Annotated in this window: 189 protein-coding genes (2 of these 189 running past the window's edge); 99 read left to right on the forward strand and 90 right to left on the reverse strand. The window is 41.6% G+C overall.

Annotated elements, in window-relative coordinates:
- From R9C00_02935 to R9C00_02960, 6 genes are all read right to left on the reverse strand, one after another.
- Positions 1-398: the start of an alpha/beta hydrolase gene (locus R9C00_02935; GenBank protein ID WPO36396.1), read on the reverse strand. Its footprint begins 571 nt before the window's first position; the window shows 398 of its 969 coding nt (coding positions 1-398); the start codon lies at positions 396-398; the stop codon falls past the left edge of the window.
- Positions 399-423: 25 nt separating this feature from the next.
- Complete coding sequence (locus R9C00_02940) at positions 424-1,206, reverse strand: IS5 family transposase (protein ID WPO36397.1); 783 nt, start codon at positions 1,204-1,206, stop codon at positions 424-426.
- A gap of 171 nt (positions 1,207-1,377) precedes the next feature.
- Positions 1,378-1,506, reverse strand: a complete 129-nt coding sequence (locus R9C00_02945) for a hypothetical protein (protein ID WPO36398.1) — start codon at positions 1,504-1,506, stop codon at positions 1,378-1,380.
- A 420-nt stretch (positions 1,507-1,926) separates the two neighbouring features.
- Positions 1,927-3,444, reverse strand: a complete 1,518-nt coding sequence (locus tag R9C00_02950) for a magnesium chelatase (protein ID WPO36399.1) — start codon at positions 3,442-3,444, stop codon at positions 1,927-1,929.
- A 198-nt stretch (positions 3,445-3,642) separates the two neighbouring features.
- Positions 3,643-3,942, reverse strand: coding sequence for a hypothetical protein (locus R9C00_02955; GenBank protein ID WPO36400.1), 300 nt, complete (start codon positions 3,940-3,942; stop codon positions 3,643-3,645).
- A gap of 73 nt (positions 3,943-4,015) precedes the next feature.
- Positions 4,016-6,442 carry an ABC transporter permease gene (locus R9C00_02960; GenBank protein WPO36401.1) on the reverse strand — a complete coding sequence of 809 codons (2,427 nt, stop codon included), beginning with the start codon at positions 6,440-6,442 and terminating at the stop codon, positions 4,016-4,018.
- A gap of 596 nt (positions 6,443-7,038) precedes the next feature.
- On the opposite strand from R9C00_02960, the gene R9C00_02965 reads away from it, so the two are divergent.
- The 3 genes from R9C00_02965 to R9C00_02975 all read left to right on the forward strand — a co-directional run bounded on the left by R9C00_02965 (position 7,039) and on the right by R9C00_02975 (position 9,578).
- Positions 7,039-7,848, forward strand: coding sequence for a DUF2490 domain-containing protein (locus R9C00_02965; protein WPO36402.1), 810 nt, complete (start codon positions 7,039-7,041; stop codon positions 7,846-7,848).
- A gap of 68 nt (positions 7,849-7,916) precedes the next feature.
- Positions 7,917-8,807 (forward strand): hypothetical protein, encoded by an 891-nt coding sequence (locus tag R9C00_02970; protein ID WPO36403.1) that lies wholly within the window; start codon positions 7,917-7,919, stop codon positions 8,805-8,807.
- 192 nt (positions 8,808-8,999) lie between these two features.
- Complete coding sequence (locus R9C00_02975; GenBank protein WPO36404.1) at positions 9,000-9,578, forward strand: Uma2 family endonuclease; 579 nt, start codon at positions 9,000-9,002, stop codon at positions 9,576-9,578.
- Positions 9,579-9,584: 6 nt separating this feature from the next.
- Here the strand turns inward: R9C00_02975 and R9C00_02980 are convergent, their stop codons facing one another.
- Together R9C00_02980 and R9C00_02985 are read right to left on the reverse strand one after the other, a co-directional pair.
- Entirely contained in the window at positions 9,585-10,319 is a 735-nt protein-coding gene (locus R9C00_02980) for an NYN domain-containing protein (protein WPO36405.1), read from the reverse strand.
- 161 nt (positions 10,320-10,480) lie between these two features.
- The gene (locus R9C00_02985; protein ID WPO36406.1) at positions 10,481-11,974 is read right to left on the reverse strand and encodes a cytochrome C; all 1,494 of its coding nucleotides are present in this window, start codon (positions 11,972-11,974) and stop codon (positions 10,481-10,483) included.
- Positions 11,975-12,548: 574 nt separating this feature from the next.
- Here R9C00_02985 and R9C00_02990 point away from each other — a divergent pair.
- On the forward strand, positions 12,549-13,823 hold the full coding sequence (locus tag R9C00_02990) for a DUF5706 domain-containing protein (protein WPO36407.1): 1,275 nt from the start codon (positions 12,549-12,551) through the stop codon (positions 13,821-13,823).
- 3 nt (positions 13,824-13,826) lie between these two features.
- Here R9C00_02990 and R9C00_02995 read toward each other — a convergent pair whose 3' ends face one another.
- The 3 genes from R9C00_02995 to R9C00_03005 all read right to left on the reverse strand — a co-directional run bounded on the left by R9C00_02995 (position 13,827) and on the right by R9C00_03005 (position 16,784).
- The gene (locus R9C00_02995) at positions 13,827-15,011 is read right to left on the reverse strand and encodes a HAMP domain-containing sensor histidine kinase (GenBank protein ID WPO36408.1); all 1,185 of its coding nucleotides are present in this window, start codon (positions 15,009-15,011) and stop codon (positions 13,827-13,829) included.
- A 19-nt stretch (positions 15,012-15,030) separates the two neighbouring features.
- Complete coding sequence (locus tag R9C00_03000) at positions 15,031-15,555, reverse strand: hypothetical protein (GenBank protein ID WPO36409.1); 525 nt, start codon at positions 15,553-15,555, stop codon at positions 15,031-15,033.
- A 122-nt stretch (positions 15,556-15,677) separates the two neighbouring features.
- Positions 15,678-16,784, reverse strand: coding sequence for a DUF3667 domain-containing protein (locus R9C00_03005; GenBank protein ID WPO36410.1), 1,107 nt, complete (start codon positions 16,782-16,784; stop codon positions 15,678-15,680).
- A 290-nt stretch (positions 16,785-17,074) separates the two neighbouring features.
- Between R9C00_03005 and aroC the strand changes: the two genes are divergently transcribed.
- The 5 genes from aroC (at position 17,075) to rpsJ (ending at position 21,700) form a co-directional block, all read left to right on the forward strand.
- Complete coding sequence (gene aroC, locus R9C00_03010; GenBank protein ID WPO36411.1) at positions 17,075-18,151, forward strand: chorismate synthase; 1,077 nt, start codon at positions 17,075-17,077, stop codon at positions 18,149-18,151.
- A 134-nt stretch (positions 18,152-18,285) separates the two neighbouring features.
- The gene (gene rpsL / locus R9C00_03015; protein WPO36412.1) at positions 18,286-18,669 is read left to right on the forward strand and encodes a 30S ribosomal protein S12; all 384 of its coding nucleotides are present in this window, start codon (positions 18,286-18,288) and stop codon (positions 18,667-18,669) included.
- 28 nt (positions 18,670-18,697) lie between these two features.
- Complete coding sequence (rpsG, locus tag R9C00_03020; protein ID WPO36413.1) at positions 18,698-19,180, forward strand: 30S ribosomal protein S7; 483 nt, start codon at positions 18,698-18,700, stop codon at positions 19,178-19,180.
- A gap of 5 nt (positions 19,181-19,185) precedes the next feature.
- Positions 19,186-21,309 (forward strand): elongation factor G, encoded by a 2,124-nt coding sequence (gene fusA / locus R9C00_03025; protein ID WPO36414.1) that lies wholly within the window; start codon positions 19,186-19,188, stop codon positions 21,307-21,309.
- Between the two features lie 85 nt (positions 21,310-21,394).
- Positions 21,395-21,700 (forward strand): 30S ribosomal protein S10, encoded by a 306-nt coding sequence (gene rpsJ, locus R9C00_03030; GenBank protein WPO36415.1) that lies wholly within the window; start codon positions 21,395-21,397, stop codon positions 21,698-21,700.
- Between the two features lie 87 nt (positions 21,701-21,787).
- Here the strand turns inward: rpsJ and R9C00_03035 are convergent, their stop codons facing one another.
- From R9C00_03035 to R9C00_03050, 4 genes are all read right to left on the reverse strand, one after another.
- Positions 21,788-22,723 (reverse strand): PhoH family protein, encoded by a 936-nt coding sequence (locus R9C00_03035; GenBank protein WPO36416.1) that lies wholly within the window; start codon positions 22,721-22,723, stop codon positions 21,788-21,790.
- Between the two features lie 202 nt (positions 22,724-22,925).
- Positions 22,926-23,543 carry a DUF3137 domain-containing protein gene (locus R9C00_03040; GenBank protein WPO36417.1) on the reverse strand — a complete coding sequence of 206 codons (618 nt, stop codon included), beginning with the start codon at positions 23,541-23,543 and terminating at the stop codon, positions 22,926-22,928.
- A 133-nt stretch (positions 23,544-23,676) separates the two neighbouring features.
- Positions 23,677-24,999, reverse strand: coding sequence for an alpha-L-fucosidase (locus R9C00_03045; GenBank protein ID WPO36418.1), 1,323 nt, complete (start codon positions 24,997-24,999; stop codon positions 23,677-23,679).
- A gap of 226 nt (positions 25,000-25,225) precedes the next feature.
- Complete coding sequence (locus R9C00_03050; protein WPO36419.1) at positions 25,226-25,861, reverse strand: hypothetical protein; 636 nt, start codon at positions 25,859-25,861, stop codon at positions 25,226-25,228.
- Between the two features lie 392 nt (positions 25,862-26,253).
- On the opposite strand from R9C00_03050, the gene R9C00_03055 reads away from it, so the two are divergent.
- The 3 genes from R9C00_03055 to R9C00_03065 all read left to right on the forward strand — a co-directional run bounded on the left by R9C00_03055 (position 26,254) and on the right by R9C00_03065 (position 29,798).
- On the forward strand, positions 26,254-28,428 hold the full coding sequence (locus R9C00_03055) for a hypothetical protein (protein WPO36420.1): 2,175 nt from the start codon (positions 26,254-26,256) through the stop codon (positions 28,426-28,428).
- Positions 28,429-28,507: 79 nt separating this feature from the next.
- Positions 28,508-28,999 carry a histidine phosphatase family protein gene (locus tag R9C00_03060; GenBank protein WPO36421.1) on the forward strand — a complete coding sequence of 164 codons (492 nt, stop codon included), beginning with the start codon at positions 28,508-28,510 and terminating at the stop codon, positions 28,997-28,999.
- Between the two features lie 151 nt (positions 29,000-29,150).
- Positions 29,151-29,798, forward strand: a complete 648-nt coding sequence (locus R9C00_03065; protein WPO36422.1) for an alpha/beta hydrolase — start codon at positions 29,151-29,153, stop codon at positions 29,796-29,798.
- 178 nt (positions 29,799-29,976) lie between these two features.
- Here the strand turns inward: R9C00_03065 and R9C00_03070 are convergent, their stop codons facing one another.
- Complete coding sequence (locus R9C00_03070) at positions 29,977-30,303, reverse strand: hypothetical protein (protein ID WPO36423.1); 327 nt, start codon at positions 30,301-30,303, stop codon at positions 29,977-29,979.
- A gap of 122 nt (positions 30,304-30,425) precedes the next feature.
- On the opposite strand from R9C00_03070, the gene R9C00_03075 reads away from it, so the two are divergent.
- A complete protein-coding gene (locus R9C00_03075; protein ID WPO36424.1) occupies positions 30,426-31,505 on the forward strand; it encodes a transposase in 1,080 nt (359 codons plus the stop codon).
- Here R9C00_03075 and R9C00_03080 read toward each other — a convergent pair.
- The 5 genes from R9C00_03080 to R9C00_03100 form a co-directional block, all read right to left on the reverse strand.
- Positions 31,500-31,823, reverse strand: coding sequence for a hypothetical protein (locus R9C00_03080; GenBank protein ID WPO36425.1), 324 nt, complete (start codon positions 31,821-31,823; stop codon positions 31,500-31,502). The genes R9C00_03075 and R9C00_03080 overlap by 6 nt on opposite strands.
- Positions 31,824-31,849: 26 nt before the next feature.
- Positions 31,850-32,362, reverse strand: a complete 513-nt coding sequence (locus R9C00_03085; protein WPO36426.1) for a GNAT family N-acetyltransferase — start codon at positions 32,360-32,362, stop codon at positions 31,850-31,852.
- A 70-nt stretch (positions 32,363-32,432) separates the two neighbouring features.
- Positions 32,433-33,203 carry a lysophospholipid acyltransferase family protein gene (locus R9C00_03090; GenBank protein ID WPO36427.1) on the reverse strand — a complete coding sequence of 257 codons (771 nt, stop codon included), beginning with the start codon at positions 33,201-33,203 and terminating at the stop codon, positions 32,433-32,435.
- A gap of 17 nt (positions 33,204-33,220) precedes the next feature.
- Positions 33,221-33,991, reverse strand: a complete 771-nt coding sequence (locus R9C00_03095) for an FkbM family methyltransferase (protein ID WPO36428.1) — start codon at positions 33,989-33,991, stop codon at positions 33,221-33,223.
- 203 nt (positions 33,992-34,194) lie between these two features.
- Entirely contained in the window at positions 34,195-34,650 is a 456-nt protein-coding gene (locus R9C00_03100; protein WPO36429.1) for a hypothetical protein, read from the reverse strand.
- 188 nt (positions 34,651-34,838) lie between these two features.
- Here R9C00_03100 and R9C00_03105 point away from each other — a divergent pair, with 188 nt between their 5' ends.
- Positions 34,839-36,140, forward strand: a complete 1,302-nt coding sequence (locus tag R9C00_03105) for a Gfo/Idh/MocA family oxidoreductase (GenBank protein WPO36430.1) — start codon at positions 34,839-34,841, stop codon at positions 36,138-36,140.
- Between the two features lie 180 nt (positions 36,141-36,320).
- Here R9C00_03105 and R9C00_03110 read toward each other — a convergent pair whose 3' ends face one another.
- A complete protein-coding gene (locus R9C00_03110) occupies positions 36,321-36,776 on the reverse strand; it encodes a hypothetical protein (protein ID WPO36431.1) in 456 nt (151 codons plus the stop codon).
- 293 nt (positions 36,777-37,069) lie between these two features.
- Here R9C00_03110 and R9C00_03115 point away from each other — a divergent pair, with 293 nt between their 5' ends.
- On the forward strand, positions 37,070-40,297 hold the full coding sequence (locus R9C00_03115) for a S41 family peptidase (GenBank protein WPO36432.1): 3,228 nt from the start codon (positions 37,070-37,072) through the stop codon (positions 40,295-40,297).
- Between the two features lie 238 nt (positions 40,298-40,535).
- Here the strand turns inward: R9C00_03115 and R9C00_03120 are convergent, their stop codons facing one another.
- The 4 genes from R9C00_03120 to R9C00_03135 form a co-directional block, all read right to left on the reverse strand.
- A complete protein-coding gene (locus tag R9C00_03120) occupies positions 40,536-41,996 on the reverse strand; it encodes an alpha-L-fucosidase (protein WPO36433.1) in 1,461 nt (486 codons plus the stop codon).
- Positions 41,997-42,289: 293 nt separating this feature from the next.
- Entirely contained in the window at positions 42,290-42,850 is a 561-nt protein-coding gene (locus R9C00_03125; protein WPO36434.1) for a transposase, read from the reverse strand.
- 121 nt (positions 42,851-42,971) lie between these two features.
- Positions 42,972-43,349, reverse strand: coding sequence for a hypothetical protein (locus R9C00_03130; GenBank protein WPO36435.1), 378 nt, complete (start codon positions 43,347-43,349; stop codon positions 42,972-42,974).
- 16 nt (positions 43,350-43,365) lie between these two features.
- A complete protein-coding gene (locus R9C00_03135; GenBank protein WPO36436.1) occupies positions 43,366-45,462 on the reverse strand; it encodes a thioredoxin domain-containing protein in 2,097 nt (698 codons plus the stop codon).
- 156 nt (positions 45,463-45,618) lie between these two features.
- Here R9C00_03135 and R9C00_03140 point away from each other — a divergent pair, with 156 nt between their 5' ends.
- Both R9C00_03140 and R9C00_03145 read left to right on the forward strand, forming a co-directional pair.
- On the forward strand, positions 45,619-46,134 hold the full coding sequence (locus R9C00_03140) for a Crp/Fnr family transcriptional regulator (protein ID WPO36437.1): 516 nt from the start codon (positions 45,619-45,621) through the stop codon (positions 46,132-46,134).
- A gap of 191 nt (positions 46,135-46,325) precedes the next feature.
- Positions 46,326-46,811 (forward strand): hypothetical protein, encoded by a 486-nt coding sequence (locus R9C00_03145; protein ID WPO36438.1) that lies wholly within the window; start codon positions 46,326-46,328, stop codon positions 46,809-46,811.
- A gap of 256 nt (positions 46,812-47,067) precedes the next feature.
- Here R9C00_03145 and R9C00_03150 read toward each other — a convergent pair whose 3' ends face one another.
- From R9C00_03150 to R9C00_03170, 5 genes are all read right to left on the reverse strand, one after another.
- Positions 47,068-47,961, reverse strand: a complete 894-nt coding sequence (locus R9C00_03150) for an AraC family transcriptional regulator (GenBank protein WPO36439.1) — start codon at positions 47,959-47,961, stop codon at positions 47,068-47,070.
- 58 nt (positions 47,962-48,019) lie between these two features.
- Positions 48,020-48,631, reverse strand: coding sequence for a pyridoxamine 5'-phosphate oxidase family protein (locus tag R9C00_03155; GenBank protein ID WPO36440.1), 612 nt, complete (start codon positions 48,629-48,631; stop codon positions 48,020-48,022).
- Positions 48,632-48,700: 69 nt separating this feature from the next.
- Positions 48,701-49,687 carry a glyceraldehyde 3-phosphate dehydrogenase NAD-binding domain-containing protein gene (locus R9C00_03160; GenBank protein WPO36441.1) on the reverse strand — a complete coding sequence of 329 codons (987 nt, stop codon included), beginning with the start codon at positions 49,685-49,687 and terminating at the stop codon, positions 48,701-48,703.
- 5 nt (positions 49,688-49,692) lie between these two features.
- Entirely contained in the window at positions 49,693-50,103 is a 411-nt protein-coding gene (locus R9C00_03165; GenBank protein WPO36442.1) for a nuclear transport factor 2 family protein, read from the reverse strand.
- A 378-nt stretch (positions 50,104-50,481) separates the two neighbouring features.
- Positions 50,482-51,162 (reverse strand): carboxymuconolactone decarboxylase family protein, encoded by a 681-nt coding sequence (locus R9C00_03170; GenBank protein WPO36443.1) that lies wholly within the window; start codon positions 51,160-51,162, stop codon positions 50,482-50,484.
- Positions 51,163-51,408: 246 nt separating this feature from the next.
- Between R9C00_03170 and R9C00_03175 the strand changes: the two genes are divergently transcribed.
- The gene (locus R9C00_03175; protein WPO36444.1) at positions 51,409-52,221 is read left to right on the forward strand and encodes a hypothetical protein; all 813 of its coding nucleotides are present in this window, start codon (positions 51,409-51,411) and stop codon (positions 52,219-52,221) included.
- 170 nt (positions 52,222-52,391) lie between these two features.
- Here the strand turns inward: R9C00_03175 and R9C00_03180 are convergent, their stop codons facing one another.
- Complete coding sequence (locus R9C00_03180; GenBank protein WPO36445.1) at positions 52,392-53,873, reverse strand: cobyric acid synthase; 1,482 nt, start codon at positions 53,871-53,873, stop codon at positions 52,392-52,394.
- Between the two features lie 332 nt (positions 53,874-54,205).
- On the opposite strand from R9C00_03180, the gene R9C00_03185 reads away from it, so the two are divergent.
- Positions 54,206-55,480, forward strand: coding sequence for a hypothetical protein (locus R9C00_03185; protein WPO36446.1), 1,275 nt, complete (start codon positions 54,206-54,208; stop codon positions 55,478-55,480).
- Between the two features lie 209 nt (positions 55,481-55,689).
- Here R9C00_03185 and rlmB read toward each other — a convergent pair whose 3' ends face one another.
- Positions 55,690-56,478 (reverse strand): 23S rRNA (guanosine(2251)-2'-O)-methyltransferase RlmB, encoded by a 789-nt coding sequence (gene rlmB / locus R9C00_03190; GenBank protein ID WPO36447.1) that lies wholly within the window; start codon positions 56,476-56,478, stop codon positions 55,690-55,692.
- 355 nt (positions 56,479-56,833) lie between these two features.
- Between rlmB and R9C00_03195 the strand changes: the two genes are divergently transcribed.
- The gene (locus R9C00_03195) at positions 56,834-58,525 is read left to right on the forward strand and encodes a T9SS type A sorting domain-containing protein (GenBank protein WPO36448.1); all 1,692 of its coding nucleotides are present in this window, start codon (positions 56,834-56,836) and stop codon (positions 58,523-58,525) included.
- A gap of 183 nt (positions 58,526-58,708) precedes the next feature.
- Here R9C00_03195 and R9C00_03200 read toward each other — a convergent pair whose 3' ends face one another.
- A complete protein-coding gene (locus R9C00_03200; GenBank protein WPO36449.1) occupies positions 58,709-59,227 on the reverse strand; it encodes an SRPBCC family protein in 519 nt (172 codons plus the stop codon).
- Positions 59,228-59,505: 278 nt separating this feature from the next.
- Here R9C00_03200 and R9C00_03205 point away from each other — a divergent pair, with 278 nt between their 5' ends.
- The 3 genes from R9C00_03205 (at position 59,506) to R9C00_03215 (ending at position 62,711) form a co-directional block, all read left to right on the forward strand.
- Entirely contained in the window at positions 59,506-60,114 is a 609-nt protein-coding gene (locus tag R9C00_03205; GenBank protein WPO36450.1) for an HAD-IB family hydrolase, read from the forward strand.
- 58 nt (positions 60,115-60,172) lie between these two features.
- Positions 60,173-60,835: a hypothetical protein gene (locus tag R9C00_03210; protein ID WPO36451.1), complete on the forward strand. Its 663-nt coding sequence runs from the start codon at positions 60,173-60,175 to the stop codon at positions 60,833-60,835.
- A gap of 316 nt (positions 60,836-61,151) precedes the next feature.
- A complete protein-coding gene (locus tag R9C00_03215) occupies positions 61,152-62,711 on the forward strand; it encodes a trypsin-like peptidase domain-containing protein (protein ID WPO36452.1) in 1,560 nt (519 codons plus the stop codon).
- A gap of 85 nt (positions 62,712-62,796) precedes the next feature.
- On the opposite strand, the gene R9C00_03220 is transcribed toward R9C00_03215, so the two are convergent.
- The 7 genes from R9C00_03220 to R9C00_03250 form a co-directional block, all read right to left on the reverse strand.
- Complete coding sequence (locus R9C00_03220) at positions 62,797-65,253, reverse strand: ABC transporter permease (GenBank protein ID WPO36453.1); 2,457 nt, start codon at positions 65,251-65,253, stop codon at positions 62,797-62,799.
- Positions 65,254-65,493: 240 nt separating this feature from the next.
- Positions 65,494-66,822 carry a vanadium-dependent haloperoxidase gene (locus R9C00_03225; GenBank protein ID WPO36454.1) on the reverse strand — a complete coding sequence of 443 codons (1,329 nt, stop codon included), beginning with the start codon at positions 66,820-66,822 and terminating at the stop codon, positions 65,494-65,496.
- A gap of 36 nt (positions 66,823-66,858) precedes the next feature.
- Positions 66,859-70,269 carry a VCBS repeat-containing protein gene (locus tag R9C00_03230; GenBank protein ID WPO36455.1) on the reverse strand — a complete coding sequence of 1,137 codons (3,411 nt, stop codon included), beginning with the start codon at positions 70,267-70,269 and terminating at the stop codon, positions 66,859-66,861.
- Between the two features lie 226 nt (positions 70,270-70,495).
- Positions 70,496-72,346 (reverse strand): RagB/SusD family nutrient uptake outer membrane protein, encoded by a 1,851-nt coding sequence (locus tag R9C00_03235; GenBank protein ID WPO36456.1) that lies wholly within the window; start codon positions 72,344-72,346, stop codon positions 70,496-70,498.
- 12 nt (positions 72,347-72,358) lie between these two features.
- Complete coding sequence (locus R9C00_03240) at positions 72,359-75,838, reverse strand: SusC/RagA family TonB-linked outer membrane protein (protein ID WPO36457.1); 3,480 nt, start codon at positions 75,836-75,838, stop codon at positions 72,359-72,361.
- Positions 75,839-75,975: 137 nt separating this feature from the next.
- A complete protein-coding gene (locus R9C00_03245) occupies positions 75,976-76,998 on the reverse strand; it encodes a FecR family protein (GenBank protein ID WPO36458.1) in 1,023 nt (340 codons plus the stop codon).
- 407 nt (positions 76,999-77,405) lie between these two features.
- Complete coding sequence (locus R9C00_03250; protein WPO36459.1) at positions 77,406-78,089, reverse strand: sigma-70 family RNA polymerase sigma factor; 684 nt, start codon at positions 78,087-78,089, stop codon at positions 77,406-77,408.
- Positions 78,090-78,449: 360 nt separating this feature from the next.
- Between R9C00_03250 and R9C00_03255 the strand changes: the two genes are divergently transcribed.
- On the forward strand, positions 78,450-79,109 hold the full coding sequence (locus R9C00_03255; GenBank protein WPO36460.1) for a hypothetical protein: 660 nt from the start codon (positions 78,450-78,452) through the stop codon (positions 79,107-79,109).
- Here R9C00_03255 and bioD read toward each other — a convergent pair.
- The 9 genes from bioD to R9C00_03300 form a co-directional block, all read right to left on the reverse strand.
- Complete coding sequence (bioD, locus tag R9C00_03260) at positions 79,103-79,753, reverse strand: dethiobiotin synthase (protein ID WPO36461.1); 651 nt, start codon at positions 79,751-79,753, stop codon at positions 79,103-79,105. The genes R9C00_03255 and bioD overlap by 7 nt on opposite strands.
- 56 nt (positions 79,754-79,809) lie before the next feature.
- Positions 79,810-80,583: a malonyl-ACP O-methyltransferase BioC gene (gene bioC / locus R9C00_03265; GenBank protein ID WPO36462.1), complete on the reverse strand. Its 774-nt coding sequence runs from the start codon at positions 80,581-80,583 to the stop codon at positions 79,810-79,812.
- Positions 80,584-80,675: 92 nt separating this feature from the next.
- Positions 80,676-81,344 (reverse strand): DUF452 family protein, encoded by a 669-nt coding sequence (locus R9C00_03270; protein ID WPO36463.1) that lies wholly within the window; start codon positions 81,342-81,344, stop codon positions 80,676-80,678.
- A complete protein-coding gene (locus tag R9C00_03275; GenBank protein WPO36464.1) occupies positions 81,322-82,449 on the reverse strand; it encodes an 8-amino-7-oxononanoate synthase in 1,128 nt (375 codons plus the stop codon). The genes R9C00_03270 and R9C00_03275 overlap by 23 nt, the downstream gene beginning before the upstream one ends.
- 49 nt (positions 82,450-82,498) lie before the next feature.
- Positions 82,499-83,794: an adenosylmethionine--8-amino-7-oxononanoate transaminase gene (bioA, locus tag R9C00_03280; GenBank protein WPO36465.1), complete on the reverse strand. Its 1,296-nt coding sequence runs from the start codon at positions 83,792-83,794 to the stop codon at positions 82,499-82,501.
- A 64-nt stretch (positions 83,795-83,858) separates the two neighbouring features.
- A complete protein-coding gene (gene bioB / locus R9C00_03285) occupies positions 83,859-84,821 on the reverse strand; it encodes a biotin synthase BioB (protein WPO36466.1) in 963 nt (320 codons plus the stop codon).
- Complete coding sequence (locus R9C00_03290) at positions 84,802-85,290, reverse strand: hypothetical protein (GenBank protein WPO36467.1); 489 nt, start codon at positions 85,288-85,290, stop codon at positions 84,802-84,804. The genes bioB and R9C00_03290 overlap by 20 nt, the downstream gene beginning before the upstream one ends.
- Positions 85,291-85,714: 424 nt before the next feature.
- Positions 85,715-85,978: a hypothetical protein gene (locus R9C00_03295; GenBank protein WPO36468.1), complete on the reverse strand. Its 264-nt coding sequence runs from the start codon at positions 85,976-85,978 to the stop codon at positions 85,715-85,717.
- A gap of 83 nt (positions 85,979-86,061) precedes the next feature.
- Positions 86,062-86,532, reverse strand: coding sequence for an Lrp/AsnC ligand binding domain-containing protein (locus R9C00_03300; protein ID WPO36469.1), 471 nt, complete (start codon positions 86,530-86,532; stop codon positions 86,062-86,064).
- Between the two features lie 734 nt (positions 86,533-87,266).
- Here R9C00_03300 and R9C00_03305 point away from each other — a divergent pair.
- Both R9C00_03305 and R9C00_03310 read left to right on the forward strand, forming a co-directional pair.
- Positions 87,267-88,469: a GWxTD domain-containing protein gene (locus R9C00_03305; GenBank protein WPO36470.1), complete on the forward strand. Its 1,203-nt coding sequence runs from the start codon at positions 87,267-87,269 to the stop codon at positions 88,467-88,469.
- Between the two features lie 104 nt (positions 88,470-88,573).
- Positions 88,574-89,320: a metallophosphoesterase gene (locus R9C00_03310; GenBank protein ID WPO36471.1), complete on the forward strand. Its 747-nt coding sequence runs from the start codon at positions 88,574-88,576 to the stop codon at positions 89,318-89,320.
- Here the strand turns inward: R9C00_03310 and R9C00_03315 are convergent.
- Positions 89,317-90,444, reverse strand: coding sequence for a hypothetical protein (locus R9C00_03315; GenBank protein WPO36472.1), 1,128 nt, complete (start codon positions 90,442-90,444; stop codon positions 89,317-89,319). The genes R9C00_03310 and R9C00_03315 overlap by 4 nt on opposite strands.
- A gap of 532 nt (positions 90,445-90,976) precedes the next feature.
- On the opposite strand from R9C00_03315, the gene R9C00_03320 reads away from it, so the two are divergent.
- The 24 genes from R9C00_03320 to R9C00_03435 all read left to right on the forward strand — a co-directional run bounded on the left by R9C00_03320 (position 90,977) and on the right by R9C00_03435 (position 127,977).
- Positions 90,977-91,693: a LuxR C-terminal-related transcriptional regulator gene (locus R9C00_03320; protein WPO36473.1), complete on the forward strand. Its 717-nt coding sequence runs from the start codon at positions 90,977-90,979 to the stop codon at positions 91,691-91,693.
- A gap of 46 nt (positions 91,694-91,739) precedes the next feature.
- Complete coding sequence (locus tag R9C00_03325; protein ID WPO36474.1) at positions 91,740-92,267, forward strand: UpxY family transcription antiterminator; 528 nt, start codon at positions 91,740-91,742, stop codon at positions 92,265-92,267.
- A 410-nt stretch (positions 92,268-92,677) separates the two neighbouring features.
- The gene (locus R9C00_03330) at positions 92,678-93,241 is read left to right on the forward strand and encodes a DUF4255 domain-containing protein (GenBank protein ID WPO36475.1); all 564 of its coding nucleotides are present in this window, start codon (positions 92,678-92,680) and stop codon (positions 93,239-93,241) included.
- Between the two features lie 10 nt (positions 93,242-93,251).
- A complete protein-coding gene (locus tag R9C00_03335; GenBank protein WPO36476.1) occupies positions 93,252-94,475 on the forward strand; it encodes a hypothetical protein in 1,224 nt (407 codons plus the stop codon).
- A gap of 66 nt (positions 94,476-94,541) precedes the next feature.
- Positions 94,542-95,987 (forward strand): phage tail sheath C-terminal domain-containing protein, encoded by a 1,446-nt coding sequence (locus R9C00_03340; GenBank protein ID WPO36477.1) that lies wholly within the window; start codon positions 94,542-94,544, stop codon positions 95,985-95,987.
- 120 nt (positions 95,988-96,107) lie between these two features.
- Entirely contained in the window at positions 96,108-96,560 is a 453-nt protein-coding gene (locus tag R9C00_03345) for a phage tail protein (protein WPO36478.1), read from the forward strand.
- A gap of 26 nt (positions 96,561-96,586) precedes the next feature.
- Positions 96,587-97,033, forward strand: coding sequence for a phage tail protein (locus tag R9C00_03350; protein WPO36479.1), 447 nt, complete (start codon positions 96,587-96,589; stop codon positions 97,031-97,033).
- A 186-nt stretch (positions 97,034-97,219) separates the two neighbouring features.
- Positions 97,220-97,393, forward strand: coding sequence for a DUF5908 family protein (locus tag R9C00_03355; GenBank protein WPO36480.1), 174 nt, complete (start codon positions 97,220-97,222; stop codon positions 97,391-97,393).
- Positions 97,394-97,417: 24 nt separating this feature from the next.
- Positions 97,418-98,113 (forward strand): hypothetical protein, encoded by a 696-nt coding sequence (locus tag R9C00_03360; GenBank protein WPO36481.1) that lies wholly within the window; start codon positions 97,418-97,420, stop codon positions 98,111-98,113.
- Between the two features lie 4 nt (positions 98,114-98,117).
- Positions 98,118-99,890, forward strand: a complete 1,773-nt coding sequence (gene vgrG, locus R9C00_03365) for a type VI secretion system tip protein VgrG (GenBank protein ID WPO36482.1) — start codon at positions 98,118-98,120, stop codon at positions 99,888-99,890.
- A 49-nt stretch (positions 99,891-99,939) separates the two neighbouring features.
- Complete coding sequence (locus R9C00_03370) at positions 99,940-100,239, forward strand: PAAR domain-containing protein (protein ID WPO36483.1); 300 nt, start codon at positions 99,940-99,942, stop codon at positions 100,237-100,239.
- 28 nt (positions 100,240-100,267) lie between these two features.
- On the forward strand, positions 100,268-100,678 hold the full coding sequence (locus tag R9C00_03375; GenBank protein ID WPO36484.1) for a GPW/gp25 family protein: 411 nt from the start codon (positions 100,268-100,270) through the stop codon (positions 100,676-100,678).
- Entirely contained in the window at positions 100,675-104,280 is a 3,606-nt protein-coding gene (locus R9C00_03380) for a hypothetical protein (protein ID WPO36485.1), read from the forward strand. The genes R9C00_03375 and R9C00_03380 overlap by 4 nt, the downstream gene beginning before the upstream one ends.
- Positions 104,281-104,307: 27 nt before the next feature.
- Entirely contained in the window at positions 104,308-106,644 is a 2,337-nt protein-coding gene (locus R9C00_03385) for a tail fiber domain-containing protein (protein ID WPO36486.1), read from the forward strand.
- Between the two features lie 130 nt (positions 106,645-106,774).
- Positions 106,775-112,378, forward strand: coding sequence for a hypothetical protein (locus tag R9C00_03390; GenBank protein WPO36487.1), 5,604 nt, complete (start codon positions 106,775-106,777; stop codon positions 112,376-112,378).
- Positions 112,379-112,422: 44 nt separating this feature from the next.
- On the forward strand, positions 112,423-116,829 hold the full coding sequence (locus tag R9C00_03395) for a hypothetical protein (protein ID WPO36488.1): 4,407 nt from the start codon (positions 112,423-112,425) through the stop codon (positions 116,827-116,829).
- Positions 116,830-118,596, forward strand: coding sequence for a contractile injection system tape measure protein (locus tag R9C00_03400; protein ID WPO36489.1), 1,767 nt, complete (start codon positions 116,830-116,832; stop codon positions 118,594-118,596).
- A gap of 116 nt (positions 118,597-118,712) precedes the next feature.
- Positions 118,713-120,818 carry a hypothetical protein gene (locus tag R9C00_03405; GenBank protein ID WPO36490.1) on the forward strand — a complete coding sequence of 702 codons (2,106 nt, stop codon included), beginning with the start codon at positions 118,713-118,715 and terminating at the stop codon, positions 120,816-120,818.
- A gap of 72 nt (positions 120,819-120,890) precedes the next feature.
- Entirely contained in the window at positions 120,891-122,693 is a 1,803-nt protein-coding gene (locus R9C00_03410; GenBank protein ID WPO36491.1) for a DUF4157 domain-containing protein, read from the forward strand.
- Between the two features lie 179 nt (positions 122,694-122,872).
- The gene (locus tag R9C00_03415) at positions 122,873-123,475 is read left to right on the forward strand and encodes a hypothetical protein (GenBank protein WPO36492.1); all 603 of its coding nucleotides are present in this window, start codon (positions 122,873-122,875) and stop codon (positions 123,473-123,475) included.
- A gap of 4 nt (positions 123,476-123,479) precedes the next feature.
- The gene (locus R9C00_03420) at positions 123,480-125,108 is read left to right on the forward strand and encodes a DUF4157 domain-containing protein (GenBank protein ID WPO36493.1); all 1,629 of its coding nucleotides are present in this window, start codon (positions 123,480-123,482) and stop codon (positions 125,106-125,108) included.
- A 172-nt stretch (positions 125,109-125,280) separates the two neighbouring features.
- On the forward strand, positions 125,281-125,784 hold the full coding sequence (locus R9C00_03425; protein ID WPO36494.1) for a holin family protein: 504 nt from the start codon (positions 125,281-125,283) through the stop codon (positions 125,782-125,784).
- Positions 125,784-126,635, forward strand: coding sequence for an N-acetylmuramoyl-L-alanine amidase (locus R9C00_03430; GenBank protein ID WPO36495.1), 852 nt, complete (start codon positions 125,784-125,786; stop codon positions 126,633-126,635). Before R9C00_03425 ends, R9C00_03430 begins: the two co-directional genes overlap by 1 nt.
- Positions 126,636-126,639: 4 nt before the next feature.
- Positions 126,640-127,977, forward strand: coding sequence for an ATP-binding protein (locus tag R9C00_03435; GenBank protein WPO36496.1), 1,338 nt, complete (start codon positions 126,640-126,642; stop codon positions 127,975-127,977).
- A 193-nt stretch (positions 127,978-128,170) separates the two neighbouring features.
- Here the strand turns inward: R9C00_03435 and R9C00_03440 are convergent, their stop codons facing one another.
- Together R9C00_03440 and R9C00_03445 are read right to left on the reverse strand one after the other, a co-directional pair.
- On the reverse strand, positions 128,171-129,055 hold the full coding sequence (locus R9C00_03440; GenBank protein WPO36497.1) for a hypothetical protein: 885 nt from the start codon (positions 129,053-129,055) through the stop codon (positions 128,171-128,173).
- A 65-nt stretch (positions 129,056-129,120) separates the two neighbouring features.
- A complete protein-coding gene (locus R9C00_03445; GenBank protein WPO36498.1) occupies positions 129,121-130,029 on the reverse strand; it encodes a phosphatase in 909 nt (302 codons plus the stop codon).
- Between the two features lie 288 nt (positions 130,030-130,317).
- On the opposite strand from R9C00_03445, the gene R9C00_03450 reads away from it, so the two are divergent.
- The 3 genes from R9C00_03450 (at position 130,318) to R9C00_03460 (ending at position 133,410) form a co-directional block, all read left to right on the forward strand.
- A complete protein-coding gene (locus tag R9C00_03450; protein ID WPO36499.1) occupies positions 130,318-130,890 on the forward strand; it encodes a TetR/AcrR family transcriptional regulator in 573 nt (190 codons plus the stop codon).
- Positions 130,891-131,165: 275 nt separating this feature from the next.
- Complete coding sequence (locus R9C00_03455) at positions 131,166-131,924, forward strand: outer membrane lipoprotein-sorting protein (protein WPO36500.1); 759 nt, start codon at positions 131,166-131,168, stop codon at positions 131,922-131,924.
- 265 nt (positions 131,925-132,189) lie between these two features.
- Positions 132,190-133,410, forward strand: a complete 1,221-nt coding sequence (locus R9C00_03460; protein ID WPO36501.1) for an FtsX-like permease family protein — start codon at positions 132,190-132,192, stop codon at positions 133,408-133,410.
- On the opposite strand, the gene R9C00_03465 is transcribed toward R9C00_03460, so the two are convergent.
- Complete coding sequence (locus tag R9C00_03465; protein WPO36502.1) at positions 133,356-133,589, reverse strand: hypothetical protein; 234 nt, start codon at positions 133,587-133,589, stop codon at positions 133,356-133,358. The two genes, R9C00_03460 and R9C00_03465, sit on opposite strands and share 55 nt — an antisense overlap.
- Positions 133,590-133,604: 15 nt before the next feature.
- Between R9C00_03465 and R9C00_03470 the strand changes: the two genes are divergently transcribed.
- The 5 genes from R9C00_03470 to R9C00_03490 all read left to right on the forward strand — a co-directional run bounded on the left by R9C00_03470 (position 133,605) and on the right by R9C00_03490 (position 138,413).
- Positions 133,605-133,733: a hypothetical protein gene (locus tag R9C00_03470; protein ID WPO36503.1), complete on the forward strand. Its 129-nt coding sequence runs from the start codon at positions 133,605-133,607 to the stop codon at positions 133,731-133,733.
- Between the two features lie 57 nt (positions 133,734-133,790).
- On the forward strand, positions 133,791-135,014 hold the full coding sequence (locus R9C00_03475) for an FtsX-like permease family protein (GenBank protein WPO36504.1): 1,224 nt from the start codon (positions 133,791-133,793) through the stop codon (positions 135,012-135,014).
- A gap of 124 nt (positions 135,015-135,138) precedes the next feature.
- A complete protein-coding gene (locus R9C00_03480; GenBank protein ID WPO36505.1) occupies positions 135,139-135,825 on the forward strand; it encodes an ABC transporter ATP-binding protein in 687 nt (228 codons plus the stop codon).
- Positions 135,826-135,945: 120 nt separating this feature from the next.
- Positions 135,946-137,067 carry an adenylate/guanylate cyclase domain-containing protein gene (locus R9C00_03485; GenBank protein ID WPO36506.1) on the forward strand — a complete coding sequence of 374 codons (1,122 nt, stop codon included), beginning with the start codon at positions 135,946-135,948 and terminating at the stop codon, positions 137,065-137,067.
- Positions 137,068-137,240: 173 nt separating this feature from the next.
- Positions 137,241-138,413 carry a hypothetical protein gene (locus tag R9C00_03490; GenBank protein ID WPO36507.1) on the forward strand — a complete coding sequence of 391 codons (1,173 nt, stop codon included), beginning with the start codon at positions 137,241-137,243 and terminating at the stop codon, positions 138,411-138,413.
- Between the two features lie 486 nt (positions 138,414-138,899).
- On the opposite strand, the gene R9C00_03495 is transcribed toward R9C00_03490, so the two are convergent.
- Complete coding sequence (locus R9C00_03495; GenBank protein WPO36508.1) at positions 138,900-139,523, reverse strand: hypothetical protein; 624 nt, start codon at positions 139,521-139,523, stop codon at positions 138,900-138,902.
- A 123-nt stretch (positions 139,524-139,646) separates the two neighbouring features.
- On the opposite strand from R9C00_03495, the gene R9C00_03500 reads away from it, so the two are divergent.
- Positions 139,647-139,811, forward strand: coding sequence for a hypothetical protein (locus tag R9C00_03500; GenBank protein ID WPO36509.1), 165 nt, complete (start codon positions 139,647-139,649; stop codon positions 139,809-139,811).
- A gap of 153 nt (positions 139,812-139,964) precedes the next feature.
- The gene (locus R9C00_03505; protein WPO36510.1) at positions 139,965-141,077 is read left to right on the forward strand and encodes an NAD(P) transhydrogenase subunit alpha; all 1,113 of its coding nucleotides are present in this window, start codon (positions 139,965-139,967) and stop codon (positions 141,075-141,077) included.
- Positions 141,078-141,149: 72 nt separating this feature from the next.
- Here R9C00_03505 and R9C00_03510 read toward each other — a convergent pair whose 3' ends face one another.
- The gene (locus R9C00_03510; GenBank protein ID WPO36511.1) at positions 141,150-141,554 is read right to left on the reverse strand and encodes a globin domain-containing protein; all 405 of its coding nucleotides are present in this window, start codon (positions 141,552-141,554) and stop codon (positions 141,150-141,152) included.
- 474 nt (positions 141,555-142,028) lie between these two features.
- Between R9C00_03510 and ald the strand changes: the two genes are divergently transcribed.
- The 13 genes from ald to R9C00_03575 all read left to right on the forward strand — a co-directional run bounded on the left by ald (position 142,029) and on the right by R9C00_03575 (position 164,117).
- Entirely contained in the window at positions 142,029-143,144 is a 1,116-nt protein-coding gene (ald, locus tag R9C00_03515; GenBank protein WPO36512.1) for an alanine dehydrogenase, read from the forward strand.
- A 200-nt stretch (positions 143,145-143,344) separates the two neighbouring features.
- Positions 143,345-146,395, forward strand: a complete 3,051-nt coding sequence (locus tag R9C00_03520; GenBank protein WPO36513.1) for an ATP-binding cassette domain-containing protein — start codon at positions 143,345-143,347, stop codon at positions 146,393-146,395.
- A gap of 284 nt (positions 146,396-146,679) precedes the next feature.
- Entirely contained in the window at positions 146,680-147,147 is a 468-nt protein-coding gene (locus R9C00_03525) for a ribosome maturation factor RimP (protein ID WPO36514.1), read from the forward strand.
- A 47-nt stretch (positions 147,148-147,194) separates the two neighbouring features.
- Positions 147,195-148,451 (forward strand): transcription termination factor NusA, encoded by a 1,257-nt coding sequence (gene nusA / locus R9C00_03530; protein ID WPO36515.1) that lies wholly within the window; start codon positions 147,195-147,197, stop codon positions 148,449-148,451.
- A gap of 306 nt (positions 148,452-148,757) precedes the next feature.
- Positions 148,758-151,958, forward strand: a complete 3,201-nt coding sequence (infB, locus tag R9C00_03535) for a translation initiation factor IF-2 (protein WPO36516.1) — start codon at positions 148,758-148,760, stop codon at positions 151,956-151,958.
- A 160-nt stretch (positions 151,959-152,118) separates the two neighbouring features.
- Complete coding sequence (locus tag R9C00_03540; GenBank protein ID WPO36517.1) at positions 152,119-154,395, forward strand: peptidylprolyl isomerase; 2,277 nt, start codon at positions 152,119-152,121, stop codon at positions 154,393-154,395.
- Positions 154,396-154,618: 223 nt separating this feature from the next.
- A complete protein-coding gene (locus tag R9C00_03545) occupies positions 154,619-155,314 on the forward strand; it encodes a response regulator transcription factor (GenBank protein WPO36518.1) in 696 nt (231 codons plus the stop codon).
- A 231-nt stretch (positions 155,315-155,545) separates the two neighbouring features.
- The gene (locus R9C00_03550) at positions 155,546-156,631 is read left to right on the forward strand and encodes an ATP-binding protein (protein ID WPO36519.1); all 1,086 of its coding nucleotides are present in this window, start codon (positions 155,546-155,548) and stop codon (positions 156,629-156,631) included.
- A 93-nt stretch (positions 156,632-156,724) separates the two neighbouring features.
- Complete coding sequence (locus tag R9C00_03555) at positions 156,725-158,146, forward strand: MBL fold metallo-hydrolase (protein WPO36520.1); 1,422 nt, start codon at positions 156,725-156,727, stop codon at positions 158,144-158,146.
- 130 nt (positions 158,147-158,276) lie between these two features.
- Positions 158,277-159,347 carry a M42 family metallopeptidase gene (locus tag R9C00_03560; protein ID WPO36521.1) on the forward strand — a complete coding sequence of 357 codons (1,071 nt, stop codon included), beginning with the start codon at positions 158,277-158,279 and terminating at the stop codon, positions 159,345-159,347.
- 287 nt (positions 159,348-159,634) lie between these two features.
- Positions 159,635-160,993, forward strand: coding sequence for a Gfo/Idh/MocA family oxidoreductase (locus tag R9C00_03565; GenBank protein ID WPO36522.1), 1,359 nt, complete (start codon positions 159,635-159,637; stop codon positions 160,991-160,993).
- Between the two features lie 195 nt (positions 160,994-161,188).
- On the forward strand, positions 161,189-162,073 hold the full coding sequence (locus tag R9C00_03570; GenBank protein WPO36523.1) for a DUF2167 domain-containing protein: 885 nt from the start codon (positions 161,189-161,191) through the stop codon (positions 162,071-162,073).
- 175 nt (positions 162,074-162,248) lie between these two features.
- The gene (locus R9C00_03575; GenBank protein WPO36524.1) at positions 162,249-164,117 is read left to right on the forward strand and encodes a mucoidy inhibitor MuiA family protein; all 1,869 of its coding nucleotides are present in this window, start codon (positions 162,249-162,251) and stop codon (positions 164,115-164,117) included.
- Between the two features lie 23 nt (positions 164,118-164,140).
- On the opposite strand, the gene R9C00_03580 is transcribed toward R9C00_03575, so the two are convergent.
- The 4 genes from R9C00_03580 to R9C00_03595 form a co-directional block, all read right to left on the reverse strand.
- A complete protein-coding gene (locus R9C00_03580) occupies positions 164,141-165,019 on the reverse strand; it encodes a hypothetical protein (GenBank protein WPO36525.1) in 879 nt (292 codons plus the stop codon).
- A gap of 64 nt (positions 165,020-165,083) precedes the next feature.
- Entirely contained in the window at positions 165,084-165,782 is a 699-nt protein-coding gene (locus R9C00_03585) for a CpsB/CapC family capsule biosynthesis tyrosine phosphatase (protein ID WPO36526.1), read from the reverse strand.
- A gap of 59 nt (positions 165,783-165,841) precedes the next feature.
- Complete coding sequence (locus R9C00_03590; protein WPO36527.1) at positions 165,842-168,268, reverse strand: polysaccharide biosynthesis tyrosine autokinase; 2,427 nt, start codon at positions 168,266-168,268, stop codon at positions 165,842-165,844.
- 13 nt (positions 168,269-168,281) lie between these two features.
- Entirely contained in the window at positions 168,282-169,160 is an 879-nt protein-coding gene (locus tag R9C00_03595; GenBank protein ID WPO36528.1) for a polysaccharide biosynthesis/export family protein, read from the reverse strand.
- 366 nt (positions 169,161-169,526) lie between these two features.
- On the opposite strand from R9C00_03595, the gene R9C00_03600 reads away from it, so the two are divergent.
- The 8 genes from R9C00_03600 (at position 169,527) to R9C00_03635 (ending at position 177,625) form a co-directional block, all read left to right on the forward strand.
- Positions 169,527-170,531 (forward strand): beta-ketoacyl-ACP synthase III, encoded by a 1,005-nt coding sequence (locus R9C00_03600; protein ID WPO36529.1) that lies wholly within the window; start codon positions 169,527-169,529, stop codon positions 170,529-170,531.
- Between the two features lie 161 nt (positions 170,532-170,692).
- Complete coding sequence (locus R9C00_03605; protein WPO36530.1) at positions 170,693-171,070, forward strand: BlaI/MecI/CopY family transcriptional regulator; 378 nt, start codon at positions 170,693-170,695, stop codon at positions 171,068-171,070.
- Between the two features lie 85 nt (positions 171,071-171,155).
- Complete coding sequence (locus tag R9C00_03610) at positions 171,156-172,379, forward strand: M56 family metallopeptidase (GenBank protein ID WPO36531.1); 1,224 nt, start codon at positions 171,156-171,158, stop codon at positions 172,377-172,379.
- Between the two features lie 436 nt (positions 172,380-172,815).
- Complete coding sequence (gene tnpA, locus R9C00_03615; protein WPO36532.1) at positions 172,816-173,280, forward strand: IS200/IS605 family transposase; 465 nt, start codon at positions 172,816-172,818, stop codon at positions 173,278-173,280.
- A 291-nt stretch (positions 173,281-173,571) separates the two neighbouring features.
- Positions 173,572-175,923, forward strand: coding sequence for a prolyl oligopeptidase family serine peptidase (locus tag R9C00_03620; protein WPO36533.1), 2,352 nt, complete (start codon positions 173,572-173,574; stop codon positions 175,921-175,923).
- Positions 175,924-176,161: 238 nt separating this feature from the next.
- The gene (locus tag R9C00_03625) at positions 176,162-176,728 is read left to right on the forward strand and encodes a Crp/Fnr family transcriptional regulator (protein ID WPO36534.1); all 567 of its coding nucleotides are present in this window, start codon (positions 176,162-176,164) and stop codon (positions 176,726-176,728) included.
- Positions 176,729-176,798: 70 nt separating this feature from the next.
- Positions 176,799-177,182: a VOC family protein gene (locus tag R9C00_03630; GenBank protein WPO36535.1), complete on the forward strand. Its 384-nt coding sequence runs from the start codon at positions 176,799-176,801 to the stop codon at positions 177,180-177,182.
- 14 nt (positions 177,183-177,196) lie between these two features.
- The gene (locus tag R9C00_03635; protein WPO36536.1) at positions 177,197-177,625 is read left to right on the forward strand and encodes a DUF1330 domain-containing protein; all 429 of its coding nucleotides are present in this window, start codon (positions 177,197-177,199) and stop codon (positions 177,623-177,625) included.
- Positions 177,626-177,747: 122 nt separating this feature from the next.
- On the opposite strand, the gene R9C00_03640 is transcribed toward R9C00_03635, so the two are convergent.
- On the reverse strand, positions 177,748-178,935 hold the full coding sequence (locus R9C00_03640; GenBank protein WPO36537.1) for a peroxiredoxin family protein: 1,188 nt from the start codon (positions 178,933-178,935) through the stop codon (positions 177,748-177,750).
- A 126-nt stretch (positions 178,936-179,061) separates the two neighbouring features.
- On the opposite strand from R9C00_03640, the gene R9C00_03645 reads away from it, so the two are divergent.
- The 5 genes from R9C00_03645 (at position 179,062) to R9C00_03665 (ending at position 186,624) form a co-directional block, all read left to right on the forward strand.
- On the forward strand, positions 179,062-179,631 hold the full coding sequence (locus R9C00_03645) for a hypothetical protein (GenBank protein WPO36538.1): 570 nt from the start codon (positions 179,062-179,064) through the stop codon (positions 179,629-179,631).
- Between the two features lie 201 nt (positions 179,632-179,832).
- Positions 179,833-182,892, forward strand: coding sequence for a T9SS type A sorting domain-containing protein (locus R9C00_03650; protein WPO36539.1), 3,060 nt, complete (start codon positions 179,833-179,835; stop codon positions 182,890-182,892).
- A 222-nt stretch (positions 182,893-183,114) separates the two neighbouring features.
- On the forward strand, positions 183,115-183,618 hold the full coding sequence (locus R9C00_03655) for a hypothetical protein (GenBank protein WPO36540.1): 504 nt from the start codon (positions 183,115-183,117) through the stop codon (positions 183,616-183,618).
- Between the two features lie 272 nt (positions 183,619-183,890).
- Positions 183,891-186,044, forward strand: coding sequence for a glycoside hydrolase family 3 C-terminal domain-containing protein (locus R9C00_03660; GenBank protein WPO36541.1), 2,154 nt, complete (start codon positions 183,891-183,893; stop codon positions 186,042-186,044).
- A gap of 103 nt (positions 186,045-186,147) precedes the next feature.
- Positions 186,148-186,624, forward strand: coding sequence for a PaaI family thioesterase (locus R9C00_03665; GenBank protein WPO36542.1), 477 nt, complete (start codon positions 186,148-186,150; stop codon positions 186,622-186,624).
- A gap of 3 nt (positions 186,625-186,627) precedes the next feature.
- Here the strand turns inward: R9C00_03665 and R9C00_03670 are convergent, their stop codons facing one another.
- The 13 genes from R9C00_03670 to R9C00_03730 all read right to left on the reverse strand — a co-directional run bounded on the left by R9C00_03670 (position 186,628) and on the right by R9C00_03730 (position 199,457).
- Positions 186,628-187,281 (reverse strand): YdcF family protein, encoded by a 654-nt coding sequence (locus R9C00_03670; GenBank protein ID WPO36543.1) that lies wholly within the window; start codon positions 187,279-187,281, stop codon positions 186,628-186,630.
- A 124-nt stretch (positions 187,282-187,405) separates the two neighbouring features.
- A complete protein-coding gene (locus R9C00_03675; protein WPO36544.1) occupies positions 187,406-187,798 on the reverse strand; it encodes a VOC family protein in 393 nt (130 codons plus the stop codon).
- A 106-nt stretch (positions 187,799-187,904) separates the two neighbouring features.
- The gene (locus tag R9C00_03680) at positions 187,905-188,096 is read right to left on the reverse strand and encodes a cold shock domain-containing protein (protein ID WPO36545.1); all 192 of its coding nucleotides are present in this window, start codon (positions 188,094-188,096) and stop codon (positions 187,905-187,907) included.
- Positions 188,097-188,254: 158 nt separating this feature from the next.
- Positions 188,255-190,657 carry a glycoside hydrolase family 95 protein gene (locus tag R9C00_03685; protein WPO36546.1) on the reverse strand — a complete coding sequence of 801 codons (2,403 nt, stop codon included), beginning with the start codon at positions 190,655-190,657 and terminating at the stop codon, positions 188,255-188,257.
- Between the two features lie 221 nt (positions 190,658-190,878).
- Entirely contained in the window at positions 190,879-191,610 is a 732-nt protein-coding gene (locus R9C00_03690; GenBank protein WPO36547.1) for a LytTR family DNA-binding domain-containing protein, read from the reverse strand.
- The gene (locus tag R9C00_03695) at positions 191,607-192,638 is read right to left on the reverse strand and encodes a sensor histidine kinase (protein ID WPO36548.1); all 1,032 of its coding nucleotides are present in this window, start codon (positions 192,636-192,638) and stop codon (positions 191,607-191,609) included. The genes R9C00_03690 and R9C00_03695 overlap by 4 nt, the downstream gene beginning before the upstream one ends.
- Positions 192,639-193,044: 406 nt before the next feature.
- Complete coding sequence (locus R9C00_03700) at positions 193,045-194,265, reverse strand: ABC transporter permease (protein WPO36549.1); 1,221 nt, start codon at positions 194,263-194,265, stop codon at positions 193,045-193,047.
- A gap of 46 nt (positions 194,266-194,311) precedes the next feature.
- The gene (locus R9C00_03705) at positions 194,312-195,055 is read right to left on the reverse strand and encodes an ABC transporter ATP-binding protein (protein WPO36550.1); all 744 of its coding nucleotides are present in this window, start codon (positions 195,053-195,055) and stop codon (positions 194,312-194,314) included.
- A gap of 40 nt (positions 195,056-195,095) precedes the next feature.
- The gene (locus tag R9C00_03710) at positions 195,096-196,328 is read right to left on the reverse strand and encodes an efflux RND transporter periplasmic adaptor subunit (protein WPO36551.1); all 1,233 of its coding nucleotides are present in this window, start codon (positions 196,326-196,328) and stop codon (positions 195,096-195,098) included.
- 93 nt (positions 196,329-196,421) lie between these two features.
- Positions 196,422-197,768 (reverse strand): TolC family protein, encoded by a 1,347-nt coding sequence (locus R9C00_03715; GenBank protein ID WPO36552.1) that lies wholly within the window; start codon positions 197,766-197,768, stop codon positions 196,422-196,424.
- 161 nt (positions 197,769-197,929) lie between these two features.
- Positions 197,930-198,916 (reverse strand): HipA domain-containing protein, encoded by a 987-nt coding sequence (locus R9C00_03720; GenBank protein ID WPO36553.1) that lies wholly within the window; start codon positions 198,914-198,916, stop codon positions 197,930-197,932.
- Positions 198,916-199,242, reverse strand: coding sequence for a HipA N-terminal domain-containing protein (locus R9C00_03725; GenBank protein ID WPO36554.1), 327 nt, complete (start codon positions 199,240-199,242; stop codon positions 198,916-198,918). The genes R9C00_03720 and R9C00_03725 overlap by 1 nt, the downstream gene beginning before the upstream one ends.
- A complete protein-coding gene (locus R9C00_03730) occupies positions 199,239-199,457 on the reverse strand; it encodes a helix-turn-helix transcriptional regulator (GenBank protein WPO36555.1) in 219 nt (72 codons plus the stop codon). Before R9C00_03730 ends, R9C00_03725 begins: the two co-directional genes overlap by 4 nt.
- A 270-nt stretch (positions 199,458-199,727) precedes the next feature.
- Between R9C00_03730 and R9C00_03735 the strand changes: the two genes are divergently transcribed.
- Complete coding sequence (locus R9C00_03735; GenBank protein ID WPO36556.1) at positions 199,728-200,633, forward strand: EamA family transporter; 906 nt, start codon at positions 199,728-199,730, stop codon at positions 200,631-200,633.
- 87 nt (positions 200,634-200,720) lie between these two features.
- Here R9C00_03735 and R9C00_03740 read toward each other — a convergent pair whose 3' ends face one another.
- The 4 genes from R9C00_03740 to R9C00_03755 all read right to left on the reverse strand — a co-directional run bounded on the left by R9C00_03740 (position 200,721) and on the right by R9C00_03755 (position 204,055).
- Entirely contained in the window at positions 200,721-202,031 is a 1,311-nt protein-coding gene (locus tag R9C00_03740; GenBank protein ID WPO36557.1) for an oligogalacturonate lyase family protein, read from the reverse strand.
- A gap of 139 nt (positions 202,032-202,170) precedes the next feature.
- Positions 202,171-202,509 (reverse strand): hypothetical protein, encoded by a 339-nt coding sequence (locus R9C00_03745; GenBank protein WPO36558.1) that lies wholly within the window; start codon positions 202,507-202,509, stop codon positions 202,171-202,173.
- A 36-nt stretch (positions 202,510-202,545) separates the two neighbouring features.
- Positions 202,546-203,211: a tRNA/rRNA methyltransferase gene (locus R9C00_03750; protein WPO36559.1), complete on the reverse strand. Its 666-nt coding sequence runs from the start codon at positions 203,209-203,211 to the stop codon at positions 202,546-202,548.
- 232 nt (positions 203,212-203,443) lie between these two features.
- Positions 203,444-204,055 carry a hypothetical protein gene (locus R9C00_03755; GenBank protein WPO36560.1) on the reverse strand — a complete coding sequence of 204 codons (612 nt, stop codon included), beginning with the start codon at positions 204,053-204,055 and terminating at the stop codon, positions 203,444-203,446.
- A gap of 313 nt (positions 204,056-204,368) precedes the next feature.
- On the opposite strand from R9C00_03755, the gene R9C00_03760 reads away from it, so the two are divergent.
- The 9 genes from R9C00_03760 (at position 204,369) to R9C00_03800 (ending at position 215,929) form a co-directional block, all read left to right on the forward strand.
- A complete protein-coding gene (locus R9C00_03760; GenBank protein WPO36561.1) occupies positions 204,369-206,975 on the forward strand; it encodes a TonB-dependent receptor in 2,607 nt (868 codons plus the stop codon).
- 10 nt (positions 206,976-206,985) lie between these two features.
- On the forward strand, positions 206,986-208,332 hold the full coding sequence (locus R9C00_03765) for a DUF4876 domain-containing protein (GenBank protein WPO36562.1): 1,347 nt from the start codon (positions 206,986-206,988) through the stop codon (positions 208,330-208,332).
- Between the two features lie 37 nt (positions 208,333-208,369).
- Positions 208,370-209,896, forward strand: coding sequence for a hypothetical protein (locus R9C00_03770; protein WPO36563.1), 1,527 nt, complete (start codon positions 208,370-208,372; stop codon positions 209,894-209,896).
- Positions 209,897-209,900: 4 nt separating this feature from the next.
- The gene (locus R9C00_03775) at positions 209,901-211,049 is read left to right on the forward strand and encodes a cytochrome c peroxidase (protein ID WPO36564.1); all 1,149 of its coding nucleotides are present in this window, start codon (positions 209,901-209,903) and stop codon (positions 211,047-211,049) included.
- Positions 211,050-211,156: 107 nt separating this feature from the next.
- Positions 211,157-211,300 (forward strand): hypothetical protein, encoded by a 144-nt coding sequence (locus tag R9C00_03780; protein ID WPO36565.1) that lies wholly within the window; start codon positions 211,157-211,159, stop codon positions 211,298-211,300.
- A gap of 260 nt (positions 211,301-211,560) precedes the next feature.
- The gene (locus R9C00_03785; GenBank protein ID WPO36566.1) at positions 211,561-212,811 is read left to right on the forward strand and encodes a TlpA disulfide reductase family protein; all 1,251 of its coding nucleotides are present in this window, start codon (positions 211,561-211,563) and stop codon (positions 212,809-212,811) included.
- A 124-nt stretch (positions 212,812-212,935) separates the two neighbouring features.
- Positions 212,936-213,856: a glutaminase gene (locus R9C00_03790; protein WPO36567.1), complete on the forward strand. Its 921-nt coding sequence runs from the start codon at positions 212,936-212,938 to the stop codon at positions 213,854-213,856.
- A 90-nt stretch (positions 213,857-213,946) separates the two neighbouring features.
- Positions 213,947-214,429, forward strand: coding sequence for a GNAT family N-acetyltransferase (locus R9C00_03795; protein WPO36568.1), 483 nt, complete (start codon positions 213,947-213,949; stop codon positions 214,427-214,429).
- 216 nt (positions 214,430-214,645) lie between these two features.
- A complete protein-coding gene (locus tag R9C00_03800; protein WPO36569.1) occupies positions 214,646-215,929 on the forward strand; it encodes a class I SAM-dependent methyltransferase in 1,284 nt (427 codons plus the stop codon).
- A 191-nt stretch (positions 215,930-216,120) separates the two neighbouring features.
- Here the strand turns inward: R9C00_03800 and R9C00_03805 are convergent, their stop codons facing one another.
- The 5 genes from R9C00_03805 to udk all read right to left on the reverse strand — a co-directional run bounded on the left by R9C00_03805 (position 216,121) and on the right by udk (position 222,064).
- On the reverse strand, positions 216,121-217,191 hold the full coding sequence (locus R9C00_03805; GenBank protein WPO36570.1) for a M12 family metallopeptidase: 1,071 nt from the start codon (positions 217,189-217,191) through the stop codon (positions 216,121-216,123).
- Between the two features lie 486 nt (positions 217,192-217,677).
- Positions 217,678-219,093 (reverse strand): GAF domain-containing protein, encoded by a 1,416-nt coding sequence (locus tag R9C00_03810; GenBank protein ID WPO36571.1) that lies wholly within the window; start codon positions 219,091-219,093, stop codon positions 217,678-217,680.
- 131 nt (positions 219,094-219,224) lie between these two features.
- On the reverse strand, positions 219,225-220,634 hold the full coding sequence (locus R9C00_03815; GenBank protein WPO36572.1) for a GAF domain-containing protein: 1,410 nt from the start codon (positions 220,632-220,634) through the stop codon (positions 219,225-219,227).
- 119 nt (positions 220,635-220,753) lie between these two features.
- On the reverse strand, positions 220,754-221,446 hold the full coding sequence (locus tag R9C00_03820; GenBank protein WPO36573.1) for a TrkA family potassium uptake protein: 693 nt from the start codon (positions 221,444-221,446) through the stop codon (positions 220,754-220,756).
- Entirely contained in the window at positions 221,447-222,064 is a 618-nt protein-coding gene (gene udk / locus R9C00_03825; GenBank protein ID WPO36574.1) for a uridine kinase, read from the reverse strand. It lies immediately after the preceding gene.
- 215 nt (positions 222,065-222,279) lie between these two features.
- Between udk and R9C00_03830 the strand changes: the two genes are divergently transcribed.
- Positions 222,280-223,617: a YihY/virulence factor BrkB family protein gene (locus R9C00_03830; GenBank protein WPO36575.1), complete on the forward strand. Its 1,338-nt coding sequence runs from the start codon at positions 222,280-222,282 to the stop codon at positions 223,615-223,617.
- Between the two features lie 15 nt (positions 223,618-223,632).
- On the forward strand, positions 223,633-224,763 hold the full coding sequence (locus R9C00_03835) for a hypothetical protein (GenBank protein ID WPO36576.1): 1,131 nt from the start codon (positions 223,633-223,635) through the stop codon (positions 224,761-224,763).
- Between the two features lie 15 nt (positions 224,764-224,778).
- On the opposite strand, the gene R9C00_03840 is transcribed toward R9C00_03835, so the two are convergent.
- From R9C00_03840 to R9C00_03865, 6 genes are all read right to left on the reverse strand, one after another.
- On the reverse strand, positions 224,779-225,180 hold the full coding sequence (locus R9C00_03840) for a DUF2809 domain-containing protein (GenBank protein ID WPO36577.1): 402 nt from the start codon (positions 225,178-225,180) through the stop codon (positions 224,779-224,781).
- A gap of 322 nt (positions 225,181-225,502) precedes the next feature.
- The gene (locus tag R9C00_03845; protein ID WPO36578.1) at positions 225,503-226,270 is read right to left on the reverse strand and encodes an EI24 domain-containing protein; all 768 of its coding nucleotides are present in this window, start codon (positions 226,268-226,270) and stop codon (positions 225,503-225,505) included.
- On the reverse strand, positions 226,271-227,584 hold the full coding sequence (locus R9C00_03850; GenBank protein WPO36579.1) for a D-alanyl-D-alanine carboxypeptidase: 1,314 nt from the start codon (positions 227,582-227,584) through the stop codon (positions 226,271-226,273).
- Between the two features lie 163 nt (positions 227,585-227,747).
- Complete coding sequence (locus R9C00_03855) at positions 227,748-228,005, reverse strand: hypothetical protein (GenBank protein WPO36580.1); 258 nt, start codon at positions 228,003-228,005, stop codon at positions 227,748-227,750.
- Entirely contained in the window at positions 227,986-228,300 is a 315-nt protein-coding gene (locus tag R9C00_03860; GenBank protein WPO36581.1) for a thioredoxin family protein, read from the reverse strand. The genes R9C00_03855 and R9C00_03860 overlap by 20 nt, the downstream gene beginning before the upstream one ends.
- A 106-nt stretch (positions 228,301-228,406) precedes the next feature.
- The gene (locus R9C00_03865; GenBank protein WPO36582.1) at positions 228,407-229,045 is read right to left on the reverse strand and encodes a peroxiredoxin; all 639 of its coding nucleotides are present in this window, start codon (positions 229,043-229,045) and stop codon (positions 228,407-228,409) included.
- 108 nt (positions 229,046-229,153) lie between these two features.
- Between R9C00_03865 and R9C00_03870 the strand changes: the two genes are divergently transcribed.
- Entirely contained in the window at positions 229,154-230,089 is a 936-nt protein-coding gene (locus R9C00_03870; protein ID WPO36583.1) for a LysR substrate-binding domain-containing protein, read from the forward strand.
- A 193-nt stretch (positions 230,090-230,282) separates the two neighbouring features.
- On the opposite strand, the gene R9C00_03875 is transcribed toward R9C00_03870, so the two are convergent.
- Positions 230,283-230,686: the 3' portion of a hypothetical protein gene (locus tag R9C00_03875; GenBank protein WPO36584.1), read on the reverse strand. The gene runs 1,978 nt beyond the window's last position; 404 of the gene's 2,382 nt are visible here — the last part of the coding sequence; its start codon lies beyond the right edge, outside the window; it ends in the stop codon at positions 230,283-230,285.

Below are 230,686 nucleotides of genomic sequence, written 5' to 3' on the forward strand. Positions count from 1 at the left end.
ATCCATTGTATTGCCTCGAAGCCATCTTGAATACATTGCGGAAAGGGTGATTTGTTGTTTCTTGCCAATGTATAAGATGGGCTAATAATAGTGAAGCCATTCTTTCTAAGTTGGTTGATAGCACCGTTGATTCTATTAACGTTAATCGCTTCTTTTCTTCCAGCTATCCATGCTCCACCATGAATAAATAGTACTACAGGGGCCTTCTCATTTGTGTGTGAAGTGGGATAATAAATATCCAACGTATGCTTAGCTGAATAAGGGATATTATAGGCTACTTTCCCTTGAGTAATAGGTGCTTCATTAGCATAAAAGAAAATTCCAAAGCCTATTAAAGGGATGACAAGTAGGGCTGAAATAAATCTAAAAAATAATTTTAATCTTCTTTTTTTGGACATTTAAATTAGATCATGTTTAAAAATTTTAAATAGGCATTTTTTTGATCCTATTAAGTATTATTTGGCAGTTTTGCCATAAAACCCAAGCTTCTTGGCTTTTGGTAGTTTTTTCATAGTCTTTGGACAGCCTCCGGAAGAAATTGAACGTGCCGAATGTCCTCTCGGTGACCCATCTCCACTTGATGGGCACAAAGCCCCTGGGGGTTGGGGGACAAGAGGATATCTCGACCTCTACGCCCCTTATGTTGTCCTCTACCCATCCGGTGAACTTCTTTTTATAGGCCTGGTCTGCCAGGATCTTTTCCATCCTGTGCAGGTAGCCCAAGAGGGGCTCCACCACCCGTTGCCCTATCGTGCCGTCATGCTCGTTGGCGCCAGTGGCGACCACTCCCCATACCAGCCCGAGCGTATCGGTGATGACGTGCCTTTTTCTCCCGTTCACCTTCTTGTTGCCGTCCAGCCCCGTGTCCTGCCCGATAAAAGGCGCGCACTTTACCGACTGGCTATCAATGGAAAGCATGCTCGGGGTCGCCTTCTTGCCCTTCCTCTTGCGCTCTAGTTGGTTGAGTGCCGCGTTCAGCCGAAAAAGCGTGTTGTCCCCCTGCCACTTGCGGAAATAATAGTATACCACATTCCAAGGAGGGCGTCCCTCGCCCGAGAGGCTGCGCCACTGCTGTCCGCTGCGCATGCAGTACAAGATCGAGTCCACCACGTCCCTGAGGTCATATTTGCGTTTCCTTTCCACGGGAAGATATTCTTTTATATATTGCCATTGCCGGGAGGTCAAGCGGGTATATCCTGTTTCCATAAACTTTGTTGTTTCGTCACTACAAAGTTTTAGCCTGCCCGGCTCTTTTCAAAATTTAAACATGCTCTTACTACAGGTTTTAATTTCTACTTCACTTATGGCGTGTATAATTGCAATTTACTACTTTTAGATAAGGTAAAAAAAATGAGGATCCTTGTCCTGATTGGCTTTCTACTTGTTTTTTTCCAAATATTCTCTTACCAATTGAAGACCTAGTCCTACCTCTTTTTCGCAAGATATGCCAAATGTGGATTCCTTTTTATTTTCAGGGAATAACTTCTTAACCTTCTTTTCTTCCATTTCGAGCCAGTATCCCTTACGCAAAAAGCAACTAGTGAATCATTTTTATCCTCTTGGACTGCTTAAGAAACTTGTAGTAGCCTTTGTTTGTGAATTTTATAGTATCTCCAGCTAGACTTCACTTGCGATCGAGCTGGCTTCTGACGAGTTTATTGAAATCATGTACATCGGGGGGCAAAAATGAAGAAGGTGAAAACCTAAAATAAACAAAGAATTTGCCAGTGAAGAGCTCATTTCGTAGCTTTCAATAGAGCAAACGATGGAAGAAAACCCAAAGCTGTTTACGGTTAATTACTCTAGTGATGAGCAAGTTGCTGAAAATGGCTGTTAAGCTAATTTCATAGCACAACATTATTTTATAAATACAGTAAAAAACCAAGTTTCTTCAAGCTTGGTTTTTACTTATGAGGAGAGTGAATACTAATAATCGTCCCCTTCGTCGTCATCAAAGTCTGATGGGAGCGAGAACATACTGCTGAGCAAGTCAGAAAAATGTGTTTTACTTGTGAGGAATTTCTTGCTGAGCATAGAATATTCTGCCAAGCCATGAAGGGCAAACTCCATCAAGAATACTTGTTCGGCTTCTGGCTTATCAGGGAACTTCTCTTGTATCATTTCTTTCAAACCAGGTACGGAAAAAAGAGCCGTTTTATATTCCTGATTTTTAGCATCATTCACTATATCCAATTCTTCGCCATCACCAAACCACTCCAAAATAGTTTTATAGCTATTTTTCTTCTCCTTTTTCTCTTTTTCTGGATCGGGGAAATAATTTAAAAACTGAGTTCGGATCGCTTTGCCTACCAAGTTTTGGGCAACTATTCCCGCCCCCTCTTGCTCACCCTCATACACCAATTCTACCTTACCGGTAATGGCTGGAACTACTCCCCAAAAGTCGGAAACCCTCAAATGGGTCTGACTATCAGCATTTACCAAGCAACGCCTTTCCGCTGAGCTTATCAGGTTTTCAAAAGCCGAAATAGTTAATCTGGCAGAAACCCCACTTTTTTCATCAATATACTCACTTTCCCTCGCCTCTATCGCAATTTGCTCTATCAGGTCTTTGGCAGTTTCGTTTACCGTAACCATCTCCTTTTGCTCTGGCTTAATATCGGCTTCTTGGCTGGTGATCAACTTGCCTATTTCAATCGATTTTGGATAGTGGGTAATAATTTGACTATCAATCCTATCTTTCAGCGGGGTAACAATACTGCCCCTGTTTGTATAGTCTTCTGGGTTGGCGGTAAACACAAATTGGATATCGAGCGGGAGCCTGAGCTTAAACCCACGTATCTGGATATCTCCCTCTTGCAAAATATTGAAAAGAGCAACCTGGATCCTTGCTTGCAAATCGGGCAATTCGTTTATTACGAATAAGCAACGGTTGGAACGAGGAATAAGACCGTAGTGAATCACCCGTTCATCAGAGTAAGGTAATTTCAAACTTGCCGCTTTTATGGGATCCACATCGCCTATAAGGTCGGCTACCGAAACATCTGGTGTTGCCAATTTTTCATTGTAACGTTCTGAGCGGTGCATCCAAGTGATCGGAGTATGATCTCCATGCTCTTTAATCAGATCTCTTCCATATCTTGAAAGAGGCTGCAAAGGATCGTCGTTAAGTTCCGAGCCTTCTAGCACAGGAGTGTATTCGTCTAATAAGTTGACCATCATGCGGGCAAGTCTTGTTTTTGCCTGCCCCCTTAAGCCCAAAAGACTAATGTCATGCTTCGAAAGGATTGCTCTTTGCAGGTCAGGAACTACCGTTTCTTCATATCCGTGAATTCCCTCAAATACATTTTCCCCTTTCTTAAGCTTACTTATCAGGTTTTGCCTCAACTCCTCTTTTATAGTTTTGGGAGCATAGCCGGCCGCTTTTAGCTCTCCCAAGGTTTTTATTTTGTACAAACGTTCGTGTGGAATATCCTCGTAGTTCATCTACCTTTATTTATCGTCTTAGTTCAATTTTGAAATCTATCCTTCTGAAAAAGTGTAGGTCAAGAGTTTTTTGGAAGAATATCTTCAACGTATAACCGAGGAGTGGTTTAAAGGTTTTTGAGTGGGTGAAATATTTAGAACCGTTGCGAGGAGATAATGATGTTCTACAGTTATGCTATGGCAAAGTAGCTTGAATATCTAGAACACCACCCCAATAAGAAATGCCAAAGCGAGGGCTGTTCCCACAATTACAGAAATTGCTTCTTTTCCCTTTCCTCCATATTTACTCAAAATCAACACCGAAATGATAAGCTGGGCTGTGAAAATACAGAAAGCATAGATAAAAAAAGGAATCCAATTGAAGGCGGAAAGCATCCAATCGAAATTGTAATAGCCCTCATCTATAAAGAAAAGAAACAGGGTGATGAGAACTGAACTAATGAGAAGCAAAGCGATATTTTCGCCTTGTCTATTCGTTTTTGAAACACTTGTAGTCATAGTAACTGGGCTTTAGCTAAAGTATTTTTAAACTTTCAATTCTTAACAAGATAGGGGGTTTGTCTTGAATAAACTACTCATATCTCAGCGATTTTGTTGGGTTAGAAAAAGCTGCACGCAAGGCTTGGGAAATTACCGAGAGTAGGGCAATGAGCAGGATAAGGATGCCTGGGAAGGCAAAAAGCCACCAGCTCATGGGTGTTTTGTAGGCAAATTCTTGTAGCCATTGGTTCATTAGAAAATAAGAGATGGGTGCGCCGAGCACGAAGCCTATCCCCACAAGCTGGGTAAAATCTTTGGAGAGCAGAAGCAGGATATTGGGAATAGAAGCTCCCAATATTTTCCTTATCCCTATTTCTTTGGTACGCTGCAAGGTGGTGAAGGATGCTAGTCCAAATAGTCCCATACAGGCTATAAGTAAGGCGAGGGAAGAAAAGACCAAGAATACTTTTCCAAATAGAATATCACTTGCGTAATTTTTATTGAAATGCTCGTCGAGGAAAAAGTACTCAAAGGGTTTTTCGGGGAAATAAGATTTCCACAGGTTTTCTACACTGGAAATGGTGTTGCCGAGCTCCGAAGTGCTTACTTTCAGCGAGTAGTAACGGTGATAATCGCCTGTCATACGGAAAATCAGCGGCTCAAAATCGTGCTGTAACGAACTTTGGTGATAATTTTTGAGTACGCCAACTATTTGGAATGTATCGCCCCAAAAGTAGAGCTGTTCGCCCATCATTTCATTGTAATCCTCAAAACCCAAATATTTTGCCCCCGCTTCGTTGAAAAGGACTGCATCATTATCGTTCGGAAATTCTTCCGAGAAACTTCTGCCTTCGGCTAGCTCCAGCCCAAATACCTCTACAAAATCATAATCTACAGCCATTACCCTATATTGGCGACTTTCTTTTTCATCTTCCGAAACCAAACGGATACCTCCTGCATTCCAACCTGGCGAGCGCCCTGGCACTTCGCTCGAAAAGGTCACTCCCGATATTTTTGGGTTCGTCTGCAATTCTCGTTTATAAGCTTCAGCTCTTGAGAGGTAAGTGGAGTCGCCCCAAATCATGGGGACGTCTAGCACCAAGGTTTGCTCAATATCAACTCCCAAATTTTGCGACTGCATGTATTGAATTTGCTGGTAGACCACCGCTGTACCCACCATCAGTACTACGGAAGCAGCAAATTGGAAAACGACTAGCCCTTTGCGGAGCATAATCCCATGGCGTGAATTCCTCATTTTTCCCTTGAGCACCACCACAGGTTTAAAAGCTGACAGTACAAAAGAAGGGTACATCCCTGCAATGGCGGTTCCTAATATGAACATGGAAATAAGAGTGATCCAAAAGTTAGGCTCGTAAAAGAGTGAGTAGCCCAATTCCCTGCCAATAAGCTCGCTAAAAAAAGGTAAGGCGAGTATGACCATGATTCCAGCCAGCAAAATAGCTAGACCATTGGTCAGGGCCGTTTCCATCATAAATTGATAGACTAAATGCTTTTTATCAGAACCCATTACCTTTCGCACCCCAACTTCCCTAGCTCGGTCTATGGAGCGGGCGGTGGAGAGGTTGATGTAGTTTATCCAGGCAATGACGATTACAAAAAAGGAGATAATAAGAAGAAAATACACCGTATTCCCATTGCCTCCAGGCTCAAACTCGCCAATAAAATCTGAATATAGGTGGATGCTTTCGAGTGGTTGCAAATAGAAAGAAACCGAATGATTGTATTCACCCCAGTTTTCCTTGTTGTGTTCGTTGGCAGCTTTGGTTAGTTTTTCCTCTACCTCAGCAGCATTTTCACCAGGGTTGAGCTTTACATAGTTGTAGAAACCGTCCCAGTCCCAAGCATTTTCCGCACCTTCACCGTTCCAGTCTACCACGGTTGCATAAGAAAAGATCATTTCCCCCTTAAAATGACTATTTTCTGGAAAATCTGGGTAGATGCCCGACACGGTAAACTTATTGTTCCTATTTAGTGCCATGGTCTTGCCAATCGGGTCTTCCTCCCCAAAATACTTTTTGGCGGTTTTCTCTGAAATGATGATAAAATAAGGGTCTTTCAGTGCTGTGGCAGTATCTCCGTGTAAGAGGTTGATAGAAAAAACATCGAAAACAGAAGGTGTGGCAGCATATATCCGTTCTTCTTTTAAACGCTTTTCTTGACCACTGGCATTCACATAACTCATGATACCGTTGGAGCGGCGCAGCCTTACAAATTCTTCAACTTCTGGAAAATTGTCCTTGGCAAACTGCCCCACGGCGGCGCAGCCCGAAACCCATTGGGTAGAAAGCTCCCCCTTGTCGTAGCGGTCTTGCCTTACCCTATAAATGTTTTCCTTGTTGGGAAAAAAGTTGTCGTAGCTCAGCTCAAAGCTTACGTACTGAAGGATTAGCAGGCAGACAGCCATACCAGTGGCTAGCCCTAAAATATTGATAAGCGAATAACCAAAGCGTTTTTTGAGGTTACGATAAGCAGTGGTCAAGTAATTACGGAACATCATGTGTGCAGAGGGGTTGAAATAAACGATACTACAAGTTAGCAGTTACAGCTTCTAAACCATGTACTCTTGAACTAGCGGATGGTTACATCAGATGAGTGGTTATTTTTTTGGGTAGAGAATTTGAATTTTAAAGATATCTCTTCCTTTCTAGCATCTGGCAAGGGAAAGTAAGCGTTGCTATATTAGAGAATGGAAGGAAATAAGGTGGCTTAGAAACGGCAGGTATTTGAGGTTTGTATTGTAAAGCGTTTAGAGCAAACCTTCTTTATCAAGATTTTGTATTCAACTAAAAACCTTTTATCCTTGCAGTCAGAATGAACCTGCATTTACTACTAAAGTGAGAATATTTAATTGCCTCTACTTCAAGAACTACTCACAAACCAGCCTACCAAATCACTAGTATTTTAAAATGAAAAGTAATGCTTGATTAGCATCCAAATATGATGTTTTGGACAAAGGGCTATATACTGTTCAATCGCAAATACACTACTACCACACCTACTGTATGAACTACCAATGGTTTCTTTTCCTATCAGAAAAGAACAAGGAAGAGGTATGCCAATTGATTAAAAAATTATGAAGATAAACTGAAAACTATGCTCAAAAGAACACTGATCTTTTTTGTGCTGATTTTGCTGTTGATGGAAAAAAAAGCGGTTTCCCAAGACCAGTCCGAGTCCTATTTGCGTGAGACGGGATTGTGGTATGGAGCTTATATTAAGGTGAAGCTTAGCAAGAAACTTGGATACTATGGGGAGCACCACCTAAGATTTAAAAATAGTGAGGAAAATCTCCACGATTTTACGGGAATGGTGCGTCAAATCTACAACCGAGCGGGCTTAAATATTTTTTTCAACGAGTATTTTGAAGCAGTTATAGGCCCTACGTTGGTATTGAATTTTACGCCACATCCAGGAGATCCTGAGTACGAAAAAGTAACTTATGAACCACGTATTTGGCACCAATGGTTGCTCATGATGCCGCCTATGGGCAGGGTGAAAATCTATAACCAATTTAGGTTTGAACACCGTTGGAAGAAGAAAAACAAAGTGGGTTCGCCTTATAATTATACAAATAGGTACAGGTATAAGCTCTTTGCCTATATCCCAATCAACAATAAAAAGATCAAAGAAAAAACATTTTTCTTTTCTCCCAGTGTGGAGCTGTTCATGCATTCGGGAAAGTCGGTGGTGTACGATGCCTTTGAAGACTTCAGAACTTATAATGGCTTTGGGTATGTACTGAACAAGAATGTCACTTTTTTTGCTGGCCATATGTGGACATACGGCCAGGATAAATCTGGCTACGAATACGGTAAAAGTCATGTGATCAGGCTCAACGTACTGTTTGGGTTCGATGCAAGAAAGATTGAAAAGAAATTACCACCAATTAACATAGGGTACTAGTAAATACTAGCATGTAAAACTATAAGTGATTTAAGCAAGCAGTAATGCTAATTTAAACCAACAAAAAGATGAAGATAACTAAGAGAGCTATATTGTTGACCGTCTCCCTAGCAGCCAATGTGTTGCTTATAGGAAGTTTGATTTTTATGGGGAAATCACAAGATGCTCCCCAAGAGCAAATGGACGAAGCGCAAGCGTATAAAACGCAACTGGAGAGCCTTGTGAAGGCAAACGAAAACCTCTTGCGGCACAACCACGACGAAGCTATGGAGTGGTATGGCAAGGTTGGGGCAGTAGATGGAATGGACTGGGAGGGTTTGGTAGAAGAGTTTTTTGCCTCGGAGCAAATGTTGGAAATGGCTTCTGACAGCCTCAAAACCTCACTTGAAAGGTTGGCTTATGTGAATGGGGTGAAATCAGGGGAAATCGATTCCCTCAATACGAGCCTATTGGCACAAGCCCAGCAGGTAGATTCTTTGAAACAAGAAATGAACAAGCAAATTCTTGCCCTCAATAAGTCTGTGTTGAAAAGCCAAGAGCTGGAAGAGGAATTGGAAACTGTACAAAATGCTTACGGTCCGCTCCAGTTTGAAAAAGAAGGGGGTAAAAAGGTGAGATACTTTGGTGAGGTGAAAGATGGAAAAGCAAACGGCTATGGAATTGGGGTTTTCGAGTCGAAAGGTGTGTATGAAGGGGCTTGGAAGAATAACTATAGACACGGTAATGGCAAATACACATGGGCTAACGGGGATATTTACGAAGGGGAATTTGTGGATGGTGTGATTGAAGGCTATGGTACTTATACATTTGCCTCCCACGAAAAAGAAAAATATGTGGGCAACTGGAAAAATGGTGTGAGAGAAGGAAAAGGGGTGGTGTATTCTGAGGAAGGCAAGGTGCTGCTAGATGGCAACTGGAAAGGAGATAAATTCGAAAGAAAACACAAAGGCGGGAGGTAGGCGCATACATCCCTAAAATAGCAAAGCCCATTTCTCGGATCGTTCGGGAAATGGGCTTTTTGTGAACTATTTTTTGAGAAAAGTGTCTTATAAGATATAGCAAGAGGTTAGCCAAATTTCTATGAATAAGTGCAAGAAAAGGTAATCCATGAATTATATTAGGCATGTGAAAACTTATAAAATCAAATGAAAGTGAGCAATAAACATTCTCTTACCATTTCGGATTATGTCAGTTTAGAGCAGGAAACTGGGGTGAAATATGAATTTCACGATGGGGAGGTGTTTGCTTTGGCGGGAGGTTCTCTCAACCATGGGTTGCTTTGCGGAAATGTTTATTCTGAACTGAGGAATGGATTAAAAACTGCTTCTTCAAACTGTAAGCCACTTACAAGTGAGATAAAGCTGCATGTTGAAACTCAAAATAGTTTTTTGTATCCCGATTGTATGGTGGTGTGCGATAAGTTAGCACCCTCAAGGAAAGACAAGAATGCAGTGGTAAACCCCATTTTGGTAGTAGAAGTACTCTCAAAATCCACAGCAGATTATGATAGGGGCGATAAATTTTACCAGTATCGCCAAATCCCAAGCTTGCAAGAGTATGTGCTTATAGAGCAAGATAAAGCGGTAGTAGAGGTTTATTTCAAAAAACCGAAGTCAGACCTGTGGAAAATCAGCCGATACGAAGGGTTGTCTTCACGAGTCCAACTTCAGTCAATCGGTATCGAAATTTCTATTGAAGAATTATACTTTGATGTGGAAGGAGTATTATAACCCTGCCTACCTCTTGTTTCTCACAAATACCAATTTATACTTTCCATTACCTTGCTCTCGGTGTTCTATTTCAAACTGGGGGATGGAATTGAAGAAAGGGGTGAGTTTTTCAAAACCATAGTTACGGGCATCGAAGTTGGGCTGTTTCTTGAGGATGAGCGAGCCTACATCGCCCAAAAATGCCCAACCATCGTCCTCAGCGGCATCGTCTACAGAGTTTTTGAGCAAGCGCATCACTTTAGGAGTAATTTTGTCCACATTCGCCTTTTTCGAACTTTCTTTCCCTTCCGATTTTTCGTCCGTATCTTTTTTCAAAATTTCGAGATAAATAAACTTGTCGCAGGCTACTATAAAAGGGTCGGGCGTTTTCTTCTCGCCAATCCCAAATACCTGCATCCCTGCTTCGCGCAGGCGGGTGGCTAATTTGGTAAAGTCGCTGTCAGATGAAACGAGGCAAAACCCATCTACTTTCTCCGAATAGAGAATATCCATGGCATCGATGATCATGGCGGAGTCGGTGGCATTTTTCCCCGTGGTGTAGCTGTATTGTTGGATAGGGTTGATGGCATTTTCAAGCAGAATGGTTTTCCATTTGGTAAGGTGGGGCTTCGTCCAGTCACCATAAATCCGCTTAATGGTAGGGGTGCCGTACTTGGTAATTTCTTCCATCATTTCGGAAACATATTTGGAAGGAATATTGTCGCCGTCTATCAGCACTGCTAGTTTTGTGTCTTTTAACATGTTTGTTGGTTTGTGTTATAAAAAATATGGGTGTTTATGTTCTGGGAAAAAATAGTATCTCATTATAGAAAGTCCAAGTAGCGGTCAATTGTTTTTTGGGGCGTGAAATAAAAAAATGCCACAAGGAAACTTGTGGCAAAAATTAGGATATCAATTTCTCATTAGAGGCAAAGCATATAAGCTACCAGTGCCTCTTTTTCTTTTTTATCTAGATCGAGTTCCAATACGATATTGAAGAATTCAACGGCATCGCCAAGAGTAGGGCATCTGCCATCGTGCAAATAAGGAGGCGAATCTTTGATACCTCGGAGTGGGAAGGTTTTGATAGGACCTTCAGGTCTGCCCACATAAAACCTTTCAGTCTGCAAGTCGTGCATATAATCGTCTACAAAAGCAGGGCCGTAATGGCAAGCCGAGCATTTTCCTTTCCCATTAAAAATTGCTTCGCCAAGCAACTCTTGTTCGGTAGCCTTATCCTTCATTAATTTGCCCATTGGTCCAAGCTTCGGTGCGGGAGGAAAATCGAGAATAGAGTTGAGGTCACCCATTCGGTTGGTCACTTCCCTTTTTTGCGACCTTGCACCTATAGCCTGTTGCATTCCTGGGTCGCCATCAAAATATTCTTCTACTTCGGCAAAGTGATCCATGCTTCGGATAGAACGCTTGCTGGAGAGTTGCATAAGGTTATAGTTTCCTCTCATAGAAGGAGTTTCAACCCTAAGCCTTGCGAGGTTTGGTCGGCTATCTGGCCCTAATTCAAATGCCCCATTTGTATGGCCGTTCACGTGGCAAGAGAAGCAAGATACTCCAGCACTCGGCTCTATGGTTACCCTATGGGTAGTATGGTTGAACCATGTTGTAGGCGTGGGCTTTAATAATTCTTTCAATCCTTCCATTTGCTCAGGAGTGAGAATTCCATCGAATATTTCGTAGTAATTCGCAAGCGTTACTTCCCTTCCTTTGGTTACATCTCCCAGTTCTTTGTGTGTAGTAAGGAACATTGGCGGAGGAAATTCAGGCAAATACTCGTCGGGGAAATCGTGGTCTAAATCAATTCGCTCATGCTCTGGATGGGATTTGTTCCAATTGTCTGGAAAAACCATATGCGCCGTAGTCTGCAAGGGGTGCGCCAGCGGCTTGTATGGAAACAAGTTCTTACGCTTTATTTCCTCTGCCGACAGTTGGTTGAATTGTTCAAAAGACTTTACCCCTTTAGGTAAATTGGCTATTGGTCCGGCCATAATCGCCTTTCTTCCACCAGACATATACTGACCTTCCACTGTTTCTCCGCTAAAATCGAAGCGAGTAGCCATATATTCATCTACATCTTTCATTAGTTCGGGCTTTTGCTTTTTGTGGAAAGCGATCCATTCTTCCCAGCTCATGGGGAGTTCTGGACTTCCAAAAGAGCTTTTGCCCCTTCCGGCATATTCCCAAATGTTGAAAGGAGCTCGTTCCCCTGCTTTTAGTTCGGGGTAAGGCTTGAGGCTGTCCACATAGCTGCTGCCCAAGCCATAATCACTTTCTTGGTAACCCTTTACGGTAGCTCCTGGGCTTTGGAGCAAGTGCAAATTTCCATCGACTACCTGAAAGCCGACAGCTCCAGCAAAAATGAAAAAGCTGGCAAATAAGAGTAGTTTTCTTTTCTTGTTCATATTTAATCGTATGTTGTGTAAAACATTATAATTCAAATGCGAATTAATGCGTGAGTTATACCTACAGTTAGTTATGTCGGTAGGTATTATCAGGGAAGTATTGATTTGTGGGTGTCGTCAAATGCTTTCTGGATAAAAAAATTAAGTGTCTAATTAAAAACAATTAAAAAAGCAATTTCAAACGTTCCCTATAGACTTGGGTTCAAAAGCAACGATACCAAAAAAAATCAAAATGATCAACTTTTAGTTAAGTTCTAACCAAGTTTCATAGTTGATTACATTCACATTTATCATATTAGTTGGGAGGGAAGTAAAAGGTATATGCTATTTTTTTTACATTTGTTGGGCATGGGGTTTGCCAAAATTTTACTTTCAGACTGCAATTGCCCATTTTTAATTTAGCTATTGGTTGGGTTTCCACTATTGGCTAGTTTTATGAACGTTGATTTAGGAACTTAACTAGATATGTTTTACGGACATACAACTGAATTTCGGGCAGACTTTTACAAAATAGTTCGATTTCTCACGATATACACTCATTAAGTGAGAAGTTGATTTTGATACTAAAATCCTAATGGAGCATTCACAACAAACCACTCAATCAGAGAAATCTGTATTAGAAAGCGTGGCAGATTACGCAGGAAATTTACTCAAGGAAGAAATTCCTTCCCATTTGGAGTACCATGATTTCAACCATACTCAGGATGTGATAGATGCTGCCGATGAGATTGGTAAGGAAAACAATCTTTCTGAGGAGGAAATGGAAATTTTGTTGATTGCAGCATGGTTTCACGATACGGGGCATAAAGATAAGATAGATGAACACGAAGAGGCTAGTAAAAATATTGCCGAGAACTACCTTCGGGAAATAGACTATCCCCAAGAAAAAATTGATCAGGTAAAAAGTGCGATTGATGCGACCAAGATGCCTCAAAAGCCAAAAAATAAATTGGAGCAAGTGATTTGTGATGCCGACTTGGCACATCTTGGAGGAAAGGGTTTTTTGAAGAAAACCACCTCGCTCATGAGGGAGCGTTCTTCATTGGGTACGCTGAAGCATTCGGAGGAAGATTGGTATGCCAATACAGTTGAATTTGCTCGAAAACATAAATATTTCACGCAATATGGAAAAACTGTTTTAGAAGCTAAAAAGCAGAAAAACCTTAAAAAGCTCAACAAGAAAATAGATAAGATAAATAATCAAAAAGATGATATCCTGTCTGATGAGCTTGATATAGACTTGGGCGAACTGAAAAAGTTAAAAAAGAAGCTTCAAAAAGTAGAGGGCAGACCAGAAAGGGGGATTGAAACTATGTTTAGGGTGACCTCACGAAATCATGTAGACCTCAGTGCCATGGCTGATACGAAAGCCAACATCATGATCTCGGTCAACTCTATCCTCATCACTATCGTTATAGGTGTTTTGATGCGAAAGCTTGACTCAAACCCTCACCTCATTATTCCCACCGTTATTCTAATGATTGTCTGCCTTGCAGCTATCGTTTTTGCCATTTTCGCCACCCGCCCCTCCATCACCACAGGAAAGTTCACCAAAGAAGATATTAAAAAGAAACAGGCAAACCTGCTGTTTTTCGGCAATTTCCACAAAATGGAATTGAAAGATTTTGAGTGGGGGATGAATGAACTCATCAACGATTCGGAATACCTCTACGGCAGTATGATTCGCGATATTTACTTTTTGGGATCGGTGCTGGGCAAGAAGTACAAGTACCTCCGAACTTCCTACACCATTTTCATGTATGGGCTTATTATCGCCTCCATTGTTTTCCTCATCGCTACCATTCTCTACGGCAGCGGCGAACCTGATATTGAAGATACTTTTTGGTAGGGATTAATATCTAGGAATCAAAATCCTAAACGTAGTTCCTGCATCCTTTTCCGATTTGAGCACATAGATTTTCCCGTTGTGGTAGTTGTCGACTATCCTTTTCACAAGCGTGAGGCCTAGCCCCCAGCCTCGCTTTTTGGTGGAATAGCCAGGTTGGAAAACAGTTTTCATTTTCGATTTTGGAATTCCCTTGCCTGTATCGCTCACATCAATTTCTATATAGCGGTCATCTTTAGAAGTTTTTAGGTAAATCTCGATTTTCCCAATGCCTGACATTGCGTCTACTGCATTTTTGCAAAGGTTTTCTATCACCCATTCAAAAAGAGGAACATTGATTTTAGCCCTCAATTCTTCCCCGTATCTAGGTGTTATCGTGAATTTTACCTTGGTGGAAATTCGTTTTTGGAGGTAACCAACTATGTTTTCCACGGTATCCAAAATATCTTCTTCTTTGAGCGTAGGCTCCGATCCTATGCTGGAGAAGCGGGCGGTGATCATTTCCAAGCGCTGAATGTCTTTTGACAGCTCTGGAATAATGCTTTGGTCTACACCTTCGGCAGTTTTCAGATATTCTACCCAAGCCATTAGCGAGGAAATAGGTGTACCCAGCTGGTGAGCAGTTTCTTTGCTGAGCCCTACCCACACCCTATTTTGCTCAGCCCTTCGCGCCGAGCTAAATACGAAATAAGACAACACGGACAAGATGCCGATGACGAATAATTGGATGTAGGAAAAGTACTTGAGCTGGGTAATGAGGTACGAATTTGAATAATAGATATATCCCAATATTTTTCCATCTACGCGAATGACGATAGGTTCGTATTCCTGTTTTAGAAGCTCTATTTGTTCGTATAAAAAGGCAATTTCCTCTTCTTTCGTCTTTATTTTGTTGGGTATAGTAAGATTTCGTTTGTCCTGAGGAGCTCCGTCGGCATCGGTCCATATGAGCGGGATGGTATTGTCCGCATCCACAATTTCGGTAAGCACGAAGTGAATTTCTTGATCGCCGCCAGACCCAGAAATAAGGAATGCCAAGCCTTTTGCCAACAGATCAACTTGCCCAAGTTCTCGGTCAGCCAGACTTCTGACTAACTGGTTGGTATAAAAAATGGAAAACGTACCGATTAGCAGGGCAAATCCGACGATGAACCATTTTAGCTTTTCTTTATTCTGATAAATATTTACCATGTTAATGCTTGTTGCAGTTTTATTGGGTAATAGGCACAAGGGTAATTATATTATTTCCTTTCAAATATCGCTCAATATAAAGCTTCTCGGTCTTTATGCCCATTTCTGCTACAGTTTCTTTAATCTTATCATTGACCCTAGATGGACTCGGCGCTCCCAAAAAATGAGTTTCAAAACTACCGACAAGTACATTTTCGAGTACTATTTTTTCAGTTACCAGTGAATCAGTAACTTCGGGAAGTGTTGGGCTAGCCACGCCTACCATTACTTTCAAAGAATCGTCACTGTCGGGATCGCCCCAATAGCAAATGGTGAACTCGCCAGCCAGCTCGCCATTTTTTTTCAATTCCATCATGCTGTAAACTAATTCTTGGAACTCCCTTTTGTTGGTTTGCCCATGGTAATGTTTCCCCTTTATGTAAAAAGGCTCGGCTTTCTCTTTCTCCACGTGGATGCTTGAGAAGCCACCTAAAAGAGCATAAGAAATAAAGAAAAGAATCATCCCACCTATTCCAAATTGGATGAGTTTATTGTTGATCGACATGTTTATTGATTTTTAGTGATTGCCCAAAAATACAGATATCCCTGCTATCCTTGTCAGCTTTACCTCATTCTGCATTCAAAATAAGCGATAACAATTTCTAAATATGATTCCCAAACAGTTTCTTAGAAAATTAGAAATGAAATAATTACTTCGAAAACAGAGAAGAATGAAATTGTGAAAAAATACACAAAGGAGAGGATGCCCAGCTTGAAAAAAGTTTTAATCCAACCTTGCTTGAATACCCTCTTGAACATAGCAAAAGTATAGACGATAATAATAAGTGGCACTATGGCATAGAAAAGTCCTCCATCCCCAACCCAGTGAGCCCAAAGCATGGAACAAGTGAGCGCAAAATAAATAAAGGTATGAAGATGAAACCCAAAAATGAGGTGTTCGAGGTAAAGCCTTTTGGATCTGATGTACAAGATTTTGAGGAAAAATGCGAATATTGGGATGAGCAAGAAGACCATCGTAGGGATATTCTCTATCATTTCTACCAGTATGATATTGGGGTCGTTTTGTCCTAGTTTGATCAACCTGTTTGCCGCAAAGCGGTTCATCATATTTTTATTAGAGGCTTGTATGGAATCGAGTAGTGCATCGGCTGTCATGTCCTTTTGCCGAATCCAGATGTAATAGACTTTGTCTTCATTGTAAAGATAATTAGCTCCCAAAAGTGTGTCCGTTTCCAAATTGGTAGAATCTTGGTCTAGCTTGAGGGAAAGCAAACGCATTTTGTCTTCCTTGTTCATTCTGGCGGCAATGGCTTTCCCATCTTCCTCGGTCAGTACTCCATTATCTATGTGCTCGTCTATAATTTTTATCAAACTATAATCGAGGCTATCTTTCTTGTACTCTTCCTTAAGCTTCGCATCCAGGTCAGGTTCTCTGGGCAGCCACTTTGCTTCATTTATTTCAAATACATAAGACAAAGTAATGAAGAACAACAAACTGGTGATTAGGTAGAAGCGTACAGGATGGACATATTTCATCCTTTTTCCATGGATGAAGGCATTGGTGAGGTAGCCAGGTTTGAACATAAATGGAATGAGGCTCCTTCCAAACCTAGAATCAATATCTATGTAATTGGTCACAAACTCTTTGAGCAGTTCCCATACGGTTAGTTTGTAATCGGTATTTTTTTGCCCGCAGTTAGGGCAAAAGTTTTCCTCTTCCGAGAGTGGGGTGTTGCAATTTAAGCAGTTTCTGGTCTTGTGGGTTATGTCCATTGTTGGTTCAAGCTATGGTTTTTGTTGTGCTAGTGGGTAAAAGGATGGGCATATTCAATGATAAAGATTTATACTATAAGAAAAGGATTTGGGGTCTGCTTTTTATTTCAACTGCCATCCCGATAGGACATGCCGTCAAAAAGGATGATTTAAGGTTAGTCAAATTATTTAGGAGGGTATAAGCGGCTTAAACTTATAAATCGTAATTTTGAAACCCCAAATTAGAATTTGGTTTGCACAAAGGTGTAAAATCTGAAGAGGAAAACTTATAAGTAAGAGAAGATATTTACATGAATACATACGGACATATTTTTAGGATTACCACATTTGGCGAGTCGCATGGAAAAGCAGTAGGCGTGACGATAGACGGCTGCCCAGCTGGAATAGAGGTGGACGAGGAGTTTATCCAATTGCAAATGGACAGGCGTCGCCCTGGGCAATCTAAGATCACTACTCAGCGGAAAGAAGCCGATAAAGTAGAGATTCTGTCGGGCGTATTTGAGGGTAAAACTACAGGGACTCCCATTATGATGGTGGTTTTCAATGCCGATCAGCGCAGCAAAGATTATTCGCATATTAAGGACCATTTTCGCCCGTCGCATGCAGATTATACTTATCAGGTAAAATACGGTGTAAGGGATTACCGTGGCGGAGGAAGGAGTTCGGCAAGGGAAACCTTGGCGAGAGTGGCCGCTGGTGCTTTGGCAATGCAGTTCTTGAAGCAAAAAAGCATAGAAGTAATGAGCTATGTTTCTCAGGTAGGAGGGCTTCGTCTTGAAAAGCCTTACACGGAGTTGGACATGGGCAAGATTGAAAACAATATTGTTCGTTGCCCCGATGAGCAAATGGCTGAGGAGATGATTTCCTTGATAGACGATACCAGAAAAAACCGAGATACTATAGGTGGGGTGGTAACAGGTGTGATCAAAGGAGTGCCTGCTGGCTTAGGCGAGCCTGTGTTTGATAAACTTCATGCTGAGCTGGGCAAGGCTATGCTGGGTATCAATGCGGTGAAAGGATTTGAATATGGAAGTGGTTTCGATGGGGTAGCGCTTACAGGTTCTGCTCACAACGATGAGTTTTACCAAGATGAGGATGGGAACTTCCGTACCAAGACCAATCATTCGGGCGGAATCCAAGGAGGGATATCGAATGGAGAAGATATATATTTCCGGGTAGCATTTAAGCCAGTGGCCACTATCATGCAAGACCAAGATAGCCTTGATAAAGACGGGAATAAAGTGACGGTTTCGGGAAAAGGACGTCACGACCCTTGCGTAGTGCCCCGTGCGGTACCAATTGTAGATGCAATGTCGGCATTAGTAATTGCCGATTTTTTGCTCAGAAACGAGGTTATTAAGTCATAAAACAAGGGTTAAATCGGAAAAGACTGGTAACAAGGAGAATAGATCATAAATAATTTACATAGAGGTTTTGTAATCAATTTGAATATTTCTACCTTTGCAGTTCTAAAATTTGGGTTACTTAAAGATATTTATAAATGCCTACTATACAGCAATTAGTAAAGAAGGGACGTAAGAAGCTGGTTTCCAAGTCAAAATCACCAGCGTTAGATTCATGTCCGCAAAGAAGGGGAGTATGCACAAGGGTATATACCACTACTCCTAAAAAGCCAAACTCAGCGATGAGAAAAGTGGCTAGGGTAAGGTTGACCAATGGAAAAGAGGTGAATGCCTATATTCCAGGTGAAGGTCATAACCTCCAAGAGCACTCAATAGTGTTGATCAGAGGTGGAAGGGTAAAAGATTTACCTGGTGTAAGGTATCACATCGTGAGGGGTGCGCTTGACACTGCTGGTGTGAGCGGTCGTACGCAAAGGCGTTCTAAATACGGTGCTAAGAGGCCTAAAGACGCTAAGAAGTAATATTTAAGATATATAATTTAAGTCAAAAATGAGAAAGGGAAAACCGGCCAAGAGATATGTGTTGCCAGATCCAAAGTTCAGTGATGCTTTGGTGACCAAGTTTGTTAACAGCTTGATGTTAGATGGAAAGAAAAGTACCGCTTATGGTATCTTTTATGATGCGTTAGACATCGTAGAGCAAAAGCTTGGAAAAGATGGCGACGAGATTCAAGGTCTTGAGGTATTCAAAAAAGCTTTGAACAATATCACTCCTAATGTAGAGGTAAAAAGCCGTAGGGTAGGTGGTGCAACTTTCCAAGTTCCTACTGAAGTACGTCCTGAAAGGAAGACTTCATTGGGTATCAAATGGATGATTCTTTTTGCTCGCAAGAGAAATGAGAAGACTATGAAGGAAAAGTTAGCTGGCGAGATCATCGCAGCAGCGAAGGGTGAAGGCTCTGCCGTGAAGAAGAAAGATGATACTCACAGAATGGCTGACGCAAACAAAGCATTTTCACATTTTAGATTCTAACAATCGTGGCAAAGAAAGATTTAGCATTCCAACGGAATATCGGTATCATGGCTCACATCGATGCTGGTAAAACCACAACTACTGAGAGGGTTCTTTATTACACAGGTATCAGTCACAAGATTGGTGAGGTGCACGATGGTGCGGCTACAATGGACTGGATGGAGCAGGAGCAAGAAAGAGGTATTACTATTACTTCAGCTGCTACTACTACTGTGTGGAACTACCCTACAGAGCAAGGTAAGCCTACTAAAGATACCAAGCCTTTTAAGGTAAACATAATTGATACTCCGGGTCACGTTGATTTTACTGTAGAGGTAGAGCGTTCACTAAGGGTGCTAGATGGTGCTGTGGCACTTTTCTGTGCTGTGTCTGGTGTTGAGCCTCAGTCCGAAACTGTATGGCGTCAAGCTGATAAGTATCATGTTCCACGTATCTGTTTTGTAAACAAAATGGATAGAGCTGGTGCAGATTTCTTTAATGCTGTAAAAGATATTAAAGAAAAATTAGGTGCTAACCCAGTACCTCTTCAAATTCCAATTGGGGCTGAAGAAGGTTTCAAAGGTGTGGTTGACTTGATTTTGAATAAAGGTATCATCTGGAATGATGCTGACCAAGGTATGACTTATCAAATTATCGATATCCCTGCTGAGCTTAAAGATGAGGCTCAGAAGTGGAGAGATGAGTTGATTGAGAATGTTGCCCTTTATGACGATGAATTGTTCATGAAGTACGACGAAGATCCAGATTCTATCACTGTAGAGGAAACTATGGCTGCTGTAAGGGCTGCTGTAATCGACATGTCAATGTCACCTGTGCTTTGTGGATCTGCCTTCAAAAACAAAGGTGTTCAAGCTCTTCTTGATGCAGTTGCGGCCTACTTGCCATCTCCGCTTGACTTGCCTCCAGTAAAAGGTATTAACCCAGATACTGAAGAGGAAGAAACAAGAAGACCAGATAATGATGACCCATTTGCTGCACTAGCATTTAAAATTGCTACTGACCCTTATGTAGGTCGTTTGTGTTTCATGAGATCTTACTCAGGTGTCTTGGAGTCAGGTTCTTATATAACAAATATGAGAACTGGTAAGAAGGAACGTATTTCTAGGCTTCTTCAAATGCATGCTAACAAGCAAAATGCAATTGATAGAGTAGAGGCAGGTGATATTTGTGCTGGTGTTGGTTTTAAAGACATCAAAACAGGTGATACACTAGTAGCAGAGGGTAGCCCAATCATTTTGGAAGAAATGACTTTCCCTGAGCCAGTAATTGGTTATGCTATCGAGCCTAAGAAACAAGCTGACGTTGATAAATTAGGAGCTGCTTTAGGCAAACTAGTAGAAGAAGATCCTACACTTTCAGTAAAAACTGACCATGAAACTGGTCAGACTGTATTGAGAGGTATGGGTGAGCTTCACTTGGAGATTATCATCGATAGGTTGAAGAGAGAGTTTAAAGTAGAGATCAACCAAGGTGCTCCTCAAGTTGCTTACAAAGAAGCGTTGACTAGCAGCGTTGAGCACAGAGAAGTTTATAAGAAACAAACTGGTGGTCGTGGTAAATTTGCGGATATTCAGTTTGAAATAGGTCCTGCGGAAGGAGATAAAGAAGGCCTTGAGTTTGTTGACCAAATCAAGGGTGGTGTAATTCCTAAAGAATTTATCCCTGCGATCCAGAAAGGCTTCAAAGATGCAATGGCTAACGGTGTGTTGGCAGGTTTCCCTGTTGATAGCATGAGGGTAAGATTGTTCTTTGGTTCTTTCCACGACGTTGACTCAGATGCTCTTTCTTTCGAACTTGCAGCTAAAATAGGTTACAAAGAAGCTGGTAAAAAAGCGAAGCCTGTATTGCTTGAGCCTATCATGGACGTGGAAGTTGTTTCTCCTGATGAGTACACTGGTAATGTAATCGGTGACCTTAACAGAAGAAGGGGTATGCCTAAAGGACAAGAAGTAAAAGGTGGTGCTGTAGTAATCAAAGCTGATGTACCTCTTTCTGAATTGTTCGGTTATGTTACTTCTTTGAGAACAATCACTTCGGGTAGGGCTTCTGCTTCATTGACATTCTCTCATTATGCAGAGGTGCCAAGAAATATTGCAGAAAGTGTAATTGCAGAAGTAAAAGGCTCTTAATTATATTCAAAATTAATGCAGCCTTCAAACGTGGGGGCTGCTTTTCATACTTATTTATTGGCAGACGGCTAATATAAACAATCCTATGAATCAGAAAATTAGAATCAAATTGAAATCTTACGACCACAACTTGGTTGATAAGTCATCTGAAAAGATAGTAAGAGCTGTTAAAGCTACTGGTGCGGTTGTAAGTGGTCCTATTCCACTTCCTACTGAGAAAGACAAGTTTACCGTATTGCGTTCACCACACGTAAGTAAAAAATCAAGGGAGCAATTCCAACTTTGTACTTACAAAAGACTAGTAGATATTTATTCTTCTTCAGCTAAAACTGTTGATGCATTGATGAAACTAGAATTGCCAAGTGGAGTTGACGTAGAGATCAAAGTTTGATCAACATACATTAGATATATGCAAAAAGGCTGTCTCAAATTTTTGAGACAGCCTTTTTCTTTTTATTTCACTTGTAAAGATGAGCCCTTATTGTTTATTGTAGGCTTCAATAATGCTCTTTACAAGCCTATGTCTAATTACATCTTTTGTGCTCAGCTTAATTATCCCAATCCCTTTTACTTCTTCCAATACCTTTACAGCTTCCACCATACCCGATTTCATCCCTTTTGGCAAGTCGATTTGAGAGACATCGCCAGTAATAATCATCTTAGAATCAGGCCCCATCCTCGTGAGGAACATCTTCATCTGCATTGTGGTGGTGTTTTGTGCTTCATCGAGCAAGATAAAAGCTTGGTTGAGCGTACGTCCCCTCATGTAGGCCAATGGTGCAATTTCTATTACCTCATTTTCCAAGTAATATTTCAGCTTTTCGGCAGGGATCATGTCGTAGAGTGCATCGTAAATAGGGCGCAAATATGGGTCAACCTTGTCTTTGAGGTCGCCTGGCAAAAAACCTAGGTTTTCTCCAGCTTCTACCGCAGGTCGAGTAATGATTATTCGCTTTACTACCTTGTTTTTTAGCGCTCTCACCGCCATTGCCACCGATACATAGGTTTTTCCCGTACCTGCTGGCCCTACGGCAAAACAGAGATCATTCTCGTTCACCGCATCTACCAAGTTCTTCTGGTTTTCAGTACGAGGACGGATGGCAACCCCTCTGGCTCCATAGATCAGCGTCTCTTCTTTGAACTGAGATTGGACGCTGCCCTTGTCTTTTTCTATATAATTGGCAACATTATCTGTGGTGATTTTTCCAAATTTGTAATAGTGCTCCAACAGATCGTTGAAGGTGTTGTTGATTTTTAGTATCTCTGGGGTAGCCCCTTGGATGCGTATTTCATTCCCCCTAGAAATGATCTTACTTTTGGGAAATGCCGTAGCTAATTCTTTGATATTTTCGTTTTCAACGCCTAAAAAATCTACCAAAGAAACATTCTCTAGCTTAATTACTTTTTCTACCAAATATTGAGTTTTTTAAATGATTAACATGTATTTGCCTGCATATGAAGTAGTACAAAACACCCCAACTTAGTTGCAGGAAAATGACTAAAACCAAATGTACGATTTTTTTGATCTCAAACCAATAGGCTTTTTTAATGGGTAATATGAAGAAGTTAATCCTCGAAAAAGCTCCGTAGTTCTGCGCTTAGCCAGTCCCCCATCCTCACACCGCTATCCCCGGATCTATTTCATACGCAGAGTCCATGTGGCAAAGTTGGTTGAGTACTGCGGCAAAAAGCGCATAAAGCAACTTCAACTCCTCTAGTTTTTTGAGCGTTCCATATGTTTCAAAGTAAAGCAAATCTGCCCCTTCTTTTTCATATTTATTTTTCTTGAAGAAACCCTCATCGTCTTTTATTTCAAAATTCACCTTGGGCGCCTCCAACAATAGCTTTTTGATAGTCGGGTTTTTAAAGAGCTTTTTTACCTTGCCCTCGTCGTTCCCCTGAATAATGAACTTCTCATCGAACACCACATCGCCTATTTCAATGTCTTGCATACCAAAAAGCTTTCCCAAGCCACTAAATACGCTCCCCTTGTAAATCTTGAAGCGAAACCCATCTTTGTTGATAAAAGGTGCGCGCAGCCTTGTAAATGGAATAGTAGTCTGCCCCGAAGAGCGGTTGAAAGTATCTAGCGTGATCACCCATTCCTTAAATTTCGCCTCCACTCTGTCCGACCGACCTTTCCAAAAGCTTCCGTCTACAAACTCCGCATTGATTTCTTGGCTTAGTTGCTGCCATATTTCTTCCTTCGATGGACCGAAAACGTCTTTTAGCATAAAAAAATGTTCTTTTAAGGTAAAAAAAAACTTCCCTACCAATTCTATACGGAGAAAAGATAGGGAAGGTAATATGCAGCAAGCTAATTTAATCTTTTGGGTATAACCAATAGTTTAAATGACTTCGGTATAACTATTTAAACTCCACTTCCAAAATCGTATCTATCTCGTTGCGCTTAGCGTACGGCAAGCTCACAGAAAGTCCAAATTCAGTTTGCTTGAACTTCAGCCCTTCCTTCCCATCGTACAACTTCACCGATTTTACTTTTTTGCCTTCTAACCCAGGCACTAAAAAACTCTCGTCGGGTTGATCAAAAATGTGCAAATACACTTTTCCATCCTTTTGAGTACTCACGCCCCAGTCTCTTGGGGGCATAGGGCCGCCTCTTGTTCCAAAAATAGTTTCTCCGTACTTCTTGTTCCATTCGCCCATTTCTTTGAGCAAAGCTGCATGTTCGGGCTGGATTTTCCCATTGGGCATAGGCCCTACATTGAGCAAAAAGTTTGCATTGTAGCCAGAAGCTTTCACCAAGTACCTCACCAGTGTTTTTAAGCTCTTGTCGTTTCTATCTTTGATGTTAAAACCCCAAGAACCGTTGATCGTTTCGCAGGTTTCTAGTGGAAGACTGCCTACTTTGCTGTCGCCCGAGAAGCCTGTGGTATTGTGCCCAGGCAAGTCTTTTTCAAACATCTGGAAATCCTCCCCATTGAAAGGAGCTAAGTGGTGGTTGCTACCTACCAAAGCCGCAGGTTGTAGTTTGTGGATCAAACGATACGTTTCCTCGTGCCTCCAGTTAGCTTTTTTCTTGTCCCACATGCCATCGAACCAAATGCCGCCCACCTCGCCATAGTTGGTAAGTAGTTCCGTCAGTTGGGTATTCATGTAGTCTATATACTTGTTCCAGTCACCGCTGTCGGGCCTGCCCGTATAGCCTTGACCTGTTCTGCCCCTTGGGTAATAATCTGGATGGTGCCAGTCGAGCTGCGAGTAGTAGAAAAACAGCTTAATCCCCTGTTTGTCGCACTCGTCTTTCAGTAGCTTCAGCACATCTTTTCCGTAAGAAGTCTTATCAACAATGTTGTAGTCCGATACTTTGGAGTCGTACATGGCAAAGCCATCGTGGTGCTTGCTGGTGATGGTGATGTACTTCATCCCCGCATCTTTCACCATCTGCACCCATTCCTTCGCATCAAAATCAACCGGATTGAAAAACGAAGGAAGCTTCTCATACTCCTTTATAGGGATTTTCTTTTGGTTCATGATCCACTCGGCAATTCCCTTGTCGCCACCGCCGCCCATCACGCTGTACACGCCCCAGTGCACAAACAAGCCGAAGCGGGCATCTTGGAACCATTCCCTCGCTTCTAGATTTTCGGGCGTGGGTTCATATTTTTGGGCAAAAGCTGCACCCCAAACCAGCAGCAAAACAACTAGTACTGTGAAGTTCTTTTTCATTTCTATTTACTTTTTTGTTAACGTTATCATTATTAGTTTAAAAGTAAGAATAGCAGGTCAAAAAAAACAGGTTTGAGGATGATTTTATTTGGTGGGAAAGTTTAAAAGTCAAGTTTCATATACGCCACAAAGATTCATCTTTTAGCGAAATAAGTTGTAAAATGTCTATTTACTCTTTGAAGACAAAGACCAGTCAAGCGTAATCGTATAGCCCAAAAAGAAGGTTTTATCGTCGTACGAAAGCTTCTTTGAATATCCATCGAGCAAAATCCCGTCCATTGCCTTTCCTAAGTCGATGGCATCGTAATTCAATGTTGCCAACCATGGCTCTCTTCCCCTCGTCCACGTAGAACCTAAGCCCTAAGCCTAGGCCATAATAAAAAAAGCCACTTGCTTGCTTAGAGTGGTAAGAATCACTTACTTCCCAAAAGCCATTTCCATTTGCTGGAGGGTCGCCATAGACATGATGGCTTATTTCCATTAGCTGCCAAGCATATCCCACCCTTGGCGATGCTACAAAAAAAACATCAATTCCTGTTTCAATAAAAAACTCAGGCCCAAGAGATATAGTAGGAACCCTGTGCCCTACATATGTTTCCGATTCTAACCCAATAGCTTTAGTATCATCCCACTCAGTTGTTTCATAACTTGTCAAAAACAAATTTGTCTGCAAAGAAGCTCCAAGCCAACTTTTAGATTTGTAAGAATACGCCCCACCAATAACGGCTCCGTTGTCAAAGCCTACGCCAGGCACTAAAACCTGCCCTAATTCTATAGATAAGTAGCTGTTCTGACCACAACTTATACTAGGTATGAGCATAAGCAAGAAAAGAAATTGATAGGCATGAACTCTTGTGAACATAATGGGAATGGGTTTCATTAAAAACAGATTCCTACGCTCAGGCGCAAACTATTTACATGATAGGTATATTCGTATCCCTTAACGGTTAGCAGTTTTTTTTTCATCTTATCGTAAGAGAAATAAAGAATAGTTAAGCTAGTAGAGTAAGTAGCCCTGGGATAGCTAAAAAAAATAGATAGTTTTGCTGCGGTTATGTGTGTGTTAATTAGCTATAAACATAGCAAATGCTTTTTGTGAACACAAATTTCTCTTCAAATATTTATACAAATACAGCTTGTTAAAAAGCGTGGATGCTGGGTTGAATCTGTATAACCAATTTCCTCACGCTCTTATCTATCCCACAAATCCCCAAGTTTTTTGCTTTATATCTTCTCATTACTATAATTTTGGCGATGCTTCGGAAAAACTCAAAAATCATTTTATTTAGTATTGGTCTTATGCTGCTCACTCAAGCTGCAAAAGCCCAAAAATTGCCCTTTGGTTTGGGCAAAAAAGTGAAATATGAGCAGGTAGAGGAAGCCATAAATCAGCATCAGCCCGAAATAGCTAAAAAAATGCTCTGGGCAATGCTAGAAGACCAACAAAGCAATGCGCTAGCTAACTATAAGTTGAGCTATCTTTACTACGAAGACCTCAAAAAAATAGAGCTGGGACAGAGTGCGCTGCTCACACCTACTTACGACTCTGCCATGCACTATGCAGAGTACGCCATTTATTTTGCCAACAAAAAAGACTTTCGGAAGAACAAAAAATACTACCAACAAGAGTTGGCCACCTTCAAGCCCAGTTTGGAAATGGTACAGTATCATTTCCAAGAATACCTTTCTAGCCTCAATACCTATGTTATGGGTATAAAATCTATTACACATGCTTGGGAAACAGTGAAGGAGAATTATACTTTAGCTGAGAACAAGTATGGCGGGCTGGTGAATACTTACAAAAGCTTGCCCAATCTTTACTTTAAAGCCGACGGTGATTTGGTAGATACCTTAGAAACGATTTACCAGGCCTTCGATACGGTGGAACATTATATCAATATCCAAAATAGGCTTACCAAAACAACAGATTTTGAAAAGTATAAGCGGAATTATTTGCTCAACATTATAGAGGAGTTTAGCGAACACCGAGTACCCGAGCATATTTTTGACGAGAAAAATGTAGTACTTTCCAACTACGGGGAATGGTCGAGAAAAGTGCTCAAAACTATTCGGCAAGAGATTTTTCCTATGAAAAGCCGCATCCTTGATGTGGACGAGAACCTCAGCCGAGTGCTGAGCGAAGCCGCAAAAGGAATCTATTCCAATGAACTCCTCGATAGCGACCACGAACTGATCTACGATCTTTTTCGGCTCGATAACAATTCTCTTGCAGCCAAACTTTTGATTTATAAAAGGCTAAAAGCTGAATATTATTTCCTAAAAGCAAGGGCACTGGACAGCCTCAATACGCTTGATGTGTTGGTAGATACCGATAGGCTTTCCAAAAAAATATTGGAGTGCAAAGATGTGCTCGACCATATAAATGCGGTGGATAGCGAGATAAGCAAGTACCAGCAATATATCTCCATGGCCTATGGCGGAGCGGATAACCTGCACCGCTTTTTGGAGCAAGAAACGAGGTATGTAAATAATGAGCTGAAAAGCCTGAACGGCGATGCACTTGAAACCAATTCGGTAGATGAACAAATCGCCTTGCGAAAGCAACCAAGTGCTACTCCGCACATCTTGCCCTTGGGGCAAGGCGTGAATACCGATTCGCTCTTGGCGTTTGGCAGCTACATCACCACACACCAAATTCCCTTGCCCGAGCAAGAGCAGTTAGTCGCAGGTATTTGCCCCGCACCCGACAAAGTGCACCGCGATGCGTTCATTGCCAAGCTCGACAAAGATGGGCAGATTTTTTGGCTCAGAAGGTTCATCACCAAGCACGAGGGCCACTACAGCGACCACAAAGTGCAGCTTTTCAATCTGCCTACCGAGGTGATGCTCATGAGCGTAGAATCCTATGCAGGCCAGTTTTCCCAGCATCGAATAGTAATGGCCGAGCTAGATGGCGAACTCTTGCTCGACAAAAAACTGCCGCCCAACAAATTCCCCCGACAGCTCCTGTATGCTTCGGACGCAGAAAAGATTTATTATGTAACCAAAGGAAAGGGCAAGGAAGATCGCTTTGAACAATTGGAAACGTGTTACTTACACCAAATGAATCCATTTGGCAGGGAGCAAATTACCGATAGCCTGCGGTTTAGGGGGGTATTCACCGATTTGGTGAAGATCAATGAAGGCTTTGTGATGGTCGGGAATTTTTTGGAATATGTTGACCAGAAGGGAAAGAAGGTCAGTAGCCAAGCACTCGAAAGAGGTGGGTTCAATGTGATGCTTGCCTTCTTCGATAAACATGGAAAGCTTACTGAAATAAAGCCGCTATTTTCCGAAAAACCTGTGATGGCCAGAGAGGCTGTTTTTACCAAGGAAGGAAAAGTAGTGATAGCTGGTTTGCAAGGAAATTATATTTTTGGCAACAAAGACAACATATCGGGAGGAAAGTATTGGGAGTACGAGTTTTGAAAAAATAAATGCGAAATCCCCTTTTTTACCGTAAATTCTTTATTAATTAGCAACCCCAATCCACTAACCAAGATTCCAAATGGCAAAAAATATCATATTATTCAGGCATGCAGAAGCTCTTGAGCCCAATATTGCCATTAAAGATTTCGACCGACCGCTTACCCCCCAAGGAGCACAAGATGCTTCGAGAATGGGAAAAACCCTAAGGGAAACCCAAGTGAAAATAGATGCCTTTTATAGCAGCTCGGCACTAAGGGCAACCGAAACAGCTGAGCGAGTTGCCGAACAACTACCTTACGATGTAAATGATATTTTCTTTGAAGAAGATATTTACAATATTTCTCTGGGCAAGTTGCTAATGTTTATCCAAAACCTTGATTCAGACCTAGAAACGGTGCTGATATTGGGACACAACCCAACCATTACCTACTTCACAGAATACATTACCGGTGAGGGAAACCTCCATTTCTCCCCAGCAAATGCTGCCCTCATTTCCTTCGATATAGCTAATTGGAAAGAAGCCGACAAAGGAAAAGGCAAGCTAGAATGGGTGAAAAAACCGATTCATTAACCGAAGGAGTTAGCTGATAAACCAGGTGCCACCTCACCTAATTTGTCATTCCGTGGCCGATGTGGGGTCTCCCTCCGATGCACAGAAAAGGCTTGTATGAGATATTCCCACTTTTGTAGGACTGACCGATAATTCAGAGATTATTGATAAAATGAAAATCTACGTCATAAGTGGATTGGGAGCTGACAAACGGATCTTTCAGTTTTTAACTCTCAAGTATCAACTTGTTCCGTTGGACTGGATAGAACCGAAGAAAAACGAGCCGTTGGAGAGCTACGCTGCCCGCCTTTCCCAATCCATTGACACTTCCAAAGATTTCATTTTACTTGGGGTAAGTTTTGGCGGCTTGGTCGCTACGGAAATCGGCAAGTTCCTTTCACCCAAACAGACCATCCTTATTTCCTCTGCGGAAACTGCTGCTGAGCTTCGGTCTATTTACCGCCTCTTTGGCAAACTAAATTTAATCCGCTTCATTCCCAAGCCTTTTTTGAATATGCCCGCATGGCTAGCAAATTTGCTATTCGGAGCAAAAAACAAACAGCTTCTCGCTGAAATCATCCAAGATACCGACTTGGGCTTCCTAAAATGGGCATTGGCTGAGCTTATGCAATGGAAGAACCAAACGAGACTTCCAAACTGCCTAAAAATAGAAGGAGGAAATGACTTGCTTCTTCCTCCAACTAAAAGCACAAATGCTATTCTTATTCCCCAAGGAGGACATTTTATGATTGTGGATAAAGCAGAGGAAATTAGTGGGGTGATTAATGAGAGGATTGCCTCTTTGGGTTTGGGCAACTAGCATTTGTGCAACCCCTCACGGGGTTGAAAACAAATATCAAATCCCATTAACTACAATTCTGAAACCCCTTCGGGGTATTACTTGGAAGGTCAAAGAAATGCTGAACCTCGTAGAGGTTGCATAATTGTAGAAAGAGAACGGGAAAAAAGAACAACGCCGTTAGGTGTTGCATAAAAAGTCACTTCTTCTCAGACTGATTTTTGTATTTTTCTCTAAATGCCTCTATATAAGTAATGAGTTTGCTTTCAGAAAGGTCAGTTGAGTAAAGATGGTATTTATACTCTTCAGCCCTTCCCAGTATTTTTATAACCAAATAACATATTTCACTCTTCCCAGAACTTTTCCATTTAATACAGACCCGCATCACCATTTCCCACGGAATGAAAATATCTTCGTCACAAAACTCAATACCTTCGTCATCTATGTTGATATATACTTTCTTTTTCGACAGTAATTTTATGCCAAAAATTGAAGGAATTAGAGCTATAATTAACAAAACTAACATCGCTAAAATTGCACCTTCTTTGTGTTCAAAAAAATAAAGATGTAATACAAACGCAAGGAACATAGGGAAAATAAGGCTCTTTATGAATTTACTTGAACGCTTATCTTTGTATTCAAAAAACGATGAATTTTCTATCTCAATTTAGTGACTTACTTCCTGTTCTACCACCTTTTGAGTTAGTTCTAGCAGAACGTGACGAGCCTAGCAACACCGTACATCTATATTTAGAGGTTCCACCTGAAGCTACCCCAAAAAAATGCTCTATTCATAGCTATTACGACCGTACCTGGGAACACTTAAAGCTTTTTCAATATCGCTGTTTTATCCATTGTAAGCTTCCTATATACAAAGATAGGGATACCGGTAAACTATCTAAGGCAGAGGTTTCCTTTTCTAGAGATTATTCGCGGTTCACACTTATGTTTGGGCAAGAAGTCATGCGTTTGATGCATATCCACCATTGTTTTACGGCAGTAGCCAGGACACTTGGCATTCGAGTCCAACGGGTTGAGCATATTTATCATCATTATACCCAACATCTTGAAGATGACTACTATAGTCAGCATACAGCCTCTAGGATTGCTTATGATGAAACCTCTACCCGTAAGGGACATGAATACATCACCAGCTTTTTTGATCTAGATACTTGGCAACTACCCGGTAGTTACGAAGGTAGATCTTCTGAATGTGTTGCCCGATTTAAGCAAGATCATCCCTATCCAGAAGCAGTAGAAGAAATTTCCATTGATATGTCCCCTGCCTTCATCAAGGGGGCCAAACAGTGTTTTCCACAGGCTAAGGTTACTTTTGACAAATGGCATGTGATCAAACTTCTCTACAAACATCTAGATCGACTTGGGGAAAAGGCTTATTGCTTTCAAGCTCAAATTGAACTATCAATGGAAAGGATAGGTACTTTTTATCGGCAAGATCAATTTCAAGAGCTAAAAGCCCAACTGTGCTTCATTATGGACCTCGCCCAGGAAACCATGGAAACCAATCCGATCACTAAATCGATTAAAAGCCATTTTGATGGAATTGTTCAATACGCTCAATCTAAGATTAATAACGGTATCTTAGAGGGGCTCAATTCTAAAATTCAAATCATTAAACGGGTTGCTAGAGGGTTTCGGTCTAAAGACAACTTCATCAAGATGATTTACTTTGTATTTGCAAAATACCAGTTTCAAGTAAATTCATAAAGAACCGAAAATAAGTATGAGAAAAATTGATAGTCCTTTAGACCTTTTTACCTCAACTGTTTTGGGAAGGATATTTAAAGCGTCTAATATCTTCTTCCTACTAGTTGGATAAGAATAATTTTCAAGCTGTTCATTTCTAACCTTTGAAAGATAACGCACCTCCATTTCTTCCCTTTGAACAGGATCTTCATTGAAATCAGGACATGAAATATCAAACTCAGGCTTTTGATTCGTCAATTTGCAATAGGTACCTGTTTGTAATTCAAAACCTTTGTTAGAGCATATTTTGCAGTATTCTATTTTTTCTTCAAGTTTCATTTTAATCTAATTCAGACTTTGGCAAGCTACCCATTCCCCCCAGTAGAAAACACCAACACTTCGGCATTGATCGCTTCGAAGAAGGTTTTTCGCTGAAAATGCAGCCCTATTTTGGTAAGTAGTTTTTGTGAGCCTTCATTATCTACATTGGTGATGGCGAGGATTTCTTCTAGTTTTAATACCTTTTTTCCATATTCTAATACTCCCTTTGCCGCTTCGGAAATGTAGCCGAAGCCCTCGTGCTGGGGCAGGGTAGCATAGCCAATATCAGGATGGTCGAGGTAGTCTCTTTTGTGCAAGCCACATGTGCCTACTATCTCTCCAGTTGCTTTAAGAATGACTTTGTAGGTGCTAAACCCGTAGATATTGTAGTCCCTAAAGATGTTATTTTGGATATAGCTTTTGGCATTCTCGAGCGTATGAATCCCTCTGTCACCGATATAGGCTAGCCATTTGGGAGAGTTCATAAGTTCGTAAATATACGGGGCATCACCCAAGTCTATCTGGTGGATGGTAAGCCTTTCGGTTTCTAAGATCATTCGGTTAGCTATAAAGAGAGTTGATTTTAGCCCCAAGGCAAATCTAGGGCTACTTTGAGTACGGGGGTTACTATGAATCTTTCAACTCTCCTACCGTTTCTTCCTCAAATTTTTCGGGGAAGTGGGCTTTCATTTCTTCTCGGATAATGCCCCGCACTTGTTCCCTAAGTTTGGGAATATCATCAGTCGTAAGTCCTGTGGGGTAGATGGGCTCGTGGAAAATTACTTTTTGTTTGTGCCAAACAGGTAGCCCGATATCGTGCATAATGATCCAGTTGTAAGGCAAGGTAACGGGTACGATGGGCACTTGCTTTTCAATGGCAATACGGAAGGCGCCATCCTTAAAGTTTTTGAGGTTTGGATAGGTTTTCATGTTAATTCCTCCTTCGGGAAACATGACCAAGCTTTTGCCTTTCTCTATCGCTTCTCTTGAGCGGTGAACTGTCTCGTAGCGGCTTCGGCTGCTGCCTCGGTCTACAGGGATATGGATGTTTCGGAACATGTACCCAAAAAGCGGTACATTGGAAAGGTCGCTTTTTCCTACGAACACAGCAAAGCGATCTACCAGCCCGCCCATCAGCGGGATATCCAAGTAGGAATTGTGGTTGGCACAGAAGACCACCGGAGTTCCTTTGGGCACTTTTTCGCCCCTTCGCTCAATGAAAGGAGGCATAAAGGCAAAGCCAAAGATCACATACGACCAAATCTTATTAAGTTGGTATGCATATTTGTGCCATTTTTCCCGAGGGATAATCACCAAATAGGCTGGATAGAGAAATATCATGGCGATTACTGTTCCAATTGCCATCCATACTAAATGCAAAAATTTGATGATCTTCATATGTTTGAATGCTGGTTTTATAAAAGATGCTTAAACTCTTCGAGCTTCACGTCGGGTAGAAAGTATAACTCGATAACGTTCATAAATTTACTTTCAGCCAGCTTGAATGGCTTTAATTTTTCATTTTCCAAATAGTAAATGCTGTAGCCAATTCCTCCCAAAAGCTGAATCATCTCCCGCTTGTTTTCAAGACTATCGATTTCTATTTCCAACACAGGCTTAAACTTCTTGCACAAATACACGAAATGTGGAATGATATGCAACTCATACCCTTCTACATCGCATTTGATGTAATCGAGCTGCTTGAGGTCGGCAAAAAGCGTTTTTGGACTCATCATGGTAGCCTCGTGGGTGAGAGCCGCATCGCCTTGCCCGCTTTCCAATACCTCCGTACGGCCATGCCTCACTACGCCGTCTACCCGTGGCGTCCCCATCTGTACCTTCAGGTTATCGGTTTCCCCAAGGGCGTAGGGCAACACCTCTACATTTCCAAGGGCAAAACTGGCAATATTCGACTCCAAAGTCTCCCTGAAATCCTTTACAGGCTCTACGGCAAATACTTTTCCTTCTTTTCCTGTAATGCGAGAAAGTGGGATGGTAAAATAACCCAAATTGGCACCGATATCTATGCAAACCGAACCGGGCTTCACTAGTTTTTCCAAAAACCTGACTTGGAAGTGCTCGCCCAAATAGAATTTTGACACATAGCTTTTCAAAAAAATATAGCTGATGAACTTCAAGTAATTTTTGAAGCCTAGCAAGGTAAAAAGTAGCTTTCTTACGATCATGTATTCTTATTATTAATTGCCTTTAATGGGCGTGTTTTTTTTGTATTTTAAAGAGAGCCAACGCATGCATTGGCTCTACGTTTTTAACTGAACTGACATTTCAATTGAATACTTTATAACAAAATTTCGGCACGGACGATAGGTGCCGCATCAGCGTTTTTCTTTTTCAAATTAGCACATCAGCACATCGAAAAATCAACACATTATTTTATCCTTTTCTTTCCTTCTTCCGACATCGCCCTTAGCTTTTCCCGCTTCATGGTTTTGATAAACCTGGCATCTCTGAAGCGCAACGCCGACCAGTCCTCGTCTATGGCGACTTGCCTCACGCCTTCGAAGCCCATATCTCCCAAAGGTTGCCAACCATTTTCTCTCGAAATATCAGAGGTATATTTTTTTGATGACTTTTTTGAGTAGGCTATCCACAGCACGGCATCTTCTGCCAATTTTCCTTCAATACTATCTACTATGCTTGCTATTTCGGCGCAGGAAAGGGCAAAAGCAATTACAAAATCGTAAGAGCCACCTTCTTTTGCTTGGGTGGTCACACTTGCTAAGCCCGACAATTCTTTCGCTACCTCTTCAAAAGAAGGTGGAGCATGGAGCAAGCAAATTGATTGGTGCTCCTTAAAATTCATTTTTTTCAGTACCGGATTCATCGCATGCGTGTGGTTGAGATTGGGGCAAAAGTAGTTTTTTTGGTCGGAAGGGAAAAATGAAAAGTTTTCTAGAGGTCTAAAGACCAATGATCAAACGTTTTCATTCATTTAAAACTATCTATGCTTTATATTTAAGGCAGATAACTTCATTTTTTCAAAATACCCTATTTCAAACATTTTTAGTAAATATGAAAAGTTCAAAAAGCAAACAAATCAGTAGGCGGAAGTTTATTGGCGGAGCTGCCTTATCTTTCGCAGCATTCACTATCGTGCCTCGCTCAGTGCTAGGCGGAAAGGGTTACACTGCTCCCAGCGACAAACTAACTATGGGCTTCATAGGCTGTGGAAAGCAAAGTGGGGGACTTGCCTCTCGCTTTATGAAACTAGACGATATCCAAATGGTAGCCGCTTGCGACATCGACTCGGCCAAGTTGGAGAAGTTCGTAAAGATGGCCAATGGTATTTACAGTGAAAAGTCGGGCAAGGAGCATAAAGGCTTGGAGTCTTACAAAATGTACGAAGACTTGCTCGCCCGCCAAGACATAGATGCGGTAATTATTGCTACTCCTGACCATTGGCATGCGCTTCCTGCTATAGATGCACTCAAGGCTGGCAAAGATGTTTATTGCGAAAAGCCGCTTTCTCACACACTAGAAGAAGGCAGGGCAATGGTAGATGCTACCCGCAAATACAATAAGGTTTTCCAGACAGGAAGTATGCAACGCTCTAGCTACAACTTCCGCCAAGCATGCGAGCTGGTGCAAAACGGCTACATTGGCGAGGTAACAAAAGTATTGGCAAATGTGGGCGACCCTGCCGTTGACTGTGACCTTCCTGCCGAAAAAGCTCCAAAAGAGCTGGATTGGGATCGCTGGTTAGGCCCTGCACAAATGCGTGAGTATAACAGCATCATTGCTCCTCCTATTTCTTTTAGCGGATGGCCTATGTGGAGAAATTATAAAGAATTTGGTGGTGGAATCCTCTGCGATTGGGGCGCGCATATGTTTGATATCGTTCAGTGGGGCTTGGGCATGGATAATACTGGCCCGGTTGAGTACATCCCACCAACCGACCCAAAAGCTACCCGTGGCTTGGTAATGAAATATGCCAACGGCATAGAAATGGTGCACGAAGATTTTGGAAGAGGCTGGGGCGTTCGCTTCATAGGTACGGAAGGAACAATTGATGTGAGCCGTAAATACCTCGATAGTAAGTCGGAGAGCATTGCCAAAAAAGAAATTGGTGGAAACGATAAGCGCTTGTACTTTAGCGACAACCACTACCAAGATTTTGTAGATGCAGTGAAGAGCAGGAAAAAGCCAATCTGCGATGTGGAAATTGGCCACCGCGCAGCCAGTGTTTGTAATATAGCCAATATAGCTTACTGGCTCAACAAACCTCTGAAGTGGGATCCTGTAAAAGAGAAGTTTGACGACAAGGAAGCGAACAAGCTTAGGGGCAAAAAATACCGCAAGCCGTATTCTTTGTAGTTTTATAGAATATTTTTTTTGAGATGGAGGGATGTACTTGATTGTGCATCCCTTTTTTAGTTCATTCACCAGACCGTCCCGATCACTTGGAGCGATCGGGACGTTTTTTGGTTGATTTTTGGGTTATTTACTACCATTATTTAGGGCGGGTACTTGCCCCAGTAGGGATGCCCACCTAATTCACTTCATAACATGATAAAATTCGATGCCATATTTTTGACAATTAGACTTTACTTCTTTATACTGTTTACTATCAACATAAATAGAATTTTTCATTTCTTGCTGGGACTCATTTTCAATGTAATGGATGATGATTTGGCTATTACCTCTGTAACCTAAATACCCAATTTTTATAATAGTTATATCACTTTTTTTGATTTGTTTCTCAACTAGTCTTTTTATAAAAATACTATTGGTTGTAAGTTCAAATTCATTATACGAAGTAGCAACTAGAAAGCTTGATACAACAGCTGTGAAGATAATAGTAAAATAAATCTCGGCATTTTCAGAAAAATCCAACAGCATTAAAAGAAGTTTCGATAAAAAATAGCTAAACAGTAAGCCCAAAAAAGCAAAGTTTTTTAAGAGCGTAACTTTTGATGTCCTTCCGCTTAACAATACATTTTTATCTTTCATATTTATTCTCATTGCCTTTAAACTGAATATAATGGTAGTTCTTAGGTTGTAATGGGGTTGTTTTAAATCACTCTGACGGTCGGAGTGAATCTTTTTCTTGTTCGACTTAAACCTTTACCGCAAAGCTAGCATCCAATCCACAATTCCATGCCTTTTTATAAGGAAACACTCACCACCCATCCCTTTTTTCCTTCGCAAAACAAAAACAGGTTTGACTTTAAGGTAGTTGATTTATAGTTTGGGAAACATTGTAAAATAAGCCTTTTTTAAACCTATACAATTATACAATCACAATGAAAAAACTAAGACACGTACTATTGATATGGTCAGTGATGATTATATCCCCACAACTTTTTGCTCAGGAAAGCCCTTTGGTGGTTCAGCCTGGTATTAGCCCCGATGGCAGCCAGATCGCTTTCTCTTACCAAGGTGATATTTGGACTTCGAAGCTCGATGGTAGCGATGCCCGCAGGCTTACTATCCACGAAGCTTACGAGTCGTCGCCTGTTTGGAGTCCCGACGGCAAGCAAATTGCTTTTTCCAGCACCCGCTATGGGGCAAATGATATTTTTGTGATGCCTGCTACTGGAGGTGAGCCTAAGCGGCTTACGTTCTACTCGGGTAGCGATGTAATCAGCGGTTGGACGGATGATAACCAAGTGTTGTTCACCTCGGCACGGGCATTTCGCCAAATAGAATGGTCTTCTGAGATTTTGAGCGTTTCGGCTACGGGTGGAACTCCACAGCGCTTTTTGGATGCCACAGGCTATATGCCTGCCATGTCGCCCGATGGCAAATTGCTTGCTTTTGTTGAGGGACCGTGCCGCACGGCAAGGGAAGCCTACAAAGGCCCTGCTAACAAAGATGTATGGATTTACCACATCAAAAACAAGTCGTTTACGAAAGTGACTTCCTCTATGAGCAACGATTTTATGCCCAAGTGGGGAAAGGACAACAGCCTCTTTTTTATAGGTGGGGAAACGGGCAGGTACAATGCCTACAGCCTGAAAATAAACGACGATGGCTCGGCAGCCGGTTCGCCTACTCAAGTGACATCGTACACAGATTTTGGTATCCAATGGCTGGATGCTAGCACGAATGGAAATACCTTGGTATTTGAGCGATTGGGTGATATTTACCAAGTAAGCGCAACAGGAGGCTCAGCTCAAAAAATCAATATTTCTATTTCTGCGGACTATCGTTTCGATCCTATGGAGCGCAAAACGCTTTCTTCAGGAATAGATTGGTACAGCATTTCCCCTAACGGTAAAAAAGCAACGGTGGTAACCCGTGGGGAGGTATTTGTGAAGGTGAACGACAAGGAAAAAAGCCGCACGGTGAACTTGAGCAAGCATGCTTGGAGAGATGATAACGCCAACTGGCTCAACGATTCTACAGTGATTTTCACCTCCGACCGCGAAGGGCAATACGATTTGTACCTTGCCAAATCTGCCGACCCTGAAAAACCCGATTTGTTCAAAAGCTTGAAGCACGAAGTCGTCCGCCTGACAAAAACGGACGAGAGCGAGATGATGCCTTTGGTTTCGCCGAACGGCAAAAAAATAGCTTTTAGAAGAGCGGAAGGGTCGAGAGGAAAGGGGAAAATGATTGTAGCCGATATTGATCCAGAAGGGAAAATCAATAATGAAATAGTATTGCTGGATAGCTGGCAATCGGCGAACGATGTATCGTGGAGTCCAGATAGCAAATGGTTGGCATATTCTATTCCCGACCTCGATTTCAACAACGAGGTGTATATCCACGCAGCGGACAACAGCCGCAAGCCTGTGAACGTGAGCATGCACCCCCGCAACGACCGCAGCCCTGTTTGGAGTTCCGACGGATCGAAACTAGCCTTCATTTCTGACCGAAACAATGGCGATTACGATGTATGGTTCGCTTGGCTGAGCATAGAAGATTGGGAAAAAACAAAGCAAGACTGGGAAGAAGACGAGGGCGATGATGAGAAGGGCAAAAAGGATAAGAAAGACAAAAAAGACGGAGATGAGGAAGAAGAGGAAACGCCTATCACTATCGACTTTGAAGATATTCATTACCGCCTCAGCCAAGTTACGGCTCTGCCAGGCAGCGAATCGGGCATAGCAGTATCGAAAGATGGGGAGACTTTCTACTTCAGCACCAGCGGCCCTACCGCCAAAGGAAGCGACCTGTACAGCATCAACTGGGATGGAACGGAAGCCAAGCAACTCACCAAGGGCGGACAACGCCCGTATGGAGCGGAACTTAGTCCTGATGGCAAGCATTTGTACTACGTATCCAAAGGAAGGCTTTCAAGAATTACGCTGAGCAACGGCAAATCGGAGAGTTTGCCATTTAGCGCAGAAATGAAAATTGACCACCGCAAAGAGCGTGAGCAAGTATTTGAAGAAGCTTGGAAAGCCTTGGACGCAGGTTTTTACGACCCTGCTTTCCACGGGCAAGATTGGGATGCGCTCAAGAAACAATTCAAACCACTTGCGCTCAAAGCCTCTACCGATCAAGATTTCCGCTACATGTTCAACCTGATGCTGGGGCAAGTGAATGCCAGCCACATGGGCATTTATGGAGGTTCTCCTGAGGAAACGCAACGAGAAAGCACCGGAAGGCTTGGCGTAGAAGTAATTCCTGTGAAAAACGGGGTGGAAGTTACGCATGTAGTGCCGAAAACCGCAGCGGATAAAACAACAAGCAAATTGGAAGTTGGCGATGTAATAGTTGCCGTGAACGGCGAAGGGGTTTCTTCTGACGAGAGTTTTTACAGTTTGCTCACCAACAAAGCCAGCAAGAAAATATTACTGGAAGTAGAAGATGCAAACGGAAAAAGCCGGGAGGTGGAAATCAGACCCACAAGCAGTATCCGTAACCAGCTTTACGACGAGTGGGTGAACGAACGCAAAGCTCTTACGGAAAAATATTCGGGTGGAAAATTGGGTTACATCCACATCCAAGGGATGAACTGGCCCAGCTTCGAGCGCTTTGAGCGAGAGCTGACCGCAGCAGGCTTGGGCAAAGAGGGAATTGTGATAGACGTGCGCTACAACGGCGGCGGCTACACTACCGACTACCTTATGGCGGTGCTCAACGTACGTCAACATGCCTACACCATTCCGAGAGGAGCGGCGGGTAGCCTTAATGAAAACCCGAAATACAAAAATAATTACCCTTACGGGGAAAGGCTTCCACTGGCAGCTTGGACCAAACCTTCTATTGCCATCTGTAACGAAAGCAGTTATTCCAATGCGGAGATTTTCTCTCATGCGTTCAAAACGTTGGAAATTGGAAAACTAGTAGGCCAACCGACCTTCGGCGCGGTGATTTCCACGGGTGGACAAGGTTTGTTGGACGGTTCGTATGTACGGATGCCGTTTAGGGCTTGGTACGTGAAAGCGACGGGAGAAAACATGGAACTAGGTCCAGCCGTTCCACAATTCACCGTGGAAAATGCACCCGACAGCAAAGCCAAAGGGGAAGACGAACAGCTTAAAAAAGCGGTAGATGAATTGTTGAAGGAGGTGGATTAGTTACTGGTTGTTGGTTTCTTGTTACTGGTTGCTAGTTTCTTGTTACTGGTTAACCAAACCTGTTAACCGTCCCGATCGCTCGCAGCGATCGGGACGGTTTTATTTTGTATTCCATCGCCTAGCACTCAAAAAAGAAAAATCTCTATTAAGTACTTACCCAAAAACCCTATCTGGTTACGGGTACATTTTGGGAAGAAGGCGGCAAGCTGAAGTTTTATTTTGGTTCAAATGAATACGGTTATAAGGACGATCTTCCTATTTCCAACTCGGCAATTATTGCTTTTTCTCCATTGGCTTCCAGTATATCTAGTCTGAAATACCTTGCTTTCGTTTTTTCAAAATTGAGCGATTTGTATGTTGCGTCAGCACCCCACCTTTGGCTGGAAACCTCCTCAAAATTAAGACCATCGGTACTTGAAAAAAGTTTGATATTCATTATGTTCCCTTCTGCCAAAGCCATTTCTGGATAAGGCTTGCACCTATGGTTGGGGACAATCATCAGTGCATCAACTCCTTCTTCAATTTTTCCCAGATCCATAGTAATAGTTTGGGGAAACTCTGCACTCGACTCCCAATGGAAATGGTTCGTTTGGATTTGGCGGGCATCGTGTAGGTAAGTTGCATTACCACTACTTGCTACCACAGATGCAAAGGGGATTGACTCGACAATTTGGCGACCTTGAGGGGGCAAAGCAGGCCTTGAAGTGTCAGGCTTCCACTTTTGACCGATTTCCGTAAGCATTCCTATGTAAATATCATCTAAAAGTCCTTCTCGGTTGGGCATGCAATTGAGCATGAAGTTGCAATACCGTGCTTCGCAATCTACCAATTTATGAAGCACGGTATCTATTCCATCGTCTTGTTTCATACCGTTAGGGGTGTCTTCACTCCAAAACCAGCCGTTGCCTTTCACACTGCAGTGCCCAAGTGCCGATGCCATAGTGTTCCCTTCTGGGGGAAATGCCCCAAAAGGTCCTTCGAAATAAGGGATTTCCATGTGGTAAGGAGCTTGTAAATGCGTATGGTCGGTGATCAAACATTCTGGCTGAAGTTGCCTGATCAATTTCCTGATTTCGTGATAGGGAATCACTTTATGCCCTATTTTCCAATACCATCCGTCCATTACAAAGTAGTCGATCTTTCCGTAGTTGGTGAGGAGTTCGGTTATTTGCCCCTTTACAAAATCTAATTTGTTGCCATCAATGCTATCCTTTTCTACTCCGTGTGTACTGTCCCAGATCGAATAATATAAGCCTATTCCTAACCCTTTTACTCTAAATGCATCCACATATTGCCGGACAATGTCTTTTTGGTAAGGAGTGGATGCTACGTCATACTCTGTGAATTTACTATCCCAAAGGCAGAATCCTTCGTGGTGTTTTGTGGTGAGCAACCCATATTTCATCCCGGCCGAAACGGCTGCATCTGCCCACTGTGCGCAATCTAGTTTTTGAGGGTTAAAGGAATCGATGGGATAGTTTGCTTCTCCCCATTTTGCCCCATACGACATAACGTTGTAGCAAATGAACATGCCAAATCGTTGGTCAATAAACTCGCTTTTGAGCTGGTAAAGAGACTTGGTAGAACTGATTGCTTCATGCTCGATTGTTTCTTTTGGGTTGCTGCATTGCGTCAAACTCAGAAATCCAAGGATGCATACAAGCCCAATAATACTGTGAGAAATTCGTGTGTTTTTCATAATAATATTTGTGATAACAAGCGGTTCATTTTATTGAAATAAATAGAGATCCATTCCAAGTCGATGCTTGCAACCACTCTCCATTTATTTCAACCTTATTTCATTTTTTACACCAATGGCGCAAGCGTCTCGCTCAATGCTGTTAACTTAAGGACATTCTGAAAGTTCAGCGAGACGCTGAACATCATTTTAAAGCACAAGTGAGACACTTGCGCTATTGAGAGAACTAGCCAAACATTATGGCGCAAGCATCCCGCTTGTGCCTTACTACAATTTAAGCGTCTCGCTTAAAATCAACTCAAGAACTCAATATCAATCAAGCCCTTTCCCGTTCCGTAATAATCCCTTGCACTGCTATAAAGCCAATGTTCCCCACTTTCCACAAAACCCATAGCGACCGGATTATCGTGAATGTATTCCAATTTCTCATGTAATAACTCTTCTGAGGAAATTTCGATAGGATGGTTGTGTTGCTGCCAAAGCTGGAAGTCTTTATTGTTACTGTTTTTCAACCCCGCATTTTTCATCATCCAGAGCATCCATTCCCTTCTACTTTCTCCCACAAACCTTTTGTCTTCCAGCAAAAGCCGTATATGCCTAGAGGTAAATGATTTTAAGTCGCGAATGATCTCTTCCAATTTTTTATCACCAGACGTCCCTAAAATAAAATGGGCATGGCTGGTCATGATGACCCACGCATGTACTTTCAGTCCCTTGTTCTCTTGGCAATATTTGATGCTTTGCAACAGAATATCCTTAAATTCACTTCGGATAAAAACATCTATCCAATTCACCACGGTGAAGGTCACAAAATACGGTAACTCTTGGTCGTTGATTTTGTATTTTCGGCTCATGGACTTGTTTTTAAATTTAAGAAAATCGATTTTCTTAAATTTAAAATATTTTGGCATGTTCAGTGTCTCGCTGAACATCATTTTAAAGCACAAGAGAGACTCTTGCGCTATGACAGCCCTACTATTTCTCATCCACTATTCGAGCCATATTATTATTAAAAAAACAGACTACATGGTAAGAAATTGCAAATGAGAATACCATAGCTCTTTTCTTTTCATACTTCGCAAGCAGAAGCTCTTTTTTCTTAGTAAAAAGAAAAATCATATAGCTGACAAGAGAGAGAAGAGTTATAATAAGACCTTCAATATCAAATTCACTTACGATTTTATACTCCATATTATGATATATAATGTGAAAAATTATAAGTCCCCACATTATTGAAATAGAGCTCCATAGAATAGTTGCTACGTTACTAATTGAAGATTCTCCAAATCTCCTTTTTGAAAGAAAGTACCAAAACATTAAAATAACCTCAAAGAAATAAGTTAACCATTTCATATTTCTACCTTATCTCTTATTCAGCAACCACCATCTGTCCAAAAGCAGCTTCCACTTCCATCACAGGCAATTTGCAGGCTTTTTCTTTGCAGACATAAATCATTGTTTCCCCTTCCATCAGCTTATTTTTGAGGAGTTCGAGCGAGCCTTCGGTTTTGCCGCCCATCAGCACAGCGTTGGGCTGGTAGCTTTGGAGGAATTCTGCTTGGAGTTGCGCCGCATTGTCGCCCACTATTGCCACTTCGTAGAAAGGGTAGGTGAGGTACATCTGCAACTGGAACCAGTTGGTGAAATAAGCAGTATTGGCGGGTACAAACTCCAGCACACCTTGTAGCATATTGGTGCTTTTCTTTTTCAATTCCCCATCAAAAAAGTAATTGCCCAAGTAATATAAATTCTTCGCCATCACCGAGTTGGCAGAAGGGATTACGTTGTCGGTCAGCTCTACTTTTCGGGCAATGAGCGCTGGGTCTTGGTCCGAAGTATAGAAGAAATAGCCACTGCCCTCATCGTAAAAATGTTCCAAGGCATAGTTGGTCAAATCTTGGGCTTTGTAGAGCCATTGCTCGTTGAAGGTAACTTGGTAGAGCGTGATGAAGGCATCGACAGTTAGGGCATAATCATCCAAAAAAGCATTGATGCTCGACTTGCCATCCTTGTAGTTTCGATTGAGGCGGTTGCCTTCCTGCAAAGTAGTTTTTACGATAAATTCAGCCCCTGTTAAAGCTTTTTCAAGATATTTCTGTTTTCCAAAAGCGGAGTAGGCATCGATGTAGCCTTTCACCATCAGCGCATTCCACGAAGTCAGGATTTTATCGTCCAAGCCTGGGCGCACTCGTTTGCTTCGGGCTTCCATCAGCTTGCTTTTAGCAGAAGCAATGGAGTTTTCCAGCGCTGCTTTTTTCATTTCCACTTCTATGGCTACCGCTTCTATCGCCTTGGTATTGAATAAGATGTTTATGCTGTCTTCCCAATTCCCTTCTTTTTCTATGTTGTAATATGCCGAAACCGCTTTGTATTCTGCTTCGTCCAGCAGAGCTTCCAACTCTTCGTTGGTCCATGTATAAAACTTTCCTTCTTTCCCTTCGCTGTCGGCATCGAGGGAAGAATAAAAACCGCCATCTGGCGAAGTCAATTCCCTTTCTACAAAAGCCAAGGTTTCTTCCACCACCTTTTTGTAAAGTGGGTTTTTGGTGACTTTATAGGCTTGGCTGTATAACGAAACAAGCTGGGCATTATCGTAGAGCATCTTTTCAAAATGCGGCACTTTCCAAAATGCATCGGTGGAATAGCGGGCAAATCCGCCACCCACTTGGTCGTAAATACCGCCCATTGCCATGCGCTCCAGCGTGAGGTTCACGTAGTCCATTGCCGTATCGTTTTGGGTGAGGTGGTGGAATTGAAGCAGGGCTTCCAAGTGGTTGGGCATAGGGAATTTTTGGGTGCGTTGGAAGCCGCCCAGTTGCATGTCGAGGTCGGAGGTGAAGTTGGCAAAAGTGGAATGAACACTATCAGGGAGAAACTCAGAATCGTCGGCTATATGCGCATTGAAGGAATTTTCCCCTACGCCAGAAGTCACCTGTTTGGCAATAGATTCGAGCCTTTCGGGGTCATTTTTCTTGGCATCGATGATCTGCTGCAACAGATCCATCCACTGGTCTTTTTCAAAATACGTTCCTGCAAAAATAGGCCTGCCGTCGGGCAAGGTCACGCAGTTGAGTGGCCAGCCCCCGCTTCCTGTCATTATCTGCGAAGCTTCCATGTAAATCTGGTCGATGTCGGGGCGTTCTTCCCTGTCCACTTTTATAGAGACAAAGTTGTTGTTCATCAGTTTGGCAACTTCCTCATTTTCAAACGACTCGTGCTCCATTACGTGGCACCAGTGGCAAGCCGCATAGCCCACACTCACAATAATGAGCTTATTTTCCGCCTTCGCCTTGTTCAGTGCTTCTTCTCCCCAGGGGTACCAATTTACAGGGTTGTGCGCATGCTGGAGTAGGTAAGGGCTGCTCTCGCCAGCCAGTTTGTTGGTGTGTTTGTGAGATTCCCCGCAAGAAACCAACACAAATAAAAGCATACCAAAAAGAGTGAGTTTTGTATAATTCAAATTCATATTTTATTATTTAGGATTCTTCCCGTAGAGCCGCCCAATTTGAGCGTCTCTACAATTCTAACAGGAATATTATAGAAAATAGAATTTGCAACGAAGATGTTCTGGAAGAAGCCTCGCTATTTCACTTTAAAGGAGACGACAACAGAAAAATAAACTATGATAAATGATTCCATACATTCAGGTTTAATATTAAAGAAAGGCGATTTTTTCATACAGAATGGTCAGCAGAATTTTAGAATTGGTCAATTGTTGAAGGGAGTACTAAGAGGTTTTACTTTGAATAATGAAGGCGAGGAAATTACAACTCATTTTTTTGTTGAAAATGATTTAGTTTCTGGAAATTATGTTCCGAATATTCCTGCAACAATGACAATTCAGGCTTTAGAAAACTGTGCGTTAAGTGTTGCTAATTATACAGAGGTGTTTTCTCATATGAACTCAGACAATTACTTAACTAATGTAATTTTATCGAATTTTCAAAAATTGAATAAGCAGAACAATTCAAGAATCGAAGCATTAATTACAGGAGATTCATTGACCAAATACAAGTGGTTTTTAAAAGAATATCCAAATTTATTGAACAGGATTCCTCATTACTATATAGCAAACTTCTTAGGAATGACTCCAACTCAACTTAGTAGAACTCGCAAACAGTTTTCTCAACAAATGTAAATGAAATGTTTTTAGTGCCTAGTTATTTTTGCTGTGATAACAATAAAAAGTAAAAAATGAGATTTAAATTAAATTTATTAGCAATTACAATGGTGACTTTGACATTTTGTTCTTGTCATTTTAGTCACGGAGAGAAAAAACACGGTCATTCACACAGTAAAGCAAATCATCCTTTAAAAGGAGAAAGTACTATGAAAATTACAACGCCCAATAGAGTATCACACACTTACGAACAAACAATAAACGGGACAAAGAAAGAGATAATGCCTCTGTATTGCCCAGTAAGGGAATTGGACTGGTGTGAAAATTGGAATCCTAAGGCAGTTGTTTCAAATTCAGGAGTAGTTGAAAAAGATTGTATCTTCATTACTTCGCACGGAGAGGACGATGTTGTTTGGATTGTAACAGAATATGATACTGAAAAAGGTATTGTAGAAATGTATTACCACGTTCCAAATATTCAGATTACTAAACTAAACATTAAAATAAGTCCAATAACTGAAACTACCACAAAGGCAGTTCTTACATATACAAAAACATCTTTAAGTGATATTGGAGACAAGGTGCTGAAAGAGTTTACAAAATCTGAATATGATATCATGATGGATTCTTGGGAAAAAGCAATGAATCATTATCTTGCAACAGGCGAGAAACTTACAGGTTTGCCAAATTTTTAGAAATAAAAATAGAATAATGAGAAATGGAGTAGAAACAACAAACCGTTAACACTTTGTATAGTACAATAGCAGGTTTGATGCTGATTTTGAGCATCATCACTTGCCCGAGCATTAGTGATTATTTGAAAGAAAATCTCACGTAATCCGCTACAGCACCATACAATTTACCGTTAAACACTACACAAACCCCATTTCAAAAGTTACTTCTCAAAACTTGAACATCGTAGGCGATCGCAGCGACTATGAAAAAGCAATCTTACACCCTTGCCAAAGCGTTAAATCCTACATTATCGCGAAAGCCTTGGGGGCTAACTCCTGTATGTTTCTTGAAGTACTTGCTGAAGTGATACTCGTCGTTGAAGCCTAGCTCGTAGGCAATTACTTTGATAGGATTGTCGGTGAGGTACAAATCTCGCTTGGCTTCCACTACTATCCGCTCCGAAATGAGTTCTGTTGGGGTTTTGTCAAAATAACTTTTGGTGAGTTTCCCCAAGTTTTTTGGAGTGATGTGAAGCAATTCGGCATATTCGGTTGGGGCGTGCTTGTCCTTGTAATGTTCCTCAATCAAATCTTTCAATTTTTGCAACACCGCAGGCTCTTTTTGCTCTTTTACCCCCTTTACATCTATGTCATTTTGCTCAGCTTTTATCCTCACGGCATAGATCAGCAACATTTTGAGCTGTGTAGTGAGCATATGATGTTGGGAGATGTTACTATGCTGCATTTCGTCCTTTACCAAAGAGAATATATTTTCGAAAGTTTGCTGAGATTGTTCGTTCAGCTGAATCAGGTTTTGACCGTAAATGGTATTGAACAAAACTCCATTGCAGCCTATCTCTTTGTCGTATTGGTAAATACAATAAAAGTCTGAATGGAAATTGAAGTATTCCCCTTTCAAGCTTTCCTCTTCAATGAGCTGGAAAGGCTGGTAAGGGGTGAAAAACAAGGCTTGCCCCTTTTTTATTTCCTTTTCTGAAAACTCAGTTTTAAGTACTCCTTTACCTTCTTTTACCCACAAAATCGTATAATAGGGAAGTCGCTGTAGATCGGAAAATGTGTCGCAAGAAAACTGCCCTACTTTAAAGGCAAGTAAGTTGGTATCGGTGTTGATGAGTTGAAACTGTTCAGAGGCAAGTGTTTCGTTATTCATAGATTATCGAAAGGAATTAATAGAGAAAATAGTACGATTAATAAAACCCTAAATTGGCTTAATCGTTCAGTTCGTCCCTCAATCTTTTCACTTCTGCTTCTAAGGTTTTTATATATTCTTCCTTGGAAGTTAAGATGTCTCCGAGTTCATCTAAAGAGAACCGTTGTTTGATGTGTTGCGAGCAGTTCCAGTCATAAGCTTTGATATGAAACAAAATAATTCGTTCTGCTTTAAAAGCATAGTTCCGATGCCTGACGTCTTTTTCTAGTTCAGGAGCTTCATCTAAAGCCTTGATTTCTACCTCTGCGTATACTTTTAGCCTTGCTTGGTTTGGGTAATCGACCAAAATCAGCGAAGCTTTATTGTTTTGGTTCAGATTTCCCACGGAGATATATTGCTTGTTTCCGGTAAAGTCCAAAAAGGCAAGGGTTTTACCATCCAATACTTTCAAAAACCCGTTTGGTCCGCCCCGATGTTGCACATAGGGGAACTCGTTCTCCCCATAAGATGCCATGTAAAAGCTATCCCTTGCCTCTATAAATTGTATTTCTCGCTGGCTCAATGCTTCGGTGGAAGTGAACCGCTCCATCTTTTTGTAACTCTCCCTACTTCCGTATTGGCTTTGCAGCTTTTTAATACTTTCAGTGAAAGCTAGGTTTGCATAATTCATTGCTTCTAAAAGCTTTATATAAAATGATAATGATCCGTGTACCATAATAACTAGGTGTGTAAATCTTACTTACAGACCCAAAATCTGGCGGATCATTTGGTTGGTGAAGCCCCATTCGTTATCGTACCAGGTCAATACTTTTAGCAAGTCGCCATCTACCACTTTGGTCATGGGCAAGTCGGCAATAGAAGCGTACGGACTTTTGATGATATCGGAAGAAACCAAAGGATCTTTGCTTACGGCAAATACCTTTTTGTACCTCTCCGTGGCGGCTTCTTGGGCCAATATTTCATTTACTTCCTCGGCAGAAGTAGGTCTTTCTGTTACGATAGTGATATCGGAAATAGAACCTACGGCTACTGGGACGCGAACAGACAATCCATCGAACTTGCCAACAAATTGGGGCAATGCTTTTCCTGTAGCTATTGCAGCACCGGTAGTTGTTGGGATCAAATTGTTCAGTCCCGACCTTCCCATTCGGAAATCTTTGGCGGGGGAATCAACGGTTTTGTTGGAGGCCGTATCGGCGTGAATTGTTGTCATGATGGCTTTCTTGATACCAATCCTTCGACCTAAAATCTCCATTACGGGACTGATGTTGTTGGTGGTACAGCTGGCACAAGAAAATATGCTTGCCTTTCCATCTTCAGTGTTTACTCCATGGACAACAGTGGGTATGTTCGGGCTCTTGGTCGGGCCAGAAAGGACTACCGTTTTCGCTCCAGCTTTTACATGCTTTGCAGCATCGTCTTCGTTGGTGAAAATACCTGTGCTTTCAATAACCACATCTACGCCAAGTTCTTTCCAAGGCAGTTTTTCAGGATCTTTTTCATTCAAAAACAAGAGCGGTTTTCCATCAATGAAAAGTTCGCCTTCTTTTGCTTCAATATCTTTTTCCAAAGTACCATGAACGCTGTCGTATTTGAGAAGATAGGCTATATTTTCAATGGGTGCAATGTCATTTACGGCGACCAGCTCAAGCCCAGGAGTATCTAAAATAATTTTCAAGGAAGTACGGCCTATGCGCCCCATTCCATTTATCGCTATTCGTTTCATTTTTTTTATAAGTGTCTTTCTTGTTCAGTAATTGGTAAATCGTTTATGCTTGCGAATCTTTTCTCCATCAATCCGTTTTCGTCAAATTCCCAGTTTTCGTTTCCATACGCCCTAAACCATTGTCCTTCTTTGTTTCTGTATTCGTATTCAAACCTTACGGCAATTCGGTTTTCGGTATGCGCCCAGTATTCTTTTTTGAGCTTGTAGTTCAGCTCTTTTTTCCATTTTCCGCTAAGGAATTTCACAATTTCTTCTCTACCATTTATAAAAGTGGAGCGGTTGCGCCATTCACTGTTGGGCGTGTAGGCTAGTGATACTTTTTCAGGATTTTGGCTGTTCCAAGCATCTTCTGCCAGTTGGATTTTTTCTTTGGCGGTTTCCAATGTGAAAGGCGGCAAGGGATATTTTTTTTCCATGATTATTGGTTTTATCGATTACTATTTCTATTGGAAGAAATAATACAGAGAAGCCCCCTCGAGCTGCATTACATCAGCTCGTTTCACTAGGAATAATGGTTCCTGAAAGCTCTTCAAGTTCGCAATGAAGCCTCTGAACACATGAAGCAGCACAGGTCATAATCCCAAGAGTTGTGAGGGGTTGCGGCTTCTCTGTATTGTAACCATTCTTATCTTGGTTAAGATGAGAATGCTTTTTTGTGCCTTCTGCTCAGGCGATGGATATCACTGTTACCGCCAAGTACAAAAGGATGTATAGTAAGTGGATGATGACTTTGGTTTTCATGTTAGTCAGTCAATAATGTGAAATTTTTCTTTGTTGCTGACTTGGTTGTTTAGCTACACGTTCGCAGCTTCAAGCTCTGGAGCTACTGGGAAGTCTATTGGAATTTGGGTAAGGTTATGTACATAGTTCATCACCACTTTGTCGGCTATGGCTACTACCAAATCGATCAAGCTTCCTTTGGTATACCCTGCTGCATAAAATACATCGAGCACATTTTGGTCTACATTTCCTCTATTTGCGGTGATGGCTAGTGTAAGTTTCGCAAGCGCATCAAGCTTCGCATCGAATGAAACTTTCCCTTTTCTGATCTCTAATATTTGCTCGTCGGTGAACCCGTTCATTTTCCCGATAGCCGTGTGTGCACTTTGGCAATAGCTGCAATCATTTTCTTGGCTCACCACTAGGTTTATCACTTCTTTTTCTTTTTTGGAGAAAGATGTTTTTCCATTTTGGAATTGGAGATAGTTTCCAAGAGCCGTTTCCGAATGAGCCAAGGTGGCGTAAAGGTTAGGAACAAAACCTACTGCACTTTTCAAATTGTCGAAGATTGCTTTATTGTCAGCACTTACTTCATCTCTGGTTGGAACATTAAAATTTGCCATTTCTTTTTTATGATTTATGTTGAACATTTGTTTTTTTGCCGCTTGCCTTATCCGTTCGTTGCAATCGACAATACAAATGTGCAGGGTTTTGGTAGGCGAAGAAATGGACGGATTCCCCCACTTGATGTACATTTTTCCCTAAACAGGTTTTTTGCTTAAAAAAGGCTGGGAAAAGAAGGGGTGATAAGAAGAAAAAAGGCTGCCTTCATCCCTCCAAATAAAGGTTTTTATACATTTATGGTGTGTTTTTTATTCTCACAACAAAAAAGAAGAACTTAACCTATAAGAAAAATAACAGTGCCATCGCAGTTGATACCCATCCAAATATGGCGAGTATTAGGTGCTGTGGTGATATACGAATGTTGTGTTAATTAAACCATGAAAAGGATATACTTATCAGTTTTTGTTATAATTTTTAGCTGTAACAGCACCCAAAACCTTGATGAAGAATTAATCGACCTATGTAAAGCTGGAAGATATAATGATTTGTACGAAAAAATGGCCTCACTGAAAGAATCATCAACAAAGGCTAAATACTATGAATTTAGAGTTTTCTTAGACAGGGAAGTTATTGCAGGTTACACTGAAAAGGTTATCACAGTGGAGGAGCATATCCAGAGTAAGGAAAATAAATCAATGTACTCCCTCGATGAATATAAGCTATACCTTATTACTGACTCAACAGATAAGATACAGGCTTACCGTTTAGTAGAACCAAGATTAGAAAAAGGTGTGGATGGAAATTGGGAAAAGTTCGAGGATATACTTTCAAAGAGTGATCAGCTATATCCAAAAGAGATGCAGGAGGACTTCAATAGACTTTATGGGGTAAACTTTGATTATAATTACCTTTTCCAGTACGAAATTTATTTTGGTGAATCCTGCGGGCAGGATGGGAACCCACCTGAATATAGGTACTATTTAGAAAAAGCTATAGTTGAAAAAGATACGGCTACCATCAATAAGTGGTTGTTTTCACCTGTTGCCGAGAAACAACTTTACGCAATAGAAGGGATTCTGAGACTTGGGAATGAAGGACATTCATTTGATAGTGCGACCCACAGCATCATTAAAGAAGTCTCCAGAAAAGAAGGGTACGCACAGACTTGTGCAGGCTGTGAATACGGTGATCAACAAGAGATAAGAAAACTCGTAGAAATAATAAAAAAAAGAATACTGCAAGAGCTATAGCCTGCTGTTCTGAGAGTTGGCGCAGTATCCTCTCAAAGAATTTTGCATTGGGAAAATCTACCAATTTGCGAAACTCTGTGGATAAGGAGAGTCCCAAAACGTCGTGGGCGGTCAAAACGACCACGACGTATGCGAACATCATCTAATCATCAAACAATTGTATAATCAACTCACGCCTCGTTTCGCAACACCTTATATATATAGTCCATATCCATGCAGCCACGGAGCATGTCGGCGAGTTTGTCGTACTGTTCTTCTTTGAAGGTTTGGTAATCGACTTTGCGGGCTTTCAGCTCTCCTTTTACATAAGGAGCTATTAGTTGGTTGATGATTTCATCGTTGTCCAGCACGCCGTGGAGGTAGGTTCCCCAGCATTTTTCATCTACCCAGCAGCCGTCTTTTCTGCCATCGGCGAGGGTGGCCAGTGGTTCTGCGCTATTTTCCAACTCACTCGTGCCCATATGGATTTCGTAGCCCGAACATTTTTCCGAAATTCCTTTGAACTGGAAGGTCTGCTGTTCGGTCACTTTTTCCTCTTCCAGCGTCGTTTTCACGGGGAGCAAACCTAGCCCTGTCATAAAAGAATAATTGCTTTCGGTGTGGAGCGGGTCTTCTATGGAAATTCCCAGCATTTGGTAGCCACCGCAAATCCCAATCACAGTCTTCCCGTTTTTTCGGGCATCGTAAATCGCTTTTCCAGCCCCGTTGTTTTTAAGGTCGATTAGGTCTTCAATGGTGTTTTTGCTTCCGGGGATAATTACGATATCAGCTTTTTCTATTTCGCTAGGGTTGTTGGTATAAAAAAGGTTTACACGGTCGTCTTTTTCCAAAGCATTGAAATCGGTGAAGTTTGACATCCTTCGGAGGAGCACCACCGCCACATTCACTTTTCCACTTACAGCTTCCCTTATTTTTCTATCTACCACCACCGAATCTTCTTCCTCTATCTGTATATCTCGGAAATAGGGCACAACTCCCACCACGGGCACTCCCGTAATCTCTTCCATTATTTTCCTCCCATCTTCAAAAAGCTTGATGTCTCCCCTGAATTTATTGATGATAATACCTTTTATAAGTCGCTGTTCGTCTTCTTCCAGTAGTTTGATGGTGCCATACACGCTCCCAAACACGCCGCCTTTGTCAATATCGGCAATCAGAAAAGTAGCTGCATTGGCGTGCTGGGCTATGCGCATATTGGTGATGTCCCGCTTTTTGAGGTTCAGCTCAGAAATACTCCCGGCTCCTTCCATCACTATTGGGCTGTACTTTTGAGCTAGCTTATCGTAAGCGCCTTTTACTTCTTCAAATAGGTTTTGCTTGTTGTTGTCCATGAAATAATCCCATGCAGACTGATTCCCAAAGGGCTTGCCATGTAGTACTACTTGCGAAGATTTGTCGCTGGTGGGTTTGAGGAGCACAGGGTTCATTTCCGTGGCACAAGGAACACCAGCTGCCTCGGCTTGTACCGCCTGCGCCCTGCCTATTTCCAGCCCGTCAGGAGTTGCATAGCTGTTGAGGGACATATTTTGGGCTTTGTAAGGAGCTGGGTTCATGCCATCTTGCTTAAATATTCGGCAAAAGCCTGCATTGATAATACTTTTCCCTACATCGGAGCCCGTGCCCACAAACATCACTGATCTGTATTTGTTCATTTGTCTTGTCTTCTAAAATTCCACCTTTTTCTCAGGTTAAATACCCATGTGAGAAACAGGTCTAAATGTGAAAAAATACTTTCTCTACTTAGCTAAAGCGAAAGTTTCCAAAGGCGCAAATATAGGTATATTACCTATAAAGCAGGTTTTTTATGAGATAATGATGGGGAAAAGGCTGTCCGTTTCGGTAAGCTAATGCTCCAACTCAGTAGGCGAATATCCCGATTCGGGCAGTCAATATCCCGTTCGGTCAGAAACAGGTTCCAATCTTAAGGTTTAAACCTCATAATTGTATCAACGAACACTGATTAACAAATAAGTAAATGTCTGCTATGTCAAAGAATTCTACTCTACCTTTTAGGTTGATAAAATTACTAACAATTACATTATTACTTTTAGTTGCAGGTGCTATTTCAGCGCAAGATCAAGAATCTAAAAGTGATTTTTTGAATGTTTTTGTTGATTGCAATCACTGTGATATCAACTTTTTGAGGCAAGAGGTAGATTATTTGAATTATGTAAGAGATAGAGAGTTGGCAGATGTTCATGTATTAGTTAATAATCAGCCAAACGGAAGTGGTGGAAATTCATATGAATTGAATTTTATTGGCTTAAAAGAATTTGAAGGAACTTCACAAATACTATCATATAATACCACTGCTAATAATACTTATGACGAAGTAAGAAGTGGGTTGACAAAGATGATTGCCGTAGGAATGGTGCCCTACATTTCTCAAACAGACTTGGTTGATAACTTGGTAGTAAAGGTGAAGGATGTAGAGAAAAAGAAGAAGGGAAAGAGTAGCGTGCCAAGTGGATGGAATTGGAACAATTGGATATTTGAGGTGTACGGCAGTGGGAGTTTGAACCAAGAATCGTCAAGAAAGAAGGTTAATCTTGATTATGGTACAGGTGCAGATAGGATAACAGAAGATTGGAGGGTTACTGCAGATTTGCATTTTAGTTACCGTGAGCAAGTGATTCAGGGCGAAGATGAGGTAATCACAACGCTCAGAAAGAGAAATAGTTTTTTTGGCAGAATAGCAAGAAGTGTGACCGACCACTGGTCAGCTGGTATGTACAGCAATATTTATATGGACTCTTACCGAAATATTGATATGAGTTCGAGCTTTACCCCAGCTCTCGAATACAGTCTTTTTCCTTATACAGAAGTAATGAAAAGAGAAATTACCGTAAGATACCAAGTGGGTCTAACAAGGCAACAATACATAGAGTCGACTATTTATGAGAAAATGGCGGAGGACTTGATGGGACAGGCATTGGTGCTGTCAGTAAGGTATCGCCAGCCATGGGGCTCTGTAAATGGGGGGGTAACAGCCTCAAATTATTTTCATGACTTCACAAAAAACCGTTTCAGTTTTAACTACAACATGAATGTGAGGGTCGTAAAAGGACTTTCGGTTAGAATGAGCGGTTATTATAACTTAATTAGAGACCAACTTTACCTGCCGCAAGGCGAAATTTCAACAGAAGATTTGCTACTGTCTCAAACTCAAGTAGCAACTGACTATGAAATGGGAGTTTCGGCAGGATTAGCGTACAATTTCGGTGCAATGTTTAACAACACCGTTAACACAAGACTTTAGTTTATCTTTCATTTTCACAAATACCCTATATAGCATATTGCTAGCTAAACTTAACAAGCAAGTAGCAGGTGGATTTTCCGCCTGCTACTGTCGTACCCGGCAGTTTTGAAAGCTCTTAACTGACCGCACAAATACCCTAAAAACAACCAAAAAATGCATCCTGATAAATTTGGGGTGCATTTTTTTTATGAGTTTAATTTTTACCTAAACTACTGTTCCAAAACCCTTTGGCGGATGCTTTCCGAAAGTATCATCCCTGTAGCCACAGACACGTTGAGAGAGGATACTTTTCCCACCATCGGGATTTTCACCATTTCATCGGTAATGCGGATAAGGTCATCAGAAATACCGTCTTCTTCCGAGCCCATAATGATGGCGAGTGGTCCTTTCATCTCCACTTCAAAAAGCGTATTTGATGCTTTTTCGGTACAAGCTACAGCCCTTAAGCCACTATCTTGTAAAAATTCCACCGTCTTCTTGAGGTTGGGCACTCGGCAAACGGGGATGTAGTTTAGCGCACCAGCAGAAGTTTTGAGGGCATCAGGGCCGATCATGGCTCCACCTTTGGCAGGAGTGACAATTGCATGTACGCCCAAGCATTCTGCTGTACGGGAAATAGCACCGAAGTTACGCACATCAGTCACCCTATCGAGCAATAAAATCAAGGGCATTTCCCCTTTTTGGTAGCACTCAGAAATTACATTGTCGAGCGAAGCATATTCAATAGCAGAAAGATATGCTATTACTCCTTGGTGGAGCTTGCGGGTAACGTTGTTGAGCTTTTCAACGGGGACTTTGGAAATAGGGACATTAGCCGCTGCTGCTTTTTCCAATACTTCTTGTATTCCCTCACTCTTTAATCCAGTTTGTACCAAGAGCTTATCTATTTCTTTGCCTGCATCTAGTGCTTCTTGCACAGGTCTAAGCCCAAAACAGAAGTTATCATTGGAAGGAGTAGATGGGCGTCTGGAAAAGCCTTGGTTTTTATAGGGTCTCATATATTTGTTGTCTATTTATGTTTGCAAAGTTAAACCAAAATAATTGTAAGCAGTAGCCAAATCCGCTATTGGAAACCAAAGCTTTAGCGTGAAAGCATTGATGTGTTGGTTTTTGCCTGCCTACTTGTTTGTCTCTGTTAAGATTAAAACTGGTACATGGTCTTGCGAGGTGGTAGCAAGCCTCGTCTTTTTGTACGATAGGTCATTAACCTGGAGCAGTTGCATACTTTTTACTATTTTGGAGTGTCATTCTTTTAGAAAACGGGCAAAAGCTCATTTTTCCTTTGTATCGTCTTTTTAAGCAAAACTCTCCTCTTCTTTACTTAGAGAGAGTCTTTAAAAACTAAACAGCACAATGGATTTGAAAAAAATATGTCTCCTTGTTCTTTTGACAGTTTCAATGGTCTCAGCGGTATTTGGTCAGATAGAAGAAGGAGGAATTCCCTTGGGATTTAATTTGCCTTTAGAAGAAGTTGAAGTGTTTGAGGTTCCTCTTGTTAGTATTTTTTCAGCCCAGCGGGTTTCTGTCGAAGAGCAGCAGCTAGCTTCCATTGGCGAGGTGTATGAAGTAGGGGCGAGGCCTGAAAAAGATGGGAAATGGACTGACTTGCCCAATGGCAATCGACTTTGGCAATTCCAGTTGGAGCTTCCTGGCGCAGAAGCATTAGGTTTGTATTTCAGGGATTTTTACCTTCCAGAGGGAGCAAAGCTTTTTATTTATAATAAGGAAAAAACAATGGTGTTGGGAGCATTTACCTCTGCCAATAACCAGCCAACAGGGTTGTTTTCCACCCGACTTTTGGTAGGCGAAGCTGCCATAATAGAATATTACGAACCAGCAGCTGTTTCTGGTGAAGGTCATTTTGAAATAGCGGAAGCGGGCTATGTGCGGAAAGGAAATGGGATTGTACAGCCAGAATCGGCAGGAGAGCAGGTAACTGCGGCAGGTTCTTGCAATGTAAACGTGGAGTGCGAGGAAGGCGAATTTTATAGTCAAGTAAAATCTTCTGTTGTGAGGATTTTGGTGCGGTTGGGAAACCAGATTGGTTGGTGCTCCGGGGTGATTGTAAATAATACGAACAATGATCTCACTCCTTATGTCCTCACGGCTCAGCATTGTGGGCTCAATAGCTTTTCAGGTTTTCTTACCGAAAGCTCAGATTTTGCCCAATGGATATTTTATTTCAACTACGAATCTCCTATTTGCACGGGTGTTTTTTCTCCTAACGATATCGAAATAAAAACGATGGTGGGGGCAACTCCCGTTTCGGAAAGTGACGATGAAGGTGGGGATTCTGGCTCTGACTTTTTGCTTTTGCAGTTGAACGAGAGTATTCCGCAAGACTATAAGCCTGTATTTGCCGGTTGGGACCGAACAGAAAGAGTGGCGAGTAGTGGTGCAAGTATCCATCACCCCGATGGAGATGTGAAGAAAATCTCTACATTTAAAACTACGCTGACCTCTAGCCAATTTACCAATGATGTACTAGACACCCATTGGAGAGTAATTTGGACTGAAACAGCCAACGGACATGGAATCACCGAGGGCGGTTCTTCGGGTGCGCCTTTGTTCAACGAAGATGTGATGGTGATAGGAACGCTTTCGGGAGGAAACTCATCCTGCTCCGACTTAGATAGAGCCGACATTTATGGGAAATTTTCTTACCACTGGGACCAAAATGGAACTGCCTCAAATCGTTCCCTAGGCAACTGGCTTGACCCTACCAACACGGGGGTAGAAAAACTGAGGGCTATTAATTACGAAGGAAAAATAGTTACAGATTTGACGGATGAAAAGCCTGTAGTGAAACTTAAAGTGTATCCCAACCCTGCAAGTAGTGGTAATTTTAAGATAGAAACGGATCAGATAGGGGCTTTACAAGTTCAACTGTTTAATATCTCTGGAAAGGTGGTTTATTCATATTCCGAAACTGCTTTTGCAGGTGGTGAAGTTCCTGTTTCGCTTCCCGATCTTTCTGCGGGAATATATTTACTGAAGTTGGAAAGTAAAGATAAGGTAGGCACAGCTAAAATAGTGTTGGAATAAGACTTGGGAACCAGTGGCTTATAAAAAATCCTCTAGAAAAATTCTAGAGGATTTTGGCAACAATTAAACCAAATAATTAGAAGAATAAGCATCAACTCATGAAGTTTAGTTTATTAAAGTATGAAAGAAACCTTTTTCAACTTTAGGCTGAACTGAGCCTAAGTCGTATATCTTTTTTGGTGCTTATTCCACTGTTTTTTTCAAATTATTCAACCCTTTTTGGAATTCCGTACCTATCATTCCGTCTAAAAAAAGACCGAAAACCCTTCCCATTGGGTAACCGAGTTTTCCATCATTTGCCCAAGTAACCCTTGTCCCATTAGCACTTTCTTCAAAAGTCCATGTCCCGTCCGATTCAGTCATTTGAGGATCCACAAACTTCAAATGCGTTTTCATTTCTTTGTGTGGTGTAATTTCTTTTATAGTGAGACTTCCCACACCCACAACTTCACCTTCCCACGACATTTTTGAGCCTACTCCGTTACCGCTGTACTCATATTTTGCCTCCAGATCGGCGGCTCTGTACGGGCTCCAAGCGTCCCAGTTGTGCAAGTCGACCACATGTGGGAAAATCTCGGAAGCAGGCTTGTTGATCTCGATACTTCTCTCTACGTGGTATTCTGAGGGCAAAACAGCAGCTATTACCAATATGGCTATGGCAAGGGCAGCTACAATTCCGAAAATGATTTTTAAAGCTTTCATGGGTTTAAAATTTTAGATTAACATAAATTACGCTGAGAAGTCAGTTGGTTAGTGCTTTTTTTAATTGATGATGCTGTAAAGATGGCTTCTGAGGCCGTAAACTATTTACGGGCTAAAAAAAATGCCTATTTTTTTATTTTCTATAAAGAAAAACATCGTACTTAAAAGTAGCAGAGCTGTGTAAGACGCTTTATTTTTTTACATTTACAAGTAGCCTAGTTTTTTACGTGGCTATTGCTCTCCAAAAAACATTGACCAACTAACTCTTTACCTTAATTGTGAAACCTGCTATTGCATTTTTCGACTTTGATGGTACTATCACCACTAAAGATTCCTTTATCGAATTTATCAAATACTACAGAGGAAAACCGCGGTTTTATCTGGGTTTTCTGCTCCTCTCACCAGTTTTAGTTCTCTTCAAACTGAAGCTTATTGCCAATTGGAAAGCCAAGGAAATGGTCATGAGGTACTTTTTTGGCGGAAGTGATGAGACCGATTTCCAACAAGCTTGCGATGAATTTGGCGAGAAAATAATCCCGCAGCTTGTTCGCTCAAGGGCTTTGGAAAAAATAAAACAACATCAACAGGATGAGACCCGGGTAGTGTTGGTTTCCGCTTCTGCCGAAAATTGGCTGAGCTTCTGGTGCAAACAGCAAAAAATAGAATGCTTTGCCTCTAGGTTGGAAGTAGCAAATGGGAAAATTACCGGAAAGCTAGTAGGCAAAAATTGCTATGGACCCGAAAAAGTGGCTAGAATTAGACAAAAGATAAAAATTTCAGAATACAAAACGGTCTACGCCTATGGCGATAGCAGCGGGGATAAAGAGATGCTTGCTCTTGCCAAATACAAATTTTACCGTCCGTTTAGGCGTGAAGAATTGCAATAAAATTGACAAAAAGTTGGAGAGCTACGTTATGAAGTCACCAATTTAAATGTATACAGAAATGAAAAAGATAGCAATATTTTCCATTTTATTCACACTTTTGACCTTGTCAGTTTTTGCCCAAGGGTCATTTTACGATGACATGGATGGCAATTCTCATGGCTGGTACAGCACCACAGATCTGAACAAAACACATTTTTCCTCAAGCTCCATGTGGATTAATATTGGTGTGGACTCTGACAAGAATTATAATGGTATGCTTTGCGGTAGAAGTTTCGACCAATACAGCGATTTCACATTTGAAAGTACTCAAAGGCTACATTCGGGGTCAGTTGGCAATGGCATTATCTGGAACTACAGCGACAACCAGAATTATATGAAATTTTTGATTACCGACCGAGACCAAGGATATAGCGTGTGGGAAGTGGTAAATGGAAAAAGTACGGCGCTTATTCCATGGTCAACGAATACAAGTATCAACAAGGGCTTTAAAACCAATACTATTAAAGTAAAAAAGACTGGGAGTGTTACGCGCTTTTATGTAAATGGAACAGAAGTAGGTAGCAAAAATATAAGGTATAAGGGTTCGAAAGCTGGTATTTTTTTGGGTACAAATGTAAACGTAAAACTTCAGGTGGAGGACTTTAGGTACAGTTTAGGTAGAAGTGGACAGAGCATGCCAGTAAATGAAGAAGATAATGGAGGCAAGCCTAGCGGAAGGTAGGCTTCCGCCCATTTTAACATTGTAAAGCCAAGCCCACATGAGCAAAGGTTAGTTCATGTGGGTTTGGCTTTTATTTTTATTACTATCAAATAGAAACCCTATGTTTCTCCATAAAAAAACAATTATATCTTAACATATTTAAATTTTTCAAGTATGATTTAGGGGTTTGTATTTTGATAAATACATTTGTGTGAGTTGTTTTTAGATTACGTCGTTTATTACCACTACCTACGAACCTAATTTATAAAAGGTGGGCTTTTGCCCATTCCTAATTACGATTTTTTATCAAACATTAATAAATAAACTTCCTTCAGCTATGAAAAACAGATTATTGAACGTGATGTACATCGGGGTGCTATTATTTGCGTCTTCATGTGCATCAATATTAAATCCTAAAAATCAGAATGTTACAATTTATACATCTTCTGAAAGCACATTGTATGTAGATAATGGAAAGCTACCCCAGCTTAAGTCACAAAAAGTAAAACTAGCAAGAGATGCGAATGCTAGGCAAATCAAGGTTGAACGAGAAGGGTACAAGCCTGAATATGATGTAATGTTCCAAAAAAGGAAGTCATTTCTATATGGAATTTCATGGATACCATTTGGGGTGGTTTACTTGATCCCTCCATTGCTAGACCATGGTCCCAAGTCTAGGAACTACGATAAAGAAGTGGCTTTTAATTGCAAACAAAAACTTCCAGTAAAAATGGAAGACGATAAGTACTTGTTTTTATCTAAAACCTCTTTCGATATCCAGGAAAAAAACATAAAAATATCTAGTTACAGGCATCTTAAACGAAACGGGACATCAAAATTCAAAGAAGAAATTTCCAATGTTGAAGACCTAAAAATAGACAATACTATTTTTACCGAAACTTTTAACAAGGTTCTGGAAGATCAAGGTTTTTCTAACGAGGATAAGTCAATCTTAAAAAGCAAGACAAATACTATGTACTTGAGCGGTAAGGTCGATCAAGTGGATTTTAAGCTTCATGATGTAGCCAATTACGGAGCGATGGATCCTACTTTTTTAGTTACCGAGGTCAGCATTCAAGTCGAATTGGCTGATGTTTATGGTGTGGTGAAAAATTCAAAAAGAATCACTGCCTCATCAGGAAGGTTTTCTGCAGATATAATGGGGTTTGGTGAAGTTGCAGAAAGCCGTTATAAAAAATTACTAATAAAGTCGCTCGAGGATGCCATCGTGAGCGCATTTATCAACTTTATGAACCACGGTGACGTGAAGGAATTGATGAAGGTTGAAAAGATGAAAAACTCGGTTGAGCTTAATGCTCTTAACGTATCTTCTTTGTCCAAAAGGCACGCAAACAACCTTGGAGAAGCCCAAAAAGCAACTGTAATTATCCAGACGGAAGAAGGACATGGTAGCGGTTGCGTTATCAGTAACAATGGACATATAATCACTAATTACCACGTATTTGCTGGGCAGGACGAGTCAGAAATTACGGTTCTTGTAAATGACAGTTCTTATAAAGCGGAAATATTAAGAGTGAGTGAAGATCATGATGTTGCATTATTGAAAGTATCAAGTGAATTGCGTCATAGTTTTGATATCACAACTTTCGCGAAGTACACTGTTGGGCAAGATATTTTTGCCATAGGTACTCCTCAAACCATAGAGCTAGGGCAGACCCTATCGAAGGGGATTATTTCAGGGCTTAGAGAAAAGGAAGGTGCTTCGTTGATCCAAACTGATGTAAGCGTAAACGCAGGGAATAGCGGTGGTCCTTTGGTGAACAAAGAAGGGGAGATCATCGGGATAGTTACCTCAAAGCTGTCAGGGTTTGGTGTTGAAGGTATCTCTTTTTGTATTCCTATGGAAAAAGCGATGCAATACTTAAAGCTTGAGTAAACCATTTAGGGTTTTGATACTAACTTAAGGATTATGATTTCAGAGGCAAGCCCAGCAGAAAACTGGGGCTTGCCTCTGTTGTTTTTTACTCATCCCTCAGGCAATCTATAGGGTTGATGAGTGCCGATCGGATGGATTGATAGCTAATGGTGAACCATATAATAAGTAGAGCCACTGAACCTGAAATAAGGAAAACTCCTGCTCCAATGTCAATTCGGTAAATGAAATCTTCTAGCCAACTGTCCATCATGTAGAAAGCAAAAGGAACGGCTAGTACAAAAGCGATAAGGTAGAGCCAAGTAAACTCTTTCACCATCATCAAAATTATTTTGGTGACAGATGCGCCCAATACTTTCCTTACCCCAATTTCCTTTTCTCGTTGGCGGGCGGTAAAGAGCATAAGCCCATAAGAGCCAAGGCAAGACACCAAAATCGCCATGGCGGCAAAAATGCTGATGATCTTTCCTAAGCGCTGTTCCGATTGGTAGCTTTCTACCAAGTTTTCGTCCAAAAAGCTGTATTCATATGCCTTTTCGGGGAAGTGTTTTCTCCATGTTTTTTCCAAATAAGCCAAGGCTTCGGGGACTGAAGCACCTGCGGCTATTTTTACGGTAAAAGCAGTGAAAAAGCGAGGGTTTACATCTATCAGTAGCGCATCTATTGCCATTTGGAGCGGGAGGTAGTGGAAATCTTTTACCACGCCTATCACTGTTCCTTCTTTTCCTTCTAAGGTTACCTTTTTGCCCAAGGCCTCTTCTTCCGAGCCCCAGTCAAACACATTTATAGCTGTTTGATTAATTATGAATGCATTTTGATGGTCGGTACCTGCATTTTTATCAAAATCCCTTCCTGCGGCTAGTTCAATATCGAAGGTGCTGAGGAAATCATAATCTACCGAGTAAGAGGCTACAAAGGTAATTTCATCTTCTAGTTTTCCCTCAGGCTTGGTCATGCGGGAAACACTGCCAAAGCCAGGAGTATTGTTAGAAAGAGTAACCGCTTCGAGCTGCGGATTTTGCAAAAGTTCTTCTTCAAAAGCATTGGCACGCGAACGAAGTTGCCCGTTTACCCCACCAAACACATTGTTCATGTTTTGGCTGAAAAGCGGCACATTTACCATCAGTTCTTGTTGAAAGCCCATAGGTCTGTCCATCATAAAATTGAGCTGTTGGAAAATGATGATTGATCCAGAAATAAGGGCAATGGAAGTTGCAAATTGAAGCGTAACCAGTACTTGCCTAAAGCCAAATCGCCTGTTCACCTTTGCCGAAACCTTGCCCTTGAGCGTGGTCAAAACCTTGATTTGGGTAATGTAAAAAGCAGGGTAGCTTCCGCCTAAAAAAGCGGCTGTAATCAATAGCATTCCAAAGGTAAGTAAGGTGTCCCATTCGAGGATCATGCCCATGTTCAGTTGCCTATCGGTGAGCAAATTTAGTTCGGGAAGCCCAAAAGAAACTAGCACTAAAGCAAGTACAAAAGCGACGAGGCAGACCAACAGCGACTCTCCCAAAAACTGCAAGAAAAGCTGTTTTTTTCTTGCGCCAAGCACTTTTCTCATCCCAACTTCCTTCGCCCTTTTTACCGACTGTGCCGTTGAAATATTCACAAAGTTGATGATAGCGATTATGAGCGTTACGATGGCGATAGCGGCAAAAATATACACATATTGGATGTCGCCCTGCGGCTCGGGCTGTAAGTACGCCTCTGAGTGCAGGTGAACTTTTCCGAGGTGCTCTAGCGAGAATTTTTGCCCCAGTCTGAGTTGCTCGGGGGCATGTTTGTCAACCAAATCGTTCATGCCAGCATAAAGCCCCGTGGTATCGGCATTTTCCTTGAGCAGCACGTAAGCGTGCGAGTGGGAAATCACCCAGTTTTGTGAAAGGTTTTGCTTCATCCGAGCCGCCCCTTCTTCCCCTTCTAGGTGGAACATGTTTTCGTAGGGAAGCAAGAGGTTCATGTGGAAATGGCTATTGGTAGGAAAGTCTTTGAACACTCCAGCTATTTTAAAAGAAAAGTCTCCTCGGAGGTAAAGTGTTTGCCCTACAGGGTCGGCATCGCTGAAGTATTTTTGTGCTATTTCCTCGTTTATCATCAAGGTAAATGGCGTTTTTAGCATATTATCTAAGCTACCCGAAATCACCTCCAAGTCGAATATTTTACCAAACTTCTCATCGGCAAAAAAGACCCTTTCTTCCTCAAACTCCTGATCGTCTTGCCCTGCTACTTTAGAAGGGACTTTTACGCTCACGTTTCTGCGAAAAACTCTAGAAGTAGCCTCTATTTGTGGAAGAGTTTCTTCCATGAGTGGGGCAAGCGTGATGGGCAGCTGGGCGAAATCTGCACCATTTGTCGCATGGTAGATAATGCGATACATTCTATCAAACTTGCTCTGGTGCTTGTCGAAGCTCAGTTCGTGTTTCACAAAAAGGAAAATGAGCAGGCAGCAGGCTAGCCCTACTCCAAGCCCCACCACATTGATCAAGGTAAAAACCTTGTTGCGGAAAAGGTTGCGGTAAGCGATCAGTAGGTAGTTTTTGAACATTTTCTTGGTAAGTTGAATGACACTAGAATGAATACCATTCAACTTAAAAAGTTTGGAAGAAACAAACTACCTAATTTATATGAGCTGTAAAAGAGTTGGATGAACGGGGCGGCTTATGTAGGCAAAAGAAGAATGGGAGTAGCGCACAATAAGATAGGCTTCTCTACAAAAACGTGAAAATAAAAAAAGCACAGAAAATGTCTGCGCTTTTGATGAAGTTGGTATTTGTGAAACAAGTATTTACATGACTTCTTTTCCTTCGATGCTTTTGATTACCCACCTGCCAACATTTATTCCCTGTTTTATCCCGTTTTCATTGGCGTCTCGGTAGTGGATACCCCCGTAAAGGCGAGAAACAGCAGCTTCTTGGGCTGCGTCCATAAACGAAGGAAATGTTCTGTCAGCCAATCCATATGCCCTTTCAGTTGTATCTATGAATTTGAAATTATCACCAAAGTAAAAGGTGAGGATTTGCCCCGCCGAGCCCGAAACGGTCGAATGCCCACTGGTATATTCGGGGAAGGGCGGGGTTTGCAACAATGGCTCCCAAGTAGGGTCGATGTACTTCCGAATGGCTGTTTCGGGACGAATTCGGTTGCTGCGGTATTTTTCATCCCAGCAGGAAAGAAAAGCATCCATTAGCCCGATGGACAAGACCGCATGGATTTTCATTGTTTCGTGGAAATCTTTGTTGGCTGTTTCACAAGCTATTCCTGTAATGCCCATCCAGTGCGCGCCCGGAGATATTTTTTTGAGGGCAACCATGAGGTGACCTGTGGTTTGCATGGCAAAAGGGTTGCAATCCCAAAAAGAGGCGATGGTGCGGGTTTCTTCTGTTCTTCCCCTTCCTTCTTTGTACACCTCCTCTAGCATTTTAAAAAAAGGTGAATCGGGGTCTTCGCTGAATGGGGCAGGGGGCTCAGGTTTGAACTGGGGAACAGAGTCAAGGGTCAAAGGTCTAAGTGTATTGAAGTGCGGTTCTACTGCCCCAAAGTAAGCTGGAGGGGTTGGGTACCAGTAGCCTTTTCCCTCCTTGGGCGTGTATTTGGGTAGGCTGGTGGTTTTGTTGTACCTGTCGGTTGCGGCATAGCTCAACACTTGTTGGCTAATGGCTTTGGCATACTTTTCAGAATTTTCCACCACGCTTTGCGAATAGCCTGCCTGCAAGCAAGAATCTAAAAATGCTTTTTTGTATTCTTCTAGCATCACCCCCGAAGGCTGCAACTTCATGGCAGTTTCTACCATGGCCAAAACGGCACTGAGCGAGGAAGAATAGCCGCCTACTTCTGTTTTTTTTATGTTGGGAAAACCGTTCAAATGTGCCTCAAAACTAGCGTATTTGCTATCGTTTTGGGCAATTACCTCGTAGCCAGAAATACAGGTGTAGGCAAAGAAACGTGCCGCAAGTGGCGGATTGGTCACATCATGAACCATGATTTCCGTTACCTTGGTAATAGTCCTGCTAATGTCCTCATTGCTCAGCGATAAGTCACTTTCCTGCACTTTTTGGCAGCCAAAGAGTGAAAATAGGCAAGAGGTGAAAAGAATATAAGTTAGAAATTTCTTCATAGTATAAGAGATGGTGAATTGAAAAAACAAGTCCGTTTAGTTACTGGCAACGCTTGTTGGGTTATTAGTTCCTGTTTTCGAATAAGCTTTTATTTCAGATTGGTTGATGCCGAAAAGTAGTATTTCGTTTAGTTTGATCACACTTCTGACATCACCTGAAAGACGGAAACCAGATCGATGTTGGGGAACGTAAGAGAAGTTTCCATTAGCATCGCCTTTTAGCAGCGTACCGAAGTTTGCATCGGTTTTGCCAAACCGTAGGCGAGCTTGGTTAGTATTTCCGCAGAGCAAGAGGTCTTGTATTCCATCTGCATCGTAGTCCAGCACGGTGATGGAATGAATAGGGGAATATTGCACTTGGCTGGGCAAGGTTTTTTGCTCAAATTTCCCGCCTTTTTTTCCTTGGAAATAGACCGTGTTCAGCTCATTTATTTCGAGGTGTTTTGCTCCCTTTAGTTCCTCTTCAGAAAAGATGTCACCTATTTGGGCATCGGCGTAGCTATCGTAGTTTTGGAAGCGGCTTCTAAGCTTGGTGATTTGCTCTAAAAGCTCGTCGCGGGTAACAGAAGGGTAGCTTTTTCCCTGGATGTAGAAGCAGAAAATAGGGTCGATAGCCCCGTTGTTATCAAAATCCTTGTAATACAATTCTCCGGGTTGTTCGTCGCTCACTTGACATTGTGAGTTTAGCCCAAAGTTTCCAGCTACTATGTCGAGAATGCCATCGTTGTTGAGGTCTTCAACCAAAAGTTTATTCCACCAACCGCTGTAGTTTTTATTGAAAAAGTCGCTTGTTTTTTCCTCCAATTTACCATCGGAATTGGCAAATACCTGAATCGGCATCCAGTTTCCTGCTAGTATCAACTCTTCCTTGCCATCAGCATTCAAATCTGCCCAAGTAGCATCTGTTACCATGCCAGCTTGCGCTAGGGCAGGGGCTACTTCGTCGGTTTTTATTTCAAAAGTTCCTTTGCCAGTGTTCATCAAAATATAGGAAGCGGGAGTCTCAGGATACTCACCGGGGATTACTTTGCTTCCTACAAAAAGGTCTTGGAAACCATCTTTGTTGATATCGGAAGCGGCAACGCAGCTGGAACTGGTAAGCATTTGGGGCAAAGCAGCAGCTATTTCAAAAGAGCCGTTGCCTTTGTTGAGGTAAAACCGATCTTGCAACGCTTCGTCTGTTGGGTAGAAATTGTTGTATCCTCCGCTGCAAACGTACAAGTCTTGAAAACCATCGTTATTGGCATCGAAGAAAAGGGCATTTATATCTTCGCTTTTGCTGTTTTCTTCAAAAACACCTACGCTGCTTGCTTGGAATTTCCCATTGCTAAGCTGGACAAACAATTGGCTTGCCTGCCCTTCGCTTCCTCCAACAAACACATCTGCCAGCCCATCGTTATTCACATCTCCTTTCACCAAACACGGCCCGTCGAACGATTGTGGGTTCACTATAAGCGGTTGTCTTTTAAAATCGTTGACCGCATTTTTTTTATGTTGGAAAGAAATAGGGGAAGCTTCTTTCTGGAACATAGATTTTTCCACCGTCATTCGACTTGCTTTAGGTTGGGCTTCGGTTTCCTTCAGCGCAATGGTTTGGTCGGGCTGGAGGTTGGTCAACGTCTGCGATTTTTCACTTGGCCAATCTATTCTGACTGAGTCGATTTTAGCTGTTTTTCCCAAGCCAAAGTGCAGCACGGGCGATACGCTTGACTGGAAACCTCTGGTTGGCATTTGCTCAAGAAACTGCTTTTTCCCATTGCTGTACACCGTCACTTTTGCCCCAAGCCCAAAGGTGTTTTGCCCTTCTCCCTCAAGTTTTAGTTGTAGAAAATGGTTGTTTTTAGCTTCGTTGCTGTGGTTTTGGTACACAAAAGCCGCCTTGTTGATATTGCTGATCACCAAGTCGAGGTCGCCATCGTTGTCCAAGTCCGAATACACTGCACCCGTGCTGTTTGCAACCTCGCCCAAGCCCCACTCTCTTTGTTTGTTTTGGAACTTTAGTTCGTTGTTATTTTGGTAGATATAGTTGGAAACATTAGAGGCAGGAATTTTTTGAACCAATTCCAACACATCTTCCCTTTTGAGTTTTCCTTGTTTTGAATGGGTGAAATTTCCCATGTATTTTAGGAAGTCCATGTTGGTATAGTCGCGGACGTATCCGTTGGTGATGAAGAGGTCTTTCCAGCCGTCGTTGTCATAGTCGGCAAAGAGGGCAGACCAGCTCCAATCGGTGTTTGATATTCCTGCAAACTGACCTATTTCACTGAATTTCGGTTGTTCTCCCGTAAGGTTTCCATTATTTATTTGGAGCATATTTCTCATGTACTGGTAGTGAAAACCGACTTTCAGGTTCAGGTTGAAAAGTTCGTAATTGTCGGGTGCAAAGAGCAGCTTTTGTCTGCGGTTGCTTTCGGGCAACATATCGAGGGTGAGGAGGTCGATTAGTCCATCATTGTTCACATCGGCAATATCGTTGCCCATAGAAAAGTGGGAAGTATGCTCGAAAGAGCTGCTAAGTTGGTTGGTAAATGTGCCGTCGTGATTGTTGAGGTACAGATAGTCCGGAATAGAATAATCATTGCCCACGTAAATATCTTGCCAGCCATCGTTGTTGAAATCGGCTATGCCAATGCCCAGCCCGTAGGAAAGGGAGGCACTCACGATTCCCGCTTTTTGCGTGATATCTTCAAATGTTGGTTGAGCGCCTTGGGCAGCGGTGTTTTCGAAGAGCCTTGAACCGTAGATAGGGTCATCTTTTTTGAGGTGCTCCGCAGTGGTGACTTCATCGAGTACGGGTAGGGGAAATGGGCTATGGTTAAGCAAGAATAAATCGAGGTCGCCGTCTTTGTCAAAGTCGAAAAATGCTGCTTGCGTACTTGTAGCAGGGCTGTTTAGTCCATATTCTCTCGCTTTTTCTTCAAAATGAGGTATTCCTTCTGCGTCTGGTCCTTGGTTGATATATAGCTCGTTGGTTCTGCTCTTAGGTTGCACATTTCCCGAATAGCAGATATAAATATCCAACAGGCCATCTCCGTTTACATCGGCCATAGTTACCCCTGTTTTCCACCCTCCTTTTCGACCTTTAATTCCAGCAGTAGCTGAAATGTCTTTGAAACTAAGCCCACCTAGGTTGAGGTAGAGGGCATTGTCTACCATATTTCCTGAAAACATCAGGTCATCGAGCCCATCGTTGTTCAGGTCTCCTGCTGCAACCCCCGCTCCATTGTAGAAATATTCGTACATCACCACGTTGGTGTTGAGCCCTTCTTTCAGTTGGTTGGCAAAGGTGATGTTGGTTTTGGATTGGGGAAGAAGCTCAAAAAGTGTTGGTCCGCTGGGGGGAGCTTCCTTTTTTTCAGTAGTGCAACTTTGCAACAGCAATAAAAGGGTGAAAATACCCAAAAGTTGGGCGATAGGTCGGGGAATGAAGGTGTAAAGTTGTGCCATTGAAATTTTGTATAGGGTTATGTAGCTATGCTCCCGATAAGCTCGGGATAAAAAATGAATTTAGTCAGGGTAGTTGGATAATTGTTGTGGTAATTAATTGGATTTGAGTCGGTTGAGGTAAATAACCTGTGTGTAGTGGTAAGTGAGGGGATTTGTGAAGTTTTTGTAGTATAAAAACATCTATCCCCTAAATGGGGATAGATGTGATGTAGTATGAGTATGCTGTTTATTCGCTTCCAAAGCCTGGGTTTTGCACCAGTTGTGGGTTTCTGTTTAGCTCGTCTCGTTGGAGAGGGACAAAATACATTTTGTCTTCCCAGACCCGAACCTCGTTGGCAAGTTCGGTAGGAGTGTAGGTATAGTCGTAGTCTTCTTTGCTATACTTATAAATTTCTACCTGTTTTCCTGATTTCAGCTTTCCTTCTATCACCAAACCAACCGCAGGTCTGTGCAAAGTAGGCCCAATTATCCATCTTCTTCCATCGAAAAAGCGGTGGTCTTCGTAGGCAAGCTCTACTCTTCTTTCGTTTCTGTATCGTTCTTTAAGTGCATCTCCCGACTCGGTTATGTCAGGCATGGCAGCCCTTTTCCTAATCTGGTTCAATACCGTTTTTGCTTCGTTATCCTGACCTAGTTCTATACAAGCTTCTGCATAGTTTAGGAGAATTTCGGTGTATCGGAAGAATGGATAAGGAACTTCTTGCCTTTCTCCACTGCCGTTGAAACGCTTGTCGTAAAATTTCTTTACATAATAACCAGAGCGAGTCCCGTTCCAGTCCTCAATAGGCGATTGCCTTGTATCGAGTCCGTAGTGAGGGATCACTGCATTGGTATTTGGGTCCCATTTTTCATAAGTTCCTGTTTGAATTTGGTTGTAAGGATCTCTTGAAGCTACGTCGCTTGGTCTTTCTCTCCAGTCTGCACCATCATATAAAACAGTAGAGTAGAAACGAGGGTCTCTATCTTCGAAAGGAGCGGCAGCGTGATCAGGGTTGTCCCAGTCAAATTTGCTTCCATCCATCATTTCAAAGTCATCTACCAAGGTTTGGAGAGGTACGTTTCCTGCCCAGTTGTGGTAACCGTTTGGCCCGTTATTTAGATGGTACCTGTCGCCTCGTTCGTTTTTATCACCTATCCAATACCTGCTCCAAATAGTCTCACTATTGTCATCCATGAACATATTGTACAAGTTTTCAGCAGCTTCTTCTTGCGAGGTAGGGTCTGGAAACGCTAAGCTTAAACCAAGGTTCATTACTTCCATAGCCGCATTTTTAGCTGCCGTCCATCTTGCGGTTCTGTCCCCAGAAGTGTAGCCAAGCAATTCTTTGTTTGAAAAGCCGCCAATCAAGGTAGATTTACTCGATGCAGTAGGCATATCGTGTAGGTCACTTGCTGCATACAACAATACCTCCGATTTCATAGCCAAAGCCGCTGCGTAATTTGTCCTTCCCTTGTCCATTGTTTTGCCTTTGAGGTTGGTAGCGGCAGCATCCAAATCGCTTAAGATAAAGTTGATAGACTCTTCATAGGTATTTCTAGCAATAGAATAGTCGTCAGCTCCAAGCTTATACGTTTCGGAAATAAGCGGTACACCACCATAGTTTTTGACTAGCCCGTGGTAAAACCAAGCTCTCATGAAATGCACTTCTCCCATAAGCCTTTTTGTATCGGCTTCGTCTTTTAGTGGAGATTCTGCTACATTTTCAAAAAAGTTGTTACATGCCCTGATGTATTTGTACATCTCTGGCCAAGAAAACATCCATTTCTCTGTTTCGGTAAAGTGGGAAGACTGGTCGTTTACGTTGGCCTGCGGTACTTGACTAATAGCCCTGCCGTGGATAAACATGGCCTCGTCTGTCATGGAAGCAATCATTTCTTCATGAAAGCCGCCATCATATACACCTCTGTAAATATCGTTTACATATGCTTCCAACAAAGCTGGATCCGTCCAAACATCTGATTGGGAAACTTCATCTAAAGGCTTGGTATTCAAAAACTCATCATTACAAGAATGTAAGCCTAATGAAATGATGAATAGCAACCCTATTTTATATATGTTTTTTAATGTTTTTTTCATCTTTTATCAATTTTAGAATGAAAGATTTAATCCCATACTCAATACCCTAGCCTGAGGATAGTACCTGCCATTGCCGTTTATAGCTTCAGGGTCGTACACATCTAAACCATCCCAAGTAAGTAGGTTTAATCCATTGGCATATACTCTCAGGTTGGATATTTTTGCCTTGCTCAAAATATGGCTTGGTATGTTGTAGCCTATTTCCATATTTTTCAACCTTACATAGTCGGTTGACCTGAGGAAATAATCATTTTCACTAGACCAGTATTGATCATCTCTGTTGTCTAGGCGAGGGTGGGTTGAGCTTGGGTTGTCTGGCGACCATCTGTTGTTATACCTTTCAAGTGTGTAGTTGCCAATTTCTCCCGACTCTGTTTTTACCCAGATCTGTGCGCCGGCAGAACCTTGGAACAAGATTGAGAAGTCAAAGTTTTTCCACATTACAGAGGCATTCAATCCTCCTTGGAAAGTAGGAACATTGTTTTTGTCGATTCTTACACGGTCATCAGCATCTATAATTCCATTACCATCATAATCGACATATTTCATGTCACCTGGTCTTAGGTTGTTGGAAATAGCGTTGTAGTCCAAGTTTTCCGCATCGATTTCAGCTTGGGTAGCAAATACGCCATCGTTTAGATAGTACAACCCCGTGTTGATAGGGTGTCCGGTGGACTGCTGCCATTCTGGCGCACCTGGTGCCTCGTCCCAGAAGAGGATCTTATTTTTGGCATAGCTACCATTCGCACTGATCTTATAGGTAAACTCACCGCTTTGTTTATTGAAGCCTACCATGAAATCGAACCCTTTGTTTTGAAGTTCGCCTATGTTTTCAGCAGGAAGGCTTAACCCGGTAGTTTGAGGTATGGAAGCATTTCGTATCCAAGGAATCTGTGTTCTTTTGTTGTTGAAATAGTCAGCCTCGAAAGTGAATAACCCATCTAGTAACTCTCCTTCTATACCAATATTGGAGTTACGGGCAATCTCCCATGTAATTTGATCATTAGGTACTCTAGTCTCATACAATGATTTGGCTACTTCATCATTCAAAATATAGCTATCGAAACCATAAGTAGCATAATATTGGTATTCCAAATAATCATCATCATACCAAATTTGGTCGTTACCCATTTCTCCGTACGAACCTCTTATTTTTAAGTAGGATACAGCGCCTATGTTATCTTGCCAGAAATCCTCTTCAGAAATGGTCCAGCCTGCCAACACACCTGGGAAGAAACCGTAGCGAGTATTTTCTGGGAAGTTGTAAGAACCGTCATATCTCCACATAAACTCGAGAAGGTATTTTTCTTTGTAGTTGTAATTTACTCTTCCAAAATAGCTCATTCGGGCACGTTCCCATGCACTGCCTGAATTATCTTTTTCCAAATCTGCACCAGCAAATATTTGGTCAATGGCACTAGATAGGTAGTACCTACGGTAAGCACCAAAGTTTGCATTATTGATGGTCTCTTTTTGCGCACCGACCATTATACCGAATGTATGGTCATCATTAATTGTCTTATCATAAGAAACTATAGACATGAGGTTGATATCAAGTTGCTCTTCAAAACCTTCGTTGAGTTCTGGTTGGAAACCTGGCCCACCACCTCTGATTCCAGCTACTAGCAAAGGAGTAGAACCGTCATCCTCGTAGCTTGTTCCATCCCATGTATATAGGTAGAAAGGAGTACGCCAGCGCTTGGTTTTTCTTAGGTATTTATCAACTGCACCAGTTAATGTGACTTTTAAGCCTTCTACTCCCGGTATATTGATTTTCAACGACCCGTTTGACTGAATATAGTACCTGTCGTCTTGGTCAAAACCCGTATCGTTTGTTGTGATCACGACTGGGTTTTGCCCATTTTCGATATCTGGGCCTGGCAACCCATTTGGCCAATAAGCAGGATCACCTGGCTTACCTCTCATCAGCATCCTGAAAATAGCATCAGCACTTTCTGTAGGGAATTCTCTTCTCTCGTTCCTTCCTACTACGCCAAAGTCCATGCTCACATATTCATTGAATTTTGTATCGAGGTTGAGTCTGAAGTCGTATTGTTTGTAACCCGTTGCAGAATTTTTGTAATAGCCATCTTGGTTTTGGTATCCAATAGAAGCTAAATACTTTACGTTTTCAGTTCCACCATTTACCTGAATGCTATGCTTGGTAAGTGGTGCCCAGTTTTTCATGGTTGCGCCATACCAGTCTGTGTTAGGGTGTCCCCAAGGGTCAGAGCCATTTTGGTATAGTTCAATATCTTCCAAAGTAAATGGATTCCAGCTTACGTCCTGTCCATTTTTATAATTGTTCCATTCGGAATTCCAGTCGTTTTTATTTACGTTTTTGTACAGCCCTAATTCGTTTCTAGCTATTGCATATTGGGTAGCATCCAGTAACTCGGGAAGTTTGGTAGGTTGTTGCCAGCCTTGGTTAAAATTGTACGAGAATTTTGGTTTTCCTGTAGTACCTCTTTTGGTCGTGATAAGGATTACCCCATTTGCCGCCCTAGAGCCATAAATAGCCGCTGCTGCATCTTTCAAAACAGAAACGCTCTCGATATCCTGTGGGTTAAGGCGGTCAAGGCCACCAGCCCTGCCCGGTACACCATCTATTACTACAAGAGCATCTGTATTACCAAGCGTGTTCGTGCCTCTAATCCTGATGGCAGAACCATCATAACCAGGCTCACCGCTCGATTGGCTGGTGAAAACACCGGGCAGCCTACCAGCAAATGCATTTGATAAGTTGGTAGTTGGCACACGCTCTATTTCCTCACCGCTCACACTCGTTACCGATCCTGTAACAGTTTCCTTCTTCTGAGTACCATAACCTACTACCACTACTTCATCTAATTGCTCCAGATCAGAGGCTAGAGTTACGTTAATCTCTGTTTGGCTTCCCACATCTATATCTTGGGGAATAAAGCCTATATAGCTAAACCTTAACTTGGTTCCAGAAGGAATTTCTAGTGAGTATTTTCCATCTATATCTGTGGTAGTACCCGTAGTAGTGCCTACTATCAATATACTCACACCCGGTAGAGGCTGTCCATCATCGGACGAGATTACTACACCAGAAACCTTCTGCTGTACCACTTCTATCACCGTGTATGAATCTTGCTCATGCTTGTTTTTTTTGACCGACTTGATATAAATATTGTTGTTTATCCGCTTGAAACCTAAGTTCATTTCGTAGGATAATACCTCTAGCACTTCTGCCAAAGGTTTGTCGTTGCAGCTATAGGTTACTTTCTTCTTTGTGTCAATGACTAAGTGGTTATACGTGAAGTTGAACCCTGTTTTTTTGTGTAAAGTCGATATGACTTCCCCTAAGTGTTGCTTATCAAAGTCAACACTTAACTTCATCTCGTAAATGCTTTTCTGAGACATGCCTTCGTTGGCCAAAAGCATACTCGAGCAAAAAACTTGAATGCACAATGCATAGAGTAAGTATTTAGACATGGTGAATAGTTGTCGTATTATTTTCAATTTCATACCTTTAAATGTTTTGGTTAAAATACTGTTTTGCCAGAATAGCACTCCATTGTTTGCCCTGTGTACAATCCCCATTGTGAAGGCTTCATTGGAGTGTTTTTTCTTTTTTAGCTCGAATTAAAAAGATTTCTCATTTTCTAGTTTACGATTATGGTGTTACCTACTATTTTGAAATTCATATTTTCGGAGAAATGAAGACCGTTCATTACGTTGTTAAGAGTCTCGTTTTCAAATATCCCACTGTACAGGCCCTTGTACTGCTTTTTGCAAATAAACTTGACACCATACCAGTTCTCTAGTTCTGATATGGTTTCAGTGAAGTTCAATTTTTTAATGATTAGAATCCCATCTTTCCAAGCAGTTACCTCGAAGGGATCAAAGTGGGTTTTAGTCGCATTGCCATTGTTCAAATTGAGCCTTTCATTAGGGTGTAGCCTATAAGAGCTGTCATTTTCTTTTACCTCTACTTTGCCCGTCACTAAGGCTATATCAAAAGCTTTGGAAGTTTCATCATAAGTTACATTAAAGGATGTACCCAGTACTTTGGTGCAGTAATCACCAGTTTTGATGATAAAGGGTTTGTTAGGCATTTTGGCTATATCAAAGAAGGCTTCTCCTTTAATTACTTTCATGAACCTTATAGAGTCGCCAAATACTTTGGGAAAGGATATTTCGGTATTGGAGTTGAGTTTTACCTTGCTGCCGTCAGATAGGGTGAGTGTGAGTTTTTGTCCAGCTACCGTCTTTTTTGTAATTATCTCTAAGGGGATTTTTTTTTCAACTACAACAGGGTCATCGTTGAGTTTATTCAATACAGCAAGAGATAGCCCCGCAACTAACAATATCAGAAGCGAAGCTGCCATTTTCCTAAATGGGAAGTTGGTTTTTTGGGGTGTTGGAATTATCTTACTCTTCTTCTTTGAGCTTTCCAATATATTGGCAATCATCTTGTTCCTGTCGTCTTCCTCAAGCACATATTCCTCATCATACGCCAAGGAGCGTATAAAATGGATTGCAGCCGTTACGTCCTTTTTTTTCTGAGGGTTATTGGCTATCCAATGTTGCCAAAACCGATCGCTCTCCTCATCGGGGTCTTTTGCCCATTTGATGAAAAACTCATCGGTAATAAAGTCCTCCAAGGTGTAATATGTATATTTCATATATGTTTTGCCAAGATTTTACCAAAAGAAAATATCTTTCTTTTTGCTCCTTGTGCTGTTCTTCGGGTTGTTAAAAACTTGTTATTAGATTTAATGTTTTTTTTGACTTGTATGCTTTGATAAGTGTTTGGTATTAATCTCTCTATACAAGTAGATTTCTACGCCGGTAGGTTGTAGAAGTATGTAGTAAAGATTGTTGTTGCATGTAGTTTAGCCTAGCTCTGAAAGCCTGTAGTCGGAAGGCAAGTATTTGTTGCAGGATTCCAAAACTCTTTATTTAATAAGAGTGCCTCTAAAATTGGATGCCCCCTTTTTCAGAAAAAAAATATTGAAAATGATGTTTCGAAAATTTACCACATGGCAAGAAGCAGAACTTTTCGGAAGAGCGGAAGCTTATGAAAGAATGGTTAAAATAAGATGGAATAAAGAGCAGAAAGCGGTGAAACCATCTTGCTTTTTGTTTCTTTAACTGATGCTTTTAAGCTGGCAATTGCCTTATAAATCAATTTTCTGGCAGACTTTGTGAGTTTTAACTCCATAATGTAGGCTATCTCTTCATATGAGAACCCTTCTATGTAGTAAAGGGTAATTGCTTCTCGCTGTTTTTTAGAAAGCTGTTTTAACCCAGAATTGATCAGCGCTTTTTTTTCTTTGGTGAGCTGGTCTTCTATAATTTTCATTTCTTGCGGAAGGGATATTCCAAATTCAACTCCTTCAGCCAATGTTGTTGTAGATTTTTTTGACAAGGATTTCTTTTTCCTAAAAACCTCCCTTTGCAATGCTTTCAATAGATAAGCCCTGCCCGATACCACAGGCTTGATATTTTTCTGGTACTTTATAAGTTGGATAAATACATCTTGAATGCAATCTTTTACCAATTCGGGGTCTCGGCAAAGTTGGCATCCGTAGTTGAATAGCCAATCAATATTTCTTTGGTAAATAAAGTTGATTGCCTCAGCTTTGCCGTTGCAGAAATCTTCCCAAAATTCATTTCCATGCAAAGATGGATTGTTTTTTTTTGCCTCAGGATTAGGTGGAAGTGCATATAGAGAGACCTCCTTAGGCAAATCGCTATGGTTAATCATTTTCATATATTTCTAGTAATTGGTGATTAAGGTAGTAATAGCATTTATAAAATCCTAATAATGAAATATGGCTTTTTTGTGAAAATCTTAATATGTAAAAGGGCAACGTCTATTGGGTATTTATGAAACATGGCGTATAAAGCGTGCCAAAGATATTTAACGCTATGTATTATCTATTTTTGCTTCTGGATAATATTAACTGTTATGAGTTACTGAAGTGGACTTTCGTTGAGGGTTGCTTCAGGATTCCGACCCGGTTTACCGCTGCGCAAGGTCATTCGGGAAATATGATAAGATTTATTATTTGCTTATGAGTAGTAGATGTTTTAATATTTAAGAAAATTGCTTTTAAAGACATTTAAAAAAATGAGATATAGCTATTTTCTACTGTTGTGTTTGCTAACTCTGGCTTCCTGTTCTGGTAACAATAAAAAAGAAGTGCCTGTTGAGGTAAAGGAAGAAGAGGATAATCTCTTGAAACTGGGAGAATATGCAGATAGTTTTCAGTATAAAAATCTCTCTAAGTTTGACATAGACTCTTTGGAGTGGGAGGAAAGACCGAACTATTACACTCGCCTAGATGAAGATGCTTTTAACATGGTTTGGCATGCAGATTCTACTCAGGTATTTTCCGAAAGCCCTAGCCTGAGCAATTATTTTTACTCAACACAAAACAGAAATACCAATTTTAAGGAGATAACTGTTTTGACTCAGTCGGATGGTTGCTGTACCAACCTTTGGTACATGATCTATGACAAAGAAGGCAAGTTCATCGATAAGTTTTCTGTGGCATCGAAAGGTGCAGACGGAAGCTGGTATGCTTATTCTACGGGTAAGTTTATAGATTATAATAATTACATACTTACCTCCGTAAACCACGAGCTTGCCGAGGTGTACGAATGGGATGAGCGGAAAGAGGTTTTTGATTGTGATTCAACCATTACCCAATTTACGATTGGAAAAGATGGGGTGGTAACAGAGAAAAATGTGCTTAGGGAATCTTATAAAAAAGAGGTGGTTCAGTAACTCAACTCCTTTCCATGCATAACTTCCACTCCTTCAAAGTTTGTTTCTACATAGCTTTTGATGAAGGAAAACGACTCGTCGGAAATGGTCGGGTCGGCATCGGGGAGTTGGTTGTAGATGAGGAGCTGAAGGTTGAGCTTGTGGCTTTTGCAGGCGTTGAGGCTGAGGAGGGTGTGGTTGATGCTGCCGAGCTTTGAGGAGCTTACCAAAATGAGCGGATATTGATTTTCCACCAAAAAATCGATGAGGCAATACTGGTCGAAAAGTGGGACAAATAGCCCGCCCGCCCCTTCTACCAAGTTGATTTGGTAGCGGGATGAAAGTTCAGTAATCGCATTTTCCAACTTCTCCTTGCTAATCTTTTTCCCATCGAGCCGAGCGGCTAGGTGTGGTGAAGCTGGGTAGGTGAACACATACGGGTGGGTAAGCCCCGTGGCATCTTCGGGAAAGAGTGTACATTCCATGGTAGAGCGATGTGCCAAAATATCTTCGGCTATGCCTTCGCAACCAGTTTGCACTAGCTTTTGGGTGATAGTGTTTTTTCCATCATTCTTCAGCTTTTTAGCCAACAAACCTGTGATATAGGTCTTCCCACAATCGGTATCAATTCCGCTTATGAAATATGTTTTTTCGTTGAAATTCATGGTTTTAATTCTCTGTTTTGAACCACGGTATGCCTTGGTTTTACAAAATCTGATTTCTATCTTCTAGCTTTCATCACACAAATAATCGGCTGATAGGTGAGGGAAACTTTCCCTTCGCTATTGCTGAAATTAGCATAATAGCTTTCTTCAAACTTTTTTAATTTTTCCTTTCCCAAAAAATCTTTTCCGCATCCATTTACACCTGTGGTTTTGATATGGCGAAGGACTTGCCAAGGGGAATCGAGCCAGAGGGTTTGCCGCCATTGATCTTGGTGTAAGAGATCGAACTTTTCGGAGAAAATGCTAGACAGTTCTTCTGGTGAAGAATAGTCTAGCCCTACGCCAAGTGTGGTTTTTATTTCTCTAAAATTCTGTGTACCGAACGTGCTGAAAGCCAAAATACCATCGGTTTTGAGGGCTTGGGCAGCTTTTTTGGAGAATTTTTCCAAGCTTCCAAACCACTGGACGGTAGAGCTAGACACGATGGTGTCCAAGTGTTGGGGATACTGAATCAGCTCTGCATCGCCGGGCAAAAAGCTATAATTGTAAAAAGCCTGGTCGACTGCCATTTTCAAGATTTCCCCCGACATGGGATTCACCAAGTCATTGAGGTAATAGGTGCCGATATCGTAGCTGAACCACATGTTTTCGGTCAAAAAGCCTGTTCCACAGCCTATTTCCAAGGCTCGGGTCATGGGTTCGGTTTGGAAATGGTGCAGGGTATCGGCTAGCCGTTTGGCTACGTTTTTCTGCACCGAAGCTTCGTTTTGGTAGGTATGGAAATTTTTGCCAAAACGTGCTTTCACTATTTCTTTATCAATTGTTTTCATATAAAATGAGTTGCGGGTTGCTGTTACCGATGGTTTGCCGCATTACGATGTGAAAAAAATTATATTTTTTTCATCGGCACATCACCTAATTATCACATTATTAACTCTTCCCAATCTTTAATTTCTCCAAAAGGAAAATGGGGGATATTCCTTTCTTCTATTTCACATTTTCCTTCCCAAAAATAGTGTTGGTTTTGACTTGGGAAAATCAAATCTTTTGTCCCGATGATTGCTTTGTCCCATACAAAACCGTTGGGCTTAGCTTCTTTCGAATTTTCGTAAATAGCTTGTAATTCAGTTTTTTGCTCTTCGGGTGTTCGTTGTGGCAACTGTGCCGACCATGCTTGATAATTTGCCCTTCCGCCCATCATCCGCAGGTTGAATTTTGTGCGGTTGGCTTCGTCCCAGCCCTCCAGCGTTCCCCTAAAAATGGGCTCGGGAATGCCAAATTCTTTGCTCACGGGTTTCCCCGTTCCGTTGATGGCGACCTTTTTTTCAAAGGTTAATTTCGAGTTGCTCAGCACTTGCTCAGCAGCCCATACGCCCATGGACCAAGCGACTAAATAAAGTTGAGTAGGTGCCAAATCAATCGTTTCATCTAGCCAGTTTTCAAGTTCTTCTAGTTCAGTGTATTTGTTGAAATGGCAAAGGTTAACCTCTTCAAAACCAAGTGGTTTTATTGCGTTTTCGTCCATTCCCCATCCATTGAAAAAGAGGATACATTTTTTGTTTCCTTTTTTATTGAGCCAGCGTTTGTCCATGTTTTTTTAGGTGTTGGATGATGGGAAGAAGTGAGTCGAAGTTCATGTTCGCATTGAGCGAAAAGCGCAGCCTAGCCGTGCCTTTGGGAACGGTCGGGTAGCGGATGGGCAAGACCTTGAAGCCAAGTTGCTGAAGTTGTTGGGAAAGCCGAACGGCAGCATCGTTTTCCCCCACCAAAAAAGGAATGATATGGCTATCTGCCACTTGTCCAAGTTCGGTGGAAAATTGCTGCGTAAGTGATTGGAGGCGTTGCCTTTCCAAGTTTAGGCTGGGCAAAAGTTCGAACACAAATTTGCTCCAAGCCAAGTTGATAGGAGGGAGGGCGGTGCTAAAAATCAGCGTGCGAGAGCGATTGATAAGGTAGCTTTTAAATACCTCGTTGCAGACCAAAAATGCTCCTATGGACGCCAAGGATTTTCCCATGCATCCCACCAAAAAATCAACCTCTTTCAAGCAGTTTTTTTCTTCGGATATGCCAAGCCCTTGCTTGCCCAAAAGCCCCACCGAATGGGCCTCATCGAGGTACAAGAAGGTGTCAAATTTCTGTTTGAGTTCAATGAGTTTTTCCAAATCTGCCACGTCCCCGTCCATGCTAAAAATGCTTTCGCTCACGATGAATACTTGCTCGAATTTCCCCCGATTTTGTTCCAAAAGCGATTCCAAATGTGCATAGTTGAGATGGGCAAAGCGGAGGGTGGTGGCTTGGGAAAGTTTCATGCCATCGATCAGGCTGGCGTGTACCAGTTTGTCGGCGAGAATCAGGTCATTCTTCCCTGCCAAGGCAGGTAAGATTCCCGTGTTGGCATGGTAGCCGCTGTTGTAAATCAGTGCCTCGTTCCCGTATAGCTCACCAATGGTTTGCTCTAGCTCAATATGTGCCTGCGTGTTTCCGCTCAGCAACCGTGAAGAAGCAGCACTGGGTTTTCGGCTTTCCAAAGGAACTTCCTCCAAAAACCTGTTATAAAGTGCCGGATTCTGGTTCAAGCCCAAATAATCATTCGAACTCAAATCAACCAACGCACCCGCAGGCGGAGGAAGTTTCCGAAGGTTTCCCCTAGCTTCCAGCTCTTGCAATTCAGCCCTATACATATTTAGATTAGCCATGATATTTTCTGTTAAAAACTAGTGCGAGCATCCGCTCGTGCCGAAGGTATTACGTCAACCCGCAACTCGCAACACGAACCACCTCACTCATCCCATCGGTCAGTTTTTGCAGGTCTTTGTCGGGAATCATGAAAGGCGGCATGGTGTAGATTAATTTCCCGAAAGGTCGGATCCAAACCCCGTTTTCCACAAATGCTGCTTGGATTTCAGCCATTTGAACAGGTTCTTTCATTTCCACCACACCAATTGCCCCAAGCACTCGCACATCGGCAACCGAATCCAAGTTTTGCAGCTCGGAAAGGTTCGTTTTTAAATGCTTTTCTATGCGAGAAACACTTGCCTGCCAATCGCTTTCCAACAGCAAACCGATGCTTGCGTTTGCCACCGCACAGGCGAGCGGATTTCCCATAAAAGTAGGACCGTGCATGAACACCCCAGGGTTTCCGTTGGAAATGGTGGTAGCCACTTTTTTGCTGCAAAGCGTGGCGGCAAAGCTCATGTAGCCTCCTGTAATTGCTTTTCCCAAGCACATGATATCGGGGGAAATATTGGCGTGTTCGCAAGCGAAAAGCTTTCCGCTTCTGCCAAAGCCCGTAGCTATTTCATCGGCAATAAGCAGGATGTCAAATTCCTCGCAAAGCTGTTTTGCCCCTTTCAAAAACTCGGGATGGTAAAACCGCATTCCACCTGCTCCTTGGACAATAGGCTCGAGGATGAGGGCGGCAATTTCTTCGTGTTTTTCTTCCAAAAGCTGCCTGAGTTCAGAAAGGTCATTTTCATCAAATTCTTTACCGAAAACAGAAGAAGGTTTTTCCACAAAATACTGAATGCCAAGTTTTCCATTGAAAATGTGGTGCATCCCGTTCACAGGATCGCAGACCGACATGGCATGCCATGTATCACCATGATACCCGCCCTTGATGGTGGCAAATGCACTTTTGGAAGGCTTCCCCGCCGACTGCCAATATTGCAAAGCCATTTTGAGGGCAACCTCCACCGCCACCGAGCCCGAATCGCAGAAAAATACCTGTTCCAAGCCTTCTGGGGTGATTTCGACCAGTTTTTGGGCAAGCTCCACCGCAGGTTCGTGCGTGAGCCCTCCAAACATCACATGCGCCATTTTTCCCAACTGCTCCTGTACCGCAGCGTTCAGCACGGGATGGTTGTAGCCATGCACGGCACACCACCAGCTCGACATCCCATCTACCAAGGCACGCCCGTCTTTTAGGAACAGTTTTGCCCCATCGGCTCGCTCCACCGCATAGCAAGGCAGCGGTTCGGTAGCCGATGTATATGGATGCCAAATATGTTCCCTATCAAACCGAAGCAGTTCGTCCGTCGTCATTTTTTTTTGTTGAATTTTAATGGACATTTCGGTAGAGACGCAATGCATTGCGTCTCTACGTTGGTTATTTTCCAATATCAAATCCAGCTGCCTTAAAGTCGCGGATATCTTCAGCGGTGTTGGAACCTATAGTGGTGAGGTAATCGCCCGTAAGTGCCGAGTTGATTCCTGCTCTTAGTGCCTTGTCTTGGAAATCTTTGATTTTCAGCCTTCCGCCAGCAAAGCGCAGGTTGGCTTTCGGGTTGATGAAGCGGAAAACAGCGATGGTGGTCAAAATTTCCTCTTCGGTAAGGTCAGAGACTTTTTCCAAAGGAGTGCCATCTACTTGGGTGAGGATGTTGAGAGGGATAGACATGATGCGAAGGTCTCTTAGCGTACAAGCTAGCTCCACTCGGTGGTTCATGTTTTCGCCCATTCCAATGATGCCTCCTGAGCACACTTTTAACCCAAGTGATTGTGCAGATTTGATGGTCTCTATTTTCTCGTCCATGCTGTGCGTGGTGCAGACTTCGGGGAAGTAAGATGGTGCAGTTTCCAAGTTGCAGTGGTAATGGTCTATGCCCGTGTCGCGGAGCTTTTCGAGTTGCTTTTCTTCCAACAAGCCCATGGATGCGCACAAATGGATGTCCGACTGTTCTTTGATCTCGTCGTAAATCTCAATCATATTATCAATTGTCCTGTCAGATGCTTTTCTGCCGCTGGTGACTAGGGAATGACGGTTCACGCCGTTTGCAGCACTTTCCAATACCTGTGCAATCACTTTTTCCTTGGCAATGAGGTCATAAGTTTCCACCCCTGTTTCGTAATGGCCCGACTGGCTGCACCACTTGCAGTCTTGCGGGCACTTACCCGATTTGGCGTTGGTGATGGAGCATAGGTCCATTTTTGTTCCGCAGAAATGCAGGCGGATTTCGTCGGCGGCTTGGTAAAGTGCTTCCTTGTTTTCTACTTGTGTGAGGGCTACCCCTTCTTCGTAGCTAAGCTCGTAGCCAGCAATTACTTTTTCTTTAAGTTCTTGGATGTTCATAATATTTAAGTGTTTGATAAACAAATAAGTGCGACCTGTTTTTCAATAAAGCATCGATTGTCAACAGCAATGTTGGTTTATTAAAATAGCACTCGTGCTTAGACATAAAAAAAGCCTTTAGGCTGCGGAAACAGCGTAAAGGCTTACGGTGGATAAATGTATGGATGAGGGAATGCCCAAGCTTGGGCGCTCCTGTGTTTGTGTTTACTGTAACAAGTTGTAATAGCTCTAGTTCTTGGATGGAAAGCTCCTTCCATTCGGACGCTTCTTCCCCCGTTTCCCAACTTGCCTCACCAAGCCCCAGTAGGCTGATAAAGCTCTCCAAGGTTTTGGTAGCTTGGCGGCAGATTTCCACCGAAAGCTTTCCTATTTTGATGCTCTTCCCCAGCGAAGCAAACACCGCATAGCTCTTCCTCGACCAGCGGGAAAAGACCAATGTTTGGGGCGATATGTTGGGGAAAGTGTTCAATTTAGTGTTTTGCTTTTACAATGGCTCGGCATTTAGTTTTTCTGGCATTCCAGTGGTTACTGGATGCTAGTTACTGGTTTATACTGTAATGGATTGATAAATAATTTTTTACCATTTATCATCGTCAGGTTAAATTTTCTTTTCATAAAGAACAAGCAACGAGAAACAAGCAACTAGCAACCAAGAGCTTTTTAGTTGAGATGTAGTAAGTAGTTACAAAAAAACTTGCCAAATAGTCAATTTTAAGTCCAAATTAAAAGGATTTTTTCAGATTCAAAACAAAAATGGGGAGGGAAAACTGCTTTTGGACTAAAATCATATGGGAATGTTGATGCTTGGCAGGTTTGAAAGCTGTTACTTCAATTGGTAATATCCAACAACTTTATTTTTAGAAGGGAAATTGATGAAGACTTCAAGTTTTAAACTATCGCCAAATCTCTACTTTTGAAATTCTTTTATTGGAGTAATAGCTGTCTTCAAAAAGTTGTCCCTCAATGGTGTATGTATAAAAAAGTTTGTAAGAGGCACTTCGCCCAAAGGGAACAACTTGTTTGTTGGTAATGTACCCTTTGGTATAAGTTATTTCTCCCATAAATAAAGAGTCCCAATTAAAAATATCCGATAGATAAGACACTATTAATATGAGTATCACTAGAAGTCCGGCTCTTCCTATATGTCCAGAGTTCATAAGCGTACATTTTCAAAAAAAAAACAAACCTCTCTACCAAGAAAAGGCAGAGAGGCTGGCGTATCATTAAAAGAACTTATTTCTTATATCACGTCCAATTGAAGCGGACGGTTTATTTTTTCCTCTAGTGAAATCATCGTTTCCGTACGGTCAATTCCTTGCACACTCTGTACTTTATTGTGGAGGATGTCTCTAAGGTGATTGGTATCTGTACAAGCGATTTTTGCGAAAATACTGTAGTTACCCGTAGTGTAGTGAAGGGTAAGTATCTCAGGGATTTTCATCAGCTCGGCAGAAACCTCTTCGTACATGGAGCTTTTTTCGAGGTAAATACCCAAAAAAGCAGTGATATCATAGCCTAGTTTGCTGAAGTTTATATCAAGAGTAGAGCCTCTCACCACACCCATCTTTTCCAACTTCTTCATTCGTACGTGAACCGTACCACCCGATACAAAAATGCGTTCTGCAATCTCGGTATAGGGTGTTTTAGCATCCTTCATTAGCTCTGACAATATCTTGATATCTATATTGTCAATTCCTAAATTTTTATTCATTTTTTTATTGCGAGATTAAGTTATTCTTAAAATTTTAAACTAATAGTTGATAAAAATATAATTTTTTATTAAAATCTTTATGATATTTTCAATTTTGAAATAATAATTTTATATTTGTGTTAGATAAGTGCAATAAAAACTGCGAGTAATACAAAGGCATAGTACATTTATCATTTTTATGCTTTTGGGTTTAGCAGGAGGTTCGAGTCCCCTATCGTAGCAAGCATGTGTTTATTTTATGTGTTGTTTATTGGTTAAGGTTAAAAGGTATGCGAAATTTTTGCATACTTTTTTTTTGCCCTTTTTGAGCAATTAATTTATGTCACTCTTTGGTGTCTGTTTGCATTAAACAAAAACCTTATTTAATGATTTTCATCGGGAACGTAGGCAAAATTGTAAAATCTTAAACAGATTTACTAATAAATGGGAATTTATTTAAAAAAATCATAAATTTTTGCAAAAAGCTTTAGCGTGATTGCAAAAAAACTGATTAGCCAAACTCATCCTCTTCCATATTGTCAGGTCTGCTTCTTTTGCCCCATCTCTTTCTAAAAATTCTGTGTCATTATCTGTGAGGGATGAATTTTGTACTATTATTGTTGTTTTACCGTCTGTGTCGCTATAATAGAAATAGAACGATATAAATAAGTTGAAATCACACAAGATAATGCTTATGGATTGATAATTACGGTATTCAATTATTTTGTAAATACCTGTTTTTACCAAAGTATATTATGATTTATAAGAAAATAACCATTCTCGTATCCTTTACCTTGTTTTTCATGCTTCATGCGATGGCCCAAGAATCGCTAGTGCCTACGGGTACAAGTGGGGGGCAAGAGCTGAGTTGCGGCTTGAAAGTGACTCCTCAGGGTGCGGTGCAGCAGGTTGAGGTCTCTTTTGAGGCTCAGCGACTTGAAAACAAGAAGAAACCCGATAATATAAAAGTAGAGTATGTACTAGAGTCGAATGCTAAAGGAATATTGAGCGAAGGTCCGCTTGATTTGGAGCAGGCGAAAGTCCAAAAGGTGAACAATACATTTTACTGTTTTTTCCAACTAGGATCGGTGGTAGATGACGACGTAAGCCTGAAAATTATTGTCACGGATGAGAAGACTGACAAATCGGTTTCACAGGCCGTGCCTTTAGAAAAACCAGGCTCTCCAGTGGAGTTTTTCTTGAGCAACCTGACGGACAGGTTCAAAAACTATTCGGTGGAGGGGGATACAATTATCTTTATGGCGAATAGCTTAGGGCCGGTGCACGTGATAAAGTTTTCTCAAGAGTTTATGCCAGCAGCACCGCCTATGGGTAATAATATGCCTGCAGGACCTGCCACCATGCAAGTAGATACTGTGTATTCGCTCACCACCAATCAGCCAATTGTACTTAAAGGAGAGGCGCTTTATTTCGCCCAGTCCGATACTACAACCAACAAGGGAATTGGTTTTAGGGTAGTGCCCCAAGGCTATCCGAAGTTTAAAAAAGTGGAGGATATCGCACGTTCTATGATCTACATTTCAACAGACAACGAAATTCAGTCGATCATTAATGGGGAAAATAAAAAAGCGGTACTTGATAATTTTTGGATAAATGCTGGAGGTAGCGTAGATGTGGCCAAAAGGTTGATCAAAACGTATTATAACGGGGTGACCTATGCCAACCAAGAATTTACCTCTTATAAAGAAGGCTGGAAAACCGATAAAGGCATGATCCATATAGTATTTGGGAAGCCTGCCGAAATAAATCAGTTCCAGGGCAAAGAACATTGGGTATATTATATTGGTAAAAAAAGGAAGCGTGTTACCTTTGAGTTCATAAAACGAAACAATTTGTTTTCGGACAATCATTATGAGCTTGTTCGCTCTCCAGAGTACAAGAAAGTTTGGTACGAAATGGTAGAGTCGTGGAGAAATGGGCAAGTAAATGTTTTTTAAGCACTTGTGCCCTTGGTAATTTTTAGGGACAAAAAACATGTATAGGATACTAGTGCCTTATAGAGAAATAGGTTGTCTTTATTTTTTTTGATTACTTAACAACGATGCACGAATCCTTAATAGTCAATGCTGAATCAATAAAAGCCTCACAAATCACTTTTGTAGGAGACCTGCATGGTTGCTACCGGAGCTTCAAGGCTTTACTAGAAAAAATCCCCCAAGAAGATAACGTCGTAGTCCTGCTTGGGGATGTGATCAATAAGGGCAAGAGGTCTTATGAAACGTACCAGTTTGTGAGGGGGCAGGGCTTCATGCAGTTGCTGGGCAACCATGATTATTATTGTGTAAACAGGCATAATGAACACGGGCAAATTCCTTGGCTGAGGCAAGGGGGTGGATCTACGGTTCAGTCTATCCGCAACCACTTTGAAAACTTAGGAGACAGTCAACTACAGATTGTCCTTTCGGAAATGGCTTATTACTTCCGAAGTGCTCTTTCGTACCTTATAGTGGAAACTAGTTTTGGGAAGAAGCTATTGGCTACGCACGGAGGTATTAGTCCAAAGGTTTATCGGCAATATTATTTTAACTTGCCTCAGGTTCTCAATATGGACATCCGTCGCTCTACCTCCTACTTGTTCAATAAAATGGAATTGGTGGATTTACCAGGATTTATACAAGTGATAGGTCACCAGCCTACCGAAAAAGACAGGTTGTTCGATGGAAAAAACTATCATTTGGATACGGGCTGCGTGTATAACCGAAGGGGCATGGGTTGGCTAACAGCTGGTACTTTCAGTCTCGTAGAAGACCGCCCACCCATTATTACCCAACAAGTGAATATCGATTAGTTTGCTACAACTGGGTCGAAGTGCAGCAATTCGAATTTGATGGCTTCTTTTTCCTTACCACTTATTTTGAAGAGCGCCGTGAAAAACTCTATATCTTCGGGCACTCCGTCATAAAAGCTATTGAGCGAATCATTTTCTGTAAAATATTGGATAACAGAAATACTTCCTACATCTAGTGGGGACATGAAGTACGTATAGACCGCATCATTATTACCGGGCAGTCTCGACACCAGAGCGTAGTCGGTATTGAGGGTTGGGGTAACTTTTGATTGATAAAGGATTTTTTTTCCACTTTTAGGATGGGTGTAGGTTATCTTTCCTCCTCCAAGCTTGTATTGTGGATTGTATTGCGTAAATGTTTTTTCAAACTTCCCCATGGTATTGGGCTGCCCCACAAATATGCAGTTGCTGTTCAATAGTTCTTCTTCCTTCGTTTGGTTGGCAAGCCTCAGCTCAAATTCGCTATTATTCTTGATGAACCACTGAAGGAGGTAATAGGTGGCAAATGGGCCCAATTTGGTGAGGTAAGCAACATCATTATTTTCCGATTCTGGTTGTGGTAAAATAGCTTGGGAGCTATCCGAAGTAGCAATAGTTCCCAAGCCATGGTAATCGCCCATGTAGACCAGGTTAGGCTTTTCGGAGTGGAAGTAGCCTATCCAAAAACGTCCACCTAGGTTGTAGGAAAACAGGTCTTTGGAAGTGAGCAAGTAGATGTAACCGATGGAGATAAGAAATAGGAAAATGAAGGTTAGGTAGCCTATAGATTTGGTATTGCTATCGATAAGGGGAGGGTTAATTGTTTTGTTGTTGACAAACTCTACATTGTATGTTCCTTGTTCTATCTGAAACTTTAAGCTATCATACTTGCCCTCTTCTTTGTAATATTCATCCAGCTTCTTTCTGAGATTGTACACATACATTTTAACCTTCGTGTCGTTTTTGACAGGGTCATAAGTCTCTCCAAATATTTCCCTCCCTATAGCATATTCTTGTAAATAATTGCCCCTTACCGCTGCTTCAACCAAAAATTTAAGCAGTTCTCTGTTTTTGGTGGAATACCCAAAGCTTTCACTAGCAAAAATTTTTTCGAGATACTCATTTATTTTAATGTCGTTTGTCATTACTCCCATAACCTAATATGTCATCATAGCTTCACTAAATATGGTGAAGTTATATAAACCGTAGAATTTTGAGGATTTTTAGATGTAAAATCTTTTGTAGGTTGCTTAAGCCTAAAGAAGTGTTGCTGCAGAACAAGCTCCGAATAGCCTTTAGAAAGGCAGAGGCCAATTGTCGATAAATTGTCTGTTGAAGTTATTATTTATAGCGTGATTTTTGTGGATTGAGGTTATACAGAAAATTTTTATCTCTTACCAGCTCACAAAATAACTTTTTCTGTTTACTTACTCTTTCTACTTCAGTATAGAGCCATACTAACCAACCCGCAAAGAGTATTCTCAATTCACAACAAATATGTACACCTCTTTCCCTCTAAGGAAAGAGCTTTAGACTATCAGCTTGCTAACTACAAAAAACTAGCTACAAATTACTATTTCTGATTTTGCCTTACTATCACATACAATGTGGCTGTTTGCCGCTGCATTGCCACTAACCAATACTCGATATTAATGTGAATTCAACATAAACCAACTCATGGATATACTATTTGCTAGTGAATTATTTCAATTGATATTTAATCAGTTTGATAGAGAACCCGATGCATTTGTCAGGTTGTTCGACGACTCTCAGAATTTTATGGCTTATGATTACCTCTGTGAAAAAAAGGAGTTTTTAGATGTAAGCTCTTCCTTTACCGAAATCTTTGGCTACCCAAAACAAAGCATTGTTGGGAAAAAAGAGTTCTTTCAAAAGAATATTCACGCCGATGACGAGGACCTGTTTTTGGGCTTTTTCAATATGCTTCCCAAGGGAGAAAAGGCTAAAATCAACAAACATCAGCGTGCATGGCTGCTCGATAAAATGAAGTGTAGGGTGAAGCATCGTGACGGGCATTGGAAAGAGATTATTATTTATTCCTTTACTTATTTTATAGAGATAAGAGGTTGGCACAAAGTAGGAATGCTTACTGAAGCTCAAAGTAGGGCAGGAAATAATGAGTTTTCTGTAATTGGAAAACAGGCGAAAAGGGAGGCTGTGTCTTGGGAGAAAAAAGAGCGGGTAAAAGTATCGAAGCGAGAGAGCGAAGTATTAGCGCTGCTTGGTCAAGGGATGATAGCCAAAGAAATAGCCGATAAGCTTTGTATAAGTACCAGTACGGTCATTACACACAAGAAAAACCTCATAAATAAAATGGGGGTTAAAAACACAGCCCAACTGATAAGTAAAGCCAGTAACATGCTGCTACTTTAGTATGTTCAAAAAGTACTCACATTCAATCTAAACCTAAAACACTAACATGATTGCCTCTGTCCAACCTCAACACGAGGCGAGTGCCTGCCAATGGTATGCAGTGAACACTCGTTTCAAACACGAAAAAAAAGTGCATAAGCTTTTACAAGCCAAAGGCGTACATAGTTTTTTGCCCCTTTATTCGACTCTTCGCTATTGGAGCGACCGCAAGAAGAGGGTTGAAGAACCTCTTTTCAGCTGCTACCTTTTTGTAAAGATCAATTTGAAGGAGAAGCTTGATGTTTTGCAGACCAACGGCGTATTGAGTTTTGTAAGTTTCGAGCACAGCCCCGTGTCCATTCCTGAGTGCCAAATAGAAACTATCCAGCGGTTGCTGAGTGGAAATGCGGAATTTGAGGTGAAGCATCATTTCAAAAGAGGGGAAAGGGTAAAAGTGGTTTCAGGTCCATTTGCGGGTATGGAAGGTCATTTGCTTCGCACTAAAACAGCATCAAGGCTGATGATCGGCATAGATGCGCTCAAGCAATCCATTGCCGTGGAAATAGGAGCGCATGAGCTTGAGCCAATTAAGTAAAACCCTTTATGAGTAATTTATTACTTCTTTAGTTGAAATATCCCCATTAATGAGGATTGAACTAGGAGAAGATTTCCTTTACCTTGTGCCTATCGAATCTTCAAGTTTGAAATAGTATAAACTGTTTCTTCAAGCATGACTTTCGCAGGCCGATACAGAACCTAACATGTATTGGTTTTTCATGTCTCAAAGCATGGCAATTGCGCAAGTTCCATTACAAGTTTAATAAGCCGCTTATATGTGACTTAATTGGCGGAGCTTTATACAAAGGCAAAAAATACCCGCATTCATTTCTAAAAACAGAACCATTCAGAAATTGTATTTGACCTATTTAGGCTTTTAGCTCGATGGGTACTTTCATCGAATAGTTATTTGTGCCTACCGGATAACAAAATAAAAACTTACTCTAAATGATTAATGAAGCGATTGAATTGATAGTGGAGAAGCTCAACGATGCTGTTTCGGATGGAGTGGAAGACTTTGTGGTAGCAGGGAACATTGCTTTTGCCGAAGGCTCGGAAGAAGGGCTGGCGTTGGCAAATAAAATAGTGCTGAGCTTGGTGAACATAGACGAAGAATCTACCATGAAAAATGGGCATTATTTCCGCAAAAGAGCCGATGCGGTGGAGTATCGGAACCGTCCTGTTAATTTGAACTTGTACCTGTTGTTTAGTGCAAATTTTACCAATAACTACAACGATGCACTGGCAATGACTTCCCGAACCATCGAGTTTTTCCAAAGATCGAACACCTTTACGCTTCACAATACAAGCCCTGAAGGTCTCGATTTTCAGTTGGTGCTCGACTTGCACACCATCACTTTTGAGCAGGTGAACTACCTCTGGGGCTCGCTTGGGGGAAAGCAATATCCATTTGTGCTGTATAAATGTAGAGTGGTGAGCATAGAAGCGAAAGATCCAGTGGGTTCAGGCGCGCTGATCGAAGAAATTCATTCTAAGGAAAAAATGCAGTAAGTAAGACAAAATGGCTTTTAGCATTACATATAAAAGACTGTTTGAGGTAAAGGTTCTCCACGATTATTACCTCAACCAAGGTGAAACCCCGTTCGATGAGCTGGACCCTGCAATTCTTGATGCCAAAATGGCTGCGTATTCCTTGGACAAAGAGTTGTTGTTTTATCCCGAAAAAGCAACTAGCAGGTATGTGTTTAGGCAAACTCCGGTGGGTTTTTTTATAGCCTTAAAGGTAGAGCCAAGGGAAACCATCCCTGTTACCTATCAGCCTTTTTCTCCACTGGGCGGTCATCAAAAAATCACAGTGTTGGCAGCCTTAAAAAACCCTGTTTTCAACAACTTTACCAACTTGCCTATTCATCAAGAAGCAAATACAATCTATTATTTCAGCAACTTGGCGGGAGGAACTGGAAGTAGTTTCCCAACACTTACCAAGCCATTTGCAAAGCTAGAAAGTGGTAAAACATATTTCCCGGGAGATTTGGTAGCAAGTGCAGATGGAAGCAAGCTATACGAAGCAACCACGACTACCAAAAGAGGTTTGGGCACTGCCGATTGGGAAAAAAGACCGCTAAAACCATATGTTTCGGCTGCCGATAAAGTAACGCTTGTAAACTCAGCTATCAGCCATACGCTTACGACGGCTGGGGTACAAAAATTGACCCTGAGCGTGTTAGACTTGAACGTGGACGAAGCGGGTAAACAGTTGGTTTATGAAGAGAAGTGGGAGGAAAACCAAGATTTACAAACGGTACAAGCGAACTTGCAAAGCTTGCCTATTGGCTATTACCAATTCAAGTTTGAAGGAGAGAGCGGCTATTTGCATGAGTTTTCGGCCTACTTGTGGACCAAATCGGAAAAGCCACCTTTTGCCATAATCGAGCTTTTCCATAAAGCTGGATTAGGAGACTACGCTCTTTTGGACGATGCGGAAAATACGCTGACCATGCCCAGTTTTGAAATTAGGCTCAAGAACAGGGCTTCCTTCTGGAGGTATTTTTTCACCAAAGATATCACGCTCCCAGCTGATGCAGACCTAGAAGAAGAGGCAAGCTCGAACAGGCAGGCTATTACGAAAAAGGCTAAGCATTTAACAAGCTCGTACAACACTCTTACATTAGAACAAGACGGGGAGGAAGTATCCCTCCCCAATCCCTCGGCTGCCCAACTCCGCCCCGAAAGGGATGCGGGCAACCCCGATAAAATAAAAGTGGTATCAGAAGTGTATTTATAACTTTTGATGCTCCTGTCATTCTGAAAAAAGAATCTTTTCATCTCTAAGTTTTAACCGTTAAATAATATGGCTAATTACAAAACCCCCGGGGTGTACATTAAGGAAATCCCTAAGTTTCCCCCATCTGTAGCACAAGTAGAAACCGCAATTCCGGCTTTTATTGGGCACACCGAAAAGGCAATAAGCAAAGGAGAGGATTTAACCCTGAACCCTACCCGAATCACCTCTTTGCTGGAGTACGAAACCTACTTTGGTGGGCCGCAAGCTGAAAATTCAATAGTAGTTACTTTGGCTCAAGAAGTAGATGCGGGAGACGTGGTGATTGCAGAAGAGCTCACCGGTGCTTTGTCTGGAGCTACGCCTTCGGCACACTTGATGTACTATGCGTTACAAATGTATTTTGCAAATGGAGGAGGTCCTTGCTACATAGTTTCGGTAGGTGCTTATTTAGCCGTTGGAGATGCTATTCCTTTGGTGCCATTGCAAGATGGACTTGCTACACTTCTCCAAGAAGACGAGCCAACCCTTATCGTATTTCCGGAAGGGCAGGGAATGGCCGAGCCTGATTATTATACCTTGCAAAATGATTCATTAGCGCAGTGTAACAAATTGCAAGACAGGTTTGCCATTATGGATATGCACAACAATGGCGGAGCTTTGGCAAACAGCGGTGAAGTATTGGATGCTGCTACTGCCTTTAGAAATGGCGTTACCAGCAGCTTTTTGAAATATGGAGCGGTTTATTTTCCCAATGTTAAATCCGTGTTCAATTACTCGTACGATGAAACAACGGTAGCAATAGCGCATCAAGTAACTGCGGCGGATGGTGTAGTGGCAGCAGGTGCTTTAGATGGGCAAACAATGGATTCGTTGGTGGGCACAGACGATGCGTTGTATTCCAAAATGAAGCTGGCGATCGATTCTTTGCCCATTACCTTGCCTCCAAGCTCTACTATGGCAGGTATTTATGCCCAAGTGGATAGCAACCGTGGTGTATGGAAAGCTCCGGCAAATGTAGGCGTAAATGCTGTAGAAAGTCTCACGTTCAAAGTGACCAACGATATCCAAGATTTTCTCAATGTGGATACCACTGCGGGCAAATCGATCAATGTGATCCGTCCATTTACTGGGAAAGGAATTTTGGTTTGGGGATCGAGGACATTGGCTGGCAACGACAACGAATGGAGATATATACCTGTAAGAAGGTTCTTCAATATGGTGGAAGAATCGGTTAAAAAAGCAACGGAGCAGTTTGTATTCGAACCTAACGATGCCAACACGTGGACGAAAGTTCGGGGGATGATCAGTAACTTCTTGGTATTGCAATGGAGGGCAGGCGCATTGGCGGGTCCAACTCCCGAAGCCGCTTTTTATGTAAGCATAGGCTTGGGCGAGACCATGACTGCACTCGATATTTTGGAAGGCAGAATGATTGTGGAAATTGGAATGGCGGCCGTACGTCCTGCCGAGTTCATCATCCTCAAATTCTCTCACAAAATGCAGGAAGCATAAATTTTATGAATAGTTCAAGCATCCGCTTGGGCTCCTCGTTTTTCAGTTAGGCATTCAGCATTTCGCTGCACTTTCTGATGAATCATTTCGATCACTTTCTCAACTTAAAAAAATAAAATTATGGCTGATTATCCATTGCCGAAGTTTCATTTCCAAGTAGAATGGGGAGGAACAAAAATTGGTTTTACCGAAGTTTCAGGGCTAGACTTTGAAACCGAGCCAATAGAGTACCGCCACGGAGCAAGCAAAGAATACCACAAAACCAAGCAGCCCGGCATGCAAAAGTACAGTAACATCACGCTCAAAAGAGGGACATTCGCCGGAGACAACGAGTATTTTGACTGGTGGAAAACAACTGTTTTCTTTGAAGAAGGCGGGGCGACTGGCTCAGTGTACCGGAGAGACCTTACCATTTCGTTGCTCAACGAAAACCATGAACCTGTGATAGTTTGGAATGTGAAAAATGCCTGGCCCATAAAAATCCAATCTACAGACCTGAAAGCAGATGGAAACGAGGTGGCAATTGAGTCGCTAGAGCTGGTTCACGAAGGGCTTGTTGTAGCGAATGGTTAGTGTGTAAATTCTTAATCTAGTTTCAGATGGCTAATTATTACCCGCCTGTCGGGTTTCATTTTCAGGTCAATTTTACTGGGCTTAAAGCCGATGACAGGGATGCCCATTTCCAGTCTGTAAGTGGATTGGATGTATCCATGCAGACGGAAAGTATCAAAGAGGCTGGGGAAAATCGTTTCGAGCACGAATTGCCTGTCCGTACCAATTACTCTGAGCTTACCCTCAAAAGAGGGTTTTACAAAGGCTCGGGCTTGATCGATTGGATTAACAAGGCTTTTCAAAACATGGAATTCCAACCTGTCGATTTGCAAGTGGTATTGCTCAACGAAGGGCATGAGCCGCTAGTGACTTGGGATGTGGTACATGCTTGGCCTAAGAAGTGGACATTTTCCGATCTTAATGCAATGCAAGGGGAAGTGTTTATAGAAACACTGCAACTGCATTACAACTATTTTACCGTCACTACTCATTAGTATATTGTAATAAGAGTTTTGGGCTTTTTGCCGCCGATCGTCTGTCTCATTATTGGTGCTTTATTATGGTTACGAGTTTCAGGTTAAAAAATAAGAAACCAGTAACTAGAAACCAGCAGTTTGAGCTGATTAGGTATAAATAGCCTATGAAATACATAAAAAGACTTGATTCAAAGACTACAAACTATGCCTTTAGAAATAAAAGAATTGGTGATAAAAGCCGAAATTACCGAGGAGAGTGGTAATCAAAGTAATGCTTCTTCTACTGGAGGAAGGCAAAATGCTGTGGATGTGGAAAGCATTGTTGCGGCTTGTGTAGATCAGGTAATGGAGCTAATGAAAAGTAATTCGGATAGGTAAAAGAACGTTTCTGAACGTAGTAAAATGGGATTAGTCAAGCTAAAAATAAAATCGTTTACCGACTCGAAGTTTCAGCAAAAGGGATCGAAGGAATTTGATTTGCCTATCAACCCCGAGGAGTTCATCCAGAACTTATCGGTAAAGCTGAATACTACCCAAGCGCAAGGTACGCAAGGAAATAACCCTAGGTACAATAGCACCGAACCTGAGACGCTAGCACTCGATTTTGTGCTAGACGGCACAGGGGTGCTTGAACTTCCTGAAGCACTGAAAGGGAAAAGTGTTCCCGAACAAATTGAAGTGCTTAGAGATGTAGTCTACAAGTTGGAAGGCGACACCCACGAGCCTAAGTACCTGAAAATACTTTGGGGAGAAATGTTGGGAGAAGACAAGGCTTTCGAGTGTAGGCTTTCTGCTATGAACATTACCTACACGCTTTTTTCACCAGAAGCGAAGCCTCTTAGGGCGAAAATTCATCTGGAACTCCTCGAATTCAAACATCCCAAGAAAAGAACAAGAGAAGAGGGGAAAAACTCGCCTGACCTTACTCATTTAAGGGTAGTGAAAGAGGATGATACGTTGCCTTTACAAACCTTCGATATCTACAAAGACGATTCCTATTTCTTGGAAGTAGCGAGGGTGAATGGGCTGACTAGCTTTCGGAATATCCCCGTTGGGCAAAAGTTGTTTTTCCCACCAATAGTAGAAGAAACAAACTGATAAAATGGCTGAAAGAACAATTCCGGGTACATTAGGTGATACGCTCGTAACCTTTACAATCCTTTCAAACGGAACACAAATTCCTGCTGAACTGGAAGTGCTCAGCATTTATGTGACCAAGGAAATAAACCGGGTTGCTTCTCTGAAAATGATGATAGTGGATGGAGATTCGGCTACGCAAGATTTTGAAGTGAGCAATACTGACTTGTTCATCCCCGGAAGTGAAATAGAAGTGAAGGCTGGATACGGTTCTCAGGAAAAAACAATTTTTAAGGGAATAGTGGTCAAAAACAACATTTCAATAAAGAAAAGTGGTGCTTCTTATCTGACCATAGAATGCAAAGACAAGGCGGTGAAAATGACCGTTGGAAGGAAAGATAAGCTGTTTGAAGAAAAGAAAGACAGTGCATTAATCGAAGAAATTATTGGGGGTTATAGCTTGAGTTCAGATGTGGATGCTACTACTGTTACACACGCCGAAGTAGTGCAATTCCACGTAACAGACTGGGATTTTGTAGTCTCCCGAGCAGAGGTAAATGGATTGCTGGTATCAACCGACGACGGCAAAATGGTTGTCAAAAAGCCTGATTTGTCAGGAAGTGCTGTGCTTTCGGTGGTGTATGGCGATACCATTCTCGAATTTGAAGGGGAGGTAGATGCATCCAGCCAATATGCCGCAGTAAAGTCGACAAGTTGGGATTATAAAAGTCAAGCTCTTCTGGAAAAAACAGGAAAAGCACCCAGTTACGATGGTGCAGGAAATTTAACAGGCAAGAAATTGGCAGATGTGGTCGGCTTATCAGAATTGGAGCTTCGCCACTCTGGACAAGTGGAAGATAGCGAACTAAAAGCCTGGGCAGATGCCCAAATGCTTAAAAGCCGTTTGGCAAAGGTGAGAGGTCGGGTCAAATTTCAAGGTTGTGCCGATGTTAAGCCCGGCGACATGATCGAATTGGATGGACTTGGAGATCGCTTTAATGGAAATGTATTTGTATCGGGGGTGAGGCATGAAGTACGAGAAGGGAATTGGCTCACCGATGTGCAATTTGGGCTTTCCCCCAAATGGTTCATTGCTGCCAACCCAGATGTAAATGACAGTCCGGCAACGGGGCTTATTCCCGCAGTAAAAGGCTTGCAAATTGGCGTGGTTTCTCAGTTGCAAGAAGACCCCAATGGGGAAAATAGGATTCTGGTGAAGCTTCCAATAGTAGATGCGAGTTCGGAAGGAATTTGGGCGAGGCTCAGCACACTCTATGCGGGAGCAGAAAGAGGAAGTTATTTCTTGCCCGAAATAGGCGACGAAGTTATTATAGGTTTTTTGAACGACGACCCTCGCGATGCAATCATCATTGGGGCAGTGCACAGTAGCGCGAACCCTGCACCGCTAGAAGCTACCGACGATAATTTTATAAAAGGGTTTGTGACAAAGAGTGAGATAAAGTTTTTGTTTGACGATGAGAAAAGTATTGTCACCCTAGAGACTCCAGGGGGAAACAAGATGGTAGTAGATGACGACGAGCAAGCAATCACCTTGGAAGACCAACATGGAAATAAAATACAAATGAACGCTGATGGAATCACCATCGATAGCGCAAAAGACATTGTATTGAAAGCAGCTGGAAAACTCACCCAAGAAGCTTCCCAAGATGCCAGCATCGAGGGTATGAATGTAAGCCTGAAAGCCAGTGCCCAGTTTAAAGCAGAAGGCTCGGCAGGCGCAGAAGTTTCCTCCAGCGGACAAGCCGTACTGAAAGGAGCAATGGTGATGATAAATTAGATAAATGTAGAGACGCAATTCATTGCGTCTCCTGAAACGAAGCCCAATTATGCCCTTAGCAGCCAGAATTACCGATATGCATACTTGCCCCATGCAAACGCCTGCACCTGTACCCATTCCCCACGTAGGAGGACCAATTACAGGGCCAGGCGTACCTACCGTACTGATCGGGGGAATGCCTGCGGCAGTGTTAGGTGATATGGCAGTTTGCGTTGGCCCTCCCGATACTATTGTGATGGGCTCGGGGACGGTGATGATCGGCGGCAAGCCCGCCGCCCGGATGGGCGACTCAACAGCTCATGGAGGCTCAATCGTACTGGGCTGCCCCACGGTGATGATTGGAGGATGAGTACGAATTAATTTCTACAAAAAACAACATGGACGAAAATTCATTTTTAGGAAGAGGCTGGGCATTTCCCCCAAGCTTTGACCCAGATAGTGGGGCGGAAATGGTAGCCAATGAAGAAGATATTCAGCAAAGTTTGACGATTCTTCTTTCTACCAGTTTGAGAGAACGGGTGATGCAACCCGAATACGGCTGCGATCTCAACGAGTTTGTGTTCGAACCTGTCAATTCCTCGCTTCGCACCTATATAGCCGACCTTGTTCGCAATGCAATTTTATTCCACGAACCGCGGATTGAAGTGGAGAAAGTCCGGTTGTATCCTGGCCAAGAATTAGAAGGTGTAATCATGATTTCGGTCGATTATCAGGTAAGGGCGACCAACTCACGGTTCAATTTTGTGTATCCATTTTATCAAAAAGAAGGCGGCGAAAATCTGTTATGAGCAACTGTTGTGACGATATAGCGAATCCACTGGTGAGGGACGGAAAAAGCCAAAATTCACGTGAACCCCAAGCTTTGGCACCTGAAAAGGCGATGGCTGATTCCCGTGAACTTATTGACTTTATGCATTTCGCCTATCGGTTTGCCAATCTTGTAAAATATTACCCGCTCTCAGGCGAGTTGCCCAAAGATTTTACCCCCAATTGGCAAGCCTTTTTTGAAAAGGAAACTTCTTTTCTGATTGCCATTATTTCGAAAACAGAGACGGATCTGTTCCGAAGGGAACTGGATGAATCGTTAGCGAAAATTTTTCAAAACCCTTCTAAGGAGGCTATTAATGGGCTTGTTGGGAAATTGCTGGATGCGGCTTTGCTGGTCGATAGTTGGCATATGGCCATTGCTGCCCGCTCTGGGCTCAAGCTTTTGTTGCGGCAGTCCATACAGGCCAAATTAGCACCTGCACTGCAAATAATAAAGGCTATTGATAGGGCTGTCCTTCCAGAGCAAACCGAAAAATATGCAAAATTTCGCACGCCAGAGCTAAAGGTTATTGCCGAGCAACCTGCGGGCAACTCGTTTCAGAATGCCGATATTTCTACCCTCATTGTCGAGCTGCAAAGGAATGCAGAAGTGATTTACAAAGAGCTAGTATATGTGACTGGTTCTGCGCCCAATTACCTAGAAGAAAGCCTTGCTTACCAAGACCTTCCCCCTCACATTGCCTTGTTTATTTCCTTTGTAAAAATCCTAATTAAAAATGTCCAAACGGATTTTAACAAGGTTACGCAGCAGCATTTAGATTTCTTTTACCGAAAGGTGCTGCGCCTCAAAGAGAAGGATGCTATTCCGGATAGTGCCCATCTTATTTTTGAATTGGCAAAGCATATAGAAGAACACAAAGTATCGAAAGGAACACTTTTTACCGCAGGAAAAGATGATGCGGGGGACGAAATATTGTTCGGGTTGGACGAGGAGATAATCGTCAATAAGACGCAAGTAGCATCTTTGCAAACGCTCTATATTGACCGTGTAGAAGGTAATGATGGAACAAAATACATCAAAGATATTTATGCTGCTTCGGTCGCCAATTCTGGCGATGGGCTTGGCGGCGATTTTGAAAACGAAGAAGTGCCAACTTGGAAAACCTTGGGGGGAAACGGAGTTGGTGAAAAGCCCGCTCTCGGTTTTTTGATTTCGTCAGAAATGCTGCTGTTGAGCGAAGGAACAAGGACGATTACCTTCACTTTTACCTACGAAGCAGGCACTTTTGATTCGCAGCTTGAACCCTTTTTGAATGCTGATCTATTCCAGATTTCCCTAACGGGAGAAAAAGGCTGGATTGAAGGGTTTTCTGAAAAGGAAGAGCTTCAATTTACCACTGAAGCGAACAAATGCGAGGGGAATACAATTGAACTCAAGGTTATTTTAGAAAATGCTGCTCCCGCTATTTTCCCTTTTGATCCCAAAGTCATTGAAGAGGAATCTTACGATACCAGCTTGCCCGTAGCCAAGGTTTTATTGAACAAAGACCTTGAGATTCCTTTAGATACCGATGGCTCTATCCATGTCAGTCCTTATCATTTTCTGAAAAAGCTAGTAATTACCGATCTAAACCTTTTGGTAAGCGTGGAAGGGATGTCAACTATTTTGGCAAAGAGTGATTTGGGACTGTTGGACACCACAAAGCCATTTATGCCTTTTGGGGCACAACCTAAAAATGGATCAAGCTTTTTTGTAGGTAGCAAGGAGTTTGAAAACAAAGAAATTGAAACGGTAAGTCTTGGTTTTGAATGGGAAGCCCTTCCCAATGATGAGGATTATACTTTGTATGAAAAATCTGACCCTGTTCCAGCATCAAACGCTAGTTTTACCATCAACCCGGGTGGTTCAACTTCGGAAGTAATTTTTATAAATGGGGAAATAAATGGGTTGGCTGAGCTTCTTTTCCAAGAGGATACGATAAATGGGGGGGCATTTTTCGAAATGCGCTTGGAAGGTGATTTCGGACACGATCAGTTTGCCGCTATTTATGCAAGGCAGGCAATGGCTTTGGCTTTGCAAGATTCCACAGGTTCAAGAAAACTTTTAACAGGTGCGTATTATCAAAACCCTGATGATGGAGGAGTGCTCAAATTTGATGGAAATGAAGATACTACAGCTATTGACGATACTTGGCCAGTTCCACTTCCCGCCACGCCCTACACCCCAGTACTAAAGAAACTAACCTTAGGTTATACCGCATCAAGCGAATTGAAAGAATTTACCCAACTCCATGCTTTTGGAGGCTATAAAAAAGTGCAAACGGGTGATGAGAAAAAGAATTATTTGTTGCCTCAGTACGACGAAGAGGGAAGTCTGTACATCGGGCTTCGAGATTTGCCTCCGCAAAGCGTGTTGCCCTTACTGTTCCAAGTGGAAGAAGCCACGGCAAATGCCGAGTTGGCAAGGGCAAAAGTGAGTTGGTCTTACCTTGAAAACGATGTAGTGCTGTCAAGTGATAGTGCTGAAATAAAAAAAGATGATTGGGTGAAATTTCCCAATATTAACGTCCTTTCAGACGAAAGCAATGGCTTGATTGCGTCGGGAGTAGTGACACTGGAGATTCCTAAAGAAATAGGCAGGGAAAATACCGTTTTTGGTGAAGGGCTTTCTTGGTTAAAGGTATCGGCAGCAGAACGAACAGGTGCTGTTCCCCAAACGCTGCAAGTGCATACGCAAGTTGCCAAGGCGAGTTTTGTGCTTAGCGAGGTTGATAATTCTCGTTTGCAGCAACCTTTGGAAGCGGGCAGCATTGCCAAGTTTGTGGAAAACGATATTTCCATCAAAAGCGTGGCGCAGCCTTACGATTCTTTTGGTGGAAGACCTCCCGAAGAACCCATCCATTTCTATACCCGAGTAAGTGAGCGATTGAGGCACAAAGGTCGGGCTATCACCATTTTCGATTACGAGAGGCTGGTGCTGGAAAACTTCCCCAATATCTATAAAGCCCGCTGTATAACCCATACGAACATCGAAAAAGAGCTTGCGCCGGGTTTTGTGACCTTGGCGGTTATCCCCGATCAGCGAGGTAAAAAAGTACTCAACCCGCTCGAACCACAAGCCAACATTAATGAGCTGGCAGACATCGAAGCTTTTCTTAAAAAAAGAACAACGCCACATGCCCGCATTAAGGTGAAAAACCCAAAATACGAAACCATCAAGGTGAAGTTCGATGTGAAGTTTATCGTAGGAAAGTCATTTGATTTTTATAAAAAAGAGTTGAGCATCGCCATTTCCAAATACCTGTCCCCTTGGGCTTTTGAGGAAGGGAAAGAAATTCTCTTTGGAGGGAAAGTATACCGTTCTTCTATCCTGAATTTTGTGGAGGAACAAGCGTATGTGGATTACGTGCTCAATTTTGAGATGTACCACAATGAAAAAGGGATTAATATTAGCGAGGCAGTGCCCACCACTTCCCGCACCATTTTAACCTCAGTCGACGGGCACGATATTTCAGAAGTTACTTCCGAAAAGCTTGGTGACCAAGGGTTGGAAGGTAAAGATGGCATGATTGGTTATGCAGAAATAGGAGAAGAAATCTCCGATGAAACCGAAACGAACTAACCTATTCTCAATGCAAATATCTGCAAGATGATAAAGGAAAATATTAAATCAAGGTCTGAGCTAAAAGAAGAATTTAGCAACAATAAGAAGCTTACCCAGCAGCGCTTCTCCGAGCTTATCGATTCCATGCTTTCGCTAAAAGACGACCATTTTCGTGGAGTTTGGAAACATGGGACTGCGTATTACAAAGATGATGTAGTCATCTATAACAATACATTGTGGGTGTTGGATTTTCCCGAAAACGGGTCAGTTTCTACTTGTTCGAGGGAAGAGCCGGGCAAAGACCCCAACTGGGAAATGCTCACGGTAAAAGGCGAAGACGATGATTGGAAACTGCTAGAAGAGTCGGGCGATATGTATGCGCTCAACGAGAGGAATGTGGGGATAGGCACAAAAGAGCCGGAGGCAAAACTAGAGGTGACCGATGGGAAGAAAGGGCGTTTTTCCTTCAATCCAGATACCAAAAAAGATCCTGTTTTCACCATAGTAAATCTCGATCCTAGGTGCAATAAAAATTATCTTTCCACAGGAGTTGGGGTGACTTATGCGGTAAACGTAACCGATGCTCCCGAGGGCTTTTTGTTTGTAAAAGGACCAGAGCACGGGATGTATTGCAAAGAGGAAGCAGCGTACCACGGCAAAGAGTTGGTGCTGATAAAAGAAGGAGAAAATGGCAAGGCGCAAGTGGGGATAGGAACGCTCTCGCCCGAGGCCATGCTTCATGCTACAGATGAAGAAAATGGCGCACTTTTATTTCATCCCAAACAAGGGAAAAAAGTAGCCTTGCTTCTAAAGAAACTAGCCGACGAAGAAGGGGAGGACGAGAAAGTATTAGAAACAGAAATCAACAAGAACTTTGCTAGCTGGACTACGGACACCAAAGGTTTTTTGTTCAAAAGAATAATAGAAAACGAGGGCGAGGAAGAAAGCGATGAAGCCTGCGAAACCGAGGAAAAAGAATACTTGTTGGTAGCTATCCGACAACACTCGGACGGGCAGCCAGAGGTAGGAATAGGTACGAAAAAGCCTGAAGGGATGCTCGATATCACCGATAAGAAAAAAGGGCAATTCCTCTTTTCCCCCCAAACTAAAAAAGACCCCGTTTTCAGCATTATCAACCTCACGCCCGAGTGCAACCAAAACTACTTGGCTACGGGCGTTGGGAAGTTCTACTCCACTTTTGTGAGCGATGCCTCCAAGGGTTTTGCCTTCAAAAAAGGGGGGGAATACGGCGCGTTCAATGCGGAGCTGGATATTAACCAAGGCGAGTTGCTGATGGTGGTGCAAGAAGGAGAAAATGCGCTTCCACAAGTGGGAATTGGCATAAAAGATCCTCGGGCCACCTTGGATGTGAATTTACCCAATCAGGGTTGGGTGAAGGTACTGCCACAGAGCAACGATCAGACATTGATCAGCCTTGCCAATATCTCTTCGGAACGGCAATTGAACAACCTTTTGGTTGGTATAAACAGCGAATATGCTTCGTTTATAGGCAATGCCGACAAAGGTTTTGTATTTAAAAAAGGGGAAAAAGACGAAGAAACGGACTTGAGCAAAGGTGATGCTTTGGTTACGTTCCGAAAAGAAGGGCAGGTCGGGATAGGCACCACGGAGCCTGTGACCATGCTCGATATTACGAACAATAAAAGCGGGATTTTCCATTTTAATTTGAACAAAAAGCCCAATCCGTCTATGTGCATTGGGAATTTGCGACCCGGCAAAAAGCAATCTTATCTGACCACGGGCGTGGGCAATACCCGAGCTATTTGGGTGACCGATGCCCCTGACGGATTCGTGTTCAAAAGAGCTCCCGAAAATAGCGCAGAAAATGAGCACGTAGAGCTGGATATAAACCAAGGCGATGCGTTGGTGCACATCGTGCCCAAAGGAAATGGGAAAATGGGTATCGGTGCTTTTCCCGACGACAACTGGGAGCTGGATGTGTCGGGGAAAATCAGGGCATTTAACCTTCATCTTAGCACCAACGAAAACACCGCTCAGGTAAAAGAAAAACTAGGTGGGGTAATGGAAAAGCTGATGAAGCTGACCCCAGTGAAATTTGAGTGGAAAGGCTCGACTCCCTGCGCTGGTGAAGGTCAGCAAATCGGGCTGATGGCGCACGATGTGGATGAGCAATTTTCCGAACTGATCAAGCATGACAGAGAAGGAAACTTATCGGTTGCCTACCAAAATATGGTGGCGGTACTGGTAAAAGGCATGCAAGAGCAGCAAGAAATGATTGCAGAAAGAGATGAAAAAATAGCCAACCTCGAAGCCCAAGTCCAAAAGCAAAACGACACCTTGGAAGCCTTTGCCAAAAAGGTGGAAGAGCTAGAAAAACGCATCGATAAATGTGAAGGGTAGTAAAATGATTTTTTAATGTGCTGATATGCTAATGAAATATCAGATCAGCCATTCGTAGAGACGTCCATTTATGGCGTCTCGGATTAAGTAACCCACCAACTACAAACCAACCAAACCATTTTGGATAAAAATGCCCAAAAGCGTAACCATATCTAAAGCGAATTCACCTTTGCCAGATTACCTCGATTTCAAGAGGTTGAAGCAAGAAGGGATTACCTATATAGAGGAACTGGCTGGTAAAAACTGGACGGATTATAACCTTCACGATCCAGGTATCACCATCATGGAAGTGCTGTGCTATGCGCTGATGGATGTGGGCTATCGGCTAAACCTCCCTATAGAAGATCTACTTGTACCAAAGCCAGAAGACAGGAAAAATAGGGAAAATAGGGAAAATAACTTTTTTACTCCTTCCGAAATCCTAACAAATAACCCTCTGACCATCACAGACTACAGAAGGCTGTTGATGGACATAAAAGGAGTCAAAAACGTTTGGTTAAAAGTAGTGGAAAAAAGAAAGAGCGATGACAGTTCTGAGGCGGAAAAAGAATATCCAATTCGCAGTAGGCAGCCCATCTATCTCCATTGCCAAGAAGATAAACCTGTACTTAGTTATTTGGATGAGGAAAATGCAGCAGAACTTCATGAAGTGAAGCTCCGAGGGCTGTATCGGGTGTATTTGGAATTAGAAGAAAATTTTGCTTGGAATGATTGCGGGCAGCCGCTCATAGATAGGGGAAAAGTACTTTCCGATGTACGTCAGAGACTGCATGAACACCGGAATCTTTGCGAAGATTTTGAAGACTTTGTGTTGCTTGGGGAAGAAGGAATTGGCACGTGTGCCGAAATTGAGCTGAGTTCTAGTGCGAAGCCTGTGGAAGTGATGGTGAAGATTTTGGAAGCGCTTCATGATTTGCTTTCTCCTCAAATTCAGCATTATACCTTGCCACAATTGCTAGATAAGGGCAAAGCAATAGAAGATGTTTTTGAAGGGCGGCCACATTCCATGGATAGCCACGGGTTTATAGATGTGGACGAGCTGGAGCGTATAGAAAAAAGGGAAGTTCTCCATACTTCTGATTTCTACAATGTGCTGATAGATATTGAGGGAATCGTTGCCATCAAACGCTTGGAAATTGCCAGCTTTATTGACAATGTTCGGCAGACTACTTGGCAAAAATGGTGCTTGAGGCTTTCGGATAGTTACAGCCCCGTATTGGATATTGAAAATTCGAGAATTTCTTTTTTCAAAGGAGTGTTTCCCGTTTCCCTAAGGAGCGATGAGCGGATACTGGCAACAAGGAAATTTGAAGAAATAAAAGCCGCTACCCGCAAAGGAAAGTTGGATGCGTATAATCTCGACCTTGCCGTACCTTATGGGCAATTTAGGCTGCTTCACGATTATTATTCCATCCAAAATGAATTCCCGCTTACCTACGGAATTGGCGAAGATGGCTTGCCTTCTACGGCTTCCAACGAGGTAAAAATAAAAGCTAAGCAACTGAAAGGATACCTAACTTTGTTCGATCAAGTATTGGCGAATTACCTCGGCAGTGTGGCAAACCTGAGAGATGTTTTTGCCCTTTTCGATCCTGTAAAACCGCACACCTATTTCTCTCAACAACTTGAAGAGAAAAATACGCCCAAAGTAACCGAGCTACTTTTCAATTATGCAGATGAAAACGACCCGTCTTATTCTTCCGAGCTAGAAAATATTACGGAAAATAGCGAAGAGTTTGTCGAGCGAAGGGAGCGGTTTTTAGATCATTTGCTGGCGAGGTTCTCCGAAGATTTTACCGACTACGAGACTTTGGTGACAAGCTTGGACGGGATAAAAGCAGAGCCCAGCCAGATGAATGCCGACAAGGAAAACTTCTTAAAAAACTATCCGACCACGAGTAGAAACCGAGGCATAGGCTACAATTATCTTTTGCCTGATTTGGGTACAAATGCTGGCTTTTTGGAAAGAACGGCTGACTTACTTGCACTCAAAGGCTGCGGCGATCATACTTCTCAACTCAATCATTTTAAAGTGGTGAAGGAGTGCGAAAAGCATTATTTTGAAATAAGAAACTGCGAGGAAGTATGGCTGAAAAGCTGCGAAGGTTTTGAGAGCGAAGAGGAGGCAAAGCTAGCTTTTGACCGCCTGTGCCATCACTTATTTGAGGAAGATCATTACGCCCTTAGCGAGTGCTTTCCATTTACTTTTTGGTTTGAAAATAAGAAGGGGAAGAAAATCGCTTCGCACCCACACTCGTACAACACCGCCGACGAGCGAGATTTTGCCCTCGAAAAACTGTTGGTTTTTTTGAAAACAGGAATACCTTTCCAACTCGATAAAATAGAAGGGCTTTTCCATTTTGAATTGCAAAACTCAGAAGGAGAAACGGTACTTAAAAGTATAAAAGGCTACGAAACCGAAGAAGAAGCCAAGCAGGTTTTGTGCCTTGCCCTCGCCTTAGGTCGGGATATTGCCAACTACTCGGGCAAGCCTTGCGAGGAAACTCCCTTTGGTTTTGGACTTGTTCATGGTGAAGATGCTGTTGCGGTGCATCCTTCTTGCTACGAAACCGAAGAAGCAAAAGATCAGGCTATTCAAAAACTGCATCATTTCATTCGCCTAAGGGGACTGGATGGCGAAGTGCGGGTAATGGAAGGATATTTTTTGGCGGTGATAAAAAGAGGAGATCAAACGCTGTTGACAAATATCCACCAGTTTGCTACGCAGGAAGAGGCGCAAGCGGTCTGCGAACAATTGCTCGAACTTGCAAAAGTGGGCGAGAACTACTTTCTCTTACACGATGAGAAAAGCTGCGAATATGGTTTTTACTTGACAGACGGAGAAGGGGAAAAAATAGCTGAGCACAAAGGAGTGTACGAATCGGAAGAAGAAAGAACTACCGCTATTGAGGCGATAGTGGCGTATCTGACCGAAACAGAAAATGCTCCTTGCGAGGCGGTGGAAATAACCGATACCTACCATTTTTTGCTGAAGGATGAGTATGGAAATGTCCTTTTGGAAAGCAAGGGAGAGTACGCTTCGGAAGAGGAAGCCAACTTGGCTTTGGAAAAAGTAGCGAAGCTCGTTGTGTGTCGAGGGAATTTCAAGCTTGCCTTCGATGATACATCTTGCAAGTTCGGTTTCATCTTGACCGATAAGCAAGGGAAAACCTTGGCGAAACATCCTGTGTTTTTTGCCGATGAAGAATATGCCGAGACAAAGCTTCAGCAAGTTTTTGAGTATTTGAAGAGGGATTATTTGCTTGTCAATATCTCTGATCCTTCGCTCAATTATTATTTTTTCCTCAAAGATAAAGAAGGAAACAACTTGCTTTCTAGCAATAAAAGTTATGCTTCGGAGCAAGAAGCGTTGGCTGCTTTTTGCCTACTAGAGGAAATCGGTAAAAAACTTGCCTCGTACCGAAAAACCGCTTTTTCTGACTCATTTTCTTATGAATTGGTAGATGAAGAAGGGCAAGTGTTGGCAACTCCAAGGCTTGCTTTTCCCACCGAAGAAAAACGAGATAAGGCAATTGAATACATCCTTGTTTTTCTGCTGACCAAGGGCGTTTCCCATGAGCTTTCATCGAAAAAAGGAAAATGGGGTTTCAGCGTATTAGGTAAAAAAGAACAGCCTCTTTTGGAAAGCGAGAAGGGTTACGAGGAGAAAATGGAAGCGTTAGAAATGCTTTCTATGTTGATAAAACAAGGGGAAGAGCCAGCGAATTACCGCCTTACGGGTGATGAAAAAAGCTGTGAATATAGCTTTGCAGTGTTGGGTGAGGAAGGAGAAGTGTTGGCAAATGCAACGAAAATATTTAGCGAGCCAGCCGAGCGGGATAGGTGGAAGGACAAGGTGATCGAGTACCTCAACTCCTTTGAAATTGAGTCCGAAATAGTGGTCTCGGATGGGCTTTATCAGTACCAGATTTTGGATGACGATTGCAATACAGCACTTACTAGCGAGGAAATATTTAAGAGCAAAAGGCAAGCGTTGTGGGCATTTGAAGAAGCGATGTCGCTCGCTGCCAACAGGGATAACTACCTCTACAAGGGCAAAAAAGGCAACTATGGTTTTGCCCTTTGCGACTATGCCGGGCAAGTGATTGCCTCGCACCCTGAAACTTACAAAACCATAAAAGCTCAAAAAGAGGTAGTTTCCGAGTGCCAATATCAATTTGACGGGGCGGAAGTTGAACCTAAGTTTGCTCCTGAAAAACCGGGCTACCGTTTTGGTTTGTTTGACGACGAAAAAAACTTGCTGATCAAAAGCAGGCAGCAATTTGAGGTAGCCGAATCGGATGCGTCTGATTGTGGTTGCAGTGCTGGGGGCTGCGAAGGATCGGACGAAGCTTGGGAAGCCGTGGATGATTTTGTTCCTTTTGCCCAAGACTCAGCTAATTTCTACCCAACTGACAGTGAATGCAGCGGGGAATACAGCTTCGTAATAGCCAAGCCAGACTACCAAGTTGCCTTTTCTTCCCAAGAGTTTGAAGAGGAAACGGGTGGACAAACCGGAGGGATTCCCTCGACTTTGCTGGCAAAAATCTCCCAAATAGTTTCGTCTCTTGACTTGCTCACCATTTTGTACACATCGCTGGTGGAAGACGAAGAAACCAGTCTTTGGGGCTTTGAAGTAAGCTTGGGCAAGCTGTTGGTTTTCAGAAATAAAAAAGCCTTTTCTACGAAAGAAGCTGCCGAGCAGGCTCTGGCTGTAGTGCTGGAAAAAGCGAAGGAGATTGATAATTATGTTCCTAGGGAAATTATTCGGACAGAAGCTTGTTCGGATTCGGAGGAGGAAACAATAACTCATTTTAGCTACGATCTTGCCGAAGAATGTGGGGAAGTAATAGCCGTAGGGACAATCGAATTTGATACGGAAGAAGAGCGGGAGACAGCTGTTTTTGATTACTCCTTAGATTTTTGCCATTATTTATTGTTGAAACTGGAAGGCTTAGGCGAATACTTTTGGTTTAGCTTGTATGATGTTGGAGATGAAACCTTGCTCCGCTCATTTGCCGATTTTTCCTCCGAAGATGAAGCACTGATCGATTTTTGGGCATCGCTAGCTCTTCTTGGCAACAGCGAATCGTACCAAATTTATAAGAATGAAAATGGGGCTTGGGCCTTCCAAGTTGTAGATAAAAGCAAGGTATTAGCCAGTTCTGCTACTTTTTCTTCCAAAGAGGAACGAGATGCGAAAATGGAGGGCATCCTAAAAATGGTCAATTGCGAAGGAGTACATTTGGTAGAGCATATTTTGCTGCGCCCTAGCTCCACTGCTGATACGCTTTTGCCCATCCACATAGATAAAACCTGTTACGAAGAAGCGCTCCAAGAAGAAGAAAGCACCATGGGCGACCCTTATTCTTTTTGGGTTTCTGTGGTCATCCCTTACTGGACCGAGCGATTTAGGCAGATGGAATTTCGAAAGTTTTTTGAAGATACGCTCCGCAAGGAAGCTCCCGCCCATGTGGCACTAAAAATCTGCTGGGTAGACCCAAGGCAGATGTGCAATTTTGAAAGTGCATACCAAGAATGGAAACTCGAAAAAGCGTTTAACGAGCAGTCTTGTGCCCTCAGCTCTGTGCAAAACAGGCTCATAGATATTCTTACAAGTCTCAAAAATCATTTCCCAAGCAGGTCACTCATAGGCGGCTGTGGAGAGGAAAATGGAGACATTGACGATGCCGATCAGTACCTCGTGCTGGGGCAAAGTATTTTGAAAGATTGATCAACTCCTTCGATCACAAAACCTTGATAAAAAAATAATTAGTGATGACAACGAACCTTAATTCTGCGGAAAAGAGAGTATATCCTGAGTTTGTTGCAAACCAGGTGTTGACTCAAAAAGATCTCAACAATATTGTTGGTTATCTGGACGAGCAAAACCGCCTTACCCGCACCCAGTTGGTAGGGTCGGGGGTTGTGTGTGGGCTAGAGGTATCGAGAGGAGAAAACAATGCTATTGTTATTTCAAATGGGCTGGGAATAACCTCAGAAGGTTTTTTGGTAAGGGAAGAATTGAAGAAAAAGGAGAGCTTTGGAGGGGAAATACCTGAGGTAGAAGCAGCTGAAGGAGAAGAACAACATATAGCAACAGAAAAGAAATATACCCATTACAAGGAGTATAATATTCCCCAAAAATACTTCCATCTTAAGAAGGAGTTCGATAAAAATGAGCCCAAAACAACTACAACGGCAGCGAGCACTGAAGAGAAAATAGTCACTGCTTTTGAGTTGTTGGAAAGCAGCATGGAGGGCGCTACAAGTTTAGAAGGTAGAACTGAGGCGTTTTTGAAGAGCCATTCGGTTGTTCTTTTTCTTGAGCAAGAGGTTGCTTATAAGGACAGTTGTAACGGAGATTGTAATTCTACGGGAATAAAGCGCAGTTTCGATATCAAGAAACTTCTGATTGCAAATACTATTCTAGATGACCTACTTAAGGTAGGCTATGAAATAGGCGATGCAACAGTTGATACTTTTTTTAAAGGAAAATATTTGCTGGAATCACCTAGGTTAAGGCAGTTTGGTTACACCGAAAGTTTGGGGAAAATCTCTCTTACCAATATCAATTCGGTAGAGATTTTCTACAATAGGTACTATCACGTTTGTGAGCTGGGCATCGGGGATATTTCAGCCAAGCTTAATAATCTTTACCATACATTTTCCACCGTTTTTACCTTTAGTATTTTCAAAGGCTATACACACAGTAGTTTGAAAAATGCTTTTAGTGGTGTGCAGACGACTTTGCAATCATATTTGCAAAAAGATTACGATATCCAGTATTTTTATGCCTTTTTGGGTGATTTGGTGTTGGCTTACGAAGAATTTAGGGCAGCCGCATTTGACCTGATGGACGATTGTGGGATTGGAAACGAGCGTTTTCCCTATTTTCTTTCCCTTGGCGAGGCTGTGGTAGATGAACCGTGTAAAGGCTCGCCTTATCGGATGGATTTCACTCAACCTCCTATCTATAATGGCAACCAGAAACGTGTGAAGGAAGTGAAAGTGCTTTACGAACGTTTGTTGTTTTTGCTTGAAGGTAACAAGGAAAACACGTTGGTGAATTTTGAAATACCGAAAGTAGATGAAATAAAGGATGAAAGCGGTACGCTCGCAATTACGAAGACAATTCCTAGCCAGAAAAGAGGAAGTGCCCTGAGCCAACGGGCAATTCCCTATTATTATAAAGAAGAAAGCGTTGCAGCTCTCAAGCCCAAATGGAGCTTTGAAAAATGGAGGAAATGCCAATCGGATGCAATTTATAATTTTTACACTACCCCAGCAGAAGCGTTTACGTGGCACATGGAATCGCCCGATTTTTATAGGATAGAAGGGCAGGTGGGGAAAGGTTATGCAGAAGTGATGGGTAGTATTTCCGATCAGCGGCTAGCCTATAATCTACCTTTCGACTTAGTGGGGGTGAAGCTTGGTTCACGCTTTGCCGACGATGATTTTGATATAAAATGCTATTTCGAATTGCTCAGCTTGCTCAATGCTGAGCTGCTCTGTGTACTCTGCGAAAAGCTTACGCCATTTCTTATGAATAATGCAGGATCTTTGCCGGGGACTTCACCTCGACTGGAGGCTTGGAGGGCAATTGTAGGGCAAATAGAAGCGGGGGAAAATATAAGCACCACAAGCCCAACCTTTGGGGAAGAAGACCAAGCATTTATCAAGCTCTTTTCTGCATGTAAAAAAAGTAGTTCGACCGGAAGGAAGACTGATCCTTTGTTTTTCATGTATCTTTTTAGAAATGAGCTAAGTCAAGGTCAATTTGGAGTTAGTGTATTACCTGTTTTTTTTGAGATGATGAATACCTTAGTCGCACTGATAAACGGTCCGCTGAGCGAAACAGGTTGCGATATCGAAAAATTGAGTTACGATTATTTGGAAAGGTTCATTTCTACAACTAAAAACCTGATTGCAGAACTTGAGAAACAGGGAGGAAGTGATGATGATGGTAATGATAATGAATTGATATCTAGCCTGAAAGCATTGATCAATTGCTGTGAGATTACGAAGTTCAAGAATCTGAAAACACATATTGATTGCTATAAGAGCCAGTTTTTGTTCCACAATTTTGCCTTAAAGCACCCTGGTCTGGAACATGGTGGAGGTGTACCCAGAGGCGGAACATTTGTGGTGGTCTATGCGGAAACGGAGAATCTTGCCTCTTTTTTGAATACTAACAATTCTGACAAGAACCTTCATCTATTGAGGCATCTTTTGGGGCAAGAAAATGAGGACGATGTACAGGTTTCCATTTCCAATTTTGATAAGCGGATAGTAGTTGGTGATTTTTATCTGCCTTACAGTTGCGCTTCCGATTGCCCGCCAGTGGCTACGTTGGTAGAGCGACCAAAGCCGGTGATCTATTTAAACCCATCTGTTTTTTGTGGTGGAGTGGAAGGGGAGTATGGAATCTTCCTTTTCCCGCAAGGCGGAGAAATTGTAGAACCTCGCTCAGCAGCCATAAGAAAAGATGCTGCTTCCGGGAAATATTACTTCGTACCGTCTAAAGTAGAAGCTTCAGATTACATAGCCAACTCTAAAAAAATTAAGCTGGTTTACTTGGTGAACGGATCGAAAGGGGAGACGGAGGTAACGGTGTTCCCAGCCGTAAATGCCGAATTTAGTGGGCTTAAAAACTTCTATTGTATAGATGAAAACACAGAAGAACCTACACAAGTAACCTTGTTGCCAGACGATACCTCTGTGGAGAGCACGTTTAGTGCGAAGATTGTTGGGGGAGGTGACTTGCCATTGACTAAGGGTAGATTGTTGTCATTATCAGGAAGGTCAATTCCTGAAGAAGGTCAGGTAATGATTGAAGTTATGCATAAGGTGGTTAGTAATGAATCTACCTGCCCAAATAGCCTTACCAAGCAAAGTTTGTTGGTCTTGAAACCAAATGTCGAATTTGCCATTGAGTACCAAGGTGAGCCTTATTCGGCAGATGAAAATGGGGTTGTTCAGATTTGTATTGAAAAAGAAGGGGAGAAAATCCAATTGGTTCCAGTGGAAGGCGGTGGAGAGTTTGCGGCAGATGTTTCTTCGGTAGCAGAGGACGGAACGTACACGGTCAGCTTCCCAGCTGGCTCTAATGATAAGCGGGTGACTGTCCAATTCATCTATACAATAAAACGAGCATACAACTTGCCCGATGGCACGGAGGAAGTTTGTGAAGAATCTAATACCGTTACTGCTTTAATTGCCGAAAGGGTAAATACTGAGTTTACTGGCTTGGATGAATCGTATTGTATAGACCGAAATCCAAAACTTGGAACTAAAGTGACGCTTGTGCCAGCAGATCCGACGGTAAAAGGAGTATTTATTGTGGATGGCAATGCGCTTGAAGGAAATATAGTTAATCTGAACGCAAGTTTATTACCTGCCGAGCAAGAGGAAACAACCCTCGAAGTTCGGTATGAAACCATTGGCGGTGGAGCACTTTGCCCAAGCAGCACTTCTAAACTGGTCGAGCTTAAGTTGAGGCCAGCAGTAGAATTTACGTTATTGGAAGAAAATACGATGCTTCTACTTTCAGAAACCACAACGCTAGGCGGCGAGTTTAGCAGCAAGGCATTTGTAATAGAAGATGAGCTAGAAGGAAGAGTGGAATTTGAAAAAGATGAAGAGAATCCAAGGTTGTTCCGACTAAACTTTGAAAAAGTTTTTGAGGAGAGCGAAGATGCGAAGGAAGCATTTATTTCCATCACCTACTCCATTAATCCTGAAGATGGATGCGCCAATAGTTTTACCGCCAATGAGTTTCAAATCTTTAGGCAAAGTGAAGAAGAAGAGCCTGAGGTTGTAGAAAGCCCTACCGACTCACTTGATGCTATCGATACTGCCCTCAGCGAAAATTTTGTAAAAATTGTAAGAGTTTCTGAGGAAGAAAGAACTGCTCCTTTGGGCGAATTCAGAAAAGGGTTGAAGCAATTCCTAGAGCATTTGGAAACAAAACCCAATGACATAAAAACTGGTAGCAATGAAGCTGCAATATTTGATAAGCTCGAAGTCTTTGTAAAGAAATTCAAAACTGAAAATATCAATTTCAATGCGGGTGGGGCGACTTCTAAGCCGATTAACCAAACCCTAAAACAAGTGCAGAAAGGTGAGAAGAAAAAGCCTTTGTTGGAAGAAAACTTAGAGGTGATCTTGAAAAGTGTGAAGTAATTGTCAGCTGAGCAAAAACATATCATCCGGAGGCAAGTGTTTGATTTGAAGCTGCCGAAGCAAGAAGGTGCTTTTCAGCTTCAGGAAGAGGTGAAAGAACTGTTTTATGAGCAAATTTCGCCTATGCTAGAAAAGCTGTTTTCCGAAATTGCTCCTGCTGACAAAGTCCTTTCCATTGATAATTTAACCTTGGATTTGGGCAAAATTCCACTCGCCCAGTTGCAAGAAAGCTTGCTGAAAAGGATAGAAACAGAATTTAGAGAAAGAGTAAAAACTGAGGTGGGAGGTAGGCTATCTGTAGCAAAAAGGAGCAGGGAAAAAGATCGGGACGATGCTTTTTTAGAGAGGGAAAAGAGCCGTTCAAACTGGGAAGTGTTTCTGTATTTTTTGGCGATGGGAAATATGCCTTGGAACTCGACCTTGGGAAGCATTTCTGCCTTGGAAAAGGAAATACAGGTGTTTTTGGAAGATAAAAACGTGTTTCCTGAGCAGCTAAAAACAGAATTGGCTCGCCATCTGGCTGAGAAAAAAATACTGATTCGTTTGGTCAGCCAGTTTTCCAATCACTTTTTAGCAACGGTGATGGATAGGCTGTTAGGGAAAGAAATAAATGAGCTAAGGTCTCTGTATCTGCTGGTGGAAAAGCAAGCGGAAGACTTTGGGTTGGGAAGGCGAGAGCAGCAAGAGCTGAGGCAAGTTTATTGGTTCGTTTCTCTTGAAAAAGCGGTTCGTCAGCCTTCGGTTAAAAGTATCGAACTTATAAAATCAGCCTTGGAAGCTGTAGTTCTTTATTTTTCAAACATCACTCAAAAAAATAAACAAGCTGTATGTGAAGAACTTGACAAGCAGTTGCTCATTTTGCAGAAGAGCAAAAGCATTTCCAACTTGCCAGTTGCGAGTAGTAGAAAAGTGCTAGAGGAATTGAAGAAAGAGTGGGCTAAAAGAGAGGGAAAAGGTTCGGAGGTGAAGGGAAACCCAATACAACATCTAACCGAAAAGAAACCTTTCCAAAAGGATAAAGAAGATCAGGTTAAATCGTCTGGCAAAGGGATCTCTCAAAAAAAATCAGGCAATCCAACTCAAAATGAAGATAGTTTTAAAAGCACAAACCCTTCCTTTTCTCTCGATAAAACTGCTGGAAAAAGTGAGAAGAAAGCTTTGGGAGGGTTAGCAGATAAAACAAGAGAAAATGACCTTTCGGCGAAAGCCAAAGAAGAAAAGGCAGAGAAAAGTAAAGACCAATTTCAACATCGAGTTTTGCAAAACGAACAAGAAGGAGTTTACATCAAAAATGCTGGTTTGGTATTGCTTGCCCCTTTCATTCCCACGCTCTTTGGCAAATTAGGTTTCGTTTCAGAAAAGGCGATCAGTCATAAAGATAAAGCGGTGCATCTGTTGCAATATTTGGTGAGCGGCGCATCTCAGACCGATGAGTCAGAGCTGACACTTAACAAGCTGCTTTGCGGAATTTCTCTCAGTGAGCCTATTGCACAAGAAGCCTTTTTCCACCCCGAGGAACTTGCCGAGGCAGACGGAATGCTGGAAGCGGTAATTGAGCATTGGAAAGCCTTGAAAGGAACTTCCATACAAGGGTTGCAAGAAACTTTTTTGCAAAGGGATGGCAAACTTTCCCGCACAGCAGATAAAAAATGGCTGCTTCAAGTAGAGCAAAAAGCTTACGATATTCTACTTGCCCAACTTCCTTGGGGCTATTCGATGGTCAAGCTTTCGTGGATGGAAGATGTGCTCACTGTAGAGTGGGCTTGAAGAAATTAAAGATAAAATTTAAGTACACTATTAATTAGAAATATGGTTTAGAAATAAATTTTCTGGCATCTCTCCGTTATCAGATAACATCTTATCTGAAACTTAAAAACACAACAATGCCAGATATCAAGAATAAAGAAAACATTCTCGCAGCTTTAGAAAATTTGCCCCCTTTTCTTAAGGAGCTAAAAGTAATTGACGAGGAATTAAAACTTGATATGTTTAGTGTCTTTGAAGAACATTCGTTTGGTAAATTCCCAGTCAATGTGGTTGGTAATTTGGATATCGGTTCTTCGCTCTGTGTATTCAACGATGTGGGGGATAATTCAAGAGAAGAGCTAGTGGGCGAAGACGATATTATCAGCGATGTGGATCAGCCCGATGAAGTGTTGATTGTACCAGATTATGCTTCTCAAGCCTATGTTCAATACGGTTTGGGTGTTTCGTTGGAAGCTGCGGGAAGCTTGGATAAAATTGGTTTTGCCTTTTCAGGAGATGCAAGCGTGAGGGCAAATACGTATAAGCTCCATGCCCCTTCTGACTTATTGTTAAAAGCAGTTGCTGAGGACTTAGCTCCATTTCATTGGGTTTTCAGTATAGATGATTTAAAAGAACTAAAAGAAAACGAGGCATGCACATTAGCATTTGCTGGTTCGTTAAATTCCTCAATAGAAGTAAGTTGGGGTGATCTTTACACCGGAGGACTTGCTGGGGCTTCCCAACTATTAAAGACCGCTTCACCGATTACCATAGAAGTAGATGCAGGTGCTTCGGTTCAGTTTGATATTGACATAGCCGACGACTTCCTCTTGGTGATCAAAAAAATAGCCGATGACAAGTTTGAAGTTGGGGTCAAAAAAGCAAAGCGTCGCTCAGTTGGTGCAGGGCTTTCCATCGGGGTGTCGGCTTCTTTGTCGCCCGATAGCCAAGTAGCTGTCCAAAAACTGATGGAGGGCTTGGTTGAAAAGCTCCTCAACAGAGGAAAGAAAGAAATAGATGAGGCGCTGAGTAAAACCAATGTGGATGAGTTGGCTGATGAGCAGAAGGAAACCATTGAAAAGGTTGCGGCAGTGTTGGGGCTTCCCTCGCCTGAGGCAACACTGGATGAGCTGAGGCTAAAATGGGCAGAGTTGGTTGCCAACCTCTACCAAACCATTGAGAAAATTGCCAAGGCAAAGGTGGAAGCTGGGGTTCGGTTTGAATACAGCCAGTTGAAAACAGAAAATTCTTTTTTGGTAGGTGTGCTTACGGAAGATGCGCTGGAAAAATACCATTCTGACTTGTTGAGATTCAAGGTCAAGCCTCTGCTGATGGACAGAAGCAAGGGGGTGAAAATCAAAAGGTTTTTACAAGAAAAAAGCTTCAAACGGACAACAGGATTTGGTTTTGACCTAAAAATAGGGGAAAAGGGCTTAAGTTTTGACCATGAAATAAATGTGGAGTTATTGGAAAGAACCAATGAAAAGCTTCAAAAGTATGTGGTTTCCAAGTCCGATAAATCCTTTGAAGGAAAGCTTTTAGGCGAGTCTTTTAGTTGGACAGCTAATCTCCATGCAGAAACAAATGGTTTTGTAAGCGACCTGAAAATAGGCGATTTCGACTATAGCTTGCAATTAGGCTTTGAGTGGAAAGAAGACAAAAAGCTCGAAAAAGGGGAAATCAAAAAGGTATCGAAAAGAGCGGCACTTTGGGGGTTAGTACCTGAGTCTATGATTGATGAGCTGAAGGATAAACTTGCCGACGAACTAAAGACTAAGGATGCTGTTGACATCACGGTGTCTTTAAAAATGGGTGTACCTAAAGGTTTGTTCAAAGATATCATCGAACAACTGTACAGGCTCAAGCAGGAAAACCCTCGTGTATACGACGCTATTCTAGGGCAATCGATGCTCGCTTGTTCCAAAGCTGCTGACAAAGGCAAAGTGAAAGATTTGTTGGAAGGCAAGCATATCGAGAAGCTGGAGGAGGCTATGGAAATAATGATAGGTAGGGCAGGGGAAACATATTCGGCTTCTGTATTGAAAAAAATGATCAAGGGTTTTGGTAAGTTCCACAACAACGTTTACCGAATGAAGGCTCTCGGCTATTTGATGTATTATTTCGCCCTTATCTTAAAGCGAGATAGTGAAATTGAGCCTTTCCTTATGATAACCTACGAAAAGCATGGAAAGCGCAAAGAAATGCCTATCCTCAGGCAAAAGGTAACCCATTTGCCGAGTTGAGAATATTGTTAAAATGCTTTTGTCTCTATACGTCTATCCGAAAAAGAAGAAATTAATTTAACCCCAAAAGTCATGTTTGCAAGAGCGAATCAACAGGAGGGCTTGGTTAAGCCTTCGTCAAACTTTTTTAGGGCAAATAATATCTTTCCCAAACTCACCATAGGTCAGCCCAACGATAAGTATGAGCAGGAGGCAGATGCAATGGCAAATAAGGTGACGGCGATGCCTGAACCTAGTGTTGCCCAGAGGAAATGTGCCGAGTGCGAGGCAGAGGAAAGCATGCAAACAAAACCTTTGCTTCAGAAAAAGGAGAAGGAAGAGGACGAGCCACTTCAGACAATGAGCATTCAGCGGTCGGAAGAGGAAGAGGAACCGCTCCAAACCAAGGTAGAAAGTAGTAGAAGTGAGACAGAAGCCTCCTCCACTTTACAAGATCAATTACGAGCGAGCAAAGGAGGAGGATCGCTGTTGCCGGATGCCACCAACCAATTTATGAGCAATGCCTTTGGAAGTGATTTTAGCAATGTACGTGTACATAACGGTCACTCTGCCCAAGAGATGAACCAAGGTATCCAAGCGAAAGCGTTTACCCACGGTTCGGATATTTATTTTAATAAAGGACAGTATTCGCCCGAAACATCGAGTGGGAAAAACCTTTTGGCACATGAGCTTACGCATGTGGTGCAGCAGGGTGCTGCCTCGTCTGGTATTCATAAGAAAGAAGTAATTCAACGTACGGAAGATCTAGCTGCGACAAGGTTTTCAGGCAATAGTATTTTAGAAAGGGTATTTGATGGACAGATTACTATCAGTAAGAATTCTCGCCGAAGTGGCACACATGTCCGACTCATTCAGGAATCACTGTTGGCTTTAGGTTATACATTACCTATTCATGGGGCAGATGGGGTCTTTGGTTCAGAAACAGAAGCTGCGATCAGGCTGTTCCAAATCGATATGGGAGCTACTGACCTTGATGGGATCATTGGTGCTAGAACCATGCGCTTTTTAGATATGCAGGATTCTGGGAACACCGGAATACCTGGTCCCGTCGCCCCTCCAGCGCCTGTTGGTCCTTTCCCTCCTGCTACGAGTGCTATTTTCTCTGAAGCACCTAACGAGGCATTTTCAGGTTACGACAATTCAGTCGCTCCCAATTGGCTGGTTGTACCAGTAAATGCTAGGAGGCGGGCAAATGTGGCGATTACTCCTGTTGGAGCAAATCCAACTTATGTAAGCGATAATCCTGCAGTGGCTACCGTGAACCAAGTAGATGAAGGAGTGGTAGTCACAGGAGTATCACATGGTACAACGGTTATAAAAGTCATGGAAGGGGTAACAGAGCTTGCGAGGTTGAGAATCTCTGTGAAAAATAAACTGGAACGTACGGTTGATTTTCACTTTATGCGCGATAATGCAGTTCCTCCTCATCAAACAGCTAGGTCTGCCGCAACGGCAGATCGTCTGACTGCCACCTTAAATCAACTTTGGCACCGGCAGGCAAATATCCGTTTCAGAAAAGGTGTGGTTGACTCTCCTACAGTTCCGAGTAACCTTGGTGGGCAAGTTCTGTGGACTGCCACATTACCAAACGAATGGAATACGGTAACAGCTTTTGCTACAGGCGCAAATCTGAATGTATTTCTAGTTTGGGAGTATGAGCAAGATGCGACCCCTTTGGTAGATAATACAAATGCAGGTACGTTGGCAGGTAATACCATCCTCGAAGATAACGAATGTGGGGATGTGCTTACTATTGCACACGAAGCAGGTCATTTCCTGGGACTGGGCCATACGGGTAATGGCATTATGACAGGATGTCCAGGGACAAACCGACGTAAAGTGTTCAAGGTAGACGTTGATATTGTAAATCCTTAAAAGAGAGTTGCTTCTTCGAATTGACCGTGAATTGGGAAAAAGTATAGTTTCTTCAAATAAAAGTATTGAACAGAAAAATAAAGATTTTATTAGTGTCGCTGCTCCTTTTGGTAGCTTGTGTTTGTTGTAAAAAGCGTTCGGCTGAAGAGGAGACGATTCAAAAGCAACAACAAGCAAGATTGAGAATACAAAAAGGAGCAAGTAGGGAAGATAACTTGATAAAGGCGAATGGCTTTGATTTCAGCTTTCGAATTCCCTACTATTGGATAAAATGGCATGAGGAAAATGAAGAACGACCAAATATCCATCTGACAAAGGAGGCGTTGACTCAAGTGAAGGAGGCAAATGGGGAATGGGATAAAGATTTTGCTATGATTCTCAACTCGATTTTGCCTTTTGAACAGTGTATTGCCCATGTAGGCAGAGAAGGTTGGGGAGACGGCGGAATTAGTTTCAGTGATCTCCAACTTCGCACCTACATTTTAACAGATTCAATAGATGTCATCGAAAAAGAACTTGTTAGCGAAGGTGCTAAAGCTATTGGAAGCATAACGAATGAACCTTTTTTACCTAGCACAGAAGAACTGAATGGGTGGAAAAGAGTTGTGCTAAAGTTTACTCGCATTTATAAGGATTACGGAGCAGAGGTAACGGTTGATTTATGGTTTATAGACAAAGAAGGAATCACTTTTCTATTTGCTTTTATGTATACGAATCAGCAGAAGTTAGCCAATGAAATAGATGAGATCATAAATTCAGTGAGCTTTTCCACAAAAAGCTAATCGAATGTTGCAAGCTACACCCGCCAAATCTCTCACACAAATTCCTAAAAAAGGAAGCAGCACTCCTTTTTTTAAAGGGAATGTTGTGTATCCAAAGCTAGCTATTGGTCAATCCAATGATAAGTACGAGCAAGAGGCGGACGCTATAGCGGATGAGGTGATGGCAATGCAGGAGGATACGCCAAAACTAGCGGGTGTGGGGAATGAAGGTAATTCCGGTTCATTACAACCTAAGCCTATCACAAGAAGTGTAGTCCAAAAGAAATGCGGCTCATGCGAGAAAGAAGCAAGAGGGGTACTGCAACCCAAATTAGATGGTGGAGAAACACAAGTTTCGGTACCTTTACAAAATCAGTTGCAAACCAGTAAGCGAAGTGGTTCTCCATTACCCCAAAAGACAAATCAATTTATGGGCAATGCTTTTGGGGCAGACTTTAGTAATGTGCGGGTTCATACAGGTGGTGAAGCCCAGCAAATGAACCAAAGTATACAAGCGAAAGCATTTACCCATGGCTCAGATATCTACTTTAATAAAGGGCAGTACTCTCCTTCTTCGCTAGGTGGGAAAAAATTGTTGGCGCATGAGTTGACACATGTTGTACAGCAGTCTGCTTCTCAGAGTAATGCAATTCAACGGCAAATAGATCTTTCTGGGATTACCCAAGAGCAATACGAGCAAGCCTTTGGCGGATTTGCAAGAATATTTCCTCTTTCATTTATTAGAGGGGTTTTGGACGAATATTCTTTGCAAGATTTAATTCAGATTATCCAAGATACAGAAAATTTAATTTCACAAGTCAATCCTATAAACCTTATTGACTCGTCCTTTTTTTGCCAGCCGTTTAGCGCAGCCGACAGACCTAAAGCTTTATTGTTGAAAAGGTTTATGCAAAGGCATTTTTTGAGGATTATCCGCTTGAGGTTTGGCGAAGAAGTGGGGGATTTATGGACGCAGTATTTAAGAAGTGCTCCGGGGTCTTATCAATCAGTGGTGTTTGATAGCCCTTCTAGCGTGTTGGTACAAGACTTCGCCAATTCTGAGACGACTGTTGCGAGGCAACAAGAATTAATGGAGATGTTCAAACAACGAATAAATCGTTTGTGTAGGAGTGGGACCAGAGTTAGCGGGGCATTAGCAGATGGGAGTAGAAGCAGCACTCTTTTTAGGCGACATATGAGGTCTTTGAGAAGCAATGAATGGGTGGAAATTCCTGTGATGCAACGAGGTTTTTTTCTGATTCCAAGGGCTGAATTGAATAATTCGGAAGCAATGAATTTTAGCAATCCAGCTGAAAGGGCAGGGAACATAGCGGGAGGCATAAGTCCGGGAGGACATGGTCCAGAGAACAGAGAAGTTCGAGGAGGTCTAGGGTTTAGAGGCATAAAAGATGGAAGTGGGCGAATCATTTCCATAGAGTTGGAAACAGCATTTGAATTTACCGTCAACGATGCAGTGGATTTTTGCCCAGGAGGAGTAGGTGCGGGTGTCGAACAAGTTCTCACAATACCATTGAGCCGATTAGAGGCAACAGGTTTAGCATTTGATGTGCCATTTAGGGTCATTTACCAAGGGCAGGCGATAAGGGAAACAATACCTGCCTCTCAATTCAATAGATGTAACCTTCATTTGTGATAAAACCGGCTATTCTGATAACTCTTTTCCTATTGTAAATACCGCAGTTTATCTTGTAACAATTAGAAGGTTGGAGGCGTTTATGTCGGAAGTGCCTTTAGGTGTCCACTTCATACAGTTTAAGACTTTTCTATTTTCCAATAATCATACGTTGTAATAAATCTAACATACCATGCCATCATTTTTTTCAAAAGTATTTAGCGGAGGCGTCGCCGATGTGGTCGATAGCCTTGGCAATGTTGCCGATAAATTTATCACTACCAAAGAGGAGAAGGAGCAGTTTAAGGCAGAGGCGCAAATCCGCCTGATGCAGATCGAAAGCCAGCTAGAAGAGACCTACCGTACGGAGCTGCAAGAGCGTAGGGCGATTATAGAAGCAGAAATGGCTCAGGGCGATAATTACACAAAGCGGGCCAGGCCTACTATCGTTTATGCGGGCTTGGCTTTTGTTTGCATAATACATGTGATCTTGCCTGTAATCGCCTTCATTGCCGATGCTGATAAGATGCCAGATATAAAACTACCTGATGAGTTTTGGTGGGCATGGGGAACAGTGGTGAGTGTATACGGTGTAGGTAGGTCGGCGGAGAAAATGGGTGTTACCAATAAGATTACAGAGCTGGCTACGGGCTCGGGGGCAGATAGAGTAAGACGTGCTAAAACCATTGAAGGATAATGAAGGTCACGAACCATAAACTAGCACCGGAGGCAAAGGATTTCGATATTTCCTTCGAAAAATCGCCTAATGTTTCAGGGGAGTTCAAGAGTGGCTTGCCCGATAGTATTATTCTTCATTACACGGCAGGGGCTTCTTTGGAATCGTCGGTGGCGTGGCTGAAAAATCCTCAAGCAAAGGCTTCGGCACATTTGGTTGTTTGCAAAACGGGAAAAATCGTGCAGCTTGCTCCATTTAACATTCGAACGTGGCATGCAGGCAGAAGTATTTGGAATGGAAGGAAGCACTTGAATCTTTCAAGCATAGGCATAGAAATAGATAATGCGGGTTTGCTGCACAAAAGAGGCGATGGATATTATGCGAGCTTTGGAAAAAAGATAGAGGACAAAGATGTGATTTTGGCTGCGCATAAGCATCAAACCGAGCTGAAGGCTTGGGAGGCATATACACCTGAGCAAGTTGAAGCGGTGGAAATGATCTGCCTCACGCTTATGAAGCAATATGAAAGTATCAAAGATATTTTGGGACACGAAGATATCTCCCCTGGAAGAAAGGTTGATCCTGGTCCTGCTTTTCCTCTGCAAAGCTTTCGTGAAAAAATTCTTTTTGGAAGAGGCGATGAAGAAAGCGATGATGAGCTAGTGCCAGTGGGAAAAACGGGAGTTGTAACAGCTGATTTGCTCAACATCCGGAGCAAGCCCATACTGGGTGCCCCACTTGCGGGAGAACCGCTGGGCAGGGGTACAAAATTAAAGGTGGAGAAAACAGAAGGTGGTTGGTCGTATGTGAAAGTAGAGTTGGAGGGCTGGGTGAGTAGTAAGTGGGTAAAAACATTTAGTGAAGAAAAATAAACAGATGCGTCACGCAAATTTGATAAGGGCTTTTCAGTACCTCGAAAGTTTGATCCATCAGCGGATCAGCGATGACTTAAATGGGGAAAGCAAAGCCGTATCTTTTAAAGAATCGGATCTGCCCCGTTTTTCTGCGGAAGACGATGACGCATTTTCAACATTTGTGACCAGCCACAGGCTAACCATCGAAGAAACTATTGTACTGATGCTTGCCTTGACCCCGCACGTTTTCCCCCAGTTTTTTGATGCAATCATAGCCGAGCACTTGCCTCATGGTGGAGACTTCCCAGCTTTTGGTGGTGTAAAGGGCACGAACCATAGAGGGACAATTCCTACGGGCGAAACGGCTTTGTATATTCTGGCTGGTAACAATTTGGAACGAAGGTTTCAGGTTCAAAGGTTGTTTTCTTTTGAACATGCTTTTGCCAAGGAAAATATTTTAGGCTTAGAAGCTGTGAAATACGGCGAGCCTCCCATGAGCGGCAAGATTATTTTGGACGATGATTACATTGATTTGTTCACCATAGGAAGCCAAACGCTGCCAAAAATGAGTACCAACTTTCCTGCCCAGCATATCCAAACGGCTATGAGTTGGGAAGATGTAGTGCTCAACAAACAGACAGCAGAGCAAATTAATGAGCTGGAAGCATGGATACGGCACAACGATACCTTGCTGAATAGCTGGGGAATGAAGAAAAAGATAAAGCCAGGATATCGAGCTTTGTTTTATGGTCCTCCCGGAACGGGTAAAACCTTGACCGCGACGTTGCTTGGAAAAAGTACAGGTCGAGATGTATTTAAGGTCGATCTTTCCATGGTGGTTTCCAAGTACATTGGCGAAACGGAAAAGAATCTTTCTACATTATTTGACAAGGCAAAGAACAAAAATTGGATCTTGTTTTTCGACGAGGCAGATGCGCTTTTTGGGAAGCGGACTGGTGTGCGAGATGCGCACGATAAATATGCCAATCAGGAAGTTTCCTACTTGCTCCAGCGGGTGGAATCGTATAACGGGCTTACCATTTTGGCTTCTAACTTTAAAGATAATATTGACGATGCCTTTACCCGAAGATTCAATTCCATTGTCTATTTCCCCAAGCCAAGTACTGGGGAGAGAAAAGCCCTCTGGCTGAAAGCATTTCCTAAGCAGTTAAAACTTTCCCCTGAAATAGACTTGAATAAAATTGCGAAGGATTATGACCTTACGGGCTCACATATCATGAATATTGTCCATTATATCAGCCTTCAGGTGTTGGAAAGTAATTCTGCCGAGGTTAGTCTAGAGCTGTTGCTAAAAGGCATTAAGAAAGAACTGGTGAAAGAAGGGAAACTTGTAATTTGACAGCTGTAGTCACAAAAAAATCCCAAACTCATTTCAGGGTTTGGGATTTTTTTGTTGAATCAGAATGAGAGTGAAAAACCGCAATTAGCATTTCAATTAAAAAACTATGTACAACCCCAGTATCACCAGAGGAAAACCAATCATTTGTTCAAAATAGTACCACTTGATGGTAATAAGATTGAGAAGTAGTTAGCTATTTTGAAACCAACCTAAGGTTTTTCGTTAGAGTGCACTTCCCTGCAATCATTTCTAGTGAATCTAATGATGCATTAGCTTCTATTGTATCACCAATAATCGAGTAAAATTCATAAGACTTCAAATGTCGAAATCCTTCTTGGTCCCAATTTTGACCTATCCATTCATATAATGATTCAATATACAGAGAGTCACCTAGTTGTGAAGCTGTATTTACTTTGATTATTTGAAAGCTATTGTGATATATAAAGTATTCTGGCACTCTATTAATAGCCGTCCAAGCTCTTTCAGGCTCTCCTCTTTCCAAAAAGATGTTAGCATTCTTTATCTCGCTCAATGCATTCATATACTCTCCTCCTAGCCAACCATATTCTAGTTTATTAAGCGCATTCCAAATAAACGATTCTGAAAATTGAAAACCTGTATTGTAAGATTGATAGTCTGTTATATAAGTACGGTCTCCAATTGTTACTAATTCAAAGTCTGCAAATTCTACTGCTTCAGGAGAGTTTATTGCTATAACTATATGAGGGATACCATCTTTTTTATAGTACTTTGAAAGTTCTATCTGGCAGTTTGGTTTTTGAGCTAAACTAATTAGACTTTTTAAGTAAACATTAAACTGTTGATGGAGCTCTACTCTGTATGATTTCCATTTTGTATTCGATACCTTGCTGTTAAGTTCAAAGTAGGTTATTTGTTTTTCTAAATTAGCGTAAACACGTTCTAAATTTTTATGGTTTTTTAGCTTTTTCAGATTCCCTTTTTCCAGAGATAAGATAATTCCATTGCCAAAAGAGGTGTATTCCTCTTCGGTTAGTATTTGTTCTTGGTTTTTTGAACACGAAAAAAGCAAAAGCAAGAGCAAAAAGTAATGTTTCATTTTGATGATTTATAAATACATTTCTTAAAAGATGGAATTCCACAAACTAAGCCATGTGCCTGAGCTTAAACCTTATCGGGGTTACGTATTTGTGAAGGAAAACCTACATACTCATTATAAGCTTCTTGTATGATACCATCGATTAGGCCAGTGCCGGGAACAATGATGCTTTTAGCCTTCGCTTTTTTCATCACATTAATGTAAATATCCGCCCCTTGTACAATTACGTCGGCACGGTCTCTTCCCATTTTCAGCTTTCTTATCCGCTCCTCAATATCCAAGGCATTTATTTTATTTCGGGTAGAAATAAGCTTTTTCAAACCAATTTTATTGCGAGAGGCTTTGGACTGTTCGTACATCGCCTTTATGTTTCCGCCAGTACCAATAGCTATGGGAGTTGCATCGGTTTCTCCTAGCACACCTTCTACCCATTCTCCCAAGTCATTGAAACGGGTTTTCCCCCTATCATTGCTGAGCATACCACGTACCGAGCCTAGCTTGAAAGACCGGCTGCCCAAGTGAACTTTGTCTTTGTAAAGGTTGATTTCTGTACTACCTCCACCCACATCTATATGCGCATAATTACCTTCGCCTAGTACGGGGTTTATCGCATTGGCCAGTAAGTCGGCTTCTCTTTCACCATCTATAATGCTAAGGTTCAGATGGCAATAGTCAGCGACCCTGTTGGCTATTCGTAGCCCATTTTCTGCTTCGCGCATAGCTGAAGTTGCATGGGCTATGTGGTGCTCCACGCTGTACAGATCCATCAAAACTCGGTAGGCCTGCATCAGTTTAATGAACCTATCTTCGTTTGCTAGGCTTATTTTTCCTTCGGAAAACACCTCCGCTCCTAGCCTAAGGGGAAACCGGACGTTTTCAATTTTTTTGAATACAGGTCCTTCGGGGTCTTCAAAAACTTCTACTACCCTGAATCGGATGGCGTTGGAGCCTATGTCAATAGCTGCTATTCTCATTGGTGATAAGGTGTAAGTGAACTGTTAAAAAATTTAATCCTTATTTGCCCCCAAATATAGGTGAATGCATTAGTTCTTTGTAAACTAAGTTTTCTTTAAAAGGCATTTTGATTGATAATCATAGTTGATTGTTTTTATCACTAGCGGTGGGCTTTAGCCTAAACTATACTCGCCATTGGTTTTGGGAGATAACTTTATTGCAAAAAAAATCATCTTTTCCTTGACTCGTATTTGATTGTCTTTCATATTTGACCAGTCGTTCAATGAACAGTTGGTCAAAATAAAGAAATGCCAAGAACAGAGGAGAAAAATAGAGAGATTAAGGAGCAAACTAGGGCAAAGATTATAGAAGCTTCGCTCAAAACCTTTTCACAGAAAGGGTATCAGGCAGCATCTATAAGTCAGATAGCAGCCGAAGCTGGAATGGCGAAGGGAGCGCTCTATCATTACTTTAAAAATAAAGAGGAATTGTTGAAAGTAGTGATCCTTAAAGGCATGGAAGACATTATGGGGATGATGGTGGTTGATGAAAATATGGCCCCCAAAGAGCGATTTGTCGCCATGCTCGACCTGACATTTAGTTCCATAGAAACCAACAAGGAATACTGGCAGCTTTACACAGGGCTTATTTCCCAGACTCAGTCCATCCCCGTGGTGAAGCAGATTTTCACTCCCTACTTCCAAGAAATGATAGAAGGTTTCATACAGTTGCTCACCGAAATGGGTGTGGAAAACCCCGGGGAAGAGGCGTATATAATCGGTGGAATGATTGATGGGATTATACTGCAATGCTTGTTCGTGTTCGAGGACTATCCAATAGAAAAAGTGAAGCAAAATATTATTAGAAAGTATGCTGGGTGATGATGATAAATGATGTGCTAATGAAGGGATGAGGAGATGTCGTCGTGGTCGTTTCGACCGCCCACGACGATGAGGCTACCAAAAAGGATATGATCAGGAAAATAAAACCTCGTAGAGGTGCCCTGTTTGTAGCTAGGGGAAGTTGTTTGGAATTAGCTCCATAGGAGCGAACTGAATTTTCATTGGATTAGATAAACAATCAGCATTTTGATTGAAAACATATACTTTTTAACCTGCATAGTTGGCAGGTTTTACCTTCATCAAACCTGAATAAGATGAAATCTTTTAGAATTGCACTATTGACATTCATGGCTTTTGTTTTGGCTGCATGGGTTGCTCCAACTGAAGAAACAGCCAAGCAGGTAATCCAAAAGGCAGATGATAAGCTTAGGGGAAGCTCCAACAAAGCTGAGGTCAGTATGGAAATTATCCGACCCGAATGGAGCAGAGCCATGACCATGCGGACTTGGTCGCTAGGCCGGCAGTACAGCATGGTGTTAATCCTTTCCCCCGTCAAAGACAAAGGAACGGTTTCGCTCAAGCGGAAAAATGAGCTATGGAACTGGATGCCTTCCATAGAGCGGAATATCAAAATTTCCCCATCGATGATGATGCAGTCGTGGATGGGGTCAGATTTCACCAACGATGACCTGCTCAAAGAATCGTCCATAGTGGAGGACTATGAGCATAGTTTTGATGGCAGCGAGACCATCGATGGCTTCGATTGCCACATTATCCAGCTTATGCCCAAGCCCGAAGCGGCTGTAGTGTGGGGGAAAATAAAAGCGTGGGTTTCTAAAAAGGAATACCACCAGCTGAAGGTCGAATATTACGATGAAGATGGCTACTTGGTGAATACGATGATTTGCAGTGATGTGAAGCAAATGGACGACCGAGAGCTGCCTACTAAGTGGGAAATGATTCCTGCGGAAAAGGAGGGTCACAAAACGGTTATGATCTATAACAAAATGGATTTTGAAATTGATGTCAAAGAAAGCTTCTTCTCCATCCAGAATATGAAAAGGGTAAGGTAGTTTGATGTGCTGATGGTTCGATGTGCTGATGTGCTAATTAATGAGGGAAATTGCTGATTTGATGATGCGATAATAAGAAAATGATTTTTTTGATTTTCGATAAATGTAGAGACGTTGCACGTCGCTAGCGCAAACCTCTGGTTCGTGCTCAAGAAGTTAGCTGCTTAAAAGTTTTTGAGAAAAAACCAGTAACAAGAAACCGCAGCGGCGGACCGTCAGCAACAAGTAACCATTTCAACCCCTTTCTGATATAAAAAAACAACCAATGAAACTCCTTGTCAAACTTGCTTGGCGGAATATTTGGCGGAACAAACGCCGAACGATCATTACATTATCCTCTATCTTTTTTGCCGTATTGCTGGCGCTTTTTATGCGCTCCATGCAGCGAGGTTCTTACCAGAGGATGATCGAAAACAGTGTAGAAATGCACTCAGGCTACATCCAGGTGCATAGGGATGGATATTGGGACAACAAGTCTATTAATAAGCTGCTGGAAGAAAATGAAGCGATAGGGCAGAAGCTTGTCGCTGAGCCTAAGATCGATTTTTATATTCCCCGGTTAGAAAACTTTGCCCTTGCTGCTTCGGAAAAGCTGTCGAAAGGGGCGATGGTGGTAGGCACTGCCCCAGAGGAGGAAAATAGGATGACGAAGTTAGCCGATAAGGTAAAAGAAGGGCGGTATTTCACTACCGATGATAATCACCTGCTCATAGCCAAAGGCTTGGCGGGTTACCTCAAACTTGGGGTGGGGGATACGTTGGTGCTCATAGGGCAAGGCTACCATGGCAACAATGCAGTCGGGAAATTCCCTATTTGCGGAATAGTGGACCTGCCAAATCCTACGCTCAATAACAGTATGGTGTACATGCCCATTGCCCTGAATAGGGACTTCAATTCTGCTCCCGGCATGGCAACTGCTTTAGTGATAGCCTTACAGAGTTACCAAGATGTGGAAATGGTGGAAAAAAGCCTGAGGGCGAGCCTTGACGAAGAGTATGAGGTAATGGGCTGGGATGTGCTTCAGCCCGAATTGGTGCAGCTTATCCAGTCGGACAATGCGGGTGGGATCATCATGATTATCATTTTGTACATCGTGATTGCCTTCGGCATTTTCGGGACTATCATGATGATGACCGTGGAGCGGATCAAAGAATTTGGGGTACTGATTGCCATTGGTTTGCAAAAAACGAAGCTCATTTCGCTGGTGTTTATCGAAACGCTACTGATCGGGATTGTAGGCTTGCTTGCCTCCTTGCTGGTGGGTATTCCCCTGTTGTATTACATGTACCTAAACCCCATTTACCTCACAGGAGATGCTGCCGAGGGAATGCAAAAAATGGGATTAGAGCCAATTATGCCATTTTCATTGCAACCAGCAATTTTTACCAGCCAAATGATTGCCATCGGTATCATTGTTTTCATCTGCCTGCTTTATCCGCTTTCTACCATTCGGAAAATCCATTTGATAGATGCGCTGAGGGCATGAGTTGTTGAGCAAGAGTGTGGGTGTGAGTATTGAGAAGGATTTGATGTGCCGATTCCGTCGTGGTCGTTCCGGCCGCCCACGACGATGGCGCTACCAAAGAGGATGTGGGTTTTGGAAAAATGCAACCTCGTAGAGGTGTGCTGTTTGTAGTAGGGGAAATTGCTTGGGAGTAGCTCCATAGGAGCGAACTTTTTGTGATAACAGTAATGCTAGATGTGAAATGCGCACTGGGGAAAGAGGGCAAAGCCAAGACCGAAATGGACTGTGCGTGGGGCGGCTTGGCTGCACGGGGCGAGCTGGCGAGAGTGCGCTCAAATGATTAGAAAATAATAGCTAAAGCCTGATTTTGATAAAGAAAATAACCTATAAATCAATATAAAATGATACTCAAGCTTTCATGGCGGAATGTTTGGCGAAGTAGAACCCGAAGCCTTGTGATTATTTTGGCAATAGCCATTGGACTGACTGGAGGCGTGTTTTCCGTTGCTTTGTTCAACGGGATGACGGATCAAAAAATGAGAAGCGCCATCGACACCCAAACGGCGCATATCCAGCTCCACAAGGAAGGGTTCAGCCAAAATAAAGATATCAACTTAGACTTGCCCCTGCCGCAAGACTTGGAAGAAAAAATAGAACGGATTCCTTTTGTAAAAGCGGTGAGCCAGCGAGTGGTTAGCACAGCGATGCTGGCTAGCTCCAATGCCAGTACAGGTGTGGAGCTTCTGGGAATTGACCCTGAAAAGGAGAAGCAGATAAGTTCGGTTTACGAAAAGCTGGAAGAAGGGACGTACTTTGAAGATGTGAAGCGAAACCCGATCTTGATCAGTAGAAAAACGGCGGATAAGTTGGAAATTAAGCTTCGTTCGAAAGTGGTAGTTACCTTCCAAAATGCAGATGGGACTATTGTAGGAGCTGCATTTCGGGTGGTGGGAATTTTCCGCACCAGTTCCTCTGCCTTCGATGAGGCTACGGCTTATGTGCGGGGAAGTGATCTGGCGGGCTTGTTGAATATGCCCGGGAGCAAGCATGAAATAGTGGTGAAGGGAATGAAAATGGAAGATGTGCCTTCCATTTATGAAGCGATTAAAAAAGAAGTGCCCAGCGAGGTGAAGGTGGAAAGTTGGAAGGAAATCCAGCCAGAGCTAGGCTACTTGGGCGATCTGATGATGCAGATGAATTTCTTGTTTTTGGCGATCATCTTGTTTGCCCTCGCCTTCGGGATATTGAACACGATGCTGATGGCGGTGTTTGAGCGAGTGCGGGAAATAGGCGTGCTCATGGCTGTGGGGATGAACAAGGGGAAGATCTTTCGGATGATTGTGGTGGAAACGGTGCTCCTTTCCTTCATAGGGGCGATGATAGGGCTGGCGTTGAGCATGCTGTTGGTGACTGTTTCAAGCTCTTCGGGCATCGATCTTTCCATGTTTGCCGAAGGCTTTGCCAGTTGGGGAATAGATCAAGTGGTATATCCATACCTAAGCCCAGATTTTTATTTCACCCTTGTGCTCATGGTGATTTTTACCGCCTTGGTTTCCTCGGTTTATCCAGCCCTCAAAGCCTTGAAGCTACGACCCGTGGATGCCATTAAAGGGAATGTGGATTAGGGCTAGAGGCTAGAAGTTGGAGGCTAGAGATTGGAAATGTATAGACGCATTGCAATGCGTCAACCAGTAACTAGCAACGAGAAACAAGTAACAAGCAACCAGAAAACAAGTAACCAATTGAAATATGTCAATCATTCAAATTAAAAACCTGAAGAAGATTTATAACCCCGACACGGTGCCTGTGCATGCACTGAACGGAGTGAGTTTGGAGATAGAAAAAGGGGAGTTTACCGCCATAGTAGGGCCTTCGGGCTCGGGGAAAAGCACGCTCCTTAACATGATAGGAGGATTGGATGTGCCCACGGAAGGAAATGTGGTGGTGAACGGAACGGAAATTGGCAGCCTAAAACCAAAGGAGCTGATTGATTTTAGGCTGAACAACATCGGTTTTGTGTTCCAAGATTATAGCCTCTTGCCCGTGTTCACAGCAAGGGAAAATGTGGAATTTATTATGCAATTGCAGAGCTGGGAAAAGAAGAAATACCAGCAAAGGGCAGAAGAATTACTCACGGAAGTGGGACTAGGCGAGCGAATGGACAACCGACCGGCGAAGCTATCGGGAGGGCAACAACAGCGGGTGGCAGTTGCCCGTGCCTTGGCATCAAGGCCAGAGTTTGTGCTGGCAGATGAGCCAACCGCCAACCTCGATTCCAAATCGACAGCGGATTTACTGGACATCATGGGCAAGCTGAACAAGGAAGAAAATATTACCTTTATCTTTTCCACCCACGACCAACGGGTGATAGAAAAAGCCCGAAGAGTAATCACCATTGCCGATGGAGAAGTAGAAAGCGATGTGGTTAGGGGATAAATAAATGTAGAGACGCCCTAATAGGTGTCTATGAAGGGTATCTTTGGGTCTACAGAAACAAGTAACCAGACAAAAATGGGTTTGCCAAAGTATTTTAAGAAGATTCAGCAAGGGTACAAAATGAAAATCATGCTTAGGGAAATGGTTTTTATTGTGCTTGCCTGGATTGGTTTTATGAACCTCTATGCCGCTATAGTGATGGGGTTTTTCCCTTTTTTCGATTTTACATCGCTGCCAATGGAAGGCATACACGAAAAAGTCACCTCTTATGCCACATCGATACCGGGGAGGTTGGAGCCAACATTTTTTGGGTTCTTTTTTGGCGTGTGGTTTTCTATCACCAACTTCCTTACCGAAGAAACAAGGATTCGGAAGAAGTCTTTTGGGTTTATTGTACTTATAAAAACGCTTTTGTATTGTTTGTCAATTGTTCTTTCAGGTTTGTTGATTAGGATGATTTACCTACTTTTCAATGCCTATCCTTTTGAGTTGAAAGCTTTGGATATCAATCATTTTAATTACGAAGTAATTGGCACGGTTATGTTTGTGTATATTTTCCTTTGTATCCTATTCACCAACTTCGTTTTGCAGGTGGACAAAAACCTTGGGCACGGCAACTTGCTCAAGATGATTATGGGAAAGTACCACTCTCCTAGGGACGAGCAGCGGATTTTTATGTTTTTGGACTTGAAAGGATCGACCACTATAGCCGAACAGATGGGGCACAATATGTATAGCCAGCTTATCCAACATTGTTTCCAAGACCTTACCGATGTGGTGATAGCCCACAAAGCTCAAATCTACCAGTATGTGGGTGACGAAGTAGTGCTTACCTGGACGCTGAAAGATGGGCTGGAAAACATGAATTGCATCCGCTTGTATTTTGCTTATGAAAAGAAATTGGCTTCGAGGAGCAAGTATTACCAAAAGAAGTTCAATATGTTGCCACAGTTTAAAGCAGGGATAGAAATGGGGGCGGTTACCGTAGCAGAAGTAGGGGAAATAAAGCGGGAAATAGCCTACCATGGCGATGTGCTCAACACGGCAGCAAGGATTCAAGAACGCTGCAACGAGTTTGGGCGAAAAGTCTTGTTTTCTGAAAATATAGAGAAAAAACTGGTGGAAGACTACAAGATTAACAGTACGTTTATTGGAGATTTGCAGCTAAAGGGAAAACAACAGAAAGTAAAGATTTATGCCACAGAAGACCCTGATGTTTTTTCCCTAGTAGCCAAAGATTAGAAGTTGGAGAATAGAGGTTAGAAATTAGATGAAAAGGTAGAGACGCATTGAATGCGTCTAAAACGAGGGGAAACATGTGTGTTTGATGGAAGAAGAAAAAGACAATTAAGCAACCTCATACAAGATTACCCCACAACCAGAAATAACCAAAACCAACAACCGAGCACCAAAAAATGAAACGCATTGAATTTCTATACGGATTTATCCTGATTCTTGCCCTCCAAGAAAGCCTCCATGCCCAAAGCTTTGAGGATGAAAAACCTTCCAAAATCAGTTTCAATGGCTATTTGAAGGACTTGCATTCGGTGTCTTTCGAGAATCTTGATGGTGAATGGTTGCAAGATAACTTTATCCATAACAGGCTAAACTTTAAATGGTATGCCAGCGATGCGCTTACTTTTACAGTAGAAAACCGCAACCGCTTGTTCTATGGGGAAACGGTAAAGACCATCCCCAACTACGATGAGCTGATAGACGCGGACGAAGGCTTTTTCGATCTTTCCACCATTGTGTTTAGCGATAGCTCCTACTTTTTGCACAGCACGCTCGACCGCGCCTATGTGGACTGGAGCAAGGGGAACTGGCAGGTGAGGCTAGGTAGGCAACGCATCAACTGGGGGCAAGCGTTCGTCTGGAATCCCAACGATATTTTCAATACCTATTCCTTCTTCGACTTCGACTACGAGGAACGCCCGGGCAGCGATGCCCTCTTGGTGCGCTACTACACGGGGGCGGTTTCTTCTGTCGAATTTGTCTTTTCCCCCGCAAGGGAGTTTGGAGAATCGAGCTATGCGAGTATGTACAAGACCAATGCAGGGGGCTACGATTTCCAGCTATTGGCAGGGAAGATGAAAGACGATGTGGTGCTAGGCGGAGGTTGGGCTGGGCAGATCAAATCGGCAGGGTTCAAAGGCGAACTTAGTTATTTTATTCCCGAAGATCAGCCTTTTGAAGGCATGGGAACGCTGGTAGCCAGCACCTCCATAGACTATACTTTTGCCAACTCCCTTTTCCTGCACGGGGAAATGCTCTACAACAGCAACGGGGCAAGCGGCAAGCCCGGCATGATCGATTTCAACCAGAACCTCACGCCCAAAACCCTTTCCGCCACCAAGTTCAGCTTCTTCGGCGAAGCCCAATACGAAATAACCCCGCTCATAAAAGCAGGCCTCAGCGGAATAGCCAGCCCCAACGACGGCTCCTATTTCCTAGGCCCCACCGTCGATTTTTCCCTCACCGAAAACCTCTACTTCCTCTTGGTAGCCCAAGTCTTTGGCGGCTCAGAAGATTCTTCCTATGGGTCGGGCGGCACGTTTGTGTTTACGAGGTTGAAGTGGAATTTTTAGGTTTATCTATTAAAGCTTATCACGAATGGTACTGCATAATGGATACAAGCTGAGAGTTAGGCTAAAGCCGAATAGAAAGGTTGTTGTCCAACGGACTGAAGCCCGTTGCTAGTGATAAAAAACTCATTAGGCGGGGTTTTTAAGCCCCGCTCAGGAGTAAAAACGAGCAGGCTTTAGCCTAAACTAAAAGGTATGTTTCCATAGAGATTCAAAACCTGAAGTTTTTGGGTTCTTATGCTTTTACAGCCGCTCGGTTGTGAGCTTGCCAAGCTTTGGAATGGAGTGTCAACTAGTATGGTAGCCAGAGGCTCCCCTTGAGCGGGACGCTCAATACATATTCCTCACTCGGCTAGAGCCGAGCGAGAGGAGGCTTGGGTGCAAAAATCCAGCGGGGGAATGGGAGAAACACCTCCTTTTGCCCAATAATCTGCTCCTTTGGTATATAGGTCTGTTTGGTTTGTAGGCTTTTCTACTCCTTTTGTTTGGTTACTGCCTTTGGGTAAGGTCTTTTGTCCTCCTCTTTAGTTGATTATAATGGTTGATTACCATTAGGTTGTGTGTTAGTGAGCGGGTTTTGAGTTGGTAGGTTTCCATAAAGCCGTTTATCTCGTTTTTGAAGTCCTTACGGAGGAGGGGCAACACGTTTTTCTGAAAGAAACGGATAGGGATCAGCTCGCCTTGGTAGAGCATGTAATAATCAAAGGTTTGTTCATGTTGACTTCTTTCTTCATCGGAAAGGTGTTCGTTACTCACATGGCTTGCATCGAGGTAGGCATATTTTTGGGCTTTGCGAAGGACTGGGCAATACCCGTCCACTATCACTTCAAAGAAACCTTTTTGGTTTTGCCCTATTGCTATAAACCTTCGGATGGTATTCAGTTGAGGATCAACAAAGAGGAAAGCGCTGATCTTCTGGTTGCTGTAGGCTTTTATGGCATCTTGATTTTTTAGCAGTACAATTCCTTTTTGGCTGTTGTAATGAATTTCTCCAGAAGAGGTTGTTCCATTTTCAAAATAGATTTCCCCGCTGTACCAAGTTGTGTTGGTAATGGGGCTTGCTAGTAGCTGTAAATTAGCCAAGGTAAGGGCTAAAAAGAGAAGACTTTTCATTTTTATATGTTCAGTTGTAATGTTAAAGACTTTATTTATTCACATTATATTAATAAATATAAGAATAAAGCTGAATGTTTGCTGTGTTTTTCTCTTCTTTTATGGGTTTTTTGTATTAAAATAATGAAATGTAATATTGGGTTAATACTTGGCGTTGGCCTGGGGGCAGTCGGGGTATCTGGAAAAGGAAGGGCAATAGGGAAGGTTTTAAGAAAATTCAAAAAAATGCAAACGATGTTTGTTAGGGTTGCTAATAGAGGCGCTCGTTTTTTAGAAATTTTAAAATAATGAGGTAGAGAATTGATGGATTTTATACTTTTGCAGTGCGAAAATGAGGGGGGATTGTTTACGTGTAGTGCAAAGCTTTGAATTCGCAAAAGATTTAGCACCTTGCTAGGTCAACTTATCACTTATTACTGGAACGGAACAAATTTTTTTGATATGTTAATAGGAATACTCAAAGAACAGGACGATGCAAGGGTTAGCATTGTTCCAGAAATTGCGGCAAAGTTTATAGGCGAAGGAAACGAGGCGTTGGTAGAGAAAGGAGCGGGAGAGCTTTCGTATTTCTCCGATGCGGCTTACGAAGAGGCAGGAGTGAAGGCGGTAGCTCGGGAAGAGGTATTGTCAAAGGCAAACTTCATCGTTTCCATCCATCCGCTTACCGAAGCTGAAATTGCCAGCACCCCCGAAGATGCAGTGATCGTATCTTCCTTCCAGCCTTATGCCCAGCCTGAAGTAGCGACCAGCCTTGCGCAAAAATCGAGGACGGTTTTTAGTTTGGATATGATCCCACGGACTACCCTGGCGCAGAGTATGGATGTGCTGTCTTCTATGGCGTCGATCTCGGGCTACCAAGCGGTAGTGAAAGCGGCAACCATCCTTCCCCGTTATTTCCCTATGCTCTCAACGGCTGCGGGTACTATCCCTCCGGCAAAGGTATTAGTGATAGGTGCGGGTGTGGCAGGTTTGCAGGCCATAGCAACAGCAAAGCGCTTGGGCACGGTGATAGAGGCGTTTGATACAAGGGCTGCGGCCAAAGAAGAGGTGCAAAGCCTTGGGGCGAAGTTTGTGGAAGTGGAAGGTGCAAAGGACGATACTTCGGCAGGCGGATACGCTGTTGAACAAACGGAAGAGTACAAGCAAAAGCAAGCTGCTTTGATTGCCGAGAAAGCAGAAAAAGCAGATGTGATCATCACTACGGCTCTGCTGAGGGGCAAAAAAGCTCCAGTGATCATCGGTAAAGATATCTTAGATAAGATGAAGCCTGGGTCGGTTATTATGGACTTGGCATCTGCTGGTGGTGGAAACACGGCGGTGACGGAAGATAAGAAAACAGTGGTTTATAACCATGTAACGGTAGTGGGTGATTCAAACCTTGCTGCGGAAGTTCCTTCGCATGCAAGCCAGTTGTATAGCAAGAACCTCCAAAACTTCTTTAAGATTTTCTTGATAGAAGGAAAGGTAGATCCAGATTTTGAAAATGAAATAATAGCTTCTTCTTGCATTGTATATAATGGAGAAGATAAATACAACAAAGTAGTTGTGGCGTAAGTAAAGCTGCTTTAAGCAAAAAGCCCTGTTGCACTAGTGCAACAGGGCTTTTTTGTATGAAATGCTTTGGAACTACCTCAACGTTTGCATCATCATTTTTGCAATGTGATCGTAGGCAGCGATCCAAGCTTTTTCAAGTTCATCTGTCCAAAAATCGCCAAGGCGCTCGCCCAAGGTTTCGATAAGTACTTCTCCAAAAACGGCGAAATATTCAGGTTTCACTCTATAGGCTGTGTGTCTTTTTCCTACAGCCTCAATAGTTTCGTCAGGAACAGAGTCTTGATAAAGCTTCGTTACTGCTAATGCCATAGCGGACATTAGTTTTTTTGCTTGTGCTTCTTTATTGGTTGAGAAAAGGTTTTTTAGGTCAGGTCTTGTATCGAAAAGTTTTTCATAAAAAGCCTCTCCTATGTCCTGAGAATGATTTCTGATTTGGGTCCAGGATTTTTGTACTAATATAATTTCTTGTTCTGTCATCTTGAATTTGCTGAAATTGGGATCGGGTTTATGTATTGCTAAATACTTAATTATTAAAAAATAATGAAGCTTTTAGTCATGCTACAAAAAATACATTGGGTTAAAGATAGTTTGCAATTCATGCGCAAACAAAAATGCAGAGCAGATTTTTGTTAGGATTTGAGCTGATTATTCTCAATAAAAATACTCTTTGTCTTCTATGTGGCTACATACAATTTGGGCTTTCTTTAGGGAAAAGGAGAGGCGTGTAACTTATTTTTTAATAAGTAATTAGCTTTAAACAAAGCTGCTGGCAACGTACTATTTCTTAGTAATGCGCTACTGGTTGAGGGCTGGAGCGAACTAGGTCGTTTTTTGAGTGAAAAAGCGTATATATTTTTTATATGAAATCACTGGTTCATGTTGCTTTCCTAATTACCTTTGCCCATCATTTTTACAACAACAACTATTTTGTACTAGCTAAATTTAAATGCGATGAAAATTGGTGTTCCAAAGGAAATTAAAAACAATGAAAACCGTGTAGGTCTCACGCCTTCTGGTGTATTGCAATTTGTGAAGCATGGGCATACGGTATATGTTCAGGCGACGGCTGGTTTGGGCAGTGGTTTTTCCGATGAAGATTACGTGCAAGCAGGTGCTGAAATCTTACCAGAAATTTCCGATGTATATGGTGTGGCAGATATGATCGTAAAGGTCAAAGAGCCTATTGAGCCAGAGTATGCATTGATCAAAGAAGATCAATTGCTTTTTACCTATTTCCACTTTGCTTCTTCAAAACCTCTTACCGATGCTATGCTCAAGCAAAAAGCGGTGTGTATAGCTTATGAAACGGTTGAGAAAGCGGATAGGTCTTTGCCACTTTTGGTGCCTATGTCTGAAGTTGCAGGAAGAATGTCGATCCAACAAGGAGCGAAATACTTAGAGAAAGCTATGGGCGGACTTGGTATTTTGTTAGGTGGTGTTCCAGGTGTAATGCCTGCAAAAGTATTGGTGCTTGGTGGTGGTATCGTTGGTACACAAGCTGCTAAAATGGCGGCAGGTTTGGGCGCTGATGTGACCATTATGGATATCAATTTGCAGCGTTTACGCTACTTGGATGATGTGATGGCTGCTAATGTGCGCACGTTTATGTCTAGCGAGTACAATATCAGGAAATTGTTGCCTTCTCACGACCTTATTATCGGTGCAGTTTTGATCCCAGGCGCAAAAGCTCCTTCTTTGGTAACCAAAGATATGCTAAGCCTTATGAGGCCAGGTACGGTAATGGTAGATGTGGCAGTAGACCAGGGCGGTTGCTTTGAGACTACCAAGCCAACTACGCACCAAGATCCTGTATATGAAATAGATGGAATTGTTCATTATTCTGTGGCGAATATGCCGGGTGCAGTTCCTTATACTTCTACGCTAGCACTTACCAATGCTACGTTGCCTTACGGTTTGCAATTGGCAGACAAAGGTTGGAAAAAGGCTTGTAAAGAGAATAAAGAATTGCTGTTGGGATTGAACGTGATCAAAGGAAAGGTTGTGTACGAAGCGGTGGCGGAAGCATTTGGCTTGGACTACACTCCAGTAGAGGAATTTCTTGACTAAAGATAGTTTGCTTTGTATTAAAAGCATTCATGCCCTGTCAGTTTTGGCAGGGCATTTTATTTTCAGTATTTCTAATGGGAGAGGGGCTTCTTTGCAGTATTATTTGGATACAATCTCTATAAGAAGTTTCTTTGTCAACTTTTATTTTTTTTATATTCAGTCCTCAATTCACATTATAGGCAAAAAGCAAATGCTAAGGCATGAATGAAAAAGTACTAGAAGGTATTATCAAGTTGCTTGCAATCATCGCTAATATCGAAGGATCTGCGGGGAATAAACGTGCCATTATAGAAAAGTTCTTACGCTCCCATATCAATCAATTTGAGGCTAATAAAGCACTTTTTTTGTTTGATGAATACGTGGGGATCAATGATAAATCTGGACTTAAGGAGGCAAAGGCGGTTGCCTTGAAGCTCAAGAATGAGCTATCCAAAAAGCAGCGGATCATTATATTGGTCCACTTGGTTGAGTTGGTACTGGCCGACCAAGAGGTTTCCGATATAGAAGACGGATTTATGATTACGGTCTGCGAGGCTTTGAACATCAAAGAGAAATTTTACAATATAATAAAAGAATACATTGCCCAAAACGATGCTACCGAGCTCACGTCAGATAATATTTTACTAATAAATGAACGAAAGGACAGTTCGGTTTATAAAGTAAAGCATCGTTATCACGCCGAGTTGGATACAACTTTGGCCGTGTTGCGGTTTCCTGAAACCGAAATGTATTTTGTAAGGTTGATGCTGCCCACCAAAGACCTTACTATGAGTGGGGATCAGCTCAATTGGGAACATATTTATGCTTTCGCACCGGGAAATACCATCCAAGGAAGTGAAATGGATCCGCTGTATTATAGCGAAGTAGTAAGCCATTTCCTCAATAAGGACGACGAGGCAAAAGTTTCTTTTGAGGCAAATAACATTTCTTATTACTTTCCCAACGGAGGGAAGGGCCTGCACAACGTTAATATAGCAGAAGAGTCGGGCAAGCTGGTAGCACTGATGGGTGCTAGCGGATCGGGGAAATCTACTTTGCTAAATGTGCTCAATGGCAACCTTGCTCCCCAAATTGGCTCTGTAAAAATAAATGGGATCGACATTTATAGGTTCAAAGAAGATGTGCAAGGGGTGATAGGGTATGTACCTCAAGATGACTTGCTTATTGAAGACCTTTCGGTTTACCAAAATCTTTTTTATGCTGCAAGGTTGTGCTTTGGCAAAGCATCTGACGAGGAAATTGACAAAAAAGTAGAGTGGACACTGCGGAACCTTGGGTTGTTTGAAATACGAGAACTTCGGGTGGGAAATGCCTTGGACAAAACGATAAGTGGAGGGCAGCGGAAACGTCTCAATATTGGGTTAGAGTTGCTTCGCCAACCTTCAATTCTATTTGTAGATGAGCCTACTTCGGGTCTTTCTTCCCGCGACTCGGAGAATATCATAGACCTGCTCAGGCAGCTATCACTCATGGGCAAGCTCATTTTTGTGGTAATTCACCAGCCTTCTTCCGATATTTTCAAGATTTTCGACAAGCTTGTGGTGCTAGATGTGGGCGGATATCAGATTTATTATGGCAACCCAGTTGCTGCGCTTATGTACTTCCGAACTATGGTCAACGATATAGACAGAGAGGAAGATAGCGTCTGTACCAATTGTGGGAATGTGAAGGTGGAAGAGATTTTCAATATTATTGAAAATCGAGTGGTGGATGAGTTTGGGAACGATACGCCTGTGAGAAAAGTGCCGCCTAATGTTTGGTACAATATGTTTACCGAAAGCACGAAGTTGCCAAGTGTGCAAAAGGTACTGACCAAGCCGCCCAGCTCGCTGGACATCCCCAAGCGCTGGAAGCAGGTGCGTACTTTTGCCACCAGGGATTTGTTGGCTAAACTGAATAATCACCAGTACCTTGCCATCAATCTTTTGCAAGCGCCTTTGCTTGCATTTATCTTGGCGTTCATTGTTCGCTACTATCAGGTAGATGAGCTAACGGGAACGGGAGGCTATGATTTTAGCGAAAATAAAAACCTGCCTGCTTTCATTTTTATGAGCATCATTGTTGCCATTTTTATGGGGCTGACGGTCAGTGCGGAGGAAATTATCAAAGATGCCAAGATCTTAAAAAGGGAATCGTATTTGGAGTTGAGCAGGTTTAGCTATCTATTCTCCAAAATCCTCATTTTATTTGGTTTGTCTGCTATTCAGACCTTGCTTTATGTGCTGGTAGGTCATTACATCTTGGAAATAAAAGACATGACCTTGACCTACTGGGTGGTGCTTTTTTCTAGCTCTTGCTTTGCCAATATGCTTGGGCTGAATATTTCCGCCACTTTCAATTCGGTAATAACTATTTACATTCTCATCCCACTTTTGCTTATTCCGCAACTGTTGCTCGGAGGGGTAGTAGTCAAGTTTGATGATATCAATCCCTTTTTGGCGAGCAAGCATGGGTTTGTCCCTTTCATAGCCGATATTATTACTTCACGGTGGGCGTTTGAAGCTATTTCTGTCAGCCAGTTCAAAGACAATGAATACGAAAAAGATTTCTATGAATATGATAGGATGAAAGCGGAAGCGGATTATAAGCGGGTGTATTATATTCCAGCGCTTCGTTCCAAGCTCGAAAAGGCGATGTTGTTGAAAAGCAACGAAGAAGAGCAGGAGGAGTACAAAGAAGAATTGCAATTGCTTCAGTCCGAAATCAATAAAGAGCATGTTGAAACTCCAAAAATCACCTGTAACGTAGTCGAGCAGATAAATGTTGAGGATTTTGAAATGGAGTTGGTCGATAGTGTGGGAAACTATCTCTCTGAGCTGCATAGTTATTACAATCGATTGTATAAAGCCTCGACGAGAGCTAAAGATAAGGAGGTGGCAAAGCAGATTGACCGGATTGGGAGAGAGGCGTTTACCAAACGGCTCAGGATGTACCATAACGAGAGCGTGATGAAAATGGTGACCAACACTACTTCCGAAGAGCGGATAATAGAGTACGATGGACAGCTTATCCAAAAAATATATCCAATTTATCAGACGCCGCCTAAAGGATATTATGAATTTGCGTTCATGGCGCATTTTTTTGCCCCAAGAAAATATATTTTTGGTAGGTATGTGTCTACGTTAGCATTCAATATCGGCTTTATCTGGACGCTTACACTTTTGCTTTATGGCACGCTGTATTTCAATTTCTTTAGAGGAGTCGGCAACTTTTATAGCAACATTTTCCAACGGAGAAAAGTTAAGCATTAGGTTAATATTACCCTGACCAAAGTGAGATGGAATTCTATCGGTTCGTTACTTATATTCTCTAGCCATATTTTTTTGAATTTAACAATGCAAGGTCAATTCATGAGTACTTGGGGGTCGTTTAAATGGGTTTGATAAGGCCTATAAAGGGAAGAAGTTTATTTGTACAAATGTCTATTGCTATAGTATTTGCATTAGTTGATAAAATAAAGGATATTTGTGTGAAATTAGCATGGTAAGAATAACGATAGGGGGCGCTTAGCTCCCTATTTTTTTTACAATTTCATATGAATTTAGAGAAAGTAATTAGTGAATTGGCGGAAGGTTACATTGACAAAGACGATCTGTTTTTGGTGAGCGTGACCGTAAGTGGCTCAGGCAAGATGAAGGTGTTGGTGTTGATAGACGGCGACAACGGAGTCGGCATAGACGAATGTGCTAAGCTGAGCAGGAAAATTGGAAATGAGATAGAGGAAAGAAACCTCATAAAAACAGCCTATGCTCTTGAAGTGAGTTCTCCGGGCGTGGGCGAGCCTTTGCAATTGCCAAGGCAGTTTGAGGCAAATGTGGGCAGAAAACTGGAGCTACTGCTCAAAGATGGCGGAAAGTGGGTAGGAGAGTTGCTTTCAATAGAAGGCGAAACGTTGCTCATAAATGCGGAGATCAAAGAAAAAGGAAAGAAAAAAATAACACTAGAAGAAAAACAAGTAACCTTGGATACTATCCAAAAAGCTAAGGTAAAAATAGTATTTTAGTGAGAACTAGAACTTAATTCAGATAAATACCAATAAATTATAACAGTATGGATACCAATGTATTGATTGATAGCTTTGCCGATTTTGCAAAGAAGAAGGATATTGATCAGCCAACTATGATCAGAATCTTGGAAGATGTTTTTGGTACGATGGTTAGGAAAAAGTTTGGGACAGACGAAAACTTTGACATCATTATCAACATCGACAAGGGTGACTTGGAGATTTGGCGATATAGGCAAATTATAGCGGACGATGCCGTAGTAGAAGAAGAGCAAGAGGCGCTATGTATCCGTCTGACCGAAGCGAAAAAAATTGAAGAAGATTTTGAAGTAGGTGAAGAAGTTGCAGAGGAAGTTCAGATTGAAGACTTTGGAAGAAGGTTGGTACAAACTGCCCGCCAGACCCTTATCCAAAAGGTAAAAGATTTAGAGAAAGATGTTCTTTTCCAAAAATACAAAGATATGGTAGGAGAGATGATCTCTTGCGAAGCTTACCAAGTGTTGAGTAGGGAGTGTATCCTCATTGATAATGAGAGGAAAGAACTTTCACTTCCTAAATCGGAACAAATTTACAAAGATCGTTTTCGCAAAGGAGATTCAGTAAGGGCCATTGTAAGAAGAGTTGAAATGGTCAACAACAATCCTAAGATCATTTTGTCGAGAACAGCACCAGATTTCTTGGAGCGTTTGTTCGAAAGTGAAGTGCCTGAGGTGTATGATGGTGTAATTACCATCAAAAAAGTTGTGAGAGAGCCAGGTGAAAGAGCTAAGGTAGCAGTGGAATCTTACGATGACCGAATTGATCCGGTAGGAGCATGCGTGGGTATGAAAGGTTCGAGGATCCACAGTATTGTGAGAGAATTGCAAAATGAGAACATTGATGTAATTAATTATACTGATAATGTGGAATTGTACATCGCTCGTGCGCTTAGCCCAGCTAAAATCAATAGTATAAAAATTGATGAAGCAAAGCAGCGTGTATCGGTGTTTTTGAACAGAGATCAAGTTTCCTTGGCCATTGGCAAAGGCGGTCAGAATATCAAGTTGGCCAGCAAGTTGGTGGGTATGGAGATTGATGTGTTTAGAGAGTTAGGTGATTTTGAAGATGATGAGGAAGATGTAGAGTTGTCAGAATTTACCGATGTGATCGATGATTGGATGATCCAAGAACTGAGAAGGATCGGTTTGGATACTGCAAAAAGTGTACTTGCGGTAAGCCAGCAAGACCTCTATCGAAGAACGGAGCTTGAAGAAGAGTCAATCCAGTTTATTTTCGATACTCTTCAAAAAGAGTTCGATCAGTAGCAAAATATAGGTAAGGTATCGGCCATCATTTAATAATTGATGGCTGATATGTTTTAATAGAGGTGAATTTCGATGATTATCCATTGTATTTACCTATTTTTCAAGCATTATAAAGTATTAATTTAGTTATTAGCAGTAGATATAATATCTTTGCAAGGTTGTTTGAGCAAAATGTTTTGCAAAGAACTATTTTAAGCCTGAAATTGATTGAATATAAGAAGGCTTTTACACATTTATGCTGAGGGAATTAACGTCAAAGAGAGTGTTACTCGGCATACAGAAATTATTATTCTCTGAAGGTTATATATGGCAGATTCGAAAACGACAAGATTAAGTAAAGCGGCTAAAAATTTTAATGTGGGCATAGGCACCATTGTTGAGAAACTTGAATCCCTAGGGTTTGAGATCGACAGGAAGCCGAATGCGCCCATTCCTGCGGAGCAATATGCGCTGTTGGAAAAAGAATTTAAAGAGTTTATTGAGGAAAGACAAGAGGCGGAAAAACTGACTATAGGAACGAGCCACCACGATGTGGTAATCGATACTGAAAAGAAACCGGTTGCTACCGATGATCTTGAAGACGAACTGTTCATAGAAGACCGTACGGCTAAAAAAGAGGAAAAAGCTCCCCAAGCAGAACCCGAAGCCAAGAAAGAGGAAATAAGCACACCTGAAGAGGACGACGCTGTTATTAAAGCCAAACTACAAGGTCTTAAGATAGTAGGCAAAGTAGATCTTGATAATAAAAACAGACCAGTTGCCAAAGCGGAAGAGCCAGAAGCCAAACCTGAAAAACCTGAACCAGAAGTTGAGCCAACACCTGCACCAGTTGCTGAAGAAGCACCTGAGGCAAAAGAAGAGGTTGTTGAGGAAGAAGCTGCACCAGAGACTCCTAAAAAAGAGCCAGAAGAGGTTAAAGCTGAGGTAAAGGCACCAGTGGGAGCTGCAGAGCCTGAAGTAAAAGACCCTAAAAAAGAGGGCGCTCCTAAAGAAATAAAAGAAGAAGTACAGGAACAGAAAGAGGAGAAGCCAGACGTTCCTAAAGAAAAGCCTGTAGTTGCTGAAGAAAAAATAGAAAAAGCCAAGGAGGAAGAAGCAACTCCTAAAGTAGAGGCTAAACCAGAAATTCCTGCACCTGAAATGGTCAATAAAGTTGAAGAAAAAGACCCTGTAGTGGATAAAGCTGCTGAGGTTAAACAAGAAGAGCCTTCTACTGAGGAAGCTCCTACCGAAGAAGCTACCAAAAAATCTGGTGGGTCTGGTCTTATCAAAGCAAAATCTGATAAACTACCGGGGCTTACTGTATTAGGAACCATTGATCTTTCTAGTACTAAAAAGCCGAAGAAAAAAGGTAAGCCTGAGCCTAGAGGCAAAGGTGGTGATCAGAAAGATGCTAAAAAAGACATCAAGAAGGAAGAAAGCACAAGTAGCGCTAACCAACGTAAGCGTAAGCGTGTAAAATATAAGTCGGAAGACAAGACCCTTAAAGCAGACTTTGATAAAGAAAACAAAGGAAGGGGTAAAGCTACGCCAGCAGGTGGAGGCGGTAAAAGAAAAGATAGGCCTAAGAAGGAAGAACCTTCTAAGGAAGAAGTACAGGCACAATACAAAAAGACACTTGCTAAACTTAGTGGACCAAACACTCCAAAAAGTAACAAGAGTAAGTATAGGAGAGAGAAAAGGGATGCCCATAGGCATGCTGAGGAACTAGAGCAAAGGCAAGCTTCTGAAGAGGTAAATGTGCTGAAAGTGGCTGAGTTTATCTCTACCAATGAACTATCTTCCCTTATGGAAGTGAGTGTAAATGATATCATTGGAAAATGTATGGGCTTGGGCATGTTTGTTTCCATCAACCAGCGTTTGGATGCGGAAACAATTAAACTTATTGCCGAAGACTTTGGGTTTGATGTAGAGTTCACTTCTGCTGAAGAGGAGACCGATTTGGTTCTGGAAGAAGAGGACAAAGTAGAGGATTTGAGCGATAGAGCTCCTATCGTAACGATCATGGGTCACGTTGACCATGGTAAAACCTCTTTGCTTGACTACATCCGAGAAGCGAAAGTAGCAGCTGGTGAAGCTGGTGGTATTACCCAGCACATTGGTGCTTATGATGTAGTTACGGAAAGTAATCGAAGAATAGTATTCCTAGATACACCGGGTCACGAAGCATTTACAGCGATGCGTGCTCGTGGTGCAAAAGTAACGGATGTTGTAATTGTAGTAGTAGCGGCTGATGACAGTGTGATGCCACAAACAATTGAAGCAATAAACCATGCTCAGGTTGCTGGTGTACCTATTGTAATAGCCATCAACAAAGTTGATAAGCCTACGGCAAACCCTGATAAAATTAAGCAAGAACTTTCCAATATCAATATCCTAGTAGAAGAGTGGGGCGGTAGCATCCAAAGTCAAGAAATTTCTGCTAAAACGGGACAGGGCATAGATGACCTGCTCGAGTTAGTATTGTTAGAATCCGATATATTAGAATTAAAAGCTAACTCTAAGAAAAATGGAGTTGGTACCGTTGTAGAGGCATTCCTTGACAAAGGTCGTGGATATGTGAGTACGGTACTAGTGCAAGGCGGTACGCTGAAAGTTGGCGATATCATATTGGCTGGTCAGCATCAAGGTCGTGTAAAAGCGCTGACTGACTCACGAGGCAAGCGAGTGAAAAAGGTTGGGCCAGCAACACCAGTACAGGTACTTGGTCTGAACGGTGCTCCGCAAGCAGGTGATAAGTTCAATGTAATGACTTCTGAGAGGGAGGCAAAAGACATTGCGGTGAAACGCCAGCAGATTATGCGTGAGCAAAGTATCAGGGCTACTAAGCGTACTACTTTGAGTGATATTGGTAGAAGGATTGCCTTGGGTAACTTCCAACAGCTCAATGTCATACTTAAAGGTGACGTGGATGGTTCAGTGGAGGCATTGTCAGATTCACTGCAAAAACTATCTACCGATGAAGTGGAGGTAAATATTATCCACAAAGCGGTTGGTCCTGTATCTGAAAACGATATATTGTTAGCATCTGCTTCTGATGCTATTGTGATTGGTTTCCAAGTGAGGCCAACACTTGCAGCCAGAAGACTTGCTGAAAAAGAGGATGTTGAGGTTAGACTATACTCTATCATCTACAACGCTATTGAAGAAGTGAAAGACGCAATGGAAGGCTTGCTTTCTGCGGAAATCAAAGAAGAGATAGTTGGTAACGTAGAGGTTAGGGAAACTTATAAAATAAGTAAGGTTGGTATGGTAGCAGGTTGCTACGTACTAGATGGTTACCTCAAGCGTAACTCTAAAATCAGGCTTATTCGAGATGGTATTGTAGTGTACGGAGGAGGTGAAAATGGTGGGGAGATCGCTGCACTTAAACGTTTCAAAGACGATGTGAGCGAAGTGAAACAAGGCTTCGAATGTGGTTTGAGCATCAAGAATTTCAATGACATAAAAGTAGGGGATATAGTAGAAGCTTTCGAAACCCGAGAGGTGAAGAGGACGCTGAACTAATTTTTCTTCAAATTTATCTCAAACTATACCCGTTTTCATTCTCTTGAAAACGGGTATTTTTTTTCAGTAGCAATCAGTAGATTTGAGCTTGACAAACTTTACGGTTACCAAGTCCATTTTAGTTGGTAATCTTTTTTAGAACAAATACTTTAGGTTGATCATGAGTTTGAAAAAACATCTTTTATTGAGTTGCCTTATTTTTTTGGGAAGTGCTTCGCAGCTTTTTTCGCAAGAGCAGGAGGAAAAAGACGATGTAATAATGACTATTGACACGGTAGATGTCTTGCTTTCTGATTTTGAGTACCTCTATAATAAAAACTACCAAGACAACCCAAAGGCTTACACACAGGAAAGCTTAGAAGAATACCTCGACTTGTTTGTTAAGTTTAAGCTGAAGGTAATGGAGGCTCGCAGTCAGGGTATAGATGACGATCCTACGTACACCCAAGAATATGAAACCTACCGCAAACAACTGGTGGAACCTTACCTTGCCGATAGTAAAGCAATTGAAGCGATGGTGGTGGAGGCGTACGAGCGGATGAAGCAAGAAGTACAGGCAAGCCATATTTTGGTAAATGTATCGCAATATGCAAGTCCGGAAGATACGCTAAAAGCCTACAAGCGTGCCATGGAGATTTATAAAAAGGCTAAAAGTGGCGAACCTTTTAAAGAATTGGCTATCAACTACTCAGAAGACCCTTCAGCTAAAAAAAATGGAGGATACCTTGGGTATTTTACTGCATTGCAGATGGTGTATGAGTTTGAATCTACTGCTTTTCAAACTCCAGTTGGGGAAGTGTCTAAGCCTGTTCGTACACAGTTTGGTTATCATATTATCTATGTATCTGACAAGCGACCTAGCAATGGAAGTGTGAAAACAGCGCATATCATGATCCGCTCTACGGAAGGTATGGATCCTGCGGATACGCTAGCCGCATACAGGAAAATTGTGGAAGTAGAGAAAAAGCTGAAAAGTGGAGAGGATTGGACAACGCTTTGTCAACAGTTTTCCGAAGATATGATCACCAAGTCCAAAGGTGGAGAACTCAAATGGTTTTCTGCGGGGAGCATGTTAGAGACTTATGCGGAAGCAGCATTTAAACTAAAAGAGCCAGGCGACTTTAGCGAGCCGATCCGCACGCCATATGGTTGGCATATCATTAAGCTCATAGATAGAGAGCCGCTCGATTCTTTTAAAAATATGCAATCGCAGCTCAAGAGAAAGGTATCAAGAGATTCGAGGTCTGCAACAACAAAGAAGCGATTTATAGAGGGATTGAAAAAAGAGTATGGGCTGAAAGAAAATGCCAAGGTAAAAAAGAAAATGCTCGCTCAGTTTGATGATAGACTTTTGAAAGGGGTGTGGGAAGTACCGGATGACAAAAAACTTTTGTCGAGTACTTTACTTACATTGGCTGACAAGAGGCAAGATGTAAATACATTTTACCAGTATGTAAAGAAAAACCAGTTGCCTAACAGGGATTCTTTGTGGCAAGATTATGCATTAAGGTTATACACTACTTTTGTTGAAGAAACGCTTCTGATGTACGAAGAGTCGCAGTTAGCTACTAAATATCCTGAGTTCCGCCACTTGGAGCGGGAGTATCAGGAAGGCTTGTTGCTGTTCCAAGTGATGGAAAATGAAGTTTGGTCTCCAGCTACTAAAGATACAACTGGCTTGAGAATTTACTTCGAAGAAAATCAAGGTAGCTACCAGTGGAACGAGCGTGCCGAAGCATCTATTTTTAGTGCAGAAAGCCAAACGCTTATAGATTCTCTTAAAATTTATAAAGCAAATGGTCTTTTTACCCTGCCAGGCCTATCGGATAAGGTTGTTTCTTTTGAAAAAGCAAGTGATAGCTTAGGGGTACAAGCTAAGAAAATAGTAGATTCTTTATTTCAAGATTTTTCACAATATACCAATAGCCAACTGTATACTTCTGCAACTTATGTGAAAGGAGAACCAAAGAGTATTTCCCAAGATAGGTTTGATGCCATAAAAGAACGGTTGATAGGAATGGGAATGGTAGAAGAGTTAATAAGGGAGCCCTCACAAAACAAGAAAGCGAAGACGGAGAAAGGTGGGATTACACTAACCGTAATGACAGATTCACTAGAGTTGCTTGCCCAAAAGTTTAGCAATGACAACGCACTGGCGATGACAGTCAACTCCAGCACATTTGAAAAAGGGGAAAATGAGTTGCTAGATTTGGTGACTTGGAAAGTAGGAAGTTCCACTTTTGAGAAGGAAGGAAGGTTTTACTATGTTTTGATAAAAGAACTAATCCCTGCGGGCGATAAAAAACTTTCAGAGATAAGAGGACAGGTAATTTCAGACTACCAATCTTTCTTGGAAGAAAAGTGGTTGGAAAAACTAAATAAGAAATACGAAGTCCATATAAATCATGCTGCTCTGCAAAGGTTAGTTAAAGGATAGGGCTTATTTGTTACGTTAGTGTTACTGTAAGTTTTAATCTTTGTCAACAAATTTCAGCGTTTATGTTTGCTCGGGTAGATGATTTAATTTTATCTTTATATAGTTCAAATGGGACTAGGTAAATCCTGAGTGTAAGATGTTAAATCTTCAGGTAAAAATTCTTTCATCAGTTGGCCTAAAGAATAGCCAGCGAATAGAGCATACCTCTAGTAAGAAATTAACCATGAGCAAGAAGAATAATCAAAGAATTCTGGTTGTAGACGACGAGCCGGATATCGTAGAGATGTTGAAGTACAATCTTGAAAAAGAGGGGTTTGAGGTAAATACAGCTTCAGATGGACGCAAATGTGTGGAAAGCGCCAAAGTTAACAAACCGGATTTGGTATTAATGGATATCATGATGCCAGTGATGGATGGTGTGGAAGCATGCCGAATGCTGAGGGAAATGCCCGAGCTTAGCGATACGTTTATCATTTTCCTTACTGCGCGTGCAGAGGAGTACTCGGAAGTGGCTGCATTTGACGTAGGAGCAGACGATTATCTTACCAAGCCTATCAAACCAAGGGCACTTGTGAGCCGAATAAATGCTATTTTCCGCAGAGAGCTTAAGCGCTCTAAGGAAGAGTCTGACGTGATAAATATCGGTAAATTTACCATAGACAAGAGCAGCTACACCCTACACATGGAAGGCAATAAGATTTCCCTTCCTAAAAAGGAATTTGAATTGCTTTATTTCTTGGCCGAGAGCCCAAATAAAGTATTTAGCAGAGACGAATTGTTGACAAATATTTGGGGGTCGGATGTGTATGTATTGGCAAGAACAGTTGATGTACACATACGAAGGGTGAGAGAAAAAATTGGCAACGAGTTTATAAAAACAGTGAAAGGAGTAGGATATAAATTTGAGCTCCAAGACTAGTTTTTTAATTTAAGAATAAATAAAAATGGGGAGGCTCTTACACAAGTCGCCCCATTTCTTTATAAAAAAACACCTTGTTTTACCTCCATACTGAATTGAGAGCATGTTTAAATTTTACCTATTTCGAAGTGAAAACCCCAAACTGAGCAGTTTCGCTTGAAAACTTAAATTTTAAACATACTCTGAGTACAAATTTTAGATTTACATAAACCTCACCTAAATATTTCTAGCATGCTCATCAACCCAAGGGCTGTATCGCTACTGTTGGCAGGATCAATAGCATTAGTAACCATTGCATTTTTATCCTTGTTGGGAAGTGCGGGTGTTTCCTTGCTGGTAGTGGCTGGAGGAATTTCATTTTCCACGGCTTTTATTCTTATTTATATCACCCTAGAGTTCTTGATTTTCAAAGAGATAAACGAAATTTATTCGCATTTGGAAAAAATTACCTCTCAGGATATGGATTACGAGCGAAAGCCCAACAAAGAAGGTAGTAATAATCCTGTTAGGCGGATCAATGAGGAAATAAAAGCCTACATGGCTCGAAAGGAGGAGGAAATTGAGAAGTTGAAAAGGCTAGAAGTTTACAGGAAAGAGTTCATTGCAGACGTATCCCATGAGCTAAAAACACCAATTTTTGCCGCCCAAGGTTATGTACTCACCTTGCTCGACGGTGCAGTGGACGATGAGAACGTAAAGTATAAATTCCTGAAAAAAGCAGCAAAAAGCCTTAGCGGGCTAGATGCACTAGTTCAGGATCTTTTGGTTCTTTCTCAAATAGAATCAGGCGTGATCCGTATGCAATTTAGTACGTTCGATATTCAAGATGTTACCCTCGACGTATTCGATCAGCTAGAGAAGAAAGCCAATAAAAAGGGTATCACGATGATGATCGATAATATAAGGGAAGATGGGTTCAAGGTAAAAGCCGATGTGAACCGGATATTCCAAGTGATGTCCAACCTGATAAGCAATGCGATCAAATATGGTTTGGAGAGTGGTTTGTTGAAGGTGCACTTTGAAGAGACAGCAGACAAGATAATAGTTTCGGTAATAGATAATGGTCCCGGTATTGCCCCGGAGCATGTAGGAAGGTTATTTGAACGCTTTTACAGGGTGGATAAAAGCAGGTCGAAAAAGCAAGGCGGTACTGGTTTGGGTTTGGCTATTGTGAAACACATAGTGGAAGGGCATGACTCTCGGATCACCATCGATAGTAAATTAGGTGAAGGTACGACTTTCAAATTCCAATTGGAAAAAGCGAAAGAAAGCGAGAAGCGCTTAGAAAAAACGGCTGATTACGATGAAGAAAGTTAAGTGAAATAGTTGCTTGACTGAGCTAGTTTGCCTTCGGGCAGGTGCTTTCCCCAATTTTCTCCTTACCTTTGGGGGAAAAATTGATATCATAGAATGAAACTGACTTTTTGGGGTGCGGCGAGACAGGTAACGGGCAGCATGTTCCTACTCGAATTTGACGATGACTTTAGGCTGTTGATAGACTGCGGGATGGACATGAGAAGCCAAGAGGAAGATATGCCAGCTTTTCCTGGTTCATTGTTTCCATTTGAGGCGAGTATGGTCAATGCAGTGCTGCTTACACATGCCCACCTAGATCATTCTGGTAAAATCCCTAACTTGTATAGGGAAGGTTTTGAAGGGAAAATTTTTACCACCTTTCCCACCCGTGACCTTACCAAACTCTTACTCTACGATTCGGCAAACCTTAATAGAAGGAAAATCAACGATTATCATAAGAAAAGGAGCAAAATCCCTAATTATGAGCCAAAGTTCAACCCTGAAACACTGTTTTTAGAAAAGCATGTGGACGAAGCCATAAAAGGGTTTTCCCCGCTTCATTTTTCTAAAAGATACCAACTTACCAAGAACATTGTAGTTTCTTTGCAGCCTACGGGGCATTTGCTAGGAGCGGCAAGTGTTTATTTGGAAGTAACGGAAGGTGGAAAGAAAAAATCTTTCTTGTTTTCCGGTGATATTGGCAGGAAGGACTATCCTTTGCTCCAAGATCCTGCGCCCATGCCTCAGGCAGATTACCTCATTTGCGAGACTACCTACGGTATTAGGTCGCACGAATCGAGGCAAGAAACCGAAACAGCCATCGCCCAAGCGGTGAAAGAAGCCTGTGTGGATAAGCCCGGTCGCCTGCTCATTCCCGCTTTTAGTGTGGGGAGAACCCAGGCAATTATTTATACCCTCCACAAGCTTTTTGCGAAGAAGAAATTGCCTCCGATCAGAATTTTTTCCGATAGCCCGTTGGGTCAGGAATGCAACAAGGCTTATGATCTTTATACCAATTATCTCAACGAAGACTCCCAAGAGTTCTCCGAGAAGCACAAAGGGCTTTTCAACTTCGAACAAATGGAGTACGTAGAATCTGCTTTGGAAAGCAAACGTTTGGCGTCCAAAAAAGAACCGGCTATTATCATTTCCTCGTCGGGAATGCTGGAGGGTGGACGCATCCAATTTCACATTAGGGCCAATATTCAAAACCCTAACTGTACCATATTGATGGTGGGCTACAGTGCCGAGGGGACGTTTGGCAACCAACTGCTCAACATGAAAAATGGAATGGTGGAGCTGGGGCAAAAAAATGTGCCCGTATTGGCAAAAGTGATTTACACAGATGCATTCAGCGGTCATGGCGACCAAAATGATTTGTTAGAATTTGTGGGTTATCAAGATGCTTCCAAGCTCAAAAATATATTCTTGGTGCATGGGGAAGAAGAATCTATGGAAGGCTTTTCCGAAGTGTTGAAGGAAAAAGGCTATCAGAATGTTACCATGCCAGAAAAAGGACAGTCTTTTGAGCTATAGGAGAGGGGAAACTCTTTGTTAGAATGTAGAATTGTTTAAATTTGGTACGAAGCAGTTTTTAGTAAGTATTATCTGGTAAAAACTAGAATATTCTTTTGCTTACATCACAAATTCAAAAATCTGATAGACAATGGATAACCATACAAAAAAATTCCTTTACGAATACCTCAACAACCCTTCTCCCACTGGTTTTGAAACTCCGGGGCAGAAGATTTGGCTCGACTATATCAAACCTTACACCGACGATTATTTCACCGATACTTATGGAACGGCGGTAGCTGTAATAAACCCAAATGCGAAATACAAAGTGGTAATAGAGGCTCACGCCGATGAGATTTCTTGGTTTGTAAATTATATTTCCTCTGAAGGTTATATTTATGTGACCCGAAATGGAGGTTCCGATCATCAGATAGCACCTTCCAAAAGGGTGAATATTCATACCGAAAAAGGAACAGTGAAGGCTGTGTTTGGCTGGCCTGCTATCCATGTGCGCAATAGGATAAAAGAAGAAATTCCTACTACAGATAATATCTTTTTGGATTGCGGCTGCTCTTCTAAAGAGGAAGTGGAGGAATTGGGCGTGCACGTTGGCTGCGTTGCCACCTTCGACGATGAATTGATGGAACTCAATGATCGCTTCTGGGTAGGAAGAGCTTTGGACAACAGAGTTGGTGGTTTTATGATCGCCCAAGTAGCTCGCAAGTTACATGAAAATGGTATTAAGCTCCCATTTGGACTGTATATAGTAAATGCGGTGCAAGAGGAAATAGGCTTGAGAGGCGCAGAAATGATAGCGGCAAGGATCAAACCTGATGTGGCTATTATTACAGATGTGTGCCACGATACCACTGCTCCTATGTACGATAAGAAAAAGCAAGGTGAGTTCAAGTGCGGTGATGGTCCTGTGCTCACTTATGGACCAGCAGTCCAAAATAACTTGCTCAAAATGATATTAGATACTGCTGCGAAGAAAGAAATTCCTGTTCAGAAAGCAGCTGCTTCTCGCTCTACGGGAACCGATACCGATGCCTTTGCCTACTCCAACGAAGGCGTAGCTTCGGCGTTGATTTCATTGCCCCTCAAGTATATGCACACCACGGTTGAGTCGGCGCATAAGCTAGATGTGAAGAATGTAGTGAAGTTAATGTATCATTTCCTTTGCCAGCTAGAATCAGGTTACGATTTTAGGTATATCAAGTAAGGAAGGGGTTAAGGTTTAATTTATAAAACTATAGAAGAGCGATGTCATCCAAGTGGCATCGCTCTTTTTTGTTGGAGAGCTTGATATTCTGATTGAAAGTATGCTGTTGTGTTGTTAAGATGCTTTTCGTAGTCTGATTTTAGTTTCGAAAGTAAAGTTTTGGTTTGGGCAAGGGTGATGTTTATAAAAATGTTTTTTGTACATATAATAATAGGCATGTTGGGTGCATAAAAAGGGTATTTTAATTAAATTACTCTATAAAGTATTTATCATCAATAACCCAAAATATGAGAACTGAAAAGAATGAAATGAAACGCAGGGAGTTTATTGGAAAAACTGCTGCGGTAGGAACACTTCTGGCTACTAACCCAATTTCTTCCCTCTTTGCCAATGGAAAGGCTGCAAAGATGAAAATAGCCCTAGTGGGTACAGGAGTACGAGGGGTGAGCATGTGGGGAAAGGCATTGGTGGAAGAGTATGCTGGCCAAGTGGAATTTGTCGGACTTTGTGACATCAATCCTGGTAGGTTGAAATATGGAAAGGATTTTATAGGGGCAGATTGCAATACTTACACCGACTTTGAAGCAATGATGAAGAAGGAGAAGCCTGATACGGTGATAGTGACCACGGTAGATGCTACCCACCATGAGTTCATCATCAAAGCCATGGAAATGGGGGCAAATGTTATCACCGAAAAACCCATGACCACCGATGAGACAAAATGCCAAGCTATTCTGGATGCTGAGAAGAAAACAGGCAAGAAAACTACGGTTACATTTAATTATCGCTATTCGCCCCATCGTCAGAAAATATATGAATTACTTCGTGCCGGAGAGATTGGAGATATTACTTCTGTTGATTTTCACTGGTATTTGGATACGAACCATGGTGCTTCCTACTTCCGCCGCTGGCATGGCTTGCGTGAGAGGGGAGGAACACTTTTGGTACACAAATCTACCCATCATTTCGATTTGCTCAACTGGTGGTTGGACTCTGAACCAGCTGAGGTTTTTGCTTTTGGGGAACTAGAGCATTATGGCAAAAATGGTGCGATGAGAGGGGAAAGCTGCCGTACTTGTACCCATAAAGATAGTTGCGATTTCCATTGGGATATTACCAAAAGCAAACATCTAATGGGCTTATATGCCGAAAATGAAGAACATGACGGATACATTCGAGATAGCTGTGTGTTCCGCGAAAAAATTGATATTTATGATAAAATGGCAGCGACCATCAAGTATGCAAACGATGTTACCGTAAGTTATTCGCTCACCACCTATTCGCCCTACGAAGGCTACCGCATTGCTTTTAATGGAACAAAAGGGCGTTTGGAGGCTTGGATACAAGAAAGGCAGCCTTGGGATAAGGAAAATTATGATGAGCTAAGGCTGACCAAGAATTTTGGAAAGACGGAGCTTATACGCATTCCCCATAGTGGAGGCGGACATGGCGGTGGAGATACTCGCCTTAAAGATAAGATTTTCAAAACCCCAGATATGGCTGATCCATACCGTCAGTCGGCTGGAACCAGAGATGGTGCAATGTCTATTTTGGTGGGGATAGCTGCCCGCAATAGCATAGAATCTGGTAAGCCGGTGAAAATAGCAGATCTTACCAGCTTAAAGCCTATGGCGAAGCGACCGTAGATAGTTGAAAATATCAGATGAGCCAAGGCAATGCCTTGGCTTTTTTGTGCCCATATATTTTACCCTATTCTTCTAACAAAAGTTAAGCTTTTAAACATAGTTTGTTTCCAAACAATCCACATGGTAATTTACATACACCTTTTTAGGTATTTGTAAAAACACTAACCAGCTATTAACAATTAAAAGCGAACAGCTATGAAAAACATCTCAATTTTGATTCTTTGCCTTTTTATGAGCAAGGCAACTTTTGCACTTTACGATTCTACCGAAGTCGTAGATATGGAAGCCTACCAGCACATCGTCGATAGTATTAATGATTCGTTCAACTATGAATATGGAACGGTAGAACTAGATGGGGGAATCGCAACACTCACCGTGCCCGAAGGGTATAAGTTTCTGGGGGCTGAGCAGAGCAACTTCGTTCTTACCGACCTATGGGGAAATCCACCATCTGAGGTACTGGGGCTTTTATTCCCAAAAGAAACGTTGCCTATTGGAGGGGACTTGACTTACGCAGTGGAAATCACTTATTCGGAAGAAGGGTACATTGAAGACGAAGATGCAGAAGATATAGACTATGAGGCGCTTTTGGAAGAAATGCAAAGCGATATGGAAGAAGTGAATCCGGTGAGGGTGGAGCAGGGTTATGCTCCCATCACGTTAGTTGGTTGGGCTTCTGCACCATTTTATGATAAGGAAAATAAAAAACTTCACTGGGCCAAAGAATTGAAGTTTGGTGATGCTGAAACGAATACGTTGAACTATAATATTAGGGTGTTGGGCAGAGAGGGTTTCTTGACAATGAACGCTATTGGCGAAATGGATGCCTTGCCACTTTTCAACCAAGATGTTGATAAAATATTAGGTTCTGTTGAGTTCAACGAAGGGTATAAATATGGAGAATTCAATCCTAAGATGGATAGGGTAGCTGCTTACGGAATTGGCGGATTGGTAGCGGGGAAAGTGTTGGCAAAAGCTGGCTTTTTTGCGGTAATAGCAAAAGCTTGGAAGTTTATTGCCATTGGAGCAGTAGGGTTGTTTGGTTTACTCCGCAAGAAGTTTTTTGGCGCAAAGGAATAATGGTTGTATTTGTGTTGAATAAAAAAATCTCTACGAAAGTAGAGATTTTTTTATTCCTAATTTATGGAATCTACTTTAGAGTTGCATCTTGTAGATAACTTGCGTGCCTTAATGGGTTTTCAAGTCTGTGATTTTAATAGAAAATTCAATTATTAAAACCTTATAAAACCGTCAAATGAAAGTAGTAACATTATTTTTTTTAAGTTTGGTTTTTTCAAACCTTTTGGCACAAAGTCCTAAAGAACAAGAGGTAAAAACAGAAGTGAAGGAAGTAACCGTGTTTATAGAAGGGGCACAAGTCACACGGAAAAAATCGGTAAATATTCCAGCAGGGGAGACTGTTCTGAAATTTATAAACCTTTCTCCTTTTATAGATGCTAAAAGTGTGCAAGTGAAAGCTGAGGGCGATGTGACAGTGCTTTCGGTAAATCATCAACAAAATTACCTAGATAAGCTAGATAAATCGAAAGAGCTAGACGAGCTGGAAAAGCAATTGGCTGTGCTTGATAAAGAAATGAAATTGCAAAGTACGTATATGGCTATTTTGCAGGAAGAACTTTCTTTCCTCATGACAAATAAAAATATCAGTGGCAAAGATCAGGGGTTGAGCGTTACAAACTTTAAAGAAACTTCGGAATATTATGGCAAAAGATTGACTGCGCTTAAGCTCAAGGAAATTGAACTAAGTGCTAAAATGATGGAATTAAGTGAGAAAAAAAGTGATATCAATAGTCAGATAAATACGATTTCGGGGAAAAGAGAATTTCCTAATGGCGAAATTTTAGTAAAAGTAGATGCGAAGAAAAATGCGAGTGTAGATTTTGAACTTTCGTATGTGGTAGGGAATGCGGGTTGGTTTCCTAGTTATGATATAAGGGCAAAAAACATAAACGAGCCTGTTGAGATTATCTACAAAGCCAATGTGAAACAGGATACCAAAATTGAATGGAAAAACGTAAAGCTGAAGTTCTCGTCAGCAGATCCAAATGTATCGGGAATTGCTCCTGAACTTATTACTTATTACCTCGGCTACTATACCGCACCTCCTGTTTATGACCGATCATTGAGCTCGGTAAGTGGGATAGTAAGACATGAAGATGGTGGGCCCTTGCCAGGTGTTACTGTTGTAGTAAATGGCTCAACAGTAGGGACTACTACTAATATTGACGGAAAATACACTCTTTCTTTGCCCAATAATGCTTCAGAACTGGTATTTTCATACATCGGGTACCAGACTGAAACATTGCCAATTGGAAGTAGTAATATCAATTTGACCATGTCCCCAGATATGGTTGCGCTAGATGAAGTAGTGGTAACAGGCTATGGCACAAGAAGTAGAAAAGCTAAGGGCAGGAATACTGCTGCAGGAGCTGCAGCCCCCACTATGAAGAGTGTTAGAGGGCAAAGTTCCGTACCTCTTGCTCAAGTAGAAAATCAGACTACGGTAGATTTTGAGATAAAAATGCCTTACTCAGTGAAGTCTGATAATAAGAGTTATTCGGTAGATATGGAAGTGTATTCGCTTTCGGCAACCTTCCAGTACTATTGCGTTCCTAAAATTGACAAAGATGCTTTCTTGATTGCCAACATAGTTGATTGGGAGAAATATAACTTGCTAGAAGGAGAGGCGAATTTATTTTTTGAAGGAACGTATGTGGGCAAGTCTATCTTAGATGTCCGTAATGCGACCGATACCTTGCAGATTTCTTTGGGAAGAGATAAAAATGTAGTGGTTTCGAGAGAGAAGGTAAAAGATTTCACCACAAAGCAATTTATTGGTAACAAAAAGCAAGATACGAGAACTTGGCGTACGGTTGTGAAAAACAACAAGAGCCAGGCAATAGATATGGTAGTTCTCGATCAAGTGCCTATTTCTACTTTAGAAGAAATTGAAGTAAAAATTGAAAACCTTTCAAATGCTAAGCACAACTTAGAAACTGGCGAGATAAAATGGGATTTTACCATCCAACCTTCGGAAAAGAAAGAGTTTGAGCTGAGATATTTGGTTAAGTATCCTAAAAATAGAAGTTTGATAGTAGATTAATTTTGAGCAAAACTTAAAACCTGCTAGGTAGTAGTAGGGCTTATCCAAGAGCAAGTATCTTCCATGGAACGGAACTGAAAATTCTGCATGAGAGGATGCTTGCTTTTGTAGTTTATATCTATAAGGTTTTCAATACCAAACGTAGCCAGAAGCTTTTGCTTGCCAGATTGGAATAAACCAAATCTCGATCCATTGCTTGAGGTATTTAGTTCAGTAAATTTGGATAAAGGCATTTTTCCTGTATCCACAATAACTTTCTTGTTTACCTCATTCGCATCCAAAAGTTGTAACGTAGCAGCTGCCAAGTCCCGCACATCAGTATAACTTACTTTTAGTTGACCATTTTTTTTGATGGCGCTCAAACTACCCTGAAAATCTAATTTTGGAGAAAGACAGAGTGTTGAATTGATTATCAGAGCTTCCAACCCTTCTTCTATTCCCCTCCAAACCTCCGTTTCGGCCAGGTTGGCAATTCTGTGCCGGTCGGTCTGCAGCGGTTGGTTTTCCCATTTAAAGTTTTCATCTATATCATCGACTTGCTTTTTTACTACCCCCAGTGCCAGTACACTGCCTATGTAGCACAGTTTCACTGTCTTTAAGAGGCACAAGTTGACTAGATTAGTAGTTTTTTCCACATATGAATGCCTCATTTTTTCAAACCGCTCTTCCTTTATATCCATATTGCTATGTATGACCATATCTATGGAACTAAGTGCTTCATCAAGGGAAAAAACATCTTCCAAACTTCCTTCAACAATTTGTAGCTCAGGGGATATACCTTGATAGTACTTTTTGTCTTCTGCAGTATTAGCAAGGACTTTTACTAAAGTATTTTGTTTGAGTAGTAGCTGTGCGATATAAGATTCTGGGATTTCTTTGCTTCCAGATAACAAATAGACCATACGATGTCGATTACAAACCTATAGTTTGTTACAGTTTAGGAAAACTCATTGTTGAACTAGTCTTCTAGCTTAACAATGAGTTATTTAACATTTTTTGCTGAAGGGCTTTATTGTAATGAGGTGTTTGCCTAGCTTTTTCCATGTGGGGGAAATGTCTTTTACTGTGGCAGTCCGACCCCAAAAATGAGATCAACCCATCATCTATCAGTTTTTCAGCTACTTCTCTCGCTGTTTTCGAGTAATAGCCAGCTAGTGAGTTTATATTGACCTGAAGCATTACCCCCCGTTCTTTCAGTTTGGCAAATTCCTCATAGCTATCATACAAATAAATGTAACGCTCTGGGTGGGCAAAAACAGGTTGGTAGCCCAAAGACTGCATCAGGAAGATAGCATGGTCAAATTGACTGCTTCTGTTGATAAATGCTGTTTCAAATAATAAGTAGTTTCCACCAAAGGTGAGGAGTTTATCATTGTTTTCCAGCATTTTTATAAATGCCTCATCAAGGTAGTATTCAGCTGCAGCTTCCAGCTCTATATTAAGCTTTTGTTGTTCTACTTTTTCTTTTACCCTATCTAGCTTTTCGAGGATTATTTCAGGCGTGTTTTTATATGAGTCACTGATAATATGTGGCGTCATTATTAGTTTTTCATACCCCATGTCAATCATTTGTCTGATCATTTCAAGGGTTTGAGGTATATTTTTAGAACCATCATCAATTCCAGGGAGCAAATGAGAATGCATATCCACTTTTAGTGGCTCCACGGGTTTGAATTCAGGTTTCTTTTTTGAACTTTTTATATTTTTAAAGATTGATAGCATAGTTATCTGTTAATTATCTTTTTCCACCAAGGTATTGTTTTTTCGGTTTCGTCATAATATCCTTGACTACCGCCTTCACTGTACTGGCTATAATTATAGCCATATCCGTAAGCAGGGCTATAATAGCTATAACCATAACTGTTTTTAACATCAGCTGCGTTCAGTATTACAGATATATTGTTCAACTTATTTATTTCAAATAAGTTATTTACGCTAGCTGTAAATGCAACTTTCGAATATCCCGCTCTAAATACATAAATAGGAATATCCGCCTTTTTCATAACAATCACCCCATCTGTAACGAGTCCTACAGGAGGGGAATCCAAAATTATAGTATCATACTCTAATTTCAGCTTTTCTAGTAATTTATCAAAGGCTTCGGACATAATTAACTCCGAAGGGTTAGGAGGGATAGGTCCTGCTGACAGATAATGTAACGTCGGAATGTCTGATTTTACAATGCATTCACTTGCTTCATGCCTACCTATTAAAATCGTAGATACTCCTCTGCCATTGCTTCCATTGAATGCTAAATGGACCTTTGGTTTCCTAAGGTCGAGGTCAATGACCAATACTTTTGTATCGGCCATAGCGATAATCCCTCCTAAGTTTACTGCTACAAAAGTTTTTCCTTCACCACTAATGGTTGAAGTAACAGAAATAGTTTTTTGCTTGTGCTCAGAAGCGATAAATTCTAGGTTAGTTCGAATAGCTCTTATAGACTCACTAATATTCGATTTTGGTCTCTTGTCTACCAATAGTTGTGAATAAGCAAATTCTTCTTGTACTTTAGGTACCATGCCTAATATAGGAGCCTTTATATGCTTTTGAAGCTCCTTCAAGTTGTTGATCTTGTTGTTGGTAAGATACCTTACAAATACAAAGGTGACTGAAAAGAAAAGAGCTGCAATTGCCCCTACGGCATATATAAGAAGAGCGACAGGGTAAATAGGCTCAGATTTAGCATTTGGAGGAGAGAGAACCCTAAAGTCGGGTACTGTACCTGCCTTCGCTATTTCTATTTGAAGTCTTTTGCCTATTATATCGTTGGCTACTTTATCATAGAAACTATAGTATCGATTTATTTTTTTAAATTCAGAAGTCTCATCTGTATCTTCAAGCATTGAAGCTTCATACTCGTTAAGTTGAAGGTTTATTTTTTGAATTTGCTTTCGCAAAAGTTCCTTCTTAAAATCAATTAACTTATTGATTTCCCAAATTTGTGCTGCAAGTTCCCTATCTATTTTTTTTCTAGCAGTTGTAGTTTCTTTGTAGTAGTTAATAATTCGCTCAGCATCTGCTTGGAGAGTCTGCATAGTTGTCAATATTCCAGATAACTGGCTGTCATTTAAGAGTCCTGCTACCATACTAATGTAAGAAATACTGGAGTCTGCTTGGATCAGTTTTTCAATTTCGGTGTAGCTTTCTAACTCAAATTCTATACGTGTTTTTTCAGTTTGTGCAACTTCAATTTTTGAAAAAAGATTATATACATCGTCTTTTATAGGAAGCTTTTGAACATCCTTAAATTTCTCTATTTCCTTTTCATAAAAATCTAGCGTGTCTTTTACTAGTACAAATTGCCTTTCCAAAAAGCTGAGCGATTGCTCGTATACCCTGTTTTTGTTTTCAATAGTTTTTACCAAATAGCTTTGGTTTACTGCTTTGAGTACTTCAGTAGCTTTGTTTTTATTAAAATCGCTAAAAGAAATGGCAATAGTGTTTGCCACTTTGTTCTCTACATCTACTATGAGGAATTTCGATAAGTAACTGTAGAGTACTTCATCGCTATTATAAACAAAGAAGTATTGCCCATACTTTACCTCAGGAAAGCGGGAGCGCCTTGAAGTAACAGTTAGTGCAAAAAAATCATTTTCAATATACTCTCCAAAACGGCAGTTCCTTGAATATTCAATTTTATCTTTTTCATATATCAACTCAAATGTATAGGGGTCATTTACCCTTACGAACATCTTTTTATTTACAAAGCTCTGGTCCTTAAGTTTGAAATCAACTACGAAAGGGCTAGACTGGTATTTCTCTTCAGACAGGAAGTCTCCATCTAAAAAATAAGAAATGCGTAAGTCAGCGGAATCAATTACATCATGAAAAATTAGTTTTGAGCGAATGAGCGCTATTTCCCCTGCAAGGTTGATTGCATCGATCCCTTCGTTGAAAAAACCAATGTCTAAATTAAGCAACTGGCTAGAGCTTTGGAATTCGAGTTTTAGGGTAGTGTTGGCCTCATACACCGGTTTAGTGTATCGTAAAAATAAGAACACACCTACGCCACAGAGCAAGGCTATTAAGATAATAGCAAAGATGCTTTTTCTGAGTACGAATAGGAATTTTTCTAAATCGAAACTATCTAGAATACTCGACTCCTCAGGTTCTTCTACAGATATATTTTGAAAAGGATTGTCTGACATTCTTTTCTTTTTATTATTCTTTTTTAAGAGTTTCGATCAACAACAATACGGTGATAGTCATACTTGTAATAGCTGTAATAGGAGTTAGAAGCACCGTTAAGTCTGTAAATGTCTCGCGGTCCAACCTACGCTTAGCTTCTACATAAATAATATCATTAGGCTCTACTATTATGTTTGATTTTGTATAGCCTTCCATTGTTGTTAGGTCAATTATTTTTACACTAGGGTTTTCTACATCTCCCCTGATCAACCGTATTTTATCTGGCTTTGACCTATTTTGTACACTTCCTGCCAAAGCCAGGACCTCCACTAAAGTCATGTTCTCATTTCTAAGTGGCATAACCATATCGCCCAAAGCCCCCATTATAATGACACGCTTATTTAAATATTGAGTTTTTACAAAGGGCTTTTCGTAGTAAGTAGCATACTTCTCGCTTAACAGACTATCGGCTTGTTCTAATGTGAAGCCGCCTAACTTTACTTTTCCAATAAGCGGTAGTTCAGAAACCCCTGATTCATCTAGCAAATAGGAACGAGGTGCCATATTGTTGCTGGTGATGGGAAAGTTTAAGAGGCTATTAGTTTGTCCTCCTTGTTGATTTTGTTGCTGCTGCCTATTTACTCCTCCATCAGAAATTGAAGGTTGATCTCCAATTTCAAACTCTGCATTGGGATCAATTAGGCGTTCACCGTTGTTCGTATAAATGGTAAACGCTAAAACATCATATGGTTCAAATCTATATGCCTTTACTGCCCTGTTAAAGCTTTGGTCAAAAACTTCTGGGTTTATTTCATTTTCGGTAGAAAATAGAATGTTTTGTTTGAAAGAAGCGCAAGATTGCAAACAGATAGTTGCTAAAAGCAGAAGAGTGCTGGTATTTAAATAGTTCATTATCTGTCTTTATATTATGTGTTAGGGTTAGTTAGAATACTGTGATCAATAGGTTTTCCATGAACATGAGCTTTTTATTCTCATTGCCTATTGGCAAATATACACATTAACTTTTGGTACAAAACGAAGATTCGATAAGTGGTTCAATTCATTTCCAATTATTTAACCTAAATCATTGAACTTTTGGCATATGTTTTATCACTAAACACCTTTTTATAGCCAACTCTTAGGTTTAATTCCAAGGATTGCTAATTTAGCTTTCAATAGATGAATTATTTTTTAATCTAAGGTATAACTGGATACAAAAATGCTTTTTGTTCTACCTATAAAAAAAGCATTTTATGACCAATAAAAACATTTATAAAGATGAAAAGAGCCAAAATTGCCGGATTAGGATTTTATGTACCGGACAATGTAGTGACCAATGACGACTTATCAAAAAGAGTAAATACGACCGATGAGTGGATAAAGGAGCGAACAGGAATAGAGCAGCGTCGTTATATTGTAGATCTTGAAGAAGATGCTAACTACAAAATGGGGGCAAAAGCTTCTCGAATTGCTATGGAAAGGGCTGGAGTAACTGCCAAAGACATTGACCTTATTGTGTATGCCACTCTCAGTGCTGATTATATGTTCCCAGGTTCGGGTGTGCTATTGCAGCGCGAGTTGGGTTGTGGAAATGTTGGGGCGATCGACGTGCGGGCGCAATGCTCAGGCTTTGTGTACGGACTTTCCATTGCCGACCAATACATCAAAACTGGGATGTACAAAAATATTTTGCTCGTTGGGGCAGAGATACATTCTATGGGAATGGATTATTCTGATAGCGGTAGGCATATTGCCGTAATTTTTGGTGATGGGGCAGGGGCTGCGGTTATACAACCAACCGAAAAAGAAGGGCAAGGAATCCTCTCCACGCACCTTCACAGTCAAGGAGAGCATGCGGAAGAGTTAGCGACGATCGATCCTGGTTTTAGCAAAAAAGATAGGTTTACTCCAGACATGATTGAGCCGGGAGGAAGCTACTACCCTGTGATGAACGGGCAGTTTGTGTTCAAAAATGCCGTGGTTCGCTTTCCAGAAGTAATAGGCGAAGCTCTTGAAGCTAACGGTTTAGAGTTGGGTGATATAGATATGCTTATTCCCCATCAAGCAAACTTGAGAATTTCTCAGTTTGTGCAGAAGAGATTGGGCTTGCCCGATGAGAAAATACACCACAGTATCATGCGCTATGGGAATACCACGGCAGCATCTATTCCCATCGGGCTGACAGAAGCCTTCGAAATGGGCAAAATAAAAGAGGGTGACTTAGTGTGCCTTGCAGCTTTTGGCAGTGGGTTTACTTGGGCCAGTGCACTTATAAAATGGTAAAGATTTTCGGGTAGAAATCGTTTGAACTGCCCTATACTTCGGTATAGGGTAGTTTTTTATATTAAATAACTAATGATTTAGTTAATTAATTTTTAATTTAGTTGTATAACTAAAAAATTAGTTTTATACTTGTTTTAAGAAATAAATAACCTGAAAGAGAAATGAAAAAGTTAACAACAGCAGAGGAGCAAGTGATGCAGATTTTGTGGGAACTGGAAAAAGGATTTGTAAAAGACATTATTGCAAAAATGTCTGAACCAAAACCTGCCTACAACACTGTTTCTACACTTGTTCGGATTTTGGAGGGCAAAGGGTTTATTGACCACAAAGCCTATGGAAAAACCCACGAATATTTCCCCACTGTAAGCAAGGAAAAGTACAGCGAACAATACCTCAAAAGCTTTATTTCGGGATATTTCAGCGGTTCGTTCGAGAAAATGGTTTCTTTCTTCGCCTCCCGCAACGATGTGGATATCAAAGAAATGGAAGAGCTGCTCAAGCACCTCGATGAAGATAAAGGAGAAGAAGATAAGGGTTAGCTAGAAGGGGCTTTGTCGTCGTCATTCGAGCCTTCCACGGCGTTGAAAAACCTCAAAGAATTTTAAGAATCAAAATATTAAAACCATGATAAACTACCTCATCGAATCGTCGGTTTGCCTCCTTGTGTTTTACGGGTTTTACCTCCTGTTTTTGCAGCGAGATACCTTTTTTGAGCGCAACCGTTATTATTTGCTAGCGACAGCCTTGTTTTCCATTACCGTGCCTTTGCTGGAATTAGAACTTTGGAATTCTTCTGAAAACGGCGTCATTTCCACTGTTTTTCTCTCCCTCAATATGGAAGTGAACCCTTCGGCAGATACATCAATGACCTGGATGGAGTGGCTAATGGTTGGGTATATTTCCGTTGCTACATTCATGATACTAAGAGTAGGGGCGAGGATCTCTAAGCTTTTTATTCAAGCAAAAAAGCTCAAAAGTATTTCCAAAGACGGTTATCGGCTGATTTTGACCGAGGGGAAAATGCCCACTTTTGCCTTCCTCCACTTTCTTTTTTGGAACAATAAAGCTGGGCTAGAAAAAACAGAAGAAGAAAAAATAGTACAGCACGAACTTGCTCATATCCGAGGCCGCCACTCGCTCGATATCTTGTTCATGGAGCTGGTAAAAGCCCTGCTATGGTTCAACCCCGTGGTGTACTTTTTCAAAACCGCCCTTTCGGAGCAGCACGAGTTCATTGCCGACGCCAACGTACTTCGCAAAACAGATGTGAATTCTTACCGCAAGTTGTTGGTCAGTAGTTTTTTAGAAAGTTTTAATCTTCAAATAGTTCATAGTTTTAACCAACCCCCAATTAAAAAGAGAATTGCCATGTTAGAAAAATCAAAAACGTCATTCAAAGCAAGTTTTAAGTTGGTAATGGTGTTGCCCATTGCCGCTCTATTGTTCATTTCATATGCTTGTACTGATTCGTCAGTGGAAGAGTCAATTGAAAAGAAAGCTAAAGTCTCTGAATCTGAAGCCGAGCCTGACCTTGTGTTTGAGATTGTAGAAAAGCCAGCCCAGCCTCAAGGTGGGGTTCAAGCATTTATTTCTAATTATCTCGTACAAGAATTGAAATATCCAGAACAAGCAAAAAGTGAAGGTGTAGAAGGAAAAGTATATGTTGAGTTTATTGTTTTGAAAGATGGTTCCATAAGTAATGTGAAGGTTAAAAAGGGAATAGGGGCAGGCTGTGATAATGAAGCGAGGAGAGTGATAGAGGGCATGCCAAATTGGACTCCAGGGGAACAGAGAGGGCAGAAAGTAAATCAGAGATTAATCCTGCCTATAAACTTCAAGCTTGAATAGATCCAAGGTTTTACGTTGAATTGAAATCCTCTGTGCTGTGGCTTAGGGGATTTTTGGGGTTGGTAATAATTAGAATTTTTTTGATTAATAAACTATAAAGCTAAAGTGCCGGGCATTTTTTAGACTGCGTTTCTGCAACGCCTACAGCGTTGTTTTTCATCTATTCGCATGAAACTACAATAGTGGAACTCCTACGGAGTTCGCTTTGTCGAAAGGCAAAAACAAAAGAAAAACAAGCTCATAGAACCTGTCCTGCCTTTAGCGGGAAGTTACGATATTGTAGGAACAAAAAACAAGAAAGCCAACCTCGTAGAGGTTGCAGAATACAACAACTCACCTCCAACCACTATCTTTCCCCAAAAAGGCAGAACAAAACATCACAATTCATTTGAATATTCCTTCTCTTTTCCCGAAATTGAACAGAAAACATCATGTTATGAAACCTGGAGTTTTCACCCAACTGATTATCCAACTCGTATTTGCGGTAAAGTCAAGAAAAGGAATGTTGCGGAAAGAACAGCGTGAAAAAGTATATTCCCACATGGCTGTCCACCTAAACAACAAAGGGCATAAAAGTATCATAATCAATGGGATGTCTGACCATGTGCATGTGCTGTTGGGATTGAACCCCACCATTTCAATTTCAGATACAGTGAGGGATTTGAAACGCAGTTCATCCCTTTTTATCAATGAACAAAATTGGTTGGCTGGCAAATTTGGCTGGCAAGATGGGTACGGAGCATTTTCCTATAGCAAATCCGACTTGGACAAGGTTTTTCGGTACATCCAAAACCAAGAGCAGCACCATCAAAAATTCAATTTCAGAAAGGAATATACCGAGCTTTTGAGAAAGTTTGAAATCGAACACGATGAACGGTTTCTGTTCGAGTTTTTTGAGTAGGAAGGAGCTGTTTTGGATTCTGCAACGCCTACAGCGTTGTTTTTCATCTATTCGCATGAAACTACAATACTGGAACTCCTACGGAGTTCGCTTTGGCGAAATGGTATAACCTCGTAGAGGTTACAGTATTGTAGTTTCAGAAAGCAAGAAATATACAACCTCGTAGAGGTTGCAGAATGTCTATTCTTCTCCAATTCCCATCCTTCCTGCATCCATTTGCGGAAAAAACATCAACAATCACTATACTTGCCCTACAACCACATTTTTGAATCACAACTACAAAGAATCAAGATGAAAAAATTACTGATTATTCTATTTCTGTTCTCAAGTATATCTTCCTTCGCCCAGTATACCTCCGAGCTTTCCATAAAGGAAATTATGCAAGGAGAAAAATTTGTGGGCTACCTGCCCAGCAGGGTGGAATGGGGCGCAGATAGCAAAACCATTTACTTTAGTTGGAATCCCGATGGCGACACACTCCGCAGTACCTATAAGGTCAGCGTGGGCTCAAAAAACATTGAAAAAGTAGGAGTTGAAGAGCTCAAATCTCAAGTAGAATTGGGTGAGTTCAGTGCAGATAGAAAACTGATGGTCTATGAAAAATCAGGCGATTTGTTTCTCTATGAAACTGCTTCGGGTAAGAAAACCCAACTTACCAATACACTGGCTTCCGAACGCAACCCAAGCTTTTCGGGCGATGGAAAAAGCATTGTTTATTCTGCCGGCAACAACCTGTTTGTGTGGAATATAGAAACGGGAGCAACTTCTCAGCTTACCAATTTTAAGAAGGGAAATGAGAAAAAAGAAAAGGCTTTGCCAGCCCATGAGCAATGGCTTGAAAATGACCAATTGGAATACATCGATATTTTAGCCAAGCGCAAGCGGGAGAAAGAGCTTTCGGAAGAAAGGAGGGAGGCGTTGAAGCCAAATCGCCCGTTGGAAATTTATCTTGGCAAGCATTCGGCGTTCAACATTCAGGCGAGCCCCGACTTGAAATTTGTTACGTACAATATTTCAAAGGATGCAAAAAGTGAACGCACGGAAGTGCCTTATTACGTGACCCAATCGGGGAAAACGGAACATATCAATGCCCGAAGCAAAGTGGGCAGCCCCCAAGATACCTACGAGTTTTGGGTGTACGATGTGGAAAAAGACACGGCGTTTGCCATCGACACCGAGCAAATTGAAGGAATTTTCGACAAGCCCGAGTTTTTGAAAGACTATACCGAAGGCGAATTTGACCCAAAATATGAAACCCCAAGGGAGGTGGTGTTCCAAGGTCCTGTTTATTCGGAAGAGGGGAAAGCGGTGGTGAACATCCGCTCGCTCGACAACAAAGACCGCTGGATTATGCTGCTCGATTTGCCCACGAGAAAGCTGGAACTCATCGACCGCCAGCGAGACGAGGCGTGGGTAGGAGGTCCTGGTATTTCCTCTTGGAACTTTAGCAGGGGAAACCTCGGCTGGCTGCCCGATAACCAAACGGTTTGGTTCCAATCGGAAGAAACGGGCTATTCCCACCTTTATACTTATAACATCTCAAAGAAAAAGAAAAAAGCGCTGACCAAAGGCGAGTTTGAAATCCGAAGCGCAAGGCTCTCGAACGACAAAGCCCATTTTTACATCCAAAGCAACAAGGTTTCCCCACACGTAAACCACTTTTACAAAATGTCGGTAAATGGTGGAAAAATGGAGCAAATCACTTCCAAAGAAGGGGCAAACGTGGTGAGCATGTCCCCCGACGAAAAGTATTTGGCGGTGAGGTATTCGTACAGCAACCAGCCTTGGGAGCTTTTTGTGATGGAAAATAAGGCGGGTGCGGAAATGACGCAGCTCACCGAATCGACCACGGAGGAATTCAAAAAATACGACTGGCGTAAGCCCGAAATTGTTCGCTTTAAGGCAAGCGATGGGGCGGAAGTTCCCGCTAGGGTTTACAAGCCTGAAAAGCCAAATGGAGCGGCCGTGATTTTTGTCCACGGGGCGGGCTATCTGCAAAATGTACATAACTGGTGGAGCAGCTACTACCGCGAATACATGTTCCACAATTTCCTCACCGACATGGGCTACACGGTGCTAGATATCGATTACCGAGGCAGCGACGGCTACGGTAGAGACTGGCGTACGGGAATCTACCGCTGGATGGGTGGAAAAGACCTTTCCGATCAAGTAGATGGGGCAAAATATTTGGTAGAAGAGCACGGGATTGATGCAAAGCGATTAGGGATTTATGGCGGCTCTTACGGCGGGTTCATCACGCTGATGGCACTGTTCACCTCGCCCGAAACCTTCCAGAGCGGGGCAGCCCTCCGCTCCGTTACTGACTGGGCGCACTACAACCACGGCTACACTTCCAACATCCTCAACACGCCCGTGGAAGACAGCATTGCCTACTACAAAAGCTCGCCCATTTACCACGCAGAAGGCTTAGAAGGCAAACTAGTGATGTTGCACGGGATGGTTGATGACAATGTACACTTCCAAGATGTAGTAAGGCTTTCTCAGCGCTTGATAGAGCTAAGTAAAACCGACTGGGACTTGGCTGTATTTCCCCTCGAAAGGCACGGATTCGTAGAAGCCAGCAGCTGGGCTGACGAGTACCGCCGAATTTATGAGCTGTTTGAGGAGACTATTGGAGAATAATTTGGTAATGAGTAGATGTGCTGATATGCTAATGAGGGAATGAAAAATGTGATGAACGTCCGGGTCGCTCGAAGTGTCCCGGACGTTTTTTCTTCTTGTTCTCCAAACAAAGTTTTTCATACATTTATGCCGTGTTTTTCCTTCTTCAAAACAAAAGTGAGGGAAATTCAATCCTTAAGGAAAATAACAAAGCCAGTGGTTGATATACGGGGATGTTGAAGTGTAATTATTCAAAATTATGGAGTCATTTTTAATAGATACATTTAAAATATCAAAACACGAAGCAGAACTGTTTTCATCTTGTTTTGAAAGGAAAGTTTTAAATCCAGGTGAAAAGTTTGTGAGTTTTGGGAGGGTAAGCCATAAAATTGGGTTTGTAGAAGAAGGGCTTTTAAAATGTATTCTTATAAAGGATGAAAAATCAGTTATTGACGACTTTGCGTTTCCTAATAACTTTGTAGCCAATTATTATAGTTTCTTGAAAAATGAACCTTCCAATAAGGATATTATTTGTTTGAAGAAATCTGTTTTAAGAATAACAACTCGAGAGAAATTAGCTGAATTTGATAAAAAGAACCCTTTTACTTTCGATTTAGCGAGGAAAGTAGCGGAAAAGCTCTTTCTAAGTACCCATGAAAAATGGGAAGACTTGAGGCTTTTGAGTGCCGAAGAAAGGTACTTAAAGCTTATAAGGACAAATAAGAAAATTACTGCTGAGATTCCGCAATATGAAATTGCATCCTATCTAAATGTAAGCCCCGAAACAGTTAGTAGGATAAGAAGAAAAATTGTTAAACGTTCTTGATCTATATCAATGTATAGTTGATTTTTTAAGGTGACTTTTGTGATTCAGATAGTCATTAAAAGCAGTTGATATGAAACTAAATGCTGGAATTTTAACAGAAAAACTTTCAGAAACAAAATCCTTTTATACCCAAAATTTAGGCTTTAGAATACAGTTTGAAAACGATTTCTACCTACTTCTCACTACGCCTAATGAACAAGATAAAGTAGGCTTTCTGAAACCAAATCACCAGACTCAACATCCTTTCTTCCATAAGCCTTTTCTTGGAGAAGGCCTGTTTTTAACTATTGAAGTTGAAGATGTGGATAAGTTATATTTTGAGCTAAAAAAGCTCGGTGTTGAAATAAAGGTCACCATAAGAGATGAACCATGGGGCGAGAGGCACTTTGCAATAGAAGATCCAAACGGAATAGGAATAGATATAATTAAATACATTCAACCATTTAAGGCTTAGAAAGCTAAAACAATATGCAGAAATATATAAATGCGAACCCTGAATCTGGAAAGAAATTCTATCAAGAATTTCACAATAAAGGAAAAATTGTAATGCTGAACTTACTGAGGTTCCGGCAAAACGCTGATTATACAAACTTGGGACAGATAAAACCTGATGAAGAAGTCAGCGGTGAAGAGGCCTACCAATTATATATGAAATCGACTTTGCCCGAATTAAAAAAAGCGGGAAGCCGAATCATCTATTATGGGAAAAGTAAAGACTTTCTCATTGGACCTGAACCCGAAAAATGGGATGCCGTTTTGATAGTTGAGCATGAGTCTGTATTGAAGTTTATGGAATTTGCCCAAAACAAAGATTATTTAAAAAATGCTGGACATAGAACCGCTGGATTAGAAGATTCTAGGTTGTTGCCTTCGATCGAAATAAAAGACTACGCATAAAACGATGTGTAAGTTGTAAACCTGCAGCCTTTTAGGGTGTCAATCGGGATGTTTTGATTACTCCGTACAGGGGAAAACTCTACGGAGCACATGTTTTCCGGACGCAGACTCCCTTTTAGTCATTACTCCTGAAGCTCTTTCTCAATAGCTTTTTTCAACTCTCCTTCTCTATATCCTAAGGAAGAATATTTAATAGTTCCTTTTTGGTCGATCAAGAAAAAAGTAGGGGCTACGTTTACTCCGTATTGTTGGGCTACTTCTTTGCCAGCAAATAGGGTAGGAATCTGAACGTTATGCTTCTCAACATACTGTTGGAGAACATCCAGTTTGTCGGCTGATTTTGTGAATTCAATTCCATAAACCTCCAGCCCTTTTTCGGCATATGATTTTTGTATCTCATTGATTTCTGGAATAGCTCTAATGCAAGGGGAGCAGCCAGGAAACCAAAATTCCAATAGCGTGAGCTTGTTCTCAAGTTTGGAAAGGCTTACCGAATCTCCACTTACTTTGGGTAGCGTCCAATCTGGTGCTAGTTTACCTACCTGAGCATTTGCTTTTGCCCTAAAGCTCATAAAATAATCTTTGAAGGACATTCGGAGATACCTCTCATCAAACCGGTCATATCCCCAAGTTGAGCTATCTCTTGTGGCGGCAAGGTTATAGTCGGTGAAATTTGCTTCATACTTGTTGTTGTTTTCAGGATCACTAAGTGTAAACTGGGTGGGCATATAACTTTCTTTAGAGATATACAGGTTATAAAACAGAGGTTTTATATGTTTAGAATTACTTTTTAGTTCTCCATCAAGCCCAAAGTTTTTGCCATTTTTAAAAGTGAGTTTAAAGTTATAGCTGTCTATTTCATTTACTAATGTGTCCTGCTCCTTATTAATTACGATAGCTGTATCTTTAACGATTTCTGGAAGTAATTTTCTAACAGTATAAATCGAGTGCATTAAATAGCTAACTACTTTTCTTTTTGAAGGGTTTGTCCCGTGGGTAATAAGTTCCTGCTCAAGTCGGAGCATAAATAATGAGTTTCCAGTAAATACTGCTTCTGCCATGTTGTATTCAAATTGGAACTTTGCTCCTATCAATGTGTCATTACTTCTGAAATCAAAAAAGCAAACTACAGTGTCATGTTTGTCGTAACCCATTTTTTCAAAGAAATAATACGTGGTAGTTGTATACTCAATGGTTTCCAATGAATTCAATTTTGAAATAGTTTTTTGTAGAATATCTTCGTCCGATTGGGCATTGGCATTCATGAACCCACAGACAATTAAAGCTAGAGAGAGGGTTTTGTAAAGCATGTTTATGTTTTTTAGGTGAAAAGGAGGTTGGGGTAAAGCACATTACTTTCTTTGCCGAGATGACTTGTTTATTCTGTTATTGGTTGGAAGGTAGTATTTGAAATTCAGAAAGACATATTTTTAACTATGATTAACGCAGTGTTAAAAGTTGATAAGATTTACCCCATGACAAAAAAACTACTCATACTGTCCGATTTGTGGGGGAGGGAAAAAGCAGATTGGCTGAAATATTATTCCGAACCGTTGGGGGAGGCTTTTGAGATTCAATATTACGATTGCTGCAAGTTGGGGGGCGTGGATAAAAGTGTGTACACGGAAGAAGCGCTCCATGCCCAGTTTGTAGGTGGAGGGATTGAACGAGCCGTAGAAAAATTGTTGGATGTTGAGAAAGAGGAAGTGAGTGTGTTGGCTTTTAGCATCGGCGGGACTATTGCGTGGAAGGCTGGCTTGAATGGATTGAAAATAAATACCCTCTTTGCAATATCTTCCACAAGGCTCAGGCGTGAGGCTCAAAAACCTCCCTGCCAGGTCAACCTCTATTTTGGGGAGGAAGATCAATTTAAACCAAGTGCCGATTGGTTTGAAGAACTTAAGCTTTCCAGAACTCTTGTGAAGGGAAAGGGACACCTTATATATACCGAAAGTGAATTTGCCCACCTTGTGTCTAAAAGGCTTTCAAAAGATGTGATTTTTTAAGCCAAAGATTAATAAATGTTTATAACAAAGATAGTTTTTCTCCTTTTGTAGCTTGATTCATACATCTAGCTTACATGCCTTCCGTTACATACCTGAATTATATGGAGTTCTTAATTGGACTTCGATAAACTATTACTGACACAGCTTATTTGTTGATGGGTGATTATCTATCAACCTAATTTTAGCCAAACTTCATCAGGTATGACCAAGCATTTTCTATTTATATTCATTATCATTAGTTATTCGGTACAATGTTTTTCCCAAACCGGTCCGGGTGGGGTAGGAACGACTGATGGATCTAGCGAGTTAGAGCTATGGTTCGATAGCCGAGATGTAAATGGAGATGGAACAAATCCTGCTGCCAGCGATAATGTGGTAACTTGGGTTGATAAATCTGGGAATGTAAGAAATGTGACCCAAAATAAAGGAAATGTAGCCTTTTACGCCAACCCTGGTGTGACCTTCAATAATATTGGCTATTTGCTTGGCGATGATGCTGGGCTTCCTACGGGCGACGCTTCTCGAACGCTTTTCATAGTTGCTTCTACTCCAAGTATAGGAACTGACGATATCATGTTTGCTTACGGAAGAGAAGCCGTTAACAATACATTTGCTGTATCGTCCAATGACAATGGCGTAGGCCGTGATGGGAACGTCGGGATGATTTTTTATGGTAATGACGTGGATGATGCCGGTGTAGGTGGTTGGTTTCCTGCTGGCACAACTAAGGTGGTGGGAACAAAATACATTACCGGTGGCACTAGAGAAATTTATGTTGATGGTACGCAAATTCAAGACTTTACTTCGACTAATACCAATACGATCCTTAGCGATAGCCTTCAGATAGGCGGATGGAACACGTTTGACCTCAATTCGAGTGCGACTATCTACGAAATCCTTTTTTACTCTAAGGAATTGAATGGTGCTGAGCAGATCATTGTGGAGAATTACCTAGCGGCTAAAAATGGAGAAGACTTGGCAGATAATGATGTGTATGACGAAGACGATAATGGTGATTTTGACTACGATGTTGCCGGAATAGGCAGAGTAGATGCATCGAATTTGCATGAAGAGGCACAGGGTACGGGAATAGTGAGGGTGTTGAACCCTACGGGGCTAGGCGATAACGAGTTTTTTATGTGGGGGCACGACAATGGAGCTTTGGCGGTAAACGAAAGTGCTGATGTTCCTACCGGAGTGGAGGCAAGATTTGAACGAGTGTGGCGAGTGAGCGAAGTAGATATTTCAGGTTCGGCGGTAGATGTAGGCAGTATTGATATTAGGTGGGATTTGACAGGCATAAGTTCGATAACGGAGAATGATTTAAGGCTTTTGATCGATACCGATAATGATGGCTCGTTTGCCGATGAAACTCCAATTAGCGGAGCAACTTATTTAGGAGATAATATCTATGAGTTTGCAGGAGTTTCTGCAATTGCTAATAACCATCGGTTTACCTTGGGCAGTGTCCTTGCGAAATCTGGCCCAGGTGGGGTGGGTATGGCTAGCGGAAACGACATGCTAGAACTGTGGTTCCATAGCCGTGATATAAACGGTGATGGGACTAACCCTGCTGTAAATGCGAATGTGGAAACTTGGGCGGATAAATCTGGAAATGGTAGAAATGTGACTCAAAATAAATCAAACGTAGCGTATTACGATGGTTCAGGAGTGAAATTTAATAATATCGGTTATCTGTTAGGAGATGATGCCGGACTTCCTACGGGCGATGATTCTCGAACACTTTTTATAGTTGCTTCTACTCCAAGCGTAGGAACTGACGACATCATGTTTGCTTACGGAAGGGAAGCCGTTAACAATACTTTTGCTGTATCGTCCAATGACAATGGCGTAGACCGTGATGGGAACGTCGGGATGATTTTTTATGGTAATGACGTGGATGATGGAGGTGTTGGTGGTTGGTTTCCCGAAGAAACGACTAAAATTGTTGGGACAAAATACATTACAGGCGGTACAAGAGAAATTTATGTAGATGGCGATCAGATTTTTACAACCAATGCAGCCACCACAAATACAATCCTTAGCGATAGCCTTCAGATAGGCGGATGGAATACATTTGACCTCAATTCAAGTGCTACTTTTTACGAAATACTTTTTTATTCGAAAGCGTTGAACAGTGCCGAGCAAATCATTGTGGAGAATTACTTGGCTTCTACTCATGGAACACATTTGACCGAAAATAATGTATATGATGAGTATAAAGATGTAAATGGGAATTTTGATTCCGACGTTGCCGGAATAGGAAGAGTAGATGCGGCAAATATTCATGACGATGCGCAGGGAACTGGAATTATTAGGGTATCTGCCCCTACTGACTTGGATGACGATGAGTTTTTGATTTGGGGGCACGATGATGGAGAATTGGTAGCCACCGAAAAATCAGATGTTCCACTAGGTATGGAGGCAAGGTTGGGGCGTGTGTGGCGAGTAAGCGAAGCTAGCTCAACAGGTTCGTCAGTGGATGTTGGGGGCGTTGATATCCGATTTGATTTGACCGGGCTAGGAGAGGTGCAGCTTTCTGGCATGTCTGCTCCAGATTTGAGGCTATTAGTTGATTCGAATGGCGATGGAGTTTTCGCCGACGAGACACCAATTGCAGGAGCAACGTTAGTAGGAGGAAATATTTATCAATTTTCAGGCGTAACCGCTATTGAAGATAACTTCAGGTTTACCTTAGGCACAGCCGATCTCGTATTGACTCCCTTGCCAGTAACATTAATCAATTTTGAAGCAGCCTTGTTGGAAAACAATACAGTCCAATTGGATTGGGAGACCGGTACTGAAATAGGTAACGACTATTTCTCCATAGAGCGTTCTGCCGAGGGGCGCCATTGGGCAGAGCTCGATCAGGTAGAAGGAGCAGGCAATTCTACCGACCTAGTTTCTTACAGCTTTTACGATGACCAGCCACTTTCAGGTACTTCGTATTACAGATTGAAGCAAGTGGATTTTAGTGGAGAGTTTTTCTACTCAAAAGTAGTTTCGGTAAGAAGGGAAGTAGGGGTAAAAAGTGAAGTGATTGTGTACCCTAACCCCACCATGGGCGAAGTAATGATAGAAGGAAGCCCTTCGGAATTGGAATACCTTACTGTTTACAATGCCTTTGGAGCAGACATCACTCACCTGATCAGTATAGAAATGACAAGTGAGGCAAAAGCTGTTGTCGACCTTTCCCAACTGCAAGCCGGCTTCTACTTTTTGAAGAATAAAACAGTTTCTACTAAGGTCTGGAAGAGGTAGAGAATGTTTTGTGGCGAGGCTATTGGCGTTAATAATTTAACGTTCAAGGCCTATCCCATTCTTCCAAACAAAGTTTTCCTTACATTTATACTGTTATTTTTTCTTCCTCTTCAAAACAAATGAGGAGCTTCAACCCATGAGGAAAATGAGTCAGAGAAGAGATCTAAATAATTGTATTTATCATAATTTTCCGTGAAGACGATTAACAAGATATATTTTACATTGACATTTTTAGTATTAGCTGACCTGATTCTATACTTAAGTTATGGGATAACCTTAGCAACAAAAATTGCCGATCAATTACTTTTCTGGTCATGGTTCGTATTGACTTTTATTGTTGTATTTGGGCAATTCAGAAAAAAATGGGCTAGAACCTATGGAATTACATTGATGTTATTAACAGTACTAAGTCTATTCCCAATGGGAATACCATTTTTATCCATAGTAGCTTTCATGATTCCACAAGGTGAAACTAACTACTATTACAAGGATCGAGAGATAAGAATTGAACGGACAACTAAAAGTGTAATAGGCAAAATGTACGTAGGTGTGATTAAAAACTACTTGATTTTTGAAAAAGAGATCGCCGAACTTGATTACGAATTCGAAAATGATGGAAAATACTATTCATTTGGTAAATTAAAATCCATAAGTAGAACGAAAGGAAATGATAACACAATAATCCTCAATCTAGACACTGGAAAAGAAATTATAAAAAAAAAATAAAAACAGCTCACAACAATGGCGAGAATGAAGAGTCGCTATAGGCCATCACACATAGCCAAGCTCCACTGATTTTTGCCCTCACGCTCTTCAGAGAGTTAGCGCAACGTCCTTTCAGAAGTTTATTTTTTCATTTCTCAATACTCACACTCTTTCCCACCCCCTCACTTCTGCAAAACCTCAGAGCTTTATTTGGATAAGTGGTGTAGCTGCCTACTTTTGTTAAAAGGACGAAACTGGTTCGTCAGGCACTCACCTTACAAGCAACTATAAATATGAAAAGACTATCTACCCTACTTTTGTGTATCTGTACCTTTTGGGCTTCGGCACAAGAATATCCTTTCCAAAATCCAAGTCTGGGTGACGAGGAGCGATTAGACAACCTGATCTCTCTCATGACACTCGATGAAAAAATAAATTGTATGTCGACCCGCCCCGAGATTCCCCGCTTGGGCGTGAAGAAGCACCGGATAATTGAAGGACTGCACGGGGTGGCGCTCAGCGGTCCTGCCAACTGGGCGGTGAAGGGCGACGGAGCTGCACCAACTACCACTTTTCCCCAAGCCTATGGGCTGGCGCAGATGTGGGACCCCGATCTGCTCCAGCAAATTGCTTCGTGGGAAGCAGATGAATGTCGTTACCTTACCCAAAGCCCAAAATATGCGAGTGGGGGCTTGATTATGCTAGCACCTAATGCCGACCTTGGGCGAGATATTCGCTGGGGCAGGACGGAGGAATGCTACGGGGAGGATGCTTTTCTGACAGCGAAGCTGACCGTGGCTTTTGTGAAAGGCTTGCAGGGCGACGACCCAAAATATTGGAAAACTGCTTCGCTCATGAAGCATTTTTTGGCGAACAGCAACGAGAACAACCGCTATACAAATTCCTCAGATTTTGATGACCGACTGTTTCGGGAGTATTATTCGTACCCATTTTATAAGGGCATAACCGAAGGAGGATCGAGGGCATATATGGCTGCCTATAACAAATACAACGGGATTCCCTGCACGGTACACCCCATGCTGGAAGACATCACTGTGAAAGAATGGGGGCAAAATGGGATCATAGCCACAGATGGGGGAGCATACCGTAGGTTGGTAACGGCGCACGAGTATTATCCGAACCTCGAAATAGCGGCTGCCGAGTGTATAAAATCGGGCATCACCATGTTTTTGGATGATTACAAAGAGCCATTGAAAAGTGCTGTAACTCAGGGAATGTTAAAGGAGAAGGACATAGACGAGGCGCTGAGAGGTTCGCTCAGAGTAATGTTGAAATTGGGTTTGTTCGACAACTCGGACAAGAACCCGTATGCGAAGATTGGGATAACGGACGAAACCGAGCCTTGGACGAAAAAAGAGGTGCATGAGCTGGTGAGAAAAGCGACGGCAAAGTCGGTGGTGTTGCTAAAAAATGAGGAAGAAATGCTTCCAATTAACAAAGAAGAAATCAAGTCGATAGCGGTGATAGGGCCAAGTGCCAATAGGGTGGTTTCTGATTGGTATTCGGGTACTCCGCCTTATGCGGTTTCGGTGTTGGAAGGAATTAAGAATGCAGTAGGAGAGGATGTTGAAGTGTTTTTTGCCGAAAGCAACAAGGCAGATTCGGCGGTGACCACTGCTAGCAAAGCAGATTTGGCAATAGTGTGTGTGGGCAACCATCCTTTGAGCTATTACCTAGGCTGGGGGGAGAACTTTGTAGCGAGCGATGGGCGCGAGGAAGTGGACAGGGAAGCGATTTCCCTTGAGCAAGAGGACTTGGTAAAGCTGGTGAAGGCTGCCAACCCGAACACGGTATTGGTGCTGGTTTCGAGCTTTCCTTACGCCATCAACTGGTCAAAGGAGCATGTGCCTGCCATCGTCCACATTACGCAGTCGAGCCAAGAGCTGGGCAATGGGCTTGCCGATGTGCTGTTTGGGAAAGTAAGCCCTGCAGGAAGGTTGGTACAGACCTGGTCGGCTTCTATCGACCATCTGTTACCCATTTTGGAATACGATATCCGCAAGGGACGCACCTATATGTACGACGAACACGAGCCGCTTTTCCCCTTTGGCTTCGGGCTTACGTACACCAAGTTCGACTACAAAAACCTGAGCTTGGACAAAAAGAAACTGAAAGACGGGGGCGTGGTAAACGTGACATTTGAGTTGGAAAATAAGGGCGACTTTGACAGCGACGAGGTGGCACAGCTCTATGTGAGCTTCCCCAAATCGGAAGTGGAGCGACCTGCCAAGGCACTGAAGGGTTTCAAGCGGGTGTTTGTGAAAAAGGGGGAAACCGTGGAGGTGAGCATCCCCCTAGCTGCCGAAGACCTGAAATACTGGAGCGTGGAAGAACATGCGTTTGTGCTGGAAGAGGGAAAGGTTTCTTTCTTTGTAGGCACCTCCTCAGCCGAGTCTAAGCTGAAAGGGGAAGTTGATGTGAGGTAGAATGTTGGTTTCTGCAAATCAAAGGCTCTGTTTTATTGAGCAGAGTCTTTGATGTTTAATTCCAAAAGATAGCCTTGAAATGTACATTTGCAGCAAAATAATAATGAAGTTATTTAAACAAGGCTTTGTAAGCGTAATGGAAGAAAATAAAAGACTGCAATACATAAAGAGTTTAATCGGGAAGCCATTTTCTGGAAGTGCTTCCCCTTTTGGGCACTTTTTAAAAGGTGAAGTATTGGCTGCAGATGAAAAGTCCACAGAGATTAAATTTAGGGTACGAAAAGACATGACCAACCCTGTCGGTACGCTTCATGGAGGAGTCACTTCTGCAATGATTGATGATTGCATGGGGGTGACATTTTTTGTGTTGGGGCTAGAGTATTTTTATCCTACTATCAACCTGAACGTAGACTTTTTTCATGCTGCTTTTGAAGACGATGATGTGAGAGTAAAAACAAGGGTGGTAAAACAGGGGAAGACCATTATCAATTTGAAGGCAGAAGTGTTTAATTCCGAGGATAAATTACTCGCCCAAGCAACTTCTAACATAGCTGTCAGTGGTATTAAAATCACATTCTGATAATCACTTCCCCACTTCTACTTCCTTCACATTTTTCCCCAAAGTACCCCTGAAGCGTTTCCAAAAACCTTCTCGGTCGGGGAGGGAAATGAAGTTTTTGATAAAGGCTGGAGCGGGGTCAATAGGCGGGTTTATTTGTTCTATTTCCTTCAAGGTATCAAACACCACAGGTAAGTAGGCGATGTCTAGCTTGTGTTTTTTTACAAACTTTTTCACCATCGCACTTTGGAAAGGGTCAGTGGCGAGTGCTATTTTTTCAAACCCCATCTTTTTGGCTTGGTGGTACGAGTAATATACGTTTTCTGTACTGTGTTCTGCGAGGGTGTCTGTATAAATGTATTCTTCGGGTATGCCGAGGGCGATGCCGTATTGTTTCATGATGATGCTTTCCACATAAGGGGAATAGACTGCCGAGCCTGAGTAGATAATATTTTTGGTATATCCATTTTCGTAAAGATAAACCGACCAATAGACCCGCATTTTCATGACATCTTGCCAAGTTTTACCTTCAAAGGGAACGCCTGGGACGATGATGGCATCGTAAGGAGCTTCTGTTTTATTTTTGTGATAGGATTTTACCGCAGACCTGTTTATACAAGAAAATAGCAAAACGGAGGCTACAAGTAAAAGGATATGGGCAATGTAAATGCCCCGCATTACCTTATTTTTTACAAAAAAACGAAGAACTTTTTTGAAAGACATTGAAGAGAATTGAAACGGTGGAGGAATTTACTTTGCTAGAAAACAAACTCCTCGTAGTATTAAAATGTTTTTCTAAAAGCTACGAATTCTTGCTTTCATCTATCCGCCATGGGGGATAGAGCCTATTTTCCCCACCATAGAATAAAATCAGTTGGTTACCGTCTGAGTCTTTTAACCTCGCCTCTCTCCAGAGCCAGTTTTTGTCCGATGGAAGTTCTTCAAACGCTATTCCTTTTTGCGCCAGTTCAGCTACCTTTTCATCGAGGTTATCGCATTCAAAATACACATAAATGCCATTGCCTTTGGGGAGGGAATCTACCAAATGAATGGAAAATGTAGAGCTACCACCGGGACACTCGAAGCGTGCGTAATGCGGCATAGCTTTTACTATCAGCTTCAAACCTAATGTTTCATAAAAAGGGATTGACTTTTCCAAGTCGAGGGAAGGGACGGTGATTTGGTTGAGATTCATAGGGGTGGGTTTTAGAATTTCATTGCCAAAAAAACCTAAAAAAAAGGCTATCCGATTTCTATCTCGAAAAGCCCTTTTTTTTCTCCTTGAATATGATGAATTGAGATTAGATAACTTTAACCTCAATAGCATTTAATCCTTTTCTACCTTCTTCAGTTTCATAACTAACGCTATCGCCTTCACGAATCTCGTCAATTAATCCATTAATGTGGACAAAAACATCTTTACCACCATCATCTGGTGTGATAAAACCGTATCCTTTTGAGTCGTTGAAGAATTTTACTGTTCCTTGATTCATTATTATAAAAGTTAAATAAATAAAGTGCAAGGATAGGATAATTTGAGCAGATTAAATAGTAAGTTGGAGAATATGATCTTCAAGATTTGTAAAAACAGACCTCACAGTCCGTGACGCCTGTTTTTATTTTTTGATAAAAATTGAGATCTTCTTGATTTTTACCAAATTACTTCCAATTTCTCTCCCTTTTCTAGAGTGATCTCTTTTTGCTTATCGCCGTAAATCAAGGTAGTTGTTCCCCCAACTTTGGCTTCAATTTCCATTTTTACAAGAGCCTTGCTTTCCCATGCTAAGGAAAGTTCAAATCCACCTCTGGCACACATGCCCTGTACGGTTCCGCTCTCCCAAGCATCGGGTAGGGCGGGTAGCAAATATATGTTGTTATTGTTCGATTGTACGAGCATTTCGATGACGGCAGCAGCTCCGCCAAAGTTTCCATCAATTTGGAAAGGAGGGTGTGCATCGAACAAGTTCGGATATGTTCCGCCATGTCCCTTATGCGTTCCTTCCGAGCCGTCTGGGTCAACATATTTGAGCAGCTCTCGGTACATTTTATAAGCCCGGTTTCCGTCCCAAAGCCTTGCCCAAAGGTTTATTCGCCATCCCTTAGACCAGCCTGTGGTTTCATCGCCTTTTATTTCGAGCGAGGCACGACAAGCTTCTGCCAATTCAGGTGTTTCCGTAGGGGTAATATGATGGCCAGGGTAGAGCCCATAAAGCTGGGACTGATGGCGGTGCTTTGGGTCTTCGTCTTCCCAGTCATAATACCATTCCTGTAAGTTTCCTTTTTTGCCAATTTGGTAAGGGTACAGCTCTTTCTTGACCTGAACAATACTGTCCACAAAAGCATCTTCGATCCCCAGAACTTCCGATGCACTGATAACATCATCAAACAGCTCTCGGATCATGGCCAAATCTGAGGTTGAGCCATACATAGTTGCGCCTATGTACCCACTAGGGGTGATGTATTTGTTTTCAGGTGAAGTAGAAGGAGAGGTGATCCATTTTCCGTTCTTATCTTTGACCATCCATTCTAGGCAAAACCTAGCAGCGCCCTTCATCAACGGGTAGCCCTCATTTTTGAGGTAACTGGTATCTTGGCTAAAGGTGAAATGCTCCCAAGGGTGAGTAGCAAGCCATGCGCCAGCCATATTCCAGTTCGCCCAGTTGGTGCCGCCCTGCCCAAAATCCCCAACAGGGTTGCTTAGTGCCCAGATGTCTGAGTTGTGCGCAGCCGTCCAGCCGTTTACACCGTAATAAGTTTTAGCTGTAATAGCTCCAGTACTTGCAATATTCTTTATCAGTCCTAAAAGTGGCTTGTGGAGTTCCGAAAGGTTTGCAATTTCAGCCAGCCAGTAGTTTTCCTCAGCATTAATGTTCAAGGTGTAATTGCTGCTCCAAGGCGGGCGCATATACGGATTCCAGATTCCCTGCAAGTTGGCGGGAGCTTCTTCGGTCCGGGAAGAAGAAATGAGCAAGTAGCGACCGTACTGGAAATACAATATTTCTAGGTTCTTGTCCTCTTTCCCTTCACCGTAGCGCAAAAGTCGTTCATTTGTGGGAAGGTCGGGTGCAGTGGTACTTCCCAAGTTCAGGGCTACTCTGCCAAAGAGTTCTTGGTAGTCTTCTAGGTGTCTTTTCTTCAATTCTTCAAAGCTTTTTTTCGAAGCTTTTTTGAGGTTGCTTACCGCCAAGGCTTGGTTATCTATACCTTCGGTAGCAGGGTTTTTATCGAACCCGTTGAAACTGGTGGCTATGGCAATGTAAATGGTAGCTTCGCTACAGCCCGAAAGCTCCAAGGTGCTATCGGTTGTTGTCACCTTTCCGTCAGGAGTAGAGACAGTGAACAAAGAGGTAAAACGAGTGCCCCTATTCTCATCGAAAAGCACTGCATCGGGCATGTCTCCTCGGTAGCTTGGCTCTGCGTGGTAAGGAGCGTAGCCGTTTACTTCCAGCATTTTTTTCGACTGGCTTGTCTTGTATTTCAGCAGGCTTTCGAAAGTGATGGCACAGCTGATCGACTTTTTCTCGCTGCTGCTTAGCTTGATGACCATCACCTGGTCTGGGTGTGAAATGAAATATTCTCGCTCGAACTGGATGCCCTTGCTTTCGTACCTTACGGTAGAAATAGCTTTGCTGATATCCAATTCCCGGCGGTAGTTTTTAAAAGAGCCTTGGTCTTTATATTTGATAAACATAGTGCCCAAAGGTGCATATGACTGGGAAAAAGCACCTTGTAGGCGAACGTTTAGGGAATCTGCCAATTGGTAATTTTCTTCTGCTAAGGCTTTCCTTATGGGTTCAACAAACTTGTATGCTTCAGGATTATTGTTGGCATTATACGGTTCGCCAGACCACAAAGTGGCATCGTTGAGGTAAATTTGGTCGGCTTTCACATCTCCAAAAACCGAAGCACCCATTTTACCATTTCCTAGTACCAAAGTCTCCTCAAAATAGCTTGCGGGCTTATCGTACCACAAAATTTCAGCAGATTGGGCGAAAGTGAAGGAGGCATTATAGATACATGCTAAAATCAATAAGGGAAAAAATTTCATTTTCATGTTGTTGGTACTTAGTTATAGTTAATGATCTGTTGTGCAGCACTGCATAGTGCGCTATTTGGTAAAACGTTGCCAAAATACCCTGCAAAGCCAACTTGTCAAAGGGATGGTCCTAATTTTCTGATGAGGGATGGTTCTTGAAAATAGGAAAGGAGGTAGAAAATAAAGAGGGTATACTTTGACTTATTGAGCCAAAATTTTAGGGCAAGTGAAGGTTGTGCCTAACTCAAAAATTTTTTCTTGATATATTCCTGAAAAGCATCCTTGTACTTTTCGGCTACTGGAATGCTGATTTTATCGAACAGGATCAGGTTACGCTGGATGGTTTCAATCTTATCGAGATTGACTATGAAGGAACGATGGACTCGCATGAACTGCTCTTGTGGCAGCTTTTCCTCTAGGCTCTTCAAGCTCATGAGGGATAGCACTGGTTTTGAACCATCGGCTTTGTAAAATTTCACATAATCTTTCAATCCTTCGACATACAGCAGCTCATCCAGCTCTATTTTCAGCAACTTATATTCCGATTTTACAAAAAGAGCATTTCCAGTAGTACCAGCATTTTCCTGGGCACTTCCTTTGTTCGCTTTTTGAACCATCTCAAACCATTCTTTGGCTCGGGTTGCCGCACTCAAAAAATCTTGGTAATTAAATGGCTTGAGCAAATAATCGATTGCTTTTACTTTATAGCCCTCAATGGCATATTGTTCAAATGCGGTGGTGAAAATTACTTTTTTATCACTGCCTAGCATTTGTGAAAACTCTAAGCCAGTAATATCAGGCATTTGGATATCCAAAAAAAGTAGGTCTACATGTGTTTCCTCCAATAGTTTCATAGCACTAGACACCCCATTACACCTTCCTTTTAAGTTCAAAAAAGGAGTTTTTCCAACATAGTTTTCCAAAATATCTAGCGCCAAAGGCTCATCGTCTACAATTATGCAGTCAATCATACATTTATCATTGTATTTTTCTCAGAAAGTGAGAGGGCTATCTTACATTCAAAATACTTCTTGCCATCCTCAATTTCAAACGTGTGTTTGTCGGGGTAAAGCAACTTTAACCTTTTTTCAATATTTTCCAACCCAATTCCCGATCCACTTCTATCATTGTCTTTCTTGGGATAGGAAGTGTTCTTTATATTGAACACTAACTCTTCGTTTTCATTTATCCTCATATCCATATAAATCTCAGATGGGTCAGAGGGATTGACTCCATGCTTGAAACTATTTTCTATCAAAGAAATAAACAGCAAAGGGGCTACTTTATAGTCCGTTACATTTTCGGGAAAATGGTGTTCTACCCGAACATTATCAGAAACCCTTAGCTTCATTAAGTCAATATAATGCTTCATAAAGTGAATTTCCCTTTCAAGGGAAACATATTGTTCGTCACTATCATACAACAAGTATCTCATCAATTTACTTAGCTGATATACAGCATCTTGTGCCTTGTCTTGGTCTTGAATGATTAGACTATAGATATTATTCAGCGTATTGAAGAAAAAGTGAGGGTTCAACTGGTTTTTCAAATTGAGTATTTCGGAAGTCAATTTTTCTTTTTCTATCTCCTTTCGCTCACTTTCAGTCCTTAGCCATTCATTTGTGATTTTGATGGCAACGCTAATTCCGGTGGTCATTGAACAAGCAATAAAAAGAGTTAAAAACATCACTAAAGGTCCTGGGCCACGTCGGTTTGGTTCTGTCTCTTGCAAGCTTTCATAGAACACCCTCAGCTCGTCCATAAAAAAAAGGCAAATGAGGTTTATACCGAGATTGATCAATAAAAACACCCACACCTTTTTGGCAAATAAAACCTTCTTTATCAAATAGAAATAGTTTACATAAAAAATAAAGGCAAAAAATAGCAGAGGATTGACTCTCAACATATAATCGACTAAATCTTTTGGCGACTTATCATTTGACAAAAACGGCATAGAAAAAACAATCCCCCACACCAATAGATGGAGAATTAAGGTCAAGTACTTTTGTGTTTTGCTGTTTATATTTTCAAATACCATCTTAGTGCATGTTTCCTTTCAGTCATTAAGCTAAATATTACTTTCACCATTTGCTAAGCCAAAGTATAAATTGTAACAAGGAAAAGAGTTTTACAAAAGCAACATTACATAGAGCATGTTTAAATTTTATCTATTTCGCTGGAAATGCACATATCGAGAACCTCAATCTGAGCATTTTCGGTTTTGGACCGACACTCGGAAAACCTAAATTTTACACATACTCTATTCTGTATTATCACCTTTATAAAACCTTTCCTTTTGTTTGCTAGTGAGCTAGTTTAATAAAAACCAAACCTGATTCTAATTGTGTTGTTTGCTAGTGAAGTTAAAGGTATTACTCAGTAAATTGGGGATTTTAACGTATGTTTTATTCGTATCTCAAAGCGATGATAGGGTCTAAACTAGAAGCCTTTCTTGCCGGATACCAGCCAAAAAAGATTCCAGTGACTGCGCAAACGGCAAAAGATATAATAATAGAAGATGATGTAATTACCGTTGGCCACATAAGCATATTGGATACGACCAGCGTACTACCGATTCCTAAGGCAACTCCAATCAACCCCCCTGTAATACTGATTAAAATCGATTCTACCAGAAATTGAAGGAGTATATCAACTCCTCTTCCACCAATAGCCATTCTCAAGCCTATTTCACGGGTACGTTCCGTAACCGATACATACATGATGTTCATAATCCCGATTCCCCCTACCAAAAGTGAAATACTGGCTATAGCCACGAGCAAAACTGTCAAAATTTCACTTGTTGCGCTAAATGTGGAGATAAGCTCTTGTTGAGACCGAACCTCAAAGTCATCTTCGTCAGTAGAACTGAGCTTATGCGAAGCTCTTAAAATCTCTGCCATTTCCTCCGCGGCTTGTTCTGCCACTTCTTCGCTTGATGCCGAAGCCAAAATCGATTGCAAGTGCGTAATAGCCAATAACCTTTTCTGCACGGTAGTATAAGGGGCTAAGATGATATCGTCTTGGTCTTGCCCAAAGGTGTTTTCCCCTTTTTCTGCCAACACCCCTATTATTTTAAAAGGTATTTTGTTGAACCTGATCGTTTTTCCAACAGGATCTTCCCCATTGGGAAATATATTCTCAACAATGGTTTGTCCAATCACTGCTACCTTTCCCATGGTCTTCACGTCTTTTTCGGTAAACATAATTCCACTTTCTACCGATAGTTTTCGGATATCAATATAATTGGGCGCAACACCATAAATAGAGGAAGGCCAATTATTTGCTCCATAAATTACTTGCCCCCCTCCGTTTACCTGTGGAGAAATAGCGGACAGTACTGTGCTTTTTTCCTCCAGCTCCTCTAGATCATTTAGCGTAAGGACTTGCGAAGAGCTAGAGCCTTGCCGAACCCCTCCGGCCATGTCACTTCCGGGGCGCACAAATACCATGTTTGAACCCATGCTCGATATCTGAGTTTTAATGCTTTGCTTGGATCCCTCACCTATGGCCAACATGGCAATGACAGAGGCTACACCTATGATAATTCCCAGCATAGTAAGAAAAGCACGTGTTTTGTTACGCTGCAATGCTTTCCATGCTATTTTTAACAGATTAATAGCTTTCATTTTGTTCTGTTTGAATGTTTTTTATACCTCATTCATTAATGAGGATTTAGTCTGACTCTACGGGTAGCTGACGTAATGCTTCAGCAGCATTTTCAACACTCTCCACTGGGCTATCTTTTATAATATTCCCATCTTTCAACACCACCGTCCTTGAGCTAAAAAGTGCGATATCTGGCTCATGGGTTACAAAGGCTATTGTTTTCCCCCTTGAGTTAAGATCTTGGAAAAGCGCCATAATCTCGTAAGAAGTCCGTGTATCTAAGTTTCCAGTAGCTTCATCGGCGAGGACTACTACAGGATCGTTCACTAAAGCCCTTGCAATAGCGACCCTCTGCTGCTGCCCTCCAGAAAGTTGGCTTGGCGTGTGATCCATCCTGTCTTTCAGCCCAACCATTTCCAATGCATTTTCCGAGCGCTCTTGTCTTTCTTTTGAAGAAATAGCTCCATTGTACATAAGCGGAAGCTCTACATTTTCTAGCGCAGTAGTTCGGGGTAAAAGGTTGTAAGACTGAAAAATAAACCCTATTTTCTCATTTCGGAGCTTAGCCAGTGCATTTTTGCTTAACTCTTTAATCGGGACTCCATCAAGTTCGTAAATCCCCTTTGTAGGTTTATCAAGGCAGCCTAAAATATTGAGCAAGGTAGATTTCCCCGACCCGCTAGTTCCCATTATGGTCACAAATTCACCCTTGTCTATGGAAAATGAAATGCCTTTCAATGCTCTCACCATTTCGGTCCCCATTACAAATTCCCTTTTCAGGTCTTGTATATCAATGATCTTTTTTTCCATTTCTTAAATGTTAAAGTTCTAAGTCTAGCTTCTACTCCCTTTATTTTTTCTTACCACGTCCGGGAGGTTTTTGCATAAATGGACTACTTCCTGCCTCTCCGCTTTCCCCACTACCAGTTATCACCTTCATCGAACTCACTACTTCGTCCCCCTCTTTTAGCCCACTCACTACTTGATACAATACACCGTCATCTTTTCCTGTCACTATAGGAACAGGAGAAATTTCATTTCCTTTCTTCACCCAAACCATTTCCCCTTCGGGTTTTTCTGGCTTTGAATCAAAAGCTACGTTATTTACCTCCACCCTTGGCGGCCTACCTTCTCCTTCTTTTTCTAACTGTGCCATATAGAGTCCCATAGTTGCTTCATCTGGCTCAAAACGCAAGGCTTGAGCCTGAAGCGTTAGTACATTTTCCATTTCCAAGGTATAAATAGAAATACTTGCCGTTAGCCCAGGCATCAATTTTCCATCGGGGTTATCTGCTTTGATAATGACGGTATATGTCACCACATTTGACTCAACTACCGCTTCCAAACGGATTTGGGTCACCGTTCCCTCAAACTCTTCGCCTGGGTAAGCATCTACGGTAAACACTACCCTTTGCCCCTCTTTTACTCCTCCAATATCAGCTTCATCCACATCTGCTTCCACTTGCATTTGCTGCAGGTCTTGAGCAATGGTGAACAAAGTAGGCGTACTGTAACTAGCAGCTACTGTTTGTCCTACATCCACCGATCTGGACAATACGACACCCTCAATTGGGGAGTAAATATTGGCATAGCTTAGGTTGGTCTTTGTTCTTTCCAATTCAGAGCTTCGCTGCTCCACCACGCTTTTTGCATTCACCAATTTGTAAAGCGCTTCCTCATAATCTGTATCACTTACCATCTTGCTGTTGAACAGCTTTTCTATCCTGTCAAATGATTTTTGCTGGAAATCTCTCTCATTCAAAGCCGAAGCCATGTTTGCATTGGCTTCCCTAAGTGCCGCTTTCAAATTGGTTTTATCAAGCTCAGCAAGTAGTTGATTTGCTTTTACTTTCGAGTTATAATCCACGTAAATCTTTTCGATCACCCCCGAAACTTGGGTGCCTACTTCCACTTGGGTAATGGGTTCGATAGTCCCAGTTGCAGTTACCACTTGTCTGATCATTCCTCTCGAAACCTTTGTGGTCTCCACTTTAATTTCGCTAGACTTTTCGCTGAAGAAGAAAAATTTAACAGCGAACCCGATAGCTATTACTATAGAGCCGTATATCACTATTTTTTTCATGAGTTTACTATTTGTTATAGAAAGACTAAAAGAACAGCCTGCAACGACTTTAGGAACAAGCACGAACCCAAAGCCGAAGCAAGTTGTACTGGTTTATAATTTGATAGGATTTCCTTGGTAGAATTGAAGGAGCTGGTAATAGAGCATAAGTGTATATTTTGTTTGTGTGAAGTTTTGTTGAGCGGTCAGGTACTGGTTTTGACTAACCAGTAAGTCCACCGTATTCAGGATTCCCACGTTAAATTGTTGTTTGGTTAAGTTGTAGGCTGTTTCAGCAGCTTCTAACTGCACTTTTGCAGAGTGCATTTCACTTTGTGAGGCTATTGCGCTTTGGTAGGCATTTTCAACTTTCTGGTACAAAGCTTTTTTAGTGGCTATCATATCTAACCGTGCCGATTCTTTCGAAAGCTGAGCTGTGCTTACGCTTGTTTTAGTTTGAAGTTTATTAAAAATTGGTATACTCAACGTCACCCCAACCCTTTGGTTAAAGTTGTTATCAAGTTGCTCGGAGAAATTGTAGCGTTGGGTGCTGGTAAATCCTGAAGAAAGCCCAGCATTTAATGATAGAGTAGGCAAATAACCTGCTTTAGCTATTTTCCAATCGAGCTCTACTACGCTCTTTTGCAACTCACCTGCTTTTATCTCAGGCATAATGTCTAGTGCAGCTTGGTACACATCCATCTTTTCTGGAAGCAAAACAGCATATTCCTCTTCAAAAGTTGGGATGAAAATCTCAAAGTCTTGTTCAGGCTCTAGTTCCAAGAGTTGCTTTAGCGTAAGTACTTGTTGGTTATAAGAATTGACTGTAGAGGTGTAGGTAAATTCATCGCTTGCGTATTGCGATTTGATATCTGCAAGCTCTTTTATCGCTACTGAACCAGCTTCATAAAGTGCTTGTGTTTGTTCTACTTGCTTTTCCGAAGCTTCTAAGTTGGCCTCTGCAATAGATACTCCTTCCTTGTAATAGATTGCCATCAAATATGCTTGAGTAACATCTAGTACAATACTATTTTCAGCCTCCTCCACGTACAAAGAGTTTTGGTCCAACAACAAATTATTTTGCTGGATGGAATAATTCAACTGATTTCCCGCATACAAAGTCATTTGCGCATTTAACCCTAAACTTGTGGAGTGGATTTCTTGGGATAAAAACTCGCTAGTGATTGGGTCGATACTTGTTCCTCTAGTGAGAGATTGAGAACCCGATGCATTTAGGCTTGGAAGTTTAGACGCCTTTGCTTGCTCATACCTCAATTCTGAAGTCTGCTTGTTTAAGTTTGCCTGTTTTACAGTAATGTTGTTTTCCAACGCATAATTTATGCAGCCTTCCAAGTCCCATTTTTGTGGAGGAGTCGCTTGTTGCGAACTTGCTTGGTGGATGCCAAACAAGATAAATATCAAAACGAGATAATATTTTATGTGCTCTTTTATCATTGCCATTCAGATTATTTTAAGGCTAAGTAAGAGGCAATTCGCTGTTTTATAAAACGAGTATAGACGTTCTGGCAAGTTTCATAGAAGAACACCCCGATTTTAAGGATGGCGGTTTTTGAAAGTACCGATGAAATGGAGGAGTTTTATCGATAAATGGGAGAGGAAATCTAGCTCTTCATCAATTGCTTTAACCTACCTTGGTAGGCTTGCCAGTAATTCCTTTTAGTCTTTTCACTTAAAAATGATGCATTTACTAGCTTTTCTACAGATTCAGATTTTGCCAGCATTGCCGACAATATTCCATCAAAAACTTTTTCCGCAATTCCTGCCTTCTCGGCGAGTACTCCGAATTGGTAGCTAATTTTTCCTTGTGGCAAACTTTTGGGCAGTAGCCCTTCTTCCAAGGCAAAATCCTTATCTTCTATGTGTATTCGGCTATTCAATAGATCATACGCTGGACTTAATCGGTAGTCGCCCATTGGAGTTTCAAGCAAGGAGAAGTTTTTAACATGGGCATCTCCGTTGGAAAAGAGGTAATTAAACAGCAACAATTTCAAGAGCTTAGGAGCTTCCAATTTGTAAGCTGGCACGTATTGCTGCATCAGGTCAAGAAACTCTAAATAATTCCCTTCGTACTTATAATGCTCCCCATGAGACTGGGGAGTTCTTCCAGCAAGAGAGGCAAAATCTTCTTGGGCTAATTTTGATCCATCTTCATTTCTATCAAAGCGTTTTGTAATGTAAGCAGGTTCACCATTTTGGAAAAACACCAAGGCATTTTCAGCCGTTTCGATCCCATAAACCTGACGAGCTATTTGCATAGTAAGATGTTCGTTCGCTGGCATTTGCTCAGCTCTAGTACCTACACTTGGAATGGGTTTCAATATATAACTCCCCTGTTCACCTTCATTGGCTATCCTCAACTTGTTCTTTTCAAGCAGCACCGAAAACTTTTCCTGAACTCCTGAAATAGAAATACGAGCTCGGCTATCCTCAAATAGCTCACTAGCACTTGAAGTGGATGTAGGCGAATCGTAGGGCAACACATGATACACCTTTTTACCTTTAAAGACTTTTTTCAGGCATGTTGGGCTGTAAGTATTAAAACCTTTAGCCAAAGTTCCAGGACAATAATTTATTTCAGGAATACTCATCAGTTTTCAATTTTAACTACCCTCACCGCACCAATACTATCATTTTTGGCTGTGATCATCAGGATACCAAAATAATCATCTTGATCTATTCGATTATGCTTGCAAACTACTTGCTTATTTGAGCCTTCGGGAAGCATGCTATAAAAAAATGGGAAGAGAAATACGGAACTATGCTCTTGTTTGGTCTTAGGCAAAGTTGGGCTTATGCTCAACTTTTCGCTGGAAGCCAACCAAGCATCGTGGTAGCGAAAGGTAAACGAACCATCGTTATGCTGGGTCAATATTCCAGCTTCTTCATCTTTATATAAGATTTTTGCCTGTCTCATTTGTTGCGAGGTACATTTTTAAGTTGTAAGCCAATTTCCAACCCCAGTACATCAGCTAACTTTTGTAAGGTCTGTAGCGTAGGGTTTCCCTTTCCACTTTCAAACTGCTTTAAAGTTCTCAAACCCACACCAGAAAGCTCAGCTAAGGTTTCTTGGGTCACCTGCATCATTTCTCTGCGATCTTTTATAGCCTTTACCAATTCTTCAAAGTGCATTAGATTGCTCTTTTTTGTTTGTAAATATATTCCATTTATAAAAATACGACTTAAAGTGCTGTGTAATACACTTTAAGTCGTATTTTACATACACCCTGATTATTTATATGTAAAATAGTGCAATTAATTGCGCTTTCAATAAGCAATTATAAAAAGTTTAGTTATTACCGTTGTGTGAATTCAAAATATATTCACCTGCCCACAGGAACTAATTTCGCTGAAATTCAGTAGTGTTTTTTTAACATAGTTTATTACCCACTTATTTGTGTTATGGAAAAGCAAAAACACTACTTAGCTGCTATCGGGGCTTTTGTTTTGTGGGGCTTATTTGCCATCCCCTTACGAACCTTGCAAGGTTACTCATCAGGAGAGATTCTCTATTTTAGGATTCTCTTTTCAGGTATTTTCCTTTCTGTCATTATGCTGGGTTTTAAAAAAGCATCGCTTAGGCAAGACTGGAAATATTTTAAAAGTCTTCAGAAAAAGCAACAGAAGAATGTAATATGGCTCACGTTGCTAGGTGGTCTGTTGCTCACGGTCAACTGGTTGGTTTTTATTCATATCGTGAACAATATCAATGTAAAAACAGCCTCCTTCACTTATCTGATGTGCCCGGTGATCACCGCAGTATTGGGTTATGTGCTGCTGAAAGAAAAGCTGAGCAAGTTGCAATGGGTAGCGGTTGTTCTTTGCGGTCTTAGCTGTGGGCTTATTGGGCTGAGTTCTTTTACCGAACTAGGTTTTAGCTTTATCACGGCAGTTTCCTATGCGCTTTACCTTATTTCCCAAAGGAAAAACCAAGGCTTTGACCGCCTGACGATGTTGACTATCCAAGTATTTTTCTCATTGGCAATGTTGACGCTGAGCTTCAGCTTTTTGGTAGAAACCACGCCTGTTTCCCTGCAGTTTTATGGAACTATTTCGGCTATAGCTTTACTGTTCACTATTTTGCCTTTATTCCTGAATTTATATGCTCTTAATAAGGTAAATTCGACTACAGTAGGGATTTTGTTGTACATCAACCCTCTCATGAATTTTGTGTTGGCCTTCACCCTTTTCGATGAGCACATGGATTTTATTCAGCTATTGGGATATTCCACCATATTCGTTGGCTTGTTCCTATTCAACTTTAAGAATATCAAAAAACTACAAGGTAAGCTTGTGCGAGCGAAGTAAGTGAAAATAGAAAAGCCCAAGAACTAAAAACATCCTTTGAAGATAACTGCTTCAAAGGATGTTTTTAGTTTAGAAAACCACTTTACATCAAGGTGTATATTTCTCGACCTCCACGGCGTAGATTTGGCTACTTCCTTCAAAATTTGCCCTAAAAATGATCCATTTCCCATCGGGCGAAAAATGTACATTGGGCTCTAGGTCGTAATTATGATGCTTCATGTTCACCAGTTTTTCTGAGCGCAAACTATCCCCTTCGGGGTGGAATAAGTATAGCCACATGCCATCTTCGGCTTTGGCAACTTGGGAAGGGTCTCCTCCGTCGCCTACAAATATTTTCTGGTCAGGAGAAATGTTGAAATGGATGGACCATTCATCTCGCTTCATCGCATACTTTTTCTCTTCGCCAGTTTGGACATCGGCACCTGCCAAATAAAAAGTCTCACCTCGGGGGATCTGCAAATCGAACCAAATGGTTTTCCCATCTCGGCTGAAAAACTCATGCCCTGCTATTTCCCTATGCACCGTGCGTTTATGCATCAGCATGGGCTCTTCTTCTTGGATATCCATTCGCCAGACCCTGTCCACATAATGCCAAGGTCCTTCATGGCAAAACATGAGCATATTAGGATCAGTGGATGAAAACTGAACATGGTTCAGCCAAGCCGTATCGCTGTGCACCAAGGAAATCTCTTGGGTATCAATGTCGAGTGTAAAAATTGTATGTGGCAACTTTGCCTCGTAAATCAAACGAAAGAAATCTCCTTTTTTAGGGTTGTTTTTCAGGATGTCTCTCTTTTCCGGTACACTGAAAACCCCTGCAAGCAATTGTTCATCGGAGTTGAGCGTGGTGATTCCTGCCTGCGTCAGGCTATCGGGGAATACATAGATCACCCGCGATTGTGCATTGTCGATGTTAGTAGCAAAAATGGTATCGCTACTTTGGTAAATGACTTCCCGCCGGTTTTTGGCAACAATTTCCCCAAAAATGGAAGCTGGGTGATGGGTGATTTGTTTTATGTCAAGGGTTTTGAGGTTAAGGGTAAAAAGTTGTTTGATCTCCTTTCCTTTGTAAACTTTGTCCGATTCCCTTTTTTGCTCACTGCCATAAAATACCATCAAATCGCCCTCATCGCCTTGGGCGGGGATAAAAGGATTATTATGGAAATAAAAACTGCGATTATCGGCACCCGATCGGGTGAGTCTGAACAGGCGATGCCCCGTGTCTTTATCGATCCATTCTGCAACTGGCATAGGTTTTTGCTCACCAGTTTCTAATTTAAAAGGAAATTGTTTTTCATTAGAAGAGGAGGAACAAGAAAAAAATAGAGGGGAAATAAACAGAAGGCCGCCCATGGTCTTTAGGAGAAGGGCAAGCCATTTTCGAGATAGGCTTTTCATTATCAAATAGTTGTTTTGGTGAAATTAACTGGGTATTTATCAATTCCAATGTACCAAAATATTGGGGGAAAAGTAAATGGAGTTAAATAAAATTAAGGGAGATCTCATTCTTGAAAACAAACCCATTCCCAGCTTCTGCCTATTCCTCATATACCAACCAATCATCAAAATGATTATTCATGTCGGTATCCAAAATGTAATAGCCATACCTGCCCGATTCATCTTCAGGTGCCGCTCCTTGAACTAACCGATACAAACCAATTTGAGTTTTTATGCAGGGGGTGTGATAGAAATGATGCTTAAAAACAAACTCTTGTTTCTCAAATCGCAGCTCAATTTCACTTAGGGGATATCCTTCTTCAGGGTTTTCTTCCAAGCAGTTCTCAATCGCTACTTTGCATGATTTTATTGCATGGCCAATCAGATCATGCTTTTCGGAAAATTCCGTGAGACAAAGAGCTATATCTTTAATATTCATTTCTAACCTTAAAACAAGTAACCTGAAACCTGTAACCTACTCCCCTCCGAACATCTCCAATAGCATACTGATATCCGTATCGTTGAGGGTTGGCAGTTTGTTCCAGAGCCATTGCACTTGCTTTTCGGTAAAGGGTTGGCTTGCTATAAGCCTTTCCACTTTCTCTTTTAGCTCGGGGTACTTGCCTCCCGTTTTTGCCACCTCTTTCGCCTTGGAAGTGATCACCAAAGGGGAGAACACATAGGCATAGATCATCACCGCTTGAGATAGGTTGATGGACGGATATTGGGTGTACAGCGGAATGGAAGAAACCACATCACAAAGCTTTAGGTCGTCTTCGGTAAGTCCGTTTTCCTCACTTCCAAAAACAAGTCCTATGTTCTCTGCGCTGTGTTTTTTATCTTTGAGCATGAGTAATACACCATCGGCAGAATGCATTTTTGCCTTGGCTTTCCGAACGCGTTTGGCAGATGTGGCCACTACAAAATCCATATCCTTCACCGCCGCCTCTACCGTATCAAATACTTCTACCTCTTCCAATACATCCGTAGAACCATGAGCTTGCCACATAGCCTTGTCACTCAGGTGGTTTTGGCTATTCACCACCCGCATATTCCGAAAGCCCATAGCTTTCATTGCCCTTGCCGCCGAGCCCACGTTTTCTGGTACTGCCGGCTCTACTAATATAAAATGAAGTTCCATGGTTAGAAGGCTTTGGGTTTAATACTTTACAAACTAGCGTCTTTATGGTCTATTAGGTTCTGTTCTGACTGTTGCTGGTTGCTTGGTTCTAGTTACTGGTTGAATGATGATCCGTTGCGATTTTCATTCGCCACTACAAAAATTAGTAACGAGAAACCAGTAACTAGCAACGCCACTCTCTTTTTAGCTAACAGTCAGTCCACACTGATTTTTATCTAAAATTTCAAACTGACTATGCGTACTCGTCCGTATCCAGTGCTTCTAGCACATCGGCCAGTGCATCAAAATCGTTGACTCCCGTTTTTATCTCTTCGCTGCCCGTGAGCACCAAGCCTTTGGGTGAAAAAGTGTCAAGTACTTCATGTACATTCTCAACATTGATTGCGCCTTTCAGCCAAACAGAATACTTTTCAGACAATCCTGCTAGCCAGCCTTCTTCTGCTCCAGAAGGTATTTCTTTTAGCTCCAAGATGAAGAAGGCTACTTCGCTTTCATATTTTGCCAGCAATTCTTCCACTTCGGCAGGGCGTTCTAGCACCTCTTCCAGCTTCAAAATAATGGGCGTTCCCAAGGCTTTCAATTGCTCCACCTCTGCCGAGGTTGTAGCTTCTATATAATCTAGTTTGTACTCTCCTAACTTTTCCACATCTACTGATGTGATTTCCCCTACATATTTCACCCCGGCCAACCAGCCTACTATTTCTGTGAAGTTTTCAGATGGGATATAGCCTTCCATCCCTTCGCTTACTGGTATTCCTATCATATCCACACCCATGCCGGCGCAGTACCTTGCATCGTGCAAATTCCCGACTTTGCTCACTTTCACACTTGTCTTTAATGCCATCGTTATCTCGTTTTTAGCTCTTAAAAAATCTGACCTAGCAAAGGTAAGTTTTAGAAGGGAAGAAAGCAGGGGGCTGGCTGGGAAAAATAGTTTGTCATTTTTTTTTATTTAACAATATCCGTAGCCTTCTAAAAAGGCAAATGATTTTTTTATCCAAGTTAGATTCTTTTTTATTTTTAATTAGTCTAAATAAATATATACTTTTGCAAGACTAATACTCAATACTCTAAAATAAATGAAACAAACTTACTATCTAACCAGTCTGATTTTTTACTTCTGCTGCACTCACACTATTACCGCTCAGCAACAAACTATGAGCGGTAAGGTATTAGAAATTGAATCAAAGATACCAATACCTGTAGTCAGTGTAGTAGACCTAAGAACAGGCAAATGGATACTAACTGATGAAGAAGGAAATTTTACACTAAACGTTTTCCCTCAAAATTTTGAACTACATTTTAAAATTTTGGGAAAGCAAGAATTGGTACTTACCAACCAAGAAGTGGATTCGCTCATTGGTCTTACTGTTTATTTAAAGAACAAAGATTTAAGGTTAGATGAAGTCACAGTAGTGGCAGATAAAAACAGTGGGAATATAGGTTCTGCTGTTACTCTTGATAAATATGCAATCAATCAATTCCAGTCATTTAGTTTGACTGAGGTACTTCAGCAACTCCCTGGGCAAACCATTACCCCTCCATCTCTCAATAGTACAAACATACTCAATCTTAGAACTGCAATTAGTAGTAATAGCAATGCTTTTGGAGTCTCCTATATCATTGACGATATGCAGGTTTCCAATGATGAAAATATGCAATATTATCATTCTACTGCTCTTTCGCCCAATCAAAATATTTCTACTGGGCTCGATTTAAGGACAATTCCTGCTAGCACTATTGAGAAAGTAGAGGTAATTGCAGGTATTCCTGATGCAAAATATGGGAACTTAACAACAGGGGTAATAAAAATAGATAAAAAGGCGGGAGTGTCCCCACTAACGGCATCAGTCAATCTAAGGCAAGGTACATCTTCTGTTAGCCTTAACAAAGGATTCAAGTTGAGTGAAAAACTGGGAAACTTAAACATCTCTTTGGATTATTTAAATGCTAATTTAGATCCTACTAACAGTTTAAAATCTTATAATAGAATTACATTAAGCAATATATGGAGTACACACAATAAGGCAAAAACGCTTAAAAACACCTTTTCAATAACACTATCCAAAAATCTGGATGATATTAAATACGATAAAGACAACGATGACGGAGGGCAGGAAGCCCAGTACAAAAAAGACAATAGTATTAGGATAAATAATCGAGCCAATTGGGCAATCGAATCGAAGTTTGTTGATCAGGCCAGTTTTCAAATTGGAGGCTCTTATGCTGCTCAAGAGTCTTATAGGCAGTCATTTATAAATAGTGGAGGAAAACTTGTTCCTGTAAGTTTAGAAACCGCACTCACCTCAGCAATCTATACACCTACTGCTTACCTTCAAATTGCACAGGTATTTGGCAAGCCTATTAATGCCAATTCAAGACTGGAACTTGCAAAAAACATAATAGGTAATTCTATAGATCACAAAATGTCACTAGGAATGAATGTCTCGTACAGTGACAATCTTGGGCAAGGAAAAATATATGATCCTGCACATGCTCATGCCCAAGTTTCTCTTTCAAATAATAGTAGCCCAACCTCATTTGGCATAGGTATCAGAGCCCTTGATTATGAGAAATATGTAAAACCTCAAGTGAACTTAGGTGCCTATTTTCAGGATAATATGAGCATACACTTCGCAAATGGAAAGCTGCTGAGAGCCAACATTGGGATTCGTTACAACCACCAAGTAGGGTTCTCTAGTTTTGCACCAAGGGTTAATATGTCCTGTGAAGTATCTACCAATGCAAAAATTCGAGGAGGCATTGGGTTAGCGCATAAATCACCTTCTTTTCCACAGCTGTATCCAGGCAATAAATACATAGATGTTTTATTAGCAGATTACAGAACCAACTATTACTCCTTCAACCTTGTACAAACCTATGTTAAAACGATTGAAAAAGTTGACCTCCGTCCCTATAAGATTTGGAAATACGAAATTGGAACAGACATAAACACCAAAGTAGGTAAGTTGGCGGTGACTGGTTTCCTCAATAAAACCTCTGGAGCGATAACCTCCGAAAAAATTAGAGAACTAGTCGATTTACCGGAACTAGCATTTACATTCACTGACGACCAGACCCCGCCCACCTATACAATAACAGGCTATACTCCTTTTATTCTCTCTTATAATCTGTCCAAAAATGCAAAGTATACCACTGATAAAGGAATTGAGTTTTATTTTAATTTTAAAAAGATAAAAGCAATAAATACTTCATTTAGTCTCAATGGAATGTATGTATATACTAAAGAATATAGTACTATACCTTATATTGATGAGACCTCAAATCCATTAGAAACAGAATATCTTTTCGGGTATTATGAACATATCCCTACTATCTCCGATAAACTAAGCCTTAGGCTAACAATTACCCATCATATACCTTCTATTGCCTTATTAATCTCACTTACAGCCGAACAATTTACACGAACGGGCTCATACGCCAGCTTTAGGAGTATGTATCCTTATGCATACATGAATAGCCAACTAGAATATTTTCCTATCGAAGAAGGCGATAGGAATAACAGCGAATATACAGAGCTTTTCCTTTCTCCCAGTTCCAGTGAAGATAATATCACACCAGCTTATCACAACTTTCATTTAAGAATTACCAAAGAGATGCAGAACGGGCTAAACATGTCGTTCTATTGCACTAATTTCTTGAATTACCTCCCCGAAATAACTTCGTCAAATGGATCTATGGATGAAAAAAATAGTGACGTGTCGTTCGGAGCTAAAATCAAATATACATTCAAATCAATTTAATAAAACCACCATGAAAAAAGTTACACTTATTTCTTTCATAGCTTCTCTTCTTTTAGTGACAAGCTGTCACGAAGAAGATTTTATCACTCCAGTGTCTCATACCGTTGCTGTTACTTTCGATGAAGCCTATGGCTCACTTACTTCAGAAGCTGCAGAATTAACATTGAATAATTTAGAAGATGGAAAGACGTATACTGCCACCACAGATGTTTCTGGTATGGCGATCGTGCAGATAGTTCCAGGAACATATAACATTACCGCAACCTTGCAGATGACAGCGGAAGAATACGAAACATTTTCAGGACAAAAAGTGGATACCGATGTGGCTTTTAATGCGTCATTGAGCAACGTTGTGATTAACGAGGCATCTAATGAAAATTCCGAGCTTGTATTGGTTACTGGCCGAATAGGCAATATCATTTTCAAGCAAATCTATTATACAGGTTCCGATACAAAGTTAGGGGCAAGCTATAGGGATCAGTTTTTTGAGGTGTACAACAATTCTAATGAAATTATTTACCTTGATGGGTTGTGTTTTGCCCAAATCAAAGGAACAACTTCAACTCCCTCTACATTGAAAGATTACCATCAGTCAAATGGGCAATACGATTGGAGCCAATCTATAGGTCAAGCAAAAGGAAGCAGCTCCAATACTGATTATATCTATGCCGATGAAGTATTGAGAATACCGGGTACGGGCGAGCAATACCCTCTTGCTCCTGGAGAAGGGGCTATTGTGGCTGGTACTGCTGTGAACCACAAAGCTCCTCTTACAGCAGTAGATAGCAAAGGAGAAACCGTTACGTATGAAGTTCCTGAGCCGGACAGGACTATTGACCTCAGTAATGCCCCCTTTGAAGCATATTACAGAGAATACCAAGAGGCGCAAGGAAAAAAATACTTGGCTTCAGATATTGATAATCCCAACGCAGTTAATCTTGATATTGTATTTAAGAGTTTTACAGGGCAAGACTTAATTTTGGATCCGAATGGTAGGGATGCATTTGCCTTGTTTTACGCAGATAATGATTTGTTAAACTCATGGGATGCCCTTCCACTTCCTAGTGTGAGTGCCGATAAATATACAGAAACAACTGTGACTTTTCTCCAAATCCCTAATTCAGTAGTGATTGATGCGGTAGAAGTTCAATATGTTGATCCAGCAAAAAACAAACCCAAAAGACTTGCCGATGTTTTAGATGCTGGTGAAATTGCTAGTATCCAAGGCAGGTATTCATCTGAGTCAGTCATTAGAAAAGTATCCAATACAATTGGTGATAGAGTAATTTATGTAGACACTAACAATTCTTCAGAAGATTTTGAAGTATTGTCACACCCGCAAGTAACAAATGAATAAAATAATCAAACAGGTTACAAGAACTCTTCTTTTGGTCATGTTAACGAGTAGTTGGCTTTATGCCAAACCTATTTCAGATACCTTAAGGATAACTCCCAACCAGTTGTTTTTTCAAGATATCCTGTCCTCTTACCAGTCGGCAGGATATACTCTTTCTTTTATTCCTGTAAAAGATTACTCTTTTTCGAATCTATATTATAAAATAGAAAGGGGTTCACTTAAAAAAGGACAAGAGCCCCTTCAAGAACAACGAATTGGGATTAAATCTGACGGATTGCGTAGAAATGAGAAAGTAAATTATTTTGGAGGTTTCCATATTTACAAAACATATATAGACCAGGTGGCATGGAACCTTTCCTATCTTTCACTTGATGACGGAATGATAGACGACCCGCTCTATTTTGTCGTTTCTAAACCTGCAAGTTGGAACAATCAAACCTATGAATTCACTGGAGGAGTGGATTTTCCCCTCAACAAAAAAATCACAATTACGTTAGGCTCAGACCTCAATTATTCCAATAAATACAGAACGGAATATGACCCTCGTGCTTCTATTACTTATAACAATCTTCTATTTGAAGGAGTGGCTACTTATCACAGGCGGCATAATCACTTTAGTCTTGGGACAAGTTATGGGTATTCCCATGTCAGAAATAATATAGGGTTTTCAAATTTAGACAAAAACAGACCTTCCAATTATGATATATATGTGAAATGGATGATAGGGTATGGCAATTTGCAGAATCCAACGGGAAAAGGTACTAACAGAAAACGCAAACTTCACTCAGTTAGCTTGGGTTATAATTTCATAAAGGATGATCGACATTTGTTGATCAATACAGTTTACAGCAACGCTAAAAATATAACATATAACGCTGCTATTAGCAAAGAAGATGAAGATATCATGGGACGATATGCGTCAAATAGCCTCAGCTATAATCTAACATTCTTACGTTTTATTAACTCACATAAGACGGTGAAGATCGGGATAGATACGTATATTTTGAGCGGAAAGAATCATTTAAATACCAAAGGAGGAAAAACTTATGAAGCCTCTAAGCAAAAAATAATATTATCGAGCTCTGTAAATAAGTTACGCAAAGGGTTGAACCAAAGCTTTGGAGTGAGTTTTAATTTTTTAAATACTATTCAAAGAGATGCATTGTCTAGTACGACCGTACAACTAACTCGACTACATGCAGAGTTATACGCTCAAAAAGAATTTAAGCCTTTTGCAAAAGTGATTTGCTTGCCTTCTCTCACATTTGGTTACCAACAGAATATTCAGAACAAATTAGTAGATGGAAACGATGGCTATTTGAAAACCATTGAAGATGACGATTATGCAGGGCTTTCACTTAAGGATTTTTATGATAATGTGGTATATCATGACCTCTACATAAATTCCCTCAACCCTATAACGGGTTCTCTTGGGTGCACCATTAGCTTTTTAAATAGCGAGACATTTAATACCTCAATTAAAATAGATGAATACGTTCAGGCTGCTTTTTCTGAAGAGCTATTTAGGTTTACGACAAACTTTTCCATTATTTTAGATTTTTAGAACAATGACATTGAAGAATACCCTTTTTTTACTTGCCATTTTTTTCTGGGCAATCTGTGCTTTCAGCTTCATACACACCCCTAAAGCAAGTAGCTATTCCATAGATGAATTGCGAAAATTATATAGTAGTGGAGATAACACTACTTGGCCCGAACCACTCCTCGATAGTGTAGTAATGCCATATTACCAAGAAATTGGGTCTTTGCCTGAAATGCAGTTTCCAATCAACAATCCTTTTAGCAAGGAGAAACTCAAACTTGGCAAAGCTCTTTTTTTTGACCCTAGGCTATCTAGCTCCAAGCAAATTGCCTGTGCATCTTGCCATGATTCTGAAATAGCATGGGGCGATGGCAGAAGATTTTCTTATGGGCATGATAGGCAGCTAGGCAAAAGAAATGCCATGACCTTGTTCAATATAGGTTACTATGACAGCTTATTTTGGGATGGAAGAGCTTCTTCATTAGAAGACCAGGTCCACTTCCCCCTTCAAGACTCGTTGGAAATGCAGTCCACTCCAGAAATTGCGGTCAAGCATCTCCAAGAAATAGAAGGGTACAAACCACTTTTCCAAGCTGCGTTTGGAGATACAAGCATCAACTTTGAAAAAATCAAAATGGCAATTGCTACTTTTGAGCGAAGTATCGTGAGTAGGAAAAGCAAGTTTGATCGCTTTATTGGAGGAGATAGCCTGCGGTTTACCGATCAAGAGGTTTGGGGACTGCACCTTTTTAGAACCAAAGCAAGGTGTGTAAACTGCCATCATTCTCCTTTGTTTGCCGATAATAAATTCCACAACACTGGCTTGTCGTATTATGGTAGAAAGTTTGAAGATCTTGGAAAATATAATGTGACCAATAATCCGTCTGATGTGGGCAAATTTAGGACTTCTTCTTTGAGGGAGATTGCTGTTAGCAAGCCATATATGCACAATGGATTGTTTCCTCATTTAGAAGGAGTGATTAATCTGTATAATGCAGGTATGCCTCATCCCAAAAGGAAACAACACCAATTAGACGACCCTTTATTTCCTACCACCACTGATCTAGTACAGGAACTGCACCTCGCTGACGAAGAACAAGAAGCACTAGAAGCTTTTCTCTTGACACTTTCTTCGAGGCAAGTACGGGAACGACCTCCTGCCTTTCCTCATTAACTACAACTTATAATTTACAGTTGAGATACAAGTAAAGAAAAATTGGAAAACTACATTGAGAAGTTGGAAATTGAGTATCCTATTCTGGTGAATAGAGACGAGGAGCAATGTGGAAAAAGTATGGCGTGGATGGCATCCCTCATTTTTTTATCATAGACCAAGAAGGGAAGATCAGCGATTATTGGAGGGGTTACCAAAAAGGTACGGTGGAAACGATTACCGAAGATCTTGACGGCGGAGTAGTACAGTAAAAGGATAGCTTTTTGCTATTTTATTATGAATACTTACTAAGCTCCTAGTCACAAGGTTTCATTTTTTTTCTTATCAAACCTCTGTTTTAACATAAATAAACATAGTGTTAAATTGTGTTATATGTTTAGTATAACTAATTATTTAGTTTATATTGCAGTGTAGTATTTAGTAAAAACAAACAAAACAATATTACAAATTTGGTTTAGCTCGAAATACTGTTTGTATTAATAATGTTAACGTTATCAATATTTAAAAACTCATGAAAATGTATAAACTCTCCATCATCGTTATCTTCTGCCTTATTGCAACGGTAGGAAAATCTCAGGATACACCCGCTCAAGAGCCAATTAAAGTCGTTGAATCATTCTTAGACAAAGTAGAAAAAAGTAAAACCATCAGCCATTCGAGTGACCAAGTTTGGTCAAGGATTGATGGGTTTGGTTTCGAAGACAATAATCATCATAAGGGAGACAGTAAATTTATGATAGTTCCTGATGATACTATTGGGGCTTATTGTTCATTTCATGCAACACATAAGTCTTTAAGTTATAAAAATAAAAAGCCAGTTGTATTAACCGGTAATTATAATGGGATCTCTATGTCAACAATTAACTACAATGATAGCACAGTCAACATCACAGACTTAAGTCAATATCCTTCTCAGAAGATATATATCACCACCTGGATGCTATATATGCATTCAGCAATGGATGTTTACAATATGATGAAAGAGAGCAGGGAGCTAGCTTACAAAAACTTATCATTTGTAAGCGACACAACTATTAATAATGAGAAGTGCGTGAGAGCTGTTCTTACTCAAAGAGACACTATTGTACAGGGAAAGCATTTGTTCAGTAAAAAAATCATTTCTATAAGCCCCACTACTTATTTGCCACGTCACACAATCACCATCAATCATACGGCAATGGGCAACCAAACTATAGAAACTTCACTGAGTAACTATAAACTCAATGAGCAGTTTGAAAGTGGAACATTTTCTTCAAATAATGTACCCGATGGATTTAGAAGGATTGATTACAGCCCTGTGAGATACGTCCCAACCTTAACGCCAGGTAAAGAAGCTCCTGGGTTTCAGTTATCCACTGTCCAAGGCGGTCCAGTTTCTCTGGCTTCCTATAAAGGAAAAGTTGTGCTCTTACAGTTTTCGGGGGTAAATTGTGGCTTTTGCCGAGCAGCAATTCCTGATCTCAATGACTTATATACAAAGTTTGATAAAAAACAGTTTGAGCTGCTGAGCGTGTACTCCGATGCAAGTAAAGCAAAATTGGAAAACTACATTGAGAAGTTGGAAATTGAGTATCCTATTCTAGTGAATGGTGAAGAGGAGCAAGAAAAGCAGGGGCTGTGGAAAAAGTATGGCGTGGATGGCATCCCTCATTTTTTTATCATAGACCAAGAAGGAAAGATCAGCGATTATTGGAGGGGTTACCAAAAAGGCACGGTGGAAACGATTACCGAAGAAATTGGGAAGATGTTGACGGCGGAGTAGAAAGTTGAGAATTTGTATCTTTCTAAAGAATCTATAGCCTTTCCAATTTTTGCGGAAAGGCTTTTTTTATTGCTTTCTCACCGAAATCCTTAGCTTCGCAGTTGAGAGCAATTTTATAAAATATATGAATGAAACTATTAATAGCATCCTAGAGGAAATACATCAGGAGGTATTGCCTTTTTTGGGGACTGGAAAGGTGGTGGACTATATCCCGATTTTGAACGAAGCTGATCCTAACAAGTTTGGGATGACCTTGATCTCCAATGACCGAAGGATTTATTCGGTAGGGAATGCGCAAGAATTATTTTCTATCCAAAGTGTTTCGAAAGTACTTACGCTTACCTTGGCCATGCAGCTTGGAGAAGAAAAACTGTGGAAGCGCGTAGGACGAGAGCCTTCGGGCAATCGGTTCAATTCTTTGGTGCAGTTGGAGCATGAAAATGGGAAACCTCGTAATCCATTTATCAATGCTGGGGCACTGGTGGTCACCGATATGCTCATTTCGGCACTGGACGATCCTAAGGCAGAAATTTTGGATTTTGTACGGAAGGTTTCCTGCAATTCTACTTTGGAATATAACTTCGAGATAGCCCAAGCTGAAAAGGAAATGGGCTTTACCAATGCGGCATTGGTTAACTTTATGAAGAGCTTTAAGAATATAGAGAACGATGTAGAAGAAGTGCTGGATACTTATTTTCATCATTGTTCAATTATGCTAAATACCGAAGATTTGGCTCGTAGTTTTATGATGCTTTCCAACCAAGGAAATATGAACTTTTGCAATGAGCAGATTATCAGCAAACGGCAGTCGAAACGGATTAATTCGATTATGGCGACTAGCGGTTTTTACGACCAGGCGGGGGAGTTTGCCTACCGTGTGGGGTTACCGGGCAAAAGTGGGGTTTCGGGGGCGATTGCGGCGGTGTATCCTGGGGACTTTAGCGTAGCGGTGTGGAGTCCAGAGCTAAACTCGAACGGAAACTCGGTATTAGGCATAGAGGCACTGGATAGACTCACTACGAAGCTTGAACTTTCTATTTATTAAGAGAAGTTGTCTAAAGTAAAACCTTTCGGCTACGAATGGTCTATTTTGTCCTATGCTTCTCCAATTTTTCCTTAAATAATCACAGAGAAAATGAATGAGAATTTTGAGATAAGAAATGCTACGGCAGCAGATGCGCCTTTGGTGTTGGACTACATAAAACGGTTGGCGAAGTATGAGAAAATGCTAGACGAGGTAGAAGCAACAGAAGAGCTGGTGATAAAGAATGTGTTCGAGAAAAAATATGCTGAGGTAGTAATTGCGGAATTGGATGGGAAGCCAGTGGGTTTTGCGTTATTTTTCCATAATTATTCCACGTTTGTAGGGAAGCCTGGGCTGTACCTCGAAGACGTTTTTGTAGATGTGGAGCACAGGGGCAAGGGTTTTGGAAAGAAACTGTTGGCACATTTGGCTCAGATAGCTATGGAAAGAGACTGCGGAAGGATGGAGTGGTCGGTACTGGATTGGAACGAGCCATCCATTAATTTTTACAAGTCACTGGGAACTGTTCCCATGGACGAATGGACGGTTTTCCGACTAGTGGGAGATTCCTTGAAAGACTTGGCTAAAGAATAATTTCAACGCCTGTGTTTAGATCATGTTTAAATTTTTGTGTAAACTGAAAATCAAGAGTTTATGGTTCTGGTTATATATTTCCAATTGAGTTTATCGGGATAAATGAATGCGGAAATATGACGTCAGGTTCATAAAATATTGGTTTTCAGGAAGCAAAATTTTAAATATGCTCTTATGTAAAAAAAAACTTATTCCAGCTCTGAGTAAAAAGAGAAAATGATAACATTTGAGAAGCTAGCACTAAAGGAAGCTGATTACCTGACATTGGAGGAATTGGGAGGGAAAGAGAAGGCACTTATCGGATTGTTGAAGTTGCTGAAGGGAAGTAAATTGGCGCTTAAACTTACTTTTTTTGAAAAGTTGCTGAATTATCTTCGGGTGATCGCTTTTTATATAATTGATAACAACCATCTGGTTATCAACTTTGAACAAGGGATTTCTCCGGGTAAAGAAAGTAAGGTCAACACTTTAGCAGAATTATTGCACCATCTAGGAATTGTAGAAATTGACAGGGGTTTTTATGTGATAAAGCCAGGTTATTTAGCCTTTGGAGTGGCAGAAAAAGTAGCAATTCGGTCGGCGGTATTACACGAAAGCCCCGTAGGTATGTTGCTTCGTAACCCTATATTTCAGCATATTATTGAAGATTTTCTCTTTGTAAGGAAACTAGTACGGAAATTCAGAAATGCATCTTTTCCACTGGATATTCCCCAGAAAAAGGCTTGGGTAAAGCTTTTGGAAAAAGGGCACTTGGACTACGAGGTAAGGCTAAGCGAAACGCTTTTTGAGCTTACTAAGTTACAAATCCCCAATAAAATTCCTTCGGTGTTTGATGAGAGTTATTACACCGAATCGGGTAGAAATGCCTTTAAGAATTTTACGCAGCATAGGTTTAAGAAGGTGTTGGATACCATAGGGAAGAAAGAAATGGAGGTGTTGGATGTAGGCTGCGGGTATGGCAATTACATTGATGTGCTGAAGCGGTGGTCGGGTGAGGTAAAAGTGAAGGGCGTTGAATTGCAAAAAGAGGTTTTTGAGGAAGTAAGTGCCCGTTTCACCAATGATTCATCGGTTCAGGTTTTTAATGAGAACATTTTCACCTTCGGTAAGGAAGAGACGTATGATTTGGTTCTGCTCAACTATGTCTTGTTTTATTTCTCTAAGAAAGAAAAGGTCAAGCTGTTTGAGAGGTTGAAGTCATTGCTAAAACCAGGAGGGAGCATTCTTATTTGCCAGTATTATTCGGGAATAGAAGGTTTAAAAAAAGAGCTTGCGGCGCAGCAAGGAGAGCTAAACAGCATCAAAAAAATTGAGATGTATTTCAGCAATAAGGTGTTGTATGCCAATTCGCTCTGGAACGAGTCGGCAAGTACCTTTTCCCAGGCAGAAAGGTGGGAGGAGTTTCAGGAAATCTTATCCCAAAACGGTTTGAAAATCAACGCGCTCACCCATGCCGATAAATTTTACTATTCCCTCTTTATAGAGGTCATTGCGGTTTAGTTGCACTATTCTTCCTCATAGGGAAGTGAAACGATAGAGTGAACCCTATTTCATATACCCATCTTCTACTATCTGTTCAGGCTGAATGGATATAAGCACAAATCCTTCGTGTTTTCTAACCTGTGGAGTGAATAAGGCACCTCTTACTAGAGGTGCTTTTAGGGTTATTTTTTGGTTTTTCATATACTGTTCTACCAAAGCATTACTGCTCCGCTACCGCTGGAAAAGGAAGAATAGAGCCTAAGCCTGAGCGTATAACTCCTGTTTTTGAATAACCTGACCGATATTTTCGAATTATACAGATAACCACTATCGTCGTCACCGGCTAGGTAAGTTTGTGTGCCATTCATGTCTTCAAATAGTACCATTACAGTGTCTACATTTCCAAAAGTTTGGATCGTATAGTCCCTGTTCTGAGGTGGCTTGATGGTAAAGTCTAGTTGTTCGCTAGGCTCTATTTCTATTTTTTGGGAAAGGAAAGGCTCTAGTAGTGGATCTTCTTCCACCGCTTTAGGTGGGTAAAACTTTCGCACCTCGCTGATATCCACTTCCGAAAGACCAGCTTCAGGAATAAGAGGTCTATTTTGGTACTCGGAAGGTTGGCGAATAAGCCCGGCATCGAACCAATAATGCATAATTGAATCGCGGTCCCAGTTGGAGCCTTCCACCGCTGCAGGGGATATTTTTCGGATTACATTGTGGTAGGTTTGCTGCCTGCTCCAGTTATTAGGCGAGCCTCCAAAATAGTTGTATACAGCATCCTCATCCCAAACGATACCCGCATTGGGATTTTGGTGCTCGTGTGGAAACCCGAGTGCATGACCAATTTCGTGGAGGGCGGTATCCTTGCCATACGGAGTAGTCAAATCCCAGCCAAAATTCATGGTGCGCTTCGCTGGATCTGGAACAAAATCAACAGCATCTCTACCAACATATGACCAAGAACCTCCAGGCTCAAAGCCAATTCTAATTTCAGCATCGTTAGGGTCGCTCACTTCTTCAAATACCAAACCGATGCCTAGGTCTTTCCACGTTTGAAAGGCATCTCTAACCGCTTGTTTTTGAGAGTCAAGCCCACGCCAGCTCGAGTTGTTTTCTAAAAAATGATAATGGAGGATGGTGTGATTTACCCATTTTTTTTCATTGTACCGCACCAATGATTGACGATTTGGATCGATGTTATCGTCTAACTTCCTTTCTGGTACCTGAGGAAGGTTACAGGTATCCAAAAGGTGTGGTTTTTCAGTGTCTTTAGCTTTCATGTTTTTAGATTAAAGAGTTACGAAAAGAGGCTAGTAATCCCAGTACAGTCGCTAAGAAGAAAGCTGGCTGTAGCGTAAGTTGGGTAATGAAATTGAGCTGGGGAAAGAGATAGTTGATACTCGGTTAATGTGGCAAGTAAGCAGTAATTGCAGATTTTGTAGCGTAAGTTTAATTAAGTGCCATTTATATACAGGTGAGCAGTCGTGTTTCAAATTAAGTATTTAGCAGCTATAGAGCAAGTACTTTGGGTGAAAGAAGCTGTATAGAAGAAAATGAGTTGTTTTTCATTCTAGTACATGCCAAAAACGAAAATACCCTCGGACGGTGGCGCACAGCTCGAATGAATTATCTCCAAGGTAGAAGGTTAGCAATGTTATATATGAATCACAGGCAACGGGTATTTTTTGTCAGGTATTAAGGTTTTCCATAAAAAAAGGATCATGTTGAAGCATGATCCTTTTTGATAATTTATCTATATGGATGAATTAGGTATTTTTATGCGCTTTAATCTGTACTAATTCTTCTTCCAGCATCGCTATTTTTTCCAAATACTCCTGCTCCTTGCGAGCCATGGATTCTTGGGTAGCTCTCAATTCTTCTACATTCTGGCGCATCTCATGCTCTTTTTCCATCAGCTCGTTGGACATCAACCTCGACTGGTCAAGCAATTTCTTAGTTTTCGAATTGACTTTGGTGGTGCTTATAGTAGAAGCTATATCTGCTCCAGCGCTTTCCAAGAAGTTGATTTCATGTTTTTCAAGCTCCTTAAAAGAGGCTATTTCAATGATTCCTTCTACTTTGTCACGCATTTTCAATGGCATGATCAATACATTTTTAGGAGTAGCTTTGCCAAGCCCAGAAGTGATGCTTACATATTCTTTCGGTATTTTTTTGAGGTAAACAGGTTTCCCTTCTAAGTAGCTCTGTCCGATAAGTCCCTCTCCTGGCATAATCACTTTTTCCATGAATTTTTGCCTGTTATATGCATAGCACGATTTCAGTTCTATCTGGATTTTTCCTTCTTTTTCTTCACAGATATAAAGCCCTCCTTGGTTCACATCAAGGTATTTTACTACCCCTTTGAGCAGCGCCCGGTACATTTTTTCAGGATCATCTGTGCTTCGAAGCATGACGTTTAGTTCAGCCAATCCTTTGGTAGCCCAGTTTCTTTTGGCTTCTTCCCTCCTCGAAATTTCTACTTCTTCAAGGGTTTGTTTCAATTCAACTTCTCTATTATTGAGCGAATCGTGCTTGGCTTGGGCTTCATCGAGGAGCGAATCGTTTATCTTTTTATATTGGATGTTCAAACGAGTAATGAATATGGACGAGGTTAGCAAAATGGCAACCAATAGAATTACATCGTCGAGAGCGGTGTTTTTGTAATTAGAGACAATCCCTAGTTGTTCACTTCCCACCGAAAACATTTCACATATATTATCGAAGAAAAAGCTGATGGATAGGATGAGTATAATAGCCGAAAACATCCTTTTTTTCTCGTTTAGCATGAAGACCGTAAGAGGGAGGAGGATAGTTGCGGCTATGAGTAACCTTGAAGATGTATAATGGTAAGCTTCTATTCGGGTAGGATTACTGATTTTACTAAATACATTGATAAACATAAGACCAATTGCCGGTGCTATACTTACTAAAAATCGAGAAAAACTGGTTAATCCCGAATAGTTCATCAGCAAGACAAACACCCCAATAAATCCAACACCCAGAATAGGTATAGGTGTATAAGAGCTTCTTATCAAAAATAACGAAGAAAAAATAGTCGCGGCCACTACCATAAACACCCCAAACTGGTTGGAAAGAATCACCCGCTTATAAAGCTGGAAATTCATTTCTTCTTTCACGCCCAATCTGGCAATAGAGTTCAACGATTTTTTGATTTTATTCATCAGAGTTTAGTGTTAATAAGATATTCTATTAAAACTTCATGAGTGTTTTATAGTATAATGGTTTTAGTATTTTTTCAAAAATGACCTATCGATTAGCCTATTCCTTTAAGTAGAGGATTTATTGTAATATGCTATCGAGCTTCTGTTGTAGATTGTCCTTGTTCGAGTAAAGCTATCCTCTCCAAATACTCTTGCTCTTTTCGGGCCATCGCTTCTTGGGTAGCTCTCAATTCTTCTACATTTTGTCTCATCTCATGTTCCTTTTCCATCAGCTCATCAGACATCAGCCTCGACTGGTCAAGCAAATGTTTTGTTTTGGCATTTATTTTTGCTGCACCTATGGTAGATGCAATATCTTCACCTACACTTTCCAAGAAGTTGATTTCATGTTTTTCAAGCTCCTTAAAAGAGGCTATTTCAATGATTCCTTCTACTTTGTCACGCATTTTCAATGGCATGATCAATACATTTTTAGGAGTAGCTTTGCCAAGCCCAGAAGTAATGCTTACATATTCTTTCGGTATTTTTTTGAGATAAACAGGCTTTCCTTCTAAGTAGCTCTGTCCGATAAGCCCCTCTCCTGGCATAATCACTTTTTCTATGAATTTTTGCCTGTTATATGCATAGCACGATTTCAGTTCTATCTGGGTTTTTCCTTCTTTTTCTTCACAGATATACAGCCCTCCTTGGTTCACATCAAGGTATTTTACTACCCCTTTGAGCAGAGCTTGGTACATTTTTTCAGGATCGTCGGTGCTACGGAGCAACGTGTTCAATTCAGCCAATCCTTTAGTAGCCCAGTTTCTTTTGGCTTCTTCCTTTCTTGCTATTTCTACTTCTTCAAGAGTTTGTTTTAACTCAACCTCTCGAGTGTTCAACGTCTCATTTTGCTTTTTGGCTTCGACTAACAGCTCGTTGTTCATCCTTTGGAATTGGGTATTGAGGCGAGTAAGAAAAGTATATGAGCTTATAATCACTATAAATACTACAGTTACATCATCTACCGCACTTTTTTTGTAAATAGATACGATACCCAGTTGCTCGCTACCTACGCCAAAATACTCACAGATCGGGTCGACTCCCAAGGCTACACATCCCAACACAAGTGCAGCAATAGCCATTTTCCAAATTTCTTTGGTACTAAAAACGGTAAGAGGCAGAAGTACCGTTACTGCTATTAATAACCTGATGCTGGTGTAATGGAAGCTCTCAATTACCTCAGGTGTATTTAGTTTTATATTGATATTCAAGGCAAGGAGTGCCAAGCCAGGGGCTATGCTTATGACAAAGCGGGAAAAGCCTGTAAAATTGAAATGGTTTAGTAAGAAAATTAAAAAACCAATACATCCAAGTCCTGCCAAAGCAACTGGGAGAGGATTACCCCTTGCTATGTACAATAATGTAAAGATAGATGTGGCAACAATAATGGTCATGGCGAAATAATTGGAGAGCATGACCCTTTTATAGATTTGGAAATCTTCTTCTTTATCTACTCCTGTATTAGATAACTTATCAAAGAATGCTATTAGTGACTTTTTCATTAAGGTTCAGATTAATGTTATTTGCCGTTTTAAGTGCGAATAGGCATTAATATAAAGTCTTAAAAGCCCTAAAATTATGTAAAATAGATACTTTATTACTTAAAGAGAAAAGGCGTTTATTAACTGTTGAGCTCAATGAATTTATCTACGTGGATATTTTTGCCCATTACTATCAGCATATCGCTGGGTTGGAGAATGGTATCGTCTTGGATTTTGTGCACCAAATGCTCGGCTATTGTGGGGCGTCCCTTCATATTTTCCTCAAACTGCCTTTTAATAGTTACCATCACTAGCTGGTATTTGCCCGGAAGGTTCAATTCACCTACGGTTTTGTTTACAGCTTTGCGAGGAACTTGAATTTCGGCAATTTCATAGCCATCGGGAAGGGGAAGAAAGGCTTTCATGGTGGGCTTGAGGAGCATTTCTGCTACCATCATGCCCACTTCATCTTCTGGGGAAAGGATTTCCTCTACGCCCAGTTTTTCTAAAATGATCTTTTGCTCTTGGCTCATCGCACGGGCAACTATCCGCTTTACATCAAGCTCCAGCAATAGCACAACGGTAAGCAGCAGGCCTTCTATGTTTTCACCAATAGCTACCAGCACTGCATCCATTTCCTGAATACTTTGGGTGCTAAGGGCTTTTATGTCGGTAGAATCGAGGGCTACCGCATAGGTTACATCGTCTTTTATTTGCTCAACCCGTTCTATATTTCTATCAATAGCCAACACTTCTGCGCCCCGCAATGTCAATTGTTTGGCTACTCTAGTGCCAAACTGCCCCATTCCTATTACCGCAAACTTATCTTCCATTTAGCTTATTTTAGATTTGATGAACGAAGTAATCACTTCTAGAGAATTATCGCAAGATAAATGATTATTGACAATAAAATCGGCATCGCCCTTGTGTGGCTCGATAAACTTTTTGTAAGAGGGCATCACGTGGTTTTCAAAGCGGTATAGTACATCTTCCAAGTCATATCCACGTTCTTTTTGGTCCCTATCTATCCTCCTTCTCAGCCTTATGTAGTCATAGGTTTCAATAAAAACCTTCAAATCAATTTGCTTGGCTATTTCTGTATAATGCAGGACAAAAATCCCTTCTACTATTACTACAGGGCTGGGCTTAAAAGTGAAGATTTTAGGTTTTATCTGAGGATTATTGAATGTGTATTCCTCTTTCACTACTTCTTCCCCCGCTTTTATTTGGGAAATATGATCGGCAAAAAGTGCCCGATCGATGGACTCTGGTGTATCAAAGTTCTCAAATCCTTTTATGTCACGAGGTTGCTCGCTCCTTTTTCTATAATAATTATCTTGAGAAATAAGGGTGACTTTTTCGTCGCCAACTGCCTCAAGGAGCTTTTGTAGGAAAAAAGTTTTTCCTGAACCACTGCCTCCAGTGATGCCAATCAGATAGGGCTGTTTCATTACGGTTTATCTTATGTGTAGTTTTAATGACCGCAAAGTTAAGGATGGAAGGGAATAATAGAAACTTTGATAATGAAAGAGCGATGTAGTCGTACTAATGAGATAAATATTGTTTTAAAAAGTAGAATCCTATTTTTTTGCGTTTGAAGATTAGAAAGCTCTTAGATTAATTTAGCTTTGGAGCTCCAAGATTGACCTAACCAAGATTTTTGCCAATGCAAATTGCTACAAAAGTTAAAGAAGTATCGCACTTTTTTCATATTGGCATATGGAAAATGGATGTTGTGCACCTGCCTGTTTGGAAGAAGTTTTTGGTACAAGCTTTACAGATTATTCTGCTTACTTACCGTAGCCTTATCAAAAAAGATATTGCTATTCGCGCTTCTGCGCTCACGTATTATTCCCTACTTTCGGTGGTTCCCCTCATTGCCATGGCCTTCGGTATTGCCCAAGGTTTTGGGTTGAAAGATGCTCTAGATAGGCAGCTAATAAATATTTTTGCCGGTCAAGAAGAAGTACTTGCACAAATGCGAGGCTTTGCCAATTCCATGCTGGCCCGCACCAAAGGGGGGATCATTGCTGGTATCGGTTTGGTAACGTTGATCTATTCGGTACTAAAGCTGATGAACCACATTGAAGATGCCTTTAATCATATTTGGGAAGTATCCAAACCAAGAAGCTTTTATAGGAAATTTACCGAATACACTACTTTTTTCACCATCGTGCCTATCATTTTTATTCTTTCGAGTAGTATGACGGTAGTAGTAGCTTCACAAGTGCGTGAAACTACAGAGCGATTCGACTTACCTGTTTTTGTTGACCCCATCATCCAAAGTATTTTGGGAATATTTCCCCTCACGCTTATTTGGATTTTGCTGTTTATTGTGTATCTCATTATGCCCAACACCCGAGTGCGGATTCGTTCTGGGCTTTGGGCTAGTTTGTTGGCAGGTACAGCTTATCAATTCACCCAATGGATATTGCTCGATTTCCAAATTGGTGTAGGTAGGTACAATGCCATCTATGGTAGCTTTGCCGCCATTCCTATTTTCCTTTTGTGGTTACAAATTAGTTGGATGATTGTATTATTTGGCTGTGCCTTTTCCCATGCCCACCAAAACATCAAAAAGTATAGCTTTGAAAAAGAGGTAGATCAGATAAGCCACGGTTCACGGATGCTAGTTTCATTATTGGTTATCCATGCACTTATAAAGAAATTTTCCGAAGGAGCTCCACCCGTCACTCAGGAAGAGCTGGTTGAAGAGCTTGAAGCACCCGGCAGCCTTATCGATAAATCTATCAAAGACCTTTTGGCTTGTCAACTTATTTCAGAAGTGTTGTTGCCAGAAGACATAGGGGTTGGTTATCAGCCCGCAAAAGATATTAATAGGCTTACTGTGAGTGAAGTAGTGTTGGCCATAGAACAGTATGGACCAGATAGCTTGGAAATACCACAAAATGAAACTTTCCAGCAAATAGTAGGTTCGTTGGCTGAGTTTAAGGGGCAAATAGAAGGTTCTAAAGCGAACAAATTAATAAAAGATATTGACTGATTCTACACGCATTTTATGAAACAAAAACTGCTTTTTTTATTGTTGCTTTTAGCTTCAACTTCGGCTTTTGCACAGCTCGATAATCAACTTTTTAATTACAAGTTTCCCGTAGATTCAGGCAGAAGTGAAGAGCTGCACGTTGAGCTCAATAGCTTTGGATACTTCAAAAACAATGAATTTTTCAACCAGATAATAGAAGGGTATACGCTCTTTGGCTATCAGTTCAACCCACGGCTGAGCTACCAACCTTCGCCCCATGTGTACCTTTCGGTAGGGGCTTTTTTCCAAAAAGATTTTGGGAACGATGATTTCACCCAAATCCAGCCAACTTTCACCTTCAAGTACCAAAAAAACAACTTTGCTCTCATTTTTGGCAACTTGGAAGGCGCACTGCACCATGGGCTCATCGAGCCACTTTTTGACTTTGAAAATGTGATTGATAACCGCTTGGAAAACGGGCTGCAATTCCTGTTCGACAAACCTCGGTGGAGCATGGATTTGTGGGTAGATTGGCAAAAGATGATTTATGAAAACTCTCCTTTTCAGGAAGAAATAGGTGGTGGGCTCAACTTCCATTACCATCTTTTGAGTAACGAAGGGTTAAAACTAGATGCCGAATTGCAATACACAGCTTTCCACCGAGGGGGGCAAATCAATCAACCTGGCTTTCCCATTCTCACTGTTTCTAACCTAGCCCCAGGGCTTAGTTTTGAAAAAGAAATGAACGGCTCGTTTGTAGAAAAAATAGGGGCAAGTGCCTACTATACGCTCTACTCTAACGATGCCGATTCTTCAGCAGGTTTTGCTTATGAAAGTGGCAGTGGAATTTACCTCAACGCCAGTGCCAACTCCCGCATTTTTGATATAATGCTCAGCTACTGGTTGGGTGATAGCTACCAAAGCGTGATGGGCGGGCCGCTTTACCAGTCGCAGAGCTTCCGCCCCGAAGAGCCCAACTACACCGAGCAGCAGCGTTCGCTTCTTTTCATCAGGCTAATGAAAAATATCCATCTCGGTGAAGGTACGGATATTTCCATCCGCCTGCAACCTTACCTCGACCTAGAAAACGACCTTTTTGAGCATTACATGGAGTTTTACCTCCACAGCAACTTGGACTTTTTTATTGCTAAATTGAAAAGGAGGTAGGGAAAATAGAGATTTTCAGTTCACCTTCCCCAAAAACTTCCAATCTAAAAAAACTGCCAAGGAAATTCCCAACGTATAACCTACCAAGTCGCTCCATTTGAAGCCGAAGCCGAGCACCAACCCAACCAACTTGATTTGCCGAAGTTCGTTTAGCCACTCCGCTTGGTAGAGTTGGGAAAGTTCAGTGCAGAAAGCAAAGAGAAGTGCTGCGGCAAATTTCCGCCGGATTTCACCACCAAAAAGTAAGGAAATAAGAAAATACACCAGCATCGCCCACAAAAAATCGCCAGCATAAAGGTTGTACCACTCAGGCAAAAACTCCGCCCACATGCGAGTAGGGAAGCCCAAGGCAAATACCACGAGTATGGCGAATAGGTAGTTTTTACGTGTAAGGATTTTATGTAAGTATGAAATCATATATTTTAAAACCCAAAGAAATCATTTTATACATTGCATTTTAAATAAATGAGTGTTTTTGTTACGTTCATTTTTCCACTCTTTAAGTACTGCTGACGATTGCTAGCGGTCCGCCGTTGCGGTTGCGGGTTACTGGTTTTAACAAATAAAACTCCTGACTCAAACTAATTAACTATCTGAATTACTATGTTTTACCTTTAAACAAGGCTTGCTTTTTTTTAAAAAATTACCAATAAGTAACAATCAGCGGTTGTCATAAACTGACAAAAGGCTTAAAAAAAACGTTCGCAAACTTAATCTACAGTGTATTTTATCCCCATCATCAAATTATCGCTTCATCAGAATTATTTTCCTCCATCCCCAAACAAGCGGCAACCACACCTACCGAAGGAGCAATCAACACGCCCAGTATAGGAATAAAGAAAAGTAAAGTAAAAGCCATTCCATTGCCCAAGGCAAAGCTTTTGTAGGTTTTTCGCTGGGCTTTTAGTTCTCGCATGCTATACTTTTTGTACGAAGCGGACAGGTCGAGCATGGAAAGTCCTACAAAATAGGATTGGACCAAAAAGATGATAACTGCGGTAAATGGAGAGAGTAGGGGAATAAACAGAGACAAAATTAGAATCAACAAAACAATGGCTGTTTCCTTTAAAAAAAGCAGCAGTGCATCCCAGGTTCCGAGTAGAATTTCCTTGGCAAAAGGTACAAATTCGAAAGCTTCTTTCTCTTTTTTTCCATGTAAAACTTCGCCTACTTTGTCCGCTACCAAACTCAGGATAGGGGACATTACATTGAGCATAAAAGATTTGTACAGCAAGAAAAAGAACAGCAAGGTAATAGCCCTTACCAAAAAGGAAACAAGTCCTGCCAAAAAATCTCCAACCCAACTGCCCTCCAATTTGGCTAAAATCCATTCGGTAAGTGGAGTGGTGACATCGGGTGCGAAAATAAGAGCAATAACAAGTAACGCTATAAAAATGGAAAGGCTTATGAAAGAAGGCAACAGCACCGCCTTCCATAAGCGGTACTGATTGATAAATGTAACTGCCTTAAAATAGCTGAAAAAGCCCGTTTTGAGTTGTTTTAACATTTAAAGATTTTCTTTTATATACTTAAAAACCAACTCCATCTGTCGCTTCACCTGCGACGAATAGGCGGTGTAATGGTTCTGCATGTAGGAGAAAACCAGTACTTTTCCTTTGTCTGTTACCAAATAGCCGCTTAGGCAATGGTTGTTGCTGAGCGTGCCCGTTTTCGCATGGATGTAGGGGCGGTTAGCCTTGTACCAATTCTTGATCGTTCCTGTTTGCCCACTGGTGGGCAAGTAGTCGAACAAGGTTTCGGTGCCCACTTTTTGGTAGAGCCTTAGCAGCAAATCGACCGTGGTGCGAGGGGTGAACATGTTGTAGCGGGACAGTCCCGAGCCATCCACCCAAATGGGCTCGTCGGGGAAATCTGCCATCAGGCTATCTGCGGCAAACTCAATTGCCCGCTCCGAGCCGAGTGTGTCGGAGAGCATTGCCGAGCACATTATTAGGATTTGCTCCGCCAAGAAATTATCGCTTTCTTGCAGCATTTTGCGGTACATGGTATCCGCTGCTTGGCTGTACAGAATTTTTCCATTCATGGGTACAGGGCTTTCATAAATTTCCACTGGTCGTTTGAGTTTTTCCTCCAATATCCCTGCAAATACCTCGTCTGACCACATAAAAGGGCGGAAGATTTCTTCACCCGAAAGGAAAGTATCGGCTTTGGCTAGGTAGGTAAATTTATTGCTAAACTCTTCCCGTTGGATTACTCTTTCATTTTCCCCTTTTTCCCGATACCTTTTATTCACCTTAGCCTCAAAATAGGAAGGACTTATCTTCAAAGAATCCTCGTCTCCTTTTAGCTCAAATACAGCATTGTTGGCGTGGATAGGAAACGGGGCGAGTTCCGAGCTGTAATAAGTGTTATAATCGTCCCAGCTCCAGCCTGCCCCAAATCGTCCTTCATCGAAAGGTGTGTGGCGGTAGAAAAGCTTTCCTTTCCAGCCAGCTAAGAATTTGAGGGCAGTAGAATCATTAAAATCGGGATTGAGTAACAGCGGGTAGCCAGTTCCCCAGAAAATGAGCGAATCGCCGCTGGTTTCGTACTTGAGAGCGGGTAGGGCATTTCCCAAAATATGCGTAGCGGTATAATAGGTATAAAGTTTCGTATTAGAAGCCGGGGTCATGTACTTATCCGCATTCCGCTCGTAGAGCACCTCGCCGTTGGCTGGGTCTATCAACATAAAACCCGTGAAACTTTGGTTCAATACGCTGGCAGTATCTAGTAATTGATCGATTTTGCTCTTGCTTAGCTTTTGCGCAAAAGCGAGCTGCCAACCAAGTAGGCAGGTAAGAAATAGAGTGGTTGTTCTCAATGTGAATAGTTTTTTGTGGTTACCTTATCTCAAGCTAAAATAAGTATGTTCTGGTGAAAACTGGTCGGAATGGGTAAAATATTGGGGAAACGAGGCTAGAAGGCATAAAAAAATGCCATGAACGACAGCTCATGGCATTTTTTTATGCAATGGAGAACCTAAATTACTTATCAATAGACCCCATTACACGAGACATAAACTCGTTGAGGGCTTCTTTTTCGGTTTTCCCTTGTTTTATCAGTTCCCGTACTTCCAAAGCGCCGTGCATGTTGGAAAGCATTTCCCCCAACACATCTAGCTCTTCGTCTTTGATGGCTTCGCTCTCGGTGATGAACTCAAGCAGCTCTACCGCTTCTAGCACATAATCTTGGTCGTTCTCTTTAATGAACTCGTGGATATGCTTAATGACTGGTAACCTCATCGACTAATTCTTTTAAAGATTCCACTTTGTTTGTCTGAACTTGTTTCACGAGCTTACCTTTTTTGAAAGCTGCGAATGTTGGTAAGTTTGTTACCGAAGCCAATTGCCTAGAGTTAGGGTTTTTCTCTGCATCGATAATTACAAACTGAGCATCGGCATGTTCGTTACCCATTCTTTTGAACTTTGGCTTCATAATGCGGCAGTTTCCGCACCATCCTGCTGAAAATTGTACAACTACAGTTTCATTGCTGTCGACTACTTCTTGTAAAGTGTCAGTTACTAATTCTTGGAACATAGCTTTATGATGTTTGAATGATGTATTAAAAAATTTAGTTGGCTTATGTGTTGTTGAAGGCAACCAAAGTTACAAACAACAACACTTTATTTAATATTTTTTCAGATTAATGTGCACTTAAATATTCTGCAACACCACTTCTATTTGCATTCATTGCCTCTTTTCCCTCTTCCCAGTTAGCTGGACATACTTCGCCGTGCGACTGAACGTGAGCATAGGCATCTATCAATCTCAAGAAATCATTTACATTTCTTCCGAGTGGCATGTGGTTGATCCCTTCGTGGAATACCGTTCCCTCTTCGTCTATCAAGTAAGTAGCTCTGTAAGTCACGTTATCGCCTACTTTTAGCTCAGCACCTAGCTCTTCGTCGTACTTATATTCATGAACATCTAATATGTCTAATACCTCAGAAAGGTTACGGTTGCTATCAGCCAAAATAGGGTAGGTAACACCTTCAATTCCGCCGTTGTCTTTTGCAGTGTTCAACCATGCAAAGTGAACTTCGGGAGTGTCGCAAGACGCGCCTATTACCATGGTGTTCCTTTTTTCAAATTCGCCCATTGCTGCTTGGAAAGCGTGTAGCTCCGTTGGGCATACGAACGTGAAATCTTTTGGATACCAAAATAAAAGTACTTTCTTTTTATTCTTTACTGCTTCTTCAAAAACATTGAGCTGGATGGTATCGCCCATTTCACTCATTGCTGGTACTGTTATGTTAGGGAATTTTTTTCCTGTAAATGCCATGATTCAATATTGTTTGTTGTGTTTTCAAAAGATTACAATGCAAATGTAAAGGGTAATTTTGTTAGATTTGAATCAACTTTTCTATGTACATGTTAGATAAAATCTATAATGAACTTCCAACAGCTTACCTACATCATTGCAGTAGATAAATACAAACACTTCGCCCAAGCAGCAGACAACTGTCACATTACCCAAGCTACGCTCAGCGCCATGATCAAAAAACTTGAGCAGGAGTTAGGCTTGGTTTTGTTTGACCGAACCCGTCAGCCCGTAAAAACTACCGACGAAGGCTTGCAAGTAATTGAGTTGGCTAAAAAAATCCTCTTCCATCAGCAGGAAATGCTTGACCTGAACCAAACAACCGTTTCTGAGATCAGCGGAGAGCTGCGTTTGGGGATAATCCCCACTGTAGCCAATTCCTTATTACCGCTCATCTTGCCCTCCTTGCTTCACGATTTTCCAGCGCTGCACCTCAAAATAGTAGAGGTAACCACAGAAGAACTCAAGCAGCAATTGATTTCGGAAAAGGTGGATATTGGGATTATGGCGACTCCTTTGGAAGACGAAATGCTAGAAGAAAACATTCTGTATTACGAAGCGATGATGGTGTATGGGATAAGTGGAGATAAAAAATATATCACCCCAAAAGAGATTCAAAACCAGCGAATTTGGCTATTAGAGGAAGGAAATTGCTTTCGCAACCAAAGTGCGACCATTTGCAACATCAAGGAGAAATCCAAAGCCCCAAGCAACCTCAGTTTTGAGGGCAGCTCCTTCGATACGCTGCTCAACCTTACCGATAGGTTTGGGGGCTATACGCTCGTGCCCGAGTTGTATTACAACCTCATGCCTGAAGAGAAAAAGAAGAAAACCAAGAATTTTGAACTACCCATCCCTGTTCGGGAAATTAGCTTGGTCTACCACCGTCCCTATGCCAAAAAACGAAGCATCGACTTGCTTTCGGAACACATCAAAAAACTGGTGAAAGGGCAGCTAATGACCGAAAAATACCCTGCTAAGGATTTGGCTATTATTGGGATTTGATTGGAGGTTAGAAAAAATGGTAGAGACGTATGCAATACATCTCTACCATTTCTATTATACACCACTTTTGTAGAAACTTCAGCGATGGGGGCGTCTCAAAACGACCCCATCGTTCCGCTGTTAGCTAACGGGTTTTATTGCGGCGGCAATAGAAGGACTAACTTCCAACCTCTAGCATCTAATCCACTAAAACCTACTCAACCCTACTTTTTACTTCTATCTCGTAACTTGCTGTGCCTGCTACACCTTCTTCGGACAGACCTTCTACGCTGATGCTGTAGTTGCCTGTGTCGTCGGAGGTAAAGAAGCTGATGGTGGCATTTCCTTGCTCGTCGGTTTGCACGCTTGGGTTCCAGTAGAGCGTATTCCTGAAGTCAGGGATTCGGCTGTCCAAATTGCTTTCGTTGTAGCTTGGGCTGTAAAATTCTCGCTGAGGCTCTAAAGCATTTATGTACACCCTTTTTGCCGACTCGGGCAACTCCAATTCACCTAGGTCGCCTTTTTTGGAAACTACATGCAGCAGCCCTCCAAAGGCATATTTGTTGAGGAAAAAAGATTTGCGGTACACTTCCAGTTTTCCCAGTTCTTTGGTATTGA

The organism is Flammeovirgaceae bacterium SG7u.111 (assembly GCA_034044135.1).
In the GTDB taxonomy this organism is placed as follows: domain Bacteria; phylum Bacteroidota; class Bacteroidia; order Cytophagales; family Flammeovirgaceae.

Bases quoted from the DNA above. Each gene is read 5' to 3' on its own strand.
- R9C00_02940 (WPO36397.1), bottom strand. From the start codon at position 1,206: ATGGAAACAGGATATACCCGCTTGACCTCCCGGCAATGGCAATATATA.
- R9C00_02945 (WPO36398.1), bottom strand. From the start codon at position 1,506: ATGGAAGAAAAGAAGGTTAAGAAGTTATTCCCTGAAAATAAAAAGGAA.
- R9C00_02950 (WPO36399.1), bottom strand. From the start codon at position 3,444: ATGAACTACGAGGATATTCCACACGAACGTTTGTACAAAATAAAAACC.
- R9C00_02955 (WPO36400.1), bottom strand. From the start codon at position 3,942: ATGACTACAAGTGTTTCAAAAACGAATAGACAAGGCGAAAATATCGCT.
- R9C00_02960 (WPO36401.1), bottom strand. From the start codon at position 6,442: ATGATGTTCCGTAATTACTTGACCACTGCTTATCGTAACCTCAAAAAA.
- R9C00_02965 (WPO36402.1), top strand. From the start codon at position 7,039: ATGCTCAAAAGAACACTGATCTTTTTTGTGCTGATTTTGCTGTTGATG.
- R9C00_02970 (WPO36403.1), top strand. From the start codon at position 7,917: ATGAAGATAACTAAGAGAGCTATATTGTTGACCGTCTCCCTAGCAGCC.
- R9C00_02980 (WPO36405.1), bottom strand. From the start codon at position 10,319: ATGTTAAAAGACACAAAACTAGCAGTGCTGATAGACGGCGACAATATT.
- R9C00_02985 (WPO36406.1), bottom strand. From the start codon at position 11,974: ATGAACAAGAAAAGAAAACTACTCTTATTTGCCAGCTTTTTCATTTTT.
- R9C00_02990 (WPO36407.1), top strand. From the start codon at position 12,549: ATGGAGCATTCACAACAAACCACTCAATCAGAGAAATCTGTATTAGAA.
- R9C00_02995 (WPO36408.1), bottom strand. From the start codon at position 15,011: ATGGTAAATATTTATCAGAATAAAGAAAAGCTAAAATGGTTCATCGTC.
- R9C00_03000 (WPO36409.1), bottom strand. From the start codon at position 15,555: ATGTCGATCAACAATAAACTCATCCAATTTGGAATAGGTGGGATGATT.
- R9C00_03005 (WPO36410.1), bottom strand. From the start codon at position 16,784: ATGGACATAACCCACAAGACCAGAAACTGCTTAAATTGCAACACCCCA.
- aroC (WPO36411.1), top strand. From the start codon at position 17,075: ATGAATACATACGGACATATTTTTAGGATTACCACATTTGGCGAGTCG.
- rpsL (WPO36412.1), top strand. From the start codon at position 18,286: ATGCCTACTATACAGCAATTAGTAAAGAAGGGACGTAAGAAGCTGGTT.
- rpsG (WPO36413.1), top strand. From the start codon at position 18,698: ATGAGAAAGGGAAAACCGGCCAAGAGATATGTGTTGCCAGATCCAAAG.
- rpsJ (WPO36415.1), top strand. From the start codon at position 21,395: ATGAATCAGAAAATTAGAATCAAATTGAAATCTTACGACCACAACTTG.
- R9C00_03040 (WPO36417.1), bottom strand. From the start codon at position 23,543: ATGCTAAAAGACGTTTTCGGTCCATCGAAGGAAGAAATATGGCAGCAA.
- R9C00_03045 (WPO36418.1), bottom strand. From the start codon at position 24,999: ATGAAAAAGAACTTCACAGTACTAGTTGTTTTGCTGCTGGTTTGGGGT.
- R9C00_03050 (WPO36419.1), bottom strand. From the start codon at position 25,861: ATGTTCACAAGAGTTCATGCCTATCAATTTCTTTTCTTGCTTATGCTC.
- R9C00_03055 (WPO36420.1), top strand. From the start codon at position 26,254: ATGCTTCGGAAAAACTCAAAAATCATTTTATTTAGTATTGGTCTTATG.
- R9C00_03060 (WPO36421.1), top strand. From the start codon at position 28,508: ATGGCAAAAAATATCATATTATTCAGGCATGCAGAAGCTCTTGAGCCC.
- R9C00_03065 (WPO36422.1), top strand. From the start codon at position 29,151: ATGAAAATCTACGTCATAAGTGGATTGGGAGCTGACAAACGGATCTTT.
- R9C00_03070 (WPO36423.1), bottom strand. From the start codon at position 30,303: ATGTTAGTTTTGTTAATTATAGCTCTAATTCCTTCAATTTTTGGCATA.
- R9C00_03075 (WPO36424.1), top strand. From the start codon at position 30,426: ATGAATTTTCTATCTCAATTTAGTGACTTACTTCCTGTTCTACCACCT.
- R9C00_03080 (WPO36425.1), bottom strand. From the start codon at position 31,823: ATGAAACTTGAAGAAAAAATAGAATACTGCAAAATATGCTCTAACAAA.
- R9C00_03085 (WPO36426.1), bottom strand. From the start codon at position 32,362: ATGATCTTAGAAACCGAAAGGCTTACCATCCACCAGATAGACTTGGGT.
- R9C00_03090 (WPO36427.1), bottom strand. From the start codon at position 33,203: ATGAAGATCATCAAATTTTTGCATTTAGTATGGATGGCAATTGGAACA.
- R9C00_03095 (WPO36428.1), bottom strand. From the start codon at position 33,991: ATGATCGTAAGAAAGCTACTTTTTACCTTGCTAGGCTTCAAAAATTAC.
- R9C00_03100 (WPO36429.1), bottom strand. From the start codon at position 34,650: ATGAATCCGGTACTGAAAAAAATGAATTTTAAGGAGCACCAATCAATT.
- R9C00_03105 (WPO36430.1), top strand. From the start codon at position 34,839: ATGAAAAGTTCAAAAAGCAAACAAATCAGTAGGCGGAAGTTTATTGGC.
- R9C00_03110 (WPO36431.1), bottom strand. From the start codon at position 36,776: ATGAAAGATAAAAATGTATTGTTAAGCGGAAGGACATCAAAAGTTACG.
- R9C00_03115 (WPO36432.1), top strand. From the start codon at position 37,070: ATGAAAAAACTAAGACACGTACTATTGATATGGTCAGTGATGATTATA.
- R9C00_03120 (WPO36433.1), bottom strand. From the start codon at position 41,996: ATGAAAAACACACGAATTTCTCACAGTATTATTGGGCTTGTATGCATC.
- R9C00_03125 (WPO36434.1), bottom strand. From the start codon at position 42,850: ATGAGCCGAAAATACAAAATCAACGACCAAGAGTTACCGTATTTTGTG.
- R9C00_03130 (WPO36435.1), bottom strand. From the start codon at position 43,349: ATGAAATGGTTAACTTATTTCTTTGAGGTTATTTTAATGTTTTGGTAC.
- R9C00_03135 (WPO36436.1), bottom strand. From the start codon at position 45,462: ATGAATTTGAATTATACAAAACTCACTCTTTTTGGTATGCTTTTATTT.
- R9C00_03140 (WPO36437.1), top strand. From the start codon at position 45,619: ATGATAAATGATTCCATACATTCAGGTTTAATATTAAAGAAAGGCGAT.
- R9C00_03145 (WPO36438.1), top strand. From the start codon at position 46,326: ATGAAAATTACAACGCCCAATAGAGTATCACACACTTACGAACAAACA.
- R9C00_03150 (WPO36439.1), bottom strand. From the start codon at position 47,961: ATGAATAACGAAACACTTGCCTCTGAACAGTTTCAACTCATCAACACC.
- R9C00_03155 (WPO36440.1), bottom strand. From the start codon at position 48,631: ATGAATTATGCAAACCTAGCTTTCACTGAAAGTATTAAAAAGCTGCAA.
- R9C00_03160 (WPO36441.1), bottom strand. From the start codon at position 49,687: ATGAAACGAATAGCGATAAATGGAATGGGGCGCATAGGCCGTACTTCC.
- R9C00_03165 (WPO36442.1), bottom strand. From the start codon at position 50,103: ATGGAAAAAAAATATCCCTTGCCGCCTTTCACATTGGAAACCGCCAAA.
- R9C00_03170 (WPO36443.1), bottom strand. From the start codon at position 51,162: ATGTACATCAAGTGGGGGAATCCGTCCATTTCTTCGCCTACCAAAACC.
- R9C00_03175 (WPO36444.1), top strand. From the start codon at position 51,409: ATGAAAAGGATATACTTATCAGTTTTTGTTATAATTTTTAGCTGTAAC.
- R9C00_03180 (WPO36445.1), bottom strand. From the start codon at position 53,873: ATGAACAAATACAGATCAGTGATGTTTGTGGGCACGGGCTCCGATGTA.
- R9C00_03185 (WPO36446.1), top strand. From the start codon at position 54,206: ATGTCAAAGAATTCTACTCTACCTTTTAGGTTGATAAAATTACTAACA.
- rlmB (WPO36447.1), bottom strand. From the start codon at position 56,478: ATGAGACCCTATAAAAACCAAGGCTTTTCCAGACGCCCATCTACTCCT.
- R9C00_03195 (WPO36448.1), top strand. From the start codon at position 56,834: ATGGATTTGAAAAAAATATGTCTCCTTGTTCTTTTGACAGTTTCAATG.
- R9C00_03200 (WPO36449.1), bottom strand. From the start codon at position 59,227: ATGAAAGCTTTAAAAATCATTTTCGGAATTGTAGCTGCCCTTGCCATA.
- R9C00_03210 (WPO36451.1), top strand. From the start codon at position 60,173: ATGAAAAAGATAGCAATATTTTCCATTTTATTCACACTTTTGACCTTG.
- R9C00_03215 (WPO36452.1), top strand. From the start codon at position 61,152: ATGAAAAACAGATTATTGAACGTGATGTACATCGGGGTGCTATTATTT.
- R9C00_03220 (WPO36453.1), bottom strand. From the start codon at position 65,253: ATGTTCAAAAACTACCTACTGATCGCTTACCGCAACCTTTTCCGCAAC.
- R9C00_03225 (WPO36454.1), bottom strand. From the start codon at position 66,822: ATGAAGAAATTTCTAACTTATATTCTTTTCACCTCTTGCCTATTTTCA.
- R9C00_03230 (WPO36455.1), bottom strand. From the start codon at position 70,269: ATGGCACAACTTTACACCTTCATTCCCCGACCTATCGCCCAACTTTTG.
- R9C00_03235 (WPO36456.1), bottom strand. From the start codon at position 72,346: ATGAAAAAAACATTAAAAAACATATATAAAATAGGGTTGCTATTCATC.
- R9C00_03240 (WPO36457.1), bottom strand. From the start codon at position 75,838: ATGAAATTGAAAATAATACGACAACTATTCACCATGTCTAAATACTTA.
- R9C00_03245 (WPO36458.1), bottom strand. From the start codon at position 76,998: ATGAAATATACATATTACACCTTGGAGGACTTTATTACCGATGAGTTT.
- R9C00_03250 (WPO36459.1), bottom strand. From the start codon at position 78,089: ATGAAAATGATTAACCATAGCGATTTGCCTAAGGAGGTCTCTCTATAT.
- R9C00_03255 (WPO36460.1), top strand. From the start codon at position 78,450: ATGAGATATAGCTATTTTCTACTGTTGTGTTTGCTAACTCTGGCTTCC.
- bioD (WPO36461.1), bottom strand. From the start codon at position 79,753: ATGAATTTCAACGAAAAAACATATTTCATAAGCGGAATTGATACCGAT.
- bioC (WPO36462.1), bottom strand. From the start codon at position 80,583: ATGAAAACAATTGATAAAGAAATAGTGAAAGCACGTTTTGGCAAAAAT.
- R9C00_03270 (WPO36463.1), bottom strand. From the start codon at position 81,344: ATGGACAAACGCTGGCTCAATAAAAAAGGAAACAAAAAATGTATCCTC.
- R9C00_03275 (WPO36464.1), bottom strand. From the start codon at position 82,449: ATGGCTAATCTAAATATGTATAGGGCTGAATTGCAAGAGCTGGAAGCT.
- bioA (WPO36465.1), bottom strand. From the start codon at position 83,794: ATGACGACGGACGAACTGCTTCGGTTTGATAGGGAACATATTTGGCAT.
- bioB (WPO36466.1), bottom strand. From the start codon at position 84,821: ATGAACATCCAAGAACTTAAAGAAAAAGTAATTGCTGGCTACGAGCTT.
- R9C00_03295 (WPO36468.1), bottom strand. From the start codon at position 85,978: ATGAACTCTGGACATATAGGAAGAGCCGGACTTCTAGTGATACTCATA.
- R9C00_03300 (WPO36469.1), bottom strand. From the start codon at position 86,532: ATGAATAAAAATTTAGGAATTGACAATATAGATATCAAGATATTGTCA.
- R9C00_03305 (WPO36470.1), top strand. From the start codon at position 87,267: ATGATTTATAAGAAAATAACCATTCTCGTATCCTTTACCTTGTTTTTC.
- R9C00_03310 (WPO36471.1), top strand. From the start codon at position 88,574: ATGCACGAATCCTTAATAGTCAATGCTGAATCAATAAAAGCCTCACAA.
- R9C00_03315 (WPO36472.1), bottom strand. From the start codon at position 90,444: ATGACAAACGACATTAAAATAAATGAGTATCTCGAAAAAATTTTTGCT.
- R9C00_03320 (WPO36473.1), top strand. From the start codon at position 90,977: ATGGATATACTATTTGCTAGTGAATTATTTCAATTGATATTTAATCAG.
- R9C00_03325 (WPO36474.1), top strand. From the start codon at position 91,740: ATGATTGCCTCTGTCCAACCTCAACACGAGGCGAGTGCCTGCCAATGG.
- R9C00_03330 (WPO36475.1), top strand. From the start codon at position 92,678: ATGATTAATGAAGCGATTGAATTGATAGTGGAGAAGCTCAACGATGCT.
- R9C00_03335 (WPO36476.1), top strand. From the start codon at position 93,252: ATGGCTTTTAGCATTACATATAAAAGACTGTTTGAGGTAAAGGTTCTC.
- R9C00_03340 (WPO36477.1), top strand. From the start codon at position 94,542: ATGGCTAATTACAAAACCCCCGGGGTGTACATTAAGGAAATCCCTAAG.
- R9C00_03345 (WPO36478.1), top strand. From the start codon at position 96,108: ATGGCTGATTATCCATTGCCGAAGTTTCATTTCCAAGTAGAATGGGGA.
- R9C00_03350 (WPO36479.1), top strand. From the start codon at position 96,587: ATGGCTAATTATTACCCGCCTGTCGGGTTTCATTTTCAGGTCAATTTT.
- R9C00_03355 (WPO36480.1), top strand. From the start codon at position 97,220: ATGCCTTTAGAAATAAAAGAATTGGTGATAAAAGCCGAAATTACCGAG.
- R9C00_03360 (WPO36481.1), top strand. From the start codon at position 97,418: ATGGGATTAGTCAAGCTAAAAATAAAATCGTTTACCGACTCGAAGTTT.
- vgrG (WPO36482.1), top strand. From the start codon at position 98,118: ATGGCTGAAAGAACAATTCCGGGTACATTAGGTGATACGCTCGTAACC.
- R9C00_03370 (WPO36483.1), top strand. From the start codon at position 99,940: ATGCCCTTAGCAGCCAGAATTACCGATATGCATACTTGCCCCATGCAA.
- R9C00_03375 (WPO36484.1), top strand. From the start codon at position 100,268: ATGGACGAAAATTCATTTTTAGGAAGAGGCTGGGCATTTCCCCCAAGC.
- R9C00_03380 (WPO36485.1), top strand. From the start codon at position 100,675: ATGAGCAACTGTTGTGACGATATAGCGAATCCACTGGTGAGGGACGGA.
- R9C00_03385 (WPO36486.1), top strand. From the start codon at position 104,308: ATGATAAAGGAAAATATTAAATCAAGGTCTGAGCTAAAAGAAGAATTT.
- R9C00_03390 (WPO36487.1), top strand. From the start codon at position 106,775: ATGCCCAAAAGCGTAACCATATCTAAAGCGAATTCACCTTTGCCAGAT.
- R9C00_03395 (WPO36488.1), top strand. From the start codon at position 112,423: ATGACAACGAACCTTAATTCTGCGGAAAAGAGAGTATATCCTGAGTTT.
- R9C00_03405 (WPO36490.1), top strand. From the start codon at position 118,713: ATGCCAGATATCAAGAATAAAGAAAACATTCTCGCAGCTTTAGAAAAT.
- R9C00_03410 (WPO36491.1), top strand. From the start codon at position 120,891: ATGTTTGCAAGAGCGAATCAACAGGAGGGCTTGGTTAAGCCTTCGTCA.
- R9C00_03420 (WPO36493.1), top strand. From the start codon at position 123,480: ATGTTGCAAGCTACACCCGCCAAATCTCTCACACAAATTCCTAAAAAA.
- R9C00_03425 (WPO36494.1), top strand. From the start codon at position 125,281: ATGCCATCATTTTTTTCAAAAGTATTTAGCGGAGGCGTCGCCGATGTG.
- R9C00_03430 (WPO36495.1), top strand. From the start codon at position 125,784: ATGAAGGTCACGAACCATAAACTAGCACCGGAGGCAAAGGATTTCGAT.
- R9C00_03435 (WPO36496.1), top strand. From the start codon at position 126,640: ATGCGTCACGCAAATTTGATAAGGGCTTTTCAGTACCTCGAAAGTTTG.
- R9C00_03440 (WPO36497.1), bottom strand. From the start codon at position 129,055: ATGAAACATTACTTTTTGCTCTTGCTTTTGCTTTTTTCGTGTTCAAAA.
- R9C00_03445 (WPO36498.1), bottom strand. From the start codon at position 130,029: ATGAGAATAGCAGCTATTGACATAGGCTCCAACGCCATCCGATTCAGG.
- R9C00_03450 (WPO36499.1), top strand. From the start codon at position 130,318: ATGCCAAGAACAGAGGAGAAAAATAGAGAGATTAAGGAGCAAACTAGG.
- R9C00_03455 (WPO36500.1), top strand. From the start codon at position 131,166: ATGAAATCTTTTAGAATTGCACTATTGACATTCATGGCTTTTGTTTTG.
- R9C00_03460 (WPO36501.1), top strand. From the start codon at position 132,190: ATGAAACTCCTTGTCAAACTTGCTTGGCGGAATATTTGGCGGAACAAA.
- R9C00_03465 (WPO36502.1), bottom strand. From the start codon at position 133,589: ATGGAGCTACTCCCAAGCAATTTCCCCTACTACAAACAGCACACCTCT.
- R9C00_03475 (WPO36504.1), top strand. From the start codon at position 133,791: ATGATACTCAAGCTTTCATGGCGGAATGTTTGGCGAAGTAGAACCCGA.
- R9C00_03480 (WPO36505.1), top strand. From the start codon at position 135,139: ATGTCAATCATTCAAATTAAAAACCTGAAGAAGATTTATAACCCCGAC.
- R9C00_03485 (WPO36506.1), top strand. From the start codon at position 135,946: ATGAAAATCATGCTTAGGGAAATGGTTTTTATTGTGCTTGCCTGGATT.
- R9C00_03490 (WPO36507.1), top strand. From the start codon at position 137,241: ATGAAACGCATTGAATTTCTATACGGATTTATCCTGATTCTTGCCCTC.
- R9C00_03495 (WPO36508.1), bottom strand. From the start codon at position 139,523: ATGAAAAGTCTTCTCTTTTTAGCCCTTACCTTGGCTAATTTACAGCTA.
- R9C00_03500 (WPO36509.1), top strand. From the start codon at position 139,647: ATGAAATGTAATATTGGGTTAATACTTGGCGTTGGCCTGGGGGCAGTC.
- R9C00_03505 (WPO36510.1), top strand. From the start codon at position 139,965: ATGTTAATAGGAATACTCAAAGAACAGGACGATGCAAGGGTTAGCATT.
- R9C00_03510 (WPO36511.1), bottom strand. From the start codon at position 141,554: ATGACAGAACAAGAAATTATATTAGTACAAAAATCCTGGACCCAAATC.
- ald (WPO36512.1), top strand. From the start codon at position 142,029: ATGAAAATTGGTGTTCCAAAGGAAATTAAAAACAATGAAAACCGTGTA.
- R9C00_03520 (WPO36513.1), top strand. From the start codon at position 143,345: ATGAATGAAAAAGTACTAGAAGGTATTATCAAGTTGCTTGCAATCATC.
- R9C00_03525 (WPO36514.1), top strand. From the start codon at position 146,680: ATGAATTTAGAGAAAGTAATTAGTGAATTGGCGGAAGGTTACATTGAC.
- nusA (WPO36515.1), top strand. From the start codon at position 147,195: ATGGATACCAATGTATTGATTGATAGCTTTGCCGATTTTGCAAAGAAG.
- infB (WPO36516.1), top strand. From the start codon at position 148,758: ATGGCAGATTCGAAAACGACAAGATTAAGTAAAGCGGCTAAAAATTTT.
- R9C00_03540 (WPO36517.1), top strand. From the start codon at position 152,119: ATGAGTTTGAAAAAACATCTTTTATTGAGTTGCCTTATTTTTTTGGGA.
- R9C00_03545 (WPO36518.1), top strand. From the start codon at position 154,619: ATGAGCAAGAAGAATAATCAAAGAATTCTGGTTGTAGACGACGAGCCG.
- R9C00_03550 (WPO36519.1), top strand. From the start codon at position 155,546: ATGCTCATCAACCCAAGGGCTGTATCGCTACTGTTGGCAGGATCAATA.
- R9C00_03555 (WPO36520.1), top strand. From the start codon at position 156,725: ATGAAACTGACTTTTTGGGGTGCGGCGAGACAGGTAACGGGCAGCATG.
- R9C00_03560 (WPO36521.1), top strand. From the start codon at position 158,277: ATGGATAACCATACAAAAAAATTCCTTTACGAATACCTCAACAACCCT.
- R9C00_03565 (WPO36522.1), top strand. From the start codon at position 159,635: ATGAGAACTGAAAAGAATGAAATGAAACGCAGGGAGTTTATTGGAAAA.
- R9C00_03570 (WPO36523.1), top strand. From the start codon at position 161,189: ATGAAAAACATCTCAATTTTGATTCTTTGCCTTTTTATGAGCAAGGCA.
- R9C00_03575 (WPO36524.1), top strand. From the start codon at position 162,249: ATGAAAGTAGTAACATTATTTTTTTTAAGTTTGGTTTTTTCAAACCTT.
- R9C00_03580 (WPO36525.1), bottom strand. From the start codon at position 165,019: ATGGTCTATTTGTTATCTGGAAGCAAAGAAATCCCAGAATCTTATATC.
- R9C00_03590 (WPO36527.1), bottom strand. From the start codon at position 168,268: ATGTCAGACAATCCTTTTCAAAATATATCTGTAGAAGAACCTGAGGAG.
- R9C00_03595 (WPO36528.1), bottom strand. From the start codon at position 169,160: ATGAACTATTTAAATACCAGCACTCTTCTGCTTTTAGCAACTATCTGT.
- R9C00_03600 (WPO36529.1), top strand. From the start codon at position 169,527: ATGAAAAGAGCCAAAATTGCCGGATTAGGATTTTATGTACCGGACAAT.
- R9C00_03605 (WPO36530.1), top strand. From the start codon at position 170,693: ATGAAAAAGTTAACAACAGCAGAGGAGCAAGTGATGCAGATTTTGTGG.
- R9C00_03610 (WPO36531.1), top strand. From the start codon at position 171,156: ATGATAAACTACCTCATCGAATCGTCGGTTTGCCTCCTTGTGTTTTAC.
- tnpA (WPO36532.1), top strand. From the start codon at position 172,816: ATGAAACCTGGAGTTTTCACCCAACTGATTATCCAACTCGTATTTGCG.
- R9C00_03620 (WPO36533.1), top strand. From the start codon at position 173,572: ATGAAAAAATTACTGATTATTCTATTTCTGTTCTCAAGTATATCTTCC.
- R9C00_03625 (WPO36534.1), top strand. From the start codon at position 176,162: ATGGAGTCATTTTTAATAGATACATTTAAAATATCAAAACACGAAGCA.
- R9C00_03630 (WPO36535.1), top strand. From the start codon at position 176,799: ATGAAACTAAATGCTGGAATTTTAACAGAAAAACTTTCAGAAACAAAA.
- R9C00_03635 (WPO36536.1), top strand. From the start codon at position 177,197: ATGCAGAAATATATAAATGCGAACCCTGAATCTGGAAAGAAATTCTAT.
- R9C00_03640 (WPO36537.1), bottom strand. From the start codon at position 178,935: ATGCTTTACAAAACCCTCTCTCTAGCTTTAATTGTCTGTGGGTTCATG.
- R9C00_03645 (WPO36538.1), top strand. From the start codon at position 179,062: ATGATTAACGCAGTGTTAAAAGTTGATAAGATTTACCCCATGACAAAA.
- R9C00_03650 (WPO36539.1), top strand. From the start codon at position 179,833: ATGACCAAGCATTTTCTATTTATATTCATTATCATTAGTTATTCGGTA.
- R9C00_03660 (WPO36541.1), top strand. From the start codon at position 183,891: ATGAAAAGACTATCTACCCTACTTTTGTGTATCTGTACCTTTTGGGCT.
- R9C00_03665 (WPO36542.1), top strand. From the start codon at position 186,148: ATGAAGTTATTTAAACAAGGCTTTGTAAGCGTAATGGAAGAAAATAAA.
- R9C00_03670 (WPO36543.1), bottom strand. From the start codon at position 187,281: ATGCGGGGCATTTACATTGCCCATATCCTTTTACTTGTAGCCTCCGTT.
- R9C00_03675 (WPO36544.1), bottom strand. From the start codon at position 187,798: ATGAATCTCAACCAAATCACCGTCCCTTCCCTCGACTTGGAAAAGTCA.
- R9C00_03680 (WPO36545.1), bottom strand. From the start codon at position 188,096: ATGAATCAAGGAACAGTAAAATTCTTCAACGACTCAAAAGGATACGGT.
- R9C00_03685 (WPO36546.1), bottom strand. From the start codon at position 190,657: ATGAAAATGAAATTTTTTCCCTTATTGATTTTAGCATGTATCTATAAT.
- R9C00_03690 (WPO36547.1), bottom strand. From the start codon at position 191,610: ATGATTGACTGCATAATTGTAGACGATGAGCCTTTGGCGCTAGATATT.
- R9C00_03700 (WPO36549.1), bottom strand. From the start codon at position 194,265: ATGAAAGCTATTAATCTGTTAAAAATAGCATGGAAAGCATTGCAGCGT.
- R9C00_03705 (WPO36550.1), bottom strand. From the start codon at position 195,055: ATGGAAAAAAAGATCATTGATATACAAGACCTGAAAAGGGAATTTGTA.
- R9C00_03710 (WPO36551.1), bottom strand. From the start codon at position 196,328: ATGAAAAAAATAGTGATATACGGCTCTATAGTAATAGCTATCGGGTTC.
- R9C00_03715 (WPO36552.1), bottom strand. From the start codon at position 197,768: ATGGCAATGATAAAAGAGCACATAAAATATTATCTCGTTTTGATATTT.
- R9C00_03720 (WPO36553.1), bottom strand. From the start codon at position 198,916: ATGAGTATTCCTGAAATAAATTATTGTCCTGGAACTTTGGCTAAAGGT.
- R9C00_03725 (WPO36554.1), bottom strand. From the start codon at position 199,242: ATGAGACAGGCAAAAATCTTATATAAAGATGAAGAAGCTGGAATATTG.
- R9C00_03730 (WPO36555.1), bottom strand. From the start codon at position 199,457: ATGCACTTTGAAGAATTGGTAAAGGCTATAAAAGATCGCAGAGAAATG.
- R9C00_03735 (WPO36556.1), top strand. From the start codon at position 199,728: ATGGAAAAGCAAAAACACTACTTAGCTGCTATCGGGGCTTTTGTTTTG.
- R9C00_03740 (WPO36557.1), bottom strand. From the start codon at position 202,031: ATGAAAAGCCTATCTCGAAAATGGCTTGCCCTTCTCCTAAAGACCATG.
- R9C00_03745 (WPO36558.1), bottom strand. From the start codon at position 202,509: ATGAATATTAAAGATATAGCTCTTTGTCTCACGGAATTTTCCGAAAAG.
- R9C00_03750 (WPO36559.1), bottom strand. From the start codon at position 203,211: ATGGAACTTCATTTTATATTAGTAGAGCCGGCAGTACCAGAAAACGTG.
- R9C00_03755 (WPO36560.1), bottom strand. From the start codon at position 204,055: ATGGCATTAAAGACAAGTGTGAAAGTGAGCAAAGTCGGGAATTTGCAC.
- R9C00_03760 (WPO36561.1), top strand. From the start codon at position 204,369: ATGAGCGGTAAGGTATTAGAAATTGAATCAAAGATACCAATACCTGTA.
- R9C00_03765 (WPO36562.1), top strand. From the start codon at position 206,986: ATGAAAAAAGTTACACTTATTTCTTTCATAGCTTCTCTTCTTTTAGTG.
- R9C00_03770 (WPO36563.1), top strand. From the start codon at position 208,370: ATGTTAACGAGTAGTTGGCTTTATGCCAAACCTATTTCAGATACCTTA.
- R9C00_03775 (WPO36564.1), top strand. From the start codon at position 209,901: ATGACATTGAAGAATACCCTTTTTTTACTTGCCATTTTTTTCTGGGCA.
- R9C00_03780 (WPO36565.1), top strand. From the start codon at position 211,157: ATGTGGAAAAAGTATGGCGTGGATGGCATCCCTCATTTTTTTATCATA.
- R9C00_03785 (WPO36566.1), top strand. From the start codon at position 211,561: ATGAAAATGTATAAACTCTCCATCATCGTTATCTTCTGCCTTATTGCA.
- R9C00_03790 (WPO36567.1), top strand. From the start codon at position 212,936: ATGAATGAAACTATTAATAGCATCCTAGAGGAAATACATCAGGAGGTA.
- R9C00_03795 (WPO36568.1), top strand. From the start codon at position 213,947: ATGAATGAGAATTTTGAGATAAGAAATGCTACGGCAGCAGATGCGCCT.
- R9C00_03800 (WPO36569.1), top strand. From the start codon at position 214,646: ATGATAACATTTGAGAAGCTAGCACTAAAGGAAGCTGATTACCTGACA.
- R9C00_03805 (WPO36570.1), bottom strand. From the start codon at position 217,191: ATGAAAGCTAAAGACACTGAAAAACCACACCTTTTGGATACCTGTAAC.
- R9C00_03810 (WPO36571.1), bottom strand. From the start codon at position 219,093: ATGAATAAAATCAAAAAATCGTTGAACTCTATTGCCAGATTGGGCGTG.
- R9C00_03815 (WPO36572.1), bottom strand. From the start codon at position 220,634: ATGAAAAAGTCACTAATAGCATTCTTTGATAAGTTATCTAATACAGGA.
- R9C00_03820 (WPO36573.1), bottom strand. From the start codon at position 221,446: ATGGAAGATAAGTTTGCGGTAATAGGAATGGGGCAGTTTGGCACTAGA.
- udk (WPO36574.1), bottom strand. From the start codon at position 222,064: ATGAAACAGCCCTATCTGATTGGCATCACTGGAGGCAGTGGTTCAGGA.
- R9C00_03830 (WPO36575.1), top strand. From the start codon at position 222,280: ATGCAAATTGCTACAAAAGTTAAAGAAGTATCGCACTTTTTTCATATT.
- R9C00_03835 (WPO36576.1), top strand. From the start codon at position 223,633: ATGAAACAAAAACTGCTTTTTTTATTGTTGCTTTTAGCTTCAACTTCG.
- R9C00_03840 (WPO36577.1), bottom strand. From the start codon at position 225,180: ATGATTTCATACTTACATAAAATCCTTACACGTAAAAACTACCTATTC.
- R9C00_03845 (WPO36578.1), bottom strand. From the start codon at position 226,270: ATGTTAAAACAACTCAAAACGGGCTTTTTCAGCTATTTTAAGGCAGTT.
- R9C00_03855 (WPO36580.1), bottom strand. From the start codon at position 228,005: ATGAGGTTACCAGTCATTAAGCATATCCACGAGTTCATTAAAGAGAAC.
- R9C00_03860 (WPO36581.1), bottom strand. From the start codon at position 228,300: ATGTTCCAAGAATTAGTAACTGACACTTTACAAGAAGTAGTCGACAGC.
- R9C00_03865 (WPO36582.1), bottom strand. From the start codon at position 229,045: ATGGCATTTACAGGAAAAAAATTCCCTAACATAACAGTACCAGCAATG.
- R9C00_03870 (WPO36583.1), top strand. From the start codon at position 229,154: ATGAACTTCCAACAGCTTACCTACATCATTGCAGTAGATAAATACAAA.